This window comes from Cohnella cellulosilytica, from assembly GCF_042431195.1.
GTDB classification, from domain to species: Bacteria; Bacillota; Bacilli; order Paenibacillales; family Paenibacillaceae; genus Cohnella; species Cohnella cellulosilytica.
This window is the reverse complement of sequence record NZ_JBHMDN010000079.1, coordinates 1-230,686: the sequence shown is the minus strand read 5'-3', so window position 1 is coordinate 230,686 and position 230,686 is coordinate 1. Positions and strand designations below refer to the sequence as shown.

Below are 230,686 nucleotides of genomic sequence, written 5' to 3'. Positions count from 1 at the left end.
CGATCGTGCTCGGTCCCCCGCTGTGGCGCGTTTTGTTTTAAACGATGAGAAAGACGAACGGGGGACAAAGAGAGATGGGGCTGCAACTGATGGGCTTTACGCCGGAACGTCTGGTGGAGGAAGCGGCCGAAGCGCGCAAGAGAGCTTACGTGCCGTATTCGCGGTTTGCGGTAGGCGCCGTGGCGCTTGACGAGGACGGCAACCTGCACCATGGCTGCAACGTGGAGAACGCGGCCTACGGACCGACGAACTGCGCGGAGCGAACGGCGCTGTTCCGCGCGATCGCGGACGGACGCCGGGCCGGCGAGTTCCGGGCCGTCGCCGTCATCGGCGACACGGAGCAGCCGATCGCCCCTTGCGGAGTTTGCCGGCAGGTGCTGGCCGAGCTGTGCGAGCCGGACATGCCGGTTATCATGGCCAACCTGCGCGGCGAGACGCGGGTAACGACGGTGGCGGAGCTGCTCCCCGGCGCGTTCCTGCCGCGGGACTTGAACAACCGAGAAGTGGTCGAAGGAGAATAATAGGATGCAGAAGAAAGGCTTCAAATCGGGCTTCGTCGCCATTGTCGGACGCCCGAACGTAGGCAAGTCGACGCTGATGAACCAGGCGATCGGCCAGAAGATCGCGATCATGTCGGACAAGCCGCAGACGACGCGCAACAAAATCCACGGCGTCTATACGACCGACGATACGCAGATCGTTTTCCTCGATACGCCGGGCATTCATAAGCCGAACTCCAAGCTGGGCAACTATATGCTCCGGGCGGCGGAGAGCGCGCTGAACGAAGTGGAAGCGATTCTCTACCTGACCGACGTGACCGAGCCGATCGGCGGCGGAGACCGCTACATTATGGAACAGCTCAAAAAAGTGAAGGATACGCCGGTATTCCTCGTGCTGAACAAAATCGATAAAATCCATCCGGAGGCGATCCTGCCGGTCATCGCCAAGTTTCGCAGCCAGATGGATTTCGCGGAGATCGTGCCGGTGTCCGCGCTGCAGGGCAACAACGTAACGACGCTGCTGGAGCAGGTGTCGAAGTATTTGAAGGAAGGTCCGATGTATTATCCGGCCGACCAGATTACCGACCACCCGGAGCAATTCGTCTGCGCCGAGCTGATTCGCGAGAAGCTGCTGCAGCTCACGAGGGAAGAGATCCCGCATTCGATTGCGGTCGAGATCGAGAGCATGAGCGTCGCGGACAACGGGCTCGTCAACATCGGAGCCGTCATCTACGTCGAGCGCGATTCCCAGAAGGGGATCATCATCGGCAAAAACGGCGGCCTGCTGAAAGAGGTCGGCAAGCTGGCGCGGCTCGATATGGAGCGGCTGCTCGGCTCGAAAATTTTTCTCGAGCTGTGGGTCAAGGTCAACAAGGACTGGCGCAACCGCGAGTCGATCTTGAAGACGCTCGGTTACCGGGAAGATTAGACGGACAGCCGGTCGGCCATGCCGGTGCAAAAATGTGTCAGGCATACGGCCGACGCTCCCGTGACATCCTAACCTCGAAGGCGCAGATTAGTTCGCCCGGAGAGGATGAGGCGTTGTGCGGGATTTCACGTGGCACGTGTTTACGCAAACCGGCGATGTCGAAGCCTATTTGCTTTATAAAGAAATGCACGATCTCGGAGCTCCCGAGCTCGGCGCGGGCGCCGGGCCCGAGGAAGACGAGGGCGACGTCGCGGACGAGGAATGAGAGCCGATGCTGTATCGGGCCGAAGGGATTGTCATTCGAAGCACCGATTATGGGGAAGGAAATAAAATCGTTACCCTGCTTACGCCTACTTTGGGGAAGCAGGGCATTGTCGTGCGCGGGGCGAAAAAGCTCAAAAGCCGTTACGGCGCGCTGGCGCAGCTTTTTACATACGGCGATTATTCCTATTATCGAAACGGGACGCTGGGCACGCTGAACAGCGGAGAAATCATCGAGTCGTTCCAGGAGCTGCGTCAAGGCCTCGAAGGCCCGGCCTATGCGGCTTATGCGGCCGAATTGACCGATCGCGCGATTAACGACGACGAGGCGGCGGCCTATTTGTTCCATCAGCTTAAAGCCTGTCAGACGGCGCTTGCGGAAGGGAAAGATCCGCAGATCGTGGTGCGGGCTTACGAGATGAAGGTGTTCGCCGCCGCGGGCTACGCGCCGATGCTGGACGAATGCGTCAGCTGCGGGCGGCGCGACGGGCCGTTTTATTTCAGCGCCGCCGGAGGCGGGGCGCTGTGCCGCTCGTGCAGGGGAAGAGATCCCGCCGCCTTGGAGCTGCAGGACGGCGTATGGAAGCTGCTGCGCGTTTTTCTGGCGCTCGATATGCGCAGACTGGGGAGCATCGCGGTTAAGGAAAGCTCCAAGAGCCAGCTGCAGCTCGCGCTTCGCAGATGGATGGACTTTCATCTGAATGTGAATTTGAAATCGCGCGGCTTTCTTGATCAGTTGGAGAAATACGGCGATCTGCTCGGAAGCGTCCCGGCGGCCAAGCGGGAAAATCCGGCCCAAGCCGACAGCTCCGAGGATGCGCCGGCCGCGGACGAGAGCGGATAGAGAGCAGGGGAAGGCCGAGCGGCGGGCGGCGGACGGTCCCGGGGAGGTTGCTGGTTTGACAGGTTGCCTTGCGGTAGTTTAGAATGTGGTCATAGTTTATATTCTCTGCGAAGGAGAGAGTAGCCGAATTACGGTGGCCCATGCAGCGAGCCGGGGACGGTGCAAGCCCGGAGGCACGAATCGGCGAAAGGCGCTCTGGAGAGATCGGCTTGCAAGAGGAGGGTTCTCCTTGCGGTGCGTTTGGCGGGCAGCAGCCGGCCGCGGCGTCGTCGGGAAACCAAGTAGGGTGGAACCGCGGGAATGTTAGCTCCCGTCCCTATGTCTGCGTTGGCGGACGTGGGACTGGAGTTTTTTTGCGCGCTTCGCGCGGAGACCCGTCGTCCGGCCGTTCGGGAACAGATACGTGAAGAGGAGCGAACAAGGATGAATTTTCAACAAATGACGTTGACGCTGCAGCAATTTTGGGGCGAGCAGAACTGCATCGTCGTGCAGCCCTACGATACGGAGAAGGGCGCGGGCACGATGAACCCGATGACGTTCCTGCGCTCGATCGGTCCGGAGCCGTGGAACGTCGCTTACGTCGAGCCGTCCAGGCGACCGGCGGACGGCCGTTACGGCGAAAATCCGAACCGGCTGTACCAGCACCATCAATTCCAGGTCATTATGAAGCCGTCTCCGGACAATATTCAGGAGCTGTATCTGGAAAGCCTGAAAAGATTGGGCATCGATCCGCTGCACCACGACATCCGGTTTGTCGAAGACAACTGGGAGGCGCCTACGCTCGGCGCGTGGGGACTCGGCTGGGAAGTGTGGCTGGACGGAATGGAAGTGACGCAGTTTACGTATTTTCAGCAGGTGGGCGGCATCGACTGTCACCCGGTCGCGGTGGAGATTACGTACGGCATGGAGCGGCTCGCTTCTTACATTCAGGACAAGGAAAACGTGTTCGACCTGGAATGGGTGGACGGCGTAACCTACGGCGACGTGTTCAGACAGCCGGAGTACGAGCATTCCAAATATACGTTCGAGGTGTCCGACGCCGCGATGCTGTTCCAGCTGTTCTCGACCTACGAGGCCGAAGCGAAGCGCGCGATGGAGCAGAATCTCGTGTTCCCGGCTTACGATTACGTGCTGAAATGCTCGCACGCCTTTAACCTGCTGGACGCCCGCGGGGCGATCAGCGTGACGGAGCGGACCGGCTACATTACGAGAGTCCGGAATTTGGCCCGCCAAGTCGCGGCCACGTATTTGCAGGAACGGGAACGTCTCGAATTCCCGCTGCTGAAGAAAGGAGCGGCGCACAATGGCTAAAGACTTGCTGCTGGAAATCGGAATGGAAGAAGTGCCTGCCCGTTTCGTACGCGCGGCCATGGAGCAGTTGCAGGAGAAAACGGTCAAATGGCTGAACGACAGCCGTCTTTCCTACGGCGAAGTGAAAGCTTATGCGACGCCTCGCCGCCTGGCCGTGCTCGTATCGGATCTGGCCGACAAGCAGGAAGACGTCGTCGCGGACGTGAAGGGGCCGTCCCGCAAAATCGCTTACGACGAGAACGGAGCCTGGAGCAAGCCGGCGCTCGGCTTCGCGCGAAGCCAGGGCGCCGACCCGGACGGGTTGTTCATTCGCGAAGTGGCCGGCGTAGAGTACGTCTTTGCGACCAAGAGCAGCCTTGGCGTCGAGACGGCCGCGCTGCTGCCCGATGCGCTGCCGGCGCTGATCACTTCGCTGACCTTCCCCAAAAATATGCGCTGGGGCGAGCGTGAGCTGCGCTTCGTGCGTCCGATCCGCTGGCTTGTCGCGCTGCACGGAGATCGCGTCGTGCCGTTCGAGATCGCGGGAGTCGCTTCCGGCAACACGACGCGCGGCCACCGCTTCCTCGGCAAGGACGCGGTCATTGCGGAGCCTTCCTCCTATGTGGAAGCTTTGCGCGCAGAGCAGGTGATCGCCGACGTGGAAGAGCGCCGTCGGGCCATTCTTGCGGGAATCGAAGATTTGGCGAAGGAACGGGGCTGGACGATCGGCATCAAGGACGACCTGCTTGAAGAGGTGCTGTTCCTCGTCGAGACGCCGGCCGCCTTGTCGGGCTCCTTCGATCCGGGCTTCCTCGACATTCCGCAGGAAGTGCTCATTACGTCGATGCGCGAGCATCAGCGCTACTTCCCGGTATTCGACGACGCCGGTCGCCTGCTGCCGCATTTCGTAACGGTGCGCAACGGCGACCGGACCTCGATCGACGTCGTGGCCAGAGGCAACGAGAAGGTGCTTAGAGCGCGGCTGTCCGACGCCAAATTTTTCTACGAGGAAGACAAGAAGCTGGTCATCGCGGACGCGCTGGCCAAGCTGGAAAATATCGTGTACCACGAAGAGCTCGGCACGGTCGCGGACAAGGTTCGGCGCGTGCGCATCGTCGCCGACCGGATCGCGGCGCATCTGCGGCTGGAGCCGTCCGCAGCCGCGGACATCTCCCGTACCGCCGACATCTGCAAGTTCGATCTCGTCTCCCAGATGGTGTACGAATTTCCGGAGCTGCAGGGCATCATGGGCGAGGATTACGCGCGTCTGGCCGGCGAGCGGGAGACCGTCGCCCGGGCGATCAACGAGCACTATTCGCCGCGCAACGCGGGCGACAAGCCGGCCGCTTCGCTCATCGGCGCGATCGTCGGCATCGCCGACAAGCTCGATACGATCGCCGGCTGCTTCTCGATCGGCATCATTCCGACCGGCTCGCAGGACCCGTACGCGCTGCGCCGGCAAGCGGCCGGCATCGTGAACACGCTGCTCGCACACGAGCTCGAGATTACGCTGGAGGAGCTGTTCCGGATCGCGCTCGACGTTCATGCGGAGAGAGGGCTGAAGCGCGAGGCTTACGACGTCGCCAACGATATGCGGGAGTTTTTCGTGCTCCGCGTGAAAAACGTGCTCTCCGAGCAAGCGATCCGCTACGACGTCGTCGATGCGGTGCTGGGCGCGGGAGCGGGCGACGTGCGCCGCACCGTGCTGCGCGCGAGCGCTCTGCAGGCGGCGACCGCCGACGAAGCCAAGGCGGATTTCCGCCCGGCGGTCGAGGCGTTCAACCGCGTCTGCAATCTGGCGGCCAAAGCCGATTCCAGCCGGGTGGACGCGAACCTGTTCGCGGACGAGGCGGAGGGCCGGCTCTTCGAAGCTTGGCAGCATGCGCACGGCCGCTTCGTGCAGGCGACGGCGCAGGCCGATCTGGATGAAGCGCTGTCTGCGCTGTCCTCGCTCAGCGGTCCGGTGACGGTTTTCTTCGAAGCCGTCATGGTCATGGCGGAGGACGAGGCGCTGCGCCGCAACCGGCTGGCGATTCTGTCGCTTGTCGCCGAAGACGTGAAGCAGTTCGCCGATTTCTCCAAATTGGCGGGATAATTCAATTGATCGGAAGACTCAATTGATCGGAAAACTCTACTGACTGGGTAACTCATTTGACGGGGCAACTTACTATTTGACGGGGAAGGGAGCGGATCAAGTGTCTCAAAGGAGCGTTACGGTTCACGTCGTGTCCGATTCGGCCGGAGATACGGGCGAGCTCGCGGTTCGCGCGGCGGCGGCCCAGTTCCATCCTCTGTCCGTGAACGTGCGGCGCTCGGCGTTTATTCAATCGCCCGAAAGCATCGACGCGGTGCTGGCGGCGGCTCAGGCGGACAAGAGCATCGTGCTGTATACGCTGGTCATCCCATTTCTCAGAGAGCATATGGTCGAGCAGGCCGCGCGGATGAAAGTTGCCGCCATCGATCTGCTCGGACCGCTGATCGATCATCTGGAACGGGCGCTCGGGCACGAATCCAGACATGAGCCTGGGCTGAACCACAGGCTCGACGAAGATTATTTTCGCAAGGTGGAGGCGGTCGAATTCGCGGTGCGCTACGACGACGCCCGCGACGTATCCGGCATTCTCAAGGCGGACGTCGTTCTTGTCGGCGTGTCCCGGACCTCCAAGACGCCGCTGTCGATGGTGCTGGCGCACAAAATGTTCAAGGTCGCCAACGTGCCGCTCATTCCGGAGCTCGTCCCGCCGAAGGAACTGTACCTGGTTTCGCCGAAGAAGGTGATCGGGCTGACGATCCATCCGGATTCCCTGAACGCGATCCGCAAGGAACGGCTGAAGGCGATCGGCTTGCCGGATTCCGCCCCGTATGCGACTTCCGAACGAATCGCGAAGGAACTGGAGCACGCCCGCGAAGTGATGGACAAGATCGGCTGCATCGTCATCGACGTTTCCAACAAGGCGGTCGAGGAGACGGCGAGCATCATTCTCGAACGTTTTCAACGGTAAAAGCCCGAAAGGGGGGCGGTCCAGTTCGTATGGTGCCGCGACCGTCTCGCAAGCGAAGAACGAAGAGAACCGAGAGGTTCTCTTTTGCCGATTAAGTCGAATTTTAGGATTTTTTGTCGAATGTGCCACCTTTCTGCGACTTTTTTCGTAATACTGATGAAAGCTTGTTCTCTCCGCTTTTTTGCGGGTATTTGAATCTGGAAGATTTGGGGAACATAAAAAAAGGCGGGGCTTTGCAGGATTTTGATTTCCGTTAGCGTATATAATATTACGGCAAACTTTGGCTGAAACGAGTGGTGATGTCGATGATTGTCCCGCCTCGTCGGGTCGTGGTGGATGGCGACGCTTGTCCCGTCAAAGCCGAGATCGCCGCAGCCGTCAGGCTATGCGGCGCGACCGCGCTGCTCGTATCCAGCCACGCTCACGTTTTGAACCCGGAGCCTTCCGTCGAAGTGGTGACGGTGGACGCAAGCGATCAGGCGGCGGACCTGTATATCGCCAACGCGCTGAAGCGCGGCGATATTCTCGTCACCGGCGATTACGGCTTGGCCGCGCTCGGATTGGCCAAGGGGTCGTCCGTGCTGACTCCGAGAGGCAAGCTGATCCGGGAGTCCGATATCGAAGGGCTGCTGGAGCAGCGGCATTTCTCGGCCCGATTGCGCCGGGGAGGCGTGCGTACGAAAGGGCCGCGCCCGTTCACGGACGAGGATCGCAGCCGGTTTCAACAAAAACTGACAGCTCTATTGAGGGGGATGCAGGAGATTCCCGACACATAGCGAATTGTATTATGGGTTAGAAATCAGGTGGTTTTCATGAGCTACGGAATGATCCCTCAAGAGGTTATCGACGAGGTGCTGCGCCGTCACGAAATTTCCGAGACGGTCGGCAAATACGTTCATTTGACCAAGAACGGCAAGTATTTGAAGGGGCTTTGCCCTTTCCATTCCGAGAAGACGCCTTCCTTCACGGTGACGCCCGGAAAACAAATCTTCCATTGTTACGGGTGCGGCAAAGGCGGCAACGTCATCAAGTTCGTCATGGAGATGGAAGGGGAGACGTTCCCGGAGGCCGTCAAGCAGTTGGCCGAGGAAGCCGGCATTCCCGTCAGCTGGACAAGCTATAACGCCGAAGAAGCCTCTCCCGTTCAGAAGGAGAAGCGGCTGCTGCAGGAGGCCCACGAATACAGCGCGAAGCTGTATCACTATCTTCTTCAGAATCTGGAGGCGGCGAGGCCGGCCAAAGCTTATCTGCAGTCGCGCGGACTGAGCGACGCCTTGATCGAGCAGTTCGGCATCGGCTACGCCCCTCCGAGATGGGATACGCTGACGCAAGCGCTGGAGCGCAAAGGCTATCCGGCGCGCGAGATGGAAACGGGCGGATTGCTGTCCAAGCGGCAGGATGCGGAGGAATACGTCGACCGGTTCCGGGATCGGGTCATGTTCCCGATTCACGATGCGAGAGGGCAGACGATCGCCTTCGCGGGACGGCTGCTGACGGACGGGCAGCCCAAGTATTTGAACTCGCCGGAGACGCCGCTGTTCGCCAAGAGCCGCACGCTGTATCGGCTTCACGAGGCCAGGTCGGCCATCCGCAAGCTCGGCCAGGTCGTGCTTTTCGAAGGGTATATGGACGTGATCAAAGCTTGGTCGGCCGGCGTCCACAACGGCGTCGCCACGATGGGAACCGCCTTGACCGCCGAGCACGCGGCCGTGCTGAGAAGATTCGCGGAGGAAGCGGTGATCTGCTACGACGGCGACGACGCCGGACAAGCCGCGGCGCACAAGAGCATTCCGCTGCTGGAGGAGGCCGGGTTCCGGGTTCGCGTCAGCTTGCTGCCGAATCGGATGGACCCCGACGAATACGTCACGTCCTACGGTCCGGAAGCGTTCGTCAGAGAAATCGTCGAGGGCGCGGTTTCGGCAGTCAAATTTCAGCTTATATATTTGAGGAAATCCCATATACTCCTAGAAGAAGATGGAAGGATTAGGTATTTGCGCGACGCCGTGCGGATTGTGGCCAAGCGGAATTCTCCGATGGAGCGGGAGCTTCTGCTGAAAGAGCTGGCCCAGGAATTCGGAGTCGCCCTCGATACGCTGAAGCAGGAAAGTCTCGAATACAGACAGCGGGAGAAATTGGAAAGCGCAAGGGATATTCCGGCCGGATCGTGGAATAATGTATGGAATGGAAATCACTTCACCTCCAAGACTCCGCCGCTGGGGGCCGCGCATGTGAACGCGGAACGTCAACTGCTCTCCTGGATGATGCAGGACCGGGATACGGCGCTCCTCGTCGAAGAGAAGCTTGGGGACCGTTTTCACGTGGAGGATCACGCGGCCTTGGCTGCTTATTTATATTCTTATTACGCCCAGAACAATGATCCTGACGTTGGCCGCTTCGTCGCGACGTTGCAAGACGATCGTCTGGAACGGCTGGCCAGCGTAATCGCAATGATAGACGTCCCGTACGGCGAACGGGAACTGGAAGATTGCATCCGAACCATCGGTCGAGCCTCGCTGGAGAGAGAGTACGAGCGGCTGACCGAGGAATTGAAGCGTGCGTCGCGGGAAGGCGACCAAACGCGGGTATTACAATTGGGTATAGAGATTATCGCCCTGGAAAAGCAGCGCAAGATGTCGTAAAGCGCGGTTTCCCGGGGAGGAGGGAGTCGGTAATGGCAAACGATCAACACACCGGACTGGAAACGGAATCGACACTGGAACAGGTCAAAGCTCAGCTTATCGAACAAGGCAAGAAAAAATCTTCCTTGACCTATAAAGACATCATGGAAAAGCTTTCTCCGTTCGATCAGGACCCCGAGCAAATCGACGAGTTTTTCGAACAATTGGCGGATATCGGCATCGAGGTATCCAACGATCATGACGACCTGGGACGTCACGGGGGAGACGACGACGAGCGCGACGAATTCAACTTCGACGACGACCTCAGCCTGCCGCCGGGCATCAAGATCAACGATCCCGTGCGGATGTACTTGAAGGAAATCGGCCGCGTGCCGCTGCTTGGCGCGGACGACGAGGTCGAGCTCGCGAAGAAGATCGAGATCGGCGGTCCGGACGGCGAGGAAGCGAAGAAGAGACTGGCCGAAGCCAACCTTCGTCTTGTCGTCAGCATCGCGAAGCGCTATGTCGGACGGGGCATGCTGTTCCTGGATTTGATTCAGGAAGGCAATATGGGTCTGCTTAAGGCCGTCGAGAAATTCGACTACGATAAAGGCTTCAAGTTCAGTACCTATGCGACCTGGTGGATCAGGCAGGCGATTACGCGGGCGATTGCGGACCAGGCGAGAACGATTCGGATTCCGGTTCATATGGTGGAAACGATCAATAAGCTGATCCGGGTATCCCGTCAATTGCTTCAGGAATTGGGACGAGAGCCGACGCCGGAGGAAATCGCCGAGCAGATGGAACTTAGCGTCGATAAAGTGCGGGAAATTATGAAAATCGCGCAGGAGCCGGTCTCTCTGGAGACGCCGATCGGCGAAGAGGACGATTCCCATCTGGGCGATTTTATCGAGGATCAGGAGGCGCTTGCTCCTGCGGACGCCGCGGCGTACGAATTGCTTAAAGAGCAGCTCGAAGACGTGCTGGACACGCTGACCGAGAGAGAAGAGAACGTGCTGCGCCTGCGGTTCGGACTGGACGACGGACGCACCCGGACGCTTGAAGAGGTCGGCAAGGTGTTCGGCGTTACGCGCGAACGGATTCGTCAGATCGAAGCCAAAGCGCTGCGCAAGCTGCGTCACCCCAGCCGCAGCAAGAGATTAAAGGATTTTCTGGAATAAAGGAAAATGGATGCAGAGACCTTGGCCGTAACGGTTGAAGGTCTTTTTGTTCAAAAGGGTGCGAGGAGGCTCGTCGGCATGGCCGCTAATGAGGAAGAGAAACGCAACCTCATCGTGAAGGAAATCGAATCATGGCGCCGCAGCAAGCTGTTGCCGGAGCAGTATTGCGACTTTCTGCAAAATATTTATTTGGAAGATTTGGAAGATCGGCCGCGGGGCATTACCGGCGCGGCGATGAAAAAAATCAGTCAGGCATCCGGCAAACAATGGTTTCTTGCTTCTGGAATTTTTGCCTTGATTTGTTTTGTTGTACTTCATTTTAGCGCGTTTCCCTTGCTATTGCAAATCGCGATTGCGCTGCTTGTCGCCGGGGGTTTCGTCTTCGCCGGCGTCAAGCAGCGGGAGAGCCGGCCGGCGCGAGGCTACGCCTGGATTGGCGCGGGGATTGTGTTCTTGTTCGGATCGGGGCTGGCGATCGTCGGGCTGCGGTGGGGCTTGGGCGGCTCCGCGCTGCTGTGGCTGCTGGGATTGCTGGCCGTCGTCTGGCTCGGCGGGGGGCTGTGGCTCAGATTGGCTCTGCCGCAGTGGCTCGGCTGGCTGGCGGCGATCGCGTTGTACGCCTTGCTGCTTGCCGAGCATGCTCCGGCCGCGTCGGTATTCGAGGTGCAGATTTTTTGGATTCCCGCGGCGCTGCTGTTCTTATGGTTAAGCTGGTTTATGCACGTCCGGCTTGCTTCGGCCGGAACGGCGATGTTCGCCGCCGCGCTCGTGCTGTGGTTTATGCCGGAAATATATTCGGCCCTGTACGGAGTTCGTCCGGAGTGGATTCAGACGGAAATTTTGATTAAAATTTTGATCGCGGGCATCGGCATGTTCCGCCTGCGAAAACAATGGATGGAATGGGTTGCGTAACGGATGACGGAGATGAAGGAAATAAAGGATTCGGGAGCGGGGCTGAAGCTGTCCCGCCGTCTGTCGGCGTTGGCGGAGCGCGTCCCCCATGGGGCGCGTTTCGCCGATATCGGGACCGATCATGCGCTGCTTCCGGTATATTTGGCGCTGGAAGGAAAAATCGGGTTTGCCGTGGCCGGCGACATTAACGCGGGTCCGGTCGACGCCGCCAGAAGACAGGTGGCCGAAGCGGGACTGGAGGAGCAAATTTCGGTTCGTCTGGGCGACGGAATGGCCGTTCTGCAGCCGGGAGAAGTGGACACGGTCGCGATCGCGGGTATGGGCGGCAGTCTGATGGCCCGCATTTTGGAGCAGGCCGGGGAGCGGCTTGAAGGCGTCAGGACGCTTGTGCTTTCGCCGCACGTCGCGGAAGACGCGGTAAGACGCTGGCTGTCGGAGCATCGGTTCGCGCTGAACGACGAGCTGCTGCTGGAGGAAGACGGAATTATTTATACGCTGATGCGGGCGCGACTCGCGGACTCGGAGGAGGAGGCGAAGGCGGCCGATTCCCGGCTGTATGATGAGCGATTGCTCGCGCCTGCGCTTGAGCGGGTATCCCGCGCGCTTCTGTACGAGATGGGGCCGCTGCTGCTGCGCAGTCCGAACGAAGACTTTTACCGCAAGTGGGAACAGGAAATCGCCAAGCGGGAAAGAGTGATTTTGCAGCTTAAGCACGCGGTTGCGCCGGAGGCGGCCGAGAAGGCGCGGGAATGGGAGCAGGACGTCAAGGAAATCAGGGAGGTGCTCGCATGTTTGCGCGCGGAGAAACGATCGTCCAATTGATGGAGCGGCTTGCTCCGAAGCATTATGCGGTGCCGGACGACAAGATCGGCCTGCAGGTCGGCACGGCGTCGAAGGAAGTGAAGCGCGTGCTCGTGACGCTCGACGTCACGCCGGAAGTGGTGCGGGAGGCGGCCGATCTGGGCGCGGAGCTGATTATCGCGCATCATGCGGTCATCTACCGTCCGCTGGCTCATCTGCGCACGGATACGCCGGCGGGAGCTTTGGCCGCGGAGCTGCTGCGGAGCGATATCGCGGTCTATATTTCGCATACGAATCTCGATACGGCGGAGGGCGGCATCAACGATCTGATGGCCGAAGCGCTGGAGTTGAACGGACGCGACGTGCTGGAGGAGGTGCATACCGATCAGCTCTACAAGCTGGTTGTGTTCGTGCCGGAAACCCATCACGAGCAGGTGCGCAATGCGATTTTCGCCGCGGGCGGCGGCTGGATCGGCAACTACAGCCATTGCAGCTTTAATATCGAAGGAACCGGCACTTTTATGGCGCGGGAAGGCTCCGATCCGTTTATCGGCAAGCAGGGGCAATTGACGGAAGCGAAGGAGATCCGGCTGGAGACGGTTGTGCCGATGAGCGTTCGCAAAAAAGTGGTGTCCGCGATGCTGAAGGCCCATCCGTACGAGGAGGTCGCTTACGACCTGTACAGCATCGATCTGAAGGGGCGTTCCTTCGGTCTCGGGAGAGTCGGCAAGCTGGCGGAGGCAGAGTCGCTGGACCAATTCGCCGAGCGTGTCAAGCGGGCTTTGGACGTACCGTTCGTCCGCGTCGTCGGCGACGGGGCGAAGCCGATCCGCAAGGTGGCCGTGTTGGGCGGCTCGGGGGCGAGATACATTCGCCACGCGATTTTCGCCGGAGCCGATGTGCTCGTAACGGGCGATATCGATTTCCACTCCGCGCAGGATGCGCTGGCGGCGGGCATCGCCATCGTCGATCCGGGCCATCACGCCGAAAAGATCATGAAGCCGAACGTCGCCTCATGGCTCGCCGAGCGCCTGAAAGAGAAAGGCTATGCCACCGAAGTCTTCGCCTCTCAGGTGGACACGGAGCCATTCCGGCTTCGTTAGCGGGGAGGCGTGGCTTGCGCGGTGCTTCGCGTGCTGGATGCGGGGCGTATTCGATGAGCGGCGTACTTCGATGAGCGTTCCAGCTTCGGTACTAGCAGCGTACGGTCAGCCGGATTAGCTCGTGCGACGGTCTTAAGTAACGGAATCCGGGGAATTTGCGGGGGTTAAGCACGTCTGACGGGCTTATGGTCGATGGTCGGAGGTTCGGGAGCGCGATAAGCTCCCGTGACGGTCTTAAGTAACGGAATCCGGGGAATTTGCGGGGGTTAAGCACGTTTGAAGGGCTTATGGTCGATGGTCGGGGCTTCGGGAGCGTGATAAGCTCGTGCGACGGTCCTAAGTGACGGAATCCGGATAGTTTGTGGGGGTTAAGCACGTTTGAAGGGCTTATAGTCGATGGTCGGAGCTTCGGGAGCGCGGTAAGCCCACGTGGCGGGCTTAAGCATCGGAATCTGGATAGTTTGCGGGAGTTAAGCACGTTTGAAGGGCTTATGGTCGATGGTCGGAGTTTCGGGAGCGTGGTAAGCCCACGTGGCGGGCTTAAGCATCGGAATCCGGATAGTTTGCGGGGGTTAAGCACGTCTGGAGGGCTTATGGTCGATGGTCGGGGCTTCGGGAGCTTGGCACGTTTTCCAACAAGTTGTTGCGTCGTTTTCGTTGCCATAGAAGCCGATTCGCGATATACTATTCTTTACACGCCGGAAAGTTTGACAGACAATCGCTGGCGGCTTCGCGCCGCGAGAGGAAAGTCCGGGCTCCGCAGGGCAGGATGCTGGATAACGTCCAGTCAGCGCGAGCTGAAGGATAGTGCCACAGAAATGGACCGCCGATGGCTGCTTAGGCAGATCAGGCAAGGATGGAACCGTGGTGTAAGAGACCACGAGGGACACTGGCGACTTTGTCCCTGGTAAACCCCATCTGGAGCAAGACCGAGGAGAACGCGGAAGCTTCGCGCTTCAGCCCTTGCCCGGGGTGCGTTCGGGTTGGTCGCTTGAGCCGTGCAGCAATGTACGGCCTAGAAAGATGATTGTCGCTTCAATCCGTGGGAGGCTCGCCATGCGCGATCCGTTCTGACCACGAGAAGTACAGAACCCGGCTTACGGCAAGCTTTCCGGCTATGCTCATGCCAATTCAAAAGGTGATACAGGTCGCAAAAACCTGCATCACCTTTTTTGTCGCGCAAACCTTCGCTTCACTTCTCCTTATTTTCACTTCTCCTTATTTTCACTTCACTTTATTTCGCTTCAATTCACTTTATTTCAATTCACCCACTTTATTTCACTTCACTCACTTTATTTCGCTTCATTTCAACCCGTTCAGGCGCTCCAGCTGTTGACGGACGCGGGACGGGAAGAGCTGGAGCGACGATTGCGAGCCGTGCGCGGTCTGGAGGGCGGCCATCACGTCGATCTGGCCGTATCCGAATTCCGCGTCTTTGCCCGTCTGTCCCAAGTCCTTCGCCGTGCCGCGGATCAGCTCCATCACTTCTTCGTTGCTTAAGCCGGAGTTGGCCGCCCGGACCAGCGAAACGAGCGCGGCCACGTGCGGGGAAGCCATCGATGTGCCGGATAAGGCGGCGTATCGGCTTCCGGGGTACGTGCTCGGAATGGAGGTGCCGGGAGCCGCGACGTCGATGTAGTCGCCGTAATTGGAATATTCGGCGCGCCGTTCGTCCGGATCGGTAGCCCCTACGGCGAGCACCTCGGGATAAGCGGCCGGGAAACCCGGACGGTCGGTGTTGTCATTGCCGCTTGCGGCGACGAGCACCACGCCGTTGTCATGAGCGTATTTGATCGCGTCGTGCAGAAATTCGGCCTGCGCGTAATTGCCCAAGCTCATGTTAATGACATGCGCTCCGTGATCCGTCGCCCATATGATGCCTTCGGCCACGGAATAGGTGGAGCCGGCGCCGGTGCTGTCCAGCACTTTGACGGGCATAATTTTGGTATACCAGGTCATGCCCGCGACGCCTTCGTTGTTGTTGACTTCCGCCGCGATAATGCCGGCCACGTGCGTGCCGTGCCCGACGTCGTCCTCGGGATTGCTGGACGGATCGACGATGTTGACGCCCTGGACCAGGCGTCCCTTCAAGTCGGGATGATCGGACTGCACGCCGGTATCGAGCACGGCGACGACGATATCCGGACTGCCTTTCGTGACCCGCCATCCGGTCTCCGTGGCGATTTCCGGCAAATTCCACTGATATTCCGAGTACAGCGTGTCGTTGGGGATCAGCGCCTGCTCTTCGGCCGCGCCCGGCTGCGGTTCCTCCCCGAACCCGTTGGTCAAGTACAAGTAGTGGGGCTCGACGAATACGGGATTCCACTCGCGCTTGAAATACGTTTTCAGCTCGCCCGTCTTATGCTTCTTGGAGCGGAACACGTAGATGTCTCGCGTCTGCTTGACGACGGTCAGGTCGAGCTCCTTGCGAAGCTGCAGGAGCTGCTTCTCCGTCAACGGCTTGCGGAATTTGACGACGACCTCGTCCACCGAGAAATGGCTGGCGTTGCCGTTGTCTTCTCCGCTTCTTACCGTCGTCTCCGCATTGGTGCCGGGGATGACCGATTCGATGCGGTAGCGGCCTTCCTGAGGATAAGGAACGATTCTGAGATTGCGGCGCTGATGCCGCTCCACCGCTTGAATCACTTCCGCGTTGACGAGGGCGACGACGCTATGGCCTCCGGCGTTGCCCGGCTTTTCCGCCAGAACGAAATAGCTTTTCCCGCCGGCCGGAAATACCGGAGTGGAGAAGCTGGCTTGTTTGCGCGCCGCCGAACGCGCCCGCGCCAAATAAGGCCGGGTTTCCCTCATCGTGTCGGGCGTCAGCGTTCCCGCGCTCGACCGGTTGTTCCCATCGAGCCATTCGGCGTAGACGACCTCGGGATGCGCCTTCAGGAGCGCGCGCAAAGCTTCGCCCGAGGCCGAGCGTCTTTTTTCCAGGAAGGTTCGGATATCCCTGGTTACTTGCGCCCTGGACAGTTTTTCGGTTGCGGTCATATCGTTTTGGATCATCTGCAGCTTGTAGGACGTTTCGTTCCGCCCCGGCGAAGGCGCGGCCGGAGAGGGTGCGAAATCGCGATTTTCCCGGTGATCGGAGGACGGCAGCAGCGGGATCGCGAGCAGAACGGCTGCGATGCCGAGCGCTATGCCGGCCCAAGCGTAACGGCGCATGGCGTTACTCTCCTTTGTGCTCCGGACGAGGAGCGGTTATGCTGTTAGGATGAAGGGACGACGGCAAAAATATACGGCGCAATTTGCCCTTGCCAGTACCTTTCGCCGCGGATTTGTGGTACGATAACAGGTAAGTTTCGCAGGCCTACAAGCGGGGCTATTTCGCTTGATGCCCGACTGCTTCGTATCGCCATGCTTTTCGCACAATTGGAAAGGGGATCTGTTCATGTCATCCGCCAATCTTAAGGCGCTTGCCGAATCCAGCAGGGAGAAGCTGAAAGCGGCTATCGATCCGATCGAGCAATTTCTGAATCATCACGCGCTTGAGCAGCTTATCCAGCATGCGGACAATCCCGACGAGGAAGTCTTTTATTCCGGATTGCTGTCGGATCTGAGGCATCTGCTGGTGTTCTCCGAAGTGGCGTACGAGAAGCTCGGAGCTGTGCTGAGAAGGCCGAACCTCGACAGCGATTTGGCGGAGCGCGCGCTGTACGAGGTTTATCATAACGGCGTCAATTCGTTCTTTTATCCGAAAAATGAATGTTATTCCGAAGACGGAAGATACGCATATACGGGACAAGACGCGATCCGTTTCCGGATGAAGCCGGTTCGCGCCGCGCGTGACGTCATTTTGTCGATATCCCGCGTCTACGAAGAGCTACGCGACGATCTGTCGTATTACGAGAGCGATTACTTAACGAATCGCCGCATGCAAGGACAGGCGAAATAGCAAATCTGGCTGCAACCTCCGCCCCCTGACGGTATACCCCGCTTTCGCGGGAGAACACTAGTCAGGGGGGTGATGATTATGCCGAAAGGCGTAGCTTGCAGCGTAAGCAATTGCGCGTTCTGGAAGGAAGGCAATGCCTGCGGAGCCAGCGAAATCATGATTGAGGTGGACGCGCATGCCAACCTGGGCCGGAACGAAGAATTTGCCGAGGAATTCGAAGGACACCGCGATAAAGCGGCGACTTCATCCGTTACCTGCTGTCTGACGTTTGAGCCGAAATCGTAATTCCAAGCAAAACGCCTTCGGAGTCTGTAGGACGAAGAATGCGTTTTGTCGAGACGATCCGGAATAAGGATCGCGGATTTATACTTTCCGAATCGGTAAAATAGGTCTTGAGAAGCGTTTCGGGCGGTCGGTCGGGACTGGTCTCGCTTCCGGGATTGTTGTACAATGGAAATAATCAACTACAATCTGATTATCGGGAGCCGATCGACTTTGAATATAACGACCGATCCTCGACTGCTCAAGCAGATGCTGCTTGCGCAATGGACAACGGAAGCGAACCCGTTCGCCGGGAAGGCCGCCAACGGCGCGGCGGAAGAAAGCGCGGGCGTATTCGATCTGCTTCTCAGCCAGTATACGGCGGATTCGCAAGCTTCGGCGGCGGTCGAAGCCGCGCCGCTTAATCGACTGTCCTCCTCTTCCGTTTATTGGGGCGGGGCGCTGGCTCCGGCCGGCTCGTCCTCGGACTTCGACGATCTGATCGTCGCGGCGGCGGAGAAGTACGGCGTGGACCCGGCGCTGATCAAAGGCGTCATCCAATCCGAGTCCTCCTTTAATTCGAACGCCGTATCCGGGGCCGGAGCCAAAGGACTGATGCAGTTGATGGACGATACCGCACGCGGGCTCGGAGTGGCCGATTCGTTCGATCCGGCGCAGAACATCGACGGCGGAACGCGATTCCTGTCCTATCTGTTGCGCAAATACGACGGCAACGTCGCCACCGCGCTGGCGGCCTACAATGCGGGGCCGGGACGCGTCGACCGGCTGGGCCTGAAGAACGATCAGGACGTCGAAGCCCGGCTGCACGAGCTTCCGTCCGAGACGCAGGGCTACATCCGCAAGGTGCTGAACGCCACCGTCCAGTGGAGCGTCTAACTTAACCGGCCGAACCGGTTTTCCCGGAACGGCAGCGTCGGCTTTAACAAGCGAGACGGGACGGCTGCGGCCGCTGCCCGTCTTTTTAATTTTCCGAATGGAGAACGCCAATGAACACCTATTATTTCGACCACTGCGCTTCCTCGCCCATGCCGCAGATGGTGATCGACACGATGACCGAGCTGATGAAGCTGCACTACGCCAACCCGTCTTCCCTGCACAAAGCCGGGACCGACGCCATGAAGCTCGTGGACAGAGCCCGCGCCAGCGTGGCCGAGCGGATGGGCGCGAAGTTGCGGGAGGTGCTGTTCACCTCGGGAGGGACGGAAAGCAACAATCTGGCGATCAAAGGGCTGTTGGGCCAGACGGGCAGGTCGCCCAAGCATATCATCGTATCGCCGGTCGAGCATCCCTCGGTTCATGAATGCGCGCGGCAGCTGGAAGCCGAAGGAGCGGTTGAATTGACGGTGCTGCCCGTCGACTCCGCCGGCAGGGTCGATCCCGGGGACGTCGCCGCGGCGATTCGCAAGGAGACGGTGCTCGTCAGCGTCATGCATGTGAACAACGAGACGGGAACGGTTCAGCCGATCGAGGAAATCGGCCGAATCGTCCGCAAGCATGCCCGCATCCGCTTCCATGTGGACGGCGTCCAGGCGATCGGGAAAGTCCCGTTCGATTGGAAGGGCTCGGGAGTCGATTTCTACAGCGGCTCGGCCCATAAGTTCGGCGGTCCCAAGGGAGTCGGCCTTCTGCTCGTGAAGGAAGGGATCGAGCTCTCGCCCTTGCTTAGCGGGGGCGGCCAGGAGAACGGCATGCGCTCGGGCACGCTTAACGTTCCGGCCATTGTCGCGATGTCTCAGGCGCTCAGACTGTCGATGGAACGAAGGGAAGCCCGTCGTGCGACGATGTACGAGCTGAGAAGGCGGCTGCTGGCCATCGTTGCGGAAATTCCGGCGTGGGTCGTCAACGGAGCGGCGGACGAACGAGATACGGCGCCGCATGTCGTGAATTTGTCTTATCCGGGAATGCGGCCGGAAGTGATTATCCATATGCTCGAGCGGGAAGGCGTCTACGTGTCCACCCAGTCGGCGTGCTCCTCCAAGAGCCTCAAGCCGAGCCGCGTGCTGCTGGCTATGGGATACGACGCGGATCGCTCGTCGGGGAGCATTCGGATCAGCTTCGGCGACGAGCATTCGATTCGGGATATCGAACATTTGGGCGAAAAGTTAAGGTCGGTCGCGGCCGATTTGAAGCCGCTGGAGAGGACAGGGAAATGAACTATGAACTGGTGTTGGTCCGCTTTGGAGAAATCGTCATTAAGGGGCGCAACCGCAATCGATTCGAAACGATGCTGCTGACGCAAATCAGATTGGCATTGAAGCCGTTCGACAAGCTCGAATTCGTCAGAAGCTACGCCCGGGTTTACATTCGTCTGAACGGCGAGAGCTACGAGCCGGTGGCGGAGCGGCTCAAGGATATTTTCGGCGTTTTGAGCTTCAGCCCGGTGATCGGCTCGGAGCTGGAGCTGGAGGCGATTCGCGAAAATTCCTTGAAGCTGATCCGCAATTTGAGCGTGCCGCCGAGCACGTTCAAGGTGTCGGTCAACCGGGGCTGGAAGCAGTATCCGCACAATTCCATCGAAATGAATCATCTCGTCGGCTCCCACGTGCTGCGGAATACGCCGGATTTGAAGGTCGACGTCCGTCGTCCCGACGTCGAATTGAAGGTCGATATCCAGAAGGACATGGCCTATATTTATTGCGAGGTCGTGAAGGGAGCGGGAGGTTTCCCGCTGGGCATGAACGGCAAAGCGATGCTGCTGCTGTCCGGAGGCATCGACAGTCCCGTGGCCGGCTGGATGGCGATGCGCAAAGGGCTGCGGGTGGAGGCGGTTCACTTCCACAGCTACCCGTTCACGAGCGAGCAGGCGAAGGACAAGGTCGTCGAGCTGGCGAGAAGATTGGCGTATTACGGCGGGAAAATCAGGCTGCATCTGGTGCCGTTCACCGAGGTTCAGACGAAGCTCGCGAATTCCGGCCACGACAACCTGATCATTACGCTGATGCGCAGAAGCATGCTGCGCATCGCCGAACGGCTGGCGGAGCAGAACGACGCGCTGGCGATCGTGACCGGCGACAGCCTCGGCCAGGTCGCCAGCCAGACGCTCGGCAGCATGAACGTGATCGGGCGCGTGGCTTCCCTTCCGCTGCTTCGGCCGCTGGTCATGATGGACAAGCAGGATATTATCGGCTATGCCGAACGAATCGGTACCTACGAGACGTCGATTCTGCCGTACGAGGATTGCTGCACGCTGTTCGTTCCGAAATCGCCGGCCATCAACCCGAACCTGAACATCGTCGAACGGGCGGAAGCGATGATGGGCGGCGAGCTGGATCGCCTGATCGACGAAGCGGTCCAGGGCACGGAAGTCGTCGTGCTGAAAGCCGGCGAAGAGGCCGAAGCATCCGCCGGGGAACAACGGCGGGAGGACGACTGGTTCTAGGAGCAAGCAAGCCGCGAATCGCGCGTTAATGCGATTCGCGGCTTTTTTTGGCGGCGAATACGGGCGCCCGCTTGCTCTCGTCCTTGGCGCGGCGGCGGGCTTTGACGGAATTCGTCCATAAGCCCGCGGCCAGGATCAGGGCGATCAGACCGGCGATGAATATCCAGTACAGAACGGGATTGCGGTCGAAGAAGGCGGCGAATTCGCCTTCGTGGGCAATCATTTTGGCTGCCGTGTACGCCAGTACGCCGGAGCCTAAATAGATGATCCACGGATATTTGCCCATCAGCTTAATAAACAGCGTACTGCCCCAGACGACGATCGGGATGCTGATCGCCAGTCCGAGCACGACGAGGAAATAATCTCCGTGAGCGGCTCCGGCGACGGCGACGACGTTGTCCAGTCCCATCGCCGCGTCCGCGATGACGATCGTGCGCACCGCCGCCCACAGCGTCGTTCCCGCTTTGACGCCCTCGTGCGGATCGTCCTGCACGAGAAGCTTGTAAGCGATCCACAGCAGCAGAGCTCCGCCGAAAGCAAGGAGGTAGGGGATTTTCAGCAAAGCGACGATGAGCAAGGTGGCGGCAATCCGAACGAGCACGGCTCCCGCCGTGCCCAGAACGACGGCTCTCTTCTGCTTATCCTGCGGCAGGTTTCTGGCCGCCAGGCCGATGACGATGGCGTTGTCCCCCGCCAGCAGCAAATCGATGAAGACGATCGTCGCCAGAAGAGACCAGAATTCAAAGCTCAGCACATCCCATCCGAACACTTCCAAGTTTATCCCTCCCTTGCGAATTCAAGCAGTTATACGGCTCAGCGGCGTGATCGGTTCAAAAATAATTGCCGTTCATATCCCGGGCTGCTTGTTCATAAATTGGGTAAGAGGGGGTGTGCCGAATGAACATGATGGAATCGGTGCTCGTATTTCTGGAAATCGTCATGATCAACCTGCTGCTGAGCGGCGACAACGCTATCGTCATCGCCATGGCCGGACGCAGGCTGCCGCCGGAGCAAAGAAGAAGCGCCGTCTGGTGGGGGGCCGCCGCGGCGATCGTTCTCCGATGCGTGTTGACGCTCGGAGCGATCGCGCTGCTCAACATTCCTTTTCTGCGGACGGTGGGCGCGGTGCTGCTGCTGGCCATCGCTTACCAGCTGCTGATGGACCATAAAGAGAAGTCCGCCCATACCCAGGCCGCGAATACGCTTGCCGGGGCCGTGTGGACGATCGTGCTGGCCGATTTCGTCATGAGTCTGGACAACGTGCTGGCCGTCGCCGCCGTCGCCAAGGGTGATACCGCGCTGCTGATCATCGGCATCATCATGAGCATTCCGATTATTATTTGGGGCACCAACTTTATTATGCGTTTGCTGGACAAGCTCCCGGGCCTGCTTTATTTGGGAGGCGGGCTGCTCGGCTATACCGCGGTGGAGATGGCGCTGGGCGATCCCGGATGGCAGCCGTACCGGCACCTGATCTCGGCCGACGCGGAAAGGCTTATCCCGCTTATGGCGGTCTCGGCGCTCCTCCTGGTCGTATTGATCGTGCGGAAGCGAAATCGGCAGGCCGGATAGGCATCTGGTCCCAATCTTCGAATGCTTAGGGAAAATTTTGCTTTCATGAACTGGTTTTTTCCCCCGACTTCCATTAAACTAAAGGAAAAAGCCGTCACGCTTCGTAGACCGGAACGTGAACTGCTGAGAAGAAGTGGGGGAGCCGTCGTGAACAGACAGTCCGCAGCAGTCGGAATCGGAGTCGTGGCTGTTGGCATAATTATTCTTCTAGGCAAATTGGGTGTGTTCGCGTTTATAGGCGCCGTTTTCTGGCCGTTGTTCGTGTTGATTCCGGGAGTGCTGCTTCACGTTCTCTATTTCGGCCGCATCGTTCCTTCGATCGCCTTGATTCCGGCAGGCATTCTTACGGTCGTTTCGTTCGTGTTGATGATCGGCAACTGGTTCGGATGGGGGCTGCTGAAATACCTCTGGCCGCTGTTTCCGCTGGCGATCGCCGTCGGCTTGTATGAATATTATATTTTCGGCTACGATCGTTCCAAGCAGCTGTGGCTCGTATCCGTCGGGCTGGCGGGGCTGTCCCTGCTCTTCTTCGTCATGACGCTGCTGTGGGCGTGGGGCATCTATCTGCTGGCGATCCTGTTGATCGGCGGGGGCGCGTGGCTTGTCGTTCGCAGACCGAAGATTTGGTAATGAAGCCGGCGCGGCGTTGAAGCGAGAGAAATCGGTTGGCTTTTTCACCAATGTAGCGTATAATATAAGGGATGAGGACCAGCGGGCATCTCATGGCGCTGTGTCGATCGTACCGGTAATGGTTATCAACGTCGGCCTCGTGTCGACGTTTTGTTTTGGGAATAAGGGAAACCCGGGCGGCCGCGCGCTTTGCGGGGGCTAACCGGAGAAACCGACAGAGACAACAAGGAGTGGAAGCATGCATTCAAGAGACAAAATTCGCAACATCGCCATCATCGCCCACGTCGATCATGGTAAAACAACGCTGGTAGACCAACTGCTGCGTCAGTCGGGCACGTTCCGCGAGAACGAACAGCTGCAGGAGCGCGCCATGGACTCCAACGATCTGGAGCGGGAACGCGGAATTACGATTCTTGCCAAAAATACGGCGGTCAACTATAAGGACACGTTGATCAACATCGTCGATACGCCGGGACACGCCGATTTCGGAGGAGAAGTTGAACGGATTATGAAAATGGTCGACGGCGTGCTGCTCGTGGTCGACGCTTTCGAAGGGTGCATGCCGCAGACGAAATTCGTGCTGCGCAAGGCGCTTCAGCAAGGTCTGACCCCCGTCGTGGTGCTGAACAAGATCGACCGCCCGGCCGCCCGGCCCGCCGAAGTCGTCGACGAAGTGCTGGAGCTGTTCATCGAGCTCGAAGCTTCCGACGAGCAGTTGGATTTCCCGGTCGTATACGCCTCCGGCCTGAACGGCATCGCCGGCAACTCGCCGGACGATCTGCAGCAGACGATGGAGCCTCTCTACGAAATGATTCTGGAGCATATCCCGTCCCCGAAGGAAAACCCGGAAGAGCCTTTGCAATTTCTCGTCACGCTGCTCGATTACAACGAGTATTTGGGCCGCATCGCCATCGGCCGCGTCAACCGCGGACAAATCCGTCAAGGCCAAGTCGTGGCGGTCATCGACCGCGAGGGAGCGGTGAAGCAGGCCCGCATCGAGAAGCTGTTCGGCTTCCAGGGGCTTAAGCGCATCGAGGTGGAAGCGGCGGCCGCGGGCGACATCGTCGCCATCGCCGGCTTGAAGGAGATCAACATTGGCGAGACGATCGCCGATCCGAGCCGCCCGGAGGCGCTGCCGGTGCTCGCCATCGACGAGCCGACGCTGCAGATGACCTTCCTCGTCAACAACAGCCCGTTCGTCGGACGGGAAGGCAAGTGGGTCACCTCCCGCAAGCTGCGCGAGCGTCTGTTCAAAGAGATCGAGACGGACGTGAGCTTGCGGGTCGAGGAGACGGACAGCCCGGACGCGTTTGTCGTCAGCGGCCGCGGCGAGCTTCATCTCGGCATTCTGATCGAAAACATGCGCCGCGAAGGCTACGAATTGCAAGTATCCAAGCCGGAGGTTATTCTGAAGGTGATCGACGGCGTAAAAAGCGAGCCGATCGAGCGGCTGCTCATCGACGTGCCGGAAGAGAACATGGGCGCGGTCATGGAGAGCCTCGGAACGCGCAAGGCGGAAATGGTCAACATGATCAACAACGGCAACGGCCAGGTTCGCCTGGAGTTTCTGATTCCCGCGCGCGGTCTGATCGGCTACAGCACGAACTTCCTGACGCTGACTCGCGGCTACGGCGTTATGAACCATGCGTTCGACAGCTACGGACCGATGGTCGGCGGCCAGGTCGGCGGCCGGCACCAGGGCGTGCTGATCGCGAGCGAGACCGGCAAAACGACGATGTACGGCATGCTGTCCGTAGAGGACCGCGGCATTCTGTTCCTGGAGCCGAGCGAAGAAGTGTATGAGGGCATGATCGTGGGCGAGCATACTCGCGATAACGATATTATCGTCAACATTTGCAAAGAGAAAGCTCTGAACAACATCCGTACGGCGAACAAGGAAGAGACGGTCAAGCTGAAGTCGCCTCGTCTGATGTCGCTCGAGGAAGCGCTCGAATATTTGAACGACGACGAGCTGTGCGAGATTACGCCGAAGAGCATTCGTCTGCGCAAAAAGGTACTGAACAAGAGCGAGCGGGACAGAGCCGAGAAGCATCGCCGGATGGCCGAGACGGGCGTATAAAGCTCCGAACGTGAGAAAAGGGGGATTCCCATGCAGCAGTGGTTTCACGATCACCCGATTATTTCTTATATTCTCATCGTCGCGTGCACGATTTATATTTTCAATACCGTGTTCAGGGTCGGGAAGCTCCCGATCCTGAAGGAAATTCTCGTCCATCTCGTATTGGCGATCGGCTGTCTGGTGCTGCTGCTGCTGCAGCTGGACAAGCTGCCGATCATCCAGTGCATGGCCGTCGCGGTCGCCATGATGCTGCTGCTGCGCCTGCGCCAGATGTACGACAAACGCAAAGCTTACCGGAAGAACAAGGACGGCGAGGCGCCGCGGGTCGGTTGATCCGCGGTCGCCCGGTTATCCGGGGACGCCGCTTACGAGAGGGGAAACCGCCGTGTCTCTGATGGATGCTTTATTTTACTGGCTGCAAATGAAATGGATCGTCTTCAAGCGGCCCGATGACGAGGCCGCGCGGGAGACGCTTGGCTTTTTCGCGCAAATTTTGTCGGAAGACCACCGGTTGACGTCGTTCGATGTCCGTTCGGAGGACGAAGGCAAAGTATACATAACGTATGTCGAAGCGGAAAACGGGACCGAGCGCACGGTCTGGTTCGACCGTGAATCCGTAGAGCAGCTGAATCGGGATATGTTCGGAGAGCCTGCGGGCTGCGGTCCGGATTTCGAAACCGAGGACGAGGAGGAACAGCCTTGAGTCAGAATACACCGTTGCCGTCCCGTTCGAGCCGAAACGCCGCTCCCAAAGCATCGAAGAAGCCGAAGAAGTCCCGCGGAGGATTTCGCTGGGGCAGATTTATTTTCATGCTGCTCGCCATTGCGATCGTGCTGCTTGCGGGTTACGTCGCTACCTTGTATTTCGGCTCCTACAAGCCGAATCTGTCCAAAATCGCCAAACAGCAGGAAGACGGAATCAGCGGACCGGTCGTCACGACGATTCCGAAGGAGGAGCGCGCGCAGGTCAAGCCAATCTCGCTTGTCCTGCTCGGACTCGATACCCGCAGCGAAACCGGCAGCATGAACACGGACGTCATGATGGTGGCCGCGTTTAATCCGCAGACGAAAACGGCGACCGTCGTCTCGATTCCGCGGGACAGCGACTTGAACGTGGACGGGTACAAGCGGCACAAGGCCAACGGTTATTACGCCGCCTTCTACATGTACGGCAAAAACTCCGAAAAGCTGGAGAAGGAGAGATTGCCGGCTTACGCGCGGGACGAGACGCGGCTGCTGCTGTCGAGATTCTTCGATGTTCCGATCGATTACACGGCGGTGATCGATTTTCAAGGCTTCGTCGACGTCGTGGACGCGCTTGGCGGCGTTCAGGTCAACGTTGATCAGAATATGCGATACCAGGATTCGGTCGACGGCACCGACATCAATCTGCGGAAGGGCGAGCAGGAGCTCGACGGGGAGCAGGCGCTCGGCTTTGTCCGCTATCGGCAGTCGAACCGCAACAAAGGCTTTGAGCCGACGGCGGAATCCAGCGATTTTCAGCGCAACGAGCGGCAGAGCCAGGTGCTCGGCGCCATCGTCGACCGGATGAAGTCGCTCGGCAGCGTGACGAAGGTCGGCGGGCTGCTGGACGCGGTCGGCAACAATCTGCGGACGGATATTCCCGCCGCGCAGATCGAGAACATTATCGCCACCTACTTCGGCATCAACCGGTCCGACATTCGCTTTATTCCGCTGACGGGCACCTGGAAAAGTCCTTACGTCTATCTGGACGAGGACAAGCTGGCGGAAGCGAAGCGGGCGCTGGGCGAGGATCTTGATCCGGCGGGGCGCGGAGGCGCCGCGACGGTCGGAGCATCCGCCAGTAAGTAGGATTGGCGAAGCGGGGCTGTTTCCTAAGCCTGCCAAGCTGCTTCAAAAGAGACAATCGATGAACAAGGCGCAAGGGGTATGTACCTCCTTCCGATGCTATATGCTCCTGAAACGGGAATGATTAACCCGTGACAGGGTGATTTCAGGAGCGTATGAGGCATCTCCAGGAGGTACATCCCCCTTCTTTGTCTATCGATCCTCTCAAGCAGCTCTGCCTTCGAGGACAGCCCCTCTTGCGATTAACGGAGGATAAAATTTTGCGCGAGTAAATCCCGCCACTCGGCGTAGGAGGCCCAAGCTCTGCCGTGCTCCAGCATCGCCTTCGCGGTATACAGTCCCTCTTCGACCGATCCGACCCGATCGGCAAGGTGGAGCCGATAGGCCGCGTTCAGCAGAACCTGGTTTGTGAAAGCCAGGTCGGCATCGCCGCGGAGCACGGCTTCGGATGCTTCGATCTGCGCGGCGGCCGTCCATTCCCTGTCCGGAACGGGAGCGTCGAGTCCCCAGGCTTCGGGACTGACGACGTGCAGGCTGGCGCTTCCCCGGTCGACGGCATATGTGCGGGTCGGGCGATCGACGAATAGATCCTCCGAGCCTTCCGCTCCCTGCACGATCAGCGCTTTGCGGTAATTCAGCGTCGTTAGGAGACGGGACAGCCGATCGAACACGGTGTTGTGGAATACGCCGAACACGAGGTAGGGAGAACGGCTGTAGTCGATCAGCTTTTCCGCCGTATTCAGCACCGTTCTCATGCCGAGCTGTTCCCGGATCGGACGAAGCTCTCCGAGCGGCGGGCACCATTGCTCCGCCGGCACGTACAGAATCCCGGTTTGCTTTGCGGCGGAGACGAGCGTCTCGCGGGGCAGTTCGTCCGGGCGAATGCCGATGACGCCCAGCATATCGTGAAGCGTGATCCCCCATTTGGGCGGAAGGGAGCCGCTTCCGTGAAGCGTAATCGGCAGTCCCGCCGCGGCCAGAACGAACGAGCACGCGAACGAGGCGTAGAACGACTTCTTGCGCCCGTCGTAAGGCCCCGCGCAGTCGAGGCCGTCCTCGTGCGGAGGCTCGCGGAAGGCGGCCGCCCTGCACGCTTCCACGAACGCTTGAAGCTCCTCGACGCTCTCCATTTTAATTCGTTCGGCAATGAAAAACGCGCCGATCTGGGCGGGAGTCGCCCGCAGGCTCAAGATTTCTTCGGCCGCCCGCAAGCTTTCTTCGTAGGTCAAATCCCGCGCTCCGCGCTTGCCTCTCCCGACTTCCTTTAACCATGCGATCATTTCCGTTTCGCCCCTCTCTCTTTGTTTTCCTGCAGCAGCTGATGCACCTTGACGATCGAGGTGGCCACGTCGACCATTCTTTTGCGCTCGTTCATCGCCTGCTTGCGCAAAATGTCGTAGGCTTCGGATTCCGTCACGTTTTTGAGGTCGCATAAAATTTTTTTGGCGATATCGATCCATTTTCTCTCTTCGATACGCCCGAGCAGCTGTTCGCGTTCGCTCTGCCACTGTCTTCGTTCCATGAACTGCTTCGAGCCGATATGAAGGGCCCAATGAATTTCGGAGCCGGACATGGAAGGCGTCAGCAGGCCGTCGAGCGAGATATCGTCCTCGCAGGCTTCCAGGGATTGGGCCGCCGCGGCTTCGTCGCACCACCACAGGAGCGGCAGGGGCTTATTCTCCAGCAGATAGCCGCCCCAGCCTTTAATCGCATGGATCGGCAGCTGCATGATCGCCGCATCCGCGTCCTTGACGAGCCGAAGCGCCTGGTCCTGCGAAGAAGTCGCGAATACGAAGTAGCCGTGCGAACGAAGCGTCGATTCGGGGGAACGCGCCTTGGGCGAGGGAGGCAACGATTTCTCCGCCGAGGGAGCGCGATTGTGAATAACCAACAAGGAACGCATCGTCGATCACCCCGTCTCTGTAGATGTAACCTAATTTTTCATTATGTCATATAATCTCACGTAAATTTATATCACAGGTCAAGCGAAACTGTCCATCGTTCATGAAAAATAAAATTTGCGTCAGGTATGTTGACGTCGTTTGGCGTGATATTGTATAGTGAATCCATCAGCATTTACAATTTCATCTCGAGGGGTACAATGGGGTACTCGCTCAAGCGGCAATGGAGCCTGCTATCGAATTCGCGGAAAAGAACCGATTCCGTGAATGCGAAAGCGGGCTTTTATGTTGATCGGCTTCAAGAAGGGAGAGAGAATTCTATGAACAACGCCAGGAAAAAGCTGGTGCTGGTCGGAAACGGGATGGCGGGCGTGAGGACGATCGAGCATTTGCTGAAGCTTGCTCCCCATGCATACGACGTGACCATCATCGGGGCGGAACCGCATCCCAACTACAATCGGATTATGCTGTCTTCCGTTCTGGCCGGGGGCGCAAGCTTGCGGGAAATCGTACTCAACGATTGGGACTGGTACGAAGAGAACGGAATTCGTCTGCTTGCGGGGCAAAGGGCGATCGGCATCGACGCGAGCGCGAAACGGGTAACCACGGATAAAGGAATCGCGCTGGAGTACGACAAGCTCGTTCTGGCTACCGGCTCCGACCCGTTCATGCTGCCCTTGCCCGGGGCGGACAAGGAAGGGGTCATCGCGTTCCGCGACTTGAAAGACTGCGAAACGATGATAGAAGCCTCGAAGAGAATCAAGAAGGCGGTCGTCATCGGCGGCGGGCTTCTCGGGTTGGAAGCGGCCAGAGGGCTGCTCCATCTCGGCGTGGACGTCTCGGTCGTGCATATTAACGGCTATCTGATGGATAGGCAGCTGGACGAGACGGCGGGCGGAATGCTGCAGGCGGAGCTTGAACGGCAAGGCATGAAGTTCCTGCTGCGCAAACATTCCGTCGCCGTGCTCGGCAGGAAAAAGGTGACCGGCCTCGCTTTCGCGGACGGGAGCGAGGAGGAGGCGGAGCTGATCGTCATGGCGGTCGGCATCCGACCCAACGTCAAGCTGGCGAAGACGGCCGGAATCGAGGTCAATCGGGGAATCGTCGTCAACGATTGGCTGGAGACGAACGTTGAGGATATCTACTCGGTGGGAGAATGCGCGGAACACAGAGGGATCGCCTACGGTCTTGTGGCGCCGCTGTACGAACAGGGGGCCGTGCTCGCCAAGCGGCTGGCCGGGGTCGAGACGGCCGGATATGCGGGCTCCGTCACCTCCACGAAGCTTAAGGTATCCGGGGTGGACGTCTTCTCGGCAGGCCGCTATGACGAGCCTCCGGGCTCGCGGGCGCTGCGTTACCAGGACGAGATCGACGGCGTGTACAAAAAAATCGTCCTGCAGGACGATAAGCTGGTCGGCGCGGTGCTGTTCGGGGACACGGGAGACGGAGCGAAGCTGTTTTCGATCATGAAAAACGGCGAGTCGATCAAAGGGCGCGAGAAGGAGCTGCTGCTCGGCATCGTTCCTGGACAGAAGGGCGCCGATCCGCTCGAGCGGTTGAAGGGGCTTTCGGACGACGAGATCATTTGCGGCTGCAACGGCGTATCCAAGGGCGCGATCGCCGACGCGATCCTGAATAAAGGCTGCTCGAGCGTAGGCGAGATCAAAGCCTGCACGAAAGCTTCGGGCTCCTGCGGCGGCTGCAAGCCTCTCGTCGAAGGGCTGCTCGCCGTCTATGCGGGCGAGAACGCCGTAGCGACCAAGGAAGGCATCTGCGGCTGCACGGCTTTGGGACGCGACGAGATCGTGGCGGAGATCAAGCGGATGGAACTGAAGAGCATCAAGGAAGTCATGAACGTGCTGGAGTGGGGCAATGCCGAGGGCTGCTCCAAATGCCGGCCGTCGCTCAACTATTATCTGGGCATGCTGTGGCCGGAAGAATACAAGGACGAGAAGGAGTCCAGATTCACGAACGAGAGGTATCACGCGAACATTCAGAAGGACGGCACGTATTCCGTCGTTCCGAGAATATACGGCGGAGTGACGTCTCCGGCGGAATTGAAAAAGATCGCGGAGGTGGCGGAGAAGTTCGACGTGCCGATGGTGAAGTTCACCGGCGGGCAGCGGCTCGACCTGCTCGGGGTGAAGAAGGAGGATTTGCCGAAGATGTGGGAGGAGCTGGAGATGCCGTCCGGACACGCGTACGGCAAAGCGCTTCGCACGGTCAAAACCTGCGTGGGTTCCACGTTCTGCCGCTTCGGAACGCAGGATTCCATCGCGATGGGCATTCGGCTGGAGAAGGAGTTCGAGCGGCTGAACACGCCGGCGAAGGTGAAGCTCGCGGTATCCGGCTGCCCGCGGAATTGCGCGGAAGCGACGATCAAGGATTTCGGCGTGGTGGCGATAGACGGAGGCTGGGAGCTGCATATCGGCGGCAACGGGGGCGTTCACGTTCGCGCGACGGATCTGCTGTGCGTCGTGAAAACGGAAGACGAGGTCGTCGAGTGGGCCGGTGCGTTTCTTCAATATTATAGAGAGAACGCCCAATGGAACGAAAGAACGTCGAACTGGGTGGAACGGGTCGGACTGGACGCGGTGCGAACCGCTCTACAAAACAAAGACGACCGTGCGACGCTGTGCGCCCGAATCCGCAAGACGCTCGATCTGACGACCGATCCGTGGAAGCAGATCGTCGAGAACGGCGCGCTGCGCAAAAATTTCGAGCCGCTGGCGGAAGCGCAAAACGTATAAGGCCAACCATTATCGACCAAGGCAGGTGCAGGCGCATGAGCAAGCTTCATGTCGGCAATATCGACGACATCGATGTCAAAGGGTCCCGCACATTGCGGATACGGGACAAACAGATCGCGTTATTCCGCTTGTCGGACGGGGAAGTGCTCGCGGTCGAAAACAGGTGCCCGCACAAAGGAGGAGCTTTGTCCGAGGGCATGGTGTGCGGACGGGTCGTCCACTGTCCGCTTCACGATTGGAAAATCGATCTGCGCAGCGGCAGCGCGCACGAGCCGGACCACGGCTGCGTCGATACGTTCGAAGTCGAGGTCGACCGGTCGAACGGATCGATCTACGTCACGATTTAATCGGGAGGGGGAGAGCGCATGGATTATGTTAAGCCGTCTCAGATCGTCAATCAAATGATCGATTCCGGAACCGCCAAGGCGAATCTGCCGCCGGTTCAGCTGCTGCTCCGCGGGGGGCTGGCCGGCGCGATTCTGGCTTGCGCCACGACGCTTGCCTTTACCGCGACCGCGCAAACGAATCTCGGCATCGTGGGGGCCGCCGTGTTCCCGGTCGGATTCGTGATCATCGTTCTACTCGGACTCGAGCTCGTTACGGGCAGCTTCGCGCTGATTCCTCCGGCCGTCCTGAAGAGAAAAACGACGCCGGGCAAAATGCTCTCCAGCTTCGGCTGGGTCATCGGCGGACACGTGCTGGGCTGTATTGTCTATGCGGCTTTGTACGGCTTGACCGTCACGAAAATGGGGACGGACATGGGCAGCCCGCTCGCCCAGACGCTCGTTCAGACGGCGGAAGCCAAAACGCTCGCCTACAAGGAGATGGGAGCGTCAGGAATGGCGCTTGTCCTCATCAAAGCGGTTCTCTGCAACTGGATGGTGACGCTCGGCGCCGTCATGGCGCTCGCTTCCAACTCGACAATCGGCAAGATCGCCGCCATGTGGCTGCCGATTTTTATTTTCTTCGGGCAGGGCTTCGAGCACGCCGTCGTTAACCTGTTCGTCATTCCGGCGGGCATGATGCTCGGCGCGAACGTCGGCTTCGGGGATTGGCTGATCTGGAATCAGATTCCGGTGTTTGTCGGAAACTTCGCGGGAGGAGCGCTCTGCACGGGGCTGATGTATTATTGGTCGCAGACCGCGGCCTCGGCAGCGCCTCCGGCAGGCGGGACTTCCCGCGCTAGATCGGAGGCGGCGGGCGCGGAGAAAAGCGCCTAAGGGCCGGAAATCGTTCGTCCGGCCGGCGCCGCGATGCCTGAGCGAAAGTCCGTTGGAAAGCAAGCGGGGATATGCTATAATCAAACCAGCAAAACCGTTTGGGGGGCTGCGGGTGATTCGCTCGAAACCTACTTCCTTGACCGATCGGATCGTTCAACAAGGCGCATGCGAGCGCACGGCCAACCGTGCGCCTGCAGCCATGACGAAAGCCCAGTGGCCATCACTGGGCTTTTTTTGTCATTTGCGGGGCTGTTCGGCCGGGGTCGTTCCGAAGTTTTCCGGCTCCCTCGGAGGCATAATGTTGCGCGGGATTTGCGGAATGAGCCGTCCCACGATGTCGGCGAGCTCGTCCGTAAATCCGGAGATCGGCCGGCCGCTGCGAATGTCGGCGCGGATTTCCCGGATTCGCTGTCCCATATCGATGTCCGCCGTGACCAGCGCGTCGATGCCGTAAGGGTCTTTGCGGAACGCTTCGGCTACCGCGTACTTGATCGTCCCGACCTGAGAACGCTCCATCTTCTCGTCGACGTCGATCCCGACGATGGCATATTTGCCGAAGACGACGCAATTGGCATTCTGCACGCCTTCGACGCCGCGGGCCAGCGCCTCGAGATGAGCCGCTTTCTCCTGAGCGCCGCGCGGCGCGCCGTCGGCCGTTTCGTTCAGCCCTTGCGCGCGAGGATTGTATTCCGCCGACTCCGGATTCGCCTGCTTGCTTCCGCAGCCCGCAGAGCCGAGAACGAGCAGGAACGCCAGCAGCGCCGCGGCCGCCCAAGCGATTGTTTTGTCCGTTTTCATCGTTGTTCACCACCCGGTTGGAGGGATGCCCGGATCGGCCGCGCGGCCGACCGCAGGAAAAGGCTTGCTCGTCGTATTGTTCCCTGTCGTTCGATCCCTATGTAAAGAAGCTGTGGAGAAAAAAACGGAACCTGCTGGATAGGAACGCCCAATAAGCTCGAATCGGGAGGGAACGCCCATGAGAAAAATTTACGTGCTGGATACGAACGTGCTGCTCCACGATCCGCTCTCTTTGTACGCCTTCGACGACAACGAGATCATCATTCCCTCCGTCGTCCTGGAAGAAATCGACTCCAAGAAACGGCTCGCCGACGAGATCGGGCGCAACGCCCGGAACATCTCGCGGGAACTGGACGCCATGAGGACGCAAGGGCCGCTGCATGCCGGCGTGCCGCTGCCGGGCGGAGGCTTGCTTAAAGTGGAAATGAATCATCGGCGATTCGTGAAGGTTCAGGAATTGTTCGGCGAGATGACGAACGATAACCGGATTCTCGCGGTGGCGCTGAATTATCATATGGAGGAGCAGGAGTCGGACGACCCGCGGCCGGTCGTTCTCGTCAGCAAGGACGTGCTCGTGCGCGTGAAGGCGGACGTGCTCGGCATTGTCGCGCAGGATTATCTCTCCGATCGGATCGCGACGGATACGGATCAATATACCGGGTATTTTACGATGCTCGTGCATCCGTCGGTCATCGACGAATTTTACTCGACTCGCTCGCTGAACATCAAGTCTCTCGGGCTTAAGACGACGCTGCATCCGAACGAGTTCGTCATTTTGCGGGATGAGCTCGGGACGTCGAAATCCGCGCTGCTCAAGGTGACCTCGGACGGCCAGCGCCTGGAGCCGCTGCATATGAGCAACGACCCGGTGTGGGGCATTACGGCCCGCAACGCCCAGCAGCGGATGGCGCTGGAGCTGCTGCTCAGCGACGACATTCCGCTCGTTACGCTGACCGGCCGGGCCGGCACCGGGAAGACGCTGCTGACGCTCGCAGCTGGCTTGCTGAAGACGGAAGACGAGCACAGGTTCAAGAAGCTGCTGATCGCCCGTCCGGTCGTGCCGATGGGCAAGGACATCGGTTATTTGCCCGGCGAGAAGGACGAGAAGCTGCGTCCGTGGATGCAGCCGATCTACGATAATCTCGAATATTTGTTCGATACGAAGAAGGCCGGCGATCTCGATAAAATTTTGATGGGCATGGGCAGCATTCAGGTCGAAGCGCTCACGTACATTCGGGGGCGGTCGATTCCGGGACAGTTCATCCTTATCGACGAGGCGCAAAACCTCAGCAAGCACGAGGTGAAGACGATCGTCTCCCGCGTCGGAGAGAACAGCAAAATCGTGCTGCTCGGCGATCCGGAGCAGATCGACCACCCTTACCTGGACTCGCAGAGCAACGGGCTGACCTATCTCGTCGAACGCTTCAAGGAGGAGGGAATCAGCGGCCACGTCACGTTGGAGAAGGGAGAACGCTCGCGGCTGGCCCAGTTGGCCACCGAGAAGCTCTGAGGACGGGCCGGAGCGATTGAGAAGCTCCCGGCGGCGCCGTCGGCCGGAAGCCGCGATTCCGAGAAGGGTTAAGCGATCGGAAGGTCAAGAAGTCGGAGGAGGCCGGTTCCTGCTGTCGCGGGCGGCCTCTTTTGGCTGCCGGGCGGCAGGGGGGATAAAGCGCTTCCCGAAAAGGGGAGACAGGCCGGGCCCGTCCTGTTATCATGAAGGTAGCGTTATGTAACGAAACGACGAAAAAAGGTGAGCTTGTGGCGCGACGGAAGCTGGTCTCGGTGTTCCTGCTGCTATGCATCATGGTTCTATTGTTGTCGCCGTGGGCGGATGCGCCCTCCCCCTCTTCGGTTCCCGTCGCCGTGCAGCAGGGCGGAGCGCAAACGGTCCAGGAGCCCGAGGAAGCCGAAGAAATCTCGCGGATTACGATTGAAGCGGCGCTTGAGGAACAGGAGTTCCGCGCCTTGTCCAATATGAACGACGACTTCGTGTTCAGGCATCCCGATATCCAGGTCGAACTGCGGAGAATTTCTCCCGAGAACGCTTACGAGACGTATCGAACGGCTTCGGAGCTGGAGGAAGCCGCCGACGTGATGCTGTTCCGCAACGAATGGGTGGCGGAATTCGCTTCGTCCGGCTACCTGCACCCCGCCGACGCCGCGTTCGCGGGCAAGGCGTTGGGCGAGCAGTTCGAGGCGCTGTCGGCCCCGCTGAAGTGGAACGGCTACCTGTGGGGCGTTCCGCGCGATATGGACCCGTACGTGCTCGTCTGGAACGCGGAGCTGCTGCGGGCCTGGCTCGGAGAGGAAGCGGAGTTTCCGCTGACAGGCGAGCAGTGGGCGGCCGCGGCGGCTGGCGCGGAGACGGAGGAAGCGAACGGCGCCTATTGGTTCGCCGTCGACGGACAGGACCCGTACGCGCTGCTGGCCTGGCTGGAAAATTATGCGCAGGAACGAACCGACGGGCTGTGGGAGCAAGACGGCGAGCCGTGGGAGGAGACCGCGCGGGGCCAGGCGATGGCTTTGCTGGAAGAGAAGCGGGATCGCGTCCGCTTCGGACGCGACGTCCGCGAGGCGCTGAGCGCGGGCAACGCGCTGGCGGGCGTCCTGCCGTATTCGGAGGCGGAGGAGCTGGTGTCGCGCGAAGGCTCCGGGGAGCAGGCGGAATTCAAGCTGGCGATCGACCATCATTCGTGGAACCTGCCGTACATATGGCCTCGGGGCAGCAGCTTCGTCATCTCCTCGCGCACCGAGGCCGAAGAGGCCGCCGGCGTATGGATCGCGGACATGACGGGAGAGCAGGCGCAGCTGCTGCACATGGAGGAGCAGGGCAAGCTTCCGGTATTCCGCTCGCTGTACGACGTCGACCGAAGATTGTCCAACCTGCTCCCGGGCCGTTCGGGACAAGCTTTTCCAAATCAGGCTCCGCTGCTGTCCGGTCCGGACGCGGTTCGGGAGCTCGACCGTCTCGGAGAGCTGTGGGGCGAATTTTCCGGCGGTCAATTGACCTGGGAGGAATGGCAGGAAGCATGGGAGAGCGGGACGGGAGACTGAGGAGCTCAGCCTCCGATCCCGAGGTCTACCGTCAACAGGCCGTCCTCCATCTCCACGCTGCGGGCTTTGACGTATTTGATCAGCTTCTGCGGATAGAAGCCGAGGTCGAATTCCTGTTCCAGTTCGGCTCTTGTCGTATCGGGCAAGGCCAGACCGTTGAAAACAAGCTTATCGACATGAAAACGAATGGCGTTCTCCGGCTCGTTCTCGATCGTATAGCGGCCCTGGATGGTGACCTGCAGATGGCCGTTGTCGCCCTCCATCGTAAGCAGGCCGTCGTCGAATTTAAACGAGAAGTCGTCGAAGCGGCTGTCCTGCGAGCGCAGAAATTCGTTTAACTGGCGATCGGACAACGTCAGCTTGGTTTTCAGGCCGTTTGTCTGGACGATGCCCGGCGTTTTTTTGACGTAATCGGGAAGCTGGGTCATGGCGCTGGCCAGCGCTTTGAAATGCTGCTTTACCTCGTACAGGCCCACATTCCTCCAATACGCCTGCAGCTCATCCATCAGCTTGCGGAGCATTTGCTCGTCTCCGCTGGCGGCGAGCTCGCGGTCCAGATCGCCGCGCAGCGCGTTCATGCGATCCCGCTGGGCGACCAGCCCGGATTCCACGGCGACCAGATCGTCCTTCTCCCGCTTCAGCCGTTCGTATCCGCTCTTAAGCTCGCGATACTGCTCCGCGTAAGCGTTCATCGTCCGGTGATCGGCCTGCACGATGAGGTCCATCGTATCCCAGACGCGGATGATCTTCGGCAGGGAGTCGGCGTGCAGCAGCGCAGCCATCCAGAAATCCTTGTAGCCCATATAATAGGATCGCAGAACGTGGCCCGCCTTCTCGCGCTGGACGGCGATCGCCATCTCGCGTTCGGCGAGCAGCCGTTCGTTCCGCTCGATGTCGGCCTGCGCGCCGCTCCGCAGAGCGGAGATTCTGTCGATCTCGCGATTCAGCTCGACGACCGACAAGCTTTTCTCCAGCAATTGTCGCGTTTCCTCGGGATAAGGCTCGGCATGGACGGGAAGCAGGGCTCCGCCTCTGGAGACGCCCAGCAGAAACATAGAAACCGCGAGCGTTAATATACCTATCCGACGCATCGGGTCACTCCTTTCCGGCGGCGTCCGATCCTATGTTATTATAAACTTTCAAATTCCCTTGGGAAAGGTGCGAATAGAATGGTTAACGCCCAAGCTCGGCATCCCTCCCTTCCGGCCGCGATCGCGGCAAGCATCGAGGAGCGGGGATTGCGGGGGATCGCGGCGGACGGGTCGGAGCTGTCCGCCATTCCCTTTCACCAGTATATGTCGCTTTGCCTCTATCATCCCGATTTTGGTTATTATCGTTCCGGTGCGCCCAAGGTCGGAAGAGACGGGGACTTCTACACGAGCTCGCATATCGGAGAGGCGATGGGCGAGCGGCTGGCAAGCTGGCTGCGCCGGACCGCGTTCGAGCGGTTCGGGGGAGACGAGACGGTCGAGGTGCTCGACTGGGGCGGCGGCACGGGGCGGCTGAGCCGGCAAATGCTGGACGCATGGTCGTCCTCGGAAGCGGACCGCGGGGGAGAAGGCTCGCTCTCGTTCGTCGTCACCGTCATCGACGGGAATCCGTCGCATCGGCGGGAGGCGGAGCGGGAGCTGGCGGCCTACATTCGCGAGGGCCGGGCTCGGGTGGCGGACGAGACGGAATGGGAGCGGTTGGTCGTTCCCGGCCGGCCGGTCGTCGTCGCGGCGAACGAGCTGCTCGACGCCTTCCCCGTCCACCGGCTCGTTAGGGAACGCGGAGAGCTGCGCGAGTGGGGAGTGGCCTGCGCGGAAGGCGGCGGCTTCGTCCCGTGCCGCATGGAGCCGACCGAGCCGCGGCTGGCCGAATGGCTGCGGGAGGAAGGGATCGGGCTGCTGGACGGCCAGACGGTCGAGGCGAATCTGGACGGCGCGGCCTGGGCGGCGGCGCTCGCGGGCGGTCTGGAGCGAGCGCTGCTCGTCTTCATCGATTACGGCGACGAGACCGCCGAGCTGACCGGGCCGCACCGGATGGACGGAACGCTGCTCTGCTACCGCGAGCACCGGGCGCACAACGATCCGTACGTCTGGCCGGGAGAGCAGGACCTGACCGCGCATGTGAACTTCAGCCATATCCGGCGCTGCGTGGAGCGCCAGGGGGCAAAGGAGATCTGGTACGGCTCGCAAAAGCGGTTTCTGGTCGAGGCCGGTATTTTGGAGCAATTGACGGCGCATGGCCATTCCGATCCGTTCCATCCCGTCGCGCGCCGAAACCGCGCGATTCGCCAGCTGCTGCTCTCCGACGGGATGAGCGAGCTGTTCAAGGTGCAGGTCTTCCTGGTGGATCGCCGGCCGAAGTCCGAATAATCAAGCAAAAACGCCTGCGGCGTCTTTAAGACGGCGAACGCGTTTTTGTCGGAGACGATACAGACAAGGATAAGGGTGAAACTTATAAATTCTGTATCGTCAAAAAAAACGCCTTCTTCGTCGCGGGGACGAGAAGGCGTTTTTTGTCGCTGTGTGCCGTATGTATCCGGTCTAAGTTACACGGGAATTCCCATCTCGAAGACGGACCAGTACGTAAAACCGAGGAAAGCCAAAACCATATAGCCCCAGAAGACGTACAGGTATGTGCGCTCGGTAAAGTTCAAATAGCCGATCAGGAAGAAAACGGCGGTCTGGATGAAGAACAGCAGGGCGAACTCGTACATGTCTCCCGCAAACGCCATCAGGGCAATTGCCAGCGTCCAGAAACCGAGGACCCTAAACATACGTGCCATCGTGAATACCCCTCTCATACGCGCAAAGACGATTTCTAAAGCATATTATAACGGCTCCGCATAGGCATGTAAACCCGGCAAGTCGTGACGAATCGGCAAACTTTTTCCGCGTTCCCTTATCGTTCCCCGCCTCCGCAAGGGTTATGCGCGCAATCGACGCCGGATCGTTTTTGCATTTTCGAAAGGTATAGTGACAGGAAAAGTGGATATAAATAGGAGTATCCGATAGATTCTATGAATTCTACTACGGGCATAGAAATGAAGAAAGCAGCAAAATATATGCGAAGCTTGAAGGAGGGAAGGGCAACATGACGGCTGCAAGACAAGACGCATGGAGTCCGGATGACGACCTGATCTTGGCGGAGGTTACTTTGCGCCATATTCGCGAGGGCAGCACGCAGCTGTCCGCTTTCGAAGAGGTAGGGCAGCGAATCGCCCGGACTTCCGCGGCATGCGGTTTTCGTTGGAATAGCTGCGTACGCAAAAGATACGGCGAAGCGATCGGATTGGCCAAACAGCAGCGTCAGAAACGGAATTATCTCAAAAAGCAGGGGATTTCTATTTCCGGAACTGAACGGCTGGTCGCAGAGGAAGGCGAAAGCGGCAAGCAGGAGCTGTTGTCTGCGGAGTCGCTGTCGCTTGAATCGATCATCCGCTATTTGCGTCAATGGAAGAATACCGTTCAAGAGATGAGCAAACAGATCCGCCAGCTTGAAAAAGAGCTGAAGGAGAAGGACGAACGGCTGTCCGAGCTAAGCCAAACGAATGAGCGGCTCTCTAAGGAAGTCAACGAGGTGCAGACGGACTATCAGGTCGTCAACGACGATTACAAGGCGCTGATCCGCATTATGGATCGCGCGCGCAAGCTGGCGTTCCTGACGGAAGAGGAAGAGGAACGAGCGAAATTCAAGATGGACGCCAACGGCAATCTGGAACGAATCGAATAAAACGGTCGAACCCGCAGGGCTATCCCTGCGGGTTTTGCTTTGGTATCTTTAAGAGAGCGATAGGACGAACCGGACTTCTCTGCGGGGAGAATCCGGGGGCAGGGAGGAAGGAACGCGACATATGGACGAGAAAGCGGCCGTGCTGGGCGGCGGGTCGTTAGGGCTGCTGCTGGCGGGCAAGCTGCGCGCGGCGGGGCGGGACTGCGTCGTCTGGACGAGAACGCGGGAGCAGGCCGACAAGCTTAACGAAGAGGATTTGCTGCTGACGGAAGCGGAGGGCGCTCCGGAGCGCCGGTCGACCGTCTCCGCCGTCGCATGGGACGAAGCGCCGCCGTTCTCCGGAATCGTCCTGCTGACGGTTAAGCAGACGGCGCTCGAGGAACGGTTTCTGAGACGGCTGGCCGAGCTTGTGCCTCCGGGAGGAACGGTCGTTCCGTTCCAGAACGGAATCGGGCACGTCGAAGCGCTGCGGGAGGCGCTGCCGGGAAGAGACGTCGTCGTTGCGCTGACGACCGAGGGCGCTCTGCGGACGGGCATGAACCGCGTGCGGCATACCGGACGCGGAGACATTCGGCTGGGAGACGACGGCTTGGCGCGGCCGGAGCGGCTGGAAGCGGTCGAACGAATGCTGAAACAGGCAGGATTTTCCGTGTTTCTGTCGAAAATGTTGGATAACGACATGAAGCGCAAGCTGCTGATCAACGCGGTCATTAATCCGATTACGGCGATCCTGCGCATTCCGAACGGCGCGATTCTGGAGTCGCCGGAAAGGCTGGCGCTGGCCGAATCGTTGTTTCGGGAGACGTACGGGGTGCTCGCCGCTTACGGCCTGGAGGGAGAGGCCGAGCTATGGGACGCGATCGCGCGAGTCTGCGAGGCGACGGCCGGCAACCGCTCCTCGATGCTTCAGGACATCGACGCGGGCAGGACGACCGAGATCGACTCGATCAACGGAATGATCGCGCGCATGGCTGCGGCGAAAAACTTGGACGCGCCCTGGAACCGCATGGCGACGGCGCTCGTCAAGGCGCTGCATTAACAACGGATATGAGGTGACGCATGAGCTCCATCTGGAATGCACTCGTCCAAGCCTATGCTTTTCTGGCTACCGTACCGGTTATTCCGTTTATTCTCGTTTTCGTCATTATGACCTTCATAGGCAGCGACCGGAAGAGTGCGATCCAGCTCTCGATGGACATTACGACGGCGTTTCTGTTCGGCTGCGTGGCTTCCCTGTTGAACGGTCGGCTGCACACGGGCTTCGGGCCTTTTTTTCTGCTGCTCGTCATGCTGATCGGCGGCGGGCTGATCGGCAGCGCGCAAAACCGGGTGAGAGGCAAGGTCGATCCGAAAAAGCTGCTGCGCGCCGTATGGAGGCTGAGCTTTTTCGGCTTGTCCGCGCTGTATATTCTTCTCATGCTGCTGGCGATCGTTTTTCCGACCGCGGCGAAGTGAAAAACCGCCGGCTGGGAGCCCGAACGCGAACGGGACCGAAGGTGTATACATAACTGTGCAGAGCAAATCCGCTATTTTCCTCGCAAATCTTTTGACGATCCGACTTCGGTTGTGTACAATCGATTTTGATAGCACAACGACAGATCGGGGGAAAGCTCCCTTTGGATATTCTACCTTATTTCGAATCCAATCGTTCTTCTTTGGCGGAGCGTTATAGATTAGAAGACTCGCAAGTCCGGGAATTGTTCGGCAGCCATCCCGGCGAGGCGCGTTCCTGGGAAGACCGGGCGGCCTATCTGGACGATACGGCCGGCGGAAGGGCCGACCTCCGGCGCGTGGCGGAGGCGGTCAAAGCGTATCACCGGAAGCTTCCGGCGCACGCCGAAACGGACAAAGCGTTGGAGAAGCTGGAGCGCGAGGGCGCGCTTGTCGTCGTCGGAGGCCAGCAGGCCGGCCTGTTCGGCGGGGCGCTGCTCATTTATTACAAGGCGCTGTCCGTCATCCAGGCGGCGCGCGAGGCGGAACGCCGTTTGAACCGGCCGGTCGTGCCGGTGTTCTGGATCGCGGGAGAGGATCACGATTTCGACGAAGCGAATCATGTGAACGTGCAGACGCCGGGCGGAGAAGTCCGGCGCGTGCGCATCGAACGTCCGGAAGGGCCGCGGCTGGCGGTCAGCCGGACGCCTTTGTCCGCAGAGCAATGGGCCGACGCGCTCCGGGAGCTGGCCGCCCAGCTGCCGGACACGGAGTTTAAGCCGCAGCTGCTGGACCGGCTGCAAAGCCATGTGACGGACGCTCCGTCGCTTAGTCTGGCCTTCGCCCGGCTGCTGGCCGATTGGTTCGGCAAGCAGGGGCTGCTGCTGCTCGATGCCGACGACCCGAATCTTCGGGCGCTGGAGGGACCGATGTTCCGCGAGCTGATCTCCCGCAGCGACGAGCTTGAAGAGGCGCTAAAGGCCGGCGAGGGCCGCGTGCTCGCGCAGGGCTTCAAGCTTCAGGCGGAGACCGCGCCGGGCAGCGCGAACCTGTTCCTGCACCATGAGCAGGGCCGGCTGCTGCTGCATAAAGACGCCGGCCGCTTCGTCGACCGAAGGGGAGTCGTCTCCCTCTCGCGCGAGGAGATGCTGGAGCTGACCGCCCATCGTCCCGACCTGCTCAGCACGAACGCGCTCACCCGTCCGCTGATGCAGGATTATTTGCTTCCCGTGCTGGGGACCGTGCTCGGTCCGTCGGAGATCGCCTATTGGGCCATTCTCGGCCCGGCTTTCGGGGAGTTCGGGATGAGGATGCCGCTCTTGCTGCCGCGGCAGTCGTTCACTTACATCGAGCCTGCTGTGGCGGGGCTGCTGGACAAATATTCGCTCACCGTCCAGCAGGCGATCGAGGATTGGGAGACGCTGCGCGCCGAATGGCTCGGCAGCCAGGACGAGTGGAATCTGGAGGAGCAGTTCCGCCGCGTCAAGGAGCAGTTCGCGGCTTTATACGAGCCGGTGATGAATACGGTGTCCGGGCTGCAGCCGGGCTTGGCCCGGCTTGCGGAGAGCAACCGGGACCGCATCGTGGAGCAGATTTCTTACCTGGAGTCGAGATCCGTCGACGCGATCGCCAAGCGGCACGAGTCGTCGCTGCGGCAGTGGGATCGGATCAGGCAGTCGCTTACTCCGCTCGCCAAGCTGCAGGAGAGGGTATACGGTACGATCCATTTCTGGAACCGGTACGGTCCGGGCTGGCTCACGCTGTGGCACGACGTGCCGTTCGACCCGGCCGGCGGCCACCGCTTGGTAGGCGGCTGGCCGCATCCGACGGAACGATAATGGAACGCTAATTTATTGAACGATGGAGGAATGGACCTTTATGAAAACCGCCTTGAAAAGCATCGTGCGCGATCCTTCGCTCGCGCCGGAAGGCAAGCTCAAGATCGACTGGGTGCAAGCCCATATGCCGGTGCTGAACCGGATTCGCGAGGAGTTCGAGCGCGATCAGCCGTTTAAGGGGCTGCGCGTGGCGATATCCCTTCACCTGGAGGCGAAGACGGCCTATCTCGCGAAGGTCGTGCAAGCCGGCGGCGCGGAAGTCGTCATTACCGGCAGCAACCCGCTGTCGACGCAGGACGACGTATGCGCGGCGCTCGTCGAGGACGGTATCGCAGTGTTCGCGAAATACAATCCCGATCCGCAGGAATACAAGGATCTGATGGTCAAGACGCTGGAGACGAAGCCGGACCTCATCATCGACGACGGCGGCGATCTCGTGTCGATTCTTCATTCGGAGCGCCAGGATCTGCTCGCGCAGGTGCGCGGCGGCGCGGAGGAGACGACAACCGGCATTTTGCGCCTGAAGGCGATGGAGAAGGACGGATCTCTCAAGTTCCCGATGGTGGCCGTTAACGACGCTTACTGCAAATATTTGTTCGATAATCGTTACGGCACGGGCCAATCGGTATGGGACGGCATCAACCGGACGACCAACCTGGTCGTCGCCGGCAAGACGGTGGTCGTCAACGGTTACGGCTGGTGCGGCAAGGGCGTGGCGATGCGGGCCAAAGGGCTCGGAGCGAACGTCGTCGTCACCGAAGTGGACGCGATTCGCGCGGTCGAAGCTTATATGGACGGCTTTGCGGTCATGTCGATGGCGGACGCGGCCAAGGTCGGCGATTTCTTCGTTACGGTGACGGGCAACAGGGACGTCATTCGCGGCGCGCATATCGCGAACATGAAGGACGGCGCGATTCTGTCCAACGCGGGCCACTTCGACGTCGAGGTCAACCTGGTCGAGCTCGCCGAGCTGTCGGTATCCAAGCGCGTCGTGCGCCGCAACATCGAGGAGTACGTGCTGAAGGACGGACGCAAAATCTACGTGCTGGCCGAAGGACGCCTCGTCAATCTGGCGGCAGGCGACGGGCACCCGGCCGAGATTATGGATATGACGTTCGCGCTGCAAGCGGCGGCGCTGCGCTACGTGAACGAGAATTACGAAAAAATCGGCAGCCAGGTCATCAACGTTCCGTATGAGCTGGACGAAAGAGTGGCCCGGACGAAGCTGGAATCGCTCGGCATCGGCATCGACGCGCTGTCCGACGAGCAGAAAGCTTACTTGGAAAGCTGGACCGCCCACTGAAGCCTAGATTTAGGGAGCTGTTTCGCAAGTAAACAAAGATGTACCGAGCGATAATCGATGGAATAATGTGAGTCGCATCTATCTCCTTCCGATGCTATACGATCCTGAAATTTTGAACTTGTAAACCCGTCACAGGGTCATTTCAGGAACGTATGAGGCAGTCTCCAGGAGATAGATGCTTTTTCTTTTTCATCGATCCACGTACGTTGTTACTTGCGGGGCGGCGCCCTATTTTTATTTTAAACCGCGCGGCAACATTTTCCTTTTCGTTCACGTCTATCCAAATAGAAGTCATTTATTGGCCAGATATAACGAAAAGGGGAGATTTCGATGAAAGGGAAGCGGTTTGGCTTGTGGGGAAAGCGCTTGCTGGCAGCGATGGTCGCGGCGGTATTGGCGGCAGGACTGGCGGCGTGCAGCGGCAGCTCGGACGACTCGGCGGGCGCGGCGAAGATGTCCATGGCCGATCAGGCCGCGGCGCCGGCGGAGATGGGAGAGATGCAGATGGCGGAGGCGCCCGCCGCCGCGGCTTCGTCGGCCGTGCAGGCCGATTCCGCCACGTCGGTCGACGGAGCCGCGGCCTACACGGGGGGCGGCATCGGGCCGATCGCCGACGCCAACGCGGGTTACGGCCGCAAGGTGATCTACCGTGCGGATATGGTCATGAAGGTGAAGGAGTTCCGCACGGCGGAGGAGCAGCTGCTGGATCAGATCCATCTTAGCGGCGCTTACGTGCTGCAATTTTCCGACAGCCGCAATGCGAACGAGATCGGAGCGAACTACGTCATCAAGGTGCCGTCGGACGGCTTCTCCCCGTTTCTCGAGAAGCTGCAGAAGATCGAGAGCCTGAAGTTCGAGCGCGAAGTGCAGGGCAGCGACGTCACCGAGGAATTCGTCGATCTCGAAGCCCGACTGAAAACCCAGACGACGCTCGAAGCCCGTTATCTCGACTTCATGGACAAGGCGACGAAAACCGACGACCTGGTCAGGTTCGCCAACGAGCTGGCACAGGTGCAGGGGACGATCGAGCAGATTAAAGGCCGCATGCGTTTCCTGGAGCAGAACGTCGCCTTCTCTACGGTTAATTTGCGCCTGTACCAGGATTCCGGGCTCGCGGAGTCGAAGCAGGAGGACGAAGAAGGAAAGAAAACCTTCGGCGACCGAATCTCGGACGCGCTGCTCGGCAGCGCGAACGTGCTGCGGCAGTTCGGGGAAGGGCTGCTCGTCGTGTTGGCGGCGATGCTCCCGATATTGATCGTCGTCGCCGTAGTCGGGGTTCCCGCGTATTACGTCGTCCGCAAGCGCGGCGCGGCCAGACGCCAAGCCTCCGAGGAGAAGCGCAGGGCGTGGAACCGGGAGCGTCTGGAGGGCGAACATTCCGACAATCCGGAGGAGGCGCAAACGCTGGCGGAGCCGGACGGAACAGTAGAGACGGAAGGGGCGGAAGAGGCGGCGGAAACGAAAGAAGCCGCGGAGAAACATCCGGATTCGCCGGAAGAGAGTCGTTAATCTCGTAAAATATTTTTTCACAAAATCCTGCCTTCGGGGCAGGATTTTTATTTTACGTCGCGAATAATCATCATAAGTGGTTCAAAGTGGTGAAAAGTGGTGGAGAATGGGGGAGGTGTGGAGAGCTTATGTTTTTAGGGGAATTTCAGCATACGATCGACGATAAGGGAAGAATCATCATCCCGGTGAAATTCCGCGAAGCTCTCGGCACCGACTTCATCATTACCCGCGGGCTGGATAACTGCCTGTTCGTCTATCCGCGCGAAGAATGGGCCCAGCTCGAGCAGAAGATCAAGACTCTGCCGTCCATGGCGGCGAACGCCAGAGCGTTCTCCCGGCTGCTGTTCTCCGGCGCCTCGGAATGCGAGTGGGACAAACAGGGCAGGGTAAACGTACCGAACCACCTGCGCGAATACGCCAAGCTGGACAAGGAATGCACCGTCATCGGCGTCTCCAGCCGGGTCGAGATTTGGGACAAGGCGACCTGGGAGGACTACTCCCGCCAGTCGGCCGAATCCTTTAACGAGATTGCGGAGAAGCTGGTCGATTTCGATTTTAATTTCTGATCCGTCCCTTCCCATGTTTACAACCTCTTTAACCATACATAAACGACAAGAAAGACGGTTCCCTTGCAGGGCGCCGGGAGGCAGCGGCTATGTTTCATCATGTTACCGTATTAAAAGAAGAATCCGTAAAGGCGTTAAACGTGCGTCCGGACGGTATTTACGTCGATTGCACGCTCGGCGGCGCCGGGCATAGCGCGCTGATCGCGTCGCAGCTCGGCCCGCAGGGCCGGCTGATCGCGTTCGATCAGGACGAGGCCGCTCTCGCGAACGCGCGGGAGAAGCTGGCCCCTTACGGCGATATCGTAACGTTGGTGAAGAGCAACTTCCGGCACCTGAAGACGGAGCTGAAGCGCGCCGGAGTTCCCGAACGGGACGGCGTGCCGCAGGTCGACGGCATTTTGTTCGATCTGGGCGTCTCCAGTCCGCAGCTCGACGAAGCCGACCGCGGCTTCAGCTACAACCACGACGCGGAGCTGGACATGCGAATGGACCGGGAGCAGCCGCTCACGGCCAGAGAGATCGTGAACGAATGGAGCGAACGGGAAATCGCGGACATTCTGCGGGATTACGGCGAGGAGAAGTTCGCCCGCAAAATTGCGGCCAGCCTCGTCAAGCTGCGGGAGAAGTCGCCGATCGAGACGACCGGGCAGCTGGCGGACATCGTGAAGAACGCCATTCCCGCGGCGACCCGCCGCACGGGCCCGCATCCGGCGAAGCGCTCGTTCCAGGCGCTGCGTATCGCGGTCAACGACGAGCTGGGCGCCTTCGAGGAGGCGCTGGCGCAATCGATCGACTGCGCCGGTCCGGGAGGCCGCATCGCGGTCATCACCTTCCATTCGCTGGAGGACCGCATCTGCAAGACGGCGTTCGCCAAGGAGGTCGCCAGCTGCAGCTGCCCGCCGGATTTTCCGGTGTGCGTATGCGGAGGCGGAGAGGGGCGGCTCAGACTGACGCCGCGCAAGCCGATTCTGCCGTCGGAGGAAGAGCTGGAGCTGAATCCAAGAGCCCGTTCCTCCAAATTGAGAGTAGCCGAGAAGCTCGGATAACCGGGCTGTAAATACGCAAGCTTATTTTATTTCGAGAGGGGCACTGACTTTATATGGCATATTACGGCAACTTGGCGCTTCGTCCGGAGCGCGTAGAAGAACAGAAGGTCAAACAGCAGAGCCCGCGGATTCCGAGTCCGCCCGCGCGATCGCCGCGGAAACGGCAGCTGCCGATCGGAGAGAAGCTGCTCTATTTGTTGACGATCGCGGCGGTCGCCTTCGTGGCGGGGGCGATCATTTTCCGCTATGCGCAAATCTATCAAATCAACGGTCAACTGCAGACGGTCAACAAAACCTATAACCAGACGACGGAACAAACGAAGGAGCTTCAGCGGGAGGTGGAGCGGCTGAGCGATCCGGGCGCGATCCGGAAGAAGGCTTTGGAGCTGGGATACGTTCCGGTGACGGCGGACAGCATCGAAGCCTCGAAGAACGATCGGACTCCCGTTACGGACAAGCCTTAAGAGAACCACGGAGGACAAGAGCATGGCAATGGCGAAAAGAATCAAATTGAGAACGCTGCTGGCGGGAGGGATTTTCACCCTCCTTTTTGTCGGTTTGGTCATGCGGGTCTATTGGGTGCAGGTGGTCAAAGCCGAATTTTGGACGGAAGAGGCGATGAAAACCTGGAACGCCAGCGAGACGCTTAAGCAGGAGCGCGGCATGATCCTCGACCGCAACGGCAAGGTGCTGGCCGCCGATGCCGCCGCCTACACGATCGCGGTCAATCCGAAGCTGATCGCCAAATTCGAGCAGGAGCATCCGGAATGGAAGATGGCGGACCGGATCGTGTCGAAGCTTCATAACGTGCTCGGCACCTCCGAGGACAAGCTGAGAGAGATGATTGCGTCCAAAAAGGACAACGGCGAGTACCGCGATCAGCGCGAGATTCGTCCGGAAGGCTGGAAGGTCGACAAAAATGTCAAGGACCGGCTCGACGCGTTCCGGGAGGAGCTGCGCAAAATTACCGGCATCAAGACGGACGTCGGACTCTATTTTCTCGAAGAAAAGAAACGCTATTATCCGAAAGAGGCGCTGGCCTCCCACATTCTCGGCTACGAGGACAAGGAGGGCAACGCGATTCAAGGGCTGGAGAAGAAGCTCGACGAGGAGCTCAAAGGCTCCGAAGGCTATATCAAGTACCAGAAAGACGGCGCGAGAATGCAGCTGCCCAACGGCAAGGTCGAATACAAGCAGGCGCTTGACGGCAAGGACATAACGTTGACGATCGACGAGGACATCCAGTTCTATATCGAGGAAGCGCTAAGGGCGGGCTACGAGCAGTATAAGCCGATCAGCATGACGGCGATCGCCGCCGATCCGAACACGATGGAAATTCTCGGCATGGCGAGCTTGCCCGATTTTAATCCGAATTCGTATTGGGAGAAAGCGCAGGATTTGTCCGCCTTCCGCAACAACGCGATTCAATCGCTGTACGAGCCCGGCTCGACGTTCAAGATCGTGACGCTGGCCGGAGCGGTGGAGGAAGGGCTGTTCGATCCGAACGCTTATTACAAGTCCGGCTCGATCAAGTACAGCGACAAGGACAAGCCGATCAAGGACCACAACAACGGCGTCGGCTGGGGCGAAAACGGCATGATTACGTATTTGGAGGGGCTGAAGCACTCCAGTAACGTCGCGTTCGTCAAGCTGGGCTACCAGATGCTGGGCAAGGAGCGGCTGGTCCAATATATTAACGATTTCGGCTTCGGCCAGAAGACGGGCATCGAGCTGCCGAACGAGGTGTCGAAGCCGTTCAGTCTCGACTGGCCGTCCGAGGTGGCCACGGCGACCTTCGGCCAGGGTAAAGTATTGGTCACCCCGATTCAGCAGGTGGCCGCGGTCGCGGCCGTCGCCAACGGCGGCAGATTGCTGCAGCCGCATCTGGTGAAAACGATCAGCGACCCGAATACGGGCGAGAAGGTCGTCACGGAGCCGACGCTCGTGCGCCAGGTCATCTCTCCGGAAACGTCGCGTCAGGTCGGCTTGTATCTGGAGCAGGTGGTCAGCGACTTGAAGGACGGGACGGGACGGGTCGCCTATACGCCGGGCTACCGGATCGCGGGCAAGACGGGTACGGCGCAGAAGGTTTCGAGCGGCCAGGCCGGCGGCTACGCCAAAAACAAATACGTCGTATCCTTTATCGGCTACGCGCCGGTCGAGAATCCGAAAGTCGTGCTGTACGTCGTCGTCGACGAGCCGCAGATCGACAACGCCGGCGGCGGCGCGGTCGCCGGTCCGATTTTTAAGGAAATCATGGTCAAATCGCTGCAAAAGCTCGGGGTTGAACCGAAGCTGGACGAGTCGGAGACGGAAGCCTCCAAGGACGAGTCGTCGACGGCCGAAGACAGAAACGCGGTGCTGACGGCGAACGTGCCGGACGTGACGGGGATGACGGTCGCCCAGGCGCTCGATCGGCTGACGCAGGGCAAATTCCCGCACGGCGTGCTCGGCAAGGGAGACAAGGTGCTGCAGCAGCTGCCGAAGGGCGGCAGCGTGATGCCGACCTCCCAGAGAATCTACCTGCTGACGGATACGAAGACGGGCAACGTGCCCGACCTGACCGGCTTATCGCTGCGCGACGCGCTGGAGATGTGCTCCTTGCTGCAGGTGACGGTCAAGGTCGAAGGCGAAGGATACGTCGTCTCGCAGCAGGCGGTCAAGGAGGACGACCGCTGGACGCTGCATTTGAAACTTGCTCCCCAGGATCAGGACGATGCGGCGGGAGAGGAGCCGGACGGAGGCGACGGTTCCCCGGAGGACGAACAGCCGTCGACGGACGAGGCCGCCTCCGATTGACGTACCCGGCGCGTCGACCGACAATACCGGCGCTAGCGGACGTGATGGGGACCGACCGACAAAAACCGGCGCCGACGGACGCAGCGGGTACCGACGGACGAACCCGGCAGCGGCCGACGAAACCGGCTTCGACCGACGAGGGCTTGTTCTAACCCTCTTGTCCGCGGAATAGTCTGGAACAAGGCGATAGCCTTGCAGACGTTCCCGGGTAAGGGGGTTTTCTCTTGAAAAAAATATCGCAGGTGACGGTCCGCAAACGGCTCTATATCGCGCTTGTGTTCGCGGTGTTCGCCTTTGCGGCGCTCGTGCTTAGACTCGGTTATGTGCAATTGTGGATCGGCGGCGAGATTACGAAGAAGGCCGAGGATTCCTGGAGGCGGAACATTCCGTTCGAGGCGAAGCGCGGCGAGATCGTGGACCGCAACGGCATTCGCCTTGCCTATAACGTCAGCTCTCCGACGATCTACGCGATTCCGGTGCAGATCAAGGACAAGCGGGCCGTGGCCCGGCAGCTGGCCGGACCGCTCGGCATGTCCGAGGAGGCGCTGTTCGAGAAGCTGTCCAAACGGGAGTCGAGCGTGGAGCTGAAGCCCGGCGGCCGGAAAATGACGATGGAGAAGGCGCAGGAGATTCGCAATCTCGGACTGCCGGGCATCGTCGTGACCGAGGACAACAAGCGCTATTATCCATACGGCAGCATGGCCTCGCACGTGCTCGGCTTTACGGGCAGCTACAACCAGGGCTTGACGGGGCTGGAGCTGAAATACGATCAACGGCTGACGGGACTCAGGGGCAGCGTATCGTATCTGTCCGACGCCGCGGGCCGCAAGATGCCGCAATCCTCGGACCAGTACGCGCCGCCGCAGGACGGACTGACGCTGCAGCTGACGATCGACCAGACGATTCAGTCGGTCGTCGAGCGGGAGCTGGACCAGGCGATGCTGCAGTATCAGCCGAACGGCGCCATCGCCATCGCGATGAACCCGAACACGGGGGAGATCTACGCGATGGGCAGCCGGCCGACGTTCGAGCCGGACAACTACCAGGAGGTTTCGGCCGAAGTATACAACCGCAATCTGCCGATCTGGATGACCTATGAGCCGGGGTCTACCTTCAAGATCATTACGCTGGCCGCCGCGCTGGAGGAAAAGAAGGTCGATCTGGAGCACGAGCGCTTCTACGATCCGGGTTATATTGAAGTGGCCGGCGCGAAGCTGAGATGCTGGAAGCCGGGCGGCCACGGCAGTCAGACGTTCCTCGAGGTGGTGGAGAATTCCTGCAACCCCGGGTTCGTGACGCTGGGCAATCGGCTGGGCAAGGAGAAGCTGTTTTCGTACATTCAGGAATTCGGCTTCGGCAAAAAAACCGGCATCGACCTGCAGGGGGAAGAGAACGGAATTCTGTTCAAACTGAAGCAGGTCGGCCCGGTCGAGCTGGCCACGACCTCGTTCGGACAGGGCGTGTCGGTAACGCCGATCCAGCAGATTACGGCGGTATCGGCGGCGATCAACGGCGGCAAGCTGTTCAAGCCGTTCGTCTCCAAATCGTGGATCCAGCCGGAAACCGGCATCGTCCTCGAGGAGACGGAGCCCCAGGTCGTCCGGCAGGTCATCTCGGAGGAGACGTCCGCGAAGGTGCGGGACGCGCTGGAGAAGGTCGTCGCGCAGGGAACGGGAGCGAAAGCGTTCCTGAACGGCTACCGGGTCGGCGGCAAGACGGGAACGGCGCAGAAGGTCGTGAACGGGCGTTATTCCAAGAGCGAGCACATCGTCTCGTTCATCGGGTTCGCTCCCGCCGACGATCCCCAGCTCATCGTCTACGTGGCCGTCGACAATCCGCAGGGCGTCCAGTTTGGCGGCGTCGTCGCCGCTCCGATCGTGCGCAACATTATGGCCGACGCCCTGCCTTACCTGGGCGTGGAGCCGCGCAGCAAGCAGGTGGAGAAGGAATACAAGTACGGAGAGCCGCGCACCGTCACCGTGCCGAATCTCGTGGGCAAGACGGTGGCCGACATTTACGAGGATATGAATTCCGACTTCCAGCTGTCGGCTTCCGGCAGCGGGTCCGCGGTCGTCCGCCAGGCGCCGGCGGCCGGAGCGCGGGTCGAGCAGGGCTCGGTCATCCGCATTTATCTCGGCGCGGGCGATTAAACTTTGCTCATCCTCTTGAATGAAGGCTATGCGTTGGAACATAATGATTGTACGTTGTTTCTGCGTGCAGAACGCCATATCAGGTCGTCAGGAGGCCGTTATCCCATGAAACTGCTCGAACTCTCTCAACAATTGCTGCTTGCCCGGATTACAGGCGACGGCTCCGTCGCCATTCATAGCCTGGAGTCCGATTCCCGCCAGGTCCGGCCGGGCTGCCTCTTCTTCTGCCTGCCCGGCCACACGGTGGACGGACACGATTATGCCGAGCAGGCGCTGGCGCAGGGGGCGGCGGCGCTTGTCGTCTCCCGCGAGCTGCCGCTGTCCGCGCCGCAGCTTGTCGTGCCGGACACCCGCAACGCGCTGGCAATAATCGCCGATTACTATTGCGGCCGGCCGTCCCACAAGCTGAAGCCGGTCGGCGTCACGGGCACGAACGGCAAGACGACGACCACCTATTTGGTCGAGCGGATTTGGGCGGATGCGGGCGTTTCCGCCGGCGTCATCGGCACGATCGAAACCCGTTACGCGGGACGGAGCGTGCCGATGTCGGGGACGACGCCGGACGTGCTCCGCTTGCAGACCATTTTGCGGGATATGGTCGAAGCGGGAACGGAGCGCTGCGTCATGGAGGTGTCCTCGCACGCGCTTCATCAGGGCCGCGTAAAAGGCTGCGATTTCCGCACGGCGATCTTCACCAACCTGACGCAGGACCATCTTGATTATCACGGGACGATGGAAGCTTACGAGGCGGCCAAAGCTTTGTTTTTCTCGCGGCTCGGCAACGTCTATTCCGACGATCCGCGCGAGCGCAAATACGCGGTTCTGAACGCCGACGACGCGGCGTCGGACCGGCTCGCCAGGCTGACCTCCGCCGAGGTGCTGACCTACGGCATCGAGAACGACGCCGACTTGCGCGCTTCCGATGTGCGGATTACGGCCGGCGGCACGTCCTTCCGGCTGGAATCCCCGTTCGGAAGCCGCGAGGTCGGCTTAAAGCTCGTCGGCAAGTTTAACGTATATAACGCGCTCGCGGCTTTGGGCGCCGCGCTCTGCGAGGGGATCTCTCTCGACGGCGCGCTTGCCAGCCTGGAGCGGATCGCGGGCGTTCCCGGCCGCGTGGAGCCGGTCGACGCCGGCCAGCCGTACGCCGTCATCGTCGATTACGCGCATACGCCGGACGGGCTCGAGAACGTGCTGAACACGGTGAAGGAGCTGGCCGACGGCAAAATTGTTTGCGTGTTCGGCTGCGGGGGCGACCGCGACGCCACGAAGCGTCCGATTATGGGGCGGATCGCCGCCAGGCTCGCCGACGAGATTATCGTGACGAGCGACAATCCGCGCACGGAGGACCCGCAGCGCATTCTGAAGGACATCGAAGCGGGGCTGGAGGAAGCGAGCGTATCGCCCGCCCGCTACGAGCTGGAGCCGAATCGGCGAGCCGCGATTGAAAAAGCGGTTGATCGGGCAGGCCCCGGCGATGTAGTATTGATTGCGGGGAAAGGCCATGAGACGTACCAGATCGTCGGACGGGAAACGCACGATTTCGACGATCGTCTTGTGGCGAAAGAAGCGATAAGGAGTCGAATGCGGTGATGCAGGCAACGATTCGGGAGACGGCCGGGTGGATCGGCGCGCAGCTTGTCGGCGGCGAGACGCCCGGAGCGGAGGAAGCGCGCCTGAGCGGCGTTTCGACCGATACGAGACGGATCGGTCCGGGTCAGCTGTTCGTTCCGCTGAGGGGAGAACGGTTCGACGGGCACGATTACGTCCGGGCGGCCAGGGACGCGGGGGCGGCGGCCGCGCTGTGGGACGCTTCGGTTCCGCGGCCGGAGGGCTTGGACCTTCCACTGCTGCTCGTGGAGGACACGCTGGAGGCGCTGCAGCGTCTGGCGGCGGCTTATCTGAGCGAGCGGCTGGGCTCCGCTACGGTCGTGGCGATTACCGGCAGCAACGGCAAGACGACGACCAAGGATCTGGTCTCGTCCGTGCTGGCGACGTCGTTCCTTGTACATAAAACCGAAGGCAATTACAATAATCATATCGGTTTGCCGCTGACGATTCTGAGCGCGCCGGCCGGGACCGAGGCGCTTGTGCTGGAGATGGGGATGAGCGGCTTCGGGGAAATCTCCCTGCTGTCCCGGCTGGCCCGCCCGGATATCGCAGTCATTACGAACATCGGAGAATCGCATCTGCTGCAGCTCGGCTCGCGGCGCAACATCGCCAAGGCGAAGCTGGAAATCGCCGAAGGGCTGAAGCCGGGCGGCACGCTCGTCTATTGCGGCGACGAGCCGCTGATCGCCGAAGCGCTCGCCGAGCGGCCGCCGGCGCCGGGAACGAAGCTTGTCGCGTTCGGCGAGAACGCGGGCAACGATTGGGTGGCGCGCTACGTTCGGGTGACGGCGGAGGGCACGCGGTTTACCGCGGCGGGAGACGTCGAGGCGGCGTTCGAGCTGCCGGTTCCGGGGCGCCACAACGCGGTTAACGCGTTGGCGGCGATCGCGGTGGGCCGAGTCTTCGGCCTGTCGCCGGACGCCATCGGCGCGGGGCTGAAGCAGACGAAGCTGACCGGCATGCGGATCGAGCGGAGCGTCGCCTGGAACGGGGCGGCCATTCTGAACGACGCCTACAACGCCAGCCCGACGTCGGTCAAGGCGGCGATCGATCTGGTGGCGGAGCTGGGCGGCTACCGCCGCAAATGGGTCGTGCTCGGCGACATGCTGGAGCTGGGCGACGGCGAACGGGAGCTGCACGGCGGCATCGGGCGGTATTTGGACCGTTCGAAGGCGGATCGCGTGCTGCTGTACGGCCCGCTGTCCAAGCATGCCTACGAGGAAGCGCGAGCGAAATACGAACAAGATGACCTGCGCCATTTCGACGACAAGGGAGCTCTCGCGGCGCTGCTGCTCGCCGAGCTGTCCCCGGACGATCTGGTGCTCGTCAAAGCATCGAGGGGTATGAAAATGGAAGAAATCGTATCGACGCTGCAGAGAGGAGGCGGGGAGTGACGGGATGGACTACACATCGGTATTGTGGACGTTAGGCGTATCCTTCGTGCTGGCGGTATTGATCGGCCCCCTGTTCATCCCGCTTCTGCGCAGATTGAAATTCGGGCAGCAGGTCCGCACGGACGGACCCGAGTCCCATCTGAAAAAGTCCGGCACGCCGACGATGGGCGGCATCATCATTCTTGTCGCGCTCACGATCGCATTCCTTCGGTTCGCCGACCGCGGACCGCAGTATTGGGCGCTGATCGTGGCGTGCCTGGGCTTCGGCCTCGTCGGTTTTCTGGACGATTATATTAAAATCGCCTTCAAGCGTTCGCTTGGCTTGACCGCCAAGCAGAAGCTGTTCGGCCAGCTTTTGTTTTCCGCCATCTTTTGTTGGATTCTGATCGGTATGAATCACAGTACGGCTATCGGCGTTCCTGGAACGAATTGGTCTTTCGACCTCGGTTGGGCATACTATTTATTGGTAGTCGTCATGTTTCTCGGCGCGACCAACGCCGTCAACTTCACCGACGGACTGGACGGCCTGTTGGCCGGGACAAGCGCTCTCGCCTTCGGCGCGTTCGCCATCGTGGCGGTGGAGCTCACTCAGCCGCATTCGGCCGTGTTCAGCGCGGCCGTCGTCGGCGCGGTGCTCGGCTTCCTCGTCTACAATGCGCATCCCGCCAAGATCTTCATGGGAGATACCGGATCGCTGGGCTTGGGCGGAGGCATCGCCGCGGTCGCGATTTTGACGAAAACCGAGCTGCTGCTCGTGATTATCGGCGGCGTGTTCGTGCTCGAGATGCTGTCCGTCATTATCCAGGTCGCGTCGTTCAAGACGCGCGGCAAGCGGGTGTTCAAGATGAGCCCGATCCACCACCATTTCGAGCTGTCGGGCTGGTCGGAGTGGCGCGTCGTGACGACCTTCTGGTTCGTGGGGCTGCTGCTGGCCTGCGCCGGTTTGTTCTTGTTCAAAGCGAGCTAAAGGAGTTTTAACGCGAATGATGCAGCTGACTAATTACCGCGGACGGCAAGTGGTCGTCCTCGGTCTGGCAAGAAGCGGCGTAGCCGCCGCCAAATTGTTTCACGACGTCGGCGCGATCGTCGTCGTCAACGACAAGAAGGAGCGGGATCAATGCCCCGAAGCCGACGAATTGGCGGCTTTGGGCATTTCTGTTGTGTGCGGTCACCATCCGGACGGGCTCGTGACCGGGGAGACGGCGCTGCTCGTCAAAAATCCGGGCATTCCTTACACCGCGCCCCCGGTCGTCGAAGCGCTCCGTCTCGGCGTCGAAGTGGTCAGCGAGGTGGAGGTGGCGGGACAGCTGTCCGCGGCGCCGATCGCCGGCATTACCGGCTCCAACGGGAAGACGACGACCACGACGTTGACGGGCGTGCTGCTCGATGCGGCCGGCCTGAAGCCGCTTATTGCCGGCAATATCGGTCGGCCGCTCAGCGAAGCGGCGCTGGAGGCGGAGCCGGACGGATGGCTGGTGGCCGAACTGAGCAGCTTCCAGCTGAAGGGCACGTCGGATTTTCGCCCGCGCATTGCCTGCCTGCTGAACGTGGCCGAAACCCACCTCGATTATCACGGATCGATGGAGGATTATGTTGCCTCGAAGGCGAAATTATTCGAGAACCAGACCGCGGAAGATGTCGCCGTCTACAACGAGGATGACGAAACGTGCCGCCGGCTGGCGGCCTCGTTCAAGGGCCGGGCCTTTCCGTTCTCGGTGACGAGAACGCTGGAGACCGGGGTCATGATCGAGCCTCCTTACGCGGCTGTGCGTCCGTCGGAGGAAGAGGACGGGGCCGAGGACGACGGCTCGGACGACGATCGGTGGATCGTCAGCCGGGACGGCAGCGGCGAGGCGAGGCGCATTATTCGCGTCGCCGAGCTCGGCATTCCCGGCCGCCACAATGCGGCGAACGCGCTGGCGGCGATCGCCATCGCGCTGTCCGCCGGGGCGGACCCGGAGCGCCTGGCCGAGCCGCTGCGCGGATTCCGCGGCGTCGAGCACCGCCTCGAATACGTCGGGACGTTCGGCGGAGTCAAGTTCTACAACGATTCGAAAGCGACGAATCCGATGGCGACGACGATGTCGATTCTGTCGCTGCCCTCGCCGCTTATACTGATCGCGGGCGGGCTGGACCGCGGCTCCGACTATATGGAGCTGCTGCCGATTTTCCGCGAACGGGTGAAAGGGCTGGCGGCGATTGGCGAGACGAGGGAGAAGCTTGCGCGCGTTGCGGAGCTGGCCGGTTTAACGAGCGTGAAACTCGTCGAACCTGTAGAGGACGCCGAGCGGACGCTCAGGGCAGCCGTACGGGAAGCCGCCGCCATGGCCGGGCCGGGAGATATCGTGCTCCTGTCTCCGGCATGCGCGAGCTGGGACATGTTCCCGTCCTACGAAGTTCGAGGCCGCATTTTTAAGCAATCGGCGCATACGCTGTAAGAGGGGGCTTGTCTCCACTCTTGCTGTTCGTGAGGTGTCCGGTTCATGGCCAAATCCCGCTCCGTCCCAGATGTATGGATGATCGCCGCAACGCTCGGCATACTGGCCATCGGCGTCGTAATGGTGTACAGCGCCAGCGCCGTAGCGGCTTTTCATGACTACGGAGATTCGTATTATTACGTTAAAAGGCAGCTTATTTTCGCCGTGCTCGGAATCGCTTCGATGTTCGTGACGATGAACGTGGACTACACGTTTTGGCGCAAGTGGGCGGTGCCCGCGCTGCTCGTCTGCTTCGGGCTGCTCGTCATCGTGCTCGTGCCGGGAGTCGGCGTCGTGCGCGGAGGCGCGCGAAGCTGGCTGGGCATCGGCTCGCTGGGCATCCAGCCGTCCGAATTCATGAAGCTGGCGATGATTCTGTTCATCGCCAAGCTGCTCTCCGAGCGGCAAAATCAGATTACCGATTTCACGAAAGGGCTGCTGCCGCCTCTTGGCATTCTGGGGGCGGCCTTCGCGCTCATTATGCTGCAGCCCGATCTCGGAACGGGCACCGTGATGATCGGGGCCGCGCTGCTGGCCATCTACGTTGCCGGAGCGAGGCTGTCCCATCTGGCCGGACTCGCCATGATCGGCGTGGCCGGCCTGGTCGGGCTGATCTTGGCGGCGCCGTATCGGCTGCAGCGGATTACCGCGTTTCTCGATCCGTGGCAGGACCCGCAGGGCGCGGGTTACCAATCGATTCAGTCGCTGTACGCGATCGGGCCGGGCGGCCTGGTCGGACTGGGACTCGGAATGAGCCGGCAAAAATACAACTATTTGCCCGAGCCGCAGACGGACTTTATTTTTTCCATTCTGGCCGAGGAGCTGGGCTTCATCGGAGGCTCCCTGCTCATCTTGCTGTTTTTGCTTCTGATCTGGCGAGGCATGAGAACGGCCATCACGCTGACCGATCCGTTCGGCAGCCTGTTGGCGACGGGCATCGTCGGCATTTTCGCCGTCCAGGTGCTCATCAATATCGGCGTCGTCATCGGCCTGCTCCCGATAACGGGAGTTACGCTGCCGCTTGTCAGCTACGGAGGCTCGTCGCTGACGCTGCTGCTGACGGCGCTGGGCATTTTGCTTAATCTATCCCGTTATTCGAGGTGAATACCATGCGTGTCGTGTTGACCGGAGGAGGCACCGGGGGACATATTTATCCCGCGTTGGCCATAGGCCGCGAAATTTCCGAGCGAGAGCCGGGCTCGGAGCTGCTCTATATCGGCACGAGCCGCGGATTGGAAGGCCGGATCGTCCCCGAACAGGGCATCGCTTTCGAAAATATAACGATCACCGGCTTCAAGCGTTCGCTGTCGTTGGAGAACGTGAAGACCGTCATGCGGTTTCTGAAAGGCGTGTCCCGCTCCAAGGAGCTGCTGAGGAAGTTCAAGCCGGACGTCGTCGTCGGCACCGGCGGCTACGTCTGCGGTCCGGTCGTCTACGCCGCGTCCAGGCTGGGCATTCCGACGATCATCCACGAACAGAACGTGCTTCCGGGCCTGACCAACAAATTTCTGAGCCGCTACGTCGACGGCGTTGCGGTGAGCTTTAAGGAATCGGAGCCGCATTTCGCCAAATGCCCGAACGTCGTCTACGCCGGCAATCCGTGCGCGACGCGCGTGCTGAAGGCGGACGGCCGAGCCGGCTACGCGTCGCTGGGCTTCGCGCCGGGAACGCCGTTCGTGCTCATCGTCGGCGGCAGCGGCGGGGCGCGGGCGCTGAACGAAGCGTTCGTCCGCATGCTTCCGCAGCTCGGGAAGCTGCCGGACGCGCGCTTTGTGTTCGTGACCGGCGAGCGGTTCTACCGGGAGACGGAGAGCGCCGTAGCCGGCAGCCCGCATGCGGCCGATGGCCGCGTCAAGGTGCTGCCGTATATCGCGGGCATGCCCGAGGTGCTGGCGGCGGCATCGCTCTACGTCGGCCGCGCCGGGGCGTCCTTCCTCGCGGAGGTGACCTCGCTGGGGCTGCCGTCGCTGCTGATTCCGTCTCCGAACGTCACGAACAACCACCAGGAGGCGAACGCCCGAAGCTTGATGAACGCCGGAGCGGCGGACATGATCCTCGAGCGGGAGCTGAGCGGGGAGACACTGTTCGCGGGCATCGCGGCCATAATGGGCGACCGGGCGCAGCGTGAGCGGATGTCCGCCGCGTCCCGGGGACTTGGCATGCCGGAATCGGCGTCTATTATTTACGATCAAATCGCGAGATTATCGCGTAAAAGATAAAAGAAACGTCCTTCGAAAGGCGCGCAATTGGGCGTTTGTCACCACCCCCGCCCAGTCGTCATAAGATACAGCGTGATCGTGAATGTCTGACCGGCGGGCAAGACGGCGGCGACGACGCGCAGCCCCGAAGGACTTGAAAGGAGGATGGACCATGCAGCAATTGGTTGCCGAGCTGAAGCGGGCGGGAATCGATCGGGTTCGGGAGAACGAACCGCTGTCCGCGCATACGACCTGGAAGATCGGCGGACCTGCGGACGTGCTGATCGTTCCCGAGAACGACGAGGAGCTCGAGGCAGTTCTGCGTCTGTGCGCGGCCCATGGAGTGCCATGGAGCACGCTGGGACGCGGGTCCAATACGCTGGTGTCCGACAAGGGAGTCCGAGGGGCGGTCATCAAGCTGGGCAGAGGCTTCGACGAGGTGAGGTTCGATGGCGAGACGGTGATCGCGGGCGCATCGTATTCTTTCATCAAACTGTCGATCATGGCCGGCAAGGAAGGACTCACCGGACTGGAATACGCGGGAGGCATTCCAGGGTCGGTGGGCGGCGCCGTTTATATGAATGCCGGAGCTCACGGGTCGGACATTTCACGCATCTTACAGTCGGCCAGCATCGTGTGGGAAGACGGAAGCAGGGAAGTGCTCGGGAACGCGGAGATGAAATTCTCCTACCGCCATTCCATTTTGCAGGAGCGTCGGGGCATTATTACCCGGGCGGTATTTCGTTTGGCGAGCGGAGACCGCAAGGAGATCGCGGCGGCGATGGCGACGTACAAGGATCGACGGCGCCGCACCCAACCGCTGCAGATGGCTTGTGCGGGCAGCGTCTTTCGCAATCCGCCGAACGATCATGCGGCTAGGCTGATCGAGGCGGCCGGGCTGAAAGGACTTCGCCAGGGAGCCGCGGAAATATCCCAAATGCATGCCAACTTTATCGTTAACCACGGAGGCGCTAAGGCCGAGGACGTCCTCACCCTCATTGGGAAAGTGCAGCAAATCATCGAACAAACCTACGGAATATCGCTGGTGCCAGAGGTTCTCATGATGGGTGAGCGGTAACCCGGAGGTGAATCCCTTGGACAATTTGGTGATTGAAGGCGGGAACCCGCTTTCGGGCACCATCCGTATCCATGGAGCCAAAAATGCCGCTTTGCCGATTTTGGCCGCCAGCTTGCTCGCGGAAGGAGAAGTGACGATCCGCAACGTGCCCCGGCTGCTCGATATTGAGGTCATGCTGGACATCTTGCGGGATCTCGGGTGTAAAGCCCGGCATCAGGATACGGTGGTGACGGTCGAAACGGCAGTCGCGACATCCTCGCACATTCCGGAGACGCTGATGCGCAAAATGCGTTCCTCGGTGTTTTTGATGGGGCCGCTTCTTGCAAGATTCGGAGAAGCCCAGCTCTATCAGCCTGGGGGATGCGCGATCGGCGAGAGAAAGATCGATTTGCATTTGCGCGGCTTGGCCGCGCTGGGCGCGAGAATCGAAGAGAAGGGCAGCAGAATCGTATGCTCGGCCCGCCGGCTGCAGGGCGCCGAGATCAGCCTGGATTTCCCCAGCGTCGGCGCGACGGAAAACATCATGATGGCAGCCGTGCTGGCCCGCGGCCGAACGACGATTATCGGCGCGGCCAGGGAGCCGGAAATTCAGGATTTACAGCAGTTTCTTAACCGAATGGGCGCGCAGGTGAGCGGGGCCGGAACGGACACGATCGCGATCGACGGAGTCGAAACCCTGCACGGCTGCGAATTCGAAGTGATACCGGACCGGATCGTCACCGGAACCGTCATGGTGGCTACCGCGGCGACACGGGGAGAAGTGACGCTTGAAAACACGAACCCGGGACATTTGACCTCTCTCATTCACGTTCTCCGCCGCGCCGGTGTTCAAATCGAGGCCGGCAATGATATAATGAGAGTTGGCGCCTTTAAAAGGCCGACGGCCGTAGACAGGGTCGTCACCTCGCCTTATCCGGCGTTTCCGACCGACATGCAGGCCCAGGTCATGACGCTGCTGGCGCTGGCCGACGGGGTAAGCGTGCTGAAGGAAACGGTGTTCGAAGGACGATTTAAACACGTGGACGAATTATGCCGCATGGGCGCCGATATCCGCGTCGATCTGAACAACGCCTTTATTCGCGGCGTGCCCCAGCTCTACGGCACGACCGTCGAAGCGACCGACCTTCGTGCGGGAGCCGCGCTCGTCGTGGCGGGATTGGCGGCGCAGGGCACGACGGTTGTCGAGCAGGTTCATCATATCGACCGGGGCTACGACCGGATCGAAGAGATGTTCCGGCGCATCGGCGGCAATATCAAGCGCGAAGTTCACAGAAGCAAAGTTTACAGCTAACCAGCTAACGGTGACGGGCCCCGCCGCAGAAGCTCACTTCCGCTGCGGGGTTTTGTGCTAGAATGAATCGGACAAGATGAGGACGAAGGGAGGACAATCGTGACCGAGAAAATTCCCGCGCTGAAGAAGGAGATCGAACCTCCGAAGACTCGTCGCGGCAAGAAGTGGATTCGGCTGCTGATCGCCTTGGCGGTTATTCTTCTTGTCGTGCTCTTCTTCCGCTCCCCTTTGTCGAAAATATCTGAAATTCAAATAGAGGGCAACGAGTTCGTCAGCCGCGAGGACGTCGTTCAGGCGCTAGACGTAGCATCCGGAGATTCGTTCTTCTTTCCGGGAGCCGGCAAGCTGAAGCGGCGCGCGGAAGTACTCCAGCCGATAGAAAGCGTGCAGATTGTCAAAAACTTCCCGGGCGTCCTGCGGGTCGAAGTGAAGGAGTACCCCCAGGTTGCCGTCCGACTCTCTTCCGACGGGGGCATGTCGGCGATTCTATCGAACGGGCTTGCGCTGCCGATGCCGAAGGACAAGCTTCCGGACAAGCCGATTCTCTCGGGATGGAAGGAGGACGACGCGAATTTGACGGAGCTGTGCCGGGCGCTCAGCGATTTGCCCGGATACCTGTTGTCGGATTTGTCCGAAATCCAACCTGATCCGTCCGTCTCCTACCCGAAACGGATCAAGCTGTTCACGCGATCGCGCTTCGAAGTGACCACGTCGATCGAGCTGTTAAAAGATAAAATCGCTTATTTGAGCGATATCGTGCAAAATCGCGAACCCGGAAAGATAACGATGTTGGATGTGGACTATTATTCGCCGTATTCGACGGAAATTGTTGCCGAGTAAGCCGGGAAGGCCGATAAACTTAAGGAAAAGGACTCTACTCAATCGGCGAAAAGAATGCTAGAATTTCATTTATGGGCAAAAGCGGGATCCGTTAGAAATGCCGGATTCGGCCGTGCCGAGCAAACTAAAAAAATTGTTGAAAAAAGAGGGAAAATCTCGCGGATGTGGAATATGTAGAGGAAGCATCCCTTGTTCGCAGCTATTTTCATCGATCTACGGGAGGTGCCACCGGTTGAGCAACAATGACCTCATCGTCAGCCTGGACATCGGAACTTCGAAAATCCGGGTGATTATCGGGGAGATCAGCAACGGGGCCATTAACATCATTGGCGTTGGTTCCGCCGATTCGGACGGAATCCGTAAAGGCGCCATTGTCGATATTGACCAAACCGTTCAATCCATCCGCAACGCCGTCGACCACGCCGAGCGCATGGTCGGAATAGGAATCGGCGAAGTTTACGTCGGGATTACCGGCAATCATATCGCATTGCAGAGCAATCACGGAGTCGTTGCCGTCTCCAATGAAGACAGGGAAATCGGCGAGGAAGATATCGAGCGTGTTTTGCAAGCGGCCAAAGTGGTTGCCCTGCCGCCCGAACGAGAAATCATCGGGCTGGTTCCGAAGCAATTTTTGGTAGACGGACTTTCCGGCATTCAGGACCCGAGAGGCATGATCGGGGTCCGTTTGGAAGTCGAATGCACGATCATTACCGGAACGAAAGCGGCAATTCATAACCTGATGAGATGCGTCGAGAAGGCAGGATTGAAAATATCCGGTCTGATCTTGATGTCGCTGGCTTCGGGGATGATGGCGTTAACCAAGGACGAAAAGCAGATGGGGACCGTTCTCGCGGATATCGGCGCGGGATCTACGACTCTGGCGATTTTCGAAGGAGGAAGCCTTGCTGCCGTTTCTACGCTGCCGATAGGCGGCGACTATGTGACCAGCGACATCTGCTACGGACTTAAGACCCAGACGGAGCATGCCGAGAAAATCAAACTAAAGTATGGGTGCGCTCGTATTGAAGACGCGGCCGAGGATCAGAAGTTCAAGGTGATGAGAGTCGGGAGCAACATGGAGAAGGAATTTTCCCAGTTCGATCTGGCCAACATCATCGAACCTCGCATGCAGGAGATTTTCCAGATGATCCGCCAAGAAGTGAAACGTCTCGGCTACCACGACAAGATTAACGGTTACGTACTGACAGGCGGTTCGGTGTCTCTGCCCAGCGTACTTCCGCTGGCCCAGTTCGAGCTGGAATCGAATGTCAGAATCGCGGTACCGGATTACATCGGCGTCAGGGATCCTTCCTTCAGCAGCGGCGTCGGCATGATTCAGTATGTCACCAAATATGTTCGAACGCGCGGCGGAGTCGGACCCAAGCGCGCTCCGAAAGCCAAAGCGGCGGGCGGCGGCGCGACGACGGAATCCAAGCCTGGCATTGTTGAATGGTTCAAAAACATGTTCAAGGAATTTATTTAAGCCGCCGCTTACGAGAGAACCATTCAAGCGAAGCAAGGAGGAGTTAATTAATTATGTTGGAGTTTGATTTTGAAATGGAACCACTTGCGAAAATCAAGGTCATCGGGGTCGGTGGCGGCGGCAGCAACGCTGTAAACCGGATGATCGAGAACGGCGTGAAAGGCGTCGAGTTTGTTACGGTGAATACGGACGCTCAGGCATTAAACCTGACCAAGTCCGAACAGAAGCTTCAGATCGGGGACAAGCTGACTCGCGGCCTCGGCGCAGGCGCGAACCCTGAGGTCGGCAAGAAAGCGGCCGAGGAATCCCGCGAATTCATTACCAATTCGCTGCGTTCGGCGGATATGGTGTTCGTAACGGCAGGAATGGGCGGCGGCACCGGTACCGGCGCGGCTCCGGTCATTGCCGAGCTGGCCAAGGAAAGCGGCGCGCTGACGGTAGGCGTCGTTACCCGTCCGTTCACGTTCGAGGGCCGCAAACGGTCGATGCAGGCCGAGATGGGCATCGAAGCTTTGAAAGAGAAAGTCGACACGCTGATCGTGATTCCTAACGACCGGCTGCTCGAGATCGTAGACAAGAAGACGCCGATGCTGGAAGCTTTCCGCGAAGCGGATAACGTTCTTCGTCAAGCGGTTCAAGGCATTTCCGACTTGATCGCCGTTCCCGGCTTGATCAACTTGGACTTCGCGGACGTGAAGACGATCATGTCCGAGCGCGGCTCCGCGCTCATGGGCATCGGACAAGCGGCCGGAGAGAACCGTGCGATGGAAGCGGCTCGCAAGGCGATTATGAGCCCGCTGCTGGAGACGTCCATCGAAGGCGCTCGCGGCGTCATCATGAACATTACCGGCGGCTCCAACCTTAGCTTGTACGAAGTCAACGAAGCGGCCGAGATCGTTATCGCCGCTTCCGATCCGGAAGTCAATATGATTTTCGGCGCGATGATCGACGATAGTCTGAAAGACGAGATTAAAGTTACCGTTATCGCGACAGGCTTCGAGCATAAAGGACCTACGCGTCGTCCGGTGAGTCCTTCGGCGGCAATGCCTCAAGGCCAGGCGCAGCCGGACCCGGTTGCCAGCCAGGGCAGCGAGGCGCGTCAGACGAACAATCTGCGTCCTTTCGGCAACCAAAATTTGTCGAGCGATCAATTGGACATCCCGGCTTTCTTGAGGAATCGTCCTCGCGGAGACCGTTAATTTTCGTTTCGATTGGCTTGGAATCAAAGCTCCCGTTCCACTTCATGTGGACGGGAGCTCTTTTTTCGCCAACGATTCAGAAAGTATAAAATCCGCTATCCTTTTCCGAATCGTCTCCGACATAAGCGTCTTCGCCGTCCTAAGGATGCCGAAGGCGTTTTTGCTTAACTCGACAAAAAAAGGTACGAAGGGCTGGCAAGATTAGACAGACACCGAATTTGAAAGCGATTATACTGGGTTCATCCATCCCGGCCTGCATGCTGGCGATGTTCCGGGCGATGAAGGATGGGGGCTCCGTATGACCGTATATGTGGATCTCGTATTTCTGACCAACTTGGCCGTGGACGGAGCCGTGCTGATGGCGACCGCCAAGGCGCGCCGCATCATGCCGTCTCGTCCGCGCCTGTTCGCGGCCGCGGTTGTCGGAGCGGCGTACGCAGCGTTGATGTTTTGGGCTCATATCCCTTACATGTATTCCTTCGGAGCCAAAGTATTCGTCTCAGTCGCTATGGTGCTGCTCTCGTTCGGTTATGGCGGTCCGCTGCGTTTCCTTCGCAACTTCGCCGCATTTTACGTAGTCAATTTCGCTACTCTTGGCGGAGTAATCGGACTGTCTTTTTTGCTGCGGAGCGCCAGTTCACCATGGGGCGCAATGACGTTTACGCCGGATGGCGGATTGATTTTGGAATGGCAAATGCAGCTTGGACTATTTATCCTCACATTCCTATTGTCCATCTGGATGTTTCGCAGCGCCTCTGAGACGGACCGCAAGCGACAGCAGCTCGACCAACTGGTGTGGGAGACGGAAATCCGTATTGACGAGGAGAGCTGGACGATCCGGGCGCTGCTCGACACGGGCAACCGGCTGTACGATCCGCTTACGCGCATCCCCGTTATGGTCATGGATGCCGACGTATGGAAAGAACGGCTGCCGACAGGCTGGAGCGAGCGGTTGAAGCAGGAGCCTCCGGATAAGCTCATCTCGGAGCTCGATGCCCATGCTTCCGAGGCATACGCATGGGGCGGCAGACTCCGGCTAGTACCGTACCGTGCCGTGAACGGATCCAGCAAGCTCATGTTGGCCGTCAAGCCGGACCTGGTTCTGTTATATCGGGACGGACATCCCCCTCTTCAAGTAAACCGGGTACTCATTGGTTTAGATGGAGGCACTTTGTCATCCGAAGGAACTTATCGCGCCATCGTCCATCCGGACATGGTTCAGGCCGACCCCGTATCGTCGGCTCCATCTCAACCTGCGTGACAGGAGGTAGCAGAAATGTTCGTAAACTTGAAGCTGAGGACGCAATTGTCGATTTATCGCCTGTTGTTCCGGTTCGGTTGGAAGAGCGAGGAAGTGTATTACATCGGCGGCAGCGAAGCTTTGCCGCCCCCGCTCAGCCGCGAAGAAGAGGAGTATTTGCTGGAGAGGCTTTCGACGGGCGACGCCGCTATTCGGGCCATGCTGATCGAACGGAATTTGCGGCTGGTCGTCTATATCGCCCGCAAGTTCGAGAACACCGGCATCCATATCGAGGATTTGGTCTCGATTGGCGCGATCGGACTGATCAAGGCGGTCAATACGTTCGATCCGGAAAAAAAGATCAAGCTGGCCACCTACGCCTCAAGATGCATTGAAAATGAAATCCTGATGTACTTGAGGAGAAACAGCAAGACGAGAACCGAAGTCTCCTTCGACGAGCCGCTGAACATCGATTGGGACGGAAACGAGCTTCTGTTATCCGACGTGCTCGGTACCGAGAACGACACGATCTACCGCAACATCGAGGAGCAGGTAGACCGCAAGCTGCTGCACAAGGCGCTCGACAAGCTGAGCGAGAGAGAGCGGACGATCATGGAGCTTCGCTTCGGTCTGGCGGACGGAGAGGAGAAGACGCAGAAGGACGTGGCCGATTTGCTGGGCATCTCGCAATCGTACATTTCCCGGCTGGAAAAGCGCATTATAAAGCGTCTTCGTAAGGAATTCAACAAGATGGTTTAGAAATTGTAAGAAAATTCGGGGTTCTTGTCCATGGGAATAAAAACCCCCTTCCCGGAGATACTTTACATTAATGCTGCTCCCCGGGAGGAATTGCCTTGACCCGTAACAAAGTGGAGATTTGTGGAGTGGACACCTCAAAGCTGCCCGTTCTCACCAATGCCGAAATGAGGGAACTATTTCTCGCTCTACAGACCCGTGGAGAGATTTCCGCCAGGGAAAAATTAGTGAATGGCAATTTGCGGTTGGTCCTCAGCGTCATTCAGCGGTTTAACAACCGCGGGGAATTCGTAGACGACCTGTTCCAGGTCGGATGCATCGGATTAATGAAGGCAATCGACAATTTCGATTTAGGCCAGAATGTCCGGTTTTCCACTTATGCGGTCCCGATGATCATCGGGGAAATACGCCGCTATCTGAGGGACAACAACCCGATTCGCGTATCCCGAAGCCTGCGGGACATCGCCTACAAGGCGCTGCAGGTTAGAGATCAATTGACGAATCAGCATTCCAGGGAACCGACCATTCTGGAAATCTCGGAAGTATTGAACGTTCCGAAGGAAGACATCGTTTTTGCCTTGGACGCTATTCAGGATCCTGTATCCTTATTCGAGCCGATCTATCATGACGGAGGCGATCCGATCTTCGTGATGGACCAGATCAGCGACGAACGCAACAAGGACATCCAATGGATCGAAGAGATCGCTCTGCGCGAAGCGATGAGAAAGCTGAACGATCGCGAAAAAATGATCTTGTCCATGAGGTTCTTCGAAGGCAAAACGCAAATGGAAGTCGCCGACGAAATCGGCATCTCGCAAGCCCAGGTTTCCCGTCTCGAGAAGTCGGCCATCCAACAAATGCAAAAACACGTCAAAACGTAACTTGCCACTCCAGATCAAAAGGGAGAGGAGAGCGCCTCGCATCGAGCTGCTCTCCTCTCTTTTTGTCCCTTGCTTCACTTCACTCCGCTTACCTCGTCCACCGCACTCTACCACATCCTCCACCGTACCGCATTCCGCCGTACTGCACACTCCACCGTACTGCACTCAACCGCACCACACTCCATCGCACTCCACCTCATCCTACTCCGCACAGCTCCTCCGCCATATTCCGCTGTTTTCTCCCTTATAGCCATTATCCCGTCCCTTCAGGATGCTCCCTCCTACATCTCCGCAGCTTCTCTCCCGTCCGGCACCTCCTCCGGTCCTCAGTCCAGATTTTCTTTGCTGGCCAAATCCCCTTCCATTTTCACCCATATTATGTTTGGCATATGCCCATCCTCGCTCTTATAGCCATTATCCCCCTAGCTCAGAACTAACTCAGAAAATCGTTATTGCATCATTATTGCCCCTTTATAAACTTGGCGTACTACTCAATAACCAGTCATAGAGATACTAAATAACCAGGCATAGACACAGTCAATAGCTAGGCATAGGCATACTCAATAACTAGACAGGCTGAACAAATGCGATTCAGTCGGATAACCTGTCAAACAGGAACATTAGGTATAAGGACGGAGCGGGAACTATTTAGGTATAAGTACAGAACGGGAACAAAAGGTGCAAGAAGCTAAACGACGAGTCCGGAGGTTGGTACAGAGACGAGCAAGAAATCAATGCGTCTGGATGCGGACAGAATAATAGGAGCGAGTATCGAAAGGTCTAGGATAACTTACTCGTTATTGCGAAAACGGTCAGGTGATCAGAAAACATTTTGCCGGAGATGCGTTGAAGCAACCTGAACAGAACAAAGCTTTCATGGAACAATAGAATTTTTCGGGATCGTCTGAAGACATAAATGGACGACGAGGTCGAGTGTGTAGAATGGATAACAGTGTCGCATGCAATGGCATAGACATTGAGAGAAATTAGCATGCTTCTTTCAGCAGTTTAGAATAGGTGCTTTTGTGGATGGCGGAGTGGTCGACACGGCTTATCAAATCTGGATAGGTCACTACGAGAGAAGAGACGCTCCATTGAAGCAGACGATGAAATGGGCTGGAGGATCTCTCGCGATTGTTCAACCCAAAGCAAAACTGATCCAGGTAAGACTGCAAATGCTTAGGACCAATCCCGTTAAACATATAGTTAATCCAATTGCCTGCTTGCTGGCACAGCTGTATAAGCGGGCGATAGCGATCGGGGCTGTATTCCAAAATAACGGCAGAAATAATTGTGGCTTCTGGGGCGACATAGCGTTCGATGAAATCGCGCTTGCCTCCATTGGTAATCCGATCGTGGATCAGATAGTCGTCCGGGACATGCTTGATTTTTACATGAGAGAAAAGTTCCTTGTCATCCATCGAAACGCCGGCCAGTAAAGGCTGCTTTTGAGGATGACGGAACACGGTTGGATTGTGAGGTTTACCGTAGGCGCCGCTGTTGATTCGTACGATTCCGTCGAGAAGTTCACCAGCATCGGAAGCGGACATGGCATGACGGATTTTGTGGCAGATGAGCCAAGCCGTTTTATAAGTTGTTCCCATGACTTCCGCGAGCCGGGAGGCGCTGATACCGCGCGGCCGGGCGTGAAGAAAAATAGCCTGGAACCACAATCGTAAGGGCGTTCGGCTGCCCTCCATAATGGTCCCGACGATGAGAGAAGTTTGCGAGCGACAGGAGCGGCATTCGTATAGCGGAAGCCGGCGGGAATGAATTTCGTAGCAGTGAGGATGGGCACATTTCGGACAACGAAATCCTTGGGGCCAGCGCGCTGAAAATAAGGCATCAATGCAGATTTGCTCGTCATTGAACTCGTCGCAAAATTGCTCAAAGGATAGGTTGCTTGTCAATGTCTCTCACCTCCATACAGAACATTTGTTCTTATTTAAGAATATACTATTTTTTCTATTTTTGCAAGTGGGAGATGCCCTTTTTTTATTGCGCGCACATGTGTCCATTCCTGAATGAAGGGGATAGTAGAAGGAAGTGGAGGCGTGGATCGGGGCTGATGTGGAAGGGCACGATGTAAAAACAAGCAAATATAGAAAATGGAACAGCATATAAAACGGAGCAGCATAAAAACGGAACGTCATATAAGCAAATCGTTATATAAATTAATCAGCATATAAATGGAGCGATTTATAAAACGGAGTAAAAACGGAGCAAAAACATTTAAGCGAAACTGTTCGCAAACTGAGCCGAAGGGATAATGGTCATAAGGAGAAAAATGGGTATCCGAAAGGAGCGGAGAAAATGAGTCTTTTGGACTATGCAGTAGGGATGAGAAAAGACATTCTGAGGGAAGGGGATAATGGCTATAAGGAGGAAAAAGCGGGGAGGGGGGATTTCTCAATAAGTCTCCTGAGCCGAGGGGATAAAGAGCTGTATGCGGTGTGAGGTCGCAGAATGGGAGGGACCGGTGGATAACGACGGCTGGGTAAATATCATGGTGGATAAAAGAGGGGCATCGTACATTTTTCTTAGACGGATCATATATTTAATAGCAGGGTAACAATGCCCGGTCGGACGGGGGGACGTGAACGGATGAAAATATCGGATTTTCAGACGAAGGACGTAATCAACATCGTCGACGGGAAGAAGCTGGGGCAGGTCAGCGATCTGGAGCTTGATTTGCGGCAGGGGCGCATCGATTCGATCGTGGTTCCCACCTCTACGAGGCTGTTCGGGATGTTCGGCGGGGGCAACGACGTGGTCATACCTTGGCGGAATATCGTGAAGATCGGGACCGATGTCGTGTTGGTTCGTTTGGACGACGCGAAGGTGTACCGGCTGGAGGATGGGGATGCGCACTCGGGAAGGTAGGAAGGGATGCGCACTCAGGCAGATAGGATGAGGATGCGCGCTTGGGAAGACGGGACGGGGATGCGCCAAGGAGGCTGGGGCGAGGATGCGCACTCGGGAAGATCGCGTGCCGGAGGGCGCGCTTTCTTCCGCTTGCGACGCGGCTATGGTACACTTGGAGTCGGAGGTGCGATAGTTGGAGCCTTATGTATTGCGCGAGGAGAAGGAGGCGGATCGTCCTTCTTCGCTGTTCATACTGCAGTCCTGGTGCGGAACGGACGGATTGACCGCCGGATTTACGACGAGACACGCGGGGAATGTCGCCTTGCACGTAGGCGACGAGCCGGATCACGTCGTCTCGAACCGGGAAGCGGTGACCGGCCTTCTGGGATGGGAATTCGCGGCTTTCACTTGCGCGGAGCAGGTGCATGGGAGCGACGTGCGCGTCGTCGCGGCGAAGGATGCCGGGCGGGGACGCGCAAGCCGGGAGACGGCTTTCGCCGACACGGACGCGATGATTACGAACGAGCCGGACGTTTTGCTTGCGATGTTTTACGCCGATTGCGTCCCGCTTTATTTTTATGATCCGGTGACGGGGTCGTTAGGACTGGCCCACGCGGGCTGGAAGGGGACCGTGGCCGAAATTGCGGTCAAAACGGTGGAAAAGATGCGCGAGGTTTACGGAGCGCTGCCGGAAAATATGCGGGCGGCGATTGGGCCGTCGATCGGCGGCTGCTGCTACGAGGTGGATGAATCCGTGCTTAGGCATGTGCGGCCGTTGGCGAATTTGTCGACGGAAGAAGTCGTCAAACCGAACGAATTTGGCGATCGGGCGCAGCTAAACTTGAAACATTTGAACCGACAACTTATGATAAAAGCAGGAATTATGCCGAGCCGCATCGAAATGTCTTCATGGTGTACAAGCTGCCGTACGGATTTGTTGTTTTCCCACCGGAAGGAACGGGGAGCGACGGGCCGGATGATGAGCTGGTTGGGCAAGAAATCGAGGTGATCGTTTCGTGGCATTGGAAAGCCGACTGCGAGACGTGGAGAACCGGCTGGAGCTGGCTTGCTCAAGGAGCGGCAGGCGCCGCGAGGATGTGCGGATTATCGCGGTCACCAAATACGTGTCGACCGCCGCGGCGGAAGCCGTCGTGCGGCAAGGTGTGACTCATATCGGAGAAAACCGCTGGCCCGACGCGAAGGCAAAATGGGAGGCGCTCCAGGGGCAAGCCGTTTTTCATTACATAGGTTCCCTGCAGACGAACAAAGCGAAAGACGTGGTCGGAAAGTTCGCTTACATTCATTCGCTGGATCGCGAATCGCTTGCCGAGGCGATCCAGAAGCGGGCGCAAGCGCTGGAGCTGTCCGTTCCTTGTCTGCTGCAGGTGAATGTTTCCGGAGAGCAGTCCAAGCACGGACTCGAGCCGGAGGCGGTCCGCCCTTTTCTGGAGAAGTTGAGGAAGTTCGACCGGATCAAGCCGATCGGCCTGATGACGATGGCTCCTCACTATAGCGATCCCGAGGAGACGAGGCCGGTGTTCCGGGCGCTGAAACAGCTTAAGGAAGAATTGAACGCATCTTCCGTATCGGACGAGCCGTTAACGGAGCTGTCGATGGGCATGTCCAACGATTTCGAAGTGGCCGTGGAGGAAGGCGCGACTTGGGTGCGCTTGGGAACGGTGCTCGTCGGGAAAGAAGAATTCAAGGAGGGATAGGAATGGGCGTTATGAATCGGTTCCTTAATTATTTGGGGCTGCAGGAAGAGCAGGAGCTGGAAGAAGCGGACCGCGAGCGTCTGGCCGATAACGAGGAACAAGAAATTGAAACTCCCGCGTTCGAAACGCGTAAACATTCAAGTAAGAACAACGTCGTGAGCATTCACTCCCAGAAGGCCGCTCGCGTCGTTCTCACGGAACCGCGTTCCTACGACGAAGCGCAGGAAATCGCCGATCACCTGAAGTCTCGCCGTTCGGTTGTCATCAACCTGCAGCGCGTCAGAAGAGACCAGGCGATCCGGATCGTCGATTTTCTGAGCGGCACCGTATACGCCCTGGGCGGCCACATCTCCAAACTGGGATCGGACATTTTCCTCTGCACGCCGGATTCGGTGGAAGTGTCGGGAACGATTACGGAAATGCTGTCCGAGGAATCCGCCGACTATCCCAAAATGAGGTGACACCAGGTTGGAGCAAATAGAATATTACATTAGCATTCTGTACCGCATCTACTCTTACATGATCATCATTTACGTGCTCATGTCTTGGCTTCCGGCGGTGAGGGAGAGCTTTGTCGGCGAGCTTCTCGGCAAATTGGTGGAACCGTATCTAAAGCCTTTCCGGAGGCTGATTCCCCCGATCGGCGGCATGCTGGATATCTCCCCGATCATTGCTTACTTCGCGCTCGGTTTCGTCGCGCAAGGCTTGATCGCCGTGCTGAGATTTCTGTTCGGAGCGTAGCCGTCCATGTCGGATAACCGTATTTACGAGCATTTTCATCCGGATGAAAAAGCATTCGTGGATCGCGCCTGGGAGTGGGTCGAAAGAGCCGCCGAACGTCACGAGACGAAGCGGACGGACTTTCTCGATCCGCGTCAGGCGCATATTTTGTTTACGCTGGCGAACCGAGAGCCGGACGCCCAGGTTCGGCTGGACGGGGGAAGCCCTTTAGCCGAGAGGAAGCGGGCGCTGATCGCCCCCGATTACCGTCAACTGGACGGCGAGGATATGGGGATCGCGGTGCTGGATATCGCTTCCGACGATCGCAAAATTTCCGAGCTGGATCACGGGGATTATTTGGGCGCATTGCTCGGTCTGGGCATCAAACGGGACAAAATCGGCGATCTTCACGTCAGCGATACGGGCTGCCATGCCTTGATCGCGGAAGAGATCGGAGATTTTCTCGTCGGGCATATGAAGCAGGCCCACCGGGTGGACGTGAGCGTGTCCGTGCGGCCGCTCTCCGAGTTGCGCGAAATCGCGGTCGAGCTCGAAGAGCAGGTGCTGTCCGTCGCTTCGATGCGGCTTGATGGAATCGCGAGCGACGTTTTTCGGCTGAGCCGGACGAAGATTATGGCTCCGATCAAGGCGGGAAGATGCCGCGTGAGCTGGAAGCCGGTGGAGGATCCCTCGCATCCGCTCAAAGCTGGAGACGTCGTATCGATGAAGGGTTTCGGCCGATTTAAGGTGATCGACGTGGAAGGCGTGTCGAAAAGCGGCAGAATCCGGGTGCGCATCGGGAAATTTGTGTAGCAGCGCAGAAGGAATTTTTCAGCTTTCGTCGAATTGATGTTGTGAACAGGTTGCTTGGAAATCAGGACCGAGGAGGTGCACCGATGCCACTGACCCCATTGGATATTCATAACAAAGAATTCGCCCGCCGCCTTCGCGGTTACGACGAAGATCAGGTCAACGAGTTTCTCGATCAGATTATCAAGGATTACGAAGCGATGATCCGCGAGAACAAGGAATTGCAAAATATGGTCGCCGCTTCTCAAGATAAGTTGGGACATTTCTCCAACATTGAGGAGACGCTGAGCAAAACGATCATCGTTGCGCAGGAAGCGGCGGACGAGTTGAAGAACAACGCCAAGAAGGAAGCCCATCTGATCGTGAAGGAAGCGGAGAAGAACGCCGATCGCATCATTAACGACGCGTTGGCCAAATCCCGCAAAATCGCGCTGGAAGTCGAAGAGCTGAAGAAGCAGGCGACGATCTATCGCGCGAGGTTCCGGGCGTTGATCGAATCGCAGATGGAACTGCTGTCCCAGGACGGCTGGGATTCGCTCGAAGGACGCGAGCCTCGGGGAATCGAAGCCTAAACGGTTTGACAAAAGCTTCTCGGGAAAGTATAACAAGGATATACGATTTATCGCAGCAATGTCGAAGACGGGAACGAGTACGCGCAACACCCGAGCTCAGAGAGTTGGCGGCCGGTGCGAGCCAACGCGAGGGATGCGCCGAATATCCTCCCCGAGATGCCTGCCTAAAGCCGCGCCTGCCATGTTTGACGCAGCGGCGGTCAGTAAGCGAGGCCGGAAAGTCCGCCGTTACCGGATGCTGAGTTGCCGCCGCTGCGGATTTTGCGCAAGCGAGCGGAACAAGGGTGGTACCGCGAGTTCGACTCGTCCCTTTTTTGGGGCGGGTCTTTTTGTTTTTGCCGCAGCAGCAATGAAGCAATCGAAAGGATGAACTCTCATGCAAAGAGTCGACGTCAAGGAGAAAGCCAGAGCCCGTGAACGGCGCGTTCTGGAGCAGTGGAAAAAGGAGGATACGTTCCGCCGCTCGATCGATAATCGGGAGGGGAAGCCGAACTTCGTCTTTTACGAAGGCCCGCCTACGGCGAACGGCAAGCCGCATATCGGTCATGTGCTCGGACGGGTTATTAAGGACTTCGTCAGCCGCTATAAAACGATGGCGGGCTACCGCGTTATCCGCAAAGCCGGCTGGGACACGCACGGCTTGCCGGTCGAGCTGGGCGTGGAGAAGCAGCTCGGCATCTCCGGCAAGCAGGAGATCGAGAAGTACGGCGTGGAGCCGTTCATCATCAAGTGCAAGGAGAGCGTGTTCGAATACGAGCGCCAATGGCGCGAGCTGACCGAGGCGATCGCGTATTGGACCGATCTGGACGATCCGTATATCACGCTCGACAACAACTATATCCAGAGCGTATGGCACATTTTGGCCACGATTCATGATAAAGGGCTGCTGTACCGCGGCCATCGCGTCAGCCCGTACTGTCCGTGCTGTCAGACGACGCTCAGCTCGCACGAGGTCGCCCAGGGCTACGAGGACGTCAAGGATTTGACGGCGACGGCGAAGTTCAAGCTGCAGGAGAACGGCGATTACGTGCTCGCCTGGACGACGACGCCTTGGACGCTGCCGGCGAACGTGGCGCTGGCCGTGCACCCGGAGCTCGACTACGTGCGGGCGAAGATGAACGGCGAAGTGTACGTCGTGGCCGCGGCGCTCGCCGACAAGGTGTTGAAGGGCGAATACGAGACGCTGGGTACGATGAAGGGGAGAGAGCTCGTCGGATTGACGTACGAGCCGTTGTTTCCTTACGTTAAGGTCAACAACGCTTATCGCATCATCGACGCCGAATACGTCTCCGACGCAAGCGGTACGGGCATCGTCCACATTGCGCCGGCGCACGGCGAGGACGATTACCGGGTAGCCCGCCAGCACGGCATTCCGATGCTGATGGTCGTCAACAACGAGGGCAAATATATCGCGGAAGTGACGGATTTGGCCGGCCGCTTCGTCAAAGACTGCGACGTCGACATCGTCAAGATGCTGTCGGAGCGCGGGCTGCTGTTCCACAAGGAAAGGATGGAGCACAGCTATCCGTTCTGCTGGCGCTGCAAAACGCCGCTGCTCTATTACGCGACGGAGAGCTGGTTCATCAAGACGACCGCGGTCAAGGATCAACTGATCGAGAACAACAAGCAGATTCAGTGGTATCCGGAGCACCTGAGAGACGGCCGCTTCGGCAAGTTTCTGGAAGACCTGGTCGACTGGAACATTAGCCGGAACCGTTACTGGGGTACCCCGCTTAACGTGTGGACGTGCGAAAGCTGCGGCAAGGAGAAAGCGCCGCACAGCATTGCCGAGCTTCGCGCACTGGCGATCGAAGACGTGCCGGAGACGATTGAGCTGCACAAGCCGTATGTGGACGACATTCATCTGCGCTGCGAATGCGGCGGCAGGATGAACCGCGCGTCCGAGGTGATCGACGTCTGGTTCGACAGCGGCTCGATGCCGTTCGCGCAATATTTTCACCCCTACGGGGACGAGGAGAAGTTCCGGGAGCAGTATCCGGCGGACTTCATCTGCGAAGGGATCGACCAGACGCGCGGCTGGTTTTTCAGCTTGCTGGCGGTATCGACGCTATACAACGGCCAGGTGCCGTACAAGTCGGTGATCTCGACCGGGCACGTGCTCGACGAGAACGGCCAGAAGATGAGCAAGTCCAAGGGCAACGTCATCGATCCTTGGGAAATCATCGACGAATTCGGCACGGACGCGTTCCGTTGGTCGCTGCTGGCGGACAGCGCGCCGTGGAACAGCAAGAGATTTTCCAGGAGCATCGTGGGCGAAGCGAAGTCCAAGGTTGTGGATACGCTCGTGAACACGCACGCTTTCTACGCGCTGTATGCTTCCATCGACGGCTACAAGCCTGCGGAGCACGCGAAGGTCAAGCTGGACAACAAGCTGGACCGCTGGATTCTTTCGAGGCTGAACACGCTGATCGCGGAAGTCGTGGAAGATTTGGATGCCAACGACTTCCTCAACCCGGCGAAGGCGATCGAGACGTTCGTCGACGAGCTGTCGAACTGGTACGTGCGGCGCTCTCGCGACCGGTTCTGGGGCAGCGGCTTGACCGAGACGAAGCTGGCGGCGTACCAGACGCTGGGCGAGGTGCTGCTGACGCTGTCCAAGCTGATCGCGCCGTATACGCCGTTCGTAGCCGAGGATATTTACGGCAATCTGGGCGGAAAAGGCAGCGTGCATCTGGCCGACTATCCGCAGGCGGATACGGCGGCGATCGACGCGGAGCTGGAGCGGGAGATGGGCGCGGTGAGAGCTATCGTGGAGCTGGCTCGGAACGTCCGCAACGAGACGGGCCTGAAGACGCGTCAGCCGCTGTCCGAGCTGCTCGTGTCGCTGAGCGAAAGCTTCGACCTGGCGGGCTACGAGGAGATCGTGCAGGACGAGATCAATGTCAAGCGGATTACGATCGTCAGCGACGACGGAGGCTTCGTCAACTTTAATCTGAAGCTGAATCTGAAGGTCGCGGGCAAGAAATACGGCAAAAACGTCGGGCCGATCCAGGCGGCGTTCAAGACGATGTCGAGCGACGTGACGCGCGGCGTGGTCCAAGCGGGCAAGTACGAGTTCGTATCGCCCGACGGCGAGACGCTGACCGTCGACCTGGAGGAAATTCTCGTGGAGAAGGAAGCGAAGACGGGCTTTGCTTCCGCGTCCGCCGGCGGCTTGACGGTGGCGCTTAATACGGAGATCACGCCGGAGCTGGAGCAGGAGGGCTGGGTGCGCGAGGTGATCCGCGCCGTGCAGGATACGCGCAAGAAGCTCGACTTGCCGATCGAGCAGCGCGTCGATCTGGTGCTCGACGTCGACGCGGAGCTGGAAGCGGCGCTGCGCGCGTTCGACGAGGTGCTGAGGGAGAACGTGCTGGTGAACGCCGTTTCTTTCGGGAAAACGGACGCGACCGAAGAGGTGCAGGCCGGAGAGAAAACGATCGGCATAGCGATCGCTTCGCAAGCATAAACGTTCCCAATGTAAGCTAAACATAATAAGGAAACCGATAAGACGAGCTTCAGGGCTCCGGGGCGCAGCGAGTGCGCCCGGAGCCGGGCTCGTTTTGCTTTCTCCCTTCACGGGTAATGCAGACAATAAAGGATGCAAGGGAGGCGTGAAATCTTGACGAACCATTCGAAGAACGAGGGAAAACCGAATTCGATCCAAGTTAAGCTGACCTCCGGGAATCCGAGCGGACAGGCAAACGGCCAATCGGATGAGTCGGCGAACGCGTACCCGAACGATCCGGCGTACGTACGTCCGAGCGAGCAAGCGGACAATCGGCCGAACGCGCACCCGAATGATCAGCCGAACGCGCACCCGAACGCGCAGTCCAAGGAGCCGGCGAACGCGAACCCGGACGAGCCGGCGGAGCGGCTGGCCGAGGAAACGAAGGATTTGAGGGGGACGCTGCTCTTCCTGTCCCACAAGCTGGAAAGACTGTCCGTCGATATGGAGAAAGCCCAGCTCAAGGAGTACGTCAATCTGATGCAGCGCCCCTGGCAGCTGATCTTCAGAAATTTTCTCGCAGGCACCGCCCGCGGCGTCGGCATCGCTCTGGGCTTTACGTTTTTCGCCGCGACGATCGTTTATTTGCTGCAGGTTCTCGGGGCGCTGAATTTGCCGATCGTGGGCGATTATATCGCGGACATTGTGCGAATCGTTCAGCGGCAGCTTGAGATTAACCCGTATTGAGGCCGGGCCTGCCGCCGAACGCGCTCAGAACGAACCGGGCCGCTCGTCCGGCTCGAGCAGGTGTTCGCCTTCGTTGTCGTCGATGTACCGGTGGTAGGCGTGATTGCGCACGATCGAGACGTGATTGCCGGTAATGTCGGTGGCGACGAAGCTTTCGTAAGATTCGACGAATCCGTCGTTCTCGTCGGCTTCGATTTCCATGTGGTTATAATCTTCCACGTTGTTGTCTTCGGCCATCGCCGGCGTGTTGGAGGTTCCCCACGATTCGACGATCTGCCAGGCGTCTTCTCCGTCGAAGCCGTTCCGGTCCTCTCTGTCGTCCAGGCTGGTGCGGCCGAACGGAGGAGCGAGGAACGGCTCCTCGGCCGGACGGTCGTCGGAGGGCTCCTGACGGGGTTCATGCTCGATGCAGTAGATGGCCGTCGGCAGCGCTTCGAGCCTGGCCGCCGGAATAAACTGGCCGCACGCGGCACAACGTCCGTATTCCCCCGTATCCATCCGTTCCAGCGCGGCGTCCACGCGCTCCAGCCGGAACGCTTCCTTTTCCAGCAGGGCCAAGTCTTTGCTCCGTTCGAACATCTCCGTGCCCGCATCGGCCGGATGATTGTCGATCCCGGTGAGCTCGCCGGTCGAGTCGCGATACGAGGAGGCAAGGCCGAAATGGCCGTTATCGTTCACGCGCCGCTCAAGCTCGCATCTTTCCTGTATCAGCCTGCGCTTTAATGTTTGGAATGTTTCCTGGTCCAGTTGCTTCGACAAGATCATCCACTCCCTTTGACGAAATGCGTTCGAATGGTCCGATCGGGATTAGTTTTCTCGGATGGGTGCCGTTTTACGTGCTGCGGCGGTTCGGACTTGTCTGGACGTTTTGTCGATTTTTACTTGCTCTCGTGGACTCTCCTCGTCGGGGTATGATAAAATCAACAGGCAGGAGAATGAGACGAAGGGCGGAATACAGGAATGCGACGTCGGATTTGGCCGATATGGGTTTATTACGGAATCGCGGTTATCGTTTTTCTTATCGATTATGCGAGCAAGAAGGTCATCAGCCGCACGGTCGAACTGGATACGGAAAGAATTCCCGTGCTGGGAGATTTTTTCATGATCACCCATATTCGCAACAGGGGCGCGGCTTTCGGGATGCTGCAGGAGCAGCGGCTGTTTTTTATCGTGATCACGATTGTCGTCGTTGGCGGGATACTCTGGTATCTGCACCGTTCCTACCGCACGGGCACTAAATTGCTGCTGGCCGCTTTGGCCACGATACTGGGAGGCGCCGTCGGCAACTTCCTCGATCGCGCGCTGTACGGCGAAGTCGTCGATTTCTTGCAGTTCAATTTCGGATCGTATACGTTCCCGATTTTCAATCTCGCGGACACGGCAATATGCGTAGGCGTCGGTATGGTTATTTTGGACGCGCTGCTGACTATGAAACAGGAGAATAAAACGAATGGCAATGGAGAGCAATCCCAAGAGCAGTCCCCTGAGCAATCTTCCGGACAGCAGTCTGTCTGAAGGCGATTACGATTTCGAGTGGACGATTAAGGACGGACAGGCAGGCGAGCGTGCGGACAAGCATATCGCGCTAACGTTGACGGAGCAGGAGCAGTCGTTCTCTCGCTCGCAAATTCAAGAATGGATTCGTTCCGGCGCGGCGACGGTGAACGGAAGCGAGGTCAAGTCCAACGCCAAGCTGGCCGTGGGAGACGTCATCCGCATCGCGCTTCCCGAGCCCGAGCCGGTCGAGGCCTATCCCGAAAATATACCGCTGGACATCGCGTACGAGGACAGCGACGTCATCGTGATCAACAAGCCGCGGGGCATGGTCGTTCATCCGGCGGCCGGACACCCGAACGGTACGGTCGTGAACGCGCTGCTGCATCATTGCAAGGATTTGTCCGGCATCAACGGCGTGATGAGGCCGGGCATCGTGCATCGGATCGACAAGGATACGTCCGGTCTGCTTATGGTGGCGAAGAACGATCTGGCGCATGCGTCGCTGGCCGAACAGTTGAAGGAGCACAGCGTAACGCGCAAATATCGCGCGCTGGTGCACGGCGTGATGCAGCACGACAAAGGAACGGTGGACGCGCCGATCGGCCGGGCCAACCACGATCGCAAGCTGTATGTCGTTACGGATAAAAACAGCAAACATGCCGTCACCCATTTCTCGGTGGACGAGCGTTTCGACGAGTATACGCTGCTCGAGCTGAGGCTGGAGACGGGGCGGACGCACCAAATTCGGGTACATATGAAGTATATCGGCTACCCGCTTGTCGGCGATCCGGTGTACGGAGGCAAGAGCGGCCGGACGCTCGGCATGTCGGGCCAGGCGCTGCATGCGGAAGTGCTGGGCTTCCAGCATCCGAGAACGGGAGAGTACATGGAATTTTCCGCTCCGCTTCCGGAGGATATGGAGCATTCGCTCGGCATCTTAAGGACGAGATAGCTTCGCGGGGCGTTGCGATTTTCCGCTTTTGGAGCGAGCGCTGCGATAACTGCAAATGATCGGCGCAAAAATCCATGGCGGCCCAACCGCGTATCGTTCATAGTGTCTAAGTAAAGAGGCTAACGAACGATGCAGGGAGTGGCGGCAATGAGCGCAGAACAATATCAATCGACTTTTATTCAAGAGCAATTCGCGGACCGGATCGGCGGCTCCGGCTACGGCAAAGACACGAACATCTATAAATTCGAGAAAATCAAGCGGGCGAAAGTCGCTGCCAAGAAAGCGCACCCCGATGTGGAATTGATCGACATGGGCGTCGGCGAGCCGGACGAAATGGCGGACGCGGGCATCGTCGCCAAGCTGGCGGAGGAGGCGGCCAAGCCGGAAAACCGCGGGTACGCGGACAATGGCATCGCCGAGTTCAAGCAGGCGGCGGCGAAGTATTTGCAGGAAGTGTTTTCCGTGGACGGCATCGATCCGGAGACGGAAGTGCTGCACACGATCGGAGCCAAGCCAGCTCTCGCGATGCTGCCGACGGTGTTCATCAACCCGGGCGACGTGACGATCATGACCGTTCCGGGATATCCGGTTATGGGCACGCACACGAAATATTTGGGCGGGGAAGTTTTTAACGTCCAGCTGACGAAGGAAAACAACTTTTTGCCGGATCTGGATGCGATACCGGAAGCGATCGCCCGGCGCGCCAAGCTGCTGTATTTGAACTATCCGAACAATCCGACGGGCGCGGCGGCTACGATCGAATTTTTCGAGAAGGTTATCGCATGGGCGAAAAAGTTCGGCGTTATCGTCGTTCACGATGCGCCGTACGCCGCCCTGACCTATGACGGAGCGAAGCCGTTCAGCTTCCTGTCGGTGCCGGGCGCGAAAGACGTCGGCGTGGAATTGCACTCCTTGTCCAAGTCGTACAACATGACCGGCTGGCGGATCGGCTTTATCGCCGGCAATCCGCTGATCGTCAAAGCGTTCGGAGACGTGAAGGACAACAACGATTCCGGCCAGTTCATCGCCATACAGAAGGCGGCCGCTTACGGCTTGGCCAATCCGCAAATTACCGAGGCGATCTCGGCCAAATATTCCCGCCGTCACGACTTGCTCGTCGCGGCGCTGAACGAAATCGGCTTTCGCGCCGAGAAGCCGAAGGGCTCCTTCTTCCTGTATGTCGAAGCGCCCAAAGGCATCGTCGGCGGCCAGCGGTTCGAGTCCGCGGAGGATTTCTCGCAATATTTGATCCGCGAGAATCTGATCTCTACCGTGCCATGGGACGACGCCGGCAAATTCGTCCGTTTCTCCGTCACCTTCATCGCGCAGGGCGAGGCGGAAGAAGCCCGCGTCATCAACGAAATCAAGCGCCGTCTGACGGACGTTCAATTCGAATTTTAATGTTCGGATTTCCTTGACACTTCATGTCGAACATGGGATAATCATTGTTAATGAAACGGGTACCTTTAATTCAGTCCAGAGAGACTGGCAAGGTGGCGCAGAGTTGACAATATCCGACCGGTCGTGCGACCGTACATGCTCCTCTTCGGCTTGGGCCGAGGCAGAGGGAGATGTATCGGTGACGCCTGCCTGTCGATATGCTCGTCTGACTGAATCCTCCTTGCGATCGCGCAGGGAGGTTTTTTTGTGCAAATCTCGCATGAAGGAGGGATCGTTTTGTCGGACTCGCGTGTCATTATGGATGAATCCGCCATTCGGCGGGCGCTTACCCGGATTGCTCACGAGATGGTCGAGAAGAATAAGGGCATTCAAGGCTGCGTGCTGATCGGAATAAGAACGCGAGGCGTCTATCTGGCGCATCGCATCGCCGAGCGGATTCTTGAGATCGAGGGTCAGCCCGTTCCGGTCGGTGATCTGGACATTACCCGCTACCGCGACGATCGTCCCTCGGCGGCGAGGGCGAGCGCGGCAGGGCCGGGAGAAGAGCTGAAGCGGCACGTCAGCGACAAGCGGATCATTCTGGTGGACGATGTGCTCTATACGGGACGAACGATACGGGCCGCGCTGGACGCGCTGATGGATTGCGGCAGGCCCAAGTCGATTCAACTGGCCGTCCTCGTGGACAGGGGGCATCGCGAGCTGCCGATCCGTCCGGATTATGTAGGAAAAAACGTGCCGACCTCGCGGCACGAGAAGATCGACGTTTCGCTCAGCGAGGTGGACGAGACGGATTGCGTGACGATTCTGCACCCGCGCGAAGCGGAAGTCAGAGGTTAAAGCCACCACCCAACACAGCAGAGGAGGCGCCAGGGAATCAATGACGATATGGATTACGAACGCCAGCAGATGGAATGAGGAAGCCGGGAAGCTTGAAACCGCGCATGTGCGCATCGAGGATGGGACGATCGCGGAATGGCGCGTTGGCGCGGAGGCGCCCGACGCTTCGGGAGCGCAAGTGATCGACGCCGGGGGCAAGCTGATTGCGCCGGGGCTGATCGATATGCACGTTCACTTGCGCGAGCCCGGCTTTGAGCATAAAGAAACGATCGCCAGCGGCACCGAGTCGGCGGCGAAGGGCGGATTCACCGTCATCGCGCCGATGCCGAACACGCGCCCGGTGATGGATACGCCGGAGACGATCTCGCTGGTGCTCGACAAGGCGAAGACGGAAGGCGTCGTGCGCGTGCTGCCTTACGCCGCGATCACCAGGAACGAGCTGGGCCGCGAGCTGACGGACTTCCCGGCGCTGAAGGAAGCCGGAGCGATCGGCTTCACGGATGACGGCGTCGGCGTGCAGAACGCGCAAATGATGAAAAACGCGATGGCGCTTGCCCAATCGCTTGACATGCCGATTATCGCCCACTGCGAGGACGACTCGCTGGTAGAGGGCGCGTCGGTTACGGAGGGCGCGTTCGCCCGCAAGCACGGGCTTAAGGGCATTCCGAACGAGTCGGAGGCGATCCATGTCGGCCGGGATATTCTTCTGTCCGAGGCGACTGGCGTGCACTACCACGTCTGCCACGTCAGCACCGAGCAATCGATTCGCTTGATCCGGCTCGGCAAGTCGGTCGGCGTGAACGTCACCGGGGAAGTATGCCCGCATCATCTGCTGCTTTCGGACGAGGACATTCCGGACAATATGGACGCCAACTGGAAAATGAACCCGCCGCTCAGAACGCCTCGCGACGTCGAGGCTTGCATCCAGGCGCTGGAGAACGGGACGATCGACATCATCGTGACCGACCACGCTCCGCACAGCGAAGAGGAGAAGGCGCGGGGCATGGATCGAGCGCCTTTCGGCATCGTCGGTTTCGAGACGGCGTTCCCTCTGCTCTATACGAAGTTCGTCCGCACGGGACGCTGGACGCTTGACTTCCTGCTGCGCAGAATGACGAGCGACCCGGCCAGGGTGTTCCGCCTTCCTTACGGAACGCTGGATGCCGGAGCGCCCGCGGATATCGTCTTGATCGACCTGGAGAACGAGCGGGAAGTCGATCCCGCGAAGTTCCTGACGAAAGGCCGCAATACCCCGTTTGCAGGTTGGAAGCTATACGGCTGGCCGACGATGACGATGGTCGGCGGCAAAGTGGTCTGGACCGAAGAGAACGGCATTAACCGCTAAGGAGTGATTGGAATGCAAGCTAGATTGTTATTGGAAGACGGTACGCTGTTTACGGGACAGAGCTTTGGCGCCGAAACCGGCTCCGTCGGCGAAGTGGTGTTCAATACGGGGATTACGGGTTATCAGGAAGTGCTGTCCGACCCTTCCTATTGCGGACAAATCGTAACGATGACTTATCCGCTCATCGGCAACTACGGCATTAACCGCGACGACTTCGAGAGCGTCCGTCCTTACGTGCACGGCTTCGTCGTTCGCCGTCACGAGGATGTGCCGAGCAACTGGAGAGCGCAATATACGGTCGACCAACTGCTCAAGGAGTACGACATTCCGGCGATCAGCGGCATCGATACCCGCATGCTGACGAGAATTCTTCGGGTGCACGGGACGATGAAGGGCATTATTACGACGGGCAACGAGCGCGTCGAAGAGCTGATGGAGCGCTTGGGCGCTACTCCGCTGCTGCGCGAGCAGGTGGCCCGCACGTCGACGCAAAACGTGTTTTCCAGCCCCGGTGACAAAGAGCGCATCGTGCTGATCGATTTCGGCGCGAAAAGCGGGATTTTGCGCGAGCTGACGAAGCGCGGCTGCGACGTTGTCGTCGTGCCTCATGACACGACGGCGGACGAAATTCGCCGCCTGCACCCCGACGGCATTCAGCTGTCCAACGGCGGCGGGGACCCGAAGGACGTGCCGCATGCCGTCGAGACGATTCGTCAATTGCTCGGCGAGTATCCGCTCTTCGGCATCTGTCTCGGCCATCAGCTGTTCGCGCTCGCTTGCGGAGCGGATACGGGCAAGCTGAAGTTCGGCCACCGCGGCGGCAACCATCCGGTCAAGGAGCTCGAATCCGGCCGCTGCTTCATTACTTCCCAGAACCACGGCTATACGGTCGTCGAGGAATCGATCGCCGGCACCGAGCTGGAAGTGACGCACATCAACAACAACGACAAAACGATCGAAGGCTTGAAGCATAAACGTTACCCCGCCTTCACGGTTCAATACCATCCGGAAGCGGCCCCGGGCCCGTACGACAACAGCTACTTGTTCGACCGTTTCCTGCAAATGATCCGCGATAACAAGCTGGCCAACCCGGAACGTCCGCGCCAAGCGCAATTGTCGGAGACGCTGAGAGGAGAACTGCTGTATGCCCAAAAATAAAGACCTCAAGAAAATTCTCGTAATCGGCTCCGGCCCTATCGTCATCGGACAAGCAGCGGAATTCGACTATGCCGGTACGCAGGCCTGCCAAGCGCTGAGGGAAGAAGGCATCGAAGTCGTTCTGATCAACAGCAACCCGGCGACGATCATGACCGACACGAACATCGCCGACAAGGTATATATCGAACCGATCAATCTGGAGTTCGTCTCGCAGATTATTCGCCAGGAGCGTCCGGACGGTTTGCTGCCGACGCTGGGCGGCCAGACCGGCCTGAACATGGCCGTCGAGCTGGCGCGCGCCGGCGTGCTGCAGCAGGAGAACGTCAAGCTGCTCGGCACGCAGCTCGACGCGATCGAACGCGCCGAAGACCGCGACCTGTTCCGCGAGCTGATGCGCGAGCTGGAACAGCCGGTACCGGAGAGTGTGATCGTAACCACGGTCGAGGATGCGGTGGAATTCGCCAACGGCCTCGGTTATCCGGTTATCGTCCGTCCGGCTTATACGCTCGGCGGCACGGGCGGCGGCATCGCGGCGAACGAGGAAGAACTGCGCGAGATCGTGGCCAACGGCATCCGTTACAGCCCGATCGGCCAATGTCTGATCGAGAAGTCGATCGCGGGCATGAAAGAAATCGAGTACGAGGTTATGCGCGACTCCAACGACAACTGCATCGTTGTCTGCAACATGGAAAACTTCGATCCCGTCGGCGTTCATACCGGCGACAGCATCGTCGTTGCACCGAGCCAGACGCTGTCCGACCGCGAATATCAGATGCTTCGTTCAGCTTCGCTGAAGATCATCCGCGCGCTCAATATCGAAGGCGGCTGCAACGTGCAGTTCGCGCTTGATCCGCAGAGCTACCAATATTATGTCATCGAGGTTAACCCTCGCGTCAGCCGTTCTTCGGCGCTCGCTTCCAAAGCGACCGGTTATCCGATCGCCAAGATGGCGGCAAAAATCGCGATCGGCTATACGCTCGACGAGATCGTCAACCCGGTTACGGGCCAGACCTACGCCTGCTTTGAGCCGACGCTGGACTACATCGTATCGAAAATCCCGCGCTGGCCGTTCGACAAGTTCACTTCCGCGAACCGCAAGCTGGGCACGCAGATGAAGGCGACCGGCGAAGTCATGGCTATCGGCCGCACGTTCGAGGAATCGATCCATAAAGCGGTCCGTTCGCTCGAAATCGGCGTACACCGCATCTACTTGAAAGGCGCTGACGAGCTGTCCGACGAAGTGCTGTCGAATCGCCTGATCAAAGCGGATGACGAGCGGCTGTTCCTCGTCGCCGAAGCGTTCCGCCGCGGCTGGCCGCTGCAGCGCATCCAGGATCTGTCGAACATCGACTGGTGGTTCCTCGACAAGATCGAGCGAATCGTCCAGCTGGAAGACGAGATTCGCAGAGAGCCCGCGCTTACGCCGGAGCTGCTCTACAAGGCGAAGAGAAACGGCTTGACGGACCGCGCGATCGCGGAGCTGAGAAGCGAAGGCCATCCGTCCGGCGCTTACACGAACGAAGCGGACGTCCGCGTCTATCGTAAGGAGCAGGGCTTCGTGCCGGTCTACAAGATGGTCGATACGTGCGCCGCGGAGTTCGAGGCGACGACGCCCTACTACTACTCGACCTATGAGACGGAGAACGAGGTGCTTCCGAGCGAGAAGGAAAAAATCATCGTGCTCGGCTCGGGCCCGATCCGCATCGGCCAAGGCATCGAATTCGACTATTCGACCGTTCACGCCGTATGGGCGATCCGCAATGCGGGATACGAGGCGGTCATCATCAACAACAACCCGGAGACGGTATCCACCGACTTCAGCACGTCGGACCGCCTCTACTTCGAGCCGCTGTTCTTCGAAGACGTCATGAACGTCATCGAGCAGGAGAAGCCGATCGGCGTTATCGTGCAGTTCGGCGGACAGACGGCCATTAACCTGGCTGCCCCGCTGGCGAAAGCCGGAGTGCGCATTCTCGGCACGTCGCTGGACAGCATCGACGAAGCGGAGGACCGCAAGCGGTTCGAGGCGCTGCTTAGCAGACTTAGCGTACCGCAGCCGAAAGGCACGACGGTCACGTCCGTCGGCGAGGCGGTAGGCGCCGCGCAAGAGCTCGGATATCCGGTGCTCGTGCGTCCGTCCTACGTGCTCGGCGGCCGGGCGATGGAGATCGTCTACTCCGACGAAGAGCTGCTGTCCTATATGGAAGTCGCGGTTAAAATCAATCCGGAGCATCCGGTGCTGATCGACCGTTACATGCTGGGCAAAGAAATCGAGATCGATGCGATCTGCGACGGCGAGACGGTGCTTATTCCGGGCATTATGGAGCATGTCGAGCGCGCCGGCGTTCACTCCGGCGATTCGATCGCCGTATACCCGCCGCAGTCTCTGTCCGATGAAATCAAGCGGCAGGCGGTCGACATCACGATCAAAATCGCCAAAGAGCTGAAGACGGTCGGACTCGTCAACATCCAGTTCGTTGTCTGGCAGGATCAGGTGTACGTGATCGAGGTGAATCCGCGTTCGTCCCGTACCGTGCCGTTCTTGAGCAAAGTAACGAAAATCCCGATGGCCAACCTGGCCACGCAAGCGATTCTCGGCAAAAAACTGACCGAGCTCGGCTACCAGGAAGGACTGTGGCCGGAAGACGAATTCGTATCGGTCAAAGTTCCGGTATTCAGCTTCGCCAAGCTGCGCCGCGTCGATCCGACGCTGACGCCGGAGATGAAATCGACGGGCGAAGTCATGGGCCGCGACCGCTTCTACGCCAAAGCGCTGTTCAAAGGCCTGGTCGGCTCGGGGATGAAAATTCCGAATTCCGGCGCGATCATCGCGACGGTCGCCGACAAGGACAAGGAAGAAGCGATTCAGATCCTGAAAGGCTTCTACAACCTGGGCTACAAGCTGCTCGCCACGGGTGGAACGGCCGACGCCTTGGAAGCCGCAGGACTTAAAGTCCGCCGTGTCAACAAGCTGTCCGACGGCTCGCCGAACATTCTCGATCTGATCCGCACCGGCGAAGCGCAGTTCGTCGTCAACACGCTGACGAAGGGCAAGACGCCGGAGCGCGACGGCTTCCGCATCCGCCGCGAGGCGGTCGAGAACGGCGTCGTCTGCCTGACGTCGCTGGACACGGTGCGCGCGCTGCTTAACATGCTGGAGGCGCTCCGCTTCTCCAGCGAGCCGATGCCGGCGTTCCAAGCTTAATAGGAGCAAGCCGCCCGGTCCCCGATAATGATGGGGATCGGGCTTCTATATGAATACTTCTTGAATACTTCGCTCAGAGGGAGGAATACCAGTGTCGTTGCTATCCCGCAAGGAGGCGGCAGGCAAAATTATGGTCGCGCTCGACAAGCCCGACGCGAAGGCTGCCGTGGAGCTGGCCGATCGGCTGCAAGGGTCCGGCTGTTGGATGAAGGTGGGCATGGAGCTGTTCTATGCGGCAGGGCCGGCGATCGTCCGGGAGCTGAAAAGCAAAGGCTTCCGCATCTTCCTCGACCTGAAAATGCACGACATCCCCAACACCGTCCGCGGAGGGGCGAGAAGCATTTCCCGGCTCGGCGTGGATCTGTTTAACGTACATGCTGCCGGCGGAACGGCGATGATGGAGGCCGCTCTCGAAGGCGTCCGCGATGCGCTGGAGGCGGGCGACGCCGAGCGCGCTCCGCTTGTCATCGCAGTAACGCAGCTGACAAGCACGAGCCAGCAGGTGCTCAACGCCGAGATCGGCATTGCGGGCAAGTTGGAGGATGCCGTCGTCCATTACGCCAAGCTGGCTCAAGCTGCCGGATTGCAGGGCGTTGTCGCTTCTCCGCTGGAGGTTCCGGCGATCAAGTCGGCTTGCGGCAGCGGCTTCCTTACCGTGACGCCGGGAATTCGGCCGCGCGGCGCGGACGTCGGCGATCAGATTCGCATTACGACGCCCCGCGAAGCGATAGATGGCGGCACCGATTACCTCGTCATCGGGCGTCCGATTACGGCGGCCAGCTCGCCGCAGGATGCGCTGGACTACATTTTGAAGGAGATGACCGAATCATGAGTCAATATTCCGTAGAGCAGTTGCCGGCCGTTATCGCCGGCCGTCTGTTGGATATCGGGGCGGTAGCCCTGCGTCCGAACGAACCGTTTACCTGGACCTCCGGGATAATCTCCCCGATCTATTGCGACAACCGGCTCACGATGAGCTATCCCGACATTCGCGACGCGATCGCCGAAGGCTTCGCGACGCTGATCCGTACGCATTATCCGGACACCGAGGTCATCGCCGGCACGGCGACGGCGGGCATTCCGCACGCCGCTTGGGTCGCGCAGAAGCTGAATCTTCCGATGGCCTACGTCCGCGACAAGGCGAAGGGCCATGGCAAACAAAACCAGATCGAAGGGCTGATCAAGGACGGACAGAAGGTCGTCGTGATCGAGGATTTGATCTCCACCGGCGGCAGCTCGCTTAAAGCGGCGCTAGCCGTCATGGACGCGGGCGCGGACGTGCAGGGAGTGCTGGCGATTTTCACCTACCAGTTCGCACTGGCGGAAACGGCTTTCAGCGAAGAAGGCGTCGAGCTGAAGACGCTCTCGAACTATTCGGCTCTCGTCGACGAGGCTCTTCGGCGCGGCACGATCAGCGAGGCGGACGTGAGTCTGCTTCAGTCGTGGCGCGAAAATCCTCAGGCCTTCGGCAAATAAGCGGTAAAGTCGCGGCAAGCGGCGGTCCTCCGATCGGGGGGCCGCCTTTTTGTCGTTTACTCGGTCTGGAGACCGAGGCCAAAAGCGTGCCCGGGACCGTCGAACGGCTCCGCTTGCTCGGTTACAATGGGAGTATCTGAAAGAGGTTTGGCAAAAAAAGGAGAGTGTACTCGTGGCCATTCTGCAAGTGAAAGGGTTGCGCAAAGCGTTCGGCGCCGTGCAAGCCGTGGAAGAAATCAGCTTTTCCGTCGAGAACGGGGAAGTGTTCACGATCATCGGTCCGAACGGAGCGGGCAAGACGACAACGCTGGAAATGATCGAAGGCATGCAATCTCCCGATGCGGGAACGATTTCGATCGACGGGATGACATGGGACAAGAATGCCGACCGAATCAAAACGATTATCGGCGTACAGCCGCAGTCGAGCGCCCTGTTCGACCTGCTTACCGTGGAGGAGAACCTGGACCTGTTCGCCTCGTTCTATCCGCACTCGAAACAACCGTCGGAAGTGCTGGAAATGATCAATCTGACCGACCATCGCCGCAAAAACGTCAAGTCGTTGTCCGGCGGGCAGCGTCAGCGTCTTGCGATCGGGCTGGCGATGATCAGCGATCCGCAAATTATTTTCCTCGATGAACCGACGACCGGACTGGACCCGCAAGCGCGCCGCAACATCTGGGACATCGTGCTGAAGCTGAAGGAACTGGGCAAGACGACGATATTGACGACCCATTACATGGAGGAAGCGGAGAAGCTGAGCGATCGGGTCTGCATCGTCGACCAAGGCAGAATCGTCACGCTCGATACGCCCGCCAAATTGATCGACAACCTGACGAAGGAACGGGAGGTCCGACTGTACTTCCAGGACGGGGAGGCGGCTGCGGCCGAGACAGAACAGGTCGCCAAGGGAGATGCCACGGTCGTTCGCACGGAGCTGGACGGCGCTTCGCTGAAGCTGTGGTCGGTGCAGCCGGAAGAAACCTTGTACGGAGTTTTCGGATTCACGAAGGAAAAAGGGTATCGGGTAGAGCAAGTCTCCATTCGCGAGATGAGTCTCGAAGACGTATTCATCGCCTTTACGGGCAAAGAATGGAGGGACTAAAGATGAGCAACGGCAAACAGCTTGGCAAGTTGTTCGGCGCGCAGTTGAAAATGATGTTCCGGGAAAAGCAGGTTTGGTTTTGGAATCTCTTTTTCCCGATTATTTTGATGGTTATTTTCATGGTGATTTTCGGCGGAGGCGGAGGCAGCGACTTCAAAGCGAAAATCGCGGTTGTAAAACCAAGCGCGAGCGAAGCGTCGGATATGCTGGAAGGTTACTTGCGCCAAGTGCCGGTGCTCGAGTGGAAATCGGAGCAGCCGGTTACCGCGGAAGAAGCGGACGAATGGGTTAAGGACAAGGACGTGGACGCGGTCATCGTTCTTCCCGGCGAGAATGCGAATACGCTTGAGATCATCGTCAACAAGGAAAATGAAAGAAGCGCGACAACGCAAGCGATCGCGGGAATCTTGGACAAGTTCGTCCAGCAGACGAATTATCAGGTTGCGGGCGTCACGCCTACGTACTCCGTATCAACAACGGCCGTCTCGAGCGGCAGCGAAGACTTGAGCTATGTGGACTTCCTGCTGACGGGGATGATCGCGCTCGCGGTGGCGCAGGGCGGACTGTTCGGCATGGTGGACATGGTCGAGATGAGACGCAAAGGTTTGCTGAAGAGATTACGGCTCACTCCCGTGAAAATGGGGCTGTTCGGAGTAGGCGGCATGATGGTGCGTTTCATTTTGGGCGTTGTGCAAATCATCATTCTGTCTCTGATCGGGGTGCTCGGGTTCGGCGCCAAGCTGCATCTGGATTTTCCGACGCTGGTCGTCGGTTTCCTTGTCGGGGCTCTTGCCTTTAACGCGCTCGGCTATCTGTTCTCCTCATTCAGCAAATCGATCGAGGCTTATATGGGGATGGCAAATATCGCCAGCTTTCTGATGATGTTCCTGAGCGGTATTTTCTTCCCGACAAGCGGGTTTCCGGAGTGGCTTATTCCTGTGTCGAAGGTGCTTCCGCTGACTTATTTCGTAAACAGCGTTCGCGACGGCATGGTGTATGGCAGCGGGATCGCTTCCCCCGACTTCTGGTCAGGCATCGGCATTCTCGGCGCATGGGGCGTCGTTGCCTTCGTCCTCGGCGTGCTGATCTACCGCAAAACGAAAATAGAAGTCCGTTAAACCTTCGTTTTTCTCCGGAGCTTGCGGTTCCGACTCGGCTGAACGCATTCCAGCGCTCTTCGGTCGGATTCCCGCAAGCTCCGTTCAGCTTCATGTTTCGCAGCTTATGGCCATTATCCCCGTGACTCAGAACATTGTAGCCTCGATATCTATGTTTTCTCCCTTATGGCCATTATCCCCGTGACTCAGAACATTGTAGCCTCGATATCTATGTTTTCTCCCTTATGGCCATTATCCCCGTCGCTCAGTACAGGCTGAGAAGGGTCTATTATCTATACTCGGGATCGATAATATCGTATTAGGCTGATGAATGAGGCGGAGTGAAGGGAGGAAAAGCGGCTTCTTCTGAATGAAGGGGATAATGGCCGTAGGGATGAAAATAGTGAAATAGCTCCACCGTTAACCTGAGGGAAAGGGATAATGGTCATAGAGGCGTGGACGAGGGGAGAAAAGCGCGGGGCTTCTGAGGGAAAGGGATAATGGCCATAAGTGCGCGGGGGAGAGGCGGAGTGAGTAGGGCTTCTGAGCGAGAGGGATAGTGGCTGTAGTTGCGGAAAAAGAAGGTCTGCCAACCGGAGAGGAGGGGCTTTTCCGGCCAGGCAAACCCTGGGCAAGGAGGGTTATTGCTCCAACCGCTTGAGCCATTGTTGGATGGCGGCGTTGGGGAGAGCGGAGGCGGAGGGGACGGGGATGGCTTCGTCGGATAGCTTGTATTTTAGCTTTAAAGCGATAATTCGGCGCAAGCTTTCGTCGAGGCGGGACTCGGGGAGTGCGCCCGAATTGACCGCTTCGAGCAGCCTATCGTAGACTTTGCGGGCCGTGTCGTAGCCGTGGGCGACAAGGAGAAGGTCGCTGCCGGCCAGGAAGGACTGCAAGGAAGCGTCCTCGATGCCATAGTTGCGGGCGATGGCGCCCATCGTCATATCGTCCGTAATAACGACGCCGGCATAGCCGAGCCGGTCGCGGAGCAGGTCGGTGATGACGGTTTTGGACAGCGACGACGGAGAGTCGGGATCGATCTTAGGAAACAGGATGTGCGCGATCATGACCGCATCCGTCCCCTCCTGAATCGCGGCGCGGAACGGAATCCATTCGAGTTTCTCCAGTTCCGCGATCGTTTTCCCGACGGAAGGAAGCTCCAGATGCGAGTCTACGGACGTGTCCCCATGGCCGGGAAAATGTTTTACGACGGCAATCGTGCCGCCGTGCTGCAGCCCCTGCATGGCGGCAACGCCCATGGTTGCGACCGACTCGGCGTCTCTGCCGAACGCGCGGGTGCCGATGACCGGATTGGCCGGGTTGCTGTTGACGTCAAGCACGGGAGCGAAGTTCATGTTAAAGCCCATTAGCCGGAGTTCGTTGGAGAGAAGAGCGCCCATTTCTTCGGCCAGCTCAGGCTTTCCCGTTCGGCCGACTTTGACCGCGTCCGGCATTGCGGTGAAGTCCTTGGGCAGCCGGCTCACTTTGCCGCCCTCCTGGTCGACGCTCATGAAGAGAGGGAGCGGGTTGCCGTCGTTCGCGCGCTTCAATTCGTTGACAAGCTGAACGGAGCCTTTCAGGTCCGAGAAGTTGTTTTTATACCAGATCAAACCTCCGACATGCTGCTCGGCAATGAGCTTCTTCATTTTATCGTCTATCCTCGTCCCCTCGATCCCGGCAACGATAACCTGTCCGACTTTTTCCTCCAAAGTCATTTTCGCCAGCAGGAGTTCGATCGGATCTTCCTCCGCGGGGGGCGTTGTTTCCGGGGGCACGGATTCGGACGGAGATGAAGCCGAAGGCGTCGACGGCTCTGCCGAAGTGGAGGAAGAAGAGGTTGCGGAGGGAGCGGCAGGGGAGGCGGGAGCCCCGGCCTTGCCGCCGGAGCATCCGATGACAAGCCCCGCGAGCAGGCACCAAACGACGACGAGACCGACTGAGCGCTGGACGTTTCCGGCTTTCTTCAAGGCGAGTCCTCCTTAATTGAACAAAAGACTCCCGGTTTTCCTTCGCGAGGAAGCCGGGAGTTCAGCTATTTTACACTTCGAACGAGCTTTTCAAAGACACGATGCGGTTAAAGACGAGCAGTTCGGGAGCCGAATCCTTCGGGTCCACGTTGAAGTAGCCATGCCGGAAAAACTGGAATTTGTCTCCACCGGAGGCTTCCTTCATTCCCGGCTCCACGAAGCCCTTCAATACTTGAAGGGAGTTCGGGTTGAGACGGTCGAGGAACGATTGGCCCTCTTCTTCGGACTCGGATTCGTCGGAGATCAGCGGCTCGTACAGCCGGAACTCGGCGGGTACCGAATGGGAAGCGTCGACCCAGTGGAGCGTTCCCTTGACCTTGCGTCCGGTAAAGCCGGAGCCGCTCTTCGTCTCGGGATCGTACGTGCAGCGAAGCTCGACGGCGTTGCCTTCCGCGTCGTGGATCACTTCCTCGCATTTGATGAAATACGCATGCTTGAGGCGCACTTCATTGCCCGGGAACAGGCGGAAATACTTCGGAGGCGGGTTATCCATGTAATCTTCGCGTTCGATGTAGATCTCTCTCGAGAACGGGATTTTGCGATGGCCCATCTCCGGATTTTCGGAGTTGTTCTCGGCGTCGAGCCATTCCGTCTTGCCTTCGGGGTAGTTCGTGATCACAACTTTCAGCGGGTCCAGCACGGCCATTGTCCGCAGCGCTTTAAGCTTCAAATCCTCGCGGATAAAATGCTCCAGCATCCGCTCGTCCACGATGCCGTAGCTCTTCGCCACCCCGATTTCGCGGCAGAAGGCGCGGATCGCTTCCGGCGTATAGCCTTTGCGGCGCAAACCGGCAATCGTCGGCATGCGGGGATCGTCCCAACCGTCCACCTTCTTCTCGTCGACGAGCAGCTTGAGCTTTCTTTTACTCATGACGGTGTTGGTCAGGTTTAATCTCGCGAATTCATATTGGTGCGGAACCTGCGGCATCTCGCACTCGCGGACGACCCAGTCGTAGAGCGGGCGCTGATCTTCAAACTCGAGCGTGCAGATCGAGTGCGTCACGCCTTCGATGGCGTCCTCGAGCGGATGCGCGTAGGCGTACATCGGGTAGATGCACCATTCGTCGCCCGTATTGTGATGATGGGCGTGCAGCACCCGGTACAGGACCGGATCGCGCAGGTTGACGTTCGGAGACGCCATGTCGATCTTCGCGCGCAGCACCTTTTGTCCGTCGGCGAACTCGCCTTCCTTCATCCGGCGGAACAAGTCGAGGTTCTCCTCGATCGAGCGGTTTCGATAAGGGCTTTCCCGACCGGGGGAAGTGAGCGTTCCGCGCGTCTCGCGGATTTGTTCGGCGTTCTGGTCGTCGACGTAGGCGAGGCCTTTGCGAATCAGCAGTACGGCGCGCTCGTACATCTCCCCGAAATAATCCGACGCGAAGAACAGCCCGTCCCAATTAAAGCCGAGCCATTCGACGTCTCTTTTGATCGACTCCACGTATTCCGTGTCTTCCTTAACCGGATTGGTGTCGTCGAAGCGCAAATTCGTTCTTCCCTTAAACTCGTCGGCGAGCTCGAAGTTCAGGCAGATCGATTTGGCGTGACCGATGTGCAGATACCCGTTCGGCTCGGGAGGGAACCGGGTCACGATCTCCGTGACTTTGCCCGAGGCAAGATCCTCGGACACGATGTTCCGAATAAAATTCGATGACGGCGTCTTAGTTTCCAAGCGGACCAACCTTCCTCGCAATAAATCGTTATATCCTCTAATAATACACAAAAAAGCGGCTTCTTATAAAGGGTTAAGCGAAAAATCGGAAAAATGTCGCTCTTCGTCGACGAAACGCCGATAGATTCGAACCGATTTCTTCTAAAAAAATGATAAAGATTTAATTTTTTAGTAACTTTTCAGATAGACGCTTCGTTATAATCTATTGAAGAGATTGGCAAGGGAGGAAGATGAATGCTGTCATGGCTAAGCCGGGGGGGCGCGGCGGAGAAGGCGGGCGAACAAAGACAGGATTTGGCGAAAAAATCGCCCGAGAAGCCCTCGGAGCCGCAGGCTGTCGCGGAAGCGGAAGCGGAGAAAGAAAGACCGATCGCGAGCGAACCGCTACTGTCCGTGCGCAACGTGGAACGATCCTTCGATGTCGGAAGCCAGAAGCTCAGGGTGCTTAAGGGAATCAACCTTAATCTCTACCCCGCGCAGCTGGTCATGCTCAGAGGCCGGTCGGGCTCGGGCAAGACGACGCTGATGAATCTGATGGGCGGGCTGGATACGCCGACGAAGGGAGAAATCTTTTTCAAGGACCGCCCGTTCCACAAATGGGATGACGACAAGCGCACCGTCGTGCGTCGCAAGGATATCGGGTTTATTTTCCAGGCGTTCGCTTTGATGCCCTTATTGTCCGCATACGAGAATGTCGAATTGTCGCTGCGCATGGCGAAAACGCCCCGTTCGGAATGGAAGGAAAGAATTACGTCCTGTCTGGACCTGGTCGGTCTCTCGAAGAGAATGCATCACCGTCCGTTCGAGCTTTCCGGGGGAGAGCAGCAGCGGGTGGCCATCGCCAAGGCGATCGCCCACAAGCCCAGCCTTATTCTGGCGGACGAACCGACGGCGGAGCTGGACAGTCAGATGACCGCACAAATTATGCAAGTGTTCAAGGAAGTCGTCGCGACCGAAAAAATCTCGCTCTGCATGACGACACACGATCCTACGATTATGGAGGTAGCAGACCATGTCTATGAAATGGTGGACGGCGTATTCGTCGCCAATTGACCGTCAGGCGCCCGCGCGCCGCAGCCGCAAAAGTGCCGGCATGATTGCCGCGTTGGCGTTGTCGCTGGCGATCTCGGGGTGCAGCTTGCTGCCCGACGAACCGGAGGAGGAGGATCTGTCCGCAATCCAGCTGCCGAAAATCTCGGAGAAGCCGCAATACGAAGTAGTCACCAAAACGCTCGAAACGAAAGTATCCGGCTCCGGCAAAATTTTGTCCTCCCAGGAGAAGCAGGTTTATTTTACACTGGACGGAAAACGGCTTAAGAAGCTGTACATAGAATCAGGCAAGACGGTCAAAGAAGGAGAAGCGGTGGCCGAGCTAGACGTCGACGACTTAAGAAAAAACCTTCGTCAGCAGGAGTTGGCCTTTAAGCAGCGCGAGCTTGAAATGAAGGAAACGCTGCGCAAGAAGGACGAGATGGATCCGGTCGAGTTCGAGATGAAATCTTTGCAGTTCGAGGAAGCGCGCCAGCAGCTCGTCGACATGCAGGAGGATATCGGCAAGGCGGTGCTGACCGCTCCGTTCTCCGGGACGGTCGTATCGGTGCCGGTGCAGGAAGGCGACATGGTCAAAGCGTACGACACGGTCGCCGTCATCGCCAACCCAAGCAGCCTGGTCATCGCCGCCGAGCTGTCCAAGGACGATCTGGGGAAGGTTTCCGTCGGCATGGAGGTTCGCGTCGATATCAACAATATCGAACCGCTTCAGGGCAAGGTGAAGCAGCTGCCGGTGCCTGCGACGGACAATCAGAACGGCAATGAAGGCGGCAAAACGGACAGCATCAACAAATACTTGCTTGTCGACGTCGGCAAGCTTCCCAAGGAAGCCACGCGCGGCACACCGCTGTCGATCTCCGTTATTACCAACCGCAAGGAGAACGCGGTCGTCATTCCCCTCGCCGCTCTGCGGACGATCGGGGCGCGAACTTACGTTCAAGTGGCGGAAGCGGACGGAAGCAAGCGCGAGGTCGACGTGGAGGTCGGACAGCAAACCCCGACCGACGCGGAAATTTTGAGCGGCTTGACGCCGGGACAGAAAGTCGTAGGTCGATAACCGATGGCGCTGATTCGGTTTCTCTTCCGCAAAATGTGGAACACGCGCTGGATGACGCTCAGCACGCTCGCCGGATTGTTCGTCGCGGTTGCGTTCACGACGAGCATTCCGATGTACGCGGACGGCGCGCTCAAGCGGGTTGTCTCGCAAACCCTGCAGGAAAACAGCGAAGGGCTGCCCGCGGGATCGATGCTGATTCGGTACCAGTCGACGGACGGCAAGACGGATTTGGAGAGCTTCCGCAACGTCGATCAATATATTCGCGAGGACATTAAATCCGATATCGGTTTTCCGCAAGAGGTATCCCAGAGGAGCTTGACGATTCGCAGCTCCGAGGTGTCGCCCGAAGATCCGACGAAGGTGGACGCCAGCCGGACGAGAAAGATGACGATCGCTTCCTTCGAAGGCTTGAAGGAACAGGTGGAGATGGCGGGAGGCAAGTGGTTCGCGGACACTCCCGATGCGGACGGCACGGTTCAAGCGCTCATGATGGAGGAAGCGTTGTTCCGCAACGACCTGCATGTCGGCGACGTGCTGCTGTACTCGGTTGCCGGAGAGACGCTGCGGGTTCAGATCGTCGGGGCGTTCAAGCCGGCCGACGACAACAGCGCCTACTGGTACCAGGGCTTGGAAGGGCTCATGAACTATTTGTACGTATCCGACCCGGTCCTGCTGGACGATCTGTCCGCCAAGCGGGGCATTCCGATTCAGATCGCCAGCTGGTACTCCGCTTTCGACCTGAGAGAGATTCAGACGAGTCAACTCGCTCCGCTGTCGAGCAAGCTGAACCGGATCGACATCGAGGTTTACAAGAAGCTGAAGGACACGCGATTGGAGCTCAGCTTCGCGGAGATGCTGTCCCAGTTCCGCCGCGACAGCATTCAACTGCAGACGATGCTCTTCACGCTCGCGGCTCCGATGATTGCCATGGTGTTCTACTTTATTACGATGAACACGCAGCAGGCGCTGGAGCGACAGCGCTCCGATATCGCGGTGCTGCGAAGCCGGGGGGCGAGCACAAGGCAGATCTTTATGCTGTTTCTGTTGGAGGGCACGCTGCTGGGAATCGTGGCCCTGCTGATCGGTCCGCTATTCGGCTGGTTTATGGCCAAGAGCATCGGTTCGGCCAACGGATTTCTGCATTTCGTGGACCGCAAGGCGATCCCGGTCGGATTCTCGACCGACGGCATATTGGCCGGCGTCGCGGCCGTGCTGGTGGCGATCGCGGCCACTGTCATTCCGGCGCTTGTCTTCACGAGAACCTCGATCGTCGATTACAAGAGGCAGATGGCCAGGGGAGACCGCAGGCCGTTCTGGCAGAAATGGTTTATCGACGTGCTGCTGCTGGGCGTTGCGGGGTACGGCTGGTACCTGTTCAACGAACGGCAGATGGTGACGTTCAAGACGGGAATGACGACGGATCAGCTTAATGTACAGCCGTTTCTATTCTTCGTTCCGGCGCTGAGCATTTTCGCGGCCGGGCTCGTGTTTCTGAGATTGTTTCCGCTGCTGCTCAAGCTGTTTAACGCAATAGGGAAGAAAGTGCTGCCCGTCCCTTTTTATTTGACGCTCACGCAGCTGTCGCGGTCGGCCAAATCGTATTACCCGCTTATGATTCTGCTCATTCTGACGCTGGGCCTCGGGGTATATAATTCCTCGGCCGCGCGGACGATCGGGCTGAACTCGGAAGAGCGGATCATGTATAAATACGGAACGGACGTCGTCGTCCAGACCGTATGGGAAGGCACGCCGGAATTCAAGCCCCCTTCGCAGCAAGGCGGAGGCAGCGGCGGCGGAAGCGGCGGGGGTGGCGGCCAGGGGGATCGGCCCGCGCCGACGAAGTTTAACTACAACGAACCGCCGTTCGAGGTTTTCCGCACGCTGCCTGGCGTCGAGCACGCGGCGCGCGTGCTGCAGACGAAGAGCAGCCTGACGATTTCCGGCAAGACGGCGGGGCAGGCGACCATCATGGGGATCGACAACGTTGACTTTGCCCGTGTCGGCTGGCTCCGCAAGGATATGTACCAGATCAATCCGTACAAATATCTCGAATGGATGGGGCAGGTGCCGGAGGGAGCGTTTATCTCCTCCAACGTAGCCAAGAAGTTCGATCTGAAGCGGGGAGATATGGTCCAGACGGTTATTCAGGAGCAGACGATCGAATTTATCATTCTCGACGTCGTGCCTTACTGGCCGAGCTTGTACCCGGACCAGACGCCGTTCTTGATCGCGAATCTGGGTTACATTTACGACCAGGCGCCGCTCATCCCTTACGACGTGTGGCTCAAGATGGAGCCCGACGCGAAAGTACAGGAGATCATCCCCGTGCTTCAGGAGAAGGGGATCGAGCTGGCTTCGGTCAGCAGCATGAGATCCGAATTGACGACGCAGAGCAAGCATCCTGCCCGGGGCGGCGTTTTCGGAATTCTTAGCTTGGGCTTCCTGGTTACGATTATCGTTTCCTTGTCGGGCTACATTCTGTTCTGGTTTTTCAACCTGTCGCGCAGGGTCGTGCAGATCGGTATTTTGCGCGCTATGGGGCTTTCCCGCAAGCAGCTGACGGGAATGCTGCTGCTCGAGCAAATCTTTACGGCCGGCTTGTCGATCGGGCTCGGCATCGGCATCGGAAAGCTGGCGAGTCTGCTGTTCCTTCCGTTCCTGCAGACGACCGACAATTCGACGAACCAGGTTCCTCCGTTCCGCGTCGTGTTCGAGGCGACGGATACGAACCGGCTGTATATTGTGGTCGGCGTCATGATGACGATCGGCGTGGCGCTTCTCATCACGCATATTAGACGCTTGAAGGTTCACCAAGCCGTCAAGCTGGGAGAGGAGCGGTAAATCTTATGATTACATGCGAAGGTCTCGTGAAAATTTACAAAGCCGACGATCTGGAAGTCGTCGCTCTTCAGGGCTTGAACCTGTCGGTTAAAGCGGGAGAGATGATGGCGATTATCGGCAACAGCGGAAGCGGGAAGTCGACCTTGCTGAACATTCTCGGCGGTCTTGACCGTCCCTCCGCGGGTCAGGTCCAGGTAGGGCCGTGGAATTTACTGAAGGTCAACGACGACGATCTCGTCAAGTACAAGCGCGACACGGTCGGCTTCATCTGGCAGAACAACGCCCGGAACCTTCTGCCCTTCCTGAGCGCTCTCGAGAACGTAGAGATGCCGATGATGTTCTCTGGCAAGCTGGACCGGGCCTACGCCAAGCAGCTGCTGGAATGGGTCGGCTTGAAGGAGCGCATGCACAACAAGCTGCAGCAGTTGTCCGGGGGGGAGCAGCAGCGGGTGGCGATCGCCATCTCGCTGGCGAACCGTCCGCAGCTGCTGCTGGCCGACGAGCCGACGGGATCGGTAGATTCCCGGACGTCCGATATCATTATGGATATTTTCCGCAAGTTCAATCGGGAGCTAGGCCTGACGATCGTCATCGTGACGCACGACTTGTCGCTGGCCGGCAAAGTAGACCGCGTCGTCGCAATCCGCGACGGACTGACGAGCACGGAGTTTATCAAAAGGAATCCGAACCTGGATCATTCCTTGCCGTTATCGGACGGACGGACGCCCGAAGAGGCTCACGAAGCGTTCGTCGTCGTGGACCGGGTCGGCCGGCTGCAGATTCCGAAAGAATACTTGTCCGCTCTCTCGATTGGCGACAAAGCCACGATGGAGTTTGACGGAGATAAAATTGTCATCACAAAACCTAAATCTTTGGAGGAGGACGAAACAGCATGAACAAACGAGCAGGAAAAACCCGAAAATGGGTGCTGACCGGAATGACTTTATCCTTACTAGTCCCGACGCTTGCGGCATGTAATTCGGGGGACGGCGCGAACGACCCGAACAATCGGCGTACGCTCCGCATCGGCACGATGTACGGAAGCAAATCGGACGAAACCTGGTTCCGCCAGCAATTCACGGACATGTTCGAATTCACGCATTCCAACATCGACATCGAGGTCGTGCCCGCGATCGATTACACGGAAATGCAATTCGAGGATTACTCGAAGCAGCAGGAGCCGGTCGATCAGATGGCGAAGCTCAAGGAGATTATGACCGGCTCCAATCCGGTCGACGTTATGATTATTAGCGACATGAGCATGCTGGGTCAGCTTGTGAGCGAAAATATGCTGAAGCAGCTCGATCCGATGCTTAAGGAAGACAAGATCGACATCAACGAATTCGTGCCTACGGTTATCGACGGCATCAAGGAGCAAGGAGATAACTTCCTGTACGCGTTGACTCCGACGTTCCAATCCTCCGCGTTGTATTACAATAAGAAGCTGTTTACGGATAAGGGAGTCGAATTCCCGCAGGACGGCATGAGCTGGGACGACGTATTCAACCTGGCGAAGCGCGTGACTTCGGGCACCGGCAAAGAGTCCGTTTTCGGTTTTACCTTTAACCAATGGGGAGCCGGAGACAACTACTGGGACTTCCAAACGTTCGCGGCGCCTCTGCAGCTCAAGATGTTCGACGAAAAGGGCGAGACGATGACCGTCAACACGCCGCAATGGCAAAACCTCTGGGAGAAGGTAGCCCAGCTGAAGAAAGATCGCGTAACGCCAAGTCAAGAGGATATGAATTACGAGCAGCCGCAGGGCGAGGAATACAGATATAACCCGTTCCAGGGCCAGCTGTTCCTTAACGGAAAAGTGGCGATGACGATCGGGGACTACGGCATGATCAATCAAATCCAGCAATTGAACGATAACAACGAGAAGCTGAAAATGGAGAAGCTGGATTGGGATGTCGTCACGATGCCGTTCCACGTCGGCAAAGAGGGCTTCGGAGGCAATATTTATTTGAACCAGCTCGCCGGTATTAACACCAATGCGGCGAACACCGAAGACGCTTGGGAATTCATCAAATTCATGAACGGCAAAGAGTGGGCGAAGCTGAAATCCCGCAGCACCTACGAGCTGTCCGCTCGCAAAGAGTTCGTGAAGGTGCGCGACGGCATGAGCTACAACATCGAGGCGTTCACGAAGCTGAAGCCGGCGCCGACTCAAGGCTCCTCGCTGAAAGAACAGGAGCTGTATCGCGAGAAGCCGAATTTGAATCTGGTGAACGAGATGGGCTCGATGCTGTTCTCCCAAGTGATGCAGGGCAGCAAATCCGCCAAGGAAGCGTTGGCGCTGTGGGAAGAGAAGGGGAACGACTTGCTGCAGAAGATCAAGACGAACCCGAAAGGCAATATCGACGATCCGTTCGGCGGAATCAGTACGGACAACGGCGGAGGAGGCGGAGCGATCCCTCTGCAGAAGAGAGCGCTTATGGAAGCGGCTGGGGAAGCCGTGCCTGTTGAATAAGTTGCGATAGGAATAAGGTGGGCGGGCGTCTCATTCGAAAGAGTGGGGCGCCTGTCTGTTTTAAATTTGTCGGAGGCCGGATTCAAATTCCCCAAACCCGCGCATGCTAGGAACATCCAAACCATAACGCAAGCGAGGGAAGGCGCATGAAATGGATTTATTGGTCGAGACTGTACGACAGCAAATTTCAAGCGGGCTGTCTTGTTCAACGTATGGAGCACGACAGCTGGGTGTTCGGGCTGGAAGCTCCGCGGGAAATCGAGGTGTTTCGCTCGAAAAAGGGGAAATACGGCGTGCGTTATGTCCCTTAACTTGTTTTACGCCTCATTAGGCCGTTTTTGGCGGATGGAACCTTGACGGCATGTTGGCAAAGAAGCGGTTTTTGTGCTAAGCTGGTGTCCGGAAGGTATGGGAGAAGGAGGAATCAGCGATGCGCAGAATGCCATTATCGGCGGATACAGCGGTTAAGCTAGCCGATTATATGAAGGTGCCGTTGGAACATCTCATGCATATGCCGCAGCATATTTTGCTGCAGAAGCTTGGGGAGATGGCGAAGGCCCAGACGTCCGAGACAGAGGAAACCAAGCAGCATCTGGAAACGGAAGAAAAGAAAAGTGAATAAACGGTTGACGGATAGCCGGCTTTTATAGTATATTATTTCTTGTCGCCAATAAATTCTATAATGCTTTAATGACGCGGGGTGGAGCAGCTCGGTAGCTCGTCGGGCTCATAACCCGAAGGCCGCAGGTTCAAATCCTGCCCCCGCAACCAACGTCTTTCTCTGGACCTTTTCGGGGGCCTTTAGCTCAGTTGGTTAGAGCGGTCGGCTCATAACCGATTGGTCGGGGGTTCGAGTCCCTCAAGGCCCACCATGCAATTTAGCGGGCAGGTTCCTTGACCGATTGTGCTCGGTTGCCAGAGACTCGCACCATGCCGGGATGGCGGAATTGGCAGACGCACAGGACTTAAAATCCTGCGGTAGGTGACTACCGTACCGGTTCGACCCCGGTTCTCGGCACCATAGTATTGAAGTTCGAATCCCTTGATGCGTAAGGGATTTTTTTGATTTTTATAGGGGGAAATTAGCTTTTTGGTTACATGAGCATAGGTGTTGCTCGTGACCTGTGATGTAGAGTGTCTCAAACGATGTTGGATAGTGGAGTTGTCAAAAAAAGTGCAGTTTGAAAACACCCTCGTACAGAAATCCCGTTATGAAGCTGCTTGTGACAGCATTCTTTCGCGATAAATAGCTGGCGGCCAGCCCCCTGGATTAGAAGTGTAGATCCGCCGCCGGTTGTAGTAGACCATGATGTATCTGAAGATGATCGATTTCATATCGGCCATCGGATAGCGCTCCGTGTTGATCTGGTACAGCTTCTCTTTCTTTAGCGTAGCAAAAAAGCTTTCCATCCTTGCGTTGTCATAGCAACGTCCTGTGCTGCTCATGCTCTGAATGGCCTCTCGTTTAGCCAGACGTTCTCGGAAGGCATAGCTCGTGAATTGGCTGCCTCTATCGCTATGAAAAATCATTCCGCGAGCCTTTCTTGCTTTACAGGCGTTCTCAAAAGCTTGGATGCAGAGTGCCTTGCGCATATTGTCGTCCATGGCGAGGCCTACAATCTCTCCGCCCAAGCAATCCAGTACCGCAGACAGATAGAGCTTCCCATCTGAACAGGGAACTTCGGTGATATCCGATAGCCACTTTTGGTTGGGAGCTGAGGCGCTGAAGTCTCTCTGGATCAGGTTCTCGCTCTTTTGCGCTGAGGCGTCCTCGCGGGTAATACCGTTTGGATGACGCCTCACTTTCTTCAGCAGGCCATGCTGCTTCATGATGCGATAGACGGTGCTGTAGGTGGTCGTGACATCTATTTGAGTCAGCGCCAGCAAAATACGCTGGACACCGTAATTTCGGTTGTCTTCATGCTCTCCAATGATGTCTTTGATTTTGACCAGAAGGCGTTGCTGCCGCTCCTGTTGGGGTGTGGGCTTCAAGTTACGGTAGTAACCCGATTCGCTGACAGCAAGGACTGCGCACATCGCCTTGACGGTCCATCGCTCCCGTCGTTCACGGATGTACGCGTAGAGCTGGCGTGCCTTTATCGCTTCCGGTCTTTTGCGAAAAAACCGAGTGCGTCCTTGAGAATATCATTGGCGCGGCGCAACTCGCTGATTTCTTTTTCTAGTTCGACTTCGCGCGCAGTCTTATCGGCAGATGTATAAGCGTGTCCGCTCCCGATCGGCGCTCCGTCGCCGTGCAGGGTTCTTCGCTTTATCCATTCCTGCAACGTGTAGTAAGATACGCCTAACTGTTCGGCGGCTTTCGTTGGTCCAATCTCATCGCTTAATCTTACGGCTTCTTCTTTGAATGCTTTGTCGTACCTGTTCATTGGCTCTCGTCCCCTCGTTAGTTTTCATTTTATTTCATACGAGGGTGTTTTTTGACTGCATTTTTATCGTAGCACTCCATTTCCGGGACGATATTAAAACGAGAGCCTAAACTCTCTTTTTGTTTGTCGTACGATTGCCACCAATAGATGAAAAGACCAACATTGGTGACAAGGAGTTGAGGTAAGTGCCTGAAATAACCCCGCATATCAGTCTGAAAAAGCCGTTAGCAAGCGAAATTGCGGATATATCCGTCATTAACGAGAACATGGATATGATTGATTCAGTTTTAGGCGATCTATCGGCGGTCCCCACGACGGCAAAGACGGCAGCCGGAGCGATCACGGAGCTGCACGAAGCGATACAGGACATCGACGTCGATATCCCTGACGGCTCGATCACACCGGCAAAACTCTCGTTTGATCCGGCGACGCAGGCTGAGCTGGATGCACACGCCAACGCAACTGGCGTCCACGGCGCGACCTCGGCGGCAACGGCCAGCCGTCTCATCATCCGCGACGCCGCCGGACGGGCGAAGGTGGCCGCTCCCGCTGCAAGCGACGACATCGCCCGTCTGGACTCGGAAGCGTGGACAACTATGGCACGGCCACACAGGCCGAAGCGGAAGCCGGTACGGTCGCTAACAAGTTTATGACGCCGCAGCGGACGAAGCGGTATGTTGACAAGAGGCTACTTAACAATTTGCTATTTCGGCTTAATAGCGGAGCGATCGAATACAGTACGGATGGGAGTGTGTGGTCATCAATGGGGGCAGTTAAAAGCGTTCAGAGAGGTATTGCGTCGGTCACTTCTTCCGTCGCCGGAGCAACGGCAGATATAACTATAACAGCGTTAGCTTCGATGACAAAGGCATCAACGCATGTATCGTTTACCGGGGCAGGTAGTTCCTCCTCAACATCAAATAACGGGCCTGACTCCCCAAATGTTCGCGCTAGGTTAACCAGTGCAACAAATCTAGAATTATTTGTAAAACATGTATCTGCCGGCGGCGGTACCGCGGCAACGCCTACAGTCGATGTTGCTTGGGAAGTCATAGAATACTATTGATAGGGGGTTTTGGGTTTGTATATATACGCACAAATAGACAGCACAGGTCGCTGTACTAGTGTCTCATACCTCAGCGGCGAAGTGGACGCCCCCCACATGCTTCCGCTTGACGAGAGTGACGATTTGCAGCCGGGGGACATCTACGATGGCGAGACATGGACGCGCACAGAGCCGCCGGAACGGCCGGAGCCGGAACCCGACCGAATCGCTCAACTCGAAACCGAAAACCTTGAGCTAAAGCTGGCGCTCGCCGAACTGGCCGAAGCGCAGTAGATGGACAAGCTCGACATGCATCTCGCACTCGCGGAGCTGGCTGAGATCATTACGGGAGGGAGTACCTTATGGCGAAAGTTTATTATGGCCTGATCAAAGCGGGAGTGCGTGAGATCGGCGACGTGCCGACTCGCTGGCGCGCCGATGTGCAGACGATGCTTGACGCAGATACGCAAGACTCCGCAACTTAAACGGGTCCTATTTGATTGGGCTGTATCCGGTAGAACCAATCAGCTTGGGGGCTCGGAGGCTTCGGCTCTTCGGGCTATTTTTTTGTCAAAAGCCGGGATGGTTCCATTTGGTACCTTGTGGATATGGTTCGCGTGGAGACCGTGGGGAATTATTAAAAAGGAGCAGGAGGGGTTAAACTGGCCCCCATAGCCTAAACACCTTTTTCAAAGTGTTCAGTCTATGGGGGCCAGTTTAAAAAGTCCCTTGTGACCGATTACCTTAATTTATAATTATACTCATCACCATTAATTGAAATCACAATATCAATTGGTTTGTCATCTTCAGATGCTTCTTTGGGAAGTTCAGAGATAAAATGGAGCACTCCATTCTTCAAAGGCTCGATACTTGTAATATTAGTGTAAGTAAAATCAGATCCACCACGTTCTTCAATTGTCGAGAAGCTATCATATTTATATTTCTCATCATAGATAACTTTGACAGAGGCAAATTCATCAGAACTTTTACCTGATGTTAGAAGGCTCTTTACATTTAAAACGGTATCTAAATAAATATTACTTACATCTTTTACTTCATAGTAGGAATACATTCCATCAGGTTTAGGCGGAACTACTTTTGATGTGAACTTTGTTTTAGTTAAAGTTATTTCTGCGAAATCTGATAGAACAATCTTTTTATTTAGTTCTATAACGTTTCTTGCTTCTTCGGTTGTTTCGGATGTTGGTTCAGATTCGATGGACTGTTCGGTTTCGGAAGTATTCTTTTCTTGCGAAGATAACAATTGATCCTTCAATTGTTGGTTCTCGGCTGCAAGTTGACTTATCTGATCTTTTAGTTGGGTGATTTCTTCATCTTTAACAGTGTTGTTCGAATTACTTGCGTTGCAACCAACTAAAACAACGATTAAAGAGATTATAGAAAATTTGTATAAAAATTTCACGTATTACCCTCCTGAATTTAGAAGCATTCTGTAAAGAAGCGCCTTATAGATTTTTCATCCATTTCAATCAAACTCTTTTTCCATCCTTAAGTTGTACCGCTACAACATGGGTCCCTTGCTCTTAGCTAAAAGTCCAGCAAGTAAACCGACAGGCCAATCAAGAAACCTCTAACGAGACCTCTACCAACAGCGTAAGTAACACTTTTCCCGTGAGACTCATCCACTACTTTGTATTATTCAACTGTTATTTTTGTAGAGAGTAAAAAATGTCTTTGCAAAGAAGTTGCTTCAAATGCTCGCATAACCAACCAATTTGCTTTGATAATCTCCTGCGATCACTTTATTTTAGCGCCCATCTGCATCCTCCGATTCCAATCTTTGTGTGGTTCCTGGTTCCCATCTATTATAAATCAAATGTCCTATTTTGGCGATATGTGGAAGCGGGAATATGGGACGTATGTCGTGAGATTCCTATTCGTGGTAAAATAGGGGAAATCATGGATGGAGCAATTTTAGTGAGAGGAAAGATTCTTGGGACCAGGCAGTTCCTGGCGTTTATTTAGACTACCCAAAAGTCACAAGCTACTCTAAGTTTTCGTCTTTGGAATAAAGGATTAGAGGAAATCTCGTGCATGAAAGCGGCTAGGGAATATATGTTTAATAATTTTAATGTTAGAATGTTGCCTGTCGAGGATGTTTACGTCAGAACAATAATAGCATTTCCTAATATCAGTACGGGCATTTATGGTTACCCTAAAGTCAAGTCGGCTGAAGCAGCGTTGAAGACGGTTGCTGACTTCATAGAGAAAAGCACTGCTGTAGAACGAATTCAATTTATCTGTTCTGACCGCGAGAACTATTACGGATAGTGCTCCCTGGCACTTATGGCATCAAGGTTACAGCTTCAAGCTCTGGAACGGCAAGGATATAGCTACGGTAACGATCCAATGAATTCGATTCTGAAACGAATGAAGGTGGGAGCGTGCGTCTGTTAAAGAGCATAACGAACAGTGACTTTGCGGGTGGGGAACCCGAGTTCATGAACGAGGTTTCTCGGCATGCGTCCAGGGGAGTCCTCATCAATGACGATGGGCAAGTCGCGATGATGCGAATGGCTGCAGCCAATCTGTACAAACTGCCAGGCGGCGGCCTGGAGAAAGACGAGGACAAGGAAGAGGCGTTCATACGAGAAATCAGGGAAGAAACAGGCTATAGCGCTGTTATTATTCATGCGATCGGATACATAGATGAGCACAAAGTTAAAAATCAGTTCATGCAGCGATCCTATTGCTACATTGCCAAGGCGACGAGCCGACAGGGGGACGTGGCCCTAACCGAGGATGAACTGCAGTTGGGGATGCTGGCGGAATGGATGAGCCTCGAAGAGGCTACTGTTCAATTGCAAGAATTGCTTCGTTATTGTAAGGATTACTCGACAAAATTCATGCTTCTAAGGGATTTGACGATTCTGGAACTGGCTGCTCAATGGCTTGATGAGAGTGGGGATCTAAATGATGAATAAGTATGTTTGGGCGATCTTCGTAGCCGAGAACACAGGCAGGTTTCCCAACTTCTATCCGATAGGGCTTTATACTTCACGTGAAAAAGCGATTGAAGAACTGGAAGCATTGCCGAGAGAAATGAATTATCAATTGCTAAAGCTCCCCGTCAATCAAACGTTCCCCTATTATCACAAAGAGAGCAGCAAGCCTGTCGGCATGGACGGGATTTATCACGAGCACTTTAATTTCAGGGATGATTATGCTGGAGGTGACTCATGAACATCAGGAAGGCCGTGGAGGAGGATATTGAGGCGCTGATTCTTATGCGCTGGGAGTTCACGCTGGAGCATCATCCAGAGGTGGGTGACGATTTTGAACTTTTCGCGACGGAGTGCCGGGAGTTTCTCGTTCAAGCTATTCAGGGGGAACGCTGGCATATTTGGGTTGCCGAGCTCGATGGCATCATTGTGTCTCATGTGTATATTCAACTGATCGACAAGGTGCCGCGGCCAGGGCGCACGACATATCCGTTCGCCTACATGACAAACGTCTATACAGATCCCGATTATCGATCGCAGGGGATAGGAAGCCATATGCTTGAGACGATACGGGCATGGGCGGCGGCAAATCGATTTGAGTTCATTATCGTGTGGCCGAGCGAGGAGAGCAGGGATTTTTACGCCAGGAATGGTTATACGCTGTGCAATGATCCGATGGAGTTTCAGTTAAACTAATAGCGCCATGCTAGGAGCAGCATTGCAGCCCTATTTTTACCCCCTTCAACAAGCAGGAATAACGGGTAATATTGTCGAATTGATCAGCATTGCACGAATACACGGACTTAGTTCATTGAGGTGAGATAAGTGGCTGAGAATTTAAGCGATCAGTATTCGGAGGAATCGTTTTGGGAGAAGATCAAGAAGTTTGGCAAGAAGGCCGGATCTAAGGTTGTCTACTCCGCGCTGCTGCTTTTCTATTGCATGAAGGACGGGAATGCGCCCGTATGGACGAAAACGGTGATTATCGGGGCTTTGGCCTATTTTATCAGTCCGATTGACGCGATCCCCGATCTTGTTCCCATTGTAGGCTACACGGACGATCTAGGAGCTCTGGTAGCGGCATTAGGAACAGTAGCGGCCTATATTAATGATGATATTCGTCAAAAAGCAAAGGCGAAGCTGGCAGACTGGTTTGGCCCTGACTCGCAAGATGATGTGGCAGACATCGACGATAAGTTCAGTAAATAAAAAATAGATTTTGGGGCGGGCTTACCGCCCTTTTTCTATGTGCCTGAATGCTCATACGCTCTATTCCAGAAGATGGAGGCAAATGTTTGGCTTCCGTCATTTCGGCTTATTCCTTCCGATCTCCCGGATAAATTTCCCGCTGTCATCGTACACCATGATACTCAGTCCTTTGATTGCCCCCTTTGTTTCCATGAGTATCTTAAATGCTTCATCTCGTGATAGCGGTATATTGACACGTTTCCCGTTATAAGCGAGATAATATTTCAGTCTTCAACCCCCAAAGTTTCATCCTTCTCTATGATTCGACAGATCTCATCATTTCCCTTTATTCGGGCAAGCGGACAGGGAGTGCGGCAGACGATCGGGGACAAGCAGCGGAAACCGATGAAAAAGGCCGTCGGTTAACCGACGGCCTCATTACCCGCGCCTTTATCCTTGAAACGGAACCGCGGGCTGCTCATCTCCCAATACAGGAGAGAACTCGGACGATACGTAAGTGGAGATAGAGACCTCTCCGAGCACTTGCGGGTACATTTTATCCGGATCGGGAAGAACGGCCCTGTACTGGATGACCGCTTCATTTTTGACGAAGGAAATTCCCGTGATTTCGATGCCGTACCCCGGATGCGGAACTGTGGCGGTCAGAGTGACTTTGAGCACCTCGTCCGTTATTTTCTCGGAAGAGAGCAAGACGTTGCTCAGGACGGACGGCTCGGGTTCGGAGATGGGCGCGACATCCTCGATAAATTTGTTCGTTCTGGCGATGACGAGGCCGGCCTGGGCCTGCGTAACTCCGTTCTGCGGGTGAAAACGCTGTTTGCTGTCCAGCGTGAAGATTTTGGCGATCAGCATTTTTTGGATGCTGTCCATGTAACCGTCCGTAACCAGATCGGCATCTGATACGTTCAGGAAAATCTCGATCCAGGCGTAATCGCCTTTGCTGCTAAGGGCGCCGTAGAGCCATTTGGCGAATTGTTCACGGGTGACCTTGGCGGCGGGATTCACGTCCCGAGGGAGATCGAGACCGTTAAATTGAGCAATAATAAAATCGTTGGCGTACGCGGCGTTATCCGCAACCTTGGTGTAATAGTCGCTCGCCTGCGGTTCCTTGATGAACCGGATATGATCGATATTTAAGCCTAACCCTTTGACGATGGCGCTGACCGCGCTTGCGATGGTGATTTCTTTCTTGTCAGATGCTTTGTCCGTTCCTGCGAAAGCCGACCCGCTGATCGTCAGGCTGAAGACGGCGACCAATGCGAGCAGCAACATCGATTTGCGAAATTTCAAATTCATAATTTTCCCCTCCGTTTGGTGAAATGGATTGTTTTTCTGGTTAGTATTGTTGACGGCATTAAGCTGGAAAAGGTTGCACCTGTCGGAGGGCGCATTCGAGATTCTTCAAACGGCGCGAGAAAAATAAAATCCCCGCAGGCTCGTCAAGAGCGCTGCAGGGAAGGCAAAACGCGGTTCCGATTTTTTAATATCCGGCTCTTAAAATGATGACCAGGAGGATGAAAAGAATCAGGGCGAACGCCACTCCAGCACCGCCGCCAGCTATAGGATAACTCATACAATCACCGCCGTAATCATTATTAGGATGAGCGCTCATCACCTCTATAGTTTATGTAAGGATGAATACAGGGACAGTACTCCTGCACAGATTTCGGCATTTTCCGCTTGTGTACAGGCGGTGAGCACGAGCATAGATTTCTTCAGATGGTTGATGGGATCACAATTTCCGTCGCGGTCACCGTATAATCTGTAATCGTGACATTGTTATCTGCTGCGAAAGAATTATGAAAGACTTAAGAGGCGGCAGCGAATCTGGTAAAATGAATGGACGAGGTCGCATGCAGAAAGGGTACATAGCCGGATGAATGCAGCGTTATTTTACACAGGTATGGTCGTGGCCGTTATTCTGATGGGCGTTTCGCTGATTTATGCAGGGATTTATCGGCGCGAGCGCGGCGTTCGTTATTTCGTCTGGATCATGGCCTGCCGATTGATTTATGCAAGCGGCGTCATTATGGAGCTGCAGGCGCATACCTTGCCGGACAAAGAATGGTTCCGCGGCATCCAGCAAATCTCGCTGGTGCTGAGCGTGCCTCTGTTTATTCTATTTGTGCTGGACTTGTATAATAGGGACAAGTGGCGCAAGCTTTCCTCTCATCTGATCATTTTCGGCCCGTTTGCGGGATGGGCGATCGTCATCGCAACCGATTTCCGCACCGGGCTTATTTATGCCGGCAATCAGCTTATTGATGGACATTTGGAGACGGTCAGAACTCCGCTTGCGCTAAGCGTTAATCTGCTGTGCTTTACGATTATCGCGATTGGCCTGGTTTTTGTCGTTCGCTATATTCGCAGCGCCCGGCCCGAGGTACGCAAAGCGGGCATGTGGGTGCTTGTGTTGTGCTGCGTTCCCGTCTTGTTCGAGCTGGCCAAGCTGACGGTTCCCGGCCTGCAGAGCTGGCTGCTGCCGTTTTCGGTATATACCGGCTTTCTCGGCATGATTATGCTATGGCTGATCGTTCGTAATCAGCTTTTCTCGATTGTGCCTATGGCGCGGCAGCAGATAATCGACACCCGGCAGGAAGGCTTTCTGATTGCTGACCACAAGGGGCGTATTGTCGATCATAACGATTATGTTCAGCCCCTGCTTTGCGATATGGAGGACGAATCGCTTATCGGTCTGAACATCGACGACGTGTTGGTCGGCTGGCCGGAGTGGAGGGAAGCTTGCTTAGAGATGCGGACGGGGAGGATGGAGATCCCGGGGGATGGCCGTCTTCCCGATCGCGTCTTTATTCTGGACGTATACCCGCTGCTCTCTCAGGGAGGACGCAAGCATGGCACCGTCAGCATTCTCTTCGACATTACGGAGAAGCAGCGGCATCTTGAACAGATCGCCTCGCTTAATCAGCTTAAGGATCAGCTGTTCACCGTCGTCTCGCACGACATTCGCGATCCGCTTGCCCTTCAAGTCAGCTTGATCGAGCTGCTGGAGGAAACGCGGAACTCGCTGCGGTCGGATCAGCGAGAGCTGGTGGACACATTAAGCGAGCAAATTCGCAATACCTATACGATGGCCGAAAATTTGCTGGAATGGTTTCGGGCGCAGAAGGAAGGCTTCTCTCTTCGCGCAGACGAGTTCGACCTTTCGCAAATCGTGTACGAAGCGTGTAGAGCCTTGGCACTGCGCAGCGAAGCCAAACAAGTCCGTCTCGTCAACGAAGTGCCCGATCGTTTCTTCGTTCGCGCAGACAGGGAAGCGATTCTGCTGATCGTGCGCAATCTGCTCTCGAATGCAATCAAGTTTTCGCGCAGGGGCGGTACGGTCTTCATCCGCGCACGAGAGGAAGAGGGAGAATGGCTGTTGGCCGTGCGCGACGACGGGGTCGGGATGGACGAGACGCAGCTGCGTCTCCTATTCGACGATGCCAGCTTGGATACCCTTCCGGGCACCGAGGGGGAGAAGGGAGCCGGCCTCGGGCTGATGGTCAGCCGCCGGTTTCTGCAGCTGAGCGGCGGGCGTCTGCGCGTCGAAAGCGCGCCCGGTGAAGGCAGCACGTTTTATATCCATGTGCCGAAGGAGGGGGAGCCGGAGCGATGAAGGTGATGATCCTTGACGATGAACGGGCGATGCATACGATTATGAAGCAGATGCTGGCACGCATAGAAGGGATTGAACGGGTAGAGTGCTTCCAGGATCCGGCTGAAGCGGTGGAGTTTGCCCGTAGGCAAGCTGTTGATATCGCCTTTATCGATATTAAGATCGGGAGAGAGAACGGCTTGCAGGCGGCCGCGCAGCTGCGCGCGCTGGTCGACGGCCTGGATATCGTCTTTGTCACTTCGCATAAGGAGTATGCTCTGGAATCGTTTGAGACGTATCCGCTTGATTATATCGTTAAGCCGATCTCGCGCAGTCGCCTGGAGCAGACCATTGCCCGAGCGGTCGAGCACAGGGCGCAGAACGCTGCGGAGGGACAAGCCGAACCGCGCTTGCAGGTTCGCGCGTTGGGCAGCTTGGAGTTATGCGGCGCGCAGGGCGCCCGTGTCCGCTGGATTTCGCGCAAAAGCGCCGAGCTGTTCGCGTACCTGCTCCTCTGCCGCGGACAATTCGTCGCCAAGAGTCGAATCATTGAAGATATATTCTCCGACATGCCGACGAAGAATGCCGAGATTTATTTGAATACGGCAGTCTATCAGCTCCGCAAGGCGTTAATGCCGCTGGGAATGAAGGCGATCGTACAGTCCGCCAATGAGCAGTACCGTCTGGAGATGCGGGAGGTTGCCGTAGACTATGTGAATTTTGAAGAACAGGTTAAGCAGTGGAGCGGGAGAGAGATTACCCTGGTCGATCTCGACGAAGGCATCGCTTTGGAGCAGCAATATAAAGGGGCGCTGTTTGAGGATAACGCCTATCACTGGTGCGCTGCAGAGCAGTACAGGCTGGAACAGCTGTATATGAGCTTCGCCAAACGTCTCGCCCGCGGGTTAATCGAGCACCGACGATACGAACTGGCCGTTATCGTGCTCAGGAGAATTTTGACGCTGGCCGAGCTGGACGAGGAAGCGAACCTGCTGCTGCTGCATGCCTATCGCGAGCAGAAGGATCGGCTTGCGCTCCAAGCCCATTTCCGCCATTACGCCGAACTGTACGAACAGCAGCTTGGCCTTCCTCTGCCAGCCGAGGCCAGTTCTTTGATGAAGATGTGAATCAGCGGACGTATGAGCGATCCGGTAGGCACGACGAACTTTTGGCGGGTTTGACCTTGTCCTTGCGGATGCAAGGCTCGGTAGAGGAAATGAATAAACAAAAATCTCTGCTCTACCGTGTGATTCACTGAAGCTATTCCGCCGCCTTCCACGCTCATCACGACGCTGCAGAATGGGTTAGAGCGTACGACTTCTGAAAGTGCGGCGAAGCCGCCAGATTTATCGAGCTTTTTCCTCTGACCCAACATCATTGAAAAACCTGATACAGTATAATGCACAAATTCCAACAATGACATAAATAATTCGGGACATGACAGAATCTGGCCCTCCGAAAATCCTCGCAACTAAATCGTACTCAAATAAACCAATCAACAGCCAGTTCAGTCCTCCAACGATTAACAAACTGAGTGCTACGATGTTCAATGTCCTCACACTGCATTCTCCTTTCATTATTTAGAAACAGTATCCCCATGATCAATTTTTTTATGCTCAAGTGCTTTTATCAGTGCATAAGAAAAACAGGAGAACGGCATACAATTTGAACAAAAACAGAAATGAGGCTGTTCCTTATGGGGATTCTTAGTGGTATTCCAAAAAATGAGCCTATGCATTATGGAGAGATGTCAAGTGTTTGAAGCGCATCGACAATTGCAAAAGGGGCTGTATCATTTTATCAGCTCTATCATAACCACGCCGGTGATAAAGATCTAAAGAAACTTATTGATGACTATATTAATCAAGCCAAACAAGAAATAAAGGAATTGGATGAAATACTTAATGCTAATGGCATTGCTCCAGCTCCGATGATGGCCGATAGGCCTCGAGCTAACCTCGAGGATATACCAGTCGGTGCGCGTTTATCTGATCAAGATATAGCTGCAGCCATTTCGACAGACACAGCAACAGGGTTAGTCGCTTGTACTCAAGCGATGGCAATGTGTATTCGCGAAGATATCGGAGCTTTGTTTGCTAAGCACATCGCAGCAAAAACGGTACTTGGCGGTAAAACGCTTAGGATGCTTAAGGATAAAGGCTGGTTGATCCCTCCTCCGCTGCAAATTAAACGTCCTGAAACAGTTCAAGTATAACGTTACAAATACTGGTTTAATAGGATCGAAACAGAAACTCGGAAGCACCGGTATAAGGAGTCTCGGCCAAGCCGAGGCTTTTTAATTTTATTCATGAGCATCTAAGTAAAGGAGAGATGTACACTCTCAATGATGAGCAGCGAATAAAGTAGGATACATGCAACGGTAAAGGGTTAGCCTCAATATCAGTGTTCCCGAAGACCTGGTTGTGATTAGTAAGGTCGAAGTGGAAGAATATAAGAAAAACGAATAAGCCGAAGTTTACTGGACAATGCAGGAACTGGAACGCTTTGTTGGTAGAAAAAGCGAATGGGTCAAGGAGACATCCTTTATCCGCCGCGTTTTCGGAAAGAGCTTGATACGGCTGACGGAGGATTTGTTTTCTATCCATGGATGCAGGGACAGCACTGGGCATTTCAAGCTTCTAAGATGGCCGGATTTCTTGACCGAAGGTTCAGTCAGTTCTTGGTCAAGGAGGAGGCGCTTAATGGTATGGCGGAAAGTAAAGTGGAATGCAAGGTGGAAATCAGTAGAAAACGACGACTCTACTGAGAGTTGGATAACACGGGTGAAATTAGAGGAGCGTCTTTTTGTATGTTCGGATGATTCTATTCACATAAAACACATTTTCTAGGGATTCCAAATTTGGGAAGACCCACAGACAAAAAATAAGAGAGCCCTTATCACTCTAAGGCTCTCGGTCGCTTAAGTATGGTGATCTGAACAGGGATCGAACCTGTGACCCCCACCCTGTCAAGATGGTGCTCTCCCAGCTGAGCTATCAGATCATGCTTTGTTTAGCGGCGACAAGTAATATAATAACAAGGCTGAAGCCCAAAGTCAACTGGATTTTTAGAAAAAAATTGCGGAATTTACGCCAAGCGTGATGGAAGGTTTTCGAGGAGGAAAAGAGGGATGTTTGCAAAGATTGCGGCATACCTATGTATGAGCGCGTATTGGGCAGGGGGAGCGGCGAATGAGGGAAGCGGCGTTGTTTGCGGTGTGGATTATCGGCTTGTTTACGCTGATTGGGGGAGTGTTGGCGGCGACCGCGCGATTCGTGAGGCGGGATAGCTCCGCTTATGACGAGCAAATTACCTGGTCGCGTTTCCCGCGGAATCGGGAGCGGGACCGCGGTCGTCAGCCCGAGGGGACTTCCGAGATTTTACGGGAAGATCGGAGGAGCGAGGAATCGCTTCGTTCCAATTAAATCAGGGGTGCTCCGGAACACCGATCGGCTCCGATTCACCCCTGATTGCGCTTATTCCTCCCATTTGCGGGAGTAGGCTTTCTTGGTCACCCATAACACGATCCAAATGAGAACAACGGCGATTACCCCGCCAAAAATAAAGGTGGCAAGCAACAAGCTTCTTCCTTTCCTCGTTCGATGTTCCTTCCTTACCATCATATCATAAATTATTCTTCAGGGGTGAGCCGCTCGACCTCGTACGGAGTTTGCTGCTCGACAAACCTCATCTGTCCGGTGCGGCCGACGAATTCGGGCTGGTCGTCCCCGTAATGCATCAGGTAGATCCGTTTTTGCAGCTCCGCGGGCAGGGTGAGCAATTGCGGCAGACAGGCGTGAACGACGCCGGGCGGATGAAGCTGGCAATCGTGGAAAATAACCTTCACGCCGCGTTCGTCGACGAGCGACGCCAGCAGGTCGGGCGCGAATACGGTATCGCCGGAATAGAAGAAGAAGCCGTTAAACAGCATCGAGAAGTTCGGCTTGCTCGGAATATGGCGAGTCGGAACGAGCTCGACTTCAAGGCCGGGCATCAGCTCGTGACGCGGACCGACTGCCAGAGGACGCACGTCGAAAAAGTCGCGAAGCGTCTCGGCGTCCTCTTGCTGCAAGCCTCCCCGAAGAGAATATTCCCAGATGGGCTGCACCAGCGTGTCGGCAATATAGAGAATCGGCTTGCGTCCGTAGACGAATTTCATCTGAAACGCGAACTCCTCCAGCCCCCCGATATGGTCGGCGTGAATATGGGTAATCAGAACCCCGTGCAGGTCATTAAAATTGTAGCCAAGCTCGTGAAGCGCTTTGGGAGCGGTGATTCCGCAATCGACGAGCAGGAGCCGTCCGTCCGTCTCGATGACAGCGTTATTATTATTGAAGGTTTTGGCAAAGGCGCTGCCGGTTCCCAGCATGGTAATCTTCAATTCGGTACCTCCTAAGAAGGGGATTGCATACGTGAAGTTCAGCTTCATCCAATGTACCATAATTTACCTAGCTAAGTAAGAAGGCAAGCTAAAAATCGCGGATCGCTCAGTAGCGGCACAGGTTGTTCCCGCATAGTCTGTGGAAAGATCGTTAATTTATTTCCAGGGCTGTGCGAAAGGAAGATCGCCAGTGAGCAAAGTAAACAAGAAGAAAAAATCGACGGTGGCAGAGCAGCAAAAACGGGCCCAGATGAAAATTGTAACTTCCGACGTGTGCGCCGTATGCCAGACGCCATGCAGCAGAGGCTTGAGTTATTTGGCTCGCATGAGCCTCCCCGGGGCGGTGGGACAAGGCGTTCCCTGCGTGCTGACGCTGCCCGGTCGGCGATAAACGGGATTTCCCGGGCAAGCGCAGCAATCGTCACGATGCGACAGAAGTGCAATGAGGAGAAAATGATAATCTTCTCATTAATTTTTAACTTTCCTGCGCAACTTTCCGCTTTAGCGTCAGTATAAACAAGTACGATAGCTATACGAGACGGCGAAAAGACGGAGGAAACAAATGATGAAGGTTCGTAAACTGATCGTTCTGGTTGCGACGTTAACATTGATGTGGGGCAGCGTAGCTTATGCGGATTCCGTATCCCAGAAATTGAGGGTGCTGATTAATAACAAGAAGTCGGAAGAAGTGGCGGACGGTGGAATTCTGGTAGACAACAAGGTCTACATTTCTTCTCAGGTCATTTCGGATAAGCTTCAGGCCATCGTGGTCAAGGACGACGGGAAGGCGATTGTTTACAAGCCTAACGTTCATATGGTCACAAGTTCCGGCCCGACTATATTTGCGGATGTTCAGAAGAACGACAAGTTCAAATTCAACACGTTTATTCAAGTCGACTCGCTCAAGACGGACATCAGCGCGCTTAAGCTGGCGATCGCCAATCCGTATGGGGAGGAGACGCTGATCGAGCAGCGCAGATCGGGCGACTCCGACTTCCCGAACGGCAAGAACGACTTCTGGATCACGATTAAAGATATTTCCTACAATTTCGATTCGGTCGGCGCTTACACGCTCCGTTTTTATGTGAAGCCGGCGGGAGAATCCTCTTTCCAGGTCGTTTCCGAGAAGACGATCAATTCCAAATAAGCGTTAGGAACGAAGCCCGATCCGCTCGCGGACCGGGCTTTTTTATGGTTTGACCCCTGTGGGCGGAAGTGATACGATACGTGAGTAGGAAAAAACAACCGAATTGAACGGAGGCTCGCTATGAGCGATCATGTCCATGACGAGAATTGCGATCACGACCACGAAGAGGCCGTATTTATCGTAACGGACGAAGAGGGCAACGAGCACGAGATGGTGCTTGTGTACACATTCGAAAATAATGGCCGCGTTTACGCCGTCTTGCTGGATCGCAACGATCCCGAGGATGACGGGGTTATCTTCCGGGTCGAAGAAGACGGCGAGGATGAGGTTCTCGTCAACATCGAAGACGACGAAGAGTGGGAGACGGTCATGAAAGCTTATGAGGAGCTGGCCGCCCAAGAGAATGGGCAAGCCTAGTCTCCGCTCCGACAGCGACCCAATTAAGGCTGACATCCCTTCAACGGAGAAGGAGTGTCAGCCTTGTTTTATTTTCTCGGATTATAATAGATCGTTCTTCCGTTAAACATTCGGACTTCCGCCTGCAGCTGCTTGCCGATCCATTTGCACAGCTCGTTGGCTTTCGATTTGTCTCCGTGCGTAGAATCGTCCGGCAGCACGAAATGGATGTAAGGGACGGACTCTTCTTCGCTTGCCCGTTGGCCCGTGCCTACGACGATATAACGATACTGAGGGGTCGTGCCTTTCAAGTAAAACCAGCGGCCTTCCGCTTCGGGTTTCTGCTCGATGCTGTACGGAAACGCCGATTCGGCGTAATCCCATCCCAATTGCCTGCCTGTCAATTCCAGCTGTTCCCGGTAACGGTCCAGCTGTTCCTGAACGCCTGCAAGATCGATCTCGGATATGGTCGAGCCTTGCACAAGCGATATGTAAGCGCTTTGACTCATCGGTTCCACCCCCACGCCCATGATAGCATTTCCGGCTTTCGTTGACAACGGTTTCCGTAACGCGAAAAAAACCGCTGCCCGGCGCACGGGGCGCAGACAGCGGGACGAGGCGGAAGAGGCGTTTATATACGGAGCTTGCCGCTGCCCTACGCACGTGACATGGACAGCGGGTTTTTCGGCAGCTCCGGCTTTTATGAACCGCCCCTCTGATCGACGTTCCGGAAGCCGAATTTTTCGGCTTTACGAAATGGCCGTTTCTTCCATAATGACCTTGACATGGGTCACCGAACGATCCTCCGGTCCTTTGACCGGAAGGCCGACCTCCAGATGATCGACGATGTAGTCGATATTTTCCTGGGAGATGACTTCTCCGGGCAGCAGGATTGGAATGCCGGGCGGGTATACGTAGATGAACTCGGCAATGATGCGGCCGGCGGATTCCTTGAACGGCACTAGCTCGGTTTCCCCGTAGAAAGCGTCGCGAGGCGTAAGCGCGAGATGGGGAATTCCCGGGACCACGACGACCAGCTCGGCGATTTCCTTCGAGTCGGCATGATATTCGGCCGACATCTTGCTCAGCGCGTCGACCAGAATGCCGATGGACGTTTCGTCGTCGCCCGGCGTGACCAGGCACAAAATATTGTACATGTCGCTGAGCTCGACTTCGAGATTGTAATGCTCGCGCAGCCAATTTTCCGCGTCGTACCCGGTAATGCCCAGGTGCCGCACGTGGATGGTCAGCTTCGTCGGATCGTAATCGTACGTCGCTTCCTCGCCGAGCAGCTCGTCTCCGAAGCAGTACAGGCCGGGAATGGCGTTGATCGCATCCCGCCCCTGACGGGCGAGCCGCAGCGTCCGTTCGGCCAGCTCCTTGCCGCGGATCGCCAGCTGCCTTCGCGCTGTATCGAGCGAGGCGAGGAGCGGGTAAGAAGTCGACGTCGTCGTCAGCAGGCTGAGAATCGTCTGCACGCGCTGCGGGTTGACGAGCCCTCTGCGCACGTTCAGAATCGAGCTCTGCGTCATGGAGCCGCCGAGCTTGTGGACGCTCGTCGCGGCCATATCGGCTCCGGCCTCCATTGCGGACACCGGCAGCTCGTCGGAGAAGTGGATCAGCGCTCCGTGCGCCTCGTCCACGAGCACCGGAATGTCATACTCGTGGGAGAGATCGACGATTTCCTTCAAATTCGCGCATACCCCGTAATAGGTCGGATTGATGACGAGCAGGGCGGCGGCGTCGGGATGGCGCTCCAAAGCTCGGCGGACGGAACGCGTCGTGACGCCGTGGTCGATGCCGAGGTTCGTGTCCCGTACGGGAGACAGGAACACTGGGCGCGCGCCGGCGAAAATAATGGCCGACAGAACGGATTTGTGCACGTTGCGCGGCACGATGATTTTGTCCCCGTTGCCGCAGACGGACAGGATCATCGCCATAATGGCCGTGCTCGTTCCCTGCACCGAGAAGAACGTCGCGTCCGCGCCGAACGCGTCGGCGGCCAGCTTCTGGGCTTCGAGAATCACGCCGGTCGGCTGGTGCAGGTCGTCCAGCGGAGCGATATTGATCAAGTCGATGTCGAGTATGTTTTGTCCGATATAATCGCGATATTCGGGGTCCATTCCCGCGCCCTTCTTATGCCCCGGGATATGGAACTGCACCGGATTTTGCTGTGCATGGGAACGCAGCGCGTCGAATAGAGGAGTGCGATGATGATCCAATAGAAGTTCCCTGCCTTTCTCGTCACGTGCCGGAGGATTCAACGTTGCCTTTTATCCAAACAGCATGAGTATAACAAAAATAGGGGGGAAATCAACTGTTCGTTCTCGCGGGATCACTTTGTCACCAAAACGTCAACGGTTGCAATTTGGAACTGCATGGATTTATGTGCTACCATCAATAAAAGATAGGTTTCGGCACATTACCTTATTTATCGCACAACAAGAGGAGAGAATAAACGCGTGAAAAGCAAACTGGCGATCGTAGGGCTGATGCTCTTTACGATTTTCATCGGGTTCGGCATCATCATTCCGATACTTCCCGAGCTTGTGACGGAAGTGAGCGCGCAATCCGCCAACTGGCATACGGGGCTGATGCTCTCCATTTATTCGTTGATGTCGTTCCTGCTCAGCCCGCTCTGGGGGGCGCTGTCGGAGAGAATCGGCCGGCGTCCGGTCATTATGACGGGGGTGCTCGGCTTTGCGGTCAGCTTCCTGCTGTTCGGCCTGTCCGGGGATCATCTATGGATCATGTACGCTTCTCGCGTGCTTGGAGGGCTGTTCTCCGGCGCGGTCGTATCCTGCATCGTGGCTTACGTCGCGGACATTACGACGGAGCAGGAGCGAACGAAGGGCATGGCCGTCGTCGGCATGAGCATCGGACTCGGATTTACGTTTGGTCCGGGCTTCGGAGGCTTGCTGAGCCAAATTACGCTCCACACGCCGTTCTACGCGGCGTCCGTGCTTTCCCTGATCGTATTCGTCGTGGCCTGGTTCGGCCTGTCCGAATCGCTGCCGCCGGAGAAGCGCGCTTCCCGCGACAGAAGCAAGCGCGTGTCGCGCTGGATCGCGTTCCAGGGTCCGCTCAAATTTTTGTACATTCTGGCTTTCTTCGTGACGTTCTCGCTGGCGATCCTGGAAGCGACGCTGCAGCTGTTCAGCATGAAGAAATTCGAAGTCACTCCGCTGCAGGTCGGCATGATGTTCTTCTTCTGCGGCTTGGCCGGAGCGGTCGTCCAGGGAGGCATTGTCCGCAGGCGTGTGAAGGTCGGTCAGGAAGGTCGATATATCGCGCTCGGGCTGCTCATATCCGCGGCCGGGTTTTTCCTGCTGCTTACGGCCGACAGCAGGGAAATGGCAACCGTGTACCTGTGCGTATTCGGCGTCGGGAACTCGTTGATCAAGCCGTGCGTCACCTCGCTTATCACGCAGAAAACGACGGTCGGACAGGGCATCGCCTCGGGCCTCAGCTCTTCCATGGACAGCCTGGGACGAATTATCGGACCGACGCTCGGGGCGGCACTGCTCGCGGTGGCGGACTGGCTGCCGTTCTCCGTATCCGGCATTCTCTCGATCGCCGCGCTCGGGCTGCTGGCGCAGTTCCGTATTCAGGTTCGCCGCCAGAAAGCGCACGCCTGATTAGCGCCCAACCGCCTGCTGCAACCGTCAACCGCCTGTCCGATTCCGATATCGCTTGTTTCAGCCGAAGGCTCGCGCCTTCGGTTTTTTTGTGCCCGCGCAGACCGAAGACCGACAGGCACTCAGACTCGAGTCCAGGCGAAAGTCCGGTCTGCAGCCGATTCTCGGGCCGGACGGTTATCCGTTAAGCTGAACAAAGTAAACACGCAGAAGCGGAAGGGGAACGGAAAGTTGAAAAAGTTAATCGACGGAGCATTTGGCAACAAAGCGGCGATGATCATCATCGTAATCATGGTACTCGCGATGGGGGTGCTGAGCTATACGAAGCTTCCGATGGAGTTTCTCCCGGAGGCCGACAATCCGCAGGTGGCCATATCGGTCATCGGGCCGGGCTACGACGCCTCCGCAATGGATCGGGCGGTTACCGGTCCGCTCGAGCAGGCGTTGGCCGGCATTAAAGGAAAGACGAACACGTTCTCCGAGTCGGGAGACGGATTCTCGCAAGTGAATCTGGACTTCGATTCGAATACGGACATGAAGGAAGCGAAGCTCGAGGTCGAGAAAGCGGTCGGAGCGGTGGCCCTGCCGGAGAACGTATCTCCTCCTTATGTCGTGCAGTTCAACACGTCGATGATTCCGATCTCGTTCGTAACGCTCGCTTTCGCCGACGGCGTCAGCGAAGCGGAGAAGGGAGCGATCGAGCAGCGGATCAAGGACGAGTTCACCGCGATCGACGGCGTCGGCAGCGTAATGCTTGCCGGCAAGCCGCAGCCTTCGGTCAGCATCAAGCCGGATGCCGCGAAGCTGGCGGAGAAGGGCGTGCCGCTCCAAGCGCTGTACGGGGTGCTGCAAGGGCGCACGGCATCCTCCGCGGTCGGGGAGAGCGTGATGGACGGCCGGATCGTCAACCTGAACGTTGTCGCCGAACTGCAGGATATCGATACGCTGAAGCAGCTTCCCGTCGTGCCGGGAGTCAAGCTTGGCGAAGTGGCGGACGTGGTCCTGGACGATTCCAAGGAAAGCCTGTTCCGTGTGGACGGCAAGGACGCGATCGAGTTCGTCATCTCCAAGGGAGCGGACTCCAATGCGGTCAACGTCGGCAAGGAAGTCGAGAAGGTGATCGACAAATATAACGAGGAGAACCCGGCGGTCGAGCTGAAGGTCGCGATCAGCACCTCGGAGCAAGTCGTTCATTCGGTCAACAGCATGATGCGGGAAGTACTTCTCGGCGCGCTGTTCGCCACGATCGTCATTCTCGTGTTCATGCGCAACGTTCGCGCCACGCTCGTGACAATCGTCTCGATTCCGCTGTCGCTGGCTATGACGCTGTACCTGCTCGACTTGTCCGGCATTACGCTCAACATTTTGACGCTGGGCGGCGTCGCCGTTGCCGTCGGACGGCTGGTGGACGATAGTATCGTCGTCATCGAGAACATTTTCCGCAGGCTGCAGAAGGAGAAGTTTTCGAAGGAAATCGTCGTCGACGCCGCCGCCGAAGTGGCCCGGGCGATCACCGCTTCCACGCTGGCGACGATCGCCGTGTTCCTGCCGATGAGCTTGCTGAGAGGCGGCCTGCAGGCGTTCCTGCTGCCGTTCGCGCTGACGATGACCTATTCGCTGCTGTCGTCCCTGGTCGTCGCGCTGACGGTTATTCCGCTGATGAGCGCCGGCGTGCTGCGCAACTCCACCATTAAGGAGCATCAGCCGTCGAAGCGGTTCGTCCGCCTGCTGGAATGGAATTTGAAGCGCAAGTGGCTGCCGATTCTCGGGGCGTTCGTCCTGCTCGTCGCGTCTATCGCGACTTACCTGACGATGCCGAAGGGAGCGATCGACTCCTCGAACGCGGAAAATGTCAACGTAAGCCTGCAGTACAAGCCGGGCACTCCGGCGGAGCAGGTGCTCGAGAACGGCTACAAGCTGGAGACGTATTTGCTGAACCGGGACGATGTGGAACTGGTCAGCATGAGCAACGGCAACGACTCCGAATCGGCCAAGTACGGTTCCGTCGCTTCTCCGACGCTTGTTTCCTATATGTTGAAAATGAAAAAGGGAGCGGACGCGGAGCAAGCGATCGAGGAAGTGAAGGCGGAGGCCGCGGGTTATCCGGAGGCGGAGTTGAACGTGTCGACGGGCGACTTCATGTCCGGCGGCAGCTCGACACAGGTCATTATCGACGTTACGGGCGGCAATCTCGAAGACATCGGCAAGACGGCCGAAGAGGTCATGGCCAAGATCGCGCCGATCCAAGACGTGCTGAAAGTCGAAAGCAACCAGCAGGAGAAGAAAATGATCTACACGCTGGAAGTCGATCCGGCTTCCGCCAAAGCGGGAGAGATCGCCGCTCAGCTCCAAGGTATGCTGAATCCGGTTCCGGTCGGCTCCGTCGCCATGGACGGACGAACGGTTCCCGTCCGGATCGAGCCGGCGCTGAAGCCGCAATCCGAGAAGGAACTCTCATCCCTGACCGTGATGACCGACGAAGGGCCGAAGCCGGTATCCTCCGTGGCGCGATGGGTCAAGTCGGAGCAGGCAACGTCGTTCTATCACAAGGACGGCGACAGCTATATCCGCGTGTCGGCTTCGGTCGAGCCATCGCGATTGTCCGAGGTCGGAGCGGAGATCGACAAGCAATTGAAGGACGTCGCGCCTCCGGAAGGCGTCAAGCTGAACGTGGGCGGCGCTTCGGCGGATCAATCGGCCGACATTATGAGCCTGTTCATGATGATGATCGTTTCCATCGGCATCGTCTATCTGATCATGGTGTTTACGTTCAAGACGATCAAAGCGCCGCTGGCCATCATCAGCTCGATCTTCTTCGTGCCGATCGGAGCCGTGCTGGGGCTGATCGTAACCGGCATTACGCCGGACTTCACCGCCATCTTCGGCGTCGTTATGCTGATCGGCATCGTTGTCACGAACGCCATCGTCCTGATCGACCGGGTGAAGCATAACGAGGAGCGCATGCCGATTCGCGAAGCGCTGCTCGAGGCGGCCGGCACGCGCATGCGCCCGATTCTGATGACGGCGATCGCTACCGTCGGCGCCATGCTTCCGCTCGTATTCGGCTCGGCGGAGAGCGGCAGCATCGTCTCCCAGAGCCTGGCCATCGTCGTCATCGGCGGACTCGTCGTCTCGACGCTGCTCACGCTCGTCATCGTGCCTTGCATTTACGAGCTGCTGTACTTCCGCAAGTCGGCCCGCCAGCGCCGGATCGCTGCGGCGTCGGTAAGCGAAGCGGCGGCGCAGTAAGACTGCAAAGCAAAGAAGCTGTCCCCAAAATAAAAGAGACGTACCGAACGACGATCGATGAATGAGAGCAAGTCGCATCTATCTCCTTCCGCTGCTATACGATCCTGAAATTTTGAACTGTTAAACCCGTGAATGGGTCATTTCAGGAACGTATGAGGCAGGCTCCAGGAGATAGATGCTTCTTCTTTACCATCGACCATCTTGTACGCCTTTACTTCAGGGGACAGCTTCTTCGCGCGTTAGACCGCAGCCATCCGGTACAGAGGCAGCAGCGTGCGGAACGTCTCCTCGGCGAGCTTCATGAACGCTTCGCCGTCCGCCAGCAGCGGGTCTCCGCGCTGAATGTGGATGCCGCAGGTGAGCTCGGCGGCCTTGACCGTTTTCAGCCGCACGAACAGCTCCTTCAGCTCGGCGTTCTTCAGTTCCCCGTGAACGAGTCCCGTCGGCACCATATGATCCTTCGACCATACGTAATGCGCGGGGATCGCCCCCCGCACCGACTTCAGCTCGGCCAGCGCCCGCTCCGCGAACAGGTCCTTGCTCGGGCACTCGTAGATGACCGCGAACTGGACGAAGACGTGCGTGGACCACAGGCCGATCTGGAAGTGGGGATGGGCTTTGTACCCTTTTTTGTTGCGGGCCAAGGCGACCCAGGAATCGTTGGGCGGATTGACGGTTCTTCTCGCATGCTTGGCGACGTGGGTAAACATCTCCTCGCCGCAAGCCTCCGATAATAGCGGCGCCATGCGCTCCCCGAGCAGGTGAAACTTCGGCCTTACCCGGGCGATCAGCGCCTCCATGCGGGCTTCCAGCCCTTCGATCTCGAACACCTCGAAATCCCGATCCTCGAATCCCGTAAATTCATTCGTTGCGATTGCGCTCATGCTCTGGACTCCTTCAAATAAAAAATAGCGATCTGGGTGCGGTCCCGAAGGCCCAACTTGCCCAAAATTTCGGAAATGTAATTTTTCACCGTGCCTTCGCTCAGGAACATCGCCCCGGCGATTTCCTTGTTCGACATGCCGTCGGCGATATGGCGAACGATGTCCCGCTCCGCCGGGGTGAGCCCGGCGTCCGCCAGCCGCCTGGCCGCCGCGCCGACGTCCTCGCGGGAATCGCGCTGGTCCAGCAGGCCGGCCAGCTTGCGGGCGATGTCCGGATGGATCAGATGATTGCCTTCCGCGACCGATTTGATGCCCGAGACGATCCGCGCGGGCGGCACGTTCTTCAGCAAGTAGCCGTTGGCGCCATGGCGGATCGCCTGCACGATGTATTCGTCGTCGTCGAACGTCGTCAGAATAAGCACGGCCGGCGGCTTGTCCAGCGTCTTCAGTCTGCGCGTTCCTTCGACGCCGTCGCAAACGGGCATGCGGATATCCATCAGGACGAGGTCCGTCTCCGGATGCTCTTGAACGAAGCGACAGCCTTCTTCGCCGTCGCCGCACGTGCCGATAACCGTCAGCTCGGGGTCCAGGTCGAGAATGAGCTTCAGGCTTTCCCGGATGAACGGGTCGTCATCGACGATAACCAGTTGAATCATTGTAGGTTCTCCTTTTCGTGCGCCGGCCGGTTTTGCGAATGAGGCACGATCGTCGACACGACGAACCGGGGCTCCGTCTCGATGCGCAGCCGCCCGCCGACCACGGCCAGCCTGTCCTGCATTCCTTTAAGTCCCATGCCGGGCGAAATCTTCTCGGGCGGCGCCCCGTTGTTGGAGACGTCCATGGCGATCCGGTCTTCGGCGAAGCGCAGCTCCACCGCGACCGAGGTGGCTCCGCCGTGCCGGACCGCGTTCGTGATCGCTTCCTGGGCGTTGCGGTACAGCACGAATTCCAGGCTCGGGTAGAGCGGGAACGGGTGGCCGGTCACCGCGAAATCGACCTCGATCCGCAAGTCTCTGGCCGCGTCCTCGATCAGCCGATGCAGCGCGTACCGTCTGGCGCCGGCGGAGTCGCGGGGCTGCAGTCTGCGCACCGTGTACCGCATATTGTTCATGCTCTCTTCCAGTTGGCCGCGCACCTGCTCGATCAGGCCCGTCGCCTGGACCGGATGGCGTTCCATCAGTTGGAGCGCCGCCTCGGTCATCATTTTCACCCGGATCAACCGATGTCCCAGATCGTCGTGCAGCTCGGCGGCGATGCGCCCGCGTTCCTGAACCTGGGCATAATCCTCCACTTTCCTCGCGTACTCCAACGCCCGCGCCCGTTCCTGCTCCAGCTGCTCCTGGCTGCCCGCCAGCGTCTCCATCGCCTTTTCCAGCCGGTCCGCCTGCCGCTTCCGAATAAAGACGGCCGCAACGAACAGCGCGACGGTTAACCAGACCAGGTTCATCGTCCACACCGTGTCCGCCGGCAGAGCGGCCGCGCCCGTGTTCAGAACCGCGCCGGACAGCACGATCGCCAAGCCGAGCTCCGCAGGGCGCTGTAAGCCGAGAACGGCGGAGACGAGCAGGGAATATTGGAGAAAATAGAGCAGCCCCCCATACTCGTGAAAAAACCAGGAGAACGCGATCATGCCCAGAGAAATGAGCAGAATCGTATACCTGCCGGGCGCAAGCGGCAGCAGTCTGGCATACAGCAGCGCCAGAAGCACGCAGATCACGTACGGCCCGGTCGCGGGAATGTCCGCTTCGTAGAGCGTGGCGATCGCGGGCGCCGCGATCAGCAGATGCTGAAGCCAGACCAGAGGCAGCCTCATGGGGGAACTCCTTCCGAAATGCTTGGGTGATTTCCATTATAGCATTCAGGAAATGACTTTTGTCACCTCGGCGCGCGAAAACCGGTGACTCAGTATACCTGCCGCCGGAATCCGGATTGCCTATAATGAAATCAACGAGTCAGAGAGGGGACGCCGATATGACGTTGGTGCAATTCAAAGAGGTCGTCAAAAAATACGATACGCAAATCAGCGTGAATCATTTGAACCTGGACATCGCCGAGGGGGAGATTTTCGGCTTGCTCGGTCCGAACGGGGCGGGAAAAAGCACGACGATCCATCTGCTGTCGGGCCTGCTGCCGATCGATTCCGGAGAAATTACGCTCGACGGATACTCCGTCGCCAAGCGGCCGCTCGAGACGAAGCGCAGAATCGGACTCGTGCCGCAGGAGCTGGCGATTTACGAGCAGCTGTCGGCCAGGGAGAACGTCGCGTTCTTCGGCAAGCTGTACGGACTAAGGGGAAACCTGCTGAAGGAGCGGGTGGAGGAAGCGCTCGAGTTCGCCGGGCTGCGGGATTTCGCCAAGACCAGGCCGGCTACGTTCTCCGGCGGGATGAAGAGGCGGCTGAACATCGCTTGCGCGATTATGCATCGGCCCAAGCTGATCATTATGGACGAGCCGACCGTCGGCATCGACCCGCAATCGCGCAATCATATTTTGGAGTCGGTCAAGAAGCTGAACGGAATGGGCTCGACCGTCATTTACACGAGCCATTACATGGAAGAGGTCGAAGCGATCAGCACGAGAATCGGCATTATGGATCGCGGCAGGCTGGTAGCGCGCGGAACGAAGGAGGAGCTGATCCTTCAGGCCGGTCTGGAGGAACGGCTGCTGCTGGAGACGAACCGGCTCACCGACGAAGCCGCGGCGGAAATCCGCAGCCATCCCCGGGTGACCGCCTTCCAAAGGCGGGAGGATTCGCAGCTGGAGCTGGTGCTGCAGGAATCGCAAGCGTATTTGCAGGACATCTTGTTTATTCTGACCAAGCATGAGTTAAAGCTGCAGAAGCTGACCCGGGTGGAGCCGGATCTGGAAAGCCTGTTTTTGGCGCTGACCGGCCGGACGCTGCGGGACCAGATCTGACGAGGACGGAGGAGGAGCAACGGTATGAGATTATCCCTGGAAGTGGCCTGGAACGAGGTCGTCCGTCTGTGCCGCGTCCGCACCGTCGTCTTGATGCTGCTGGCGCTGCCGCTGCTGATCATCTTCCTGCTGGGCAACGCCTTGGAGAGCGACCTCGAGCCCGTCGGCATGTCCGTGGCCGTCGAAGGCGGCGGTCCGCTCGGCGACGCGGCGGAACGCTATCTGGCCTCTCCGGCCGTCGCGGGTTACGTCGAGACGCAGAGCCGCGGCAGCGAAGAGGAGGTGCGCGAGGACGTGCGTTCGGGCAAGGCGGATTTCGGTTTCGGGCTGACCGAAGACGGCGTGCGTTATTACCCCGGACAATTCAGCGAGCGCAACCTGATCGCCGAATCCGTCCTGGATCGTTTCGTGGCGAACGCGAATGTGCGCATCGCGGCGGCAGAGGCGATCCCTGGGCTTTCCGGAGAAGCGGTCGAGCAAAGTCTGGCCGGTGTCCCGGCGTCCGAGCGGGTGCAAATCGGCACGCTGGTGGCCCGGAACAACACCGATTACAGCAACTTTTCGGCCGTGCAGTATTATTCCGTCGCTTATCTGATTATGTTTCTGCTCTATTCCGGCATGTCGGCGGCCGTCGGCCTGACCGACGAGCGGGAGAAGGGGACGCTTCTGCGGCTTTACTCGATGCCGGTGAGCTTAAACGTCCTGCTGTTCGGAAAACTGATGGGCTCCGCCCTGTTCGCTTGCCTGCAGGCGACCGTGATCGTGGGCTTCACGAAGACGGTGTACGGCGTCGATTGGGGAGGAAGCTACGGCGCGATCGCGCTCGTCTGCGGACTTGTGTCGGCGGCGGCGATCGGCTTTGCGATTGTCGTATGCTCCTTCGTCCGCAGCCGCAGGGCGATCGAATCGATCTTCAGCCTTGCCATTACGGGGATGACCTTCGTCAGCGGCGGGATGATCGCCGATCTCGGCTCCGGCATGCGCGAGTTGGGCAAGTTTACGATTAATCATTGGGCCAACGAGGTGCTTCGCCTGCTGATGTCGGGCGGCACGCTCGGCGAAGGCTGGCGGGAAGCGTTCGTTCTCGGCGCGATCGCCGCGGCGATCGTGGCTGCGGCAATGTTAAGATTCCGAAAGGCGGTGGCGTTGGCATGAACAGTCTGACGATAGCCAAACTCCATCTTCGCAGGGCGCTGGGCAACCGCAAAGGGCTGCTCGTCGTCGTTCTGCTGCCGATTCTGGTCATCTCGCTTATCGTCGGCCAGTTCGGCCGAACGTCCGGCGAACGCATTCCCGTGGCGCTGCTGAACGCGGACGGCGGCTGGCTGAGCGAGCAGGTCGCGGCGGCGATTCGTTCCGGCGAAACCTACAGCCTGTTGGAGCAGGATGCGGCCGCAAGCGATCTGGAGCGGTTGAAAAGCAGCGTGTACGACGGAGAATGGGGGGCGCTCGTCTATATCCCTCCCGGCTTCACGGCGAAGCTGCTGGCCGGCGAGGAGACGGCGGTTCAGCTCATTCGCAAAAACGAAAAGCTATGGAACGTTTCGCTGGGTTTGACGCTGTCGGAGACGACGGATCGGCTGGCCGGCTCCATTGCGCTGGCCGCCTCCGCGGAGGAGCGGCCGGGAAATCGGGAGCGGCTTGCCCGCGCGCTGCTGGAGCGCCAGACGGCCGGGGGGCTGCGCGTCGAGCGGGAGCAGCTTGTCCATAAGGCGGATAATGCGTACGTGCTCGTCATCGGACTTATGCTGTTGTTTGTGATGATATTGGCGAATCAGTCCATTCACGGAGTGGTCGAGGATCGCGACCGCCGGACGATGGCCAGAATGTTCGCCGCGCCGGTCCGGGCTGGGGAGATCGCCCTGGGCAACTTCCTCGGCAGCTTCCTGCTCGGAAGCTTGCAGCTTGTGCTTATTCTCGTGGTGACGCGCTACGTCGTCGGCTTCGACCTGGGCGTGCCGTTCGGCGAGCTCGTCGCGATCATGGAATGCTTCCTGCTTGCGGCGGTCGGTCTGTCCGCCGCGGCGGCCGCGCTCGTCAAGAACACCGCGATGCTGGGCAGCATCAACAATATGGTCGTCATTCCGACCTGCATGCTCGGCGGCTGCTTCTGGCCGGTCGCGATGATGCCGGACTTCATGCGGAAGCTGGCGAATTTCACGCCGCAGCGGTGGGCGATCGCCGCGCTGGAGCAAGCGTCCTCCGGAGCTTCGCTGCCCGCGCTCGGCCTCCGGCTCGGCATCCTGGTTCTGTTCGCCGCGGTACTGCTCGCTTTTGGCTCCTACGTACTGCGCCCCGCCGCCCGTTGAAGCGGCCGGCAAGTGATTTTCCCGACGAGCCGCCTGCGCCGATGCGCCGGGCGGCTCGTTTCTTTTCAAAAATAGGAAGGAAAATAGTCAAGAAACCAACCCATTTCCCCACGAACCTATGTTGTTTGCAAGCCACCCAATGATTGCACACTTATATTATCGTTCTTTTTTTGACACAATGTCTAAAAGATTTTGCAAATACGAGATACCTCGCACTTGTTCAACCAATGCATTGTCAATGTATTGAAGAGATTTAAGAGCAATTTCTTTAGCCTGCGCAACATTATGTTTATCAAGCTCCGATAATACCTCACGGACTGTATCCAAGGAATACACTACTCTTTGAACAGTTCGAATGATGAGCACTTTGCGAATATCTGAAGAGCTATAGATACGGAATCCACTCACTTGTTGACGCTCAGGATGGATTAACCCTTCATTCTCCCAATGTCGAATCGCGGAAGCAGATACGTTCGCTTCGGCAGCTACCTCACCAATCGTAAACGAGTTTTTATTGCGGTACTTCGGCAGATCGTTCAGCTCTTTCAAATCAAGCATGTCGACCGTTCTTTGTACGGTTTCTTTTTCTGCATGCAGGTTTACTTGCGCCTTATTAATTAGCCATAAGGCATCAAGCTCTTCCCCGCGAATGATGCGCGGCATCACCTCTCGAATCAAATCCATTCCAAAACCAGCATACATCGCACGTATACATTGGAAGTAAGCCTCATGTTCCTTTGTATAAATGCGATAGCCATTTGCCGCTCTCTCGACGTAAGGAACAAGTCCCCAAGCTTCATAGTGCCTTAATGCGCTCGTGCTTATATTTAATTTTTTTGCTATCTCAATCCCTTTCATCTCAACCTCCTTATTTTTCAATCCTATAATTTATAATTAAAGTATATGACGGGTTTATGTCTTTCAGACATTGTAACACATCAATATATTTCAACAAACCTTATCATTTGCATTAATATGATACGCTTGGTGTGTAAGCTAAATTCACGAAAGATGAGGTGGCTAGTAATGATTAGAATCAAACCGATTTTCCCGTGTCAATCTATAAAGGAACAGGTGTCCTTTTATGAGAGCTTGGGTTTCAAAACCATCCAGGTCTACACTCGACCACATTCATATGCAGTTGTAAGTTATGGTTCGCTTGAGCTGCACTTTTATGGAACCAAAAGAATATTGCCTAATGAAAATCCCCAGATGTGCTATATCGAAGTTGACGATGTAAACCAGGTATATGAGGATTTCACTACTGGATTGAAACGACACATCGGGAAAATCCCTCGTTCCGGCATACCGCGAATATCAAAATTGAAACATTTAGTAGAGGATCGAAGATTTGTAATGACCGATATAGGCGGAAATACTCTTTACATCGGAACACCGAATGCCAACCTTGCCGTTCCTGCTTTTTATAGAACCATCGAGAGCGTGGAGTATGCCAAAAATTTCGAAATCCTCTACGATTTATTGTACTCAAAAGAGGACAGCAGTTCAGCGTTCAATATGTTGGTTAAATTCTTTCCTGCAGACGTATGTTCGATAAACGCAAGAGATTTGGATCTAGCAAAAATATTACTGGTTGCTTTGGATGTTCATTTGCAACGAGATAAAGCAGTGAACCAAAGCATTAATGATAAGCTAAACAAGTTAATTAACTTTTACACCACTGAAAATCCAGATTGGAATAAAATCTCGCAACAGTATAACGAGATTATAAGCGGTGAATAAAAATTGGAGTGTACGATAAAAATGCAGTCGAAAAACCCCCTCGTATGAAATAAAATGAAAGCTGACGAGGGGACGAGTGAGATTGGACCAAAGAAAGCCGCTGAGCAGTTAGGCATAGCCTACTACACTTTGCAGGGATGGAGAAAGCGAAGAATCCTGCACGGCGACGACGCGCCGATCGGGAGCGGACACGCTTATGCGTCTGCCGATAAGACTGCACGTGAACCTATATGCTCGGAGGGTTCCGAGGCCGACAGATGGGGGTTCTGATCAGCGCGGCGGGAATGCCTCGGAGAGTATGCCAGCGCCCATGTGCAACGACTTCCCTTGGCTACGCTTGGGAGGACTTGTGGAGCAAGAAGCCCGTAGAGGACGGGGCTTGAGCGGCAATCCGGTTTGAGCCGGGGCAAGTCATCCACCTGTGGCCGGGTCAAGCCGAATGGATCGCCGACAAAAGGCCAAGTGAAGCAAGGTAGCACCCGGAGGAGGATGGGCTGGGTTGTTGTGTTGTTTGCAACCTGTTGATTGTTGTTTGCAGCCCAAACTCTATTGAATTATCATTCCTTGTTAACTTAACGAAACATGTTGAGAAATGAATTTTAAACTTTTCTTTACTGATTTGTAAATATAGTCTATTATCTGGCTATTGTAATTATTAAACAACTCCAACTGTTCCCTTGATACGTTTTCTTCAAAAGAAAAATCTTTATGAATCCAATCAAATAAATCAGGAAAAGATTCAACCTTTATCTCACTAATCCGTAAATCCTGTGGTACGGAATAATTGAATTGCGTAAGTGAGTATATCCCTATTATCCTACCGTTAAGCCTCCAAAAATCTCTGTAACTTTTTGTAATGTTTCTTTCCTTTCTTCTTTTGATATATTATTAACAATTTGGAAGTGTGTACCAGTAGATCAAAGATCATCAGATATCAAATGGCACAAGTAACCTAGATGGAGTGGCTTGTTCATTAATTCTTTGTATTTGTCATAAAAACGCATATAGTTTACGTGCCCTTTTCCGTTTTCATCTCTGTCGACAAAGTGGGTGATGTCCTTATGTATGTTCATATAGTAATGAACGTCAGGTGCAACCCCTCCAAACAGGAACTCGTCTTTATTCACGATCCGAAGCTCGTCGGCGAGCAGAGACGAAATGCGATAATACCTAATACGCGATCCCATTTTATAGCTCATCCTCAAAGCTAATATCATCATCAACAAAATACTTTCCTTTAACTCCACCAATTATTTTTCTGAGTTCATCGTTCACTCTTCTCTCTTGTTCGGCACCAGTCCACCAGTTATGAGATTGACCGAGGGCACGGTTGTCTGGACACCACACATATTCATACCAAGGAGGCATAAACGTCTTAAGCATTAGTAGACATCTTCGCATATGTCCAGGTGAACTCACCAGAAGCATACGGTTTATTTTCTCTAACCCGATTGCCCGATCAAGTATTATGAGAGAAGCCATGATATTCTCTTTTGTGTGATTTGAAATTTGCTCCACAAGGATTGCTTCGTTTGATACACCCCGTTTTATTGCTTCGTCGCGCAAAAAGACGGCTTCAGGTGGATTCCTTTGCCCCCATTTATCCCCTCCTGTAAACAAGATATAAGGGGCACGCCCGTTTTTATATAACTCGACAGCTTTTTCTACGCGGTCGATATATGTACCACCAAAAACGAAAATACAATCCCCATTTTGGGTTCCATCGTCTATTTCGTATTTATTACCGAAGACAACCTTTGTGATTTGATCCCTTGTCATGACATCTGGATTCATCTCAGAAATAAGCATCTTCTCACCTCTTCGCATTGTTACTTTCAAGAATATTTTACCATAAAGACCCATGATGGGAATCCGTACATACCTTGTCCGCTTGAATTCTTAAACCTTATAATCACTATAAACATTTTATTCACCTGCCGCTGTAGCTTTAGCGGCTTTTTTGCATCCATTTTGAAGGGGGGAGATTCATATGTCCACAGCAACAGCAACACGCGAACGGTTGACTTCCGCTGTGTTCACTTTGTACCATCCGCTTGATTATTACTTCACTCTGTTTCTCCGAGCAAAGGAAACCGAAGGCTTGAAGCCCCGGACGCTGAACGACCACAAATGCCACTACCGCTACCTGCAACGTTGGTTGGTCGAGCAGTACCCGACGCTTAAACTTGAAGAAATGACTTCTGACGACGTTCGCCAGTACATCGGATACATGCTGACCGAACAAACGCTGTACAACGGACATCCAACACTGCAAAGCCACAACACCGCCAAAGGCTTGTCTCCCGCGACCGTGAACATCCGTACCCGGACGCTCAAGTGTTTCCTCCGGTTCCTCCACGAAGAGGGCTACCTGCAAACCCGACCTTGCTGCCCGTATCAAGCTCCAGAGGGTTGCAGAGGACACCATCGGCGCTTGAGAAGGAGCAGGTGCTACAACTGCTTGCCGCACCCAACCAACGGGAGTACACAGGCTTCCGTGACTATGTGTTGCTCACCGTGCTTTTCGACACCGGGCTGCGGATCAATGAGACGTTGAATCTGACCGTGGACGACTTGAACCTAACCGACAAAACAATCACCGTCCGCGCCAGCGTTGCCAAGAACGGCAAGTCACGTCCCGTACCTATCGGCAAGTGTACTGCCGAGCTTCTCGCCGTACTGATAGAAGAGAATCAGAAGCAGTTCACCAGTCGGAACCCTTCCACCGTGTTCCTCCTGAACAACGGCAAGCCTCTGACGTACAACCAAGCCTATGAACGAATCCGTCTGCACGGCGAAAAGGCAGTTCGGAAGTACGTTCAGTTGAACCAACGCGACTTGCAAAAGCAACACGCACAAAGCAGTCCGCTCGTCGGCGTGTAACCGGAGCAACCGCCGGAGCCAGACCAACACGACGGAACACACTCCCTGCCAACCTATTGCAGAACCATAATAATCGGAATTCTTGAACCTGTGTTCGGGAAGCTTTCGAAAAGTCGCTTTTTCGGTCGTGTCCCCCTGCTACTTCATACATGGGAAGGAGAGGCCGAATGTCGATTGATTTGATGGCTGTACTCGACAACACAAGCGTTACCGTCAAAACGTCGCCGCCGTTTCTGCAACAGCAACCGCTTTTGTCCACGCGGGAGAGATCGTCGCGACAGGTGTTTGGTACGACAAACAGCGGTAGAAGAGACTGACGCGACGGATTCCTCGACCTGCTTTCTGACCCTTCTTGCCTCGTGACAGGTATCCCTGCGGTATGACTCGGAACCCTCCCGTTTGTCCGCTCCGTTCCTCTGCCCACAGGTGATTGACAACCAGATTTTGGGCATGTTTTACTAAAAGAAGCAGGAAAACAACTGAACGAATAGAACGTCAGCCACGCCCACGTGTTGGGTAATGGCTGGCGTTTTTTTCGTGGTAAAGGGGTGGCTGAATTGACCGAAGAACGGACGAGGGAGGAACTGTTCGCGGAGTATTCCCGGCTTGAGGAAGAGGAAACGCGGTTGTTCCAAAAGATAGAGGCTTGCGAAGCGTGTGTATCGGGCATCTTGGGGCAATTGTACAGACACGGCGATAAGATCGATCTGTTGACTGCGGAAGATGTTTTGACACCCGTCCACAACAAAGAACTGGAACTGCGGATGGAGCTTGTACACCTGCAACTGACAAAACGTTGGTGTCTTTTCGACACAGCAGGGCAACCGGACAAAACCGACCGCCGGAAGACGATGACGACGAGTAGCCTCCGGAAGAAGCGGAAAGGTATTTCCGGAGGCTTCAGAGTCTGAAGAATAAACATAGCCTCTTAGCGTCCAAGCACCACCTGACCCAACCGCCCAACTGTGGCTGGCTCCGTGGGTTCCTGCAACCACTTTCCTCAACCTCATGTTTGCAAGCTGTTGACAGAACGCCCCTCCGATCCCCTCGTCAGCCCATTCTGCACCGACTGCTCCAAGCGTCCAAGCCCGCGTCCGAAGCTGCCTCTCAGTTCTGGTACCCTCGCCTCCAAATTTAAACAGTTGTTCGAGCCGAAAATAGTCAAGAAACCAAGTTGCCAGATCATAAGATGGAGTATAAGATAGAGTCAAGACACAATATTCTGACAATTCGGTCAACATCTCAAGCCGCGCGAACAAGGCAGGAGGAGGGGGAGGCCGTGAACCGCAGTCACGAAGTGGAATACTGCAATTTGGAGCTTCGCTTCGACCGCAGGCAAATTCAGAATATGATCCGCGAGTTGATCCAGGACGGCTACTCCTTGTACTGGAACGAGAGCGAGCATCATTTTGTCGTGTCGGTGCGAACGGGACGCAAGCTGCTGAAGCTGAGATTTCTGAGAACGATGGGCCGTTACAAAATGGTGGGAAATTACCTGATCAGAGACGAGAAGCTGGCGTCGTGGATCGAGAAGCTGATTAACGACTCTCGCGGTCACGCCGTCGTCAAGAGAATTCACGATCGCCAGGTGCTTAGAATCGAGAACATCATGTTCGGCGAAATTATCCGACTCGTGGAGGTGTCCGGCATGGAACATCGCATTATTTTTCAGAAAAGGCCGCAGGTAACGGTGGAGGATATGGTTCAGGCGTTCAGGTCGAACAGAGCCGAGCTGCGAGCGGGCGTTCTGCGGCTTGAAATCGATTACGAGCTGGCCGTGCTGCACGAGGCGGTCCAGAACGGATGGCAGGAAGCCGCGGAAGCAAGCAAGGAAAAGCTGCAGGCCATGAGAACGGAAATGCTCCAGCTTGAGCTGTAGCGCCGTCATTTTTCGCTATTTCTCCTCCATATATTGAAAAGCGGAGCCTCATCCCGGAAGACGAAGGCTCCGCTTTTTGTGTGCCGGTTGCGCTGCGCTGCGGCCCGAAGGATCAGGCTTGGGCGAACTCGAGCTCGATATGGACCTTGATCGCGTCGCCGACGAGGAATCCGCCCGTCTCGAGCGCGGCGTTCCAGGACAAGCCGAAGTCGGAGCGGCTGATCGTGCCGTCCGCGACGACGCCGAACTTCGTGTTGCCCCAAGGGTCTTTGGCCGGACCGGAAATTTCGGTGTTCAGCGTCACGGACTTCGTCACGCCCGCAATCGTCAGATCGCCGGTCAGCGCGTAGTCCTCTCCGCCCTTGGAGACGAGCGCCGTCTTCTTGAACGCGATTTGCGGGAACTGCTCGGCATTGAAGAAGTCCGGGGATTTCAGGTGGCCGTCGCGGCCTTCGTCCTTCGTGTCGATGCTGTTCACGTCAATCGTGAGCGAGGCGTCGAGGCTCGCCAGATCGGCCGGATCGGCGGATACGGTGGCATCGAAGTCGTTAAAGCTGCCGCGTACATTCGTAATCATCATATGCCGAACGCTGAAGGTAATGCCGCTGTGGGATTTATCCAAATTCCAGGTGCTTGCCGCCATAATCAACACATCCTTTATAATTTATATTAACTATTAAATAATAAGTATGTGAAAAAATCAAGAACTTTTTTACCGCGGAATCCGCCGGACGGGAAAGCAAATGATGGTTTTCATCTCCGGGCAAAAAGAGTACAATAACCTTATTGTGAAAATTTTGCGCTAAAGGATGAAGAAAATCATGTCGAAAGCTAACATTGGCGTCGTCGGCCTGGCCGTCATGGGGCGCAATCTGGCCCTCAACATCGAGAGCCGCGGATTTACCGTCGCGGTATACAACCGCTCGAAGGAGAAGACCGACGATCTGCTGAACACGGAAGGACAAGGCAAACGGCTTGTCGGCGCTTACTCTGTCGAAGAGTTCGTGAACTCGCTGGAGAAGCCCCGTAAAATTTTGATCATGGTTCAAGCCGGCGCGGGCACCGATGCGACGATCGACTCCCTCGTGCCTCATCTGGATCAAGGCGATATCATTATCGACGGCGGCAACGCCTACTTCCCGGACACCCAGCGCCGCAGCAAGGAATTGACCGCGAAGGGGTTCCACTTCATCGGCACCGGCGTATCCGGCGGCGAGGAAGGCGCGCTGAAAGGCCCGTCCATTATGCCGGGCGGACCGGAAGAAGCCTACCGTCTCGTCGAGCCGATTCTGACCGGCATCTCCGCGAAGGTGAACGGAGATCCGTGCTGCACGTACATCGGACCGGACGGCGCCGGACATTACGTCAAAATGGTGCATAACGGCATCGAGTACGGCGACATGCAGCTGATCTGCGAAGCTTACCAACTGCTGAAGGACGTGCTTGGCGTCTCCACGGACGAGCTGCACGAAATTTTTGCCGAGTGGAACAAGGGCGAGCTGGACAGCTACCTGATCGAGATCACGACCGATATTTTCGCGCAGAAGGACGCCGAGACCGGCAAGCCGATGGTCGACGTGATCCTCGACGCGGCGGGACAGAAGGGCACCGGCAAGTGGACGAGCCAGAGCGCGCTCGACCTCGGCGTGCCGCTGTCGATCATTACGGAATCGGTGTTCTCCCGCTTCCTGTCCGCGATGAAGGAAGAGCGCGTCGCCGCGAGCAAAGTGCTCAAAGGACCGCAAACGAAGCCGTTCCAAGGCGACAAGGCGGCGTTCATCGAGAGCGTGCGCAAGGCGTTGTTCGCCAGCAAAATCTGCTCCTACGCGCAAGGCTTCGCGCAAATGCGCGCCGCTTCCGAGGAGTACGGCTGGAACCTGCGCTACGGGGATATCGCGATGATTTTCCGCGGCGGCTGCATCATCCGCGCGCGCTTCCTGCAAAACATCAAAGACGCCTACGACCGCGACCCGCAGCTGCGCAACCTGCTGCTGGACGAGTACTTCAAAGGCGTCGTCGAATCGTATCAGGACGCATGGCGCGAGGTCGTCACGACGGCGGTCGCTTACGGCGTTCCGGTTCCTTCGTTCGCCAGCGCGATCGCGTATTACGACAGCTATCGTTCCGAGCGTCTGCCGGCCAACCTGCTGCAGGCGCAGCGCGATTATTTCGGCGCGCATACGTTTAAGCGGGTGGACAAGGAAGGCACTTTCCACCACAACTGGATTCAATCCTAACGCTCTTGTTCGCGCGGCAGCAGCTCGCCCAGCATCGTGCGGAAGCAGTCGGTTTCCTCACTGCTGGGACTGCGCCGATGGAGCAGCAGCAAGGCCATGTCCGCGAAACAGGCGAAACGGGCAAGCAGCTGTGGCCGATCGAGCCCCGACCATTCGGGAGCTCTATCGGCCACTTTTTTCTTGATAAAGCCGAGCGCCCACAGGACGTCCTCGCGGCACAGCGGATATGAAGGATCGAGAAGACGGCGGAGAGGCTGCTCGAACGGCGGCTTCGGCCGGTAATTGTTCACGGAAGCATCACCTTTACTTTGCGCGAAGGATTGTACACTATCAAACTTACGGAAAAACTCGTCGTTTTATACCTTGGAATCGATATGCTATGATGGTTATAACTTAAAAATAAAGCTTGGAGAAGTATTTTATAAGGGATGGGGAACGCGAAGTGAGCGGTAGCAAATACGGCCGCAACATTATTCTTGTCGGCTTTATGGGAACCGGTAAATCGACGGTCAGCCGTTTGCTGGCCGAGCGTCTTTCCTGGGGAAGCCTCGACACGGACGAAGAGATCGTCAGAATGGCGGGCAAAACGATTCCGCAAATCTTCTCCGAGGACGGAGAGGCGGCTTTCCGGGATTGGGAGAGCGAAGCGGTACGGGAAGCGCTGGACGGGGAACGGAAAATCGTCGCGACCGGAGGGGGCGCCGTGCTGCGCGAAATCAACCGGAAGCGCATGCTGGAGCGGGGCTGGGTCGTCGCGTTGACGGCGGACAAGGCGAGCCTGATCCGCCGGGTGAACGCCGCGGCGGGCTCCAGGCCGCTGCTGGAGGGCGACGCCGAAGCCCGCGTCACGCAGCTGCTCGCAACGAGACGGCAGGCTTACGACTTCGCGCACGCGAAGGTGGATACGTCGGCCAAATCGCCCGAGGAAGTCGCGGAGGCGCTGCTGCAAGGGCTGCCGGAGGGCTGGCTGTAGCCGCGCCCCGCGGCCGCCCGGGGGCCTCTCCTGGATGGAGATTCGGAGAGGCTGGCGCTTCTGCGCCGTGCCGGCGGTTCCGAGGGCGACGTTAGCCGGGTTACGCCTGGTTCAGCTCGTTCCAGGCCAGCATGCCTCCGACGAGGTTGGTGACGCCCTCGTAGCCGAGCGAAGCGAGATACTGGCACGCTCTGTCGCTGCGCGCGCCGCTTCGGCAGACGAGGATGACCTCGCCGTGCTTCGGGATCGCCTCGAGCTGCTGCGGCACTTGGCCGAGCGGAAGGTGCAGCGCGCCGGCAATCATGCCCTGCGTGACCTCTTCCTCCTCGCGTACGTCGATCATATGAGGCGTTTCTCCGGCGTCCAGCCGGGCCTTCAGTTCCTCTACGGATATCGTGCCGTAATGACTCATCGGAATCAGCCTTTCCTTCAAGTAGTATAGCAACATCATAAGAAACTGCGCGCTGCGCTGTCAAACGATAGGCGGTAGGAGCTATGAGAATCGTGCTAGGCGTCGCGCTCGCGGGTTTTCTGGGAGCGCTGGCGCGTTACGGAATCGGATTTCTGATCCCTGCTTCGGGCGCCCCGGCCGCCTTCCCGTGGGCGACGGTATTCATCAATCTGTCGGGCTCGCTGCTGCTGGGGCTATTGACCGGCTGGCTAATGGGCAGACCCGCCTTGGCCTGGGCCGGCGACGTGCTGGGCACCGGCTTTCTTGGCGCCTACACGACGTTCAGCGCGTTTAACGGGCAGCTCTGGCAGATGCTCGAGCATCGCGCTTACGGCGTCGCCGGCGTTTACGTGCTCGTAAGCGCCGCGGCGGGCTGGGCGCTGGCCGCTCTGGGCCTGACTCTCGGCAGGAGGAGGATGAAGCAGGCATGAACGGCTTGGGACTCGCATGCTTCGTCGGCCTTGGAGGCGCGGCGGGTACGCTGCTGCGCTACGGGATCGGCCGCTGGACGGCGGCCAGAGACAAGCCCGCTTATTACGGCACGCTGACCGTGAATCTTGTCGGCTCGCTGGCGATGGGCGCGTTGATCGGAATCGGGCTCGAGCAGCGCGACGCCGCGATGTACGCCTTTGCGGGGATCGGCGTGCTGGGCGGGCTGACGACCTATTCCACCCTTAACGTGCAGAAAGCGACGTTAATCCGCGGCGGCTCCGCCGGGAGGCGGACGCTCGTCTATTACTTAATCGCCACCTACGCCGGCGGCCTGGCGATGACCGCGGCCGGCTACGGGTTGGCTTATCTCTTCCATCACTAACGGGTTCAAGGAGCGTGCTAATCGAACATGGATATGATCGTAACTCCGACTGGCAAACTGAACGGCGAAATTCAAGCGCTGTCTTCCAAAAACTACACCACCCGCTATCTGCTCGTCTCCGCGCTCGCGGAAGGCACGAGCACGATTCTGTATCCGGCCCACAGCGAGGACGGCGAGGCGATGCGGCGCTGCATCCGCGATCTCGGGGCGACCGTCGAGGAGGACGACGAGAAGATCGTCATTACCGGCTTCGGACGCCATCCCCGTGCGACGAAGGAGCTGGACGTCGGCAACGCCGGCGCCGTGCTGCGTTTCGTCATGTCGATCGCGGCGCTGCTGCCGGAGGTGCATTTCGTCAACTCGTATCCGGCTTCCCTCGGCAAGCGCCCGCACGACGATCTGATCGCCGCGCTGGAGAGCATGGGCGTGCGGATCGAGCACGAGAACGGCCGGCTGCCGATGACGATTCGCGGCGGCAATCCGCGCGGCGGCAAAATTCAAGTGTCCGGCAGCGTCAGCTCGCAGTTTCTCAGCTCGCTGCTGTTCCTGACGCCGCTGCTCGACGAGGACAGCGAGATCGAGGTGCTGCACGATCTGAAATCGAAGGTGGTCGTCGGCCAGACGCTGGAGGTGCTGGAGCAGGCGGGCATCGTTATCGAGGCGTCCGACGATCTGATGCATTACCGGATTCCCGGCAGGCAGAAATATAAAGCGCAGACGTATACCGTTCAGGGCGACTATCCGGGCTCGGCGGCGATTCTGGCCGCCGCGGCCGTCACCGAGTCGGACGTGGTCGTTCACCGGCTGATGGAAGACAGCAAGCAGGGCGAGCGGGCGGTCGTCGACGTGCTGAAGGCGATGAACGTTCCGCTTGCGCACGAGAACGGCATCGTCCGCGTTCGGGGCAACGGCAAGCTGACTGCGGGCGAATTCGACGGAGACGAGTTCACCGACGGCGTGCTGGCGATGGTCGCGGCCGCCGTGTTTGCCGAAGGCACTTCCCGTTTCTACAACGTGGAGAACTTGCGCTACAAGGAATGCGACCGCATTACCGACTACTTGACGGAGCTGCGCAAGGCCGGAGCGAACGTCGAGGAGAAGCGGGACGAGATTATCGTGCACGGACGTCCGGAAGGCGTGGAAGGGGGCGTCGAGATCGACGCGCATTACGATCATCGCGTCATTATGGCGCTGACGGTCGTCGGCCTGCGCTCCGCCCGTCCGATCCGCATCAAGGACGCGCATCACGTGGCCAAATCGTATCCGATCTACTTCGATCATCTGAAATCGCTTGGCGCCCAGGTCGAATGGGCAGACTAACCGGGTTCGCATGCTAAGGGTGTGTATGCAAACCCGCTCAGGGGCATCTTTTGCTGTCCTCGGAGTAGGCATACACGCCCTAAAATAAGGGAGGTTTTCCGTATGGCTTACGTTCATCCGTCGCGAGAAGAGATCAAGCGAATTTTGGAGGAGTCGGGCACGATCGCCGTCGTCGGTCTGTCCGACGATCCGTCCAAGACGTCGCATATGGTGTCCGAAGCGATGCAGCGCAAAGGCTACCGCATCATTCCGGTCAATCCGAACGCGACGATGATTCTGGGAGAGAAGGCTTACGCGTCGCTGAAGGACATTCCGGAGCCGGTCGACATCGTCAACGTGTTCCGCCGTCCGGAGCATACGCCTCCGATCGCGCGGGAAGCCGCCGAGATCGGCGCCAAGACGCTGTGGCTGCAGCTTGGCATCCTAAACGAAGAGGCGGGAGCGATCGCCGCCGACAGCGGCCTTAACGTCATTATGGACCGCTGCATCAAAGTGGAGGATTCCATCCTGCTTCCGAACGGCAAATCCTGAGCGGACGGTCGGATTGGAGCGGCGGCGCCTTGATCCCGGTAGACGAGACGGCGCCGCCGCTCTATAGGCTGCATGGGCTTCCTCGTCGCGGGCTGGGCCTATGTACGTAAATTTCGGCGGGAAGGAGGAGACGCATGTACGGAATCGGTTACTTGCAGAGGCTGGGGCGGGCGATGATGCTGCCGATGACGGTGCTGCCGGCCGCGGCCATCTTTCTGATGCTGGCGCGGCTGCCGTGGGATTCGTTCGGATGGACGCAAGTGCCCGACCTGCTGCACGCCGCCGGGATGGCGATATTCGAATACGTCCCCTATATATTTGCGATCGGCATCGCGCTCGGGATGTCCAACCAGTCCGCCATGGCGGGCATGGGGGCGCTCGTCGGGATGTTTATTTTCCATGTCGTTGCGCATACGTATGATCCGGACGGCGTTCAGCCGTCGATGTTCGCGGCCGCGGTCCTCGGCATCGCCTCCGCTTGGGCGCACGAGCGCTTCAAGTCGTTCCGGCTTCCCGAATATTTGCAATTTCTCGGCGGCTCGCGGTTTGTGCCGCTGTTCATGAGCGTCGTGTCGCTCGCGTTCGCCTGGCTGATGATCGGCTTGGGAGAAGGGCTGCAGAACTGGGCCGCCTCCGCGGGCTCGCTCGTCTATTCCGCGGGCGGCTTCGGCGTGTTTTTATACGGCTTTCTTCATCGCATTCTCGTCGCCTTCGGACTTCATCACATTTTGAACCACCTGTTCTGGTTCCAGGTCGGAGAATACCAGGGAGCGGACGGAGCGATGTATTTCGGCGATTTGCCGAGATTTTTCGCCGGGGACGAATCCGCGGGGATTTTCATGGCCGGCCTGTATCCGATCATGATGTTCGCCTTGCCCGCCGTCGCCTTCGCGATCATTCACGAAGCGCGCGAGGATCTGAAGCCGAAGACGAGCAAGCAGTTCCGCGCGGCCGCGCTCGGCTCGTTCCTGACGGGCATAACCGAGCCGGTCGAGTTCGCTTTCCTGTTCGTCGCGCCGTACCTGTTCCTCGTTCACGCGCTGCTGTCGGGCGGAGTGATGTGGCTCGTGTACGAGCTGGACATTCATCACGGCTTCGCGTTCTCGGCCGGTGTGCTGGAATATTTGGTGAACCTCCCGCTGGCGCAGCGCGGCTGGCTGCTGCTGCCGATCGGAGCGGCCACGGGTTTGCTGTATTACGTGCTGTTCCGCTGGAGCATCCGCCGCTTCCAGCTGGCCACTCCGGGGCGGGAAGACTCTACCCGGCTGGACGATTGGGCTGGGGACGTTCCGTACCGGGCGCCGCTTATTCTTCAGGCGCTCGGCGGCAAGGAAAACATGGTGCGGCTCGAAGCCTGCATCACCCGTCTGAGGCTGACGCTGGAGGACGACCGCAAGGTCGACGTGCAGGCGCTGCGCCATCTTGGAGCGGCCGGGGTCATCCGTCTCGGAGGCGGCCACGTGCAGGTCGTATTCGGCACATTCTCGGAGCTGATCCGGGAAGAAATCCACAAGATTATGCAGACCGACGTCCAGCAGATCCAGTTCCACTCCCCGGTGCAAGGACGGATGATTCCGCTCGAGGAGGTCGACGATCCGATCTTCGCCGGAAGGCTTGTCGGACGGGGCGTCGCCTTTATTCCGGACAGAGGGGAGCTGGTCGCGCCGGTGCAGGGCAAAATCATTCATATTCACCCTTCGCTGCACGCGATCGGACTGGAGACGAAGGACGGTCTGGAAGTGCTGCTGCACGTCGGCATCAATACTTCCGAGCTGGGAGGCAAAGGCTTCACGGCGCTGGTGCAGCTCGGAGACGAAGTGTCGCCGGGCCAGCCGCTGCTGAAATTCCACATTCCGACGCTGAAGCAGCATGCGAAATCGTTGGAAACGCCAATGGTAATCACGAACAGCGACAGGGTCAAATCCTGGAGGTTCGCTCCGTATAAAGCGGTCAAAAAGGGTCAGGCCGCGGTCATGTCGGTTGTCGTGCATGAGAGAGAGAACAAGGGGGCGGAGAAATGATACAGGCATTGGGGGCGTCGCAAGGAATCGCGATCGGCAAAGCCTTCGTTTTGCCGCATTGGGAATGGGAGCTGCCGGATCAGAAGATCGACGTGGCCGATCTGGCCAAGGAGTTCGATCGGCTGTACGAGGGGATCCGCCGTTCGAAGACGGAGATCAGCCAGATGAAGACGGAGCTGGACGAAGCGGTCGGCGCCCAGGAGGCGAGCATCTTCGACGCGCATCTGGCCATTCTCGAGGATCCGGTGTTCATGAACGAGATTCAGGGCATTATTCAGCGCCAGTACAAGGTGGCGGAGGTGGCCGTCAAGGAAGCGATCGACCACTTCGTCACGATGTTCGATCTGCTGGACGACGAGTATATGAAGGAGCGGGCGCTCGACATCAAAGACGTGGGCAACCGGCTGCTGAAGCATCTGCTCGGCGCTCCGGAAATTTCGCTGCCGGAGGACACCCAGCCGTTCGTGCTCGTCGTAAGGGAGCTGTCCCCGTCGCAGCTCGTCCATCTGAAGCCGGAGCTGGTGCTCGGCATCGTGACGATGGTCGGCAGCCCGACGTCGCATTCGGCGATCATGGCGCGCGCGTTCGGCATTCCTCTGGTCATGGGCGCGGAAGGCAAGCTGGAGCAGCCGATCGTCACGGGCGACCTGCTGATCATCGACGGCGAGACCGGCATGCTCCAGGTCGATCCGACGCCGGAGATGGTTGCCCGGTATACGGAGATGCGCCGTCGGCTGATCGCGCAGAAGGAGCAGCTGCTCAAGCTCGCCGAGGTGCCGTCCGTGACGCTTGACGGCGTATCGCTGACGCTGGCGGCCAACATCAGCTCGCTGAAGGAGCTGGAGGCGGCGCTGGCTAACGGGGCTCAGGGCGTGGGCTTGTTCCGGACGGAGTTTCTGTATATGGACAGGACGCATTTTCCTTCCGAGGAGGAGCAGTTCGAAGTGTATCGGACGGCCGTCCAGAAGCTGAAGGGGGAGACGCTCGTTATCCGCACGCTCGACATCGGCGGAGATAAGCAGCTGGATTATTACGAAATGCCCGAGGAGGAGAATCCGTTCCTCGGCTTCCGGGCGATCCGCTTCAGCCTCGAGCGCAGAGATTTGTTCAAGATTCAGCTGCGCGCCGTGCTGCGGGCTTCGAACTACGGCGACGTGAAAATCATGTATCCGCTGATTACTTCCGTGGAAGAGGTGCGCGAGGCGAACGCGGTGCTGGACGAGGCGAAGCGGGAGCTTCAGGAGGAAGGAGTACCGTTTCGCGGCGGGATCAAGACCGGCATTATGGTCGAAGTGCCTGCCGCCGTGGCGATCGCCGATATATTGGCCGAGGAGGTGTCGTTCTTCAGCATCGGCACGAACGACTTGATCCAGTTCACGCTGGCGGTCGACCGGATGAACGAGAAGATCAGCCATATGTACGAGCCGTTCCACCCGGCGATTCTGCGGATGATCCGCACGGTCGCGCAGGCGGCCAAGGCGAAGGGAATTCCCGTCAACATCTGCGGGGAAATCGCCGGGGACGTGAACGCGCTGCCGATCTGGCTCGCGCTGGGCATCGACGAGCTGAGCCTCTCCGCCCAGGCGATTCTGCCGGTGAAGGAGCGCCTGCTGCGCGCCAAAGCCTCCGACAGCCGCAGTCTGCTCGAAAGGTTGTTCCGCTGCGGAACGGCCAAGGAGGCGCGGGAGCTGGCCCGTCAATTCCATGCGGAGACGGCGCTGGCCCCGGGCGGGGCGAACCCGCTCGCTTAACGCGGATTCGCTCGGACCCCGGGCCAGCGGCGGGCCGAAGCGTCAGCGGCCGAACAGCAGATCGCAGAACGCCTTCGCGTACGGCGGAAGATCCGGCGGTCTGCGGGCCGACACGAGATTGCGGTCGACGACGACCGCTTCGTCCACCCAGGTCGCGCCGGCGTTCTCCATGTCGTCGCGAATGCCCGGCGTTGAGGTGACCTTTCTGCCGTCGAGGATTTTGGCCGAGACAAGCACCCATCCGGCGTGGCAAATTTGGCCGATCGGCTTGCCGGCGGCGTCCATGCGGCGCACGAATTCGAGCACGCGGGGATCGCGGCGGATTTTGTCCGGGGCCCAGCCGCCGGGTACGAGCAAGCCGTCGAACTTGTCGGCGTCGAGCCCGTCGTACGAAATGTCGGCGACCGCGGGCACTCCGTATTTTCCGATATGCTTGCGTCCCTGCTCCGGGCCGGCGTATACGACCTCGGCGCCTTCTTCGCGCGCGCGATAGACGGGGTACCACAGCTCCAAATCTTCGAATTCGTCATCCAGCAAACATACGACTCGTTTCGTTAAGGCCATAACAGGCCACCTCCGTTCGATAGTGGGATGCAGAAGTCCATTGTATCAAAACTTGCCCTTTTCTTCACGTTTCGGGATCGGACAAGAGAGAGGAAGGATTCCGAATGAAGGGAAAATGGAAGTATCTTCCGGCGTTGCTCTGCATGATCGCCATATTCGCGGCCTCGTCGCGAAGCGGGGATCAGCTCGACAGCGTGCTGCCCTGGTTTCAGCGGTGGCTGCCGTTTTTATCCGATTTTAATCCGATGCATTACGTCGCCTATTTCGCGCTGGCCTTGACGATTGCTTACGGAATGGGCCGGTTGGCGGCCGAATGGAGAGGCTGCTTGCTTAACATCGTCGTCTGCGTGCTGTACGGGATAACGGACGAATGGCACCAGTCGTTCGTGCCGATGAGAAGCCCGGACCCGCTCGACCTGCTGCACGACGGCATGGGAGCGGCGGCGGCGAGCCTGCTCGTTCTGCTGCTTCTCCGACTATTTAATAGGCGCCGTTCCAGAAATTACACCGGCTCCTGAGAAGGAGAACGCGAGCCCCGGCTCGAATACGTACGGATAGCTCTTTGTAAGTAAGGAGAGAATGCCGTTGCTTAAACGCTGTACATGCGGGGAGGAGATGAACCTGGGTCTCCGCACCGTTATTTTTGCGAAAAAAGTCAATATTAACAACGTTCCGGTATACCATTGTCCCGTTTGCGGAAGGAACGACGTTTTTCCCGGCGTGAAGGAAGACGTCGGCAAGCTGGTCGGACAGCTTGGGGCCAGGCCCGCTCCGGGCAGCATCCCCTTCGATCAGGTTCACGAGTGGGCCGGGGTGCTGTCGCAGGCGCTGCACGATTCCGAATCGCTGCAGGCCGCCGCGATCGCCAAAGCGGCCGAAGCCAGAATCGATCAACTGCTCGATCTGCTGCTCATCGCTTCATCCCTGGAAGACGAAGTCTGGATGGACGAAATACATACGCGTCTAAGTCAGTTGAGCGCCCGGAACGTTCCATAGCGTTGACGAGAGACTGCCCCGAAGGGGGCGGTCCCTTCGCGTTTCGAAGCAGGCCGGCGCCGGCCCCGAGTATTCCGGAGACGGCCGTCCGGCGGCCGCCGGAGCGAAAATTTTGCGCGGCCCTCCATTTTCTGCTACGATATTCTTATTGGTTTTCAAGGAGCCGCCGCAAATCGCGGCCAACCTGCAGCAGAACGCCGAAATTCGCGCAGTCGGATTTCGCGGTCGTCCGCGTCATCCGGAGTCGGTCCGCAGCAAGATCGAATAAGCAAAAAAAATGGATTTTTTAAACGACATAATAGAGGTTTGATTGCTAAAGATGCGGTTTTGTCGTATCATTACCTTAATAATCCATGATGGGACAAACCTTGGGGTTTGCAGTCATGAACATTGGAGCGAATCATTGTGACGGTAACCATTTACGACGTGGCACGGGAAGCAGGCGTGTCGATGGCGACGGTATCCCGAGTCGTCAACAATAATCCTAACGTCAAGCCTCAGACGCGCAAGAAAGTTTACGAGGCGATTGAAAGATTGGGCTATCGGCCGAACGCGGTCGCGCGCGGTCTGGCGAGCAAGAAGACGACGACGGTCGGCGTCGTTATTCCCGACATCGCGAACGCGAATTTCGCGGAGGTTGCCAGAGGCATCGAAGACATTGCCAACATGTATCACTACAATATCATTTTGTGTAACGCGGACAAGCGCAAGGACAAGGAAATCCGCGTCATCAACACGCTGCTCGAGAAACAGGTAGACGGCTTGCTGTTTATGGGCGGAGCGGTGACGGACGAGCATATCCAGGCGTTCAAGACGTCCAATGTGCCGATCGTGCTGTGCGGAACGAAGGACGAGAAGGGGGCGATCCCTTCCGTCGATATCGACCACGAAGCGGCCGCTTTCGATGCCGTGATGAAGCTGATCGACGAAGGCCATCGTTCGATCGCGATGATCAGCGGCACGCTGCAGGATCCGGCGAACGGATACGCCCGCTATCAGGGCTACAAGCGGGCGCTGGAGCAAGCCGGTCTGCCGCTTCGCGAAGAGTATGTGCGCGTCGGCAACTACAAGTACGAATCGGGCATCGAGGCGATGCAGTATTTCCTCGACCTGCCGGATCGTCCGACGGCGGTATTCGCCGCTACCGACGAGATGGCGATCGGAGCGATTCACTGCATTCAGGACGCCGGATTAAACGTTCCCGGAGACCTGTCCGTCATTAGCGTGGACAACAGCCGGATTTCCTCGATGGTGCGTCCGCTGCTGTCGACGGTGGCGCAGCCGATGTACGACATCGGCGCGGTATCGATGCGGCTTCTGACGAAGCTGATGAAGAAGGAAACGGTGGACAACGCCACGGTAACGCTGCCGCACGAATTGATCGCGCGCCGTTCCGTAGCCGGACCGAAAGGCAACTGACAGCCGCAACGACCATGACAGCCCTGCTCGGCGCGCAGCCGAGCGGGGCCTCTTTTATGAGCGCACAACTTGACCGGGAAAGGAACGGATCGATGACATTCGGAACAATCGGCATTATCGGAGCGATGCGGGAGGAGATCGAGCTTCTGCTGGCGCAGACGGACAACAAACAAACGGAATCCCATGCGGGAATTACATACTATCGCGGCGTTTTTCACGGGAAGGAGATCGTGCTGACCCGCTCGGGCGTCGGCAAAGTCAACGCGGCGGTGTGCACCCAGATTCTGATCGACAAGCTCGGCGCGGACGTCGTTCTGTTTACGGGAGTGGCCGGCGCGGTCGACCCCGTGCTGAACATCGGCGACATCGTCGTCTCCTCGAGCTGTCTGCAGCACGATATTGATGTAACTGCGCTCGGATTTCCGGGGGGGACGGTTCCTTACCAGGACGTATCGGAATACGAAGCCGATCAACGGCTGATCGCATTGGCCGAACAGGCCGGTCGGAAGCTGTACCCGGGACGCTGCAAAGTCGGCAAAATTTTGTCCGGCGACCAGTTCATCGCCGATCGCGCGGTCGTACAGTCGCTGTACGAGCAGTTCGGCGGAGCTTGCGTGGAGATGGAGGGGGCCTCGGTCGCGCAGACGTGCTTCATGAACGGCGTTCCCTACGTCGTTATCCGTTCGATGTCCGATAAGGCCGACGGCTCGGCGCACGTCAATTTTGCCGAGTTCACGGTAGAGGCGTCCAATCGCTCCTACGCGATTGTCGAGGAAATCGTAAAGTCGCTGTAAGCGCCCAAAAAGCCGTGCCGTTATCTCCGGGATTGTGGAGATAGCGGCACGGCTTTTCTTTGACAATACTCCGGCGTCCGAGGACCCCGGAGACGTTTTTGCTTGGTTTTATCCGATATGCTGCAGCGCGATTTCGAGGTTTTTCTTGTTTTTTTCGGTAATCTCGAGCCTTCGCGGCATGGGCTCCCACCGTTCCGCGTCGTCCAGCCAGGTCGAAGGCAGCGGATAGTCCGGCTTGCGAATGACCGGGACGCCGGGCCAGCCCTTCGGCAGCGGTCCGCCGTCCGCTTGGGCGTCGATCGAAGCCAGCAGCGGGTGGTCGTTCATCTCCAGCCAGAGCAGGCTCCACGCCCGCGGGACAACCCGCCAGTGATCGTACCCGCCGCCGCCGAGAGCGACCCATTTTCCGTCCGTGTAACGCTCGGCCAGATCGCGAATCATTTTCGGCATTTCCCGATAAACGCGCATGCTGCAGTGAATGTGCGCCAGCGGATCGAAGGCGTGGGCGTCGCAGCCGTGCTGGCTGACGATAAGATCCGGGCGGAAGACCCGCGCCGCGCTCTCGATGGCCCGGCCGAAGCATTCCAGCCAGGAATCGTCTTCCGTATAAGGCTCCATGGCGATGTTCAGGCAGCTGCCGTAGCCGGAGGAATCGCCCCGTTCATGGGGGAAACCGCTTCCGGGAAACAAGAACTTCCCCGTCTCGTGAATCGATAATGTGAAGACATCGGGATCGGTGTAAAAAAACCACTGCACGCCGTCCCCATGATGCACGTCCGTATCGATATACAGAACGCGGGCCGAATAGTTCTCCCGCACATGGGCGATTGCCGCGGCCGCATCGTTGTAGATGCAGAAGCCGGAGGCGCGGTCCGGGAACGCATGGTGCAGCCCTCCGGCCAGATGCAGCGCCCGCGTCGCCTTCCCCGACATTACGGCGTCCGCCGCCGCCATGGAGCCGGCCGCAAGCTCTATCGCCGCCTGATGCATATCCGGAAAATACGGGGTGTCTCCGTCCTCTTCCAGCCCGTAGCGGTCGGCTTGGCTGATCGTATTCCTGTCGGGATTGGCGACGCTCAGCGCCTGCACGTTCTCGATATAATCGTTCCGGTGAATGCTCCGCACCATTTTTTCCGCCTCCTGCAGGGAGAGCGGAGGGAGGGCTTGCCGCTGGTCCAGCGCGTCGCTTTCCCGCAGAAGATTTTCCGTTAGCGCGAGCCGCACGGGATGAAACGGGTGATCGTCGGAAAACCGGTAATGACCGGAAGCTTGGTTATCAATCCATATCGTAGAGGAAGCCAGAGAAGGTCGCCTGCCTTTCTAATACATAAAGCGTTGTCTGAACCGGACGCGGTCGAATTGCTCGGCGGAGGACAGAGGGACGTCCTTGCCGATTCGAACCATGAGACAGTTGGCGGGGTGCGCGCATATTTCCGGATCGTCCGTGGCGAACCAGACCATGCCGACCGATTTCATCAGCCGTTCCATCATCTCGCGATACTCCCAGACGTTCAGTCCGCTGGATTCCAAATCCCAATGCCAGTAGTATTCGGTCGTGTACACGATCATATTGTCCAGCTGCCCGTCTTCGAACGCGGCGGAGATGAGCGCTTTGCCGAGACCGAAATTCCGGTAATCGTCGGCAACCTCGATCGCCCCGAGCTCGACGAGATCCTCCATGCCGCCCTCCGACCAGCGTTCCATCTCGTCCGGATAGTGGAAGGTCACATATCCGACGATGACGTCTCCGTCCCGCGCCGCGATGATCCGTCCTTCCGGCAGCTCCGCAATTTCGATCAGGGCGACATGCTGTTCCGCCGGCCTGCGAAAAGCGTCCAGCTTCGGATGCATCGTCAGCTTCCGCAGTTCCTCCGGGGCAACGGGTCCTTCCACGACCAGGGAGCGGCCGTGCCGTTCGATCGTGTGGCGAACGTATTTCTTGATATGCTCCATGCCGTTCCCCCCTTGTAAACCGTGTTTACGCTCCGTCTATTATACCATACTCAATTCTCGCAAAGCGCGCCGCCCATGCCGCAAAACGGAATAATGCCCCCGGAAAGGGAGAATTTGTCCTTGGCCTCTATGCAGAGTTTGGAGGCACTGTGGTATAATGTCTGTGGAAGAGGGGTAGCCTCAGGTTCCTGAAAGCGCATTCTTCTAACGGGTACCCGCATTTTTATGGGAAGGTGATGGAGTGTGACATTACAATCGGACGAAAAGTTGGCCGTCACGGCTAAGGTGAGCAACATGGCATCTTACGAGGAGGCGGTAAAAAGCTTCAATTGGGCGGACATCGAGAAACATTTTACGTGGTCGACGACCGGCAAGGTAAACATGGCCTACGAGGCGATCGACCGCCATGTGGCGGAAGGCCGCGGCGACAGCATCGCGCTGCATTACAGTGACAACGATCGCGAAGAGAGCTATACGTTTTCCGACTTGTCGAAGCAATCGAACCGTTTCGCCAACCTGCTGCGGGGACAGGGAGTGGGCAAGGGCGACCGCGTATTTATTTTTATGCCGCGGACTCCGGAGCTGTACTTCAGCTTGCTCGGAACGCTTAAGGTCGGCGCCGTCGTCGGCCCCTTGTTCGAAGCGTTTATGGAAACCGCCGTCAAGGATCGCCTGCAGGATAGCGGAGCCGTCGCCTTGGTGACGACGCCCGCGCTGCTGTCCCGCGTTCCGCGGAAGGAGCTGCCGGAGCTGAAGCATATTTTCGTCTTCGGGGATTCCGTGGCGGAAGGGGACGGGATTATCGACTACGGCCGCGCCATGGCAGACGCATCGGACGAGGCGGAGGTAACCTTCCTCGATCGCGAGGATGGCATGATTCTTCATTATACTTCCGGATCTACGGGCAGGCCCAAGGGCGTATACCACGTTCACAACGCGATGGTCCAACACTATCATACCGGCCGCGTCGTACTGGATTTGCGAGAGGGAGACGTCTATTGGTGCACTGCCGACCCGGGCTGGGTAACGGGAACGTCCTACGGGATCTTCGCGCCATGGCTGAACGGCGTCACGAACGTCGTGCGCGGCGGACGCTTCAGCCCGCAGGACTGGTACGCGACGATCGAGAAATATAAAGTAACCGTCTGGTACAGCGCGCCTACCGCGTTCCGCATGCTGATGGGAGCCGGAGACGACGTCGTCAAGTCGTCCGACCTGTCCAGCCTTCGCCACGTGCTGAGCGTAGGAGAGCCGCTGAATCCGGAAGTGGTGCGCTGGGGCAACCGGGTATACGGTCAACGCATCCACGATACGTGGTGGATGACGGAAACCGGCGGACAGTTGATCTGCAACTATCCAAGCATGGAGATCAAGCCGGGCTCGATGGGGCGTCCGATTCCGGGCGTTCAGGCCGCCATTATCGACGATCAGGGCAACGAGCTGCCTCCGTATCGGATGGGCAATCTGGCGATCAAGACGCCATGGCCGGCGATGATGCGCAAAATTTGGAACAATCCGACGAAGTACGAGGAATATTTCCATATTCCGGGCTGGTACGTGTCCGGCGATTCGGCGTACAGGGACGAAGAGGGCTACTTCTGGTTCCAGGGCAGAATAGACGACGTAATCAATACGTCCGGCGAACGGGTCGGGCCGTTCGAGGTCGAGAGCAAGCTGGTCGAGCATCCCGCAGTGGCGGAAGCCGGCGTCATCGGCAAGCCCGATCCGCTGCGCGGCGAGATCATCAAGGCGTTCATTTCGCTGCGCGAAGGCTACTCGCCTTCCGAAGAGCTGAAGGCCGATATCGCCAAGTTCGTCAAGGAAGGTTTGTCCGCTCACGCTTCTCCGCGCGAGATCGAGTTCAAGGACAAACTGCCGAAAACCCGCAGCGGCAAGATCATGCGCCGCGTGCTGAAAGCTTGGGAGCTGAATTTGCCTACGGGAGACTTGTCCACGATCGAAGACTAAGCGAGGCTTTCGCCGGCTGGCGGCGATAAAAAAGGGACGAAGCAGATTGAATTCTGCTTCGTCCCTTTTGCTGATTCGATCCGTTATTCGCCGGATTTGACTTCGACGGCGGAGGTCGGCGACGATTCCCCGGAAGGGCTGACCGCCGTAATGCGATACCAGCCTGCGGAAGCGGGCGCGATATACTCGAAAGACGTCGACTCGGTTGTGCCGAGCAGCTTGTATTTGTCGTTCGGCGAGCTGCCGTACCAGACCTGGTATTGGGTAACGCCTTCGTCCGCCGGATTGGCGTTCCAGGTAAGCACAACGCCGATCTCCGTGCCGCGGGCGCTTAGTCCGCCAGGCGAGGACGGTCCGCTGCTGCCGCCGGCGCTCGGGATCTCCGGCGGCTCCGTATCCGAATCTCCTCCCGTCGAGCCGGGGTCCGTCTGGTCCGGGATCGTCGGGTCGACGATAATTCCGCCGTCCGTGGCATGAATCTCGCTTGGCGCCGATTCGTTGCCGGCGACGTCCACAGCGGTTACGTAATAGCTGTAGGATTGGCGAGTGCTGATATAATTGACGAATTTCAAATCTCCGCCGACCGGCAAGGAAGCTTCGACCTTCTGGAAGGGGCTTCCGTTAATCGACCGGTACAGCCTGTAGCCGGCCACGTCCGCTTGCGGCGAAGCGGAGAACGTAATTCTCGCCAGGTTGTCGAGCGTCTCTACGGCTACGCTGCTCGGCGGACTCGGCACGGCTCCGTCCTCGACCCGCGGATCGATCTTGGAAGGAGCGCTGTCTCCGGCGTCCTTGGGCAGGTAGTACGAGAGCGGCTTGCGGCTTTGGGCCGAGACTTGGCCGAGCTTCGCCTGAAGCTCCTCGGTCAGCGCGTCCAGCGGCGATTCGCGGACGATCATGACCGATTCGCGCAGCAGATCCTCGGGCGTTCCGTCCTGCGGCAAATAGTTGACGCCGTTGTAGGAAATATATTTGACCTTGATCAGAGCGTCGTCGGATTCCGTCGGAATAAATTTGCGATTGAAAATGTCGGTGACAAGCCGGCCGGCCTGCCGGGTCAAATCCGTTGGCAGCTTGCCGCTGACGCTGGAGACGGTCATCGAGACGATATCGTCCGGTTTGTCGAACGTCTTGGTCGGGAACAGCTCCGGTTTCGTCTCGGTCACTTCGTTCATAATCTTGGCCCAGATCGACCGCGCGCGTCCGTGGCTGTCCGAGGAGAGCGTATGAATGACCTTCTCGTAACCGATCCAGACGCCAAGCGTGATGTCCGGCGTGAAGCCTTCGAACCAGACGTCGCTGTAGTTTTGCGTCGTACCGGTTTTGCCGACGATCGGGATGCTCTTGTAGTTTTTATACTGCGACATCAGGGAGGTAGCCGTTCCGTTCGTGACGACGGTACGCAGCATATCCGTCATCAGATAAGCGGATTGCTCCGAGACGACCTGCGTGGGCTCCAACTGGTGCTTGTAGACGATCTTGTTGTTCGCATCGCGGATTTCTTCGATCAGATAAGCGTCGTTGAACACGCCCTTGTTGGCGATCGCGGCGTAGGCGTTCGTCAACTCCTCGACGGACGTGCCGTATTTCAACCCGCCGATAACCCCGGTCTGGGCCTCGTCGTCTTCCTTGACCAGCGTCGTGATGCCGAGCGAACGAACGAATTCCCAGGAATCCTTAATGCCGACTTTGTTCAGGAATATTTTCAACGCCGGTATGTTGTAAGAATTGTTCAACGCCTGCCGGGCAGTGACGAGTCCGGAATAACGGTTGTTCGAGTTTTTCGGGATATGGTATCCGCCGCCGCCGTTTTTCAGAATGATCGGCGAATCGTCCACGACGCTGGCGGGCTGGATCAAGCCTTTGTCGATGGCCGGCAAGTAAGCGGCGATGGGCTTCATGGCCGAGCCCGGCTGCCGAACCATCTGGGTCGCGAAATTCATCTGCTCGATGTGGAAATCGCGCCCTTCGATCATGCCGAGAATCGCCCCGGTCTTATGGTCCATCAGAACGGCGGCGACCTGCTCCACGCCTTTAACCGGATGGTCCGCGGCGAAATTCTCCGGATTCTCGGCCACATCGTGCATGAGGTTGTAGACTTTCTTATCGATGGTCGTCGTGACTTTATAGCCGCCCCGCAGCAGCTGCGTGCGAGCTTCCTCGACCAGCCCCGAATTTTCCTTTAGCTTGAGGTCGGCGCGGGTCAGGTCCGGATTTTGCTGCAGAACGAGCAGCTCGGCGGCCTGCCTCTCGGCTTCGAGCATCAAATACGGATAAGTATTGTACGCTTTCTCGGTAGGCTTGGCGAGAGACGCGTAGAGATCGAAGGCGAGCGCTTCGTCGTATTGCGCCTTCGTAATCTTGTTCTCCTCAAGCATGCGGCTAAGGACGAGTTTCTGGCGCGTAACCGCGCGATTGAAGTTTTTCTCGTTGAATTCTCCTTTGCCGTTAAAAGCGGAATACAAAGAAGGGAGCTGCGGAACGCCCGCCAGATAAGCGGCCTGGGCAATATTGAGCCGGTCCAGCTTGTCGATGCCGAAGATGCCTTTGGACGCGGCCTTGATTCCGAACACCTGGTAGCCGTTGGAGCCGTTGCCGTAAGGCACCTTGTTCAAGTAGGCGGTCAGGATTTCTTCTTTGCTTAAGTATCGTTCCAGGCGCAGCGACAGGAAAATTTCTTTCGCTTTGCGGCTGGACGTCTGGTCCAGATTCAGGAATACGCGGCGGGCGAGCTGCTGCGTAATCGTGCTTCCGCCGGTTTGAACGCTTTCGTTCAGCAGCTGCTGCTTCACGGCCCGGAACAGTCCGTTCGTGTCGACGCCGGGGTGCGTGAAGAAATTTTTGTCTTCGATGGCGATGACCGCGTCGACAATGATTTGCGGGATTTGATCGTACGTGACCGGCCTGCGGTCTTCCTCGGAACGGAGCTGTCCGATCGGGGCGCCGTCGTTAAAGTACACGAAGCCGGTAATTGCGTTCTCGTTAATCTTTTCTTCTATGAAGGCCCGGTCGCGGATGGGTTCGTCATGGACGAGAGACGCGACGAATCCCGCTACCGCTCCGGCGCCGACCAGTCCGGCCAAAATGCCGAACAGAATGAGCCAGAGAACGGTGAACCCGGCGATTTTTCCCGCTGTTTTGAAGCCTTCGCCCTTGCGTTCTGGCTCCGAAGGGGGTTGTTTAGTAGTCGTCATTATAGAAATCCTCCTTCAACAAACAGAACTATTATAGCACACATAACCATAGTTTGGCTTCCTTGGAAGGTTGCTCCCCGGGCGAAAAGCCGTTCGCTGCGGCCCTTCGCAAATTCGTACCGTACGGTTATACGCGCCAAACGGGCCGCGGTTGTGTTTTTGCTGACAAAAAAAGACTCTTCCCCGTTCTCCGAAGAGGAGGGAAGAGTCTCGGCGGCTGCGCGATTACAGAGCGGGCGGGGTGAACGTTCTTGCGGCGAATTCCGCATCCATCATGTAGAAGGCGTTGCTGTCCTTGTCGATCCGTTTAAGCTTGTTGATGATCGTGTCGAACATCGATTCCTCCTCGACCTGCTCGTCGATAAACCACTTGAGGAACTGGATCGTCGCATGCTCCCGGTCGTTCAGGGCCAGGTCGGACAGGTGATAGATGCGCCGGGTCACTTCCTGCTCGTGCTTGTAAGCATGCTCGTAAGCGTCGAGCACCGACGAATAGTCGTTGTTCGGCGTGTCCATGCCGGTTAAGGTGACGCGAATGCCGCGATCGTTGAGGTACTTGTAGATTTTCATCCCGTGAAATTTCTCTTCCTCCGCTTGAACGGTGAAGAAATTGGCGAAGCCGTCCAGGCTCTCGCCGGAGCAGTAGGCCGCGATCGCCAAATACACGTGAGCGGAATAAAGCTCGTAATTGAGTTGGTCGTTCAGGGCTTTGCTTAAGGTTTCGTTAATCATCTCGCGACTCACTCCTTATCGAATTTGGCTCGTTCTACCCGAATTGTACCACAAAGAGCGTCGTCATCCTATTCGCTGCTTCAGCTTCTCGTACAGCGCTTCGGGGGATGGAGCAACGATAATTTCCGTTTTGCCGATCAGCGCCATGCACTGCTTCGTGCACAGCTTGCAGGCGCCCAGACAATCCTTTTTCTTGCGCTTCACGTCCGGATATTCGGCTTTAAGCGTCTTATACACGGACTTGGAGCCATGCTTGAAGTTCCGGCAGCAAAATTTGATTTTTTTCACGGGGCACCCACCGGCCTTCTTCGTCAGCTTTTTGGCCTGTCACATTCCATTTCGGCCTGCAATTCGACCTATCCCACCAAATGATATTAATTCTCATTATCATTGTCAACAGAAAATGATGCTTTGCCTTGGCACTGAGCTGCAATAACCGGATTTGCAGCACATTGCGGGCCGAGTGGCGCCTTTTCGAGGGGGGATAATCGAATCTGTAGCACATCGCGGGTCGAGTGGAGGCTTTTTGAGTGGGGATAATCGATTCTGTAGAACATTGCGAGTCGAGTGGGGGCTTTTTGAGCGGAGATAATCGATTCTGTAGCACATCGCGAGCAAAATGGAGGCTTTTCGAGTGGGGATAATCGATTCTGTAGCACATCGCGAGCGAAATGGAGGCTTTTCGAGGGGAGATAACCGAATCTGTAGAACATCGCGAGCCATAGGGGAAACGGGAGGAATTGATAGAGGTGGCGTAGAGAAAACGTTCCATCTTCCTCCGCTGAGGCAGGCCTTTTCTGTGAGAGGATACAGGGCATATATTCACGAACGAAACACATGTATTAGCTACTCCTCGGCCGATCACTCAGTTGATTTAAACGAGTACTGTGACGATTTATTATTTTGGGGAACGATGCAAATTGAGGGGGAACAGCTTGTGAGCGCGATCGGGATCACGGTTTCGGAATTCTCCCCTCAACCTTCCAGTATATTGTAGATTCTTGTCGATTATCAGACTGCACTTTCCTAATTTTTCCTTGTATGATAGTGGCATTACGTATGAGGAGGGCTTACATTGAAGAAGTTTAGTTTAGCGTTTTTATCTGTGATTGTGCTCATATCAACTTTCTTTGCTTCGATTTCGTTTGCCGCCACTGTTGGCCAGCCGTTGACAGAGCCTGAGCCGGGGTGGCAGCGGTATGATAATACATCGCCAGGTATTAACTATGGTGGCTCTGGGACATGGGTGACAACATCTTCGGCACTCCCATACTATAAAAGTACACAACACAGTAATGCCACAAAGGGAGCGGAGTTTAGTTTTGCTTTCATTGGAACAAAGTTTAGAATCATTGATGCGACCTTTACCAATCGCTCAACTGCAATTGAGCTGTTTATAGATGGAGTGAGCCAGGGACTGATTTCAGAACGTCTTACATCCCAGGAGCAATATATGACGCTTATCTTTGAGAAAATCTATCTCGTTCCGGGGAGGCACCATGTAAAACTGGTTCAGACGCTGACAACAGCGTCGAATACATTTCTTTCACTTGATGCTATCGATCTTGATGACACTGGTTATCTTATTGGCATAACAAATTTGTCTGCAATTCCGGGAGATTCATCTGTAATCCTCAACTGGGACCATGTGGCTGGCGCTACTAGCTATGAGATTCTTAGATCAACATCTGCTGGAGGTCCTTATACTAACATAGGGACAGCAAGTCTGAATAATTTCACGGACAACTCAGTTGAAAACGGAACAGCTTACTATTATATCGCTACGACTGAAAATAGCCTTGGCGGAGTAATCTCAACAGAGGAAGCATCGGCAACGCCAATCACCCCGCCAAATCCAAGTCGCGCGCTCCTTACAATCTACATCTCAGGAGGACAGATCAAGGAATACGATCTCTCTGCAGCAGAACTGAACGCCTACCTCAATTGGTACGATGCAAAGGATGCCGGCAGCGGCCCTGCGAAGTATGCTTTTACAAAAACCTGGAACAAAGGCCCGTTCAAAACAAGAACCGAATACATAATCTTCGATAAGATCCTGACATTTGAGGTGGATGAGTACGAAGTGGAGAATCCATAACCAGAGGGAACAAACTGAAGAGATGGGCTAGAAGGGTCAAGTTGTCCGCGGCGGCCGATACTGATCGCAACGATGTCGATGTCGGGCATTCCGGCTCCTACGGATGTGAGCAAGGTAATTAGCAGCACAACAAAAACCCCGGAATCCCTCATAACAAGGGACCCCGGGTTTTTTCAGCTAGCGGTCAGCCGAAATTAACGGCTGTAGAATTCGACGATTTGTTTAACGTCGATTTCTTGGGACAGCTCGCCGCGGTCCGGAAGACGAGTGTACTTGCCTTCCATGGCGTTGGCGTCGTAGTCCAGATAGCCTTGGATGTGGTGACGTCCTTCCAGGGCTTCCTTAATGGACTTCATGGAACGGCTGCGCTCGCGCAGACCGATGACGTCGCCGACTTGCACGATGTAGGAAGCGATGTCGACTTTCTTTCCGTTTACCGTAACGTGGCCGTGGGAGACCAGTTGACGGGAGCCGTAACGGGAGTTTGCCCAGCCGAGACGGTAAGCGAGATTGTCGAGACGGCTTTCCAGCAGGATCATGAAGTTGTCGCCGGCGATCCCTTGCATCTTCGACGCGCGGTCGAACAAGTTGCGGAATTGCTTCTCGTTCAGGCCGTACATGTGGCGAAGCTTTTGTTTCTCTTGCAGCTGCATGCCGTATCCGCTGATTTTGCGGCGTTGGTTGGCGCCGTGTTGTCCCGGAGGGAACGCGCGTTTCAAATCTTTACCCGATCCGCTCAGGGAAATGCCCAGGCGGCGACTTAGCTTGAACTTAGGACCTGTATATCTTGCCATGTGTGTGAAAGCTCCTTTTTCAAAATGAAATGTTTTTGAAAATGGGTTTCGTTGCGCGGATTTTCCTAACCGGCATGCCCGGTTCCAGCAGGGAAGTTCAGCCGCTGCCCGCTGGTGGATCGTCCGAGAGGGTGCCACAAGATCTAAGCCCAGTATTCAACAAGATATATTATAAGATCTTGAGGGGAATTGTCAAGAACTATTCGTTCCGCTCAATCCCTCGCAACGCAGAACGGGTGAACAGGGAAGGGAAAGAAAGCGCTTAAGAAAATAAGTCTGAAGACGGTAGACTTCTACGAAGCTAGTGCAAAAATCATGGTTTCATTGTATAGTAAAAAAAAGAGACATCGGGGGATGGAGGTGTCGGGTATGGTCCGCAAGCGAATATTTCAACAGCTTCACGAATCGCAAAATGATCCGGAGAATCCATCCCGCACCCTTCAACAGCTGCCGCATTGGTTGCAAAAGCAGGAGTTGACCGAAGCGGACTTGCCGTACATCCACGACTTGCTCGCGAGCGGTTTTGAAGAATGGCTGGAAGAGGTGGAAGGATTCCCTTGGCTCGGAGGGCCGATGGCGCTGGTCCATCCGGACGGAACGAACGTCGTGGCGGACCGGATGCGCGAGGAGCCGGACGACGTCTATCTCGCTTTCTGGAGCGAGGAGGAGAACGGTCCTACGGCCGCCAGCAGGGCGCTGGTGACTTGTCGGCCGACGCTGATGCGCGCCGAAGAGCACCGTCTCTCCAAGCTGAAAGAATACGACTCGATCGCCGTGCCGATCTTCGCGAGAACGACCGGCTTTCCCTGTGCGGTCGTGGCGTGCCTGCTTCCGGCGGGCGCGGCGCAAGCCGGCGATCTGAAGCTGCTGCAGGCCGCCGCGCTTCATATTCGAAGCTGCATTTACCGCAACTTTGAGAACCTGTTCGTCGGCGGGATGCTGAGAGAACGCAAGCTGTCCAAGAAGGAAGAAACCCGCAGGAACATTTTGTTCGGGGTGATGAGACGGCTTAACGACCATATCGACGTGGAGAACGTGTTGTCCGAGGTGCTGGACAGCCTGGAGCAGCTGTATCCGGTCTGCAAGGCGGATCTGTTTCTATCCCAGGACTATACAAGTCCGAATGAGAAAGTACGTCCGCTCGCGTTCCATCTGAACGATATGGATCTGTGCAAAGCGGCGTTCCTGGACGGGAAGGTTCGGGAAGAGCATGCCGAGGGAAGGCACCGGATCGCGCTGCCGCTGTCCGGCAAGCAAGGCGTATACGGCGTGCTCCGGCTCAATATGCCGGAAAGCCAGTTCGACGAAGCCGATATCGGGTTTCTGACGATGCTGGCCGGCGCGGCCGGAGCCGCATTCGAGAAAGCCAAGCTCCACGAGCAGGCCAACGTTCTCGTAGGGGAGCTGCGCCTGATCAACGAGCTCACCCATCGGCTGAACAGCAGCCTGAAGCTGTCGGAAACGATGCAGTTCGCATCTGCCGAGCTGCTGGCGATATTCAAGTCGGATTTTTGCTGCATTCTGCAGTTCGACGCCGGTCTCCATCAGTTCGTCGTCATGTCCTCGAACGTGGCGGAGATGATCGGGGAAACGTATTCCAAGGATTACGGCTTCTGCGGCGTCATGTGGTCGACGAAGGAGCCGATCATTTTGTCGGACTACTGCTCGGCCACGCCCGTTGCCTCCAAGCTGATGGACGTCACGGGTTCCCGGTCCCTGCTCGCTTCGCCGTTGCTGCTGAACGGAGAAGTCATCGGCGCGGTCTTGATCGCCAAGGGGGAGCCGAACCATTTTTCCTACGACAATTACAAGCTGCTGCAGGTGCTGTCGGCCCATCTGGGGTTGGCGATTTCCAATGCCACGCTGCATGCCGAAGTGCGCAGAATGGTCATTACCGACAACTTGACCGGCTTGTACGCGCGTCATTATTTGAACGAGAGAATCGGGCGCAAGCAGCTTCGCGACAGCTCCGGATCGCTGATCGTCGTCGATATCGACCATTTCAAGAAAATCAACGATACTTACGGTCATCAGGTCGGAGACGACATTCTCATTCAGGTCAGCCAGATTATCCGCACGTCGATACGCGACAGCGACATCGCCGCCCGTTGGGGCGGGGAGGAGCTTGCGATTTATTTGCCGCTGCTCAGTCTCGAGCAGGCGCAGCGGGTGGCGGAACGCATCCGGCAGCGCGTAGAGGCCGAGACGAAGCCGCAGGTTACCGTGTCGTGCGGCATCTCCGAATGGCGGCTGCAGGACGACAAGATCAGCGTCGAGACGCTGTTCTACAAGGCGGATATGGCGCTGTACGAAGCCAAGCACCACGGGCGGAACTGCATCGTCGTCGGCTGATACGCGAATTCGTACGCATAAAGCGCCAAGCCATAGGCTATTCCATAAGTAGAGACGTACCGGATTATCGATGAGAAGAGTGGACATCCGCTTATCGATAAGGGCTGGGTACGTCTCCTTTTGCTTATGGGGCGGAAAGTCGGCTGCTCTTCCGCGGCCGGGTCCTCGCTTCCATGCCGAGTCCGGTGCATAGACCCGGAAAATGAGGAAACGATACGAAGCGAAAGGGGGGATCCGAATGTGGAAGAGGATTCGTCTTTGCGCGGCGATCTGCGGAGCGGGGGCGCTTCTGGCGATGATGGCCGGCTGCGCGGGCCGGACGGACCGATTGCCGGCGGATCAGGCTTTTGCGTTGTCGGCTTCGGCGCTGTCCGGCACCGACAGCTACGGATTTAAGGGGGAGCTTGCCATGTTCAATCCATGGGGAGCGATGGAGACGAAAGCGGCGTTCGAGGGAGAGGTCAATCGTCACGGCAATCTGAAGCTGAATTGGACGACGACGGACAAGGGCAAGGCGGCGGCCGATTTGCCCGCAGAAGGGCAATCGGGGGCCGGATACCGGCCGTTAAGCCTGCTCGAGCCGCTCGGCAGCGCCACCTCCTCGATCGTCTATGCCGATTCGCCGTCCGCGGGCGAGCCTGTGCGCATTCGCATCCGTCTGGACGAGGACGCCGCGAAACGCCGGATCGCAGACGGCCTGCGCGAAGAGCTGGCGGACATGAAAGCGGACAAGCGGCTTTACGCCAAGGATCCGCAGGAGACAAGGAGCAGCCTGGAGGCTGCCGATCGGCGTCTGGAAGCCGCTCTGGCCACGTTAAAGGTCGATACGGTCGTCATCTGGACGGCGAATCCGAAAAACTGGTTTCCTGTGCGGATGGCGGAGGAGACGGAGCTGACCTACGAATGGGAAGGGAAGTCGTACAGCGAAAAACGGACCTCGGAAACGAATTTCCTTGCCAAGGAGTAAGGTGGTACAATGAGGAAGAGATACAGCGCGAGCAGGAGGAGGAGCCTCATGAGAGATCCGCGAATTCGCCAATTGGCCGCCAATCTGGCGGGTTATTCGGTTAAAGTAAAGCCGGGGGACAACGTACTGATCGAAATGATCGGCAGCGAACGGGAATTGCTCAAGAGCCTGATCGAGGAAGTGGCGAGGCTGGGGGGAAATCCGTTCGTGGAAATAGAAGACCGCTCGGTGCTGCGCACCCTGCTCCTGCATGCGACCGACGAGCAGTTGGAGACGTGGGCGGCTTACGATCTGGAGCGGATGCAGCGAATGGACGCCTACATCGGCATTCGCGCGGGTGACAATGCGAACGAATTGGCCGACGTGCCGTCCGATCGCATGAAGGCGTACGATCGCATCCATCGCCATCCGGTACATATGGAGCAGCGGGTGAAGAAGACCCGGTGGGTCATTTTGCGTTATCCGAACGGCGCGATGGCGCAATCGGCCAACATGAGCACCGAGGCGTTCGAGGATTTCTATTTTGACGTCTGCAATCTGGATTACGCCAAAATGGATCGCGCCATGGAGCCGCTGCGGAAGCTGATGGCCCGCACGGACCAAGTGCGCATCGTCGGTCCCGGAACCGATCTGACGTTCTCGATCAAGGGCATCGGAGCCCAGAAATGCTCCGGGGAACGCAATATTCCCGACGGTGAGGTATATTCCTGCCCGGTGCGCGATTCCGTCAACGGCACGATTTCGTACAATACGCCAAGCGTCTATAACGGCTTCGCTTTCGAGAACGTCAAGTTCGAGTTCGAGAACGGCAAAATCGTGAAGGCGACGGCGAACGATACCGGGCGCATCAACGCGATTCTGGACAGCGACGACGGCGCGCGCCATATCGGCGAATTCAGCCTCGGGTTCAACCCCTATATTTTGCATCCGATGAAGGATACGCTGTTCGACGAGAAAATCGCCGGAAGCCTCCATTTTACGCCGGGGCAAGCCTACGAGGTGACCGACAACGGCAACCGTTCGTCCATTCACTGGGACCTGGTGCTCATCCAACGGCCCGAATACGGCGGAGGCGAAGTGTACTTCGACGATGTGCTGATTCGCAAGGACGGTCTGTTCGTCGTTCCCGAATTAAAGGGCCTTAATCCGGATTTCCTGAAATAATGATTTTTTCCCTTGCATGAAATTGGGGGAACAAGTTATGATGTGGGAGAGATTGTTACGTCTTAAAATGAGGAGGGAATCCTATGTCGAATAACGCGGCAATTGTAGAGTTGTCCCAAACCGCCAACAAGTTTCGCTCTTCCATCGTTCTTCAAGCGGAAAACAAGTACATCGACGTGAAAAGCATTCTGGGATTGTTCACGACGCTCGTAGGCAACCTTTCTTATGAGCTCCACGTGCACGGCCCGGATGCGGAGGAAGCGAAGAAGGAGCTCGGGGATATTTTCGCCAAGCACGGTTTGAACGTCAAAGTAGTGGAATAATTCGATTCGGCTTCATGCTTCAAAGGGCCGTTCCTCGGATTTGCCGAATCGCGGCGTCCGGGGGACGGTCTTTTCAATGATCCCGGAAAGCGTAAAATCCGCCGTCCTCACCTGAATCGTCTCCGACAAAACGTCTCCTCCGACCTCGGACGCCGAAGGCGTTTTTGCTTGTTAAGCGGGAACGGAATCGGGGGGAGCGCAAGCGAACCAGCGGCTTGATTACCGGAAAGTTTCGGGAATACGGCCACCTGTCCTTGTGCTTCCGGGCATTATGGTCTAATATAAAAGTGATAGCTAGAAACGAAGGCACAAGTCGGTTCGTCGTTTAGGCGGAGAATGGCTTACAATTGGGAGCAAGGGCACAGGGGGAGTGGGAATGGCAGCATCGGATACCCTAATCGATCTTCACGAGAAAGCGCTCAAGCTGCTTCAGGAAGACGCCGATAAAATCGAGAAGTTGATCGCTATCCAGATGGAAAACCTGACGACTCGTAAATGCCCGTTATACGAAGAAGTTCTGGACACTCAGATGTACGGCTTCTCGCGGGCGGTTGATTTCGCGGTGCGTACGGGATTGGTCGACGAGGGCGCAGGCAAACTGCTGATCAGTCAACTGGAACGCAATCTGGCGATGCTATACGAAGCGTTGGAAAAGAAAGAAGATTAGCAGCTCTGATTTGTCCCATAGACCGGACACTTTGAACAAGGTGTTTGGGCTGTGGGTCTTTTTGTGCGTAACGAATAGGGAATGGGAAGCCGTGCGGTGCGCGAGCTTCTTTTTTTTGGACCGGTGAGGATGGAGAGGCGAGTCGCCACGGAGGTTGGGCACGCCCGGATACCGTATCCGGCGTCGCGGTCGGGGGAATGCTAGCTGGGATTCGTCCGAATGCCGTGTTATCCGGGCCGAACGCCGATACGGGAAGTCGAAGTTGACTCATGCGTCTTGTCGAAGCGAATCCGGCCGTTCTGGCGGCGAGCTGAAAGGATGCGGTGTTTGCAACTCCTCCGGAAAGTGTAACGTCTATTCAAGTGCAAGTCGCTTGCACAGTTATTTACATCATGCAAAGGTGGTATCTCCGTTATGACAACCAGGTCCCGCAAAATGAAGCTCGGAACGCTGCTGCTGGCCGTCTCCCTGGCGCTCGCGGCCGGATGCTCCTCGTCCGCCGGGAATGCCGGTCTAAATGATACGAACTCCCCCGGCTCATCCGCGGCTTCGACCGGCTCTCCGTCCGGCGACGCTTCGCCTTCGGTTCCCGCATCCTCCTCGCCCGAGGCTTCTTCCGAGCCCGCGCCGTCTTCGTCCGCCGTCGTTGCTCCCAAGGGGCCGGCGACGGCGCTGCGGCTCGCGGACGAGAAGACCGGATGGGCGGGAGGCCAAGGCTGGATCGCCCGCACGGACGATGGAGGCCAGAGCTGGAACGTGCAATATTCGCAGCCTTACGAGGTCATGCAAATATTCGCCCTGAACGAGAGGCAAGTATGGGCCACGCTCGATGCCGGGAACGCCGGGGGACTCAAGCTCGTCCGCTCGACCGACGGAGGCGGCAGCTGGAACGAGGTCGGGGAAGTTCCTAACCGCGGTTATCTTCACTTCCGCAGCGACAAGGAGGGCTTCGCCGGCAATGCCGTCACGAACGACGGCGGAGCGACCTGGAGCGCGCTGCGAACGCCGGAATCGCTCGTCGGCGACGTCTATTTCCACGATTCGAACAATGGCTGGGCCGTGCGCGGAGGCAAAGACAAATTCGAGTTTCTTCACAGCGCGGACGGCGGAAAGTCGTGGAAAACCGTCATGAGCCGAAAATGGAACGGCGAGCTTGCGAACGCGATCATCCGCTCCACGGGCAAGGACGACGCCTGGATCGAGCTGATCGGGGATACGGGCATGACCCAGACGTCCTACTCCGTATTCCACACCATTAACGGAGGCGGCTCCTGGACACCCGTTCTGGCCAAGAACAACGCCGGATCCGGCCCTGCGCCCGGCTTCGAGGCGGATGGGAAGGGAGACAAGGCCAACGAAGGCCCGGGGAACTCGCCCGGCGCTCTCTACGTCGTGAACCCGCAGACGGCGATTATGGGCGGCCAATGCCTGGCCTGCGACGCTCCGAACACCGTCGCCGAGACGACGGACGGCGGCAAGAGCTGGAAGGTCTCCAAGCAAGAATTTCCCGGCTACGGGCAGCAGCTGATCGCGGCGACGGACGCGAAGCACATCTGGCTCCTGACGACCGATGCGACGGAGCCATCCGTCCTGTATATCACCTCCGACGGAGGGGAGAACTGGAAGAAAGTTTATTCGTTTGCCGTAGCCGATTGAAGAGGCCCCGAGCTTGCATCCGATTTACGAGAAAACCGCCCCGTTTCCGACAGCTTCGGAATCGGGGCGGTTTTCATATTCTCCGCAAAGTCGTTATCAAGGTAGAGGACGCCAAAGAGGCGTTCTGACTTGTCCCCCGCTCAGACGAAGAAGAACGAGACGCCGAGAATGGCGTACACGAAGATGAGCAGCATGCCTTCGAACCAGGTCGTCGATCCGTCCCGCGAGATCGAAATCGCGATGAAGACGGCAACCGCGATCGCCGCGAGCTCGATCGTCGTAAAGATCAGGTTCATCCCCCCGCCGAACAGCAGGCTGACGAAGATCAGCACCGGAGCGACGAAGAGGGCGATCTGCAGGCTGCTGCCGATGGCGATTTCGACCGCGGCCCCCATCTTGTTCTTCAAGGCCAGCATGACGGCGGCGCTATGCTCTGCGGCGTTGCCTACAATCGCCACGACGAAGGCGCCGATGAACAATTCGGACAGGCCGAAGCGAGCCGAGAACGCGTCGAGCGTATGGACGAGCCATTCGCTGATAAAAGCGACCATGACGGTCGCGACGACGAGCAGGACGACGGACCGGGATTTGGACCAGCCGGGGCTTTCGCCGTGATCGGCCTTCGTCTCCTCGTTGTCCGCCAGCAAATCCTTGTGCGTGACCATCGAATAGATGAGCCAGCCGATATAGGCCGCGATCAGGAAGGCGGCTACGATCTCGCTGATCCTTAGCGTATCCTGCGCGGAAATGTGCTCGGTCTTGACGAAAATGGCGGGAATAAACAGCGCGATGACGCCAAGCAGCATCAGCGAAGCGTTCTGTCCGGCGAGGTGAACGTTGAATTTCTGCTCCTTGAACTTGAAGCCGCCAATGAGTGCGCTGGCTCCGAGCACGAGCAGCAGATTGCCGATAATCGCGCCGGTCAGACTGGCCTTGACGATCTCGAACAGTCCCTCCTTGATCAGGAAAATCGCGATGATGAGCTCCGCCGCATTGCCGAACGTGGCGTTGAGGAAGCCGCCGAGACGCTGTCCCGCATAATGCGCGACCGATTCGGTCGCTTTGCCGAGCAGGCCGGCGGCGAACAGAATCGCGATCCCGGCGAAGACGAATTGCAGCTCCATGCTCCAGTGCAAATAGTGCGAAAGAGCGCTCAGGAGAAAGGTCAGAACGAGCAGCGGATAAAACGATTTTTTCAGCAAAGGGACACCTTCTTGAAGACAGAATGGGAACAATTCGCAACAGGCATTTCTTACTATACCCAATTTCTGTATGCCAGTAAACGGAGATTTGGAATTTAGCGGGCGGCGAGCCCGGCCGCGGTTGATTATGGTGTGGTCTTCCATTACAATGAAAACATAACAGGTCGGGGAGAGTGGGCCGCTATGACGGATGAATTGCAACAAGGCATAATACGGATTTCCGACGACGTTGTCGCCACCATTGCCGGATTGGCTGCGCTGGAGACGCCGGGAGTCGCCGCGATGTCGGGCGGCATATCGGAAGGGCTGGCCAAGAGGCTGAGCGGACGCAACGCCCAGAAAGGCGTGTCCGTCGAAGTCGGCCAGGTCGAAGCGGCCATCGATTTGCGAATCGTGGTGCAGTACGGCATTCCGATTCAGGAGGTCGGACGAAGACTTCAAGAGAACGTGCGGGAGGCCGTCCAGAACATGACGGGACTGAACGTCGTTGAGGTGAACGTGAAGGTGGAGGGCGTAGCCTTCAAAGACGAAGAAACGACCGAGGAACCTAACCGGGTGAAGTAAATATCCGAGAACTTGAGAGGAGGGCTGTCCGCTTGGCGGACAGCCCTCCTTTTTCAACGCTGCGCTCTGAAACGGCTTGGAGCCGCGGGCGGCGTCTGAGCGGTTTTGCCGACGCGATTGTACTCCCTGGACACGCTTAGCAGAACGCCCATGCCGGCCAGCAGCGTAAGCATCGAGGAGCCTCCGTAGCTGATGAACGGCAGCGTAACCCCGGTAATCGGAATGGCGCCGCTGACGCCCCCCATATTGATAAGCGCTTGAATCGCGATCAGGGAGACGAGACCGATGCCGACCAGCGTGCCGTAGATGTCCGGGCAGCGAAGCGAAACGAGCAGCGCCCTCCACAGAAACAGAACGTAGAATAAGATAAAGATCGTCGTCCCGATAAAGCCGAGCTCCTCGCCGATGACGGCAAAAATAAAGTCGTTATAGGCGTAAGGGAGGTAAAACAGCTTCTGGATGCCGGTTCCGAGCCCGGTCCCCGTCAATCCGCCGTGCCCGAAAGCCTGCAGGGAACGGGACAGGTGATATCCGCTTCCCTGCTGATCCGCGAGCGGGTCCAAAAAAGCGGTAAAACGGTCGCCCCGGAACCCGAACCCCGCCTCCGGATTCAGCAGCAGGTAGAAGCTTGTCCCCAGCGCGGCCAGGCCGACCAGAACGGCGGAGGAAAGCACGATATGCTTCAGATTCGATCCGCCGGCAACGACGATGGCCGACGCGCACATGACGAGAATGGCGCACGAGCCGAAATCGGGCTGAAGCATGATGAGGAAGGCGAAGAAGCCGACGACGATCATGACGGGGAGCAGCCCTTTTTTGAAATCCCGGAACTTCTCGTCCTTCTTCGCGATAATCGCCGCCAAATACAGGATGATCGCCAGCTTGGCGAATTCGGTCGGCTGAACGCCGAAGGAGCCGATGCCGAACCAGCTTTTGGCGCCGTTTCTCGTCTCCCCGATGATCGGAACAAGGATGAGCAGGATCAGCGTGCCCATGAAAAACAGCATAAACAGCTTTTTGTATTTCTGATAATGAATGTTCATCAGAACAAGCATGATAAACGTGCCTAGCCCGACCCACAGCAATTGGCGCTTCAGGAAGTAGAAGGCGTCATTGCCGTAGGCGGGCTTGGCGACCGCCACGCTCGAGCTGGCGCTGAATACCATGATCAGTCCGAATCCCACGAGCAGAAGCGTCAGAATCAGCAACAGAAAATCTGGCGCGCCGCGCTGGCCGCTCTCCGGAGATTTCATCCCGCATTCCCCCGCGCCGCTAGGATAGCAGCTTCTTCAGATCCTGCACGCGCTGTTTCGCGGTATCCAAGATCGGCTCGGGAATCGGAGATTCGTAATCCAGACCGTGCGGGAACGTCGAGCGTCCGATATAGACGGCTTCCACTTCCAGAACGGCGTCGGGGTTTTCCAGCTTGCCTTCGACGGCTCTCGTCGAGACGCGCAGGTAGTAATCCTGTCCGCTTGCGCGGTCCTGAAGCTTCAGATCGTAAGTGGCGCGGCGGTATTCCCACTGCCAGCGAACGAAGCCGAGCTTGTCGCCGGACTCGTCCAGATGCCCGAGATCGCTGCGCATGCCGTTTAATCCTGTATTTTCGAGTAACATGATAGACCTCCTTATGTAAGTGCGATGAACGCGAGGCGGTTTGCGCTTGATTCCGCCCTTTGCGGGCAAGCGCCGTCCAATTCCATGATAGTCGGTTTGCATGCCTTCTGCAAGCCCGCGGCCTTCCCTAAGTTCGAACGTTCATTGACAAATTCGCCGCGGCGGCCGGCCGGGCAGGTTACGGAGCCGCGCCGTTTCTGATACAATAACGACAATGGATTATAAAGAGGTTTACGGAAAGGAGTCGCCGCCATGACGGTCAACGAGCAATCGCTTCAGTCTCTTTACGGGGATATGGTGGAATGGCGCCGACATCTTCACCGCCATCCCGAATTGAGCTTTCAAGAGTACGAAACGTCCGATATGGTTGCAAGGCTGCTGGAGGAGTGGGGGCTGGACGTTCGCCGCGGCGTCGCCGGCACGGGAGTTGTGGCGCGGCTCGACGGCGGTCTGCCGGGCCGTACGATCGCGCTTCGGGCCGACATGGACGCCTTGCCGATCACCGATGCCAAAGATTGCGAATACCGCTCCACGGCGCAGGGAATTATGCATGCTTGCGGCCATGACGGGCATACGGCGGAATTGCTGGCCGTGGCCAAATATTACAGCCTGCGCCGGGAAGAGACGGCAGGCGTGCGCGTGTTCCTGTTCCAGCCGGGAGAGGAGACGCTCCCCGGAGGCGCGATCCGAATGATCGAGGACGGCGCGCTCGACGGGGTGGACGCGGTCTACGGCGTGCATCTCTGGTCGCTGCTGCCGTGCGGAACCGCGGCGACCAGACCGGGGCCGTTCATGGCGACGCCGGACGAGTTCGAGATCGAGGTCGTCGGACGCGGCGGCCACGGCGGCTTGCCGCACGAGAGCAAGGATGCGCTGCTGGCGGGAGCCGCGCTCGTCGTCGCGCTGCAGACGGTCGTCTCCCGCAGCGTGAACCCGCTTGACGCGGCCGTGCTCTCCGTGGGCCGGTTTTCCGCCGGCACGGCGAACAACGTCATCGCCGCCGACAGCAAGCTGGCGGGAACGGTGCGTTCCTTTAACAAGGAAATGAGAGAGCTTGTGAGGGGGCGGCTGGAGGAGATCGTCAAGCATACGTGCGCGATGCACGGATGCGATTACCGCTTCCGGTTTATCGAGGGCTATCCGCCCGTCGTGAACGACGAACGCGAAGCGGAGCGGGTGCTCCGCCTCATTGCCGAGCATCTGCCCGATACGGAGTCCGGGCCGTGCGAGCGCATTATGGCGGGCGAGGATTTCTCCTATTATCTCGAGCGCAAGCCGGGCTGCTTCTTCTTCGTGGGAGCGGGGAAGCGGGAGGGACATTCGGCGCCGCACCATCATCCGATGTTCGATCTTGAGGAGGAAGCGATGCTGCACGCCGCCCGGCTGCTGATCGCCGTGGCGGACGATTCCGCGCTGGATACGGGGGCCGCGGCTGCTCCGGACGGGGAATAAACGTTTTTTACCTGTATGGCCATTCGGAGTTTCGGTCATTCTACTGGTGAACCGAACAAGGAAGCCGGATCGAACGTCCCGCGGACGTCGTTCGGCTGTACAGGAGGCTAACGATGAGGAAAATTGCCGACATTATGTCGACGGATTGCGTCACGCTCTCCCGGCAGGCCAGCATTGCGGAAGCCGCGCATCTAATGAAGGACCGGGATATCGGCTTCATTCCGGTCGTAGAGGGGCGCAGGCTCGTCGGGGTCGTGACCGACCGCGATCTTGTCATTCGCGGCTATGCGGACAACCGCGTAGGCTCCGAAGCCTTGGACGAAGTATTGTCCAACGACGTTCGAACGGTACCTTCGGACATGTCCGTCGACGAAGCGGCGGCCATTATGGCCGCGGAGCAGATTCGCAGACTGCCTGTCGTGGACAACGGACAGCTGGAGGGCATCGTTTCGATCGGGGATCTGGCCGTCCGCGAAATCTTCGTCAACGAGGCGGGCGAGGCGCTGAGCGAAATCTCGGAGCCCGGCGGCAGCTCGTCTTACGCTCACTAGGGATCGCGCTTCAAGCCCGTTCTTCGGTAACTTACTCCGGGGAATGGGCTTTTCGCGCGCCCGGAAATATGCATGAGAAGCGGGAGAGGAGGAAAGCCTTGTTAACGACAGGAGGAATGACGGATGGAAAATACACGGCCGCTGTGGGTGCAGTCCGACGGCACGATGCTGCTGGACGAGCGGCATGCGGAATATGCGGAGACGCGGGATTTTCTGAGGGAGGTCGCCATGCTGCAGAAGCGCCCGGGGATCTGGCACACTTACCGGCTGACGCAGATGACGCTGTGGAACGCGGCTGCGGCGGGCTGGACTCCCGAGCGCGTAACGGAGCGCCTGGCAGCCTTGTCCCGCTGCCCGCTGCCGGCCGCGGTAGAGCAGATGATTCGGCTGCAGATGGGCCGCTATGGACGGCTGCGGCTGGTGAGCGATAGCGGCGGCCTCGCGCTGGTGAGCGATTCGGCGGAAGAGATGGCGCGCGTGGGCCGGCTGGAATCGATCCGGCCCTGTCTGTCCGGCGAACCGGACGGAGCGCGCGCGGCCGTGCGTCCCGAAGCGCGGGGCTGGATCAAGCGCGAGCTGGCCGCGCTCGGCTATCCGGTCCAGGACGAGGCCGGATTTCACGAGGGTCAGCCGTTATCCGTGGCGCTGCGGACGGAGACGGAGGACGGCGCGCCGATCGCCTTGAGAGATTATCAGCAGGAAGCGGCCGACGCCCTGCTGCGAGATTCCGCGGGCAGCGGGGTCGTGGTGCTTCCGTGCGGGGCGGGCAAAACCTGGGTCGGCCTGGCCGCGCTCGCCCGGCTGCGGTGCGAGACGCTTATTTTAACGCCCAACGGCGTATCGGTAGCGCAGTGGATTGCGGAGCTGCTGCGGAACACAACGCTGACGCGCAACGAGATTGGCGAATACACGGGACAAGCGAAGAACGTAAAACCGGTCACGGTGGCGACCTATCAAGTGCTTACGCACCGTTCCTCCAAAACGGAAGATTATCCGCACCTCGAGCTGTTCGTCGACCGGGACTGGGGATTGATCGTATACGACGAGGTTCATCTGCTGCCGGCTCCGGTATTCCGGATGACGGCGGACATTCAGGCGACCCGGAGACTGGGGCTGACGGCCACGCTGGTGCGCGAGGACGGCAGGGAAGAGGACGCGTTCGCGCTGATCGGGCCGAAGCGGTACGAGCTGCCGTGGAAGACACTGGAGGCCCGGGGCTGGATCGCCGAGGCGGAGTGCACCGAGGTGCGCGTGCCGATGGAGCCGTCGGCCGCGGCCGACTATGCCGCGGCTTCCAAAAGCCGGCGCAACCGGATCGCCGGGGAGAACCGGCGGAAGGTCGAAGTGGTGAGGGCGCTGCTGCGGCGGAATCCCGGAATTCCGACGATTGTGATCGGCCAATATTTGGATCAGCTGCACGAGCTGGCGGAGGAGCTGTCTCTGCCTCTGATTACCGGCGAGCTGCCTTTGCGGGGACGCAGGGAGCTGTTCGAGCGGTTTAAGCGAGGCGAGATCGACGTGCTTCTCGTGTCCAAAGTCGCCAATTTCGCCGTCGATTTGCCGGATGCGGCGCTGGCGATCCAGGTGTCCGGAAGCTTCGGCTCCCGGCAGGAGGAGGCCCAGCGTCTGGGGCGCATTCTGCGTCCGAAGAAAAACGGCGTCAAAGCCCGCTTCTATTCCCTCGTCAGCGAGGGGACGGACGAGGTGGAATTTTCGCGCCACAGGGGACGTTTTCTGCTCGAGCAGGGCTACCCGTACAAAGTCGACTATTGGGGCGGCGAACGTGTCGGAGAAGCGGCCGGGGAGGCGCGCTCATGAACGTTCGGGAGTCCGTGGAAAAGCTGCCCGACGCGATAAAGCGGCTTATTCTGTCCGATCCTGCGGTCCGAGCGGGGATGCTGCCGGGCATGGAACTGGCGGAGGCGCTGTCCGATCCGGAGTGGGCGGAGGCCTGGTTCCGCCGCTGCCGCGACGGCGCGCAGCTCTCGGTGTTAAGGGGCGTGCTGAGAAAATACGGCGCAAACCCGTTCGAGCCGGAGCGGCTTGCGGCCCGCGCGGAGGACGAATTCGGCATTACGGGGGCGGAGGCGCGCGTTGCGATCGCGAAGCTCAGAAGAAGCGGAATCGTATTCGCGGTGCGCAAAAGCTGGGGGGATCGGCTGTTCTATGTACCGGTCGACGCCGTGGCGCTATGGCAGCCCCTCCTGCTGCCGGCGGACAATCGTCCGCTTGATCCGGACGAGATCGGCGAGGTCGTTCCCAACGCGTCGCGTTATCGCCTGCCGCTCTCGCTGGAGCTGCTGTCCGCCTGGCATGCGCTTGCGCGCCAGCCGATCGTCCGAACGGCCAAGGGAGCGCCGCAGCAGGCCGCGGTCGACCGGCTGGCGAAAGCGGTGCGTCTGGAGCCGGAGCTTCTGGCCGGCGCGCTGCCGCCTTATCCTTACGCCGAGCAGCTGCCGCCGCAGGCGATGCCGGTTCTGGACCTTGGACTGGCTTGCGGCGTGCTGGAGGAGCGGGACGGCACGATCGGCGTCAGCGACGAGGGGCTGCGCGAATGGCTGGCTTTGTCGCGGCGGGAGGCCGAGCGAAGGCTGCGGGAGCTGGTCATAGCCAGATATTGCTCGTCCGAACCGTCCTTTCATCTGAGCGTGTCGGCTGTGCTGGCGCTCGGCGGCGAGCGCTGGCACACCGAAGGGCGGATCGGCGAGTGGCAGAGCCGCGGAGAAGCCGACAAGCGGCTGGCGCTGCTCGAAGCGTTCGGCTGGATCGAACGCGGGGAATGGCGGGGACGGACGGTCATCAGGAGGCGGCCGGAGCCGGGCGCGCTTGAGCTGCAAGATGACGCTTTTATCGTGCAGCCCGACGGAGAAATTCTCGTTCCTCCGGAAGTCGGGTTAAGAACGCGGTGGTCGCTGCACGATCTGGCGGAGATGACGCAAGCGGACGCGCTGTGCGTCTACAGGTTGACGCCGCGCTCCTGCGAGCAAGCTTACCGCGCGGGTTATTCGCAACGCGAGGCGCTCGATTTTCTGAAGCGCGGCTCCGGCGTTCCGGTGCCGGAGCCCGTTCAGGCGGCGCTGCGGGATTGGTTCGCCTCGCTCGGACGGACGGAATTGCTCGAAGAGGCATGGGTGCTGCGCACGGACGGCAAGCAGGTCGCCGACGCTTTGGCGGAAGACGCGGAATTGGCGCCGATGCTTCTCGAACGAATCGGGGAGAGGCATTTTCTGGTCGATCCCGCTTGCGGCAAACGGGTCCGCGCGCGGCTTCGCCAAATCGGCTGGCCGGCCGCGGACGCCGTTCAGTCCCCGGGAGGCGCGAAGGCCGGGGAACGCGCCGGCTCCCGGAGCCGGAAGGAAGACGGAGAGGTCGCGGCGCACGGGCCGCGGGGCTGGATCGGTTCCGGTCCGATCCTGAGCTCCTTCGAGGCCGACAGGGAGGTGACCGGGGCGGACGAGCTGTTCCCGGGCCTGGCGGATATTCCCTCCGCTTGGGTGACGAGGCAGAGAAAATATCACCCTACGACAAGCAAAGAGCTGATCCGGCGGGCGATCCAATGGCAAACGGCCGTTCGACTGGAATTTAACGGAGAGATTCGGGATTTTGCGCCGCGCGGCATGCGCGAACGAGGCGCCTCCTGGGTGGCCGAGGGGCGCTGGCGGCCGCCGGCGGAAGGGGCGGAGCCGCTCGAAGGGGAGCCGGGCGCGGTTTTCGTCCGGGAGGAAGACGTCGCCGCTCTGATGATCGTGCTCCCGGATCTGGAGGAGCTTGAAACCGATTGACCGGAAGCGCTTCGGTTGTGTTATGATAATGGAGGAAGACAAAGCCGAATGGTGAGGTGAGGCCGATGGCCGGAATGACGCAAACCCTCCCCGAGGCGGAATATAGCGCGACGGAGCCCGCCGATATGGTGGTGCTGCTGGACCGCGCATACGAGCTGGGGGAGACGCTGATCCGCTCCGACTTCGCTGCGGAATACGCTTACTGGAAAGCGGAAGTTCTGCAGGACGCCAATGCCCAGAGCTTGAAGAAGCAGTTTCTTCAAGCGAAGGAGAAGTTCGCCGAGTGCGAGCGGTTCGGAAGGTTCCATCCGGATTACAACGCCGCGTTGGAGCAAGTGTACGAAGCGCAGCAGCGGCTGGACGAGGTGGAATCCGTGCGCAAATACAAAGCCGCGGAGAGCACCTTGGACGAGCTGTTGACCGATATATCCAGAACGCTGGCTTTTGCGGTATCGCAGAGCATCAAGGTTCCGGACAACAATCCCAATCCGAAAGCTTCGGGCTGCGGCAACGGGGGCAGCTGTTCTTGCGGAAGCGGAGGCTGCGGGTAACGGATTTCCAGTTCAGACGGAGGTTGGACATGTTTGCCGAACGGACAGGATACATCGTATGGTTCAGCGATTCGAAGGCGGCGAGAGGCCTGGACAAATACGGAACGCTCCATTATTTGTCCCGCAAGATGCACTACGCCGTCATGTATATGAACGCGGAGGTGGCGGAGGAGACGGTCCGGAACTTGCAGCGGCTGCCCTTCGTACGCAAGGTCGAACGTTCCTACCGGAACGAGATCAAAACCGAGTACGAGAAGAACGTGCCGGACAAAACGCGGTTTTACGGCCTGTAAGTCCGGGTCCGGGAACGCGGCCGGGAGGCGGTAGCCGAATCGCCGCGCCGCTCTCAAGAGAGACAGCCTCGCTCGCGGGGCCGTCTCTCTTTTTTTGTCGGAACGCGGAAGCCGCGAAAATTGTGAAAAGATTGCGATTGACGAATCGCGAAACGGACTATTAAACTAGTATCAATTCTTATAATCGACGCAACTGGAAGAAGCATCCATGCATTTCCGGCGCGGGAGAAAAAACAAAGAGGGTAAAGGGGTAATGAGATTGAAGAAGAAACTGATCACAACCGTTATGTTGTCCGCCGCGGCGTTGTTAGCGCTTGCGGGCTGCGGAGACAAGGAATCCGGTTCCGGCAGCTACAGAATCGCCATCTCGCAGATCGTCGAGCATCCTTCGCTCGACGCGACCAGAGAGGGCTTCCTCAAGGCGCTTGAAGACGCCGGCATCAAGGAAGGCGACAACCTGAAAGTCGATCTGAACATCGCGCAAGGAGATTCGACGAACAATCTGTCGATCGCGCAGAAGATCGCCGCCGACAAGTTCGACCTGGCGCTGGGCATCGCCACGCCTTCCGCGCTGACGCTGGCCCAGAACGTCAAGGACTTCCCGGTGCTGTTCGCGGCCGTGACGGACCCGCTCGCCGACAAGGTCGTCAGCAGCCTGGAGAAGCCGGGCGGCAACGTCTCCGGAGCGTCCGACACGAACCCGGAAGCGATCGTGCAGCTGATGGATTTCATCGCCTCCGATTTTCCCGACATCAAGAACGTCGGCATCGTGATCAACGAAGGCGAGTCGAACGCGGTCATTATGGCGAATAAAGCCGAAGAGGCGCTGGCCGCTCACAACATCAAGCTGGTCAGAGCGGCGGCTACCACTTCCTCCGAGGTGAAGCAGGCGGCCGAGTCGCTGATCGGACGCGCGGACGCGATCTACATCACGCTCGACAACACGGTCGTTACCGCGGCGGATTCGATTATCCAGGTAGCCAACGACAACAAGCTTCCGTTCTTCTCCAGCGACCGCGACACGGTCGAGAAGGGCGCGTTCGCGACGGTCGGCTTCAAATATTTCGATCACGGCTATCAAGTCGGCCAGATGGCCGTCGAAGTGCTGAAGAACGGGAAGAAGCCTGCGGACATGCCGGTCTCCGTCCCGGACAAGCTCGATCTGATCCTGAACCTGAAGGCGGCCGAAGCGCAGGGCGTTACCGTTACGGACGCGATGAAGGATAAAGTGAAGGACAAAGAAAATAATATTATCCAGTAACCAGATTCAATGGGGTGAGCGGCTCCCGTCGTTCACCTCTTTTGTCTGCGAGGAGGCTTTACGATGATTGAGTCGATCTACGGGGCCATTGCGCTGGGCTTGATGTTCGCTTTGATGGCGCTGGGGGTCTACATCACGTTCCGCATCTTGGATTTTCCCGACCTGACCGTCGACGGCAGCTTCGCGATGGGCGGAGGCATCGCCGCGATTATGATCTCGCAGGGCTATCCCCCCGTGCTTGCCACGCTGGCCGCCTTCGGAGGCGGGCTGCTCGCCGGCGTCTGCACCGGCCTTCTGCATACGAAGGGCAAGGTGAACGGATTGCTGGCCGGCATTCTGATGATGATCGCGCTTCACTCTATCAATCTTCGGATCATGGGGCGGCCGAACGTGTCCATCGTCAATACGGATACGCTGATCTCCTCGATCGTCAAGCCGGTCGGGCTGTTTATTCTCGTCATGGGCATCGCCGTGCTGATCGTCAAGCTGCTGCTGGACGTTTTCCTGCATACCGATATCGGACTTGCCCTGCGGGCCACGGGCGACAACGAGCGGATGATCCGCAGCTTCGGAGCGAATACCGACGTCGCGAAAATATTGGGCGTCAGCCTGTCGAACGGCCTTGTCGCATTGTCCGGCGCGCTCATCGCCCAGCAGGGCGGCTTCGCGGACGTGACGATGGGGGTGGGCATGATCGTAATCGGCCTCGCCTCGGTGATTATCGGCGAAGCGATCTTCGGCACGAGAACGGTGTTCATGGCGACTCTGGCTGTCGTGATCGGGGCGATCATCTATCGGATCGTCATCGCCGTGGCGCTGCGCATCGAACTGTTCGAAGCGTCCGATCTTAAGCTGGTTACCGCGCTTATCGTTATCGTCGCGCTCGTCGTTCCGTACGTGCGCCGCGTCATGAAGCAGCGCAGCGTCGCCAAGAAGCGCTCCGAGGAGCTGCTGGCGGCGATCGCTCCGGGCGAAGGAGGCAAAATCTGATGCTCGATCTAACGAACGTATCCAAGCTCTTCAACCCGGGAACGCCGGACGAGAAGATCGCGCTCGTGAACGCCAATCTGACCATCAAGGCGGGCGACTTCGTCACCGTAATCGGCAGCAACGGCGCGGGCAAGTCCACGCTGATGAATCTGATTTCGGGCGTCATGAAGCCGGACATCGGCGCGATTCGGATCGAAGGCACGGAAGTGCACGGTTTGCCCGAATATAGAAGAAGCCGCTGGATCGGCAGGGTATTTCAGGATCCGATGGCCGGCACCGCGCCGCGCATGACGATCGAGGAAAACTTGACGATGGCCTACAAGCGCGGCAAAGCGCGCGGACTGGCCTGGGGAGCCACGGCGGCGAAGCGGAAGCTGTTCCGCGAGCAGCTGAGCCGCCTCGGCATCGGTCTCGAGAATCGGATGAGCGCCAAGGTCGGCCTGCTCTCCGGCGGGGAGCGCCAGGCGCTCAGCCTGCTGATGTCGACGTTCACCAAGCCGCAAATTCTGCTCCTCGACGAGCATACGGCGGCGCTCGATCCGGCCAGGGCCGAGCTGATTACCCGCTTGACGGAAGAAATCGTGCGCGATATGAAGCTGACGACGCTGATGGTGACCCATAACATGGAGCAGGCGATCCGGCTGGGCAACCGCCTGATCATGATGGACAAGGGCCGCATCATCCTCGACGTTCCCGCCGAGCGCAAAGTGAATTTGACGGTTGCCCAACTGCTTGGAGAATTCGAGAGAATCAGCGGTCACCAGCTTTCGGACGATCGAATCGTGTTGGGATAGACGGGGGCGCCCCAGATCATCGTGCGATGACGGCAGGGGGCCTCCTTTTTCAAAAAAAGCGCGATCCTTATCCTGAAACGTCTCCGAAAAAAATGCAATTCTGCGTCAAGAGGGTGCCAAAGGCGTTTCTGCTTGCATGGAGATATTTGCTAGATGTCTATTTTATTGTTGAATCGTAGGGAATAGATGCTGTAAAATGTACTTAAGTTCCTAGGACGCATGATCAAAATGATTCAGAAGACCTAGAATCGGGAAGGGGATGGCCCGGTGAAGGATAAGCATACGGAGCGTTGGAGCACCTACGAACCCTTTCATGTCGTTCTTGGGGATAAGAAGATTTCCGACATCATTATTACCAATCATGCTCGCACCCGTTGGTCCGACCGCGTGGAGCAAGAGAAGACGGGCTATTCCGATATCGCCGAATTTATGTGGGAATGCTTGAAGGACGGACGCATCGTGTCCTATTATCGGAATGAGCAGGACGTCTACACGATCGACGACGATCTCGTTTTCGTCGCCGAGTTTTCCGTGAGCGAGACGGATACGGACCTGCTGGGCAATCCCCTCCACAAGATGATCGTCGTGACGTTCCTCGGAAGAATGTCGGAGACGATGGAGCTCAGGGATCTGAAAACGTATTATTCGTGGCTGCGCCACTCCAGGCGCATGACGTTAATCAAAAACAACCGCAAACGGCGCTAGACGGCCGGGTTGCGATCGGAACGGCCGGGCCGGAGGCGCACCTCCGCCCGGCTGTTCGTATTCTATGGTATAATGCCAGAGAACATACGGACGGGAGGGCGGCAAGAGATGGCGCTCAACGTGCATCAACTTCATATTTTCTACACCGTCGCGGACAGGGGAAGCTTCTCCGCGGCCGCGCAGACGCTGCATATGACCCAGCCCGCCGTGACGATGCAGGTGCAAGCGCTGGAGGAGCGGTTCGGAACGAAGCTGTTCAACCGGACGACGAAGCGGCTGGAGCTGACCGAGGCGGGGCGGCGTCTGCTCCCGCAAGCCCGCAAAGCGGTGGAGCTGATGCGGGACACCGACGAAATGATGATCAAGTATATCGAGGACCTGAAGGGCCGGCTGCAGTTCGCGGCCAGTCTGACGATCGGCGAATACGTGCTGCCCCGGCTGCTCGGCAGCTTCCTGCGGAGATTCCCGGACATCTCCGTCGATATGAAGGTGATGAATACGACCGAGATCATCGAAGCGGTCGCTCATCAAGGGCTGGATTTCGGCATTATCGAGGCGCCGTGCGACGTCCCGGGCATCGAGGCGCAGTCGGTCATGGACGACGAGCTGCTGCTGATCGCTCCGGCGGACCACCCTTTCGCCTTGCGCGAGCAGGTATCGCTGGAGGAGGCGATCCGCGAACCGTTCGTGCTGCGGGAAAAGGGCTCCGGCACGCGGCAGATTATGGCTGACGAGCTGCAGCGGCACGGAGTCACGGAGGAGCGGCTGCGGGTCGTCAGCGAATTCGGCAGCACGGGGGCGGTCAAATCGGCGGTGGAAGCCGGACTCGGCCTGTCGCTGCTGTCCGTATGGACGATCAAGCACGAGCTTGCGCTGGGGCTGCTGAAGCCGGTAAGGATATCCGGAGTCAGCTTCAGGCGGCAGTTTTATGCGGTTCGGCTGCGCTCGTCGCTGCTCCCGATCCCGGCTGTGGCTTTGCTGAACGAATTGGGGGAGCTGTCTCATGACTAAACGCGCGGATTTGCATACGCACACGACGGCTTCGGACGGCCTGTTCGCTCCGGCGGACAACGTTCGGATGGCGAAGGAAGCCGGATTGTTCGCGATAGCGATTACCGATCACGATACGGTTGCGGGCGTCGGCGAAGCTTTGCGGGCCGGCCGGGAGCTCGGCGTCGTTGTCGTGCCCGGGGTCGAGCTGAGCACGGTGACGGACGGCAAGGACATTCATGTGCTGGCCTACGGATTTTCCTTGGACGACGCAAGATGGCTGGCCCGGCTGGAGGGCGTGCGCGAGGAGAGAAATCGCCGGAACGAACGAATTCTGGCCAACCTGTGCGCGCTTGGCATGCCGATCTCGCCGGAGGAGCTGGCGGCCGCGGCCGGCAAGTCGGCGCGCAAGGACAAATCCGTCGGCAGGCCGCATATCGCCCAGGCGATGGTCGACAAGGGCTACGTATCCGACTTGAGAGAAGCGTTCGACAGATGGCTGGCGGAAGGGAAGCCGGGCTACGAGAAGCAGGGACGAGCTTCCTCGCTGGAGGCGATCGGGTGGATTCACGAAGCGGGCGGGAAGGCCGTCATCGCCCATCCGGGCATTTACGGCGACGACGAGCTGGCGCTCTCCTTGCTGGAGCGGGGAGCGGACGGGCTGGAGGCGTACCACTCGGACCACACCCCGGAGCAGGAGCGCCGCTACGCCGAATGGACGGCGGCCCGGGGCAAGCTGACGACCGGCGGCTCCGATTTCCACGGCATCAAGGACGGCAAGGTCTATCACGGTCCGATCGGCAACCGCAGCGTGGACGCAAGCGTCCTCGAGGGGCTCGGCGTGTGGACGGTGTAGCTTGCTCGTCTGCGGACCAATACGGGGCAGCGGAGGCCAGTAAGCTCGCGAGGCGGCGCTATATCGACGCGAACTCGTTCACCTGTCACTTGGCGCGGAACACCTATAGAAAGGCGGCAATCTCAAGGACGCGAAGTCCCGGGATTGCCGCCTGTTTTTTATTTTACCGCGGAGGGCATTTGCTGGATTCGGTTTTCGTCCGGCGTGACGAACAGCGTTTTCTGGGCGTCGTAGATGACGAAGCCTGGTTTGGCGCCGTTCGGCTTGCGGACATAGCGAATGAGCGTGTAGTCGACGGGAACGCTGCTAGACGACTTGGCTTTGCTGTAGTAGGCGGCCAGCATCGCCGCCTCGTGCAGCGTCGCCTCGCCGAACTCGCCGCCGCCGCGGATGAGCACGTGGGAGCCGGGAATGTCCTTCGTATGCAGCCACGTGTCCGATGCCGAAGCGAGCCGGTTCGTGATGTAGTCGTTTTGCGTGTTGTTTTTGCCGACGTAGATCGGGATGCCTTCGCTCGACGTGTAGCACAGCACGGCCGGACGGTCCTTTTTCCGCTTTTTCGCCCCGCGCTTGACGCCCCGCTCGCGAATGTAGCCCTGCTCGATCAGCTCGTCCCGGATTTCCCCGATGTCGTCCGGGGTTGCCGATTCGAGTCCCTGCAGCACCGAGGCCAGGTAGGCGAGCTCCGCGTTCGTCGCTTCGATCTGCTCGGTTACGACGACGCGGCTGTTTTTCAGCTTGGTGTATTTGCGGAAGTACCGCTGGGCGTTCTCGTTCGGCGTGAGCAGCGGATCGAGCGCGACCGTGCGCGTCGGCTGCTCTTCCTCGTAGTAGTCGACGACGTCGACGGAGGTATCGCCCCGCTGGAAGGCGTACAGATGCGCGGTCAGCAGCTCGCCGAGCCGGCGGAACTTGTCGGCCTCGGCCGCTTCGTCGAGCGTCTCCCTGAGCTTGCCCAGCTTTTTCTCGTTTTTGGCGATTTCGTTCAGCAGAAAACGGTTCAAATCCGTCGTGCGCTGCCGGACGAGATCGCGGGACGCCTTGTCCCGATAAAAGCTTTCCAGACACTCGTGAACGGAAGGGAACGTTTGCTTTTCCCCTTCCAGATGCGTCAAGGGAAGGGCCGAGAAGGCGGCTTTGCCGTTCTCCTGCACGACGATATTGGGCTCGTACGCATCGCGCGCGACCTGATCGAACGTTTCTCGGAACGCCGCCCACAGCCCCTGCGGGTGCCGCGAAGCCCGGAAGGCGATCTCGCGGGAAATGAGCGGGCTCAGCCCGGTGAACGCCCCGAGCAGAGCCTTCGAAGCGGCGTCGACGTAACTGTCGTCCCGAAGCTCGGGCAGGCTGCCGCCGCGGGACGTCAGCTCGGCGAACTCCGCTTCGCCGACGCCGAGCGGGTCGGCCTTGTCCTGCTCCGGAGGGGCGACGTACGCGGTTCCGGGAAGAACGACGCGATAGCTGCTGATCGCGGGAGTGACGTGGCGAATGCCGTCGTGCACGACGCCGGTGACCGGGTCCAGCAAAATAATGTTGCTGTGACGGCCCATAATTTCGATGACGATCCGCTTCAGGGAGGCGTCCCCGAGCTCGTCCCGATGCCGGACGTCGAGCTCGACGACTCTTTCCATGCCAATCTGGCGGACGGCTTCGATGACGCCGCCTTCGCAATATTTGCGCAGCAGCATGCAGAACATCGGCGGCTCGGACGGATTGGCCCAAGCTTGCTCCGTCCAGTGCAGGCGGGGCATCGAAGGGTGAGCGGACAGCAGCAGCTTGCCGCCCGCGCCTTGCCCGCGTATATGCAGGATCAGTTCGTTGTCCGTAGGCTGATAGATTTTAAGAATACGCGCTTTGACGCACGATTGAAGCTCGCGCACGAGCGCTCTGACGACGATTCCGTCCAATGACATGTCGTTTGATCTCCTGTGTAAGTAAGTTCGCTTCGGATAGTTTCCGTCTCTTATGATGCCATACATTTTCCGAAAGGGAAAGCGCGGGGGAGTTTCCTGCTCGTCGTCATCTCGCATGACGGCGGCTCGGCCGCTATTTGCATGCGCTGGCGATCGGCAATCCTCGTACAACCCCTCGGGATATTTCCCGGCTTGTCTGAATACATATAGGTCAAGAACCGCACGCGGAGATGACGGAAGGGGTTGACGATCTTGGATGATCAGGCATGGCATCAGCTAAGCGAGGAGCAATTGGTGAAGGCGCTGGATACGAACGGCGAGCAGGGGTTGTCGCGGGAGCAGGCGTCGGAGCGTTTTCAGGCGCTCGGTCCCAACGAGCTGGCCGAGAAGCGCGGGGATTCTCCGCTGAAGCTGCTGCTGAATCAGTTCAAGGATTTTATGGTGCTCGTGCTGGTCGGGGCCACGGTGATCTCCGGCTTGCTCGGAGAAATTCTGGATGCGCTCACGATCATCGCGATCATCCTTATTAACGGAGTGCTCGGCTTCTATCAAGAATACCGGGCGGAGCGCTCCCTTCGGGCGTTAAAGGAGCTGTCCGCGCCCTTCGCCAAAGTGATGCGGGACGGGGAGCTGCTGCACATTCCCGCGAGAGATCTCGTGGCGGGGGATGTCGTGATGCTGGAAAGCGGCGACCGGGTGCCGGCCGATCTGCGTTTCGTATCCTGCAACGACTGCTCGGTGGACGAATCGGCGCTGACGGGCGAATCTGTGCCGGTGGCGAAAACGGCCGGCAAGCTCGATTCCGCGGAGCTGGCGCTCGGGGACCGTAAAAATTGCGGCTATCTCGGGACGATGGTGACCAAGGGGACGGCGAAGGGGATCGTTACGGTTACCGGGATGCGCACGGAGATGGGTAAGATCGCCGATCTCATCCAGCAGACGGAGGAGGCGGAAACGCCGCTTCAGCATCGGCTGGAGCAGCTCGGCAAAATCTTGATCGTCGTGGCGCTCGCCTTGACGGTAGTTGTCGTGCTGGCCGGCATTTTGCACGGACAACCTGCCTACGAGATGTTCCTGGCCGGAGTCAGCCTGGCCGTCGCCGCCATTCCGGAGGGCCTTCCGGCGATCGTCACGATCGCGCTGGCGCTGGGCGTGCAGCGGATGATCAAGCGAAGGGCGATCGTCCGCAAGCTGCCGTCCGTCGAGACGCTCGGCTGCGCCTCCGTGATTTGCTCCGACAAGACCGGCACGCTGACGCAAAATAAAATGACGGTGACGCAGCTGTGGCTGGGCGGAAGGACGATCGAAGTCACCGGGGAAGGGTACGAGCCGTCCGGCCTGCTCAAGGAGAACGGCCTCGGCATCGACGTGAAGGGCGACGCCGCTCTGCGCCGGCTGACGCAGATCGCCGCGCTTTGCAACAATTCGGATCTGTCCCAGCAGGATAAAAGCGACGATCCGAAAAAGCGCAAGTCGGTCAAAGGGGAACAAGCGTCCCCCGACGAGCTGGAGTGGACAATCAAAGGCGATCCGACGGAAGCGGCGCTGCTCGTGCTGGCGGCCAAGACGGGGCTGGTCAAATCCGCGCTGCAAAGCCTGTATACCCGCGTCAAGGAGTTTCCGTTCGACGCCGAGCGCAAGCGCATGTCGGTGCTTGTCTCCCACCAGGGCGGCAAGCTGGTTTGCGCCAAAGGCGCCCCCGATCTGCTCGTCGGCCAATGCGCCTACGTGCTGTGGGACGACCAGGTCGTTCCGTTCACGGGATCGCTGAAGACGAAGGTGCTGAAGGCGAACGAGGCGATGGCGCGCGATTCGCTGCGCGTCCTCGGGATGGCTTACCGGGAAGTCAAGGCGCACGAAAGCTGCGACAGCGGCGAACAGGCCGAGAGCGGGCTTATTTTCGTCGGATTGACGGGGATGATGGACCCGCCGCGCAAGGAAGTCAAGGAAGCGATCTACAAGTGCCGCCAGGCCGGCATCAAGACGGTCATGATTACCGGAGACCACGGCACGACGGCGGAGGCGATCGCCAGGACGCTCGGCATTGTCGGCCGCGAGGGCCGCGTCGTCAGCGGAACCGAGCTGTCGGTGATGTCCGACGACGAGCTGGAGAAAATCGCCGACGACGTGAACGTATACGCCAGAGTCACGCCGGAGCACAAGCTGAGAATCGTGCAGGCTTTGCAGCGCCGCGGGCACGTCGTGGCGATGACGGGGGACGGGGTCAACGACGCCCCGGCGGTCAAGGCGGCCGATATCGGCATCGCGATGGGCATTACGGGAACGGACGTCACGAAGGAAGCCTCCGCGCTCGTGCTGTCGGACGACAATTTCTCGAGCATCGTCGCCGCCGTGGAGGAAGGACGCGGGATCTACGAGAACATCCGCAAGTTTATCCGCTATTTGCTCGCATCGAACGTCGGGGAAATTATGACGATGTTCCTGGCGATGATGGCCGGATTCCCGCTGCCGCTCGTTCCGATTCAAATTTTGTGGGTCAACCTGGTCACGGACGGGCTGCCGGCGATGGCGCTCGGCGTCGATCAGGCGGAGAGCGATCTGATGCAGCAGAAGCCGCGTCCGGCCAAGGAGAATATTTTCGCCAGGCGTCTCGGTTGGAAAATCGTCAGCCGCGGCGTGCTGATCGGCTTCTGCACGCTCGGCGCGTTCGTGCTGGCGCTGAAGGCGGGCGAAGGGCAGCAGGACCAGCTTGTGCATGCGCAGACCGTCGCGTTCGCCACGCTCGTCATGGCGCAGCTTATTCATGTGTTCGACTGCCGCAGCTCGCGCTCGATTTTCCATCGCCGGTTTCTGGAAAACAAGTTCCTCGTCCTCGCGGTGCTGTCCTCGCTCGTGCTGATGCTGGCGGTGCTGTACCTCGAGCCGCTGCAGCCGGTGTTCAAGACCGTTCCGCTCGACTTCCGCGATTGGGCGCTCGTCCTCGTCGCGGCCGGCATTCCGACGTTCGCGATGGGAGCCGGCAGCGTCTGGGGCTCGTCGAAGCAGAAGAAAAACCGCAGCAAAATGACGTACGGAGGCAACTCCGCCTCGGCCAGACCCGCCCGATAATCGGGCTGCCCAAACAGCCTTGCTCCCGCCTCGCGGGGCGCAGGGCTGTTTGGCTGTTCGGCCGGATTTGCCGAAGACCTGCCGATAACCCTCGTCTGAGCGGACGGGATAATGGAAGTAAACCCGGTTTGACGGCTCCGGCGTCGTCGAATTGAGGAGGAAAGGCTTCTGCGCAGCGACCGGCCATCGTGTATAATGAACGTTAGCGAATCGAGATCAGATGGGGGAGTGCAGAATGTACGCAAGCCAAAAAATACTGCTGCTCGGATCGGGCGAGCTGGGCAAGGAAGTCGTCATCGAGGCGCAGCGGCTCGGCGTCGAGACCGTGGCGGTCGACCGCTACGAGGGAGCGCCGGCCATGCAGGTCGCGGATCGCAGCTATGTGATCGACATGCTGGACAAGCAGGCGCTGAGAGAGGTCGTCGAACGGGAGAAGCCGGACCTGATCGTGCCCGAGATCGAGGCGATCGCCACCGCCGAGCTGCTGAAGCTGGAGGAGGAAGGCTATCGGGTCATTCCGACCGCCCGGGCGGCGCGTCTGACGATGGACCGCGAGGGCATCCGCCGCTTGGCGGCCGAGACGCTGGGCCTGCCGACGGCCGCGTACCGGTTCGCCGATACATACGGGCAATTCGCCGCGGCGGCGAAGGAGATGGGCTTCCCCTGCGTCGTGAAGCCGCTGATGAGCTCTTCGGGCAAAGGGCAAAGCGTCTGCCGCTCGGAAGCGGACCTCGAGCGCTGCTGGACGATTGCGATGGAGGGCGGCCGCGTGCAGCAGACGAGAGTGATCGTCGAAGAGTTCATTACCTTCGAGTCGGAAATTACGCTGCTCACCGTCCGTTCGGTCGGAGGCACGGCGTTCTGCCCGCCGATCGGCCACATCCAGAAAGACGGGGACTACATCGAATCGTGGCAGCCGCATGAGATGACCGCCGGACAGCTGGAAGAGGCGCGGCGGATCGCCCGGGCGATCACCGACGAGCTGGGCGGAGCGGGGATTTTCGGCGTCGAGCTGTTCTTGGCCAAGGACAAGGTTTATTTCAGCGAAGTGTCGCCGCGGCCGCACGATACCGGGCTCGTCACGCTGGTCAGCCAGAATCTGTCCGAGTTCGCGCTGCATGTGCGCGCCATTCTCGGCTATCCGATTCCGGAGATCGAGAACGTCGCTCCCGGGGCAAGCCGCCCGCTGAAGGCGGACCGGGAGCTGGACGACTATCGGATCGGCGGCATCGAAGGCGCGTTGTCCGTTCCGCATACGCAGCTGCGCGTCTTCGGCAAGCCGGTTACGAAGCCGGGGCGCCGGATGGCGGTCGCCTTGTCGACGGGCGCCACCGTCGCGGAGGCGCGGGAGCGGGCCTCGAAGGCGCTGGGGCATCTTCGTATTCTGGAAAGCTGATTTTCCGTTCGTCGTAGTCGAAAAGTGCAAATAATTGCAGAGTTGCTGTATGCTCATCCCGCCTTCGTCCCGCTATGATTAATCGAGTGAATGCGATTAATCCGACCGACAGGTCATAGCGGGAGGCATACGGTTATGGAATTTACGAAAATGCACGGACTCGGCAACGATTTTATCGTCGTGGCCGGTGAGCAGGCTCTGCCGGACAACGCGGCGGAATTGGCGATTCGTCTATGCCATCGGTTTTTCGGTATCGGGGCGGACGGACTGGTGTACATTTTGCCTTCGGAGAAGGCGGACTTCCGCATGAGAATCATCAACTCCGACGGCTCGGAGGCGGAGCAGTGCGGCAACGCGATCCGCTGCGTCGCCAAGTACGTCCACGACAACGGCCTGGCTTCCGGAACGAAGCTGACGATCGAGACGCTGGGCGCCGGCGTGCAGCCGGTCGTGCTGCAAGTCGAAGACGGCCAGGTCGCGCAGGTGACCGTCGATATGGGCAGGCCGATTCTGAACGGACTCGACGTGCCGACGACGATCGACGCCAATCCGGTTATCGGCCATTCGGTCGAGGTGGACGGGCGCGAATTTAAATTTACCGCGGTGTCGATGGGCAATCCGCACTGCGTTATCTACGTGGACGACGTGGCCGGGTTCGATCTGGCGGCGTGGGGACCGAAGCTGGAGACGCATCCGCTGTTCCCGCGCAAAATCAACGTTGAGTTCGCCACCGTCCATTCCCGCGGCCAGGTGGACATGCGGGTATGGGAGCGCGGCGCGGGTCCGACGCTGGCGTGCGGCACCGGCGCTTGCGCGACGCTGGTCTCCTCGGCGCTGAACGGCCTGACGGACCGCGAGGCGACGATCTCGCTGGCCGGCGGCGATCTGCGCATCCGGTGGGACGAGACCAGCGACCGCGTCTATATGACCGGCCCGGCGGCCGTCGTCTATGCCGGAACGGTGGACGCGTAAGCGGGGAACGGCCTTCGGCACGGGAAATCGCCGCTATATTCCGCCCAAAATAGAAAATTCCGCTCAACCCGATCGCATTTGGTCGGGTTTTGCCATTTTCCCGGGATGAAAATTATGCTACATTAAGGATACTTTATTTTAATGAAAGTTCAAAAAGTCCGGTTTTCAGCACCGAGGCTGGTCGTTCGCCTTACGGCGAACTGCTCGCCCATGCATCCTGGAATATTGTATGAAGCTAGGGACTGAGGAACGGAACGTAGGCAAACCTACGTGAGTACCGGAAGGCCCGGCTGAATGCAAGATTCGATGTCGAGTCTGCTTCCTGGAATGCTCCGTGATCAAAAGCGGACTTTTTGAATAACCTCTTATACGAAATGGATGGGAAGCTTCATGAAACCGGATTTGCGCACGGCCCTCGCCCGCAAGCCGCTGGTCGGCGACGGCGCGATGGCGACGTATTTATACCAACTCGGATTGCCTGTCGGCGTATCGTTCGAGGAGTTCAACCTGTTGAAGCCGGACGTCATCGCGGACGTGCACCGGCAGTACGCGGCGGCCGGAGCGGAGATCATCGAGACGAATACGTATTCCGCGCAGCAGAACAAGCTGGCCCGTTACGGTCTGGAGCATAAAGTCGAAGAGATCAACGCCGCCGGCGTCGCGCTCGCCCGCAGAGCGGTCGGCGACAACGTATACGTCGTCGGTTCGATCGGCGCGGTGCGGGGAGGCGCCGGCAAAAACATCAGAACGGCGGTTGTCAAACGCGATTTCGAGGAGCAGATCGGCGTTCTGCTCGGATCCGGCGTAGACGGTCTGCTGCTGGAAACGTTCTTCGACCTCGAGGAGATGTCGCTCGCCCTGTCGCTGATCCGCAAGAAAAGCGATATCAGCGTCATCTGCCAATTCGCGGTCGAGGACCCGGAGAGAACGCGCGACGGCATCCCGCTCGCCGAAGCGTTTCGCAGGCTGAAGGGCGAAGGCGCGGACGTGATCGGCTTTAACTGCCGCAGCGGACCGGCCGGCATTCTGCGCGCGCTGGAGACGATTCCACCCGATCTGAGCCTGCCGCTCAGCGTGTTTCCGAACGCAGGCATCCCGGATTACGTCGACGGCCAGGTCGTCTACTCGGCGACGCCGGAATACTTCGGGCTGTCGGCCCGCAAGTTCGCGGACGCGGGAGCGAAGCTGATCGGGGGATGCTGCGGCACGACGCCGGAGCATATCGCGGAGATCGCCAAGGCGCTGCGCGGCTATTCGCCCGCCGCGCACGCGGCCGTCCCGGCTCCCGCCGAGAGCCAGGCGAGCGTCATTGAAGCGGCTTCGGCGCCGGCCGAGCCGCCGCAGGACGCGGAGCCGAGCATCGTCGATCTTGTGCGCGAGCGCCACACGATCATCGTCGAGCTGGACCCGCCGCGCGATCTGGACATCGCGAGGTTCATGGCGGGCGCCCAGGCGCTGAAGGACGCCAAAGCCGACGCGCTGACGATGGCCGACAATTCGCTGGCGGTCACGCGGATGAGCAATCTGGCGCTGGCCGCGCTGCTGAAGGAGCGGGTCGGCATTCGCCCGCTCGCCCATATCGCCTGCCGCGACCGCAACCTGATCGGCACGCAATCGCATATGATGGGCTTCGACGCGCTCGGCATCGACCACGTGCTGGCGGTGACCGGAGATCCGGCCAAGTTCGGGGATTTGCCCGGCTCCAGCTCGGTGTACGACCTGACCTCATTCGAAATCATTCGCATGATCAAGCAGCTTAACGAAGGAATCGCCTTCTCGGGCAAGCCGCTCAAGCAGAAAGCGAAGTTCGTCGTCGGAGCCGCGTTTAACCCGAACGTCAAGCATCTGGACAAAGCGGTCCAGCGTCTGGAGCGCAAAATTTCGGCCGGAGCGGACTACATTATGACCCAGCCGGTATACGATCCGGAGCTGATCGAACGAATCGCCGAATCGACCAAACATTTGAACGTCCCGATTTTTCTCGGCATTTTTCCGCTGGCCAGCGGACGCAACGCCGAATATTTGCACAACGAGGTTCCGGGCATCCAGCTCTCCGATGTGGTCCGCCAGCGGATGAGCGGGCTGGAAGGGGCCGCGGGCCGCGCCGAAGGCGTCAAAATCGCCGAAGAGCTGCTCGACGTGGCGATGGCGCATTTCAACGGCATCTATCTGATGACGCCGTTCATGGCTTACGACATGACCGTTTCCCTGACCGAATACGTTCGCAGCGCAAGCCCGAGCCTGAATCGGACCCCCTTCAAATAAGCCTATAGTTCCTCTTGTCCCCCCCGGGGATTTGAAGTACAATAGGCAATAATCGATAGATGTATAAATAAGGGCATTATCGGCCTTCAGTATGCGGCGGACCGCTTCTGGCAACACTGGAAGCGACGGTTGCGCCGACCGCACCTGTATGGTAGGAATGACCGGGGGGAAAAGGCATACCATGGCGATCAAGCTGATCAATATCGGATTCGGCAATATCGTGTCCGCGAATCGGATCATTTCTATCGTGAGCCCGGAATCGGCTCCGATCAAGAGGATCATCCAGGAGGCGCGGGACAGGCACATGCTGATCGACGCGACCTACGGCCGCCGCACGCGGGCGGTCATCATTACGGACAGCGATCACGTGATTTTGTCGGCCGTTCAGCCGGAGACGGTAGCGCACCGGTTGTCTACCAAAGACGACGAACACGATGAATGAATTGGGGAACACGATGAACAAAGGGATTTTATTCGTATTATCCGGCCCTTCGGGGGTCGGCAAAGGAACGGTCTGCTCCGCATTGCGCGGCAAGATCCCCGGGCTCGTGTATTCCGTGTCGGCGACCACCCGTTCTCCCCGCGAGGGAGAACAGGACGGCGTCAACTATTTCTTCAAGACGCACGAGCAGTTCAAGCGCATGATCGAGAAGGACGCGCTCCTGGAGTATGCGGAATACGTCGGCAATTACTACGGAACCCCGCGGGAGTTCGTGGAGAAGACGCTGGCCGAAGGCAAGGATATCATTTTGGAGATCGAAGTGCAGGGAGCCATCAAGGTGAGGGAGAAATTCCCCGAGGGCGTCTTTATTTTCCTTATGCCTCCGTCGCTTAACGAGCTGAAGATGAGAATCGTCGGCCGCGGCACGGAGACCCAGGCGACGATCGATCACCGGCTGTCGGTGGCGGTCGAAGAGATGAATCTGCTGCACCATTACGATTATGCCGTCGTCAACGACGAGATCGATCTGGCCTGCGGCCGGATCGGCGCGATCATTACGGCGGAGCACTGCAAGCGGGAACGGTTTCTCGGAGAGCTGTTCGAACAGCTGGAGACGCTCAAGACCGCGGATAACGTCTAACGAAGAGGTGAACGATATGTTATATCCATCCATCGACGAATTGGTAACGAAGGTCGACAGCAAATATACGCTGGTCGTCGCTGCGGCTAAGCGAGCGCGCAACTTGCGCGAAGGCGTCATGTGCAATCTTGGCTCGCCGAAGTCCCACAAGCAGGTCGGCGTCGCTCTCGAAGAGATTTATCATGAAGCGATCAAGGTCGAACACATCAAGCCGGCCGTCGCAGTCGAGGAATAAAGCACGAACGTTCGGCAATCGGATACGGATCAAGAAGGAAAGACAACCCTCGCGGTTGTTTTTTTTCTAGGGCGTGTATGCATACACGCCCTAGGCAAATGAGGCGGGAGGAGTTAGGATGAACAAGCCGCTTGCGGGAAAAACGATATTGGTAGGCGTTACGGGAGGGATCGCGGCGTACAAGGCGGCGACGCTGTGCAGCCGTCTGGTCGGCCTCGGCGCGGCGGTCCGCGTCATGATGACCGAAGGAGCGACGAAGTTCATTACGCCGCTGACGCTGCAGACGCTGACGCGCCACCCGGTGGCGACGGACGTGTTCGACGAACGGGACGCGGCGATCGTGCAGCATATCGATTGGGCGGATTCCGCCGACCTGGCGGTCGTCGCCCCGGCGACCGCCAACATGCTGGCCAAGCTGGCGAGCGGTCTCGCGGACGATATGCTGAGCACGACGCTGCTGGCGACGACGGCTCCGCTGCTGATCGCGCCGGCGATGAATGTACATATGTGGGAGCACCCGGCGGTGATCGACAACGTCAACAAGCTGGCTTCCCGGGGCGTCGTGTTCGTGGAGCCGGGAACCGGCCAATTGGCGTGCGGCTATGTCGGCAAAGGCCGGCTGGCGGAGCCCGACGAGATCGTCGACGCCGTCGTGGCGAAGCTGATCGGGCCTAAGCCGCTGGCCGGGCAGCGGGTGCTGATTACGGCCGGGGGCACGGTCGAGCGGATCGATCCGGTGCGCTATATTACGAACGATTCCTCGGGGAAAATGGGGTTCGCCATCGCGGAGGCCGCCCGCGACCGCGGCGCGGAGGTTACGCTCGTGTGCGGGAGAACGGAGGCGACTCCTCCTCATGGGGTGAACGTGATTCGAACGGATTCGGCGCTGCGGATGCGGGACGAAGTAATGAGCCGATTGGACGGGACGGACGTGGTCATTAAGGCGGCCGCGGTGGCCGATTACCGGCCTGCCAGCCGCGCGGATCAGAAAATCAAGAAAACCTCCGACTTGTTGACGCTGGAGCTTGTCCGCAATCCCGATATTTTGCAGGAGGTCGGGGAGTGGAAGGAAGCGCGCGGCGGCGGACCGTTCGTCGTCGGCTTCGCGGCGGAGACGACGGATGTGGAGAAGCATGCTTTGGACAAGCTGGCGCGCAAAAAATGCGATCTGATCGTCGCCAATAACGTGGCCGAGGCGGGAGCGGGCTTCGGCGCGGAGACGAATATCGTCAGCGTGTACGGACGCGGCGGCTTCGCCGAGCATCTGCCGCAAATGACGAAAAGAGCCGTCGCCGAGCGGCTGCTCGACATCGTTCGGGACGCGCGGAAAGGATCGTCGGAGCGATGACGGTGGCCAGAGTGATCGTGGACGTTCCGAGCCGGGACACCGACCGGACGTTCGACTATGCCATCCCCGAGCGGCTGCGCGAATGGGTGGAGGTCGGCAGCCGGGTCGCGGTGCCGTTCGGGCCGCGCAAGCTTCAAGGGATCGTGACCGCCCTGGCCGACGACGCCGAGGTCGAGCGCGGGAAGCTGAAGCCGCTCGAGGAGGTGCTCGACGCGGTGCCCCCGCTGTCCGCCGAGCTGGTCGCGCTCGGGGAGTGGATCAGCCGCAGGTGGCTGTGCCCGCTCACCGTCGCGCTGCAGGCGATGCTGCCCGCCGCGCTGAAGGGACGGGCGGAGAAATACGTGCAGCAGGCCGCCGGAGCGGTCTGGTCCGATGCAGAGATCGCCCTGAGCGGCGGTCTCTTGCTTGCGCTGGGCAAAGGCAAGCCGCTCAAGCTGGCCGCGCTGCTCCAGCAGTACCCCGATCAGGGCGCGCTGTTGAAGATGTGGCTGCGGGAAGGGCGGCTGGAGGAACGGCAGCGCGTGGAGGACCAGCTGTCGGTCAAAACGGTGCTGACGGTGTTTCCGGCCGAGACGGAGCGTCTGCTGGAGGCGGCGGGGACGATTCCGGCGCGAGCGGGCAAGCAGCGCGAGCTGGCCGCGTATTTGGCGGAGCATAACGAGCCTGTTCCGCTGGCGAAGCTGGCGGAGACGCTCGCGACGACATCGGGCACGATTCGCTCGCTTGAGGAGCGGGGGCTGGTCGAGATCTGCCCGGTGACGGAGGATCGGGACCCGTATGCGGACCGGGATTTTCCGGCCAGCGCGCCGATGCGGCTGACGCCGAAGCAGGAGGCGGCTCTGGCTCCGATTCGCGAGGCGCTGGACGCGCGGGTCAGCCGCACGTTCCTGCTGCACGGGGTGACGGGGAGCGGCAAGACGGAAATCTACTTGCAGGCGATTCAGCGCTGTCTCGACGCGCACCGCGAGGCGATTGTGCTCGTGCCGGAGATCGCGCTGACGCCGCAGATGGTCGAGCGCTTCAAGAGCCGCTTCGGCGCGCGGGTCGCAGTGCTGCACAGCCGGCTGTCGCACGGAGAGCGCTACGACGAATGGCGCAAAATCCGCGAAGGCCGGGCGCAGGTGGCGGTGGGGGCGCGTTCGGCGATTTTCGCTCCTTTTGCGAGCATCGGACTGATCGTCATCGACGAGGAGCACGAGTCTTCCTACAAGCAGGAGGAAAGCCCGAAATACCATGCGCGCGACGTCGCCATCGAGCGTGCCCGGAGACAAGGCGCGGTCGTTGTGCTCGGCTCGGCCACCCCCGCACTCGAAACCTATGAAGCGGCCGTATATGAAGGAAGAGAGACGGCGCTGGGCGAGACGGCTTACATCGCTTTGCCGGAGCGGGTGGCGAACCGGCCGCTGCCCCGCGTGCATGTCGTCGACATGCGTGAGGAGCTGAAGCTCGGCAACCGAGCGATGTTCAGCCGGATGCTGGCCGACGCGATTCGCAGCCGGTTGGAGAAGCAGGAGCAAATGGTGCTGCTGCTGAACCGCAGAGGCTACGCGACGTTTGTCATGTGCCGGTCCTGCGGCTATACGGCCGCCTGTCCGCATTGCGAGATCGCGCTGACGTATCATCGGGGCTCGCAAAACTTGCGCTGCCACTACTGCGGTTATTCGGAGGCCGAGCCGAAAATCTGTCCGAGCTGCGAGAGTCCGCACATCCGTTTTTTCGGGACGGGCACGCAGAAGGTGGAGGAGGCGCTGGCCGCGACGTTCCCGGGCATTCGCGTCATACGGATGGACGTGGACACGACGTCGGAAAAAGACTCTCACGAGCGCTGGCTGACCGAGTTTCGCGAGCGCCGCGCGGACGTGCTGCTCGGCACGCAGATGGTGGCGAAGGGGCTGGATTTTCCGTATGTGACGCTGGTCGGGGTGCTGGCCGCGGACGCGGCTCTGCGTCTGCCGGACTTCCGCGCTTCCGAGCGCACGTTCCAACTGCTGACGCAGGTGGCCGGACGGGCCGGTCGCCATGAGCTGCCGGGCGAGGTGATCATCCAGACGTACGACCCCGAGCACGAGTCCGTTACCTCCGCTCAAGGGCACGATTATCTCGGCTTCGCGGAGCGGGCGCTCGTGCTGCGCAAGCAGCTCGGTTATCCTCCGTATGGCCGGCTGATCTCCGTCACCTTTTCCCACGAGTCGGTTCCGATGCTGCTCTCGATCGGTCAGCAGTTCGCCTCCGGACTGCGCGACAAAGCGGATGCGCTCGGCATTCGCCGGGACTTCGATCTGGGCGGCGCGGCGGCAATGGAGGTGCTCGGGCCAGTCGCTTCTCCGATCGCGAGATTGAAAGATCGCTACAGGTTTCAATGTATGGTAAAATATCGGGGAGACATGGATGCGAGCCGTCTCGTAGCGGAGACGCTGGGCGCTATGTCGGATGCGGTCAAAAAAGGCGGCGTGCTGGTCAGCGTCGACGTAGACCCGCAAATGATGCTTTGAGAGGAAGTTCAAAAAGTCCGGTTTTGATCACGAAGTTGATGCCGGGAAGCGGATTCGACGTCGAATCTTGCATTCAGCCGGGCCTTCCGGTGCTCACGTAGGTTTGCCTACGCTAAGCGATCGCTTCCTCGGTCCCTAAGCTTCTCTCAACCGAAAGCCGACTTGTTGAACGAGGCAGTACAAACGTCTGTAACGAAAAGGAAGGGTGCCGTTATGTCCATTCGGTTAATCGTGAAACACCCCGACCCCGTGCTCCGGGAACGAGCGCAGGAAGTGACGAAATTCAATGCCAATCTGCACAAGCTGCTGGACGACATGGCGGATACGATGTACGACGCCGACGGCGTTGGCCTTGCGGCCCCGCAGATCGGCATTTCGAAACGGGTTATCGTCGTTGATGTCGGAGACGAACACGAGCTCATCGAGATGGTCAATCCCGAAATCGTCCTCACGGAAGGCGAGCAGCTTGGGCCGGAAGGCTGTCTGAGCATCCCGGGCCTTCAGGGCGACGTTAAGCGGGCGAACCGGACCGTAATCCAGGGACAGGACCGACACGGCAAGCCGATCCAATACGATAGCACGGAGTTTTTGTCCAGGGCGTTCCAGCACGAAATCGATCATCTGAACGGCGTTCTGTTCATTGACATGGCGGAATCCGTGTACGAGGCGCGCAAACCGGAAGAGCAGGAACCGGATAAAGATCAGGATCAGGAGCAGGATGGAGATTAAAATGAAGATTTTGTTTATGGGAACGCCGCAGTTCGCGGTGCCTTCGCTGGAGGCACTGCTGGAGCGCGGCTACGAGGTTGCGGCAGTCGTGACGCAGCCGGATCGGCCTAAAGGCCGCAAAAGAGAGCTGACGCCGTCGCCCGTCAAAGCGTTTGCGCTCGAACGAGGCCTGCCGGTGCTGCAGCCGGAGAAGCTGCGCTCGCCTGAGGGCGTCGCCGCCGTGACGGAGGCAGCGCCGGATTTGATCGTGACGGCCGCGTACGGGCAAATATTGCCGAAGGCGGTGCTCGATCTGCCTCGTCTCGGGTGCATCAACGTGCATGGCTCGCTGCTTCCGAAGTATCGCGGAGGGGCGCCGATCCAGCGTTCGATCATCAATGGCGAGAAGACGACCGGCGTAACGTTGATGTATATGGCGGAAGGACTCGACACCGGGGATATGATCGCCAAGGTCGAGGTGCCGATTCGGGACGAAGATACGGCGGGCACGATCTTCGATAAGCTGAGCGAGGCGGGAGCGAAGCTGCTGCTCGAATGGCTGCCGCGGATCGAAGGCGGTTCGGCGGGCCGCACGCCGCAGGCTGACGACGAGGCGACCTATGCGCCGAATTTGTCCCGCGAGGACGAGAAGCTGGAATGGAGCCAAAGCTCGCGGCGGATTTTCGACCGGGTGCGCGGGCTCAATCCGATGGCCGGCGGATTTACGCATTTGGACGGAGAAGTGTTCAAGGTGTGGGGCTGCGCCGTTCCTGGCCCGTCGGATGCCGAGCTGCGTTCCGAGTGGGCTGCTTTCGCTCCCGGCGCGGTTTTGGAGACGGGCGCTTTCGGCATTCGCGTGCGAACGGGAGACGGCAGCATCGTGCTGACGGACGTCCAGCCCGCCGGCAAAAAAGCGCTGAAAGCGGCGGAGTTCGCCAAAGGAGCCCGTCTGGCTCCCGGCAAGACGCTCGGGTAACCCCGGGCTTTTTTTGATCGATTGGCGCCGTTTGGGCGATTACTCGTTCCGTTGATTGCAGGGACGCGGCGAATGTGGAAATAACGGTCCGAGAGGCCGCTAAATGGCGGTGAACGTGGACGAAGGCTGGATTAACGGTCCGAGAGGCCGTTAAATGGCAGCGAACGTATAAGAATGTGGGAATATTAGTCTGCGAGACCGTTAAGTGACGGTGCGCACGTGAAAATAGATGCGTTCGTTAGGCCGATAACGCAACTAATTCGGCTAATGCGTGTATTAAGAAATCATGCGAGATAAGGATGCGAAGGATGACGAAGACGATTCGAATGCCCGGCGGCAAGCCGCAAAGCGCGCGCGAAGTGGCGATGAGCGTGCTGCATAACGTGGAGACGCGGGGAGCGTACAGCGGGCTGGAGCTGAATCAGACGCTGCAGGCGGCGGGATTGTCCCGCCCGGACGCGGCGCTGGCGACCGAGCTGGCGTACGGGACGATTCAGCGGCTCAATACGATTGATTACGCTCTGCAAAGCCGGGTGAAGGGCTGGCCCAACAAAATAGAGCCGTGGGTGCGGGCGCTGCTGAGAATGAGCTACTATCAGCTGCGATGGCTGACCCGCGTGCCCGCGCACGCGGTCGTCGACGAGGCGGTCACGATTGCGAAGAAGCGCGGCCACGCCGGGATCGGCGGCCTGGTTAACGGCGTGCTGCGCGCCGTGCTCCGGGAAGGCTTCGCCGCGCCGCTGCCGCGGGACTTGCCGGCCGCGAAGAGAATTTCGCTCGAGCACAGCCATCCGCTCTGGCTGGTCGAGCGATGGATTGCGGAATTCGGCGAAGCGGCCGCCGAACGGATGTGCGCGGCCAACAACGAGCCGCCGCATCTGTCCGCACGGATCAATCCGCTGCGGACAACGCGCGAACGGCTGCTCGCGGAGATGGCGGACGCCGGTTTCGAGGCCGTCCCGTCCCCGCTGACGCGGGAGGGGATTGTCGCGATCCGTGCGGGCAATCTTGTCCATACCGACTGGTACAAGCAAGGGTTTCTGACGATACAGGACGAGAGCTCGATGCTCGTAGCTTCCGTCGCCGATCCGCGTCCCGGGATGAAGGTGCTCGACTGCTGCGCCGCCCCGGGAGGCAAAACGACGCACCTGGTCGAGAAGATGCGCGACGAAGGAAGCGTTACGGCCAACGACGTCCATCCCCACAAGGAGGCGCTGATCCGGCAGCAGGCCGAACGACTCGGCCTTGAAAGCGTGCGGACGACGACCGGCGACGCGCTGGAGCTGGCCGGCAAGCTGGATCCGGAATCGTTCGACGTCGTGCTGCTCGACGCGCCGTGCTCCGGTCTGGGCGTCATTCGCCGCAAGCCGGAGATCAAGTGGAACAAATCCGCCGCGGATATCGCGGCCCTGTCGGAGCTGCAAAGCCGGCTGCTGGAACGGGTTCAATCGCTCGTCAAACCCGGTGGAACGCTCGTGTACAGCACGTGCACGATCGCTGCGGAGGAGAACGAGGAGACGGTTCGCGGCTTTCTGCGGCGGCACCCGGAGTTTGCGCTCGATCCCGGCGGCTGGCCGGAGGAGACGCTTGAGCCCATTCGCGCGAAGGGGCTTTTGGCGGAGCCTTTTGCAGGCATGCTGCAGCTGCTTCCCGACGCGTTCGGAAGCGACGGTTTCTTCATCGCGAGGCTGCGGAAGCAAAGCGGATAATTTTATGATAAAATGTACGAATGGTGGTGACGAAGTTGGAGAAAGTCAAAGACAAGGATAAGGAACAACTCAATCCGTTTATTTACGATTTATCCTTGGAGCAAATCCAGGAATGGATCAAGGAGCAGGGGGAACCCGCTTTCCGGGCGGGACAGATATTCGACTGGCTGTACGTAAAGAGAGTGAATTCGTTCGAAGAAATGACGAACCTGCCGAAGCCGCTCAGAGACAAGCTTGCCGCAAGCTTCCGGTTCGTGACGCTGACGGAGCTCGCCAAGTTCGAGTCGAAGGACGGCACGGTCAAATTTCTGTTCGGCCTGCAGGACAACCATGCGATCGAGACGGTCATTATGCGGCACAACTACGGCAACAGCGTCTGCGTAACGACGCAGGTCGGCTGCCGGATCGGCTGCACGTTCTGCGCTTCGACGCTGGGCGGACTGAAGCGCAGTCTGACGGCGGGCGAGATTATCGCTCAAGTCGTGAAGGCGCAGCAAATTCTCGATCCGCTGGACGAGCGGGTGTCGAGCATCGTCATTATGGGCATCGGCGAACCTTTTGAAAATTACGACGCGACGATGAGCTTCCTGCGAACGATGATTCATCCGAAAGGGCTCAATATCGGAGCCAGACATATTACGGTGTCGACGAGCGGCATCGTGCCGAACATGATCCGCTTTGCCGACGAGAACACGCAGATCAATCTGGCGATTTCCATTCACGCGCCGAACGACGCGCTGCGCTCGAAGCTGATGCCGGTCAACCGCAGATATCCGTTCGCGGACGTCATCGACGCCTGCAAATACTATATCGAGAAAACGGGAAGAAGGATTACGTTCGAATACGCGCTGATCGGGGGCATGAACGATCGGCCCGAGCATGCGGAAGAGCTCGGAGACGTGCTGCAGGATATGCTGTGCCACGTCAATCTGATTCCCGTCAACTATGTGCCGGAGCGCAATTACGTCAGAACGCCGCGGGACGATATTTTCGAATTTCAGAGAGTGCTCCAGAAGAAAAACGTAAACGTGACGATCCGCCGGGAACAAGGACACGACATCGCGGCGGCATGCGGCCAATTGCGAGCGAAGCATATGGAGACGACGACGGGGTGATGCGAGATGTTAACGGTATTGCGAAGTCATGTCGGCAAAGTCCGGCAAGTCAATGAAGATCAGGCTTGGAGCGGCTCTCTTGCCGGAGGGTGGACCGCGGCGATCGTGGCCGACGGAATGGGCGGCCATCGCGCCGGCGACGTGGCGAGCTCCCTTGCCGTGGACAGTCTGGTCCAGTCGCTGCAAGCGTGGGAGCACTCGGCGTCCGCCGCCGACGGCGTCCCCAAGCTCCAGGAGATCATACGCCAGGCGAACAAAGCGGTGTTCGAGACGGCGTCGCTCAATGAACAGTATCACAATATGGGCACGACCGTCGTGATGGCGATGATTCGCGAGAACGCCGGACTGATCGGCCATATCGGAGACAGCCGGGCCTACCGTCTGCGGGACGGACGGCTTGAGCAGCTGACGGAAGACCACACGCTCGTTAACGAGCTGACGAGATCCGGGCAGCTAAGCCCGCAGGAGGCCGCCCATCATCCGCGCCGCAACGTGTTGACCAGAGCGCTCGGCACGGACCGCGAGGTCGAGGCCGACATCCAGGTGATCGATTGGAGGAGCGGGGACGTGCTGCTGCTGTGCAGCGACGGACTCAGCGGCTTGGTGGAGCATTCGGAAGTGCAGGCCGAGCTGGAGCGTTCCGAGGCGGAGCTGGACCAGCAGGCCCAGCGCTTGATCGATCTCGCGCTGCTGGCCGGCGGAGACGATAACATTACGGTTGCGCTTGTCGCGGACGACACGCGGGCACAGGCCGCGGGAGGAGGATCGGCATGATCGGACATACGCTTGGCGGACGTTACGAACTGCTGGCCCGAGTCGGCGGCGGCGGCATGGCGCTCGTCTATAAAGCCCGGGATTTGCTGCTTAACCGTTTCGTGGCCGTGAAGGTGCTGCGCCAGCAGTTCACCCACGACGACGACTTCGTCAAGAGATTCCGTCGCGAGGCGCAGGCCGCCGCTTCGCTGTCGCATCCGAATATCGTCAGCATCTACGACGTCGGACAAGTCGACGACACGCATTATATCGTCATGGAATTCGTCGACGGCGCCAACCTGAACGAAATCATTCGCGAACGGGCGCCGCTGCAAGCGGAGGAAGCGGTGAGAATCGCCGTGGAAATCTGCGACGCGCTGGAGCACGCCCATCATAATCAAATCATCCATCGCGACATTAAACCGCACAACATATTGATCGGCAACAACGGCCGCGTCAAGGTGACCGACTTCGGCATCGCCCGGGCGGTTACTTCTTCGACGATTACCCAGACGGGCTCGGTCATCGGCTCCGTCCACTATTTCTCCCCCGAGCACGCCAAGGGCGTCGCAACCGGGGAGAAGTCGGACCTGTACTCGCTCGGTATCGTGCTGTACCAGATGCTGACCGGAAGATTGCCGTTTCTGGGCGAAAGCCCGATCAGCGTCGCGCTGAAGCATCTGCAGGAGCCGTTCGAGCAGCCGCGGCTGGTCAACCCGTATATCCCGCAAAGCGTGGAAAATATTATTTTGCGGGCGATGCGCAAAAATCCCCAGGAGCGTTACCAGTCGGCCAAGGAAATGCAGCGCGACCTCGAGACGTGCATGCGGCCGGACCGGCTCAACGAACCGGCGCGGCATTACGAGAGCGACGAAGAGGACGAACGGGACAAGACGAAGGTCGTGCCGGCCATTCGGCCGGACATGCGCAATACGATCGAAGCTCCGTCCGTCAAAGCCTCCTCCGCGGAGGAACGCTGGAACGAGGACGAAGCGGACGGACGCAAGCGCAAATGGGTGCTGCCGACCGTTCTGGGCGTCATCGCCGTCGTGCTCATCGGCGTGCTGATCTGGGCGGTCTCGCTGCTCAAGGACGTGACCAACGACGACGTTCCGGTTCCGGACGTGATCGGCAAAGAAGAGATGGAGGCGGTTGAAATATTGACCGCGGCCGGGTTCCAGATCATGGATCCGACGGTGTACAAGGAAGTGGAAGACGAAGAGGACGATGGCCGCGTGATCGACCAGTCGAAGAAGAAGGACACGGTCGCCAAGGAAGGCTCGCCGATCCAGCTGACGGTCGGCAAGGCGAAGGAGCTTCCGCTCATGCCGAGCTTTGTCGGACAGCAGTACGATACGGCCGTCGCCCAGCTGCAGGCGATGGGGGTCAACGCGAACAACATCATTCCGAGCGAAAAGTATAACGAGAGCGAGCCGGGAACCATTCTCGACCAGATTCCCGCAGCGGAAGCGAAGTTTGATCCGACCTCCGCGACGACGAAAATTACGCTTGTCATCAGCAAAGGCGAAGAAGCGTTCCCGATGCCGGATTTGATCGGCAAGACCGAGGCCGAGGCCAAAGCGATGATCGAGCGGCAGGATCTGGTGCTGCAGGAGGTGTACCGCGAGCCGAGCTACAGTACGCCGAAGGACGAAGTGTTTAAGCAGTTCCCGGCCAACAAGGACGAGATGGTCACTCCGAAAACGAAGGTGCAGATTTGGGTGAGCAGCGGTTATCCGGTGGACGCCTTGGAGAAGAAGCTGACCGTCACGGTCTCTCCGGCCGTGGAAGGGCAGCCGAGCGACATCAAGATCGTGTATTCCGACGCGACGGGAGACAATATCGAGAGCGTATCGAAGAGGATCAGCTCGACGACCTCGTTCCCGGTCACGCTGGTGCTGTCTCCGGATAAGACGGGGCTGATCACCATTATGCGCGACGGCAACTTCTGGAGGTCCGAGCCCGTCTACTACGACGACAGCCACATTCCGGCAACGACGTCTCCGGACCCCGATCCGGGCAGTTCGGGAGAAGAGGATCCGCCTTCGGAAAGCCCTTCGGAAGAAGTGACGGACAACGGGTTTCAAGAGGACACGGAAGGGCAGTGACCCGCGCTCGAGCGGAGTCGGTCCAGGGGTTGCAAAGGAGCTGGATGGGAGTGCCCGAGGGCATTATCGTTAAAGCGTTAAGCGGTTATTATTACGTGCAGGGCGAGGACGGCGGAGCGCCGGTGCAGTGCCGGGGCAGAGGCATCTTCAAGAAGCGGGGCGAGTTCCCGCTTGTCGGAGACCGAGTCGGGTACAGCGAGACGGAGAACGGGGAAGGGACGGTCGAGGCGATTAGGCCTCGTTCGTCCCAGCTCGCGCGTCCGCCGGTTGCCAACGCCGATCTCGCCGTGCTCGTGTTTTCCGTCGTCAGGCCGGAGCTGAATCTCGGCCTGCTCGACAAGTTTCTCGTGCACATTGAACATGCCGGGCTGGACGCGGCGATCGTCTTCACGAAGCTGGACCGGATTCCGGAAGGGGAGGAAGGCGAGCGCATTCGCCGCGACGTCGCGTCCGCGGAGGAGTTGTATTCCTCGATCGGATACCGGGTGTTGAAGACAAGCGCTCACCGGGGCGAAGGATTGGATGAGCTGAGAGCGGCTCTGGCCGGACATATCAACGTGCTCGCCGGCCAATCCGGCGTCGGCAAGTCGTCCCTCGTCAACGCGCTCGTGCCCGGACTCCGGCTGGAGACGAACGAGATCAGCGACAAGCTGGGGCGCGGCAAGCACACGACGCGGCATGTGGAGCTCGTTCCGGTCGCCGGAGGTGGCTATTTGGCCGATACGCCGGGCTTCAGCCAGCTCGATTTTGCCGAGCTCGGCATCGACGAGATCGGCTCCTGCTTTCGCGAGTTCGCGCAGCGGTCGTCCTCTTGCAAATTCAGGGGCTGCACGCATATCCACGAGCCGCAATGCGCCGTATTGGAGGCCAAGGAGCAAGGACTGATCGCGGCCAGCCGCTACGACAATTACGTCGGCTTCATGGCGGAATGGAAAGATAACAAGCGGAGGTACTGACATGACGATTATCGCGCCATCCATTCTCGCTTCGGACTTCTCCCGGCTCGGAGAAGAAATTCGCAGCATTGAAGCTGCCGGGGCGGATTGGGTACATATCGATATTATGGACGGGCATTTCGTGCCGAACCTGACGTTCGGACCGCCGATCGTGGAGATGATCCGTCCGGTGACGAAGCTGATCTTCGACGTTCATCTGATGGTGGAGAGCCCGCAATCGCTGTTCCCGGCGCTGGCCAGAGCCGGCGCCGAGCGGGTGACGGTACATCCCGAGGCTTGCGTCCATCTGCATCGCACGTTGACGGAAGCGAAGGAATTGGGCATGAAGGCGGGAGTGGCGTTAAATCCGCATACGCCTTTGTCGGTGCTGGAGTATATGCTGGACGAGATCGATCTCGTTCTCATAATGACGATCAACCCCGGATTCGGGGGCCAGAGCTTCCTGCCGGCGATGCTGCCCAAGCTGCGCGATTTGCGCGCCATGCTGCGGCGGCACGGCAAGGACGACATTCACGTTCAGGTCGACGGGGGCATCAACGCCGATACCGCGGCGCTCGTCAAGGAAGCCGGAGCGGACTCCATCGTGGCGGGCACTTATATATTCGGCCATGCCGACCGGGCGGCGGCGATCGCTGCGCTGCGCTGACAATTTGTCTGGCATAGGACAAAACTTCCTCCGCATACATTGTAATCAGTAGCGGGTTTCGACGGTGGAAAGGGGCCTGCGAGGGTTTAGCCTGCGGAGGAGGGATGGGACGATGAAATTTTACACCATCAAGCTGCCGAAATTTTTGGGTGGCTTCGTCAAAGCGATTCTCAACACTTTTCATAAAAATTGACGCCTTGTAGTAGGCAAGCATAAAAAGAAAACCGTCAGACGAGTCTGACGGTTTTTCCTCATGGCCGAACTGCGAATCCTTATACGCGGGTTACCGCGCCGGATTTCAGAGCTTTGGCGCTGACATATACGCGCTTCGGCTTGCCGTTCACCAGAATACGCACTTTTTGTACGTTGACCCCCCAAGTACGGCGGGAAGTGTTGTTCGCGTGAGACTTGTGGTTGCCCGAACCTGGCGTTTTCCCCGTGATATAACATTTGCGAGCCATTAAATACACCTCCTTGCCACGTCCATACAAATACTTTCCTATCTTAGCATAGCGCGTATCCGGATGCAACGAAAAATGCGCATATTGAAAGCCTTTACGGTAGATTCGCCAGAAATGACCGCTTTACGGCTTCATTCTCCCGTTTTTTTATAGTACAATGGGGTATAGTCCATAATAAGCCATAAAGGAGTGATTTTCCATGCCTCTGCAGCTCGTCTCGGAGAACGGAAAGATTGATGTAGCAGACCAAGTGATCGCCGTGGTTGCCGGTTCGGCGGCGTTGGATTGTTATGGACTGGTCGGCATGGCGTCCCGCAAAGGCCTGAAGGACGGGATCGCGGAGATGCTCGGACGGGAAAACCTGTCGCGCGGCGTAGAAGTCCGCCAGGAAGGCGAACAGATCCATCTCGATCTGTACGTGATCGTCAGCTATGGAACGAGAATTTCCGAAGTGGCCCATAACATTCAATCCAAGGTGAAGTACGTGCTGGAAGAAGTGGTCGGCTTGCGGGTCGATCAGGTGAACGTGAACGTTCAAGGAGTGCGGATTCTGAAGTAGTATTTTGAGGGAAGGGGAATCATCATTGGGTAAGCGCTTCTTGAACGGAAACGAATGGGCGGCCATGATCTTCCTCGGCGCGGAGAGACTGTCCCGCAACGAGGAACGCGTTAACGCCCTTAACGTATTTCCCGTGCCGGACGGCGACACGGGAACGAATATGAACTTAACGATGTCGGCCGGCGTGGCCGAATTAAAAAATAAGCCTTCCGAAGAAGTCGGCAGGGCGGCCGAAGTGCTGTCCAAAGGCCTTCTGATGGGCGCAAGAGGCAATTCGGGCGTCATTCTGTCCCAATTGTTCCGCGGTTTCGCGCGCGCGATTTCGGGTCAACGCGAGCTCACGGCGACTTTGTTCGCCAATGCTCTGCAACAGGGAGTTGATACCGCTTACAAGGCGGTTGTCAAGCCTGTGGAAGGAACGATTCTTACGGTGGCGAGAGAAGCGGCCAAGCACGGGCTGACGGTATCGCGCAAGACGGCGGATTTGACCGAACTGATGCGCGAAGTGTACGCCAAGGCGCAGGAAACGCTCGCCCGCACGCAGGACATGCTGCCCGTGCTGAAGCAGGTGGGGGTCGTGGATTCGGGCGGGCAGGGACTCGTATACCTCTACGAGGGTTTCGTCGATTATTTGGGCGGCAGCGCCCCCGCTTCCGATTCGGAGGCGCGAGCGCCCGAAGCGCAGCCTGCGCCTTCCTTCGCTTCCGCGGCGGCGCCGGAGCGCAAGCCGGTCTCGCCGGGAACGTCCGCCCAAGCGAAAATAACGACGGAAAGCATCGCTTTTCCTTACGATATGGAGTTTTTCATTCAACGCTTTACGACGGCGGCTCCGTTCCCCGAACGCACTTTCAGGCAGGCGCTCGAACGCGACGGGGACTCGATCATTCTCATCGAGGACGACAACGTCGTCAAAGTGCACGTCCACTCGCGTCGTCCCGGCGACGTGCTGAACCTGGCGCTGGCGTACGGGGAGATTACGCAGATTCATATTCTGAACATGCAGGAGCAGCACCGCGAGCTGCTGGGGCAGCAGCGGGAAGCTCCGGCCGCGGGACAGCCGGTCGGACAGCCGTCCCCGGAAACCCGCAACGTCGATTACGCGCTTCCGGGCGTCGTCGATCTGCCTGCCGTTACCGCCTCCCCGGAGAGCGAGCCGAATCCCGACGTTTACGAACTGGCTTCCTACGGCGTCGTGGCGGTCAGCGTCGGCGACGGCAATGCGGAGCTGTTCCGCAGTCTGGGCGTCGACATCGTGCTCTCCGGCGGCCAGAGCATGAATCCGAGCACGGAGGATTTGCTCGGAGCCATTCATTCGTTGTCGGCGCATCATATCCTTGTGCTGCCGAACAATCCGAACGTCGTTATGGCGGCCAAGCAGGCGGCCGAGCTGGCGGAGCGTCCGGTAACCGTGCTGCCGACCCGCACGCTGCCGCAGGGCATGGCGGCGATGCTGGCGTTCCAGGAGAGCGAGCCGGAGCAGACGAACGTCGACAGAATGACGAAGGCCTTCGAGCGGGTCGTGACCGGCTCGGTCACGAAGGCGGTCAGGGATACCGAGATGGACGGCGTCCGGATCAAGGAAGGCCACTATATCGGCATTCAGGACAAGAAGATCGTCGTGTCGGACGAAGGCTTGGCGGAAACGGCCAAAGCGCTGCTCGGGGAGCTTATGACGACGGGCGGCGAAATTTTGACAGTGCTGACCGGCGAAGGCGCCGACGCGGAGCAGATCGAGGAGCTTGGGCGCTGGATCGGCGAGACGTACCCGGAGGCCGAAGTCGAGATTCACGAGGGCGGACAGCCTCTGTATCCTTATCTGTTCGCGGTCGAACCGTAAAATTCCATGTGAGGTTGGAGGAGACGCGCTATGGCATCGGTTGTTCTGGTTACGGACAGCACTGCGGACATTCCGCGGGCGACAAGGGAAAAGCTTGGCATCGAGATGGTGCCTCTGAAGGTGAACTTCGGCGAAGAGAGCTACCTGGACAACGTTGAGCTGCAGCCGGCGGAATTTTACGCGAAGCTGGCCGGCTTCGGCAAGCTTGCGACCTCCTCGCAGCCTTCGCCGGCCGATTTTCACGACGTGTACAAGAGGCTGACGGACGAAGGCCATGCGGTCGTCTCGATTCAGCTGTCGAGCGCGATGAGCGGCACGTACCAATCCGCGACGATCGCCAAGTCGATGCTGGACGACGATGCCGACGTGACGGTCATCGATTCGAAGTCCGCTTCCTTCGGCTACGGCAGGCTTGTCGTCAGAGCCGCCGAGCTGGCGCAGGCCGGCGCGGGCAAAGCGGAGATCGTCGCCGAGGTCGAGAGGATGCGCTCGGAGCTTCGTCTCTATTTTCTCGTGGACACGCTCGAATATTTGCAGAAAGGCGGCCGCATCGGCAAAGCTTCGGCCGTGCTCGGATCGCTGCTGAACATTAAGCCGATTCTGTCGATCGACAAGGAAGGCTTCGTCTATCCGTTCGATAAGGCGAGAGGCCAGAAGCGGGCGATGGCTCGCATCGCCGAGGTGCTGGAATCCGATCTGAAGGAGACGCCGGTCCATCTGGCGATCGCCACGACGCCGGGCTTCACGAACGGCGCCGCCGAGATGGCCGAGCTGCTCAAAAGCAGGCTTAACGTGCAGCAATACGAGGAGGCCGAGATCGGGCCGGTCATCGGCGCGCACGCCGGGCCGGGAACGATCGGACTGTTCATTTTCCCGCTGGGCTCCTGATCTAGGGTGTGTATGCAAACCCGCTCAGGGGCATCTTTCACCGCCTTTTCGCCCCCTGCTGCGTCACTTTTGCTTGACGTACCCCCGGTACGCCTTCACAAAAGTTCCTTGCATGGAACGAAAATTCGGCAATATTTGCTGTCCTCGGAGGTTGCATACACGCCCTAGGCAAGATTATAAAGAGGTTGGTCTTATGTCGATATCCTTGTTTCAAATTCCTCTGACGAAACTTCAAGGCGTGGGTCCCCGCAAAGCGGGGGAGCTCCACGCCTTGGGCATTTCCACCGTCGGAGAGCTGATCGAATATTATCCGTTCCGGTACGAGGACTACCGCATCCGCGATCTGCGCGAGGTGAAGGACGGCGAGAAAATCACGATTCAGGGGACGATCGCCTCGCTCCCCACGCTGCAGAGGTACGGGGGCAAGTCGCGCCTGATCTGCCGCGTGACGGTCGACGCGACGCTCGTGACCGCCGTCTGGTTCAATCGGGCGTTCCTGAAGGAGCAGCTTACGCTCGGGCGGGAGATTACGCTGACCGGCAAATGGGACCAGCGCCGCCGGCAGCTGACCGCGGCGGATTCGGAATTTCCGGATCGCGGCGGCGCGAAGACGGGCACCTTGCAGCCGGTCTATTCCGTCGGAGGCGACATTACGCAGTCCGCGATCAGGAGCCTGATCGACAAGGCGTTAACCCAGTTCGGAGCGTTCATTCCGGAAATTCTGCCCGAGGAGCTGACGGACAAGCACGGACTGATGGCCCGCAAGGACGCGATCGCGGGCATCCACAGACCGGAGAACACGAAGGACGGACAGGAAGCCAGACGCCGGATGGTGTACGAGGAGCTGTTCCTGTTCCAATTAAAGCTTCAGGCTTACCGGGCGATGCATTCGAGGAAGACGGACGGACTCGTTCACGCCGTCGACAACGACGAAATCCGCGCGTTCGTCGGAGCGCTTCCGTTCGAGCTGACCGGCTCGCAAAAGCAGGTGATCAACGAAATTTTGCACGATATGAAGCAGCCTTACGTCATGAACCGGCTGCTGCAGGGCGACGTCGGCTCGGGCAAAACGGTCGTGTCGGCGGTGGCGCTGTACGCAACGGTGCGCGCGGGGCATCAGGGCGCGTTGATGGTGCCGACGGAAATTCTGGCCGAGCAGCACGCCCGGTCGCTTGGCCGCATGTTCGAGCCTTATGGGATCCAGGTGGGCTTGCTTACCGGCAGCCTGACCGAGCGCAAGCGGCGGGATTTGATCGCGTCGCTGCAGATGGGCTTGCTCGATATCGTCGTCGGCACGCACGCCCTTATTCAGGAGGACGTGTTCTTCCGCAGCCTCGGTCTCGTCGTAACCGACGAGCAGCATCGGTTCGGGGTTAACCAGCGCAGCATTCTCAGGCGCAAAGGGATGAACCCGGACGTGCTGACGATGACCGCGACGCCGATTCCGCGAACGCTGGCGATTACCGTGTTCGGCGATATGGACGTCTCGACGCTGCGGGAGCGTCCGAAAGGCCGCAAACCGATCAAGACGTATTCGGTCAAACACGAGATGATGGACCGGGTGCTCGGTTTTATTCGCAAAGAAGCGTCGCTCGGCCGGCAGACGTTCTTCATCTGCCCGCTGATCGAGGAGTCGGAGAAGCTCGACGTCCAGAACGCGATCGATTTGCATATCCAGCTCTCCCAGGCTTTGCCCGAGCTGACGATCGGACTGCTGCACGGCCGGATGACCGCGGCGGAGAAAGAAGGAACGATGGCGGAGTTCGCCGCGGGGAACACCCACGTGCTGGTCTCCACGACGGTGATCGAGGTCGGCGTGGACGTGCCGAACGCGACGCTGATGATCGTCATGGACGCGGACCGCTTCGGTTTGTCCCAGCTTCATCAGCTGCGCGGCCGGGTCGGTCGGGGCGAGCATCAGTCGTACTGCATTCTGATCGCCGATCCGAAATCGGAAAACGGACAGGAGAGAATGCGGGCGATGACGGACACGGACGACGGCTTCGAGATTTCCCGCAGAGACTTGGAAATTCGCGGGCCGGGAGAGTTTTTCGGGACGAAGCAGAGCGGGATGCCGGAATTCCGGCTGGCCAACCTGCTGAACGATTTCGAGGTGCTGGAGCAGGCCAGGGACGACGCGGCCGCGCTTACGTCGACGGAAGCGTTCTGGTCCTCTCCCGCGTACGGGGGGCTGAGAGACTATTTGGCGCGCGAGTCGCAGCTGCGGGACGAGCCGCTGGACTAGGCGGTGTCATCGCGCGCCCGTCTGCGGCATAAGATGTACTTAGCAGCCGCAGGAAGGAGCGTGACCCTCGTTGAACCCGGGGTACCAGAAGTTCGGCATCAAGAGGGAATTCGTCGAGCGCGTAAAGTTGAAAATGAAAAATCCCGCAGTCAAGGAAAAAATCAAAGCGCATATGGAGGGAGCGACGAAATACGATCTCCAGGATCGCGCCAAGGTGAGAAGATGGGTGAAGACGTTCGCCAAAATATTGAGCGAACCGCTCACGGAGACGCAGGAGGATCAGCTCGTCAACTTCGTTATCGCGCAGAAGATCGATCCCAATAACATGCTTCATCTGCTCAAGCTGTATACGATGTTCAGATAACGCCAGCCGCGAAGGCTGTCTCGCAAGCCGGTTAAGCCGTCTCTATTTTCAGGGACCGCTCGGCTGCGAGGCAGCCTTCCGACGTTTTAAAATATACGGCTACCCCGTGAGGTCTGTCCAAGCATACTTGTCAATTGGACATACACTATACCAACTTCACAACGAAGGAGGTTATCAGAATGGGTAGATTTTTAGATTTGCGCAGTTCGATGAATGCGGGCGCATCCGGCTTCCCGGGCGTTCCGGTCTCTGCGACGCCCGCGCTGTTCGGCGTAATCGGCTTGCAGACGGACAACGTCACGAACAAGGTCATCACGCTGACCGGGATGGTCGGCGTCAGCGCCCTTCTCCTCGGCACGACTTTTTCCATTCAAATCTGCCGCGGCACGACGGTCTACAATCCGGCCAACGTCATCTATACGCTGGTACAAAATGTGCGTCTCTCCGCATTCGCCGATACGTACGCCTTTACCGCGCAGGACTTACTCGCTCCGGCCGCCGCCGAGACGATCTATTCCGCGTTTATATTCGGCGGAAACCTGTTGGGCCTGCTGTTCACGGGAGAGAGAGTCGGACCGGAAGTGTTCTGGGGCGTGGCCTCCCAAGGCGCTCCGGGCTAATCCTTTCATACGCTTTGCACGGGTCGGCAACGATGTTGCCGGCTTTATTTTTTTGATTAGGATGCCTCGCCACCACCTGTCCAAGCGGAGAAGGCGAACGAGACATAAAATGGGACAGAGGTCGGAATGAGGAGGGATAAGGTGATCACCATCAGTCTGTGCATGATTGTGCGCGACGAAGAGGAAGTGCTTGCCCGCTGTCTGGATTCCGTGCACGATCTCGTAGACGAGATCGTCATCGTGGACACCGGCTCGACGGACCGGACGAAGGATATTGCCGCCCGATATACGGATCGTATCTACGATTACGAATGGACCGACCATTTTGCCGACGCGCGCAATTACTCCTTTTCGTTCGCTACCCAAGACTACGTCCTGTGGCTGGATGCCGACGATTATTTTCTCGAGAAGGACCGCTTGAAGATTAAACAGCTGAAGCAGGAGCTCGACTCCGCGGTCGACTCGGTCGTCATGGAGTACCACCTGGCGTTCGACGGCTACGGCAATCCGCTGGCGATGTCGCGCCGCAACCGGATCGTCAAGCGAAGCAGGCAGTTTCGCTGGTACAATCCGGTCCACGAGTATTTGCTCGTCGACGGCAATTACTACTTGACCGACATCGCCGTCTCTCACGGCAGGGTGCATGAGAACACGGGGAGAAACCTGCGCATTCTCGAGCAGATCGTGGAGCGGGACGGCGAGGTGACGGGGCGGGATATTTTCTATTACGCCAACGAGCTGTCCGACGCGGGCAGATTCTCCGAGGCGGCCGAGCAGTATCGGCGTTTCCTCGATCAGCCGGTCGAATATTTCGAGGACAATCTGACGGCCTGCGCGCGCTTGTCCGCCTGCTATCATCAGCTCGGCCGGTTCGATCTGAAGCTGACGGCGCTGCTGGAATCGCTCGTTCACGAGCTGCCGCGCGCGGATTTCTGCTGCTCGATCGGCCAGTGTTTTCTGGAGAAGGAGGATTTCGGCAAGGCGATTTACTGGTTTAAGCTGGCGCTGGAGCAGGAGAGGCCGCCCGATCATCACTTCGGTGTGCTTAACCTCATCTGCTGGACCTGGCTTCCCCATCTCCAGCTGTGCATCTGCTACGGCATGACGGGAGAACTGGAGCTGGCCTACGAGCACAACGAGAAGGCGCTCGCTTACTTGCCCGACGACGCGAACCTGCTGCAAAACAAGGCCAAAATCGAGCAGGCGCTCGGCCTCGGGGGAGCTGAACCGGAATGACGACGAGCATCATTATGGCGACCTACAACCAGTTGGCCATGACGAAGCGCGCCATCGCCAGCATCCGCAAGCACACGCCCGCTTCATCTTACGAGCTGATCGTCGTCGACAACGCGTCCTCGGACGGCACGGCCGAATGGCTGGCGCAGCAGCCGGACGTGAAGCTGCTGCGCCAGCCGAAGAACGTCGGCTTTCCCGCCGCGTGCAACATCGGAGCGGCAGCTGCCGAAGGAGATTGCTTGCTGCTGCTGAACAACGATACAGTCGTCACCCCCCGCTGGCTGGAGCAGCTGACGCGGGCGCTCGACAGCGACGAGCGCGTCGGAGCGGTCGGTCCGATTACGAATTATGCCGGCTACGGCCAGATGATCGAGACGTCCTATCGCACGATGGACGAAATGCAGCGCTTCGCGGACGCTTACAACGTGTCCTCTCCCGGCCGGTGGGAGGAGCGGATGAAGCTGATCGGCTTCTGCCTGATGATCAAGCGGACCGCTTGGGAGGCGGCGGGGCCGCTGGACGAGAGCTACGGCATCGGCAACTACGAAGACGACGACTGGTGCGTAAGCGCCCGGCTGGCCGGGTTCCGGCTCCTGCTCTGCCGGGATACGTTTATTCATCACGAGGGGAGCGCTTCGTTTAGGCACGTCAAGGAAACCTATCGCAAAGCGATGCTGGAAAACGAAAAAACGTTCATGCGCAAATGGGGCTTTCACCCGCAAATTTCCGTGAACGTCCGCGACGACCTGCTGCGTCCGCTGCGGGCCTTGAAGCCCGGCATGAGCGTGCTGGAAGTCGGCTGCGGCTGCGGAGCCACGCTGCTGGAGCTGCGCAACCGTTACGGGAACGTGCGCCTGTTCGGGTGCGAGAACGAAGCTTCCGCCGCGAAAATCGCCGGGCTAGTCGCCGAAAAGGTATGGACGAATGACGAGGAAATCGAGATCCCGTCCGGAACGAAAGGCTTCGATGCGGTCGTGCTCAACGATATGCTGAGCGATCCCGCCCGGCTTCCCGTTCTGCAGCGCATCCATCGTCTGCTCAGGCCCGGGGGCATCGTGACGGCGAGCGCGCCGAACCGGCTGTTCGTCGATTACGTCAAAGCCTATCTGAAGCCGCTCAACCCCGTTCCGCGCGACGCCATGCTGTCCCGTTCCGAGTTCGAACGGCGGCTGCGGCAAGCCGGCTTCGGCGATATCGCGATCGAGCCGATCGCCGCGGAGGAAGCGGCGAAGCGGGAGATCGACGCGCTCTGCCAGCTTGCGGGCGAGGCGGGGCGAGACGAGTATGCGGCGATCTATTACGTAGCCTCCGCCGTTAAGGAGACTGCAGGCGAGCGGACAGCTTTCGGGAAAATCGGCGGGAAAGTGGGAAAAACCGCCGGAGCGGCAAGTCCGGTCGGCGCGGCGCCGGGCGGGGAGCCCGCAAGTCAACCGCCGGTTAACGAGGCTGCGGCAAATTATACGGAAGCGACGGTGAACGATTTGAGCTATTTGCCGAAGGCGCAGGAAGACGTCCCGTTTACGGGAGAAAGATTGATTCTCAGCTCGGCGGTGGCGGGGTCCCATCCCGACGTGCTGGCCGAGCATGTCTACCGCTACAGGCTCGCTCGCGGGCACTGCGTCGGCCGGCAGGTGCTGGATGCGGCTTGCGGCGCGGGATTCGGGGCGCGGATGCTGAAGGACGGAGGGGCGTCAAGCGTCACCGGGGTCGATATCGACGCGGCCGCGGTCGCGCTCGCCGGCAGGGACTACGGAGGAGAGGGCGTGAGCTTCCAGGTCGGCAACGTGCTGCAGCTCGCTTTCGCGAACGCGGTGTTCGATGTGGTCGTCTCGTTCGAGACGATCGAGCACGTGCCGGACGGCGCCGCCTGGCTGCGGGAGGCGGCGCGGGTGCTTCGTCCGGGAGGGCGGCTGATCATCTCCACGCCGAATCGGGATGTGACGAATCCGGACCGGCAGTTCGGCCAGCAGGTACGCAATCCTTACCACATCTTCGAATACAGCCTGGCCGAATTTATCGGCGAATTGTCCGTGCTGTACGACATCGAGGGCGTGTTCGGGCAGACGTTCGTCGGCCCTCACGGCCACGTCGCTCCCGAATGGCCGGACATCGCCGCGGCGGTGGGGGGAGATACGGAGATGGCGGGCTTTAATCCCGATATCATCCGCTTCTACGGTCCCGCCTCCTTAAGCCGCGTGAAGAACGCAAGGCCGGCATACGCGATCGCCGTGTGCCGCAAAAGATGAGCGAGGGGAGGAAGCGGAGCATGGCTGGCCGCAAGCGTCCGATGGCGGCGATCGACCGCCATCATTCCCGGCAGGACCGGACGGCTCATCGGCTGGCGGAGCGCGTCTTCCGCTCGTCGCGGACGTCGCTGATCAACAAGCTCGAAGCGTTCCCGCGCTTCGCCACGAAGCGCAGCGTCGCGCGGTTCCTGGCGCGATACGAAATTTACCGCGAGCTGCTCTCCGTGAACGGCAGCATCGTGGAGTGCGGCGTGTTTAACGGGGCGGGATTTTTCTCCTGGGCGCAGTTCGCGAACATTTTCGAGCCCTCCAACCATACGCGCAAAATCATCGGCTTCGACACGTTCGAGGGCTTTCCCGAATTGGCCGCGCAGGACGAGGACGAATGCCGCACCTTCGCCGCAGGGGATATGCGGGGCGATACGGCGGAGCAAATCCGCCGTTCCATCGCCAAGTACGACGCGGAGAGGCATCTGTCGCACATCCCGAACGCGGAGATCGTGCAGGGCGACTTCATGACCACGGCGGAGGCATACGTGCAGGCGCATCCCCATCTGCTGGTGGCGCTGCTGTATTTGGACTTCGATCTGTACGAGCCGACGCGCAAGGCGCTCGAGCTGTTCCTGCCGCGGATGCCCAAGGGAGCGATCGTCTGCTTCGATGAATTGAACTGCGCCGCTTTTCCCGGGGAGACCGCGGCGCTGCTGGAAATGCTGCCGATTCGCGAGACGGAGCTGCGCAGATTTCCGTTCGACCCCTGGATATCGTACTGCCGGCTATGAGGAGGGATCGTCTTGGATAACGAAAATCGCTCCTTATATTCGCTCGGCGAGGGGGCGAGACTGGATGCCTCGGGGCTGATCTACGGCGCCGAAGAGATCGCGGTCGGCCAGGAGGCGATGATCGGCGCGGGCTACCGGCTCATCGTCACTTCGACGGTGAGCGGCATTCGTCCCAAGCTGATTATCGGGGACGGCGTGCAGGCGGACATCGGGCTGAACGTCACGGCGGAGCACCACGTCGAGCTCGAGCGCGCGGTCTGGTGCGGACCTTACGTCGTGCTGTCGGACGCGGAGGCGGAATATCGGAAGACGGGATTGCCGATCTATAAGCAAGGCATTCGCGAGACGGGCGGCGGCAAGCGGCTGATCGTCGGCGAAGGCAGCTATCTGGGACCGTACGCGGTCGTGGAAGGACCGGTGAAAATCGGTAAAGGCTGCGTCGTCGGCGCGGGAAGTGTCGTGCGTGCGGATGTGCCGGATTATTCGCTCGTGTCGGGCGTGCCGGCTCGCATCGAGCGGATGTTCGATACGGTCGCGGAGGATTGGATCGCGGTCGAATCGGAGCAGGACGTCGCGGACGTGCTGCGGCGAAGACGGGAGCATCCGCTCTTGTCGATCTGCATTCCGACGTATAACCGGGCCAAGGAGCTGGAGGAGTGTCTGGAAGCGGCGATGCCGCAGACGAGCATGAACGGGCTGATCGAGATCTGCGTCTCGGATAACGCCTCGGACGACGGAACCGCGGCGCTGCTGGCCAGATACGCGCTGAAGCATCCGCAGCTGCGGACGATCCGACAGCCGGAAAATATCGGCGGAGAGCGCAATTACCTCGAAATTCTGAAGTTCGCGCGGGGCAAATACGCGAAGCTGCACGGGGACGACGACTATTTCGTGCCGGGAGCGGTGCAGCCGATCCTGTACGCGCTGCTGCACAAGCGGGCCCGTTTTCTGTTTATCGACGTGCTGCGGAGCGACGGAACGGTGGAGGTGCTGGAGGGGATCGATACGTTCGTCCGCGAGCTGTCGCTGGCGTCCGGCTTCATCACTTCGATCGTCGTCGACCGGGAAGCCGTGCTGCGGCTGCCCGAGCCCGACCGTTTTATCGGCACGAGCCTGAACCACATTTACTGGCTGCTGGAGCTGCTGCGGGAGGACCCGCGCTTTTCCTTGCTGAAGCTGTCGATGTTCCGTTACGCGTTTAACGCTCCGCGCGGCTACAATTACGGGGACGCGGCGATTCGCGGCTATTTGGAGATTTTGCGGCATTTCGCGGGCCGGGGGCTGTCGGAAGAGGTATACGCGGCGGAAAAGAAAATCGTGCTCGACCGCTTCGTCTTGCCCCGCCTGGAAATGATGATCGAAGCCGGCCTCGACTTCGACTACGACGGCTTCGAGGCGGTGTTTACGGAGCATTATGAGCAGGAACCGTATTACGAGCCATACTTGGCCGAGGTCCGAAGAATCGTCTCGCTGCGGGATCGGGGATAGACAAGCGCGGCTCTTTTGCTATAATAGGGATTGTGCGTTGCGGGTTTCGACAATCGAATAAGCCCCGGGGGAGCTGGATAATGGCCGGCTGAGAGTGCGTCCCATCGAAGATGCAGACCCTTATGACCTGATCTGGTTAGTACCAGCGTAGGAAGGCGGGAACACGACGAGCGTTCGTCGTGTCAAATTGTCCATGTTTGTCTATTGGGCGCCCTCCGGATCGGGGGGCGTTTTTTGATGCGTGCGGAGCCCTCTTCCGCGCAAGGATACAGGAGAGAGGGAGAGAGACATGAAGAAACACGGATTGGCTTGGAAAGGATTGAGTATGTCGCTGCTGGCGGGGGCGGTGCTGCTGTCCGGCTGCGGAAGCAAAAACGGCGGGGAACCGTCCGGCAGTCCGTCGACGGGGGGAACCCCGGCCGCGTCCGAAACGACGCCGGCGGCCGAGCTGAAGGAAGCGACGGTCGTACTCGACTGGACGCCGAATACGAACCATACCGGCCTGTACGTCGCCCGGGATATGGGACTGTGGGAGAAGCACGGCCTGAAGGTGGAGCTGATTCTGCCTCCGGAGGCGGGGGCGAGCGCGCTGGTCGCCGGCGGACAAGCCGAATTCGGCGTCGGAGCGCAGGAGAGCATGATTCTGGCCAAGGAGCAAGGGCTGCCTCTTGTCTCGATCGCGCCGATCATTCAGCACAATACGTCCGGCTTCGCTTCGCCGGCGGACAAGAATATCAAGGAGCCGAAAGATTTCGAAGGCAAAACGTACGGAGGCTGGGGATCGCCCGCGGAGAGCGCCGTGCTCGAATCGATCATGAACGTGCAGAACGCCGACGTAAGCAAGGTGAACTTCGTCAACGCGGGAACGGCGGACTTTTTTACGGCTACGAAAAAAGGGATCGACTTCGAATGGATTTTCTACGGCTGGACGGGCGTCGAGGCGGAGCTTAGAGGCGAGCCGGTTAATATGGTGTATTTGACCGACTACAGCCAACAGCTCGATTACTACACGCCGCTTCTGCTGACGAGCGAGAAGGTGATCCAGGAAGATCCGGAGCTCGTTCGCGCGTTCCTGGCCGGCGCCTCCGAAGGCTACCAGTACGCCATCGACAATCCGGACGCCGCGGCGGACATCCTGATTAAAGCCGTTCCGGAAATCAACCCGGATCTGGTCAAGGCAAGCCAACAGTGGCTCAGCCCGAAATACAAGGACGATGCGCCGCGTTGGGGCGAGCAGAAGCGGGAAGTGTGGTCCGGCTACGGCGATTGGATGCTGGAGAACGGGCTGATGGAGAAGGAATTGAACTACGACGAGATGTTTACGACGGAATTTCTGCCGCAATAATCGACGGACGGGCAGAGGATAGAAGTTGGACTAAAGCTAGAGCCGCATCGGTAAAGCAGGACAAGCAAATGGGAAAAGGAGAGAGTAAACGATGGCACAGGCACTGCTCAGCATTCAAATCCTTCCGAAGGTGAATCCCGGCGAGGAAGTGATTCCTTACGTAGACGAAGCGATCGCCATTATCAAGGCGTCCGGCGTTCCTTACCGCGTCGGACCGATGGAAACGACGATGGAAGGGGATCTCGACCAACTGCTCGATATCGTCAAACAAATGAGCGCGGCGATGATCGAGCGGGGCAGCCCTTCCGTCCTCTCGCAAATCAAGCTGTCTGTGGATGCGAAAGCGAACGCTTCGATGGCGCGGCTGTTGCAAAAGTATCCGGATGGGCAATAAGCGATTCAGAGCGATTGCGCTGCCCGTCGGTACGATTATCGTTTTTCTGGCCGTCTGGCAGGCGGCCTGCATGGCGTTCGCGATTGAAGAGTACACGCTTCCGGCTCCGTCCGATATTGCCGTCAAGATGTACGAGGACTCCGCCGTGCTGTGGACGCATGTGCAGGCGACGTTCGGCCTCGCGCTGATCGGCCTCGGGCTGGGCACCGTCGTCGGCATAGCGGTGGCGGTGCTGCTGCACGTCATTCCGCCGCTCAAGACGGCGCTGTCGCCGCTGCTCGTGCTGTCCCAGAACGTTCCGCTGATCGCGCTCGGGCCGCTGCTCATTATCTGGTTCGGCTTCGGAACGACGCCCAAGCTGATTCTGCTTGTGCTCGTCTGCTTTTTCCCGGTGGCGCTGTCGATCCTCGTCGGCCTGGGACAGGCCGAGCCGCATTTGCGGGAGTACCTCGGCATGATCGGGGCTTCGCGCTGGGAGCGCTTGAAGCGGCTGGAGTTCCCGGCTTCGCTGACTTATCTTTTTTCGGGTCTGCGCATTGCGGCGACATACGTCGTATCCTCGGCCATCGTAGCCGAATGGCTGGGAGCCGGGGCGAATACGGGCATCGGCTTCTATCTGAAGCTGAAGTTCAGCGGGTTCCAGCAGTCGGCTGTGTTCGGCTCCATCGTCTGCATCGTCGTGATGAGCCTTCTGTTTTTCTATCTGGTCGTGCTGGCCGAGCGTCTCGTCATTCGGTGGAGACCGCGGCCGGAGCCGGAGTGGAAGGAGGCGGCGTCATGAGCGGAAGCGGCAATCGGGGCAGCACACTGGAGCTCCAGAACATTGTCAAGTCCTATGCGAGAGGCAGGGAACGGATTCTCGTGCTGAACGACGTTTCGCTGACGGTGCGCGCGGGGGAATTCGTCTCGCTGATCGGGCCTTCGGGAAGCGGCAAGTCGACGCTGTTCCGGATGATCGGAGGCGTGGAGAAGCCGGACCGAGGTCGCGTTCTCGTCGACGGGGAGGATCGTACCGGGCAGAAGGGGCTGATCAGCTACATGCCGCAGCAGGCGGCGCTGTTCCCTTGGCTGAAGGTGGAGGACAACATCCGCTTCGCGCTTATCTCGACGGGAACGCCGATGCGGGAGGCGAAGGCGCAAGCGGCGCAGTGGCTGGAGCGGATCGAGCTCGGGCATGTGGCGAAGGAGTATCCGCACGTGCTGTCGGGCGGCATGCAGCAGCGGGTCAGCTTCCTGCGCGCGCTGCTGATGCGGCGCAGCGTGATGTGTCTGGACGAGCCGTTCGCCGCGCTGGACGCGCTGACGAGGGCCGATATGCAGCGTTGGCTGCTGGAGCTGTGGGAAGCGGACCGGCGCTCCGTGCTGTTCGTCACGCACAGCATCGAGGAGGCGCTCGTGCTGTCGGACCGCATCTACGTGCTGTCGCCGGCGCCGGCAACGATCCTGCGCGAGCTTGTCGTGCCGTTCGACCGCCCGCGCCGCCCCGACGTCTGGACGTCGACGGAGTTCGTCGAGCTGAAGCAGGAAGTGCTCCGGCTTCTGGAGGAAGGCAAATCGGGAATACAATAAGCGGAAACGTCGCGCCGTTCATTCGGTTCGCGACGTTTTCTTTATTTTGCGCTGCGCGGGCGTGAGTGTAGGAAATAGTGTCGTACGGCGGCGGGCCAATAGGTACGATCTGCATGCTCGCAGGGAAATAGAACCGTAAGGTGCGCTAATGATGCGGTGACGGGGCGGATGAGAGGGGGGAGTATCGTACGGCGCGCTAATGGCGGTTCGGGGATTGAGAGGGATAATAGCAAGATTGGCTGGCGCAAGGAGCAGTTTTGTGCTGGAGGTGTGCTGCTGGGATGATATAATGGAGAAAAAACGAAGGAGTTCCGCAAAATGAACGAATGGTACTTCGATCGATACGGACAAGCGTCCTTCATCGTGGTCGACAACGAACGATTTGTCAGCAAATACGGGCGCAATCTGGGGTGGGTCCACCAGGGCAAACAAGTATTCAGTCTGACCGGGCAGCCGCTCGGCTGGCTGGAGAAAGGCGTGCTGCGCGACAGGAAAGGCGGAATTATCGCCTTCACCCGCTGGGCAGGCAACTGGCTGCCGTCCGTTCCCGGCATGAGCGGAGAGCCGGCCTCGCCGTCGATTCCCGGTCCGCCGGCCAGGCCGGGCTTCTCGGGCACGATCACCGACCCGGGCAGCGGGAGCTGGGCGGGCAAGTCGATTAGGGACTTTTTTGGGGCGGATTTGTGAAAAGGGCTTGCAATGCCTAAGTCTATACGCAGTTGTACAAGATTAAAATTGCTGACAGTCGAGTTTGCTTACTTAACAGGCGGTTAGGCTCGGAATAGGGTTACTGAAATAGACCGTTATCCCTTGGCGAGGGCGGTCTATTTCCTTTTATGGAATGACCGTGCTCCGACATGCGATTCTTTCGAGCCTTCAGACTCAATAATCGGTCGATGCCGCCCAGTAATGGCCTGTCAGACCACTAAAAGCGGATTGCTGCCCGAATGGGTCTGCGTAACGGCCTCCTAGACCGCTAAATGTGGGTAGTTGCCCGAATGGGTCTGCGTAACGGCCTCCTAGACCGCTAAATGTGGGTAGTTGCCCGAATGGGTCTGCGTAACGGCCTCCTAGACCGCTAAATGCGGGTAGTTGCCCGAATGGGTCTGCGTAACGGCCTCCTAGAAGCTGTCGATTAACTGTGGAAAAGGCATGGTCATTGCGACCGTGCTTTTTCTCCCCCTCCCCGCCGCTAACCTTGGTATAATTTCTATATCAAATTGTCCG

212 protein-coding genes, 4 tRNA genes, 1 other RNA gene, 1 pseudogene, 1 riboswitch and 1 other annotated feature (1 of these 220 cut by a window edge) are annotated in these 230,686 nt (G+C 58.4%); of the genes and pseudogenes, 177 read left to right on the top strand and 41 right to left on the bottom strand.

The window, feature by feature from the left end; all coding sequences use genetic code 11:
• From ACFFT4_RS34300 to rnpB, 15 genes are all read left to right on the top strand, one after another.
• Positions 1-41, top strand: the final stretch of a protein-coding gene (locus ACFFT4_RS34300) for a diacylglycerol kinase family protein (protein ID WP_378054217.1). 331 nt of this gene lie to the left of the window's left edge; only the last 41 of its 372 coding nucleotides appear in the window; its start codon lies beyond the left edge, outside the window; the stop codon is at positions 39-41.
• 33 nt (positions 42-74) lie between these two features.
• Positions 75-521 (top strand): cytidine deaminase, encoded by a 447-nt coding sequence (locus ACFFT4_RS34295; protein ID WP_378054215.1) that lies wholly within the window; start codon positions 75-77, stop codon positions 519-521.
• Positions 522-525: 4 nt separating this feature from the next.
• Positions 526-1,428 (top strand): GTPase Era, encoded by a 903-nt coding sequence (era, locus tag ACFFT4_RS34290; protein WP_378054213.1) that lies wholly within the window; start codon positions 526-528, stop codon positions 1,426-1,428.
• A 115-nt stretch (positions 1,429-1,543) separates the two neighbouring features.
• Entirely contained in the window at positions 1,544-1,693 is a 150-nt protein-coding gene (locus tag ACFFT4_RS34285; protein WP_378054211.1) for a YqzL family protein, read from the top strand.
• Between the two features lie 6 nt (positions 1,694-1,699).
• Entirely contained in the window at positions 1,700-2,533 is an 834-nt protein-coding gene (gene recO, locus ACFFT4_RS34280) for a DNA repair protein RecO (RefSeq protein ID WP_378054209.1), read from the top strand.
• A 423-nt stretch (positions 2,534-2,956) separates the two neighbouring features.
• Complete coding sequence (gene glyQ / locus ACFFT4_RS34275) at positions 2,957-3,844, top strand: glycine--tRNA ligase subunit alpha (RefSeq protein WP_378054207.1); 888 nt, start codon at positions 2,957-2,959, stop codon at positions 3,842-3,844.
• Complete coding sequence (gene glyS, locus ACFFT4_RS34270) at positions 3,837-5,918, top strand: glycine--tRNA ligase subunit beta (protein WP_378054205.1); 2,082 nt, start codon at positions 3,837-3,839, stop codon at positions 5,916-5,918. The genes glyQ and glyS overlap by 8 nt, the downstream gene beginning before the upstream one ends.
• A 100-nt stretch (positions 5,919-6,018) precedes the next feature.
• Positions 6,019-6,825 carry a pyruvate, water dikinase regulatory protein gene (locus tag ACFFT4_RS34265; protein WP_378054203.1) on the top strand — a complete coding sequence of 269 codons (807 nt, stop codon included), beginning with the start codon at positions 6,019-6,021 and terminating at the stop codon, positions 6,823-6,825.
• A 305-nt stretch (positions 6,826-7,130) separates the two neighbouring features.
• Positions 7,131-7,601 carry a YaiI/YqxD family protein gene (locus ACFFT4_RS34260; RefSeq protein WP_378054201.1) on the top strand — a complete coding sequence of 157 codons (471 nt, stop codon included), beginning with the start codon at positions 7,131-7,133 and terminating at the stop codon, positions 7,599-7,601.
• 36 nt (positions 7,602-7,637) lie between these two features.
• Positions 7,638-9,464: a DNA primase gene (gene dnaG, locus ACFFT4_RS34255; RefSeq protein WP_378054199.1), complete on the top strand. Its 1,827-nt coding sequence runs from the start codon at positions 7,638-7,640 to the stop codon at positions 9,462-9,464.
• Between the two features lie 32 nt (positions 9,465-9,496).
• Complete coding sequence (gene rpoD, locus ACFFT4_RS34250; protein ID WP_378054198.1) at positions 9,497-10,624, top strand: RNA polymerase sigma factor RpoD; 1,128 nt, start codon at positions 9,497-9,499, stop codon at positions 10,622-10,624.
• A 78-nt stretch (positions 10,625-10,702) separates the two neighbouring features.
• On the top strand, positions 10,703-11,536 hold the full coding sequence (locus ACFFT4_RS34245) for a hypothetical protein (RefSeq protein WP_378054196.1): 834 nt from the start codon (positions 10,703-10,705) through the stop codon (positions 11,534-11,536).
• 12 nt (positions 11,537-11,548) lie between these two features.
• Positions 11,549-12,358, top strand: coding sequence for a tRNA (adenine(22)-N(1))-methyltransferase (locus ACFFT4_RS34240; protein ID WP_378054194.1), 810 nt, complete (start codon positions 11,549-11,551; stop codon positions 12,356-12,358).
• Entirely contained in the window at positions 12,325-13,440 is a 1,116-nt protein-coding gene (locus ACFFT4_RS34235) for a Nif3-like dinuclear metal center hexameric protein (protein WP_378054192.1), read from the top strand. The genes ACFFT4_RS34240 and ACFFT4_RS34235 overlap by 34 nt, the downstream gene beginning before the upstream one ends.
• Before the next feature lie 702 nt (positions 13,441-14,142).
• An RNA gene (rnpB, locus tag ACFFT4_RS34230) (RNase P RNA component class A) lies at positions 14,143-14,555 on the top strand.
• 187 nt (positions 14,556-14,742) lie between these two features.
• Here the strand turns inward: rnpB and ACFFT4_RS34225 are convergent.
• Positions 14,743-16,611 carry a S8 family peptidase gene (locus ACFFT4_RS34225; protein WP_378054190.1) on the bottom strand — a complete coding sequence of 623 codons (1,869 nt, stop codon included), beginning with the start codon at positions 16,609-16,611 and terminating at the stop codon, positions 14,743-14,745.
• 226 nt (positions 16,612-16,837) lie between these two features.
• Here ACFFT4_RS34225 and ACFFT4_RS34220 point away from each other — a divergent pair, with 226 nt between their 5' ends.
• The 5 genes from ACFFT4_RS34220 to thiI all read left to right on the top strand — a co-directional run bounded on the left by ACFFT4_RS34220 (position 16,838) and on the right by thiI (position 21,002).
• Entirely contained in the window at positions 16,838-17,341 is a 504-nt protein-coding gene (locus ACFFT4_RS34220; protein WP_378054188.1) for a YpuI family protein, read from the top strand.
• Between the two features lie 78 nt (positions 17,342-17,419).
• A complete protein-coding gene (locus ACFFT4_RS34215) occupies positions 17,420-17,626 on the top strand; it encodes a DUF1540 domain-containing protein (protein WP_378054186.1) in 207 nt (68 codons plus the stop codon).
• A 165-nt stretch (positions 17,627-17,791) separates the two neighbouring features.
• A complete protein-coding gene (locus ACFFT4_RS34210; protein WP_378054184.1) occupies positions 17,792-18,499 on the top strand; it encodes a lytic transglycosylase domain-containing protein in 708 nt (235 codons plus the stop codon).
• A gap of 110 nt (positions 18,500-18,609) precedes the next feature.
• Positions 18,610-19,776, top strand: a complete 1,167-nt coding sequence (locus tag ACFFT4_RS34205) for a cysteine desulfurase family protein (protein WP_378054182.1) — start codon at positions 18,610-18,612, stop codon at positions 19,774-19,776.
• Positions 19,773-21,002, top strand: a complete 1,230-nt coding sequence (gene thiI, locus ACFFT4_RS34200; protein ID WP_378054180.1) for a tRNA uracil 4-sulfurtransferase ThiI — start codon at positions 19,773-19,775, stop codon at positions 21,000-21,002. Before ACFFT4_RS34205 ends, thiI begins: the two co-directional genes overlap by 4 nt.
• Positions 21,003-21,027: 25 nt before the next feature.
• On the opposite strand, the gene ACFFT4_RS34195 is transcribed toward thiI, so the two are convergent.
• Complete coding sequence (locus tag ACFFT4_RS34195; RefSeq protein WP_378054178.1) at positions 21,028-21,777, bottom strand: TerC family protein; 750 nt, start codon at positions 21,775-21,777, stop codon at positions 21,028-21,030.
• Positions 21,778-21,899: 122 nt separating this feature from the next.
• On the opposite strand from ACFFT4_RS34195, the gene ACFFT4_RS34190 reads away from it, so the two are divergent.
• The 6 genes from ACFFT4_RS34190 (at position 21,900) to ACFFT4_RS34165 (ending at position 27,117) form a co-directional block, all read left to right on the top strand.
• Entirely contained in the window at positions 21,900-22,574 is a 675-nt protein-coding gene (locus ACFFT4_RS34190) for a YjbE family putative metal transport protein (protein ID WP_378054176.1), read from the top strand.
• A 147-nt stretch (positions 22,575-22,721) separates the two neighbouring features.
• Complete coding sequence (locus tag ACFFT4_RS34185) at positions 22,722-23,204, top strand: hypothetical protein (protein WP_378054174.1); 483 nt, start codon at positions 22,722-22,724, stop codon at positions 23,202-23,204.
• Positions 23,205-23,442: 238 nt separating this feature from the next.
• On the top strand, positions 23,443-25,284 hold the full coding sequence (gene typA / locus ACFFT4_RS34180; protein ID WP_378054172.1) for a translational GTPase TypA: 1,842 nt from the start codon (positions 23,443-23,445) through the stop codon (positions 25,282-25,284).
• A gap of 30 nt (positions 25,285-25,314) precedes the next feature.
• On the top strand, positions 25,315-25,617 hold the full coding sequence (locus ACFFT4_RS34175; protein WP_378054170.1) for a YlaH-like family protein: 303 nt from the start codon (positions 25,315-25,317) through the stop codon (positions 25,615-25,617).
• A 52-nt stretch (positions 25,618-25,669) separates the two neighbouring features.
• The gene (locus ACFFT4_RS34170; RefSeq protein WP_378054169.1) at positions 25,670-25,987 is read left to right on the top strand and encodes a hypothetical protein; all 318 of its coding nucleotides are present in this window, start codon (positions 25,670-25,672) and stop codon (positions 25,985-25,987) included.
• Positions 25,984-27,117, top strand: a complete 1,134-nt coding sequence (locus ACFFT4_RS34165; protein ID WP_378054167.1) for an LCP family protein — start codon at positions 25,984-25,986, stop codon at positions 27,115-27,117. The genes ACFFT4_RS34170 and ACFFT4_RS34165 overlap by 4 nt, the downstream gene beginning before the upstream one ends.
• A gap of 239 nt (positions 27,118-27,356) precedes the next feature.
• Here the strand turns inward: ACFFT4_RS34165 and ACFFT4_RS34160 are convergent, their stop codons facing one another.
• On the bottom strand, positions 27,357-28,394 hold the full coding sequence (locus ACFFT4_RS34160) for an anthranilate phosphoribosyltransferase (RefSeq protein WP_378054165.1): 1,038 nt from the start codon (positions 28,392-28,394) through the stop codon (positions 27,357-27,359).
• Positions 28,391-29,017: an ANTAR domain-containing response regulator gene (locus ACFFT4_RS34155; RefSeq protein WP_378054163.1), complete on the bottom strand. Its 627-nt coding sequence runs from the start codon at positions 29,015-29,017 to the stop codon at positions 28,391-28,393. Before ACFFT4_RS34155 ends, ACFFT4_RS34160 begins: the two co-directional genes overlap by 4 nt.
• 318 nt (positions 29,018-29,335) lie before the next feature.
• Here ACFFT4_RS34155 and nirB point away from each other — a divergent pair, with 318 nt between their 5' ends.
• The 3 genes from nirB to ACFFT4_RS34140 are packed head-to-tail and all read left to right on the top strand — an operon-like array spanning position 29,336 to position 32,985.
• Positions 29,336-31,765 carry a nitrite reductase large subunit NirB gene (nirB, locus tag ACFFT4_RS34150; RefSeq protein WP_378054161.1) on the top strand — a complete coding sequence of 810 codons (2,430 nt, stop codon included), beginning with the start codon at positions 29,336-29,338 and terminating at the stop codon, positions 31,763-31,765.
• A gap of 35 nt (positions 31,766-31,800) precedes the next feature.
• Positions 31,801-32,112: a nitrite reductase small subunit NirD gene (nirD, locus tag ACFFT4_RS34145; RefSeq protein ID WP_378054159.1), complete on the top strand. Its 312-nt coding sequence runs from the start codon at positions 31,801-31,803 to the stop codon at positions 32,110-32,112.
• Positions 32,113-32,130: 18 nt separating this feature from the next.
• On the top strand, positions 32,131-32,985 hold the full coding sequence (locus tag ACFFT4_RS34140) for a formate/nitrite transporter family protein (RefSeq protein WP_378054157.1): 855 nt from the start codon (positions 32,131-32,133) through the stop codon (positions 32,983-32,985).
• A 237-nt stretch (positions 32,986-33,222) separates the two neighbouring features.
• Here ACFFT4_RS34140 and ACFFT4_RS34135 read toward each other — a convergent pair whose 3' ends face one another.
• Positions 33,223-33,783 (bottom strand): YhcN/YlaJ family sporulation lipoprotein, encoded by a 561-nt coding sequence (locus ACFFT4_RS34135; RefSeq protein WP_378054155.1) that lies wholly within the window; start codon positions 33,781-33,783, stop codon positions 33,223-33,225.
• A 178-nt stretch (positions 33,784-33,961) separates the two neighbouring features.
• On the opposite strand from ACFFT4_RS34135, the gene ACFFT4_RS34130 reads away from it, so the two are divergent.
• Positions 33,962-35,293, top strand: a complete 1,332-nt coding sequence (locus ACFFT4_RS34130) for a PhoH family protein (RefSeq protein ID WP_378054153.1) — start codon at positions 33,962-33,964, stop codon at positions 35,291-35,293.
• A 248-nt stretch (positions 35,294-35,541) separates the two neighbouring features.
• Entirely contained in the window at positions 35,542-36,837 is a 1,296-nt protein-coding gene (locus ACFFT4_RS34125; protein ID WP_378054151.1) for an extracellular solute-binding protein, read from the top strand.
• Between the two features lie 5 nt (positions 36,838-36,842).
• Here ACFFT4_RS34125 and ACFFT4_RS34120 read toward each other — a convergent pair whose 3' ends face one another.
• Entirely contained in the window at positions 36,843-37,928 is a 1,086-nt protein-coding gene (locus ACFFT4_RS34120; RefSeq protein ID WP_378054149.1) for a coiled-coil domain-containing protein, read from the bottom strand.
• A 78-nt stretch (positions 37,929-38,006) separates the two neighbouring features.
• On the opposite strand from ACFFT4_RS34120, the gene ACFFT4_RS34115 reads away from it, so the two are divergent.
• Positions 38,007-39,197, top strand: coding sequence for a class I SAM-dependent methyltransferase (locus tag ACFFT4_RS34115; protein WP_378054147.1), 1,191 nt, complete (start codon positions 38,007-38,009; stop codon positions 39,195-39,197).
• A 176-nt stretch (positions 39,198-39,373) separates the two neighbouring features.
• On the opposite strand, the gene ACFFT4_RS34110 is transcribed toward ACFFT4_RS34115, so the two are convergent.
• Complete coding sequence (locus tag ACFFT4_RS34110; RefSeq protein ID WP_378054145.1) at positions 39,374-39,610, bottom strand: DUF2626 family protein; 237 nt, start codon at positions 39,608-39,610, stop codon at positions 39,374-39,376.
• A 308-nt stretch (positions 39,611-39,918) separates the two neighbouring features.
• Here ACFFT4_RS34110 and ACFFT4_RS34105 point away from each other — a divergent pair, with 308 nt between their 5' ends.
• The 25 genes from ACFFT4_RS34105 to sigG all read left to right on the top strand — a co-directional run bounded on the left by ACFFT4_RS34105 (position 39,919) and on the right by sigG (position 69,647).
• Positions 39,919-40,557 (top strand): RsfA family transcriptional regulator, encoded by a 639-nt coding sequence (locus ACFFT4_RS34105; protein ID WP_378054143.1) that lies wholly within the window; start codon positions 39,919-39,921, stop codon positions 40,555-40,557.
• Between the two features lie 121 nt (positions 40,558-40,678).
• Positions 40,679-41,596, top strand: a complete 918-nt coding sequence (locus ACFFT4_RS34100) for a ketopantoate reductase family protein (RefSeq protein WP_378054141.1) — start codon at positions 40,679-40,681, stop codon at positions 41,594-41,596.
• Positions 41,597-41,616: 20 nt separating this feature from the next.
• Positions 41,617-42,012, top strand: a complete 396-nt coding sequence (locus tag ACFFT4_RS34095; RefSeq protein WP_378054139.1) for a DUF3397 domain-containing protein — start codon at positions 41,617-41,619, stop codon at positions 42,010-42,012.
• Between the two features lie 161 nt (positions 42,013-42,173).
• The gene (gene bshC, locus ACFFT4_RS34090; protein ID WP_378054137.1) at positions 42,174-43,826 is read left to right on the top strand and encodes a bacillithiol biosynthesis cysteine-adding enzyme BshC; all 1,653 of its coding nucleotides are present in this window, start codon (positions 42,174-42,176) and stop codon (positions 43,824-43,826) included.
• A 40-nt stretch (positions 43,827-43,866) separates the two neighbouring features.
• Positions 43,867-45,129, top strand: coding sequence for an adenosylhomocysteinase (locus tag ACFFT4_RS34085; protein WP_378054135.1), 1,263 nt, complete (start codon positions 43,867-43,869; stop codon positions 45,127-45,129).
• Between the two features lie 330 nt (positions 45,130-45,459).
• Complete coding sequence (locus tag ACFFT4_RS34080; RefSeq protein WP_378054133.1) at positions 45,460-46,638, top strand: DUF4349 domain-containing protein; 1,179 nt, start codon at positions 45,460-45,462, stop codon at positions 46,636-46,638.
• Between the two features lie 128 nt (positions 46,639-46,766).
• On the top strand, positions 46,767-47,204 hold the full coding sequence (mraZ, locus tag ACFFT4_RS34075; protein WP_378054131.1) for a division/cell wall cluster transcriptional repressor MraZ: 438 nt from the start codon (positions 46,767-46,769) through the stop codon (positions 47,202-47,204).
• An 89-nt stretch (positions 47,205-47,293) separates the two neighbouring features.
• A complete protein-coding gene (rsmH, locus tag ACFFT4_RS34070) occupies positions 47,294-48,250 on the top strand; it encodes a 16S rRNA (cytosine(1402)-N(4))-methyltransferase RsmH (RefSeq protein ID WP_378054128.1) in 957 nt (318 codons plus the stop codon).
• A 53-nt stretch (positions 48,251-48,303) separates the two neighbouring features.
• Positions 48,304-48,714 carry a cell division protein FtsL gene (ftsL2, locus tag ACFFT4_RS34065; protein ID WP_378054126.1) on the top strand — a complete coding sequence of 137 codons (411 nt, stop codon included), beginning with the start codon at positions 48,304-48,306 and terminating at the stop codon, positions 48,712-48,714.
• Between the two features lie 22 nt (positions 48,715-48,736).
• On the top strand, positions 48,737-51,049 hold the full coding sequence (locus ACFFT4_RS34060; protein ID WP_378054124.1) for a penicillin-binding protein: 2,313 nt from the start codon (positions 48,737-48,739) through the stop codon (positions 51,047-51,049).
• Positions 51,050-51,273: 224 nt separating this feature from the next.
• Positions 51,274-53,199, top strand: a complete 1,926-nt coding sequence (locus ACFFT4_RS34055) for a stage V sporulation protein D (RefSeq protein ID WP_378054122.1) — start codon at positions 51,274-51,276, stop codon at positions 53,197-53,199.
• 105 nt (positions 53,200-53,304) lie between these two features.
• On the top strand, positions 53,305-54,792 hold the full coding sequence (locus ACFFT4_RS34050; protein WP_378054120.1) for a UDP-N-acetylmuramoyl-L-alanyl-D-glutamate--2,6-diaminopimelate ligase: 1,488 nt from the start codon (positions 53,305-53,307) through the stop codon (positions 54,790-54,792).
• Complete coding sequence (locus ACFFT4_RS34045; RefSeq protein ID WP_378054118.1) at positions 54,789-56,204, top strand: UDP-N-acetylmuramoyl-tripeptide--D-alanyl-D-alanine ligase; 1,416 nt, start codon at positions 54,789-54,791, stop codon at positions 56,202-56,204. The genes ACFFT4_RS34050 and ACFFT4_RS34045 overlap by 4 nt, the downstream gene beginning before the upstream one ends.
• A gap of 4 nt (positions 56,205-56,208) precedes the next feature.
• Positions 56,209-57,171 (top strand): phospho-N-acetylmuramoyl-pentapeptide-transferase, encoded by a 963-nt coding sequence (gene mraY, locus ACFFT4_RS34040; RefSeq protein WP_378054116.1) that lies wholly within the window; start codon positions 56,209-56,211, stop codon positions 57,169-57,171.
• A gap of 16 nt (positions 57,172-57,187) precedes the next feature.
• Positions 57,188-58,642, top strand: a complete 1,455-nt coding sequence (gene murD / locus ACFFT4_RS34035) for a UDP-N-acetylmuramoyl-L-alanine--D-glutamate ligase (protein ID WP_378054114.1) — start codon at positions 57,188-57,190, stop codon at positions 58,640-58,642.
• Positions 58,643-58,687: 45 nt separating this feature from the next.
• The gene (spoVE, locus tag ACFFT4_RS34030) at positions 58,688-59,785 is read left to right on the top strand and encodes a stage V sporulation protein E (protein ID WP_378054112.1); all 1,098 of its coding nucleotides are present in this window, start codon (positions 58,688-58,690) and stop codon (positions 59,783-59,785) included.
• 5 nt (positions 59,786-59,790) lie between these two features.
• On the top strand, positions 59,791-60,900 hold the full coding sequence (gene murG, locus ACFFT4_RS34025; protein ID WP_378054110.1) for an undecaprenyldiphospho-muramoylpentapeptide beta-N-acetylglucosaminyltransferase: 1,110 nt from the start codon (positions 59,791-59,793) through the stop codon (positions 60,898-60,900).
• A 151-nt stretch (positions 60,901-61,051) separates the two neighbouring features.
• Positions 61,052-61,957, top strand: a complete 906-nt coding sequence (murB, locus tag ACFFT4_RS34020) for a UDP-N-acetylmuramate dehydrogenase (protein ID WP_378054108.1) — start codon at positions 61,052-61,054, stop codon at positions 61,955-61,957.
• Between the two features lie 16 nt (positions 61,958-61,973).
• Positions 61,974-63,248, top strand: coding sequence for a UDP-N-acetylglucosamine 1-carboxyvinyltransferase (murA, locus tag ACFFT4_RS34015; RefSeq protein WP_378054106.1), 1,275 nt, complete (start codon positions 61,974-61,976; stop codon positions 63,246-63,248).
• 99 nt (positions 63,249-63,347) lie between these two features.
• Positions 63,348-64,088, top strand: coding sequence for a cell division protein FtsQ/DivIB (locus ACFFT4_RS34010; protein WP_378054104.1), 741 nt, complete (start codon positions 63,348-63,350; stop codon positions 64,086-64,088).
• A gap of 232 nt (positions 64,089-64,320) precedes the next feature.
• The gene (gene ftsA / locus ACFFT4_RS34005; RefSeq protein ID WP_378054102.1) at positions 64,321-65,571 is read left to right on the top strand and encodes a cell division protein FtsA; all 1,251 of its coding nucleotides are present in this window, start codon (positions 64,321-64,323) and stop codon (positions 65,569-65,571) included.
• Positions 65,572-65,624: 53 nt separating this feature from the next.
• Complete coding sequence (gene ftsZ, locus ACFFT4_RS34000) at positions 65,625-66,770, top strand: cell division protein FtsZ (protein WP_378054100.1); 1,146 nt, start codon at positions 65,625-65,627, stop codon at positions 66,768-66,770.
• A gap of 298 nt (positions 66,771-67,068) precedes the next feature.
• Positions 67,069-68,031: a sigma-E processing peptidase SpoIIGA gene (gene spoIIGA, locus ACFFT4_RS33995; protein ID WP_378054098.1), complete on the top strand. Its 963-nt coding sequence runs from the start codon at positions 67,069-67,071 to the stop codon at positions 68,029-68,031.
• A 15-nt stretch (positions 68,032-68,046) separates the two neighbouring features.
• Positions 68,047-68,769: an RNA polymerase sporulation sigma factor SigE gene (gene sigE / locus ACFFT4_RS33990; protein ID WP_378054096.1), complete on the top strand. Its 723-nt coding sequence runs from the start codon at positions 68,047-68,049 to the stop codon at positions 68,767-68,769.
• 95 nt (positions 68,770-68,864) lie between these two features.
• Positions 68,865-69,647, top strand: a complete 783-nt coding sequence (sigG, locus tag ACFFT4_RS33985; RefSeq protein ID WP_378054094.1) for an RNA polymerase sporulation sigma factor SigG — start codon at positions 68,865-68,867, stop codon at positions 69,645-69,647.
• Positions 69,648-70,633: 986 nt separating this feature from the next.
• Here the strand turns inward: sigG and ACFFT4_RS33980 are convergent.
• Positions 70,634-71,557 carry a transposase gene (locus tag ACFFT4_RS33980; RefSeq protein WP_378054092.1) on the bottom strand — a complete coding sequence of 308 codons (924 nt, stop codon included), beginning with the start codon at positions 71,555-71,557 and terminating at the stop codon, positions 70,634-70,636.
• A 694-nt stretch (positions 71,558-72,251) separates the two neighbouring features.
• Here ACFFT4_RS33980 and ACFFT4_RS33975 point away from each other — a divergent pair.
• From ACFFT4_RS33975 to ACFFT4_RS33935, 9 genes are all read left to right on the top strand, one after another.
• Positions 72,252-72,530, top strand: coding sequence for a YlmC/YmxH family sporulation protein (locus ACFFT4_RS33975; protein WP_094041605.1), 279 nt, complete (start codon positions 72,252-72,254; stop codon positions 72,528-72,530).
• Between the two features lie 175 nt (positions 72,531-72,705).
• Positions 72,706-73,521 carry a peptidoglycan editing factor PgeF gene (gene pgeF / locus ACFFT4_RS33970; RefSeq protein ID WP_378054090.1) on the top strand — a complete coding sequence of 272 codons (816 nt, stop codon included), beginning with the start codon at positions 72,706-72,708 and terminating at the stop codon, positions 73,519-73,521.
• 7 nt (positions 73,522-73,528) lie between these two features.
• Positions 73,529-74,227 (top strand): YggS family pyridoxal phosphate-dependent enzyme, encoded by a 699-nt coding sequence (locus tag ACFFT4_RS33965; RefSeq protein WP_378054088.1) that lies wholly within the window; start codon positions 73,529-73,531, stop codon positions 74,225-74,227.
• 2 nt (positions 74,228-74,229) lie between these two features.
• Entirely contained in the window at positions 74,230-74,688 is a 459-nt protein-coding gene (locus ACFFT4_RS33960) for a cell division protein SepF (protein WP_378054086.1), read from the top strand.
• A gap of 7 nt (positions 74,689-74,695) precedes the next feature.
• The gene (locus ACFFT4_RS33955) at positions 74,696-74,968 is read left to right on the top strand and encodes a YggT family protein (protein ID WP_378054084.1); all 273 of its coding nucleotides are present in this window, start codon (positions 74,696-74,698) and stop codon (positions 74,966-74,968) included.
• 6 nt (positions 74,969-74,974) lie between these two features.
• Entirely contained in the window at positions 74,975-75,760 is a 786-nt protein-coding gene (locus ACFFT4_RS33950; protein WP_378054082.1) for a YlmH family RNA-binding protein, read from the top strand.
• 83 nt (positions 75,761-75,843) lie between these two features.
• Positions 75,844-76,329, top strand: coding sequence for a DivIVA domain-containing protein (locus tag ACFFT4_RS33945; RefSeq protein ID WP_378054080.1), 486 nt, complete (start codon positions 75,844-75,846; stop codon positions 76,327-76,329).
• A gap of 55 nt (positions 76,330-76,384) precedes the next feature.
• Positions 76,385-76,643: a binding site (T-box leader), on the top strand.
• 62 nt (positions 76,644-76,705) lie between these two features.
• Positions 76,706-79,798 carry an isoleucine--tRNA ligase gene (gene ileS, locus ACFFT4_RS33940; protein ID WP_378054078.1) on the top strand — a complete coding sequence of 1,031 codons (3,093 nt, stop codon included), beginning with the start codon at positions 76,706-76,708 and terminating at the stop codon, positions 79,796-79,798.
• A 462-nt stretch (positions 79,799-80,260) separates the two neighbouring features.
• Positions 80,261-80,524, top strand: coding sequence for a DUF5665 domain-containing protein (locus tag ACFFT4_RS33935; protein WP_378054489.1), 264 nt, complete (start codon positions 80,261-80,263; stop codon positions 80,522-80,524).
• A 24-nt stretch (positions 80,525-80,548) separates the two neighbouring features.
• Here the strand turns inward: ACFFT4_RS33935 and ACFFT4_RS33930 are convergent, their stop codons facing one another.
• A complete protein-coding gene (locus ACFFT4_RS33930) occupies positions 80,549-81,289 on the bottom strand; it encodes a TraR/DksA C4-type zinc finger protein (RefSeq protein WP_378054076.1) in 741 nt (246 codons plus the stop codon).
• Between the two features lie 195 nt (positions 81,290-81,484).
• On the opposite strand from ACFFT4_RS33930, the gene lspA reads away from it, so the two are divergent.
• The 11 genes from lspA to ACFFT4_RS33875 all read left to right on the top strand — a co-directional run bounded on the left by lspA (position 81,485) and on the right by ACFFT4_RS33875 (position 94,615).
• A complete protein-coding gene (lspA, locus tag ACFFT4_RS33925) occupies positions 81,485-82,039 on the top strand; it encodes a signal peptidase II (RefSeq protein WP_378054074.1) in 555 nt (184 codons plus the stop codon).
• Complete coding sequence (locus tag ACFFT4_RS33920; RefSeq protein WP_378054487.1) at positions 81,981-82,973, top strand: RluA family pseudouridine synthase; 993 nt, start codon at positions 81,981-81,983, stop codon at positions 82,971-82,973. Before lspA ends, ACFFT4_RS33920 begins: the two co-directional genes overlap by 59 nt.
• A 147-nt stretch (positions 82,974-83,120) precedes the next feature.
• Positions 83,121-84,374: an LL-diaminopimelate aminotransferase gene (locus tag ACFFT4_RS33915; RefSeq protein ID WP_378054072.1), complete on the top strand. Its 1,254-nt coding sequence runs from the start codon at positions 83,121-83,123 to the stop codon at positions 84,372-84,374.
• Positions 84,375-84,650: 276 nt separating this feature from the next.
• The gene (pyrR, locus tag ACFFT4_RS33910) at positions 84,651-85,211 is read left to right on the top strand and encodes a bifunctional pyr operon transcriptional regulator/uracil phosphoribosyltransferase PyrR (RefSeq protein WP_378054070.1); all 561 of its coding nucleotides are present in this window, start codon (positions 84,651-84,653) and stop codon (positions 85,209-85,211) included.
• A 40-nt stretch (positions 85,212-85,251) separates the two neighbouring features.
• A complete protein-coding gene (gene pyrC / locus ACFFT4_RS33905) occupies positions 85,252-86,556 on the top strand; it encodes a dihydroorotase (RefSeq protein WP_378054068.1) in 1,305 nt (434 codons plus the stop codon).
• 12 nt (positions 86,557-86,568) lie between these two features.
• Positions 86,569-87,714, top strand: a complete 1,146-nt coding sequence (locus ACFFT4_RS33900; RefSeq protein WP_378054066.1) for a carbamoyl phosphate synthase small subunit — start codon at positions 86,569-86,571, stop codon at positions 87,712-87,714.
• Entirely contained in the window at positions 87,701-90,919 is a 3,219-nt protein-coding gene (carB, locus tag ACFFT4_RS33895; RefSeq protein ID WP_378054064.1) for a carbamoyl-phosphate synthase large subunit, read from the top strand. Before ACFFT4_RS33900 ends, carB begins: the two co-directional genes overlap by 14 nt.
• A 130-nt stretch (positions 90,920-91,049) precedes the next feature.
• Positions 91,050-91,751 carry an orotidine-5'-phosphate decarboxylase gene (pyrF, locus tag ACFFT4_RS33890; RefSeq protein WP_378054485.1) on the top strand — a complete coding sequence of 234 codons (702 nt, stop codon included), beginning with the start codon at positions 91,050-91,052 and terminating at the stop codon, positions 91,749-91,751.
• On the top strand, positions 91,748-92,395 hold the full coding sequence (gene pyrE, locus ACFFT4_RS33885) for an orotate phosphoribosyltransferase (RefSeq protein WP_378054062.1): 648 nt from the start codon (positions 91,748-91,750) through the stop codon (positions 92,393-92,395). The genes pyrF and pyrE overlap by 4 nt, the downstream gene beginning before the upstream one ends.
• Before the next feature lie 172 nt (positions 92,396-92,567).
• Positions 92,568-93,497: an ABC transporter ATP-binding protein gene (locus tag ACFFT4_RS33880; protein ID WP_378054060.1), complete on the top strand. Its 930-nt coding sequence runs from the start codon at positions 92,568-92,570 to the stop codon at positions 93,495-93,497.
• 2 nt (positions 93,498-93,499) lie between these two features.
• Positions 93,500-94,615 carry an ABC transporter permease gene (locus tag ACFFT4_RS33875; protein ID WP_378054058.1) on the top strand — a complete coding sequence of 372 codons (1,116 nt, stop codon included), beginning with the start codon at positions 93,500-93,502 and terminating at the stop codon, positions 94,613-94,615.
• Positions 94,616-95,235: 620 nt separating this feature from the next.
• Here the strand turns inward: ACFFT4_RS33875 and nagZ are convergent.
• Together nagZ and ACFFT4_RS33865 are read right to left on the bottom strand one after the other, a co-directional pair.
• Positions 95,236-96,561 (bottom strand): beta-N-acetylhexosaminidase, encoded by a 1,326-nt coding sequence (gene nagZ, locus ACFFT4_RS33870; protein ID WP_378054056.1) that lies wholly within the window; start codon positions 96,559-96,561, stop codon positions 95,236-95,238.
• Between the two features lie 70 nt (positions 96,562-96,631).
• The gene (locus ACFFT4_RS33865) at positions 96,632-98,290 is read right to left on the bottom strand and encodes a glutamine--tRNA ligase/YqeY domain fusion protein (RefSeq protein ID WP_378054054.1); all 1,659 of its coding nucleotides are present in this window, start codon (positions 98,288-98,290) and stop codon (positions 96,632-96,634) included.
• 234 nt (positions 98,291-98,524) lie between these two features.
• On the opposite strand from ACFFT4_RS33865, the gene ACFFT4_RS33860 reads away from it, so the two are divergent.
• The 10 genes from ACFFT4_RS33860 (at position 98,525) to ACFFT4_RS33815 (ending at position 106,732) form a co-directional block, all read left to right on the top strand.
• Positions 98,525-99,343: an ABC transporter ATP-binding protein gene (locus tag ACFFT4_RS33860; RefSeq protein WP_378054052.1), complete on the top strand. Its 819-nt coding sequence runs from the start codon at positions 98,525-98,527 to the stop codon at positions 99,341-99,343.
• Positions 99,303-100,397, top strand: coding sequence for an efflux RND transporter periplasmic adaptor subunit (locus ACFFT4_RS33855; protein WP_378054050.1), 1,095 nt, complete (start codon positions 99,303-99,305; stop codon positions 100,395-100,397). Before ACFFT4_RS33860 ends, ACFFT4_RS33855 begins: the two co-directional genes overlap by 41 nt.
• 3 nt (positions 100,398-100,400) lie before the next feature.
• The gene (locus tag ACFFT4_RS33850; protein ID WP_378054048.1) at positions 100,401-103,238 is read left to right on the top strand and encodes an ABC transporter permease; all 2,838 of its coding nucleotides are present in this window, start codon (positions 100,401-100,403) and stop codon (positions 103,236-103,238) included.
• Positions 103,239-103,243: 5 nt separating this feature from the next.
• Complete coding sequence (locus ACFFT4_RS33845) at positions 103,244-104,134, top strand: ABC transporter ATP-binding protein (protein WP_378054046.1); 891 nt, start codon at positions 103,244-103,246, stop codon at positions 104,132-104,134.
• Positions 104,131-105,711, top strand: a complete 1,581-nt coding sequence (locus ACFFT4_RS33840) for an ABC transporter substrate-binding protein (RefSeq protein ID WP_378054044.1) — start codon at positions 104,131-104,133, stop codon at positions 105,709-105,711. The genes ACFFT4_RS33845 and ACFFT4_RS33840 overlap by 4 nt, the downstream gene beginning before the upstream one ends.
• A gap of 146 nt (positions 105,712-105,857) precedes the next feature.
• Entirely contained in the window at positions 105,858-106,022 is a 165-nt protein-coding gene (locus ACFFT4_RS33835; RefSeq protein WP_378054042.1) for a hypothetical protein, read from the top strand.
• 119 nt (positions 106,023-106,141) lie between these two features.
• Positions 106,142-106,333: a YycC family protein gene (locus ACFFT4_RS33830; protein ID WP_378054040.1), complete on the top strand. Its 192-nt coding sequence runs from the start codon at positions 106,142-106,144 to the stop codon at positions 106,331-106,333.
• 72 nt (positions 106,334-106,405) lie between these two features.
• A tRNA-Met gene (locus tag ACFFT4_RS33825) sits at positions 106,406-106,482 on the top strand.
• 24 nt (positions 106,483-106,506) lie between these two features.
• Positions 106,507-106,583, top strand: a tRNA-Ile gene (locus tag ACFFT4_RS33820).
• A 60-nt stretch (positions 106,584-106,643) separates the two neighbouring features.
• A tRNA-Leu gene (locus ACFFT4_RS33815) sits at positions 106,644-106,732 on the top strand.
• Positions 106,733-106,920: 188 nt separating this feature from the next.
• Here ACFFT4_RS33815 and ACFFT4_RS33810 read toward each other — a convergent pair.
• A complete protein-coding gene (locus tag ACFFT4_RS33810; protein ID WP_378054483.1) occupies positions 106,921-107,784 on the bottom strand; it encodes an IS3 family transposase in 864 nt (287 codons plus the stop codon).
• Positions 107,785-107,807: 23 nt separating this feature from the next.
• Entirely contained in the window at positions 107,808-108,098 is a 291-nt protein-coding gene (locus ACFFT4_RS33805; protein ID WP_378054038.1) for a transposase, read from the bottom strand.
• Between the two features lie 185 nt (positions 108,099-108,283).
• Here ACFFT4_RS33805 and ACFFT4_RS33800 point away from each other — a divergent pair, with 185 nt between their 5' ends.
• The 3 genes from ACFFT4_RS33800 (at position 108,284) to ACFFT4_RS33790 (ending at position 109,628) form a co-directional block, all read left to right on the top strand.
• A complete protein-coding gene (locus tag ACFFT4_RS33800; RefSeq protein ID WP_378054036.1) occupies positions 108,284-108,751 on the top strand; it encodes a hypothetical protein in 468 nt (155 codons plus the stop codon).
• Positions 108,752-109,260: 509 nt separating this feature from the next.
• Entirely contained in the window at positions 109,261-109,437 is a 177-nt protein-coding gene (locus tag ACFFT4_RS33795; protein WP_378054034.1) for a hypothetical protein, read from the top strand.
• Between the two features lie 68 nt (positions 109,438-109,505).
• On the top strand, positions 109,506-109,628 hold the full coding sequence (locus tag ACFFT4_RS33790) for a CD1375 family protein (protein WP_378054032.1): 123 nt from the start codon (positions 109,506-109,508) through the stop codon (positions 109,626-109,628).
• Between the two features lie 254 nt (positions 109,629-109,882).
• Here ACFFT4_RS33790 and ACFFT4_RS33785 read toward each other — a convergent pair whose 3' ends face one another.
• Positions 109,883-110,566, bottom strand: coding sequence for a hypothetical protein (locus tag ACFFT4_RS33785; RefSeq protein ID WP_378054030.1), 684 nt, complete (start codon positions 110,564-110,566; stop codon positions 109,883-109,885).
• A gap of 632 nt (positions 110,567-111,198) precedes the next feature.
• Between ACFFT4_RS33785 and ACFFT4_RS33780 the strand changes: the two genes are divergently transcribed.
• The 5 genes from ACFFT4_RS33780 (at position 111,199) to ACFFT4_RS33760 (ending at position 113,315) form a co-directional block, all read left to right on the top strand.
• A complete protein-coding gene (locus tag ACFFT4_RS33780) occupies positions 111,199-111,435 on the top strand; it encodes a macro domain-containing protein (RefSeq protein WP_378054028.1) in 237 nt (78 codons plus the stop codon).
• A gap of 170 nt (positions 111,436-111,605) precedes the next feature.
• Positions 111,606-112,088 carry an NUDIX hydrolase gene (locus ACFFT4_RS33775; protein ID WP_378054026.1) on the top strand — a complete coding sequence of 161 codons (483 nt, stop codon included), beginning with the start codon at positions 111,606-111,608 and terminating at the stop codon, positions 112,086-112,088.
• Positions 112,081-112,347 (top strand): hypothetical protein, encoded by a 267-nt coding sequence (locus ACFFT4_RS33770; RefSeq protein WP_378054024.1) that lies wholly within the window; start codon positions 112,081-112,083, stop codon positions 112,345-112,347. Before ACFFT4_RS33775 ends, ACFFT4_RS33770 begins: the two co-directional genes overlap by 8 nt.
• A complete protein-coding gene (locus ACFFT4_RS33765) occupies positions 112,344-112,802 on the top strand; it encodes a GNAT family N-acetyltransferase (protein ID WP_378054022.1) in 459 nt (152 codons plus the stop codon). Before ACFFT4_RS33770 ends, ACFFT4_RS33765 begins: the two co-directional genes overlap by 4 nt.
• A 129-nt stretch (positions 112,803-112,931) precedes the next feature.
• Positions 112,932-113,315, top strand: a complete 384-nt coding sequence (locus ACFFT4_RS33760) for a YkvA family protein (RefSeq protein WP_378054020.1) — start codon at positions 112,932-112,934, stop codon at positions 113,313-113,315.
• A gap of 429 nt (positions 113,316-113,744) precedes the next feature.
• Here ACFFT4_RS33760 and ACFFT4_RS33755 read toward each other — a convergent pair whose 3' ends face one another.
• Complete coding sequence (locus tag ACFFT4_RS33755) at positions 113,745-114,611, bottom strand: S-layer homology domain-containing protein (RefSeq protein WP_378054018.1); 867 nt, start codon at positions 114,609-114,611, stop codon at positions 113,745-113,747.
• A 580-nt stretch (positions 114,612-115,191) separates the two neighbouring features.
• Here ACFFT4_RS33755 and ACFFT4_RS33750 point away from each other — a divergent pair.
• Positions 115,192-116,931, top strand: coding sequence for a sensor histidine kinase (locus ACFFT4_RS33750; protein ID WP_378054016.1), 1,740 nt, complete (start codon positions 115,192-115,194; stop codon positions 116,929-116,931).
• Positions 116,928-118,037: a response regulator gene (locus tag ACFFT4_RS33745; RefSeq protein WP_378054014.1), complete on the top strand. Its 1,110-nt coding sequence runs from the start codon at positions 116,928-116,930 to the stop codon at positions 118,035-118,037. Before ACFFT4_RS33750 ends, ACFFT4_RS33745 begins: the two co-directional genes overlap by 4 nt.
• Positions 118,038-118,256: 219 nt before the next feature.
• Here ACFFT4_RS33745 and ACFFT4_RS33740 read toward each other — a convergent pair whose 3' ends face one another.
• A complete protein-coding gene (locus ACFFT4_RS33740) occupies positions 118,257-118,469 on the bottom strand; it encodes a DUF378 domain-containing protein (RefSeq protein WP_378054012.1) in 213 nt (70 codons plus the stop codon).
• A 137-nt stretch (positions 118,470-118,606) separates the two neighbouring features.
• Between ACFFT4_RS33740 and ACFFT4_RS33735 the strand changes: the two are divergent.
• Both ACFFT4_RS33735 and ACFFT4_RS33730 read left to right on the top strand, forming a co-directional pair.
• A pseudogene (locus ACFFT4_RS33735) lies at positions 118,607-119,125 on the top strand (DUF3231 family protein).
• Positions 119,126-119,434: 309 nt separating this feature from the next.
• Positions 119,435-119,677 (top strand): DUF771 domain-containing protein, encoded by a 243-nt coding sequence (locus tag ACFFT4_RS33730; RefSeq protein ID WP_378054010.1) that lies wholly within the window; start codon positions 119,435-119,437, stop codon positions 119,675-119,677.
• Between the two features lie 160 nt (positions 119,678-119,837).
• Here the strand turns inward: ACFFT4_RS33730 and ACFFT4_RS33725 are convergent.
• A tRNA-Val gene (locus ACFFT4_RS33725) sits at positions 119,838-119,913 on the bottom strand.
• Positions 119,914-120,101: 188 nt separating this feature from the next.
• Between ACFFT4_RS33725 and ACFFT4_RS33720 the strand changes: the two genes are divergently transcribed.
• Positions 120,102-120,335, top strand: coding sequence for a hypothetical protein (locus tag ACFFT4_RS33720; protein ID WP_378054008.1), 234 nt, complete (start codon positions 120,102-120,104; stop codon positions 120,333-120,335).
• 206 nt (positions 120,336-120,541) lie between these two features.
• Here the strand turns inward: ACFFT4_RS33720 and ACFFT4_RS33715 are convergent, their stop codons facing one another.
• Positions 120,542-121,339, bottom strand: a complete 798-nt coding sequence (locus ACFFT4_RS33715) for an MBL fold metallo-hydrolase (RefSeq protein ID WP_378054481.1) — start codon at positions 121,337-121,339, stop codon at positions 120,542-120,544.
• 142 nt (positions 121,340-121,481) lie between these two features.
• Here ACFFT4_RS33715 and ACFFT4_RS33710 point away from each other — a divergent pair, with 142 nt between their 5' ends.
• The 3 genes from ACFFT4_RS33710 (at position 121,482) to ACFFT4_RS33700 (ending at position 122,855) form a co-directional block, all read left to right on the top strand.
• Complete coding sequence (locus tag ACFFT4_RS33710) at positions 121,482-121,682, top strand: hypothetical protein (RefSeq protein WP_378054006.1); 201 nt, start codon at positions 121,482-121,484, stop codon at positions 121,680-121,682.
• A gap of 174 nt (positions 121,683-121,856) precedes the next feature.
• A complete protein-coding gene (locus ACFFT4_RS33705; RefSeq protein WP_378054004.1) occupies positions 121,857-122,438 on the top strand; it encodes a copper amine oxidase in 582 nt (193 codons plus the stop codon).
• 120 nt (positions 122,439-122,558) lie between these two features.
• Positions 122,559-122,855: a DUF1292 domain-containing protein gene (locus ACFFT4_RS33700; RefSeq protein WP_378054002.1), complete on the top strand. Its 297-nt coding sequence runs from the start codon at positions 122,559-122,561 to the stop codon at positions 122,853-122,855.
• A 68-nt stretch (positions 122,856-122,923) separates the two neighbouring features.
• Here the strand turns inward: ACFFT4_RS33700 and ACFFT4_RS33695 are convergent, their stop codons facing one another.
• Both ACFFT4_RS33695 and ACFFT4_RS33690 read right to left on the bottom strand, forming a co-directional pair.
• The gene (locus tag ACFFT4_RS33695) at positions 122,924-123,343 is read right to left on the bottom strand and encodes a DUF1885 family protein (RefSeq protein WP_378054000.1); all 420 of its coding nucleotides are present in this window, start codon (positions 123,341-123,343) and stop codon (positions 122,924-122,926) included.
• A 240-nt stretch (positions 123,344-123,583) separates the two neighbouring features.
• Positions 123,584-125,056, bottom strand: a complete 1,473-nt coding sequence (locus tag ACFFT4_RS33690; RefSeq protein WP_378053998.1) for an aminotransferase class I/II-fold pyridoxal phosphate-dependent enzyme — start codon at positions 125,054-125,056, stop codon at positions 123,584-123,586.
• Positions 125,057-125,296: 240 nt separating this feature from the next.
• Between ACFFT4_RS33690 and ACFFT4_RS33685 the strand changes: the two genes are divergently transcribed.
• Complete coding sequence (locus tag ACFFT4_RS33685) at positions 125,297-126,472, top strand: MFS transporter (protein ID WP_378053996.1); 1,176 nt, start codon at positions 125,297-125,299, stop codon at positions 126,470-126,472.
• A 231-nt stretch (positions 126,473-126,703) separates the two neighbouring features.
• On the top strand, positions 126,704-129,721 hold the full coding sequence (locus ACFFT4_RS33680) for an efflux RND transporter permease subunit (protein ID WP_378053994.1): 3,018 nt from the start codon (positions 126,704-126,706) through the stop codon (positions 129,719-129,721).
• Positions 129,722-129,960: 239 nt separating this feature from the next.
• Here the strand turns inward: ACFFT4_RS33680 and ACFFT4_RS33675 are convergent, their stop codons facing one another.
• The 3 genes from ACFFT4_RS33675 to ACFFT4_RS33665 are packed head-to-tail and all read right to left on the bottom strand — an operon-like array spanning position 129,961 to position 132,418.
• On the bottom strand, positions 129,961-130,605 hold the full coding sequence (locus tag ACFFT4_RS33675) for a YktB family protein (RefSeq protein WP_378053992.1): 645 nt from the start codon (positions 130,603-130,605) through the stop codon (positions 129,961-129,963).
• Positions 130,602-131,261 (bottom strand): response regulator, encoded by a 660-nt coding sequence (locus ACFFT4_RS33670; protein WP_378053990.1) that lies wholly within the window; start codon positions 131,259-131,261, stop codon positions 130,602-130,604. The genes ACFFT4_RS33675 and ACFFT4_RS33670 overlap by 4 nt, the downstream gene beginning before the upstream one ends.
• Positions 131,258-132,418: a sensor histidine kinase gene (locus tag ACFFT4_RS33665; RefSeq protein WP_378053988.1), complete on the bottom strand. Its 1,161-nt coding sequence runs from the start codon at positions 132,416-132,418 to the stop codon at positions 131,258-131,260. Before ACFFT4_RS33665 ends, ACFFT4_RS33670 begins: the two co-directional genes overlap by 4 nt.
• Before the next feature lie 158 nt (positions 132,419-132,576).
• Here ACFFT4_RS33665 and ACFFT4_RS33660 point away from each other — a divergent pair, with 158 nt between their 5' ends.
• From ACFFT4_RS33660 to ACFFT4_RS33650, 3 genes are read left to right on the top strand one after another with little or no spacing between them, the layout of a single operon-like run.
• Entirely contained in the window at positions 132,577-133,521 is a 945-nt protein-coding gene (locus tag ACFFT4_RS33660; protein WP_378053985.1) for an ABC transporter ATP-binding protein, read from the top strand.
• Positions 133,522-133,545: 24 nt separating this feature from the next.
• Complete coding sequence (locus tag ACFFT4_RS33655; RefSeq protein WP_378053983.1) at positions 133,546-134,676, top strand: ABC transporter permease; 1,131 nt, start codon at positions 133,546-133,548, stop codon at positions 134,674-134,676.
• The gene (locus tag ACFFT4_RS33650; protein WP_378053981.1) at positions 134,673-135,830 is read left to right on the top strand and encodes an ABC transporter permease; all 1,158 of its coding nucleotides are present in this window, start codon (positions 134,673-134,675) and stop codon (positions 135,828-135,830) included. The genes ACFFT4_RS33655 and ACFFT4_RS33650 overlap by 4 nt, the downstream gene beginning before the upstream one ends.
• 156 nt (positions 135,831-135,986) lie before the next feature.
• Here the strand turns inward: ACFFT4_RS33650 and ACFFT4_RS33645 are convergent, their stop codons facing one another.
• Positions 135,987-136,688 carry a MerR family transcriptional regulator gene (locus ACFFT4_RS33645; RefSeq protein WP_378053979.1) on the bottom strand — a complete coding sequence of 234 codons (702 nt, stop codon included), beginning with the start codon at positions 136,686-136,688 and terminating at the stop codon, positions 135,987-135,989.
• 168 nt (positions 136,689-136,856) lie between these two features.
• Here ACFFT4_RS33645 and ACFFT4_RS33640 point away from each other — a divergent pair, with 168 nt between their 5' ends.
• Complete coding sequence (locus ACFFT4_RS33640) at positions 136,857-137,573, top strand: DUF8817 family protein (protein WP_378053977.1); 717 nt, start codon at positions 136,857-136,859, stop codon at positions 137,571-137,573.
• Positions 137,574-138,761: 1,188 nt separating this feature from the next.
• Here the strand turns inward: ACFFT4_RS33640 and ACFFT4_RS33635 are convergent.
• A complete protein-coding gene (locus ACFFT4_RS33635) occupies positions 138,762-139,382 on the bottom strand; it encodes a YdcF family protein (RefSeq protein ID WP_378053975.1) in 621 nt (206 codons plus the stop codon).
• Between the two features lie 528 nt (positions 139,383-139,910).
• Here ACFFT4_RS33635 and ACFFT4_RS33625 point away from each other — a divergent pair.
• Positions 139,911-140,456 carry a tyrosine-type recombinase/integrase gene (locus tag ACFFT4_RS33625; RefSeq protein WP_378053973.1) on the top strand — a complete coding sequence of 182 codons (546 nt, stop codon included), beginning with the start codon at positions 139,911-139,913 and terminating at the stop codon, positions 140,454-140,456.
• Between the two features lie 458 nt (positions 140,457-140,914).
• Here ACFFT4_RS33625 and ACFFT4_RS33620 read toward each other — a convergent pair whose 3' ends face one another.
• Complete coding sequence (locus ACFFT4_RS33620) at positions 140,915-141,451, bottom strand: hypothetical protein (RefSeq protein ID WP_378053971.1); 537 nt, start codon at positions 141,449-141,451, stop codon at positions 140,915-140,917.
• Positions 141,452-141,735: 284 nt separating this feature from the next.
• Here ACFFT4_RS33620 and ACFFT4_RS33615 point away from each other — a divergent pair, with 284 nt between their 5' ends.
• Positions 141,736-142,335 (top strand): YkzI domain-containing protein, encoded by a 600-nt coding sequence (locus ACFFT4_RS33615; protein ID WP_378053969.1) that lies wholly within the window; start codon positions 141,736-141,738, stop codon positions 142,333-142,335.
• 112 nt (positions 142,336-142,447) lie between these two features.
• Here ACFFT4_RS33615 and ACFFT4_RS33610 read toward each other — a convergent pair whose 3' ends face one another.
• A complete protein-coding gene (locus tag ACFFT4_RS33610) occupies positions 142,448-142,978 on the bottom strand; it encodes a YceI family protein (protein ID WP_378053967.1) in 531 nt (176 codons plus the stop codon).
• Positions 142,979-143,156: 178 nt separating this feature from the next.
• On the opposite strand from ACFFT4_RS33610, the gene gnd reads away from it, so the two are divergent.
• A complete protein-coding gene (gene gnd / locus ACFFT4_RS33605) occupies positions 143,157-144,572 on the top strand; it encodes an NADP-dependent phosphogluconate dehydrogenase (RefSeq protein ID WP_378053965.1) in 1,416 nt (471 codons plus the stop codon).
• Here the strand turns inward: gnd and ACFFT4_RS33600 are convergent.
• Positions 144,569-144,862: a hypothetical protein gene (locus tag ACFFT4_RS33600; protein WP_378053963.1), complete on the bottom strand. Its 294-nt coding sequence runs from the start codon at positions 144,860-144,862 to the stop codon at positions 144,569-144,571. The genes gnd and ACFFT4_RS33600 overlap by 4 nt on opposite strands.
• A 152-nt stretch (positions 144,863-145,014) precedes the next feature.
• Between ACFFT4_RS33600 and ACFFT4_RS33595 the strand changes: the two genes are divergently transcribed.
• A complete protein-coding gene (locus ACFFT4_RS33595) occupies positions 145,015-145,545 on the top strand; it encodes a shikimate kinase (RefSeq protein WP_378053961.1) in 531 nt (176 codons plus the stop codon).
• A gap of 100 nt (positions 145,546-145,645) precedes the next feature.
• Here the strand turns inward: ACFFT4_RS33595 and ACFFT4_RS33590 are convergent, their stop codons facing one another.
• Complete coding sequence (locus ACFFT4_RS33590; protein WP_378053959.1) at positions 145,646-145,957, bottom strand: rhodanese-like domain-containing protein; 312 nt, start codon at positions 145,955-145,957, stop codon at positions 145,646-145,648.
• Between the two features lie 83 nt (positions 145,958-146,040).
• On the opposite strand from ACFFT4_RS33590, the gene ACFFT4_RS33585 reads away from it, so the two are divergent.
• The 6 genes from ACFFT4_RS33585 to ptsP all read left to right on the top strand — a co-directional run bounded on the left by ACFFT4_RS33585 (position 146,041) and on the right by ptsP (position 152,433).
• Positions 146,041-146,427: a fluoride efflux transporter FluC gene (locus tag ACFFT4_RS33585; protein WP_378053957.1), complete on the top strand. Its 387-nt coding sequence runs from the start codon at positions 146,041-146,043 to the stop codon at positions 146,425-146,427.
• The gene (locus ACFFT4_RS33580) at positions 146,424-146,810 is read left to right on the top strand and encodes a fluoride efflux transporter FluC (RefSeq protein ID WP_378053955.1); all 387 of its coding nucleotides are present in this window, start codon (positions 146,424-146,426) and stop codon (positions 146,808-146,810) included. Before ACFFT4_RS33585 ends, ACFFT4_RS33580 begins: the two co-directional genes overlap by 4 nt.
• Before the next feature lie 27 nt (positions 146,811-146,837).
• On the top strand, positions 146,838-148,130 hold the full coding sequence (gene aroA / locus ACFFT4_RS33575; RefSeq protein WP_378053953.1) for a 3-phosphoshikimate 1-carboxyvinyltransferase: 1,293 nt from the start codon (positions 146,838-146,840) through the stop codon (positions 148,128-148,130).
• Positions 148,131-148,232: 102 nt separating this feature from the next.
• Positions 148,233-148,661 carry a CoA-binding protein gene (locus ACFFT4_RS33570; RefSeq protein ID WP_378053951.1) on the top strand — a complete coding sequence of 143 codons (429 nt, stop codon included), beginning with the start codon at positions 148,233-148,235 and terminating at the stop codon, positions 148,659-148,661.
• Between the two features lie 134 nt (positions 148,662-148,795).
• The gene (locus ACFFT4_RS33565; RefSeq protein ID WP_378053949.1) at positions 148,796-150,682 is read left to right on the top strand and encodes a glucose PTS transporter subunit IIA; all 1,887 of its coding nucleotides are present in this window, start codon (positions 148,796-148,798) and stop codon (positions 150,680-150,682) included.
• A complete protein-coding gene (gene ptsP, locus ACFFT4_RS33560; RefSeq protein WP_378053947.1) occupies positions 150,679-152,433 on the top strand; it encodes a phosphoenolpyruvate--protein phosphotransferase in 1,755 nt (584 codons plus the stop codon). Before ACFFT4_RS33565 ends, ptsP begins: the two co-directional genes overlap by 4 nt.
• 42 nt (positions 152,434-152,475) lie before the next feature.
• Here ptsP and ACFFT4_RS33555 read toward each other — a convergent pair whose 3' ends face one another.
• Positions 152,476-152,997 (bottom strand): type 1 glutamine amidotransferase domain-containing protein, encoded by a 522-nt coding sequence (locus tag ACFFT4_RS33555; protein ID WP_378053945.1) that lies wholly within the window; start codon positions 152,995-152,997, stop codon positions 152,476-152,478.
• A gap of 104 nt (positions 152,998-153,101) precedes the next feature.
• On the opposite strand from ACFFT4_RS33555, the gene ACFFT4_RS33550 reads away from it, so the two are divergent.
• From ACFFT4_RS33550 to ACFFT4_RS33535, 4 genes are all read left to right on the top strand, one after another.
• Positions 153,102-153,515 carry a VanZ family protein gene (locus tag ACFFT4_RS33550; protein ID WP_378053943.1) on the top strand — a complete coding sequence of 138 codons (414 nt, stop codon included), beginning with the start codon at positions 153,102-153,104 and terminating at the stop codon, positions 153,513-153,515.
• A gap of 67 nt (positions 153,516-153,582) precedes the next feature.
• Entirely contained in the window at positions 153,583-153,993 is a 411-nt protein-coding gene (locus tag ACFFT4_RS33545; RefSeq protein ID WP_378053941.1) for a TraR/DksA C4-type zinc finger protein, read from the top strand.
• Between the two features lie 405 nt (positions 153,994-154,398).
• Positions 154,399-155,412 (top strand): catabolite control protein A, encoded by a 1,014-nt coding sequence (ccpA, locus tag ACFFT4_RS33540; RefSeq protein ID WP_378053939.1) that lies wholly within the window; start codon positions 154,399-154,401, stop codon positions 155,410-155,412.
• A 92-nt stretch (positions 155,413-155,504) separates the two neighbouring features.
• Complete coding sequence (locus tag ACFFT4_RS33535) at positions 155,505-156,206, top strand: 5'-methylthioadenosine/adenosylhomocysteine nucleosidase (protein ID WP_378053937.1); 702 nt, start codon at positions 155,505-155,507, stop codon at positions 156,204-156,206.
• Positions 156,207-156,314: 108 nt separating this feature from the next.
• On the opposite strand, the gene ACFFT4_RS33530 is transcribed toward ACFFT4_RS33535, so the two are convergent.
• Positions 156,315-157,487 carry an acetoin utilization protein AcuC gene (locus ACFFT4_RS33530; RefSeq protein WP_378054479.1) on the bottom strand — a complete coding sequence of 391 codons (1,173 nt, stop codon included), beginning with the start codon at positions 157,485-157,487 and terminating at the stop codon, positions 156,315-156,317.
• A gap of 39 nt (positions 157,488-157,526) precedes the next feature.
• Positions 157,527-158,159 (bottom strand): GNAT family N-acetyltransferase, encoded by a 633-nt coding sequence (locus tag ACFFT4_RS33525; protein WP_378053935.1) that lies wholly within the window; start codon positions 158,157-158,159, stop codon positions 157,527-157,529.
• A gap of 243 nt (positions 158,160-158,402) precedes the next feature.
• Between ACFFT4_RS33525 and acsA the strand changes: the two genes are divergently transcribed.
• Positions 158,403-160,127 (top strand): acetate--CoA ligase, encoded by a 1,725-nt coding sequence (gene acsA, locus ACFFT4_RS33520; RefSeq protein ID WP_378053933.1) that lies wholly within the window; start codon positions 158,403-158,405, stop codon positions 160,125-160,127.
• Positions 160,128-160,210: 83 nt separating this feature from the next.
• On the opposite strand, the gene ACFFT4_RS33515 is transcribed toward acsA, so the two are convergent.
• The 3 genes from ACFFT4_RS33515 to ACFFT4_RS33505 all read right to left on the bottom strand — a co-directional run bounded on the left by ACFFT4_RS33515 (position 160,211) and on the right by ACFFT4_RS33505 (position 164,341).
• Entirely contained in the window at positions 160,211-163,321 is a 3,111-nt protein-coding gene (locus tag ACFFT4_RS33515; RefSeq protein WP_378053931.1) for a transglycosylase domain-containing protein, read from the bottom strand.
• Between the two features lie 225 nt (positions 163,322-163,546).
• The gene (locus ACFFT4_RS33510; RefSeq protein WP_378053929.1) at positions 163,547-164,053 is read right to left on the bottom strand and encodes a ferritin; all 507 of its coding nucleotides are present in this window, start codon (positions 164,051-164,053) and stop codon (positions 163,547-163,549) included.
• 63 nt (positions 164,054-164,116) lie between these two features.
• Entirely contained in the window at positions 164,117-164,341 is a 225-nt protein-coding gene (locus ACFFT4_RS33505; RefSeq protein WP_378053928.1) for a DUF1450 domain-containing protein, read from the bottom strand.
• Positions 164,342-165,128: 787 nt separating this feature from the next.
• Between ACFFT4_RS33505 and ACFFT4_RS33500 the strand changes: the two genes are divergently transcribed.
• A complete protein-coding gene (locus ACFFT4_RS33500; RefSeq protein WP_378053926.1) occupies positions 165,129-166,151 on the top strand; it encodes a fibronectin type III domain-containing protein in 1,023 nt (340 codons plus the stop codon).
• 194 nt (positions 166,152-166,345) lie between these two features.
• Here ACFFT4_RS33500 and rpsD read toward each other — a convergent pair whose 3' ends face one another.
• On the bottom strand, positions 166,346-166,945 hold the full coding sequence (rpsD, locus tag ACFFT4_RS33495) for a 30S ribosomal protein S4 (RefSeq protein ID WP_378053924.1): 600 nt from the start codon (positions 166,943-166,945) through the stop codon (positions 166,346-166,348).
• Between the two features lie 369 nt (positions 166,946-167,314).
• Between rpsD and ACFFT4_RS33490 the strand changes: the two genes are divergently transcribed.
• The 6 genes from ACFFT4_RS33490 (at position 167,315) to ACFFT4_RS33465 (ending at position 174,074) form a co-directional block, all read left to right on the top strand.
• Positions 167,315-169,297, top strand: coding sequence for a sensor domain-containing diguanylate cyclase (locus ACFFT4_RS33490; RefSeq protein WP_378053922.1), 1,983 nt, complete (start codon positions 167,315-167,317; stop codon positions 169,295-169,297).
• 238 nt (positions 169,298-169,535) lie between these two features.
• Positions 169,536-170,264 carry a hypothetical protein gene (locus ACFFT4_RS33485; RefSeq protein ID WP_378053920.1) on the top strand — a complete coding sequence of 243 codons (729 nt, stop codon included), beginning with the start codon at positions 169,536-169,538 and terminating at the stop codon, positions 170,262-170,264.
• 48 nt (positions 170,265-170,312) lie between these two features.
• Positions 170,313-171,428, top strand: coding sequence for an aminopeptidase (locus ACFFT4_RS33480; RefSeq protein WP_378053918.1), 1,116 nt, complete (start codon positions 170,313-170,315; stop codon positions 171,426-171,428).
• Positions 171,429-171,511: 83 nt separating this feature from the next.
• Complete coding sequence (locus ACFFT4_RS33475; protein ID WP_378053916.1) at positions 171,512-171,751, top strand: HPr family phosphocarrier protein; 240 nt, start codon at positions 171,512-171,514, stop codon at positions 171,749-171,751.
• A 376-nt stretch (positions 171,752-172,127) separates the two neighbouring features.
• Positions 172,128-172,418, top strand: coding sequence for an Fpa/YlaN family protein (locus ACFFT4_RS33470; protein ID WP_378053914.1), 291 nt, complete (start codon positions 172,128-172,130; stop codon positions 172,416-172,418).
• Positions 172,419-172,832: 414 nt separating this feature from the next.
• Positions 172,833-174,074, top strand: a complete 1,242-nt coding sequence (locus ACFFT4_RS33465) for a WD40/YVTN/BNR-like repeat-containing protein (protein WP_378053912.1) — start codon at positions 172,833-172,835, stop codon at positions 174,072-174,074.
• 140 nt (positions 174,075-174,214) lie between these two features.
• Here the strand turns inward: ACFFT4_RS33465 and cax are convergent, their stop codons facing one another.
• Positions 174,215-175,273 (bottom strand): calcium/proton exchanger, encoded by a 1,059-nt coding sequence (gene cax / locus ACFFT4_RS33460; protein WP_512699946.1) that lies wholly within the window; start codon positions 175,271-175,273, stop codon positions 174,215-174,217.
• Between the two features lie 186 nt (positions 175,274-175,459).
• Between cax and ACFFT4_RS33455 the strand changes: the two genes are divergently transcribed.
• Positions 175,460-175,840 (top strand): Asp23/Gls24 family envelope stress response protein, encoded by a 381-nt coding sequence (locus ACFFT4_RS33455; RefSeq protein ID WP_378053907.1) that lies wholly within the window; start codon positions 175,460-175,462, stop codon positions 175,838-175,840.
• A gap of 53 nt (positions 175,841-175,893) precedes the next feature.
• On the opposite strand, the gene ftsW is transcribed toward ACFFT4_RS33455, so the two are convergent.
• Positions 175,894-177,093 carry a putative lipid II flippase FtsW gene (gene ftsW, locus ACFFT4_RS33450; RefSeq protein WP_378053905.1) on the bottom strand — a complete coding sequence of 400 codons (1,200 nt, stop codon included), beginning with the start codon at positions 177,091-177,093 and terminating at the stop codon, positions 175,894-175,896.
• 19 nt (positions 177,094-177,112) lie between these two features.
• Complete coding sequence (locus ACFFT4_RS33445) at positions 177,113-177,457, bottom strand: YugN family protein (RefSeq protein ID WP_378053903.1); 345 nt, start codon at positions 177,455-177,457, stop codon at positions 177,113-177,115.
• A gap of 252 nt (positions 177,458-177,709) precedes the next feature.
• On the opposite strand from ACFFT4_RS33445, the gene ACFFT4_RS33440 reads away from it, so the two are divergent.
• The 12 genes from ACFFT4_RS33440 to ACFFT4_RS33385 all read left to right on the top strand — a co-directional run bounded on the left by ACFFT4_RS33440 (position 177,710) and on the right by ACFFT4_RS33385 (position 189,682).
• A complete protein-coding gene (locus ACFFT4_RS33440; RefSeq protein ID WP_378053901.1) occupies positions 177,710-178,909 on the top strand; it encodes a M20 metallopeptidase family protein in 1,200 nt (399 codons plus the stop codon).
• 113 nt (positions 178,910-179,022) lie between these two features.
• Positions 179,023-179,460 carry a CBS domain-containing protein gene (locus tag ACFFT4_RS33435; RefSeq protein ID WP_378053899.1) on the top strand — a complete coding sequence of 146 codons (438 nt, stop codon included), beginning with the start codon at positions 179,023-179,025 and terminating at the stop codon, positions 179,458-179,460.
• Between the two features lie 123 nt (positions 179,461-179,583).
• Positions 179,584-181,278: a DNA repair helicase XPB gene (locus tag ACFFT4_RS33430; protein WP_378053897.1), complete on the top strand. Its 1,695-nt coding sequence runs from the start codon at positions 179,584-179,586 to the stop codon at positions 181,276-181,278.
• Complete coding sequence (locus ACFFT4_RS33425) at positions 181,275-183,242, top strand: helicase-associated domain-containing protein (RefSeq protein ID WP_378053895.1); 1,968 nt, start codon at positions 181,275-181,277, stop codon at positions 183,240-183,242. The genes ACFFT4_RS33430 and ACFFT4_RS33425 overlap by 4 nt, the downstream gene beginning before the upstream one ends.
• Before the next feature lie 65 nt (positions 183,243-183,307).
• Positions 183,308-183,793 carry a YlbF/YmcA family competence regulator gene (locus ACFFT4_RS33420; RefSeq protein ID WP_378053893.1) on the top strand — a complete coding sequence of 162 codons (486 nt, stop codon included), beginning with the start codon at positions 183,308-183,310 and terminating at the stop codon, positions 183,791-183,793.
• Between the two features lie 29 nt (positions 183,794-183,822).
• Entirely contained in the window at positions 183,823-184,086 is a 264-nt protein-coding gene (locus ACFFT4_RS33415; protein ID WP_378053891.1) for a YlbG family protein, read from the top strand.
• Positions 184,087-184,339: 253 nt separating this feature from the next.
• On the top strand, positions 184,340-185,347 hold the full coding sequence (locus tag ACFFT4_RS33410) for an ABC transporter substrate-binding protein (RefSeq protein ID WP_378053889.1): 1,008 nt from the start codon (positions 184,340-184,342) through the stop codon (positions 185,345-185,347).
• Between the two features lie 63 nt (positions 185,348-185,410).
• The gene (locus tag ACFFT4_RS33405; protein ID WP_378053887.1) at positions 185,411-186,337 is read left to right on the top strand and encodes an ABC transporter permease; all 927 of its coding nucleotides are present in this window, start codon (positions 185,411-185,413) and stop codon (positions 186,335-186,337) included.
• Complete coding sequence (locus ACFFT4_RS33400) at positions 186,337-187,131, top strand: ABC transporter ATP-binding protein (RefSeq protein ID WP_378053885.1); 795 nt, start codon at positions 186,337-186,339, stop codon at positions 187,129-187,131. Before ACFFT4_RS33405 ends, ACFFT4_RS33400 begins: the two co-directional genes overlap by 1 nt.
• A 267-nt stretch (positions 187,132-187,398) precedes the next feature.
• Positions 187,399-187,836 (top strand): hypothetical protein, encoded by a 438-nt coding sequence (locus ACFFT4_RS33395; protein WP_378053883.1) that lies wholly within the window; start codon positions 187,399-187,401, stop codon positions 187,834-187,836.
• Positions 187,837-187,944: 108 nt separating this feature from the next.
• The gene (locus ACFFT4_RS33390; RefSeq protein ID WP_378053881.1) at positions 187,945-188,847 is read left to right on the top strand and encodes a LysR family transcriptional regulator; all 903 of its coding nucleotides are present in this window, start codon (positions 187,945-187,947) and stop codon (positions 188,845-188,847) included.
• A complete protein-coding gene (locus ACFFT4_RS33385; protein ID WP_378053879.1) occupies positions 188,840-189,682 on the top strand; it encodes a PHP domain-containing protein in 843 nt (280 codons plus the stop codon). Before ACFFT4_RS33390 ends, ACFFT4_RS33385 begins: the two co-directional genes overlap by 8 nt.
• 158 nt (positions 189,683-189,840) lie before the next feature.
• Here ACFFT4_RS33385 and ACFFT4_RS33380 read toward each other — a convergent pair whose 3' ends face one another.
• On the bottom strand, positions 189,841-191,595 hold the full coding sequence (locus ACFFT4_RS33380) for an Rqc2 family fibronectin-binding protein (RefSeq protein WP_378053877.1): 1,755 nt from the start codon (positions 191,593-191,595) through the stop codon (positions 189,841-189,843).
• Positions 191,596-191,847: 252 nt separating this feature from the next.
• Here ACFFT4_RS33380 and ACFFT4_RS33375 point away from each other — a divergent pair, with 252 nt between their 5' ends.
• From ACFFT4_RS33375 to spoVM, 18 genes are all read left to right on the top strand, one after another.
• Positions 191,848-194,664, top strand: coding sequence for a calcium-translocating P-type ATPase, SERCA-type (locus tag ACFFT4_RS33375; RefSeq protein WP_378053875.1), 2,817 nt, complete (start codon positions 191,848-191,850; stop codon positions 194,662-194,664).
• 235 nt (positions 194,665-194,899) lie between these two features.
• Complete coding sequence (purT, locus tag ACFFT4_RS33370) at positions 194,900-196,060, top strand: phosphoribosylglycinamide formyltransferase 2 (RefSeq protein ID WP_378053873.1); 1,161 nt, start codon at positions 194,900-194,902, stop codon at positions 196,058-196,060.
• A gap of 135 nt (positions 196,061-196,195) precedes the next feature.
• Positions 196,196-197,032: a diaminopimelate epimerase gene (gene dapF / locus ACFFT4_RS33365; RefSeq protein ID WP_378053871.1), complete on the top strand. Its 837-nt coding sequence runs from the start codon at positions 196,196-196,198 to the stop codon at positions 197,030-197,032.
• Between the two features lie 390 nt (positions 197,033-197,422).
• Positions 197,423-199,297: a bifunctional homocysteine S-methyltransferase/methylenetetrahydrofolate reductase gene (locus ACFFT4_RS33360; RefSeq protein WP_378053869.1), complete on the top strand. Its 1,875-nt coding sequence runs from the start codon at positions 197,423-197,425 to the stop codon at positions 199,295-199,297.
• A gap of 181 nt (positions 199,298-199,478) precedes the next feature.
• Entirely contained in the window at positions 199,479-199,739 is a 261-nt protein-coding gene (remA, locus tag ACFFT4_RS33355) for an extracellular matrix/biofilm regulator RemA (protein ID WP_027084220.1), read from the top strand.
• A 13-nt stretch (positions 199,740-199,752) separates the two neighbouring features.
• A complete protein-coding gene (gmk, locus tag ACFFT4_RS33350) occupies positions 199,753-200,379 on the top strand; it encodes a guanylate kinase (RefSeq protein WP_378054477.1) in 627 nt (208 codons plus the stop codon).
• 16 nt (positions 200,380-200,395) lie between these two features.
• Entirely contained in the window at positions 200,396-200,614 is a 219-nt protein-coding gene (gene rpoZ / locus ACFFT4_RS33345) for a DNA-directed RNA polymerase subunit omega (protein WP_378053866.1), read from the top strand.
• A 118-nt stretch (positions 200,615-200,732) separates the two neighbouring features.
• A complete protein-coding gene (gene coaBC / locus ACFFT4_RS33340; RefSeq protein WP_378053864.1) occupies positions 200,733-201,962 on the top strand; it encodes a bifunctional phosphopantothenoylcysteine decarboxylase/phosphopantothenate--cysteine ligase CoaBC in 1,230 nt (409 codons plus the stop codon).
• Entirely contained in the window at positions 201,959-204,454 is a 2,496-nt protein-coding gene (priA, locus tag ACFFT4_RS33335) for a primosomal protein N' (protein WP_378053862.1), read from the top strand. Before coaBC ends, priA begins: the two co-directional genes overlap by 4 nt.
• A gap of 213 nt (positions 204,455-204,667) precedes the next feature.
• A complete protein-coding gene (gene def, locus ACFFT4_RS33330) occupies positions 204,668-205,183 on the top strand; it encodes a peptide deformylase (RefSeq protein ID WP_378053860.1) in 516 nt (171 codons plus the stop codon).
• Position 205,184: 1 nt separating this feature from the next.
• Positions 205,185-206,138: a methionyl-tRNA formyltransferase gene (fmt, locus tag ACFFT4_RS33325; RefSeq protein WP_378053858.1), complete on the top strand. Its 954-nt coding sequence runs from the start codon at positions 205,185-205,187 to the stop codon at positions 206,136-206,138.
• A 308-nt stretch (positions 206,139-206,446) separates the two neighbouring features.
• Positions 206,447-207,847, top strand: coding sequence for a 16S rRNA (cytosine(967)-C(5))-methyltransferase RsmB (gene rsmB / locus ACFFT4_RS33320; RefSeq protein WP_378053856.1), 1,401 nt, complete (start codon positions 206,447-206,449; stop codon positions 207,845-207,847).
• A gap of 35 nt (positions 207,848-207,882) precedes the next feature.
• The gene (gene rlmN / locus ACFFT4_RS33315; RefSeq protein ID WP_378053854.1) at positions 207,883-208,962 is read left to right on the top strand and encodes a dual-specificity RNA methyltransferase RlmN; all 1,080 of its coding nucleotides are present in this window, start codon (positions 207,883-207,885) and stop codon (positions 208,960-208,962) included.
• A gap of 6 nt (positions 208,963-208,968) precedes the next feature.
• The gene (locus ACFFT4_RS33310) at positions 208,969-209,736 is read left to right on the top strand and encodes a Stp1/IreP family PP2C-type Ser/Thr phosphatase (RefSeq protein WP_378053852.1); all 768 of its coding nucleotides are present in this window, start codon (positions 208,969-208,971) and stop codon (positions 209,734-209,736) included.
• A complete protein-coding gene (gene pknB, locus ACFFT4_RS33305) occupies positions 209,733-211,823 on the top strand; it encodes a Stk1 family PASTA domain-containing Ser/Thr kinase (protein ID WP_378053850.1) in 2,091 nt (696 codons plus the stop codon). The genes ACFFT4_RS33310 and pknB overlap by 4 nt, the downstream gene beginning before the upstream one ends.
• Before the next feature lie 50 nt (positions 211,824-211,873).
• Positions 211,874-212,779 carry a ribosome small subunit-dependent GTPase A gene (gene rsgA / locus ACFFT4_RS33300; protein WP_378053848.1) on the top strand — a complete coding sequence of 302 codons (906 nt, stop codon included), beginning with the start codon at positions 211,874-211,876 and terminating at the stop codon, positions 212,777-212,779.
• A 1-nt stretch (position 212,780) separates the two neighbouring features.
• Positions 212,781-213,425 carry a ribulose-phosphate 3-epimerase gene (rpe, locus tag ACFFT4_RS33295; protein ID WP_378053846.1) on the top strand — a complete coding sequence of 215 codons (645 nt, stop codon included), beginning with the start codon at positions 212,781-212,783 and terminating at the stop codon, positions 213,423-213,425.
• A gap of 112 nt (positions 213,426-213,537) precedes the next feature.
• Positions 213,538-213,618 carry a stage V sporulation protein SpoVM gene (spoVM, locus tag ACFFT4_RS33290; protein ID WP_041064529.1) on the top strand — a complete coding sequence of 27 codons (81 nt, stop codon included), beginning with the start codon at positions 213,538-213,540 and terminating at the stop codon, positions 213,616-213,618.
• Positions 213,619-213,697: 79 nt separating this feature from the next.
• On the opposite strand, the gene rpmB is transcribed toward spoVM, so the two are convergent.
• Entirely contained in the window at positions 213,698-213,886 is a 189-nt protein-coding gene (gene rpmB / locus ACFFT4_RS33285) for a 50S ribosomal protein L28 (protein WP_094041487.1), read from the bottom strand.
• Positions 213,887-214,085: 199 nt separating this feature from the next.
• Between rpmB and ACFFT4_RS33280 the strand changes: the two genes are divergently transcribed.
• From ACFFT4_RS33280 to ACFFT4_RS33210, 15 genes are all read left to right on the top strand, one after another.
• A complete protein-coding gene (locus ACFFT4_RS33280; protein ID WP_378053843.1) occupies positions 214,086-214,445 on the top strand; it encodes an Asp23/Gls24 family envelope stress response protein in 360 nt (119 codons plus the stop codon).
• Between the two features lie 25 nt (positions 214,446-214,470).
• A complete protein-coding gene (locus ACFFT4_RS33275; RefSeq protein WP_378053842.1) occupies positions 214,471-216,282 on the top strand; it encodes a fatty acid kinase ATP-binding subunit FakA in 1,812 nt (603 codons plus the stop codon).
• 30 nt (positions 216,283-216,312) lie between these two features.
• The gene (locus ACFFT4_RS33270) at positions 216,313-217,170 is read left to right on the top strand and encodes a fatty acid kinase binding subunit FakB (protein WP_378053840.1); all 858 of its coding nucleotides are present in this window, start codon (positions 216,313-216,315) and stop codon (positions 217,168-217,170) included.
• Positions 217,171-217,363: 193 nt separating this feature from the next.
• Positions 217,364-219,415 (top strand): ATP-dependent DNA helicase RecG, encoded by a 2,052-nt coding sequence (gene recG, locus ACFFT4_RS33265; RefSeq protein ID WP_378053838.1) that lies wholly within the window; start codon positions 217,364-217,366, stop codon positions 219,413-219,415.
• Between the two features lie 70 nt (positions 219,416-219,485).
• Positions 219,486-219,779: a stage VI sporulation protein F gene (locus ACFFT4_RS33260; RefSeq protein WP_378053836.1), complete on the top strand. Its 294-nt coding sequence runs from the start codon at positions 219,486-219,488 to the stop codon at positions 219,777-219,779.
• 179 nt (positions 219,780-219,958) lie between these two features.
• Positions 219,959-220,399 carry a hypothetical protein gene (locus ACFFT4_RS33255; protein WP_378053834.1) on the top strand — a complete coding sequence of 147 codons (441 nt, stop codon included), beginning with the start codon at positions 219,959-219,961 and terminating at the stop codon, positions 220,397-220,399.
• 141 nt (positions 220,400-220,540) lie between these two features.
• Positions 220,541-221,635, top strand: a complete 1,095-nt coding sequence (locus ACFFT4_RS33250; protein WP_378053832.1) for a glycosyltransferase — start codon at positions 220,541-220,543, stop codon at positions 221,633-221,635.
• Positions 221,632-223,881 (top strand): methyltransferase domain-containing protein, encoded by a 2,250-nt coding sequence (locus ACFFT4_RS33245; RefSeq protein ID WP_378053830.1) that lies wholly within the window; start codon positions 221,632-221,634, stop codon positions 223,879-223,881. The genes ACFFT4_RS33250 and ACFFT4_RS33245 overlap by 4 nt, the downstream gene beginning before the upstream one ends.
• A gap of 20 nt (positions 223,882-223,901) precedes the next feature.
• Positions 223,902-224,663, top strand: coding sequence for a class I SAM-dependent methyltransferase (locus tag ACFFT4_RS33240; protein ID WP_378053828.1), 762 nt, complete (start codon positions 223,902-223,904; stop codon positions 224,661-224,663).
• Between the two features lie 12 nt (positions 224,664-224,675).
• Complete coding sequence (locus ACFFT4_RS33235; protein ID WP_378053826.1) at positions 224,676-226,151, top strand: glycosyltransferase; 1,476 nt, start codon at positions 224,676-224,678, stop codon at positions 226,149-226,151.
• Positions 226,152-226,207: 56 nt separating this feature from the next.
• Positions 226,208-226,322, top strand: a riboswitch (TPP riboswitch).
• Positions 226,323-226,440: 118 nt separating this feature from the next.
• On the top strand, positions 226,441-227,496 hold the full coding sequence (locus tag ACFFT4_RS33230) for an ABC transporter substrate-binding protein (protein WP_378053824.1): 1,056 nt from the start codon (positions 226,441-226,443) through the stop codon (positions 227,494-227,496).
• Between the two features lie 91 nt (positions 227,497-227,587).
• The gene (locus ACFFT4_RS33225; protein ID WP_378053822.1) at positions 227,588-227,890 is read left to right on the top strand and encodes a thiamine-binding protein; all 303 of its coding nucleotides are present in this window, start codon (positions 227,588-227,590) and stop codon (positions 227,888-227,890) included.
• Positions 227,880-228,671 carry an ABC transporter permease gene (locus tag ACFFT4_RS33220; protein ID WP_378053820.1) on the top strand — a complete coding sequence of 264 codons (792 nt, stop codon included), beginning with the start codon at positions 227,880-227,882 and terminating at the stop codon, positions 228,669-228,671. Before ACFFT4_RS33225 ends, ACFFT4_RS33220 begins: the two co-directional genes overlap by 11 nt.
• A complete protein-coding gene (locus ACFFT4_RS33215) occupies positions 228,668-229,459 on the top strand; it encodes an ABC transporter ATP-binding protein (RefSeq protein WP_378053818.1) in 792 nt (263 codons plus the stop codon). Before ACFFT4_RS33220 ends, ACFFT4_RS33215 begins: the two co-directional genes overlap by 4 nt.
• A 318-nt stretch (positions 229,460-229,777) precedes the next feature.
• Positions 229,778-230,146 (top strand): 4-fold beta flower protein, encoded by a 369-nt coding sequence (locus ACFFT4_RS33210; protein WP_378053816.1) that lies wholly within the window; start codon positions 229,778-229,780, stop codon positions 230,144-230,146.
• Positions 230,147-230,686 lie beyond the last annotated feature (540 nt).

Coding starts and splice junctions, on each gene's coding strand:
- ACFFT4_RS34295 (WP_378054215.1), top strand. CDS start 75: ATGGGGCTGCAACTGATGGGCTTTACGCCGGAACGTCTGGTGGAGGAA.
- era (WP_378054213.1), top strand. CDS start 526: ATGCAGAAGAAAGGCTTCAAATCGGGCTTCGTCGCCATTGTCGGACGC.
- recO (WP_378054209.1), top strand. CDS start 1,700: ATGCTGTATCGGGCCGAAGGGATTGTCATTCGAAGCACCGATTATGGG.
- glyQ (WP_378054207.1), top strand. CDS start 2,957: ATGAATTTTCAACAAATGACGTTGACGCTGCAGCAATTTTGGGGCGAG.
- glyS (WP_378054205.1), top strand. CDS start 3,837: ATGGCTAAAGACTTGCTGCTGGAAATCGGAATGGAAGAAGTGCCTGCC.
- ACFFT4_RS34260 (WP_378054201.1), top strand. CDS start 7,131: ATGATTGTCCCGCCTCGTCGGGTCGTGGTGGATGGCGACGCTTGTCCC.
- dnaG (WP_378054199.1), top strand. CDS start 7,638: ATGAGCTACGGAATGATCCCTCAAGAGGTTATCGACGAGGTGCTGCGC.
- rpoD (WP_378054198.1), top strand. CDS start 9,497: ATGGCAAACGATCAACACACCGGACTGGAAACGGAATCGACACTGGAA.
- ACFFT4_RS34245 (WP_378054196.1), top strand. CDS start 10,703: ATGGCCGCTAATGAGGAAGAGAAACGCAACCTCATCGTGAAGGAAATC.
- ACFFT4_RS34240 (WP_378054194.1), top strand. CDS start 11,549: ATGAAGGAAATAAAGGATTCGGGAGCGGGGCTGAAGCTGTCCCGCCGT.
- ACFFT4_RS34235 (WP_378054192.1), top strand. CDS start 12,325: ATGTTTGCGCGCGGAGAAACGATCGTCCAATTGATGGAGCGGCTTGCT.
- ACFFT4_RS34225 (WP_378054190.1), bottom strand. CDS start 16,611: ATGCGCCGTTACGCTTGGGCCGGCATAGCGCTCGGCATCGCAGCCGTT.
- ACFFT4_RS34220 (WP_378054188.1), top strand. CDS start 16,838: ATGTCATCCGCCAATCTTAAGGCGCTTGCCGAATCCAGCAGGGAGAAG.
- ACFFT4_RS34215 (WP_378054186.1), top strand. CDS start 17,420: ATGCCGAAAGGCGTAGCTTGCAGCGTAAGCAATTGCGCGTTCTGGAAG.
- ACFFT4_RS34210 (WP_378054184.1), top strand. CDS start 17,792: ATGGAAATAATCAACTACAATCTGATTATCGGGAGCCGATCGACTTTG.
- ACFFT4_RS34205 (WP_378054182.1), top strand. CDS start 18,610: ATGAACACCTATTATTTCGACCACTGCGCTTCCTCGCCCATGCCGCAG.
- thiI (WP_378054180.1), top strand. CDS start 19,773: ATGAACTATGAACTGGTGTTGGTCCGCTTTGGAGAAATCGTCATTAAG.
- ACFFT4_RS34190 (WP_378054176.1), top strand. CDS start 21,900: ATGAACATGATGGAATCGGTGCTCGTATTTCTGGAAATCGTCATGATC.
- typA (WP_378054172.1), top strand. CDS start 23,443: ATGCATTCAAGAGACAAAATTCGCAACATCGCCATCATCGCCCACGTC.
- ACFFT4_RS34175 (WP_378054170.1), top strand. CDS start 25,315: ATGCAGCAGTGGTTTCACGATCACCCGATTATTTCTTATATTCTCATC.
- ACFFT4_RS34160 (WP_378054165.1), bottom strand. CDS start 28,394: ATGATCGCATGGTTAAAGGAAGTCGGGAGAGGCAAGCGCGGAGCGCGG.
- ACFFT4_RS34155 (WP_378054163.1), bottom strand. CDS start 29,017: ATGCGTTCCTTGTTGGTTATTCACAATCGCGCTCCCTCGGCGGAGAAA.
- nirB (WP_378054161.1), top strand. CDS start 29,336: ATGAACAACGCCAGGAAAAAGCTGGTGCTGGTCGGAAACGGGATGGCG.
- nirD (WP_378054159.1), top strand. CDS start 31,801: ATGAGCAAGCTTCATGTCGGCAATATCGACGACATCGATGTCAAAGGG.
- ACFFT4_RS34140 (WP_378054157.1), top strand. CDS start 32,131: ATGGATTATGTTAAGCCGTCTCAGATCGTCAATCAAATGATCGATTCC.
- ACFFT4_RS34135 (WP_378054155.1), bottom strand. CDS start 33,783: ATGAAAACGGACAAAACAATCGCTTGGGCGGCCGCGGCGCTGCTGGCG.
- ACFFT4_RS34130 (WP_378054153.1), top strand. CDS start 33,962: ATGAGAAAAATTTACGTGCTGGATACGAACGTGCTGCTCCACGATCCG.
- ACFFT4_RS34120 (WP_378054149.1), bottom strand. CDS start 37,928: ATGCGTCGGATAGGTATATTAACGCTCGCGGTTTCTATGTTTCTGCTG.
- ACFFT4_RS34115 (WP_378054147.1), top strand. CDS start 38,007: ATGGTTAACGCCCAAGCTCGGCATCCCTCCCTTCCGGCCGCGATCGCG.
- ACFFT4_RS34110 (WP_378054145.1), bottom strand. CDS start 39,610: ATGGCACGTATGTTTAGGGTCCTCGGTTTCTGGACGCTGGCAATTGCC.
- ACFFT4_RS34105 (WP_378054143.1), top strand. CDS start 39,919: ATGACGGCTGCAAGACAAGACGCATGGAGTCCGGATGACGACCTGATC.
- ACFFT4_RS34100 (WP_378054141.1), top strand. CDS start 40,679: ATGGACGAGAAAGCGGCCGTGCTGGGCGGCGGGTCGTTAGGGCTGCTG.
- ACFFT4_RS34095 (WP_378054139.1), top strand. CDS start 41,617: ATGAGCTCCATCTGGAATGCACTCGTCCAAGCCTATGCTTTTCTGGCT.
- ACFFT4_RS34085 (WP_378054135.1), top strand. CDS start 43,867: ATGAAAACCGCCTTGAAAAGCATCGTGCGCGATCCTTCGCTCGCGCCG.
- ACFFT4_RS34080 (WP_378054133.1), top strand. CDS start 45,460: ATGAAAGGGAAGCGGTTTGGCTTGTGGGGAAAGCGCTTGCTGGCAGCG.
- mraZ (WP_378054131.1), top strand. CDS start 46,767: ATGTTTTTAGGGGAATTTCAGCATACGATCGACGATAAGGGAAGAATC.
- rsmH (WP_378054128.1), top strand. CDS start 47,294: ATGTTTCATCATGTTACCGTATTAAAAGAAGAATCCGTAAAGGCGTTA.
- ftsL2 (WP_378054126.1), top strand. CDS start 48,304: ATGGCATATTACGGCAACTTGGCGCTTCGTCCGGAGCGCGTAGAAGAA.
- ACFFT4_RS34060 (WP_378054124.1), top strand. CDS start 48,737: ATGGCAATGGCGAAAAGAATCAAATTGAGAACGCTGCTGGCGGGAGGG.
- ACFFT4_RS34050 (WP_378054120.1), top strand. CDS start 53,305: ATGAAACTGCTCGAACTCTCTCAACAATTGCTGCTTGCCCGGATTACA.
- mraY (WP_378054116.1), top strand. CDS start 56,209: ATGGACTACACATCGGTATTGTGGACGTTAGGCGTATCCTTCGTGCTG.
- murD (WP_378054114.1), top strand. CDS start 57,188: ATGATGCAGCTGACTAATTACCGCGGACGGCAAGTGGTCGTCCTCGGT.
- spoVE (WP_378054112.1), top strand. CDS start 58,688: ATGGCCAAATCCCGCTCCGTCCCAGATGTATGGATGATCGCCGCAACG.
- murG (WP_378054110.1), top strand. CDS start 59,791: ATGCGTGTCGTGTTGACCGGAGGAGGCACCGGGGGACATATTTATCCC.
- murB (WP_378054108.1), top strand. CDS start 61,052: ATGCAGCAATTGGTTGCCGAGCTGAAGCGGGCGGGAATCGATCGGGTT.
- ftsZ (WP_378054100.1), top strand. CDS start 65,625: ATGTTGGAGTTTGATTTTGAAATGGAACCACTTGCGAAAATCAAGGTC.
- spoIIGA (WP_378054098.1), top strand. CDS start 67,069: ATGACCGTATATGTGGATCTCGTATTTCTGACCAACTTGGCCGTGGAC.
- sigE (WP_378054096.1), top strand. CDS start 68,047: ATGTTCGTAAACTTGAAGCTGAGGACGCAATTGTCGATTTATCGCCTG.
- ACFFT4_RS33975 (WP_094041605.1), top strand. CDS start 72,252: ATGAAAATATCGGATTTTCAGACGAAGGACGTAATCAACATCGTCGAC.
- ACFFT4_RS33960 (WP_378054086.1), top strand. CDS start 74,230: ATGGGCGTTATGAATCGGTTCCTTAATTATTTGGGGCTGCAGGAAGAG.
- ACFFT4_RS33950 (WP_378054082.1), top strand. CDS start 74,975: ATGTCGGATAACCGTATTTACGAGCATTTTCATCCGGATGAAAAAGCA.
- ACFFT4_RS33945 (WP_378054080.1), top strand. CDS start 75,844: ATGCCACTGACCCCATTGGATATTCATAACAAAGAATTCGCCCGCCGC.
- ileS (WP_378054078.1), top strand. CDS start 76,706: ATGCAAAGAGTCGACGTCAAGGAGAAAGCCAGAGCCCGTGAACGGCGC.
- ACFFT4_RS33930 (WP_378054076.1), bottom strand. CDS start 81,289: ATGATCTTGTCGAAGCAACTGGACCAGGAAACATTCCAAACATTAAAG.
- lspA (WP_378054074.1), top strand. CDS start 81,485: ATGCGACGTCGGATTTGGCCGATATGGGTTTATTACGGAATCGCGGTT.
- ACFFT4_RS33920 (WP_378054487.1), top strand. CDS start 81,981: ATGGAGAGCAATCCCAAGAGCAGTCCCCTGAGCAATCTTCCGGACAGC.
- ACFFT4_RS33915 (WP_378054072.1), top strand. CDS start 83,121: ATGAGCGCAGAACAATATCAATCGACTTTTATTCAAGAGCAATTCGCG.
- pyrC (WP_378054068.1), top strand. CDS start 85,252: ATGACGATATGGATTACGAACGCCAGCAGATGGAATGAGGAAGCCGGG.
- ACFFT4_RS33900 (WP_378054066.1), top strand. CDS start 86,569: ATGCAAGCTAGATTGTTATTGGAAGACGGTACGCTGTTTACGGGACAG.
- carB (WP_378054064.1), top strand. CDS start 87,701: ATGCCCAAAAATAAAGACCTCAAGAAAATTCTCGTAATCGGCTCCGGC.
- pyrF (WP_378054485.1), top strand. CDS start 91,050: ATGGTCGCGCTCGACAAGCCCGACGCGAAGGCTGCCGTGGAGCTGGCC.
- pyrE (WP_378054062.1), top strand. CDS start 91,748: ATGAGTCAATATTCCGTAGAGCAGTTGCCGGCCGTTATCGCCGGCCGT.
- ACFFT4_RS33875 (WP_378054058.1), top strand. CDS start 93,500: ATGAGCAACGGCAAACAGCTTGGCAAGTTGTTCGGCGCGCAGTTGAAA.
- ACFFT4_RS33860 (WP_378054052.1), top strand. CDS start 98,525: ATGCTGTCATGGCTAAGCCGGGGGGGCGCGGCGGAGAAGGCGGGCGAA.
- ACFFT4_RS33855 (WP_378054050.1), top strand. CDS start 99,303: ATGTCTATGAAATGGTGGACGGCGTATTCGTCGCCAATTGACCGTCAG.
- ACFFT4_RS33850 (WP_378054048.1), top strand. CDS start 100,401: ATGGCGCTGATTCGGTTTCTCTTCCGCAAAATGTGGAACACGCGCTGG.
- ACFFT4_RS33845 (WP_378054046.1), top strand. CDS start 103,244: ATGATTACATGCGAAGGTCTCGTGAAAATTTACAAAGCCGACGATCTG.
- ACFFT4_RS33840 (WP_378054044.1), top strand. CDS start 104,131: ATGAACAAACGAGCAGGAAAAACCCGAAAATGGGTGCTGACCGGAATG.
- ACFFT4_RS33835 (WP_378054042.1), top strand. CDS start 105,858: ATGAAATGGATTTATTGGTCGAGACTGTACGACAGCAAATTTCAAGCG.
- ACFFT4_RS33830 (WP_378054040.1), top strand. CDS start 106,142: ATGCGCAGAATGCCATTATCGGCGGATACAGCGGTTAAGCTAGCCGAT.
- ACFFT4_RS33805 (WP_378054038.1), bottom strand. CDS start 108,098: ATGAACAGGTACGACAAAGCATTCAAAGAAGAAGCCGTAAGATTAAGC.
- ACFFT4_RS33795 (WP_378054034.1), top strand. CDS start 109,261: ATGCTTCCGCTTGACGAGAGTGACGATTTGCAGCCGGGGGACATCTAC.
- ACFFT4_RS33790 (WP_378054032.1), top strand. CDS start 109,506: ATGGCGAAAGTTTATTATGGCCTGATCAAAGCGGGAGTGCGTGAGATC.
- ACFFT4_RS33780 (WP_378054028.1), top strand. CDS start 111,199: ATGAAAGCGGCTAGGGAATATATGTTTAATAATTTTAATGTTAGAATG.
- ACFFT4_RS33775 (WP_378054026.1), top strand. CDS start 111,606: ATGAACGAGGTTTCTCGGCATGCGTCCAGGGGAGTCCTCATCAATGAC.
- ACFFT4_RS33770 (WP_378054024.1), top strand. CDS start 112,081: ATGAATAAGTATGTTTGGGCGATCTTCGTAGCCGAGAACACAGGCAGG.
- ACFFT4_RS33765 (WP_378054022.1), top strand. CDS start 112,344: ATGAACATCAGGAAGGCCGTGGAGGAGGATATTGAGGCGCTGATTCTT.
- ACFFT4_RS33755 (WP_378054018.1), bottom strand. CDS start 114,611: ATGAATTTGAAATTTCGCAAATCGATGTTGCTGCTCGCATTGGTCGCC.
- ACFFT4_RS33750 (WP_378054016.1), top strand. CDS start 115,192: ATGAATGCAGCGTTATTTTACACAGGTATGGTCGTGGCCGTTATTCTG.
- ACFFT4_RS33745 (WP_378054014.1), top strand. CDS start 116,928: ATGAAGGTGATGATCCTTGACGATGAACGGGCGATGCATACGATTATG.
- ACFFT4_RS33730 (WP_378054010.1), top strand. CDS start 119,435: ATGGGTCAAGGAGACATCCTTTATCCGCCGCGTTTTCGGAAAGAGCTT.
- ACFFT4_RS33720 (WP_378054008.1), top strand. CDS start 120,102: ATGAGGGAAGCGGCGTTGTTTGCGGTGTGGATTATCGGCTTGTTTACG.
- ACFFT4_RS33715 (WP_378054481.1), bottom strand. CDS start 121,339: ATGAAGCTGAACTTCACGTATGCAATCCCCTTCTTAGGAGGTACCGAA.
- ACFFT4_RS33705 (WP_378054004.1), top strand. CDS start 121,857: ATGAAGGTTCGTAAACTGATCGTTCTGGTTGCGACGTTAACATTGATG.
- ACFFT4_RS33700 (WP_378054002.1), top strand. CDS start 122,559: ATGAGCGATCATGTCCATGACGAGAATTGCGATCACGACCACGAAGAG.
- ACFFT4_RS33695 (WP_378054000.1), bottom strand. CDS start 123,343: ATGAGTCAAAGCGCTTACATATCGCTTGTGCAAGGCTCGACCATATCC.
- ACFFT4_RS33675 (WP_378053992.1), bottom strand. CDS start 130,605: ATGAGCGCAATCGCAACGAATGAATTTACGGGATTCGAGGATCGGGAT.
- ACFFT4_RS33670 (WP_378053990.1), bottom strand. CDS start 131,261: ATGATTCAACTGGTTATCGTCGATGACGACCCGTTCATCCGGGAAAGC.
- ACFFT4_RS33665 (WP_378053988.1), bottom strand. CDS start 132,418: ATGAGGCTGCCTCTGGTCTGGCTTCAGCATCTGCTGATCGCGGCGCCC.
- ACFFT4_RS33660 (WP_378053985.1), top strand. CDS start 132,577: ATGACGTTGGTGCAATTCAAAGAGGTCGTCAAAAAATACGATACGCAA.
- ACFFT4_RS33655 (WP_378053983.1), top strand. CDS start 133,546: ATGAGATTATCCCTGGAAGTGGCCTGGAACGAGGTCGTCCGTCTGTGC.
- ACFFT4_RS33650 (WP_378053981.1), top strand. CDS start 134,673: ATGAACAGTCTGACGATAGCCAAACTCCATCTTCGCAGGGCGCTGGGC.
- ACFFT4_RS33645 (WP_378053979.1), bottom strand. CDS start 136,688: ATGAAAGGGATTGAGATAGCAAAAAAATTAAATATAAGCACGAGCGCA.
- ACFFT4_RS33640 (WP_378053977.1), top strand. CDS start 136,857: ATGATTAGAATCAAACCGATTTTCCCGTGTCAATCTATAAAGGAACAG.
- ACFFT4_RS33635 (WP_378053975.1), bottom strand. CDS start 139,382: ATGCTTATTTCTGAGATGAATCCAGATGTCATGACAAGGGATCAAATC.
- ACFFT4_RS33610 (WP_378053967.1), bottom strand. CDS start 142,978: ATGGCGGCAAGCACCTGGAATTTGGATAAATCCCACAGCGGCATTACC.
- gnd (WP_378053965.1), top strand. CDS start 143,157: ATGTCGAAAGCTAACATTGGCGTCGTCGGCCTGGCCGTCATGGGGCGC.
- ACFFT4_RS33590 (WP_378053959.1), bottom strand. CDS start 145,957: ATGAGTCATTACGGCACGATATCCGTAGAGGAACTGAAGGCCCGGCTG.
- ACFFT4_RS33585 (WP_378053957.1), top strand. CDS start 146,041: ATGAGAATCGTGCTAGGCGTCGCGCTCGCGGGTTTTCTGGGAGCGCTG.
- ACFFT4_RS33580 (WP_378053955.1), top strand. CDS start 146,424: ATGAACGGCTTGGGACTCGCATGCTTCGTCGGCCTTGGAGGCGCGGCG.
- aroA (WP_378053953.1), top strand. CDS start 146,838: ATGGATATGATCGTAACTCCGACTGGCAAACTGAACGGCGAAATTCAA.
- ACFFT4_RS33570 (WP_378053951.1), top strand. CDS start 148,233: ATGGCTTACGTTCATCCGTCGCGAGAAGAGATCAAGCGAATTTTGGAG.
- ACFFT4_RS33565 (WP_378053949.1), top strand. CDS start 148,796: ATGTACGGAATCGGTTACTTGCAGAGGCTGGGGCGGGCGATGATGCTG.
- ptsP (WP_378053947.1), top strand. CDS start 150,679: ATGATACAGGCATTGGGGGCGTCGCAAGGAATCGCGATCGGCAAAGCC.
- ACFFT4_RS33555 (WP_378053945.1), bottom strand. CDS start 152,997: ATGGCCTTAACGAAACGAGTCGTATGTTTGCTGGATGACGAATTCGAA.
- ACFFT4_RS33550 (WP_378053943.1), top strand. CDS start 153,102: ATGAAGGGAAAATGGAAGTATCTTCCGGCGTTGCTCTGCATGATCGCC.
- ACFFT4_RS33535 (WP_378053937.1), top strand. CDS start 155,505: ATGACATTCGGAACAATCGGCATTATCGGAGCGATGCGGGAGGAGATC.
- ACFFT4_RS33525 (WP_378053935.1), bottom strand. CDS start 158,159: ATGGAGCATATCAAGAAATACGTTCGCCACACGATCGAACGGCACGGC.
- ACFFT4_RS33515 (WP_378053931.1), bottom strand. CDS start 163,321: ATGACGACTACTAAACAACCCCCTTCGGAGCCAGAACGCAAGGGCGAA.
- ACFFT4_RS33510 (WP_378053929.1), bottom strand. CDS start 164,053: ATGATTAACGAAACCTTAAGCAAAGCCCTGAACGACCAACTCAATTAC.
- rpsD (WP_378053924.1), bottom strand. CDS start 166,945: ATGGCAAGATATACAGGTCCTAAGTTCAAGCTAAGTCGCCGCCTGGGC.
- ACFFT4_RS33490 (WP_378053922.1), top strand. CDS start 167,315: ATGGTCCGCAAGCGAATATTTCAACAGCTTCACGAATCGCAAAATGAT.
- ACFFT4_RS33485 (WP_378053920.1), top strand. CDS start 169,536: ATGTGGAAGAGGATTCGTCTTTGCGCGGCGATCTGCGGAGCGGGGGCG.
- ACFFT4_RS33480 (WP_378053918.1), top strand. CDS start 170,313: ATGAGAGATCCGCGAATTCGCCAATTGGCCGCCAATCTGGCGGGTTAT.
- ACFFT4_RS33475 (WP_378053916.1), top strand. CDS start 171,512: ATGTCGAATAACGCGGCAATTGTAGAGTTGTCCCAAACCGCCAACAAG.
- ACFFT4_RS33470 (WP_378053914.1), top strand. CDS start 172,128: ATGGCAGCATCGGATACCCTAATCGATCTTCACGAGAAAGCGCTCAAG.
- ACFFT4_RS33465 (WP_378053912.1), top strand. CDS start 172,833: ATGACAACCAGGTCCCGCAAAATGAAGCTCGGAACGCTGCTGCTGGCC.
- ACFFT4_RS33455 (WP_378053907.1), top strand. CDS start 175,460: ATGACGGATGAATTGCAACAAGGCATAATACGGATTTCCGACGACGTT.
- ftsW (WP_378053905.1), bottom strand. CDS start 177,093: ATGAAATCTCCGGAGAGCGGCCAGCGCGGCGCGCCAGATTTTCTGTTG.
- ACFFT4_RS33445 (WP_378053903.1), bottom strand. CDS start 177,457: ATGTTACTCGAAAATACAGGATTAAACGGCATGCGCAGCGATCTCGGG.
- ACFFT4_RS33440 (WP_378053901.1), top strand. CDS start 177,710: ATGACGGTCAACGAGCAATCGCTTCAGTCTCTTTACGGGGATATGGTG.
- ACFFT4_RS33435 (WP_378053899.1), top strand. CDS start 179,023: ATGAGGAAAATTGCCGACATTATGTCGACGGATTGCGTCACGCTCTCC.
- ACFFT4_RS33430 (WP_378053897.1), top strand. CDS start 179,584: ATGGAAAATACACGGCCGCTGTGGGTGCAGTCCGACGGCACGATGCTG.
- ACFFT4_RS33425 (WP_378053895.1), top strand. CDS start 181,275: ATGAACGTTCGGGAGTCCGTGGAAAAGCTGCCCGACGCGATAAAGCGG.
- ACFFT4_RS33420 (WP_378053893.1), top strand. CDS start 183,308: ATGGCCGGAATGACGCAAACCCTCCCCGAGGCGGAATATAGCGCGACG.
- ACFFT4_RS33415 (WP_378053891.1), top strand. CDS start 183,823: ATGTTTGCCGAACGGACAGGATACATCGTATGGTTCAGCGATTCGAAG.
- ACFFT4_RS33410 (WP_378053889.1), top strand. CDS start 184,340: ATGAGATTGAAGAAGAAACTGATCACAACCGTTATGTTGTCCGCCGCG.
- ACFFT4_RS33405 (WP_378053887.1), top strand. CDS start 185,411: ATGATTGAGTCGATCTACGGGGCCATTGCGCTGGGCTTGATGTTCGCT.
- ACFFT4_RS33400 (WP_378053885.1), top strand. CDS start 186,337: ATGCTCGATCTAACGAACGTATCCAAGCTCTTCAACCCGGGAACGCCG.
- ACFFT4_RS33390 (WP_378053881.1), top strand. CDS start 187,945: ATGGCGCTCAACGTGCATCAACTTCATATTTTCTACACCGTCGCGGAC.
- ACFFT4_RS33385 (WP_378053879.1), top strand. CDS start 188,840: ATGACTAAACGCGCGGATTTGCATACGCACACGACGGCTTCGGACGGC.
- ACFFT4_RS33380 (WP_378053877.1), bottom strand. CDS start 191,595: ATGTCATTGGACGGAATCGTCGTCAGAGCGCTCGTGCGCGAGCTTCAA.
- purT (WP_378053873.1), top strand. CDS start 194,900: ATGTACGCAAGCCAAAAAATACTGCTGCTCGGATCGGGCGAGCTGGGC.
- dapF (WP_378053871.1), top strand. CDS start 196,196: ATGGAATTTACGAAAATGCACGGACTCGGCAACGATTTTATCGTCGTG.
- ACFFT4_RS33360 (WP_378053869.1), top strand. CDS start 197,423: ATGAAACCGGATTTGCGCACGGCCCTCGCCCGCAAGCCGCTGGTCGGC.
- remA (WP_027084220.1), top strand. CDS start 199,479: ATGGCGATCAAGCTGATCAATATCGGATTCGGCAATATCGTGTCCGCG.
- gmk (WP_378054477.1), top strand. CDS start 199,753: ATGAACAAAGGGATTTTATTCGTATTATCCGGCCCTTCGGGGGTCGGC.
- rpoZ (WP_378053866.1), top strand. CDS start 200,396: ATGTTATATCCATCCATCGACGAATTGGTAACGAAGGTCGACAGCAAA.
- coaBC (WP_378053864.1), top strand. CDS start 200,733: ATGAACAAGCCGCTTGCGGGAAAAACGATATTGGTAGGCGTTACGGGA.
- priA (WP_378053862.1), top strand. CDS start 201,959: ATGACGGTGGCCAGAGTGATCGTGGACGTTCCGAGCCGGGACACCGAC.
- def (WP_378053860.1), top strand. CDS start 204,668: ATGTCCATTCGGTTAATCGTGAAACACCCCGACCCCGTGCTCCGGGAA.
- fmt (WP_378053858.1), top strand. CDS start 205,185: ATGAAGATTTTGTTTATGGGAACGCCGCAGTTCGCGGTGCCTTCGCTG.
- rsmB (WP_378053856.1), top strand. CDS start 206,447: ATGACGAAGACGATTCGAATGCCCGGCGGCAAGCCGCAAAGCGCGCGC.
- ACFFT4_RS33310 (WP_378053852.1), top strand. CDS start 208,969: ATGTTAACGGTATTGCGAAGTCATGTCGGCAAAGTCCGGCAAGTCAAT.
- pknB (WP_378053850.1), top strand. CDS start 209,733: ATGATCGGACATACGCTTGGCGGACGTTACGAACTGCTGGCCCGAGTC.
- rpe (WP_378053846.1), top strand. CDS start 212,781: ATGACGATTATCGCGCCATCCATTCTCGCTTCGGACTTCTCCCGGCTC.
- spoVM (WP_041064529.1), top strand. CDS start 213,538: ATGAAATTTTACACCATCAAGCTGCCGAAATTTTTGGGTGGCTTCGTC.
- rpmB (WP_094041487.1), bottom strand. CDS start 213,886: ATGGCTCGCAAATGTTATATCACGGGGAAAACGCCAGGTTCGGGCAAC.
- ACFFT4_RS33280 (WP_378053843.1), top strand. CDS start 214,086: ATGCCTCTGCAGCTCGTCTCGGAGAACGGAAAGATTGATGTAGCAGAC.
- ACFFT4_RS33270 (WP_378053840.1), top strand. CDS start 216,313: ATGGCATCGGTTGTTCTGGTTACGGACAGCACTGCGGACATTCCGCGG.
- recG (WP_378053838.1), top strand. CDS start 217,364: ATGTCGATATCCTTGTTTCAAATTCCTCTGACGAAACTTCAAGGCGTG.
- ACFFT4_RS33255 (WP_378053834.1), top strand. CDS start 219,959: ATGGGTAGATTTTTAGATTTGCGCAGTTCGATGAATGCGGGCGCATCC.
- ACFFT4_RS33245 (WP_378053830.1), top strand. CDS start 221,632: ATGACGACGAGCATCATTATGGCGACCTACAACCAGTTGGCCATGACG.
- ACFFT4_RS33240 (WP_378053828.1), top strand. CDS start 223,902: ATGGCTGGCCGCAAGCGTCCGATGGCGGCGATCGACCGCCATCATTCC.
- ACFFT4_RS33230 (WP_378053824.1), top strand. CDS start 226,441: ATGAAGAAACACGGATTGGCTTGGAAAGGATTGAGTATGTCGCTGCTG.
- ACFFT4_RS33225 (WP_378053822.1), top strand. CDS start 227,588: ATGGCACAGGCACTGCTCAGCATTCAAATCCTTCCGAAGGTGAATCCC.
- ACFFT4_RS33220 (WP_378053820.1), top strand. CDS start 227,880: ATGGGCAATAAGCGATTCAGAGCGATTGCGCTGCCCGTCGGTACGATT.
- ACFFT4_RS33215 (WP_378053818.1), top strand. CDS start 228,668: ATGAGCGGAAGCGGCAATCGGGGCAGCACACTGGAGCTCCAGAACATT.
- ACFFT4_RS33210 (WP_378053816.1), top strand. CDS start 229,778: ATGAACGAATGGTACTTCGATCGATACGGACAAGCGTCCTTCATCGTG.